Origin of the sequence: Micromonospora citrea, assembly GCF_900090315.1 — a bacterium.
GTDB classification, from domain to species: domain Bacteria; phylum Actinomycetota; class Actinomycetes; order Mycobacteriales; family Micromonosporaceae; genus Micromonospora; species Micromonospora citrea.
Map to the genome: position 1 here is coordinate 2174898 of NZ_FMHZ01000002.1, position 229367 is coordinate 2404264.

Genomic DNA, 229367 nt, shown 5'->3' on the forward strand with positions numbered 1-229367 from the left:
GTTCCCGGGCGCGGGCGGCGATCGTCTCGTCGAGCCTCGCCGGCCGCCGGTCGTCGGGCACCGCCGTGAGGTCCAGCGTCTCGATCGGGGCGTCGTCGACCGGCTCGACCACCTGGACCGGCTCGTCGCCGTCGTCGTGGACGGTCGTCCGCAGCGCCTCGTGCCGGGTGCGGATCAGGCGCAGCGCGCGGTCCAGCGCCGCGACGTCGAGCGGGCCGGTCAGTCGCAGCGCGATCGCCATGTTGTGCACGCCGGCGTCCGCGCCCGTCAGCCGGTCGAGGAACCACAGCCGGCGCTGCTGGAACGACAGCGGGGCGGGCCGTCCGGGCGGCCGGAGCGGGATCGAGGCGGCGCCGCCGCGGGTCGCCGTCATCGCCCCGCCTCCGCCGGATCCGTCCCGCCCGCCAGCCGTCCAGCCTCGGAGTCGCAGGGCGCGTCCCGGTCCGTCCCGCCCGCCAGCCGTTCCGCGTCGGAGTCGGCGAGCGGCTCGCGGTCCGTCTCGCCCATCAGCCGTTCCGCGTCGGCGTCGGAGAGCCCCTCCAGCTCGGCCAGGAGCCGGTCCTGGAGCAGGTCGGCCTGCTGGGCGACGGTGCGCCGGGCGAAGGCCTCCGCGACGGTGATCGGCACCTGGAAGGTGTCCTGGAGGCGGGCGACCAGCCGGCCGGTCAGCAGCGAGTCCCCGCCCAGCAGCAGGAAGTCGTCGAAGACGCCGATCTCCCGGTAGCCGAGCAGTTCGCGCCACGCCTGCGCGACGGTCTCCTCGATGTCGGTGCGCGGTGGTTCGTACTCCGTGGGCAGGTCGGGCCGGTCGTGCTTCGGGCCGGCCGCGGCCGGCGCCTCCTGCGGGGCGGGCGCCGACCCGTTGAGCAGGCTGTAGCGGCGACGCTCGAACGGGTAGGTCGGCAGGGGCACCCGGCGCCGCTGCTCACCGGCGGAGAAGGCGGCCCAGTCGATCGCCGCGCCGGCCAGCCAGAGCCGGGCCAGCGCGCCGAGCAGCGTCTCGTTCTCGTCCTGCTCGGGCGAGGCGGGCAGGGAGGCCACGATGGACGTGGTGGTCTCGGCGCCGGCCGCCCGGCTCATCGCCAGGGCCATGGTGCCGAGGGCGTGCCCCGGCCCGACCTCCAGGAAGGCGGCGTCCGGGAGGGCGGCGGCGGTGCGCAGGTTGTCGCCGAATCGGACGGTGGCCCGCAGGTGGCGCACCCAGTAGCCGGGGTCGGTGGCCTCGGCCGCGGTGAGCCAGCCGCCCGTGACGTTGGAGCCGACCCGCGCCTGCGGGGGCCGCAGCGCGACGGTGGCCATGTGCGCCGCGAACTCGCCCAGCAGCGGGTCGAGCATCCGGGTGTGCGCGGCCTGGCGTACCCGCACCAGCTTGGCGCGGACCCCGTCGGCGTCCAGCGCGGCCCGGGCCGCCTCGACGGCGGCGGCCGGTCCGGAGAGCACGGTCTGCTCGGGCCCGTTGACGGCCGCGACGTCGAGGTCGTCGCCCGCGTACCGAGCGGCGTCGGGCTCGGCGAGGTTGACCGCGAGCATGGCGCCCTCGGGCAGCCGGTCGATGAGCTGGCCGCGCAGGGCGACGGTGTCGATCGCGTCGGCGAGGTCGAAGACGCCGGCCAGGCAGGCGGCCACGTACTCGCCGCTGCTGTGGCCGAGCATCGCCTCCGGGCGCACGCCCCACGACTCCCACAGCCTGGCCAGCGCGTACTCGACGGCGAACAGGGCGGTCAGCCGGCCCGCGGTGGTGTCGAGGATCTCGGCCGCGCGGGGGTCGCCGTCGGCGGCGAGCACCGCGTCGCGCAGGTCGTAGCCGAGCCGGGCGGCGGCCAGGTCGGCGCAGCGGTCCAGGTGCTCGGCGAAGACCGGCTCGTCGGCGTAGAGCTGGCGGCCCATGCCGACGTACTGGCTGCCGCCGCCGGGGAAGAGGAACACCAGGGCGGGTGGAAGGTCGCCGGCCCGGCCGGTCAGCAGCCGTTCCGGGTCCGCCCCGGTCAGGGCAGCGGCGGCCTGGGTGGCGTCACGACACACCACCGCCCGCCGACGCTCGAAATGCCGCCGACCCACCTGCAACGTGTACGCCACATCCGCCAAACCCACCCCACCCGAAGCCAACACCCCACCAACCCGACGCCCCACCTCCACCAGAGCCGACGGCGTCCGCCCCGACACCACCACCACCTGCCAACCCCGCACCCCACCGCCAACCGAACTCACCGCAGGCGGCTGCTCCAACACCACATGCGCATTCGTCCCACCAACCCCCAACGCCGACACACCAGCCCGCCGCACCCCCACCAACGGCCACGACACCAACTCACCATTCACAAAAAACGGAGACGACTCCAACGCCAACTTCGGATTCGCCTCACGAAAATGCACCGTCGGCGGCACCACACCCTCCCGCACCGCCAACACCGCCTTCACAAAACCCGCCACCCCCGCCGCCGCATCCAAATGCCCCACATTCGTCTTCACCGACCCCAACGCACAAAACCCCACCCCATCCGCATCCACCCGAAACGCCCGCGTCAACCCCGCAACCTCAATCGGATCCCCCAACGGCGTCCCCGTCCCATGCGCCTCCACAAAACCCACCGACGACGCCGACACCCCCGCCACCGCCAACGCATCCGCCACCACCTGCGCCTGACCCACCGCCGACGGCGCCGTAAAACCCGCCTTACCACCACCGTCGTTGTTCACCGCCGAACCCCGCACCACCGCATGCACCACATCCCCCGCCGCCACCGCATCGACCAACCGCCGCAACACCACGACGGCCAGTCCGCTGCCGTTGACGGTGCCGGCGGCCGCCCGGTCGAAGGCGCGGCAGTGGCCGTCCGGGGAGAGGGCCATGCCGTCCTGGTGGCGGTAGCCCTCGGCGTCCTCGGCCCGGACGCCGACGCCGCCGGCCAGCGCCATGTCGCACTCCCCGGCCAGCAGGGCCTGGCACGCCTGGTGGATCGCCACCAGCGACGTCGAGCAGGCCGACTGGACCGTCATCGCCGGGCCGCGCAGGTCGAACTTGTACGCCACCCGGGTGGCGAGGAAGTCCTTCTCGTTGGCCATGAGCGCGCTCATGTCGGAGATCAGGGTCGGGTCGGCGGCCACCGCGCGGAGCAGATAGGAATTGACCGAGCTGCCGGCGTAGACGCCGATCCGGCCCGGGAAACGCGCCGGGTCGTACGCGGCATCCTCCAGCGCCTCCCACGCGCACTCCAGGAACAGCCGGTGCTGCGGATCCGTCAACTCCGCCTCGTGGGCGCTGAACCCGAAGAACTCCGCGTCGAACAACTCCACGCCGTCCAACCGCGCCTTCGCCGGCACGTAACTCGGATGCGAGTACACCGACTCCGGCACCCCCGCCGCCGCCAACTCCTCCGGCGAGAAGAACGTCACCGACTCCACCCCGGCACACAGATTCCGCCAGAACTCCGCGACGTTCGACGCCCCCGGGAAACGACCCGCCAGGCCGACCACCGCCAGGGCGTTGTCGAACTGCTCGTCGAGGTGCGCGGGCAACTCGGTCATCGGTCCGTCCCTTCCGCGAGGCGGCGCTGTTCGTGCGCCTGTCGACGACGTGCCAGGCCGCCGCGCAGCGCGGCGCGGCGGCGCTGCGCGTAGCCGTCCGGCGCCCCCGGTTCCGGCTTCCCGGCCGGTTCCGGGGTGGCGCGGATGCGGTCCAGGTGGGCCGCGAGCGAGGCCACGGTCGGGAACTGGAACAGGTCGACCACGTTCAGCTCGACGCCGAGCCGCTCGGCGAGCTGCTGGCGGGCGCGCAGCGCCAGGAACGAGTGGCCCCCGAGGTCGAAGAAGTTGTCGGTGCGGCCCAGCGGCGGAACGTCGAGCACGAGGGCCCACACCTCGGCGACCGCGCGTTCGGTGGCGCCGACGGGCGGCTCGGCGGTGCTCTCCTGGCGCAGCGGCCGCCCGTCGCGCCAGGACAGCCGGTCCCGGTCGAGCTTGCCGTTGGTGGTGACGGGCAGGTCGTCCACCACGGCGAGGACCGCCGGCACCATGTAGCCCGGCAGGTGCCGCCGGGCCACGGCCCGCACCTCCTCGTACGTCGGCGCGGGACCGTCGGCGAGGACGAGCAGCGCGGCGAGGTCGCGGCGGTCCGCGCCGTCGCCCCGGACCACGACGGCGGCCTCCCGGACGGCGGGATGGGTCACCAACACCGCCTCGATCTCGCTCGGCTCGACCCGGAACCCGCGCACCTTGAGCTGGCTGTCGAGCCGGCCGAGGAAGTCCAGCCGCCCGTCAGGCAGCCAGCGGACGAGGTCGCCGGTGCGGTACAACCGGGCGCCCGGCGTCTCGCCGAAGGGATCCGGGACGAAGCGTTCCGCGGTGCGGCGCGGGTCCCGGAGGTAGCCCCGGGCCACCTGGAGCCCGCCGAGGCAGAGCTCCCCCGGCACGCCGACCGGCACCGGACGCCCGGCCCCGTCGAGCACGTAGGTGGTGACGTTGGCGATGGCGCGCCCGATCGGGGGCGCGTGCACCACCGGCCCGGCCTGCGCGGGCACCGGGTCGGCCGTCGCCACCACGGTGTTCTCCGTCGGGCCGTAGTGGTTGACCAGCCGGGCGCCGAGCCCGGGCGGGGGCGTGCGGGTCAGCGCGTCGCCCCCGGTGAGCAGCAGCCGCAGCGCCGAGCCGGTCACCGCCGGCTCCGCCAGGACCGCCTCGGCGACGGTGGTGGGCAGGAAGGTCACCGTGATCGCCTCGTCGACCAGCCACCTGGCCAGCCGGTCCGGCGCGACCCGGACCGGCTCGGGCGGCACGTGCAGCGCCGCACCGCCGGCCAGCGCCGCCCAGAGCTCCCAGGTGCAGGCGTCGAAGCCGGGGCTGGCGACGAGGGTGGCCCGGTCCCGCGGCCCGACCTGGTAGGCGTCGAGGTGCCAGTGCACCAGGTTGGCCAGCCCGCCGTGGGTGACCTCGACCCCCTTCGGGCGCCCGCTGGAGCCGGAGGTGTAGATGACGTACGCGATCTCCCGAGGGTCGGGCTCGGCCGCGGGGGCCACCGCGTCGGCCTCCTCGGCGTCGGCGATGGCGACGGCCACGTCGAGCACCGCCGTGCGGGCCGCCGCGAACCGGCCGGTCAGCTCCTCGCCGGTCAGCACCGCGCAGGCCGCGCTGTCGGCCAGCGTGAAGGTGAGCCGGTCCGGCGGGTAGCCGGGATCGAGCGGCACGTACGCCGCGCCCGCCTTGAGCACGGCGAGGAAGGCGGTCACCAGCTCGGGCCCCCGCTCCAGGCAGACGGCCACCGGCCGGCCGGGCCCCGCGCCGACGGCCCGCAGCCGGGCCGCGAGGACGTCGGCGCGACGGTCCAGCTCCCCGTACGTCAGCGTCCGGCCGTCGGCCCGCACGGCGGGCGAGTCCGGCGCGGACCGGGCCCGCCGCGCCACCAGGTGGTGCACCGGCACGGTCGGGTGGTCGCGGACCCGGCCGCTCCAGCGGCGCACGATCCGGTCCTCCTCGTCGGGGTCGAGCAGCGCCGCCGCCGACAGCCGCCGGTCCGGGTGACCGCAGAGCGAGCCGAGGACCGCCCGGTACTGCGTCATCAGCTGCGCGATGCGCTCGTCGTCGAACAGCTCGGTGCTGAACTCGAACTCGCAGTCGATGTGCGTGTCGCCCTCGAACGCCATCACGGAGAGGTCGAACTTCGACACCTCGCCGACCATGTCGAGCAGTTCCACCGTCAGCGCTCCGACGTGCAGCCGCTCGAACGGGGGAAGGTTCTTCATCGCGAAGACGATCTGGAACAGCGGGTGGCGGGCCGGGTCCCGGACCGGGCGCAGCCGCTCCACCAGCAGCTCGAACGGGGCCTCGTGGTGCGTCTGGGCGTCCAGCACGACGTCGCGCACCCGGGCCACCAGGTCGGCGAAGGTGGGGTCGCCGGAGACGTCGGTACGCAGCACGACGGTGTTGACCAGCAGGCTGACCAGCGGCTCCAGCTCCACCCGGTCCCGGCCGGCGACGGGCGTGCCGAGCACCACGTCGGACTGCCCGGTCTGCCGGTGCAGCAGCGCGACGAAGCCGGCCAGGAGCACCATGAACGGCGAGGCCGCGTACCGCCGGGCGGTGGCCCGGACCTGGTCGGTCAGCCCGGCGTCGAGGCGCACCGTGCGCCGGCCGCCCCGCCAGCCCAGCACGGCGGGGCGGACCCGGTCGGGGGCGAGTTCGGTGGCCGAGGCGCCGGCGAGCCGCCGCTCCCACCACGCCAACTGGTCGTCGAGTTCGCCGGCGCGGACGCGGTGGTGCTGCCACCGGGCGTGCCCGGCCGGGTCGACGGGCGGCCGGGCGGGCGCCGTACCGTGGCCGGTCGCCGCCGCGTAGCAGCGGACCAGGTCGTTGACCAGGACGCTGAGCGACCAGCCGTCGACGACGATGTGGTGCAGGTCGAGGAAGAGCCGGTGGTCGTGCTCGCCGAGCCGGAACAGTCGCGTCCGCAGGAGCGGCCCGCGCCGCAGGTCGAACGGGGGCTGGCGCTCGGCGGCGACGGCGTCGCGTACGCGGGCCTCCCGCTGCTCGGCCGGCAGGTCGGTCAGGTCGGTCACGTCGAGCCGGGCGGCGGGCGCGTCGACCACCCGCTGCACCGGTTCGCCGTCGGCGTCGTCGAACACGGTGCGCAGGGCGGGATGGAGGGCCACCAGCCGGTCCAGGGCGTCCCGCAGGGCGTCCACCGACAGCGGTCCGGTCAGCCGCAGCACCGCCGGGACGTGGTAGGCGGGGCTGTCCGGCTGGAACTGGTGCAGGAACCACAGTCGGCGCTGCGCGAACGAGACCGGGGCCGGGGCGGCCGGGTCCGGCGGGGGCGCGGCGGCCGCGAAGCGTCGCGGGCCGTCGGTGGCCGACGTGTCGTCGGAAAGGGCTCCGGAGTCGTCCGTCGGGTCGCTGGCGAGGAACTCGGCCCCGGCCGCCAGCCGGCTGGCCAGCCGGGCCCGGGCCGCGTCGGAAGGTGATCGGCGCACGGTACCGCTTTCTGCTGGGACGGACGGGACGGTCACTTCACCGGCGACGGCGCCGGGCCCGGCGGGTTCACCGCCTCGAACTGGCTCGCCCGACGCAGCCGGTCGAGCAGCTCCGGCTGGGCGGCACTGCCGCCGGGGTGGCGCAGCTGGTCGGCCAGGACGCCGTTGAAGGCGCGGACGAAGTCCTTGACCTGCCCGCCGGACATGCCCTTGCGTTGCAGATAGAAGGTGCTCCACTGCTCGAACCCGAACTGCGGGAGCCAGACGGAGCTGGTCACGTCGACGAAGAGGTCGTCGATGATCTGGGCGGCGGTCGACCAGTCCATCGTGCGGTGGCTCCAGTTGAACGCCTCGCCCCTGATGCCCAGCTCGTCGCGGCGCTGGTAGATCGGGGTGACCGGGTCGCAGTACCAGAGCTGGGCCCGGAAGTAGTCGGGCCGGCCCTGGTCGAGCAGGCTGACGGTCTCGGCGACGGTCTCCTCCGTCTCGCCCGGGAACCCGACGATCAGCGAGGCGTACGTCGAGATGCCGTGCTCGTTGAAGGCCGCCAGCGCGTCGAGGTAGTCGGCCCGGCGGGCGGTCTTGTTCATCTGCTTGAGCAGCACGTCGCTGCCCGACTCGATGCCCAGGAAGACGCCCTCGCAGCCGGCCTGGCTCATCAGCTCGATGGTCGCCCGGTCGCCGTGGTCACTGCGGTAGAAGCAGTTCCACTTGAAGCCGTAGTCCTTGTCGATCATCATTCGGAGGATGTCCCGGAACCGGTTCTTGGGGACGTTGAAGGTGTCGTCGATGAACGTCACGGTGTTGACCGACGGCAGCTTGCGGATGTTGTCCAGCTCCCGCTCGACGTGGGTGACGTCGAGGTAGGTGTACTTGCCGGCACGCTGCGGGAAGCCGCAGAAGGCGCAGGAGAACGGGCAGGACTTCGCCGTCCGCGTGGTGACGAACTCGTTGAACGCGTCCGGGCCGAAGACCTGGTAGTCGACCAGCTCGGTGAGCGGGTTCGACTCGATCTCGGTGCGGGTGTGGACGAAGTCGCCGTCCGCGCGGTAGGCCAGGTTCGGCACGTCGCCCGGGTCGGTACCGGAGCGCAGCGCCAGCGCCAGCCGGGCGAGGGCCAGCTCGCCCTCCCGGCCGGTGACGTAGTAGTCGGCGCCGAGGTAGTCCATCATCGCGTCAAGGTCGGGGCGCTTCAGCGCGGCCACCTGGTTGGTGATGAACGGCCCACCGACCACGATGGACACCGTCGGGTTGTGCCGGCGCACGAACTCGACGATCTCGATGATCGGTTGCGGCGAGACGTACAGCGTGGTGGTGATGGCGACGAGGCGGACGTCGCCCGCCAGCTTCTCCCGCAACTCCTCGCGCTGGTGCTGGAAGAGGTTGACGAAGTCGACGCTCAGCCCCCGCCGGGCCAGGAAGCTGCCCAGCACCGTGACCACCGGCCAGAGGAAGTCGGCGTTGTGGAAGTACGGCTTCGGCGCGCCGGGCGGGCTCTCGCGCAGGTGGCTCAGCGCGTCCAACGCGCGCAGCGGCCGCCCGTCGAGGTCGATGTACGCCAGGCGCAGGTCGCGGAAGGCGCCGGAGTCGGTTCCCATCAGGCGCACGTCGCTGACGTAGCTGGCGAAGTCGACGTCGTTGAAGCCGACGATCAGGCAGTCTGTCATGTGCCGCTCCGTTCCGGGCAGAAAGACCGGGGACCTCGTCGCCCGTTGCCGGGCCGGTCGAGTTGGCGCACCGTCTGGTGCTACCGGGGTTGGGCCGCCAGGTCGGCGGCGATGGCCCGCACCACCCCGGCGGGGTCGGTGACGTGGAAGAAGTGGTCGCCCCGCACGCTGTGGCCGCGGTAGCCGCGCGTCGTCATCCGCTGCCAGCCGGCCATCGCCGCCGCCGTGGCGATCGGGTCCTCGGTGCCGGCGAAGCCGAGGATCGGCACGTCGACCGGGTCGTGCGCGGCGTCGGCGTAGCGGTCGATCCAGCCGAAGTCCGCCCGCAGCACCGGGACGAGCAGGGCGGCCAGCGCCGGGTGGTCCAGGATCTCGGCCGGCGTGCCGCCCATCCCGACGACCTCGCGCAGGAACTCCTCGTCGTCGAGGCCGAGCAGCCGCCGGGCGAGATCCGGCAGGTCGCCCGGGGGGCGGGACCCGCCGACGACGAGCCGGCGGGGCAGCGTGGCGCCGCGCCGCTGGAGTTCCGCGACGACTGCGTGCCCGAGGAGGGCGCCGAAGCTGTGGCCGTACAGCGCGTACGGGCGGGTCTCGTCGGCCAGCACGTCGGCGACCTCGGCGACGTCGAAGGCGGGCGGTTCGTCGACCCGGCTCTCCCGGCCCGGCGGTTGCAGGGGGCGCACCGCGATGCCCGGCGCCGCGGCGGGGATCCAGGCCCGGTAGGCCGTCGCCCCAGCCCCGGAGTGCGGCAGGCAGTACAGGGCCACCGGCGCCTCGGGGGCGTCGGGGAAGAGGAACCACCGCTGTCGTCGGTCCGCCGAGTAGTGGACAGTCACCATTGATCCTTCCGGGGAAGCTCAGTTGACGACGGCGATCGCGCCACCGTCGACGCGGTGGTTGGCCCCGTTGACGAAGCCCGCGAGAGGGCTGGCGAGGAAGACGACCAGCGCCGCCACGTCGTCGGGTGTGCCGAGGCGGCCGGTGGGGTTGTCGATCGACCCCGCGAGCACGCGCTGCTCGATGTCGGACCAGTCGGTGCCCCAGCCCTGGTCGGCGGCGAGGCCCCGGACGTACGCCTCGACGCGGGGCGTGACGATGACGCCGGGGCTGACGGTGTTGACGGTGATCCCCGTGCGGTCCAGCGCCCGGGCCAGGCCCGTCGTGAGGTTGACCAGCCCCGCCTTCGTCGTCGAGTACGCCACCGAGCCCGCCTGCGGCTGGGTGGCGGCCCCGCTGGCGATCTGGATGAGGCGGCCCCAGCCCCGGCGCCTCATGCCGGGGACCAGGGCCCGGGCGAGGCGCGCCGGCGTCACGACGTTCAGCTCGTGCAGGCGCCGCCAGTCCTCCTCCGTGGTGTCGTCCCACGGCCGGTCCAGGCCGGTGGCGGCGCAGTTGACCAGGATGTCCACGCCGCCGAGGTAGCGCTCGGCGGCGACCGCCAGCCGCTGCGGGCCGTCCGGGTCGAGCAGGTCCACCGTGATCGGTTCCGCGTCGCCGCCCCTGGCCCGGATGCCCTGCACCACGGTCTCCGCGGCCGGGACCGAGCGACCGTGCACGACGACGGTCACGCCCTCGTCGGCGAGCATCTCGGCGATCCGCGCCCCGATACCGGACGACGATCCGGTGACGAGCGCCCGCCGACCGTCCAATCCGAGATCCACTGGTTCCCCCCGTGACATGGTTCGAACGCCGCACCTCGCGGGGCGGCCCTTCCGGGCCCTGGACGGCCCGAACTGCCGCGACCGGCTCAGCCTGGCCGGCGCCGGCCCGGCGACCGGGCGGTCGAGGCGCCACGGCAGGCGGTCGTCCGCCCCCGGCGGTCGTTGTGGTCTCGCGTCCGGTCGACAGCACGGATCAGCACTGGAATGCCCCCGTTCCCCCAGGTCGCCTTGCCTGCCGCGGCGTCGCCTCGGCGCGGCGTACGACAGCGGCGTCCCGACCCCCCGGCCGGCCGCCGGGGGCACTCCGACGCATTTCCGCCAACCCCGTCGGGACCCGGGAAGCACATCACGGAGCCCGGTCGGAGTCAATCCCCACTAATCGGTTAGGAGGCCGCCGGTACAGGTATTCGCGCGGACGTTTCCGGCAATTAACGAACCCTAGGGAGCCGCCGATTAACGCGGCTAGCTGCAGTTCTGCGACAGATAGTGACGCTCATCACGCCCTCGTTCAGGGGCCGACGCGACAGGCCCACGGACGGTGGAACTCCCATCCGAGCACTCCATCAAAAGGGCATAAACGGGGCAGCCGGTGCCAAAAACTGGCGGTTCGGGTGACCAGGTGATCACGGGTGGACACATACCAGGCGGTATGCAAGGATCCAGGAAACGCTTGCTAATCGAACGAGATCATTCGGAGGCAGGCAGGCCACAACCGATCTCGCTTGTGCCGACTCTCCCGAGCCCCGCCTCGGGGTTCACGGTTTATAACTGGCAGCAGACCGTCAGCGCCGCCCGTGCGAAGCCACCGCGGCAGATCGCCGCAGCGCCACTGGCCGCCAACTCTTAAAACGTCCGCCGCAGCACTATGCGCATTGGCGGACGTCGCCGCCGACGGTGCCCTTTTCGAGTACGACCGCGCGCCCGTCCACCACGAGTGGGCCGGGCGCGGGACGGGGGACGGGATGAGGAAAGGATCCGGGCATTCCATGGACATCGCGATCGTGGGCATGGCCTGCGCGTTTCCCGGCGCCTCCGACGCGGCCGCCTTCTGGGCCAACGTCGTCGCCGGCACCGACGCCGTGGTGGAGGTCGACCCCGGGCGGTGGGACGTGGAGCGCTACTACTCGGCGGACGATCCCCGCCCGGGCGAGCGGAGCCCGTCGCGCTGGGGCGGCTTCCTGGCACCCGTGCCGTTCGACCCGGTGGCCCACGGCGTGCCGCCCGCCGCGCTCGGCAGCATCGATCCTGCCCAGTTGCTCGCCCTCGTCACCGCCGAACGCGCGCTGGCCGACGCCGGATACGCCGACCGTCCGTTCCCCCGCGCGCAGACCTCGGTGATCTTCGGTGCCGAGCCCGGCGCCGACCTCGCCACGGCGTACGGGATGCGCGCGCTGCTGCCGACCTACTTCGCCGACCCGCCGGCCGCGCTCGACGCCCACCTGCCCCGCCTCACCGAGGACTCCTTCCCGGGCATCCTGGGCAACGTCATCGCGGGCCGCATCGCCAACCGGCTCGACCTCGGCGGGGTCAACTACACGGTCGACGCGGCCTGCGCGTCGTCGCTCGCCGCCGTCGACCTGGCCTGCAAGGAGCTGGCCGCCGGCACGAGCGACATGGTGCTGTGCGGCGCGGTCGACGTCCACAACGGGGTGCACGACTACCTGCTCTTCGGCTCGGTGCAGGCGCTGTCGCCCACCGGCCGGTGCCGCACCTTCGACGAGTCGGCCGACGGCATCGTGATCAGCGAGGGCGTCGCCTGCCTCGTGCTCAAGCGGCTGGCCGACGCGGAACGCGACGGGGACCGGATCCACGCGGTCATCGCCGGTGTCGGCGGCGCCAGCGACGGCCGGGGCATGGGCCTCACCGCCCCCCGCGCCCAGGGCCAGCGGCACGCGGTCGAACGGGCGCTGCGGGCGGCGGGCGTGACGCCCGGCGAGATCGGCCTGGTCGAGGCCCACGGCACGGGCACCGTCGTCGGCGACCGCACCGAGCTGTCCGCCCTGTCCGAGCTGTTCACGGCCGACGGGGCCGGCCCGGCCACCTGCTCGCTGGGCTCGGTGAAGTCGCTGATCGGGCACACCAAGTGCGCCGCCGGCATGGCCGGCCTGATCAAGGCCGTGCGGGCGGTGCAGACCGGGGTCCGCCCGCCGACCGGGCACCTGACCCGCCCCAACGCCTACTGGGACGCCACAGCCAGCCCGTTCGCCTTCGACGGCGCCGCCCGGCCCTGGCTCGCGCCCCCGGCCCGGCGCGCCGCCGGGGTCAGCGCGTTCGGCTTCGGCGGCACCAACTTCCACGCCGTGGTCCGGGCGCATCCCAGCACCGCCGACCCGGACCAGGCGTGGGACCGCTGGCCGGCGGAGCTGTTCCTGCTCCGCGCGGCCGACGAGGCGGCGACCGGGGAGGCGGCGCGGGCCCTGGCCGCCCTGGCCGCCGAGGCACCGCCCGGGGACGGGGCGCTGCACGCCCTCGCCCTGGACTGGTTCGCCCGCACCCGCGACGACGACCGGCCGGTCCGCGCCGCCGTCGTGGCGGGCGGCCTCGACGAGCTGCGGGAGCGGTTGCGGCTGGTCGCCGAGGGCAGCGCCGACCCCGGGGCGGGGGTCTACCTGGCCGGCCCCGGCCCGGTGGAGCCGCCCGTCGTGGCCCTGGTCTTCCCCGGGCAGGGCAGCCAGCGCCCGGGCATGCTGGCCGACCTCTTCGCGGCCTTCCCCGCGATGCGGGCCGACCTCTACGACGACCCGGCGCTGGCCGCCGCGATGTTCCCACCCACCTCGTTCGACGAGGCGACCGCGGCGGCCCGGGCGGCCACGCTCGCCGACACGCGCAACGCCCAGCCCGCGCTCGGCGTCGCCGAGGTCGCGCTGCTGGAGCTGCTCGACTCTCTCGGGGTCCGGCCCGACCTGCTCGGCGGGCACAGCTACGGCGAACTCGTCGCCCTGCACGCCGCCGGCGTCCTGTCCCGGCCCGACCTGCTGCGGCTGACCGCCGCCCGGGCCGCCGCGATGCACGCGGCCGGCGGGCGGGGCGGCGCCATGGCGGCCGTCTCCGCCGACGCCGACGAGGTCGCCGCGGCCCTCGCCCGGGCCGGGCTCGACGGCACGGTGGTGATCGCCAACCACAACGCCCCGGAACAGGTGGTGATCGCCGGCCCCGAGGCGGCGGTGGCGAGCGCGGTCACCGGGCTGCGCGCGCAGGGCCGCTCCGCCACCACGCTCGGCGTCTCCTGCGCCTTCCACAGCCCGGCGATGGCCGACGCCACCGAGGAGTTCGCCGCCGCCCTCGCCGACTGTCCGGTACGCCCGCCCGCGCGCCCCGTCTGGGCGAACGCCTCCGGGGGGCGCTACCCCGACGCGCCGGAGGAGATCCGCCGGCTGCTCGGCGGGCAGCTCGCCGCCCCGGTGCGCTTCCTGACCCAGATCGAGGACATGTACGCCGCCGGGGCCCGGGTCTTCGTCGAGGTGGGCCCCGGGCGGGTGCTCAGCCGGATGATCGGCCGCATCCTCGGTGACCGGCCCCACCGGGCGGTCAGCTGCGACGCGCCGAACGAGCCGGGCCTGCCCCGCCTGCTGCACGCCCTCGCGGAGCTGGCCGTCGCCGGTGTGCCGGTGGACCCGGCCCGCCTCTTCGCCGGGTCGCGGGCCACCGCGACCGTCGCGCCCGGCGCGACCGGCTGGACCGTCGACGGGCACCTGGTCCGGGGGCCGGACGGCAACCCGGTGCCCAACGGCCTGCGCCCCGCCCACGAGGCCCCCCGGCTGGCCACGGCGGGCAGCGCCGACGCCGGGCGCCTCCGGGAGGCGGCGGTGCTGGAGTTCCTGCGCAACAGCCGGGAGCTCGTCGAGGCCCAGCGCGAGATCATGCTCGGCTACCTGGGCCGCGAGTCCGAGCCGCGACGCTCCACGCCCGACCCCACGCCGATGCCCACGGCGCCGTCGCCGTCCGTCGCCGCGCCCGCCCGCGCCGAGACGCCCGACCCCGCCCCGACCAGCGTCCTCGGCCTCGCCGTCGACCTGCTGAGCGAGCGGACGGGCTACCCCGCGCAGATGCTCGCCCCCACCATCGACCTGGAGGCCGACCTCGGCATCGACTCGATCAAACGGACCGAGCTGGCTGAGACGCTGCTGCGCCGGTTGGCGGTGCCGCGACCGGAGACGCGCCTGTCCGCCCTCGTCGGCGCCCGTACGATCGCCGACCTGGTGGCGCAGCTCCCCCCGCTCGACCCCGCCCCGACCGGCGCGAGCACGTCCCCGGCCGACGGCCCGACATTGACCGACAACCCGGCGACCGGCCGGGCCGCGCCCGGCGCCGCGACGACCGACGGGGCCGACCCGGGCACCGGGTCCGCCCGGGGCCGCGCGCCCGACCGGTACGTGCCCGCCCTGCTGCCGCTGTCCGCGCCGTCCCGGGGCGCCGCCGACCTCTCCGGCCGGGCCGCCGCCGTCCTCGGCGGCGTACCCGGGCTCGCGGACGCGCTGCGCGACCGGCTGACCCGCGTCGGGGCGGCCCCGGCCGACGCGGCCACCCCGCCGGAGCACCTCGACCTGGCGATCCTGCTGCCGGTGACCGACGCCGACGGGGAGCCGGCCCTGCCGGCGGCCTACGACCGGCTCCGCACGCTGCTCACCGCCGGGGTGCCGGACATCACCGTGGTCACCACCATGGGCGGGCGCTTCGCACCCGTCGACTCCGAGACGGCCCCGGCCGGCCAGCACGCCGCGCTGGCCGGGATCGGCTTCGCCGGGCTGGTCCGCACCGTGGCCCACGAGTACCCGCAGGCCCGGGTCCGGCTGCTCGACGTGGACCCGCAGGGCGGAGCCGAGGCCGTCGCCGGCCGCATCGTCGACGAGGTCGCCGTCGGCACCCGGGGGATCGTCGGCCTGCCCGGCGGCTCCCGGGTGACCCGCCGCCACGTCCGGCAGGACCTCCCCGCCGGGCCCGCAACGCTCGACCTGGACGCCGACTCCGTGGTGCTGGTCACCGGCGGCGGGCGGGGCATCACGGCCCGCACGGCCGTCGCGCTCGCCGAACGGTACGGCTGCCACCTGGAGGTCATCGGTCGCACCGCCCCGCCCGGGGCGGTCGAGGACGCCGCCACGGCCGGGCTGACCGACCCGGTCGACCTGCGCCGCGCCCTGCTCGCCGGCGGCGCCGGCACGCCGGCCGAGGTGGAACGCCGGCTGCGCGCCCTGCTCGCCGGGCGCGAGCTGCGCACCGTCCTCGACCGGCTCGAGGCGCACGCCGCGTCCCTGCGGTACCACCGCTTCGACATCCGCGACGACGCCCGGCTGGCCGCCACGGTCGACGAGGTCTACCGCCGGCACGGCCGCATCGACGTCGTCGTGCACGGCGCCGGGGCGGTCGACGACCGGCTCATCCGGGACAAGGACCAGGCGTCCTTCTCCGCCGTCTACGACGCGAAGGTGCGCAGCGCCCGGGTCCTGCTGGACGCGCTGAAGCCGGACCTGCGGCTGCTGCTCTACTTCTCCAGCGTCTCCGGCGTGTTCGGCAACCGGGGGCAGGCCGACTACGCGGCGGCGAACGACGCGCTGGACACCCTGGCGCAGGCCGCCGCCGACCGGTTCACCGGCCGCACCCTGGCGGTGGCGTGGGGTCCTTGGGCCGCCGCCGGCGGCGGCATGGTCTCGGCCGAGCTGGAACGGGAGTACGCGCGCCGCGGCATCGCGGTGATCGACCCCGAGGCCGGCGTCGAGGCGCTGATGCGCGAGATCGTCGAGGGCCCGCGGGACGTGCACCAGGTGCTGTACGTGGCCGGCGACCCGGCCCCGTTCCAGCCCGCCGGGTTCGATGACTGAGCCGGCCCCGGCGCCGCACCCCCGCCCGTCGGGGCCTGCCGTCCTGCGCCTCGCCGCGTCCTCCCCCGCGCAGCTCGCCGACCGGCTGCGGGATGTCGCCCGGGGTGGGCCCCGCCCCGCCGACCCGGCCGACGCCGACCTGCCGTGCCGGGTGGCGCTGCTGACGCCGACGGCGGACCGGCTCGCCCTCGCGCAGGAACTCGTGCTGCGGGAACGGTCCTGGGACGGCCCGGCCGACCTCTGGTACACCGCCGACCCGGTGCTGCGGCCGGGCCGCCCGGGCCAGGTGGCGTTCCTCTTCCCCGGCCTGTCCGCCCACGACCGGCCGCCGCTCGACGACGTGGCCGGGGCGTTCGACCTGCCCGGCTACGAGCCGGACCGCACCGGGACGGTGGGCGGCCGGACGTGGGACCTGCTGCACACCGGGCGGCTGCTCGACGGCGCGCTGCGACGGCTGGGCATCCGGCCGGACCTCGTCGCCGGGCACAGCGCCGGCGAGTGGAGCGCCCTGTTCTCGGCCGGCAGGTGGGCGCCGGAGGCCTTCGACGACTTCGCCCGGGGGATGGGGCCGGACGCCTACCAGCTGCCCGACGTGGCGTTCGCGGTGGTCGGCTGCCCGGTCGCCGAGGCGAGGCGGCTGATCGACGGGGTCGCCGACGTGGTCATCTCCCACGACAACAGTCCCCGGCAGACGGTGCTCTGCGGCACCGACGCGGCGATCCACACCGCGTTCGCCCGGATCGCCGACCCGGCGATACCCCGGACCGTGCTGCCGTTCCGGTCCGGATTCCACAGCCCGATGCTCGCGCCCTACCTCGACCCGGTGGCCGCCGTCCTGCGGGCCGTACCGCTGCGGGCCGCGGCGGTGCCCGTCTGGTCGGCGACCACCGTGGACCGCTACCCCGACGACGCGCCGGCGCTGGGCCGGCTCCTCGTCCGGCACCTGGTCTCCCCGGTCCGCTTCCGGGAGTTGGTGCAGCGCCTGCACGACGAGGGCACCCGGGTCTTCGTGCAGGTCGGCCACGGCAGCCTCGCCGCCTTCGTCCGCGACACGCTGCACGGTCAACGGCACGTCGTGGCCAGCGCCTCGAAGGGCCGGCCGGACGGGCTGGCGGAACTGGCCCGGCTCGCCGCGGCGCTGTGGGTGCACGGGCTGCGACCCGACTTCGCCGCGCTCCCCGGTGCCGACGACCCGATCCGGCGCGACGACACCATCCGGCGCGACGACACCGTCGGGCCCGACCGCACCGCTCGGCCCGACGGCGCCGTGTGGCCCCGCGGCGGTCCATCGGCGTCGAGGGCGGGCGACGACCCGGTGCTCGCCGCGTTCCAGGCCGTCCTGGACGAGGTCGCCCACGCCAGCCGCGAGGTGCTCGACGGCTGGCAGCGGTGGCACCGGGATGACAGGGTACGACCATGACGGAACGAGAGCTTCCCGCGCTGACCCGCGCCGAGCAGGAACTCGTGGACCGCTACCTGCGCATCGTCGACCTGGTCGCCCGCCTCAACCCGGCCCGGGACAGCGGCCACTTCGACGTACGGGGCTGCGTGCTGGCCGCGCAGGCGCTGGCGGCGGAGGCCAAGGCGATCGGCGTGACGGCGGAGACGATGCTCGAACGCGGTGAGGACGAACTGCACGTCGCCACGCTGGCCCGCGCGATGCGCGCCCTGGACGGCGAACGGCGCATCGCCCGGCTCCGGCTGCCCCCGAACTGAACGTCGCACACCAGGGAGGGCAGCTTGCACGGGAGTGGGCAGCGGCTGGCCGTGGTCACCGGCGCGGCCAGCGGGATCGGCGCGGCGGTGGCGCGGCGGCTCGTCGACGACGGGTGGCGCGTGATCGGCTGGGACCGGCGCGGGTGCGACGCGGACGGGGTGGCCGGGCGCCGGGTCGACGTACGCGACTACGAGCAGGTGGCCGCCGCGGCGGCGGAGGTCGACCGGGCGGACCTGCTGGTCAACAGCGCCGGCATCGGTGGGCGCGGTTTCGCCAGCGAGCTCGCGCCGGCGGCGTGGGAACGGGTCATCGGGGTCAACCTGACCGGGACGTACTACTGCTGCCGGGCGATGTTCCCCGCCCTGCGGCGGGCGGGCGGGCTGGTCGTCAACATCGCCTCCGTGGCGGCGCACCTGGCAATGGTGGAGGGGGCCGCGTACTGCTCCTCGAAGGCCGGGGTGGCGATGCTGACCGACGTGCTCGGGGTGGAGTGGGCCGCGCAGAACATCCGGGTGATCGCGGTCAGCCCGGGTTACGTCCGGACGCCGCTGGTGATGGACGGCATCCACCGGAACCTCCTCGACGAGGAGACCATCGTGCGGGGCACCCCGCAGCGCCGCCTGGCGGAGCCGGCCGAGGTGGCGGAGCTGATCAGGGCGCTCGCCGCGGACGAGCTGCGCTACCTGACCGCCACCACGGTGCGCTTCGACGGCGGGTGGACCGCGAGCGGCGGCTACCAGCCGCACCTCGCGGGGGGCCTGCTGCCGGCGGCCGACGACGCGCGGACGACCCCGGACGCGGCCCGGACGGACCGCGCGGGGCTGACCGTGCCGGACTGACCGCACGTCGGCCGTCGCCGGGGTGCCGGCGGGCGCGGCCCGGGAAGCCGCGGGCGCGACCCGGCACGGCGAGGCCCTCCAAGACGGGCCGTCGGGACACGACGCCCCCGCGAGGCCGACCGGCCGGGACCGCCCGGACGCGACGCCCCCGCGAGGCCGACCGGCCGGGACCGCCCGGACGCGACGCCGACCGGGCGGGCCGACGGGCCGGGGTGGCGCCGTCGGCCCCGGACGGATCGGCTCAGCCCGCCACCATCGCCGCGCTCTTCTTGCGGCTGCGCAGGATCGTGTCGACGAGCCCGTAGGCCACCGCGTCGTCGGCGGTCAGGATCTTGTTGCGCTCGATGTCGCGGGAGACCTCCTCCTGCGGGCGGCCCGAGTACTGGGCCAGCATCTCCTCCATCTGGGTGCGCATCCGCATGATCTCGCGGGCCTGGATCTCCAGGTCCGTGCCCTGCCCCTGGACGCCCTCGATGGCGGGCTGGTGGATCAGGATCCGCGAGTGCGGCAGCGCCATCCGCTTGCCCGGAGTGCCCGCCGCCAGCAGGATGGCGGCGGAGGACGCCGCCTGGCCCAGGCAGACGGTCTGCACGTCCGGCCGGACGTAGCGCATGGTGTCGTTGATCGCCGTCATCGCGGTGAAGGAGCCGCCCGGCGAGTTGATGTACATGGTGATGTCCCGCTCGGGATCCGTCGCCTCCAACGTGATGAGCTGTGCCATCACGTCGTTGGCCGCGGCGTCGTCGACCGGCGTGCCGAGGAAGATGATCCGGTCCTCGAACATCTTGCTGTACGGGTTGGTCTCCTTCATGCCGTACGACGTCCGCTCAGCGAACGACGGCAGGACGTACCTGGCGTCCACGGACAGATTCGGCTTGCGGATCATGTTCGCCCTCTCTCCCTCGGAAATTGCTCCCCCGGCAAATTCACCCGTCGACCGGGCGACGCAGCGGAGATGATCCCTTGTCGACCCTATCGGCTTCCCGAGCGGAATGCCGCTCCCAAACAGGGGTGATCGCGCACCGCCCCCGTCACTCCACTACGGACGGTGCACGGCGCCGGCGCGGGCGTCTGGGCAACGGATCCGGTGGCGGCCCTGCGATGCCGGGCCGTCGCACCGACGCCCAGCCGGGACCTCGGCGGGGCACCCGGGGCCGCGTCAGGGCCGGGATCCGCCGCAATTCACGTCACGCGAATCGACGCTTTTCCCGTACGTGGGAATTTCGCCACCAGCAAAATCGAGAAGCCCCGCACTCCATCGACAGCGACCAAATGCTGCTCACCGACGGACCCGGGGGGCGATCCAGACGCCGATGCTGTCGCCGTGGCACTGGTCGAGGCTTGTGGTGCCGACCTGGAGCGACACCTGGGTCGCGTCGCCGATGTCCACCTTGACGGGGCGGGTCTTGCCGAGGCCGACCGTCGTGGTGAAGACCGCCTTGCGGTCGGCCAGCACGGTGAACCGGAGGGGCAGCGCCTTGGGCGAGTCGTCGGCCAGCCCGACGGTCGCCTCGAGGACCTTGAACTGGCGGCTGACCACGAAGGTCACCGTGAACTTGTCGTTCAACCAGCAGGGGGACGTGGTGAGCACCGTGTCGCGGCGCACGCCGGCGACGACGCGCGGCTCCTGCTCCCAGCCCTCGAAGTCGCTCACCTCGGGCATCTCGGTCAGCGACCGCACGGCGGCCTCGGCCGGCGGCGACGCGGGCACGTCCCCTGACCCCGTCGCCGCGCCAGGGACGGACCCCGTGGCCGCCCCGGTGGGCCGGGCCGGCACGGTGGAGGCGGTGACCTGTGCCACCGGAGTCCCGCCACCCTTGTCGCGGGTGAGTTCCAGCGCGACCGGGATGGCCGCCGCGGCCACGGTGGCGACCGCGGCGATGACCGCACCGACGATCGCGGGATGGGACGTCCGACGCCGTCTCTGCATAGACACGGCCCGATTGTGGCAGCCCGCCGCACGACATCGCGGACGGTCGCGGGGCGCGGCGCGCCCTTCCCCGCCCACAGCGACCGTCGCCTCGCGGTCACTCCCGCCCCGCCCACGGCGACCGCCGCCTCAGGTCACCCGAGCCTCGCCCACGGATCCTCGCGGCGCCACAGGGTCGGCAGGTGAAGCGCGATCCGCTCCCGCCGGGCCAGTTCCACCGAGGACGCGCCCGGCGAGCACCCAGCCATCGCCACGTACACGAAAAGGCTCCGGCCGGGTGGAAACCACCAGGCCAGAGCCTTTATTGCTGGTGCGCCGCCAGGGACTCGAACCCCGAACCCGCGGATTAAGAGTCCGCTGCTCTGCCAGTTGAGCTAGCGGCGCTCGCCGACAACGGAGAAACGATAGCAGGCCACCACCCGACGGCCACCGTGAGGTGTCGCTGACCCGAACTCCGCTGCGGTCCGCCCCCAGCAGCAGGCCGAGGGCCCGCCACGACAGGGCGCGCCCGGATGCGGATGCCCCGCCGCGACGTCCCGGAGGCGGGGGATCCCCCGTTTCCAGCGCTACTTCTGCAACACGTACACCAGAAGCATCATCAGGACGTGGGCCGCCACGTAGGAGACGGCGACCCCGGCCAGCAGCCAGAGGCTCCAGGGCATGCGGAAGGGGTAGTGCTCGAATCCTGGCGGCGCCGGTGTGCCGGCCGGCGCCTCCCACACCGGCGCGTCCGGGGCAACGCGGCGGATGGCGTCGGCGACCTCGCCGACGCCCATCCGGATGTCACCGACGGTGAGCGTGTGTCTGCCCCACGTCGCCGCGCGTAGGGACCCGTTGACGTCCAGGGAGCGACGGGTCTCGGGCGGCAGGTCGGCGGGCAGCCCCAGGACCAGCCGGCTGCGGTCCGGCCGCCCGTCGACCGCCAGCACGCTCACCGTCCACAGCGACGCCCACAGCAACGTCATGGCGGACCGGCGGCGGGCCCGCAGCCAGAGCCCGTCCTCGGCAGCCAGGACGAGCGTCCACCGCCCGAACCGGCTCAGCGGCCAGCCGAAGCTGAGCATCGCCAGGAGAAAGACCGCCGAGAGGATCACCCCTGACCGGAACAGCAGCAGCGACGCGAACGCGGCGAACAGGGCCAGCAGGACGACCCCCAGGTAGGCGAGCGCGTTCGCGACCCTGATCGTCGACGGGGCCCGTACCGGTTCGAGGGTCTCGATCGCCCCGTCGTCGCCCTCCGGGTCGGCCACGAACGAATCGGCCGGATTCGACGGTACGGGTGCCGCGGCACGAAGCGGTCGCGGCCCGGCGGGCAGGGTGGGCGAACCGGCGAGGGGCGCCGGGCCCAGGGACGGGCCTCGCGCAGCGGGCCCGGCCCCGGGGGCGGCCTCGTCCGTCCTGGTCGGGGCGAGGGCCGCCGCGCCGCCGTCGACCCGAGTCCGTGCGGGAATCGGCGCACCACCATCGACCCGCGTCGACGCGACGGTGGCCGGGACGTCCGTCCGGGTCTGCCCGGGGGGTGCCGACGCGCCGTCGGCCCGGGTCGGTGCCGGCGGGAGCACAGGTCGTGTCGGCGACGGCCCGCCCGTCGTCTCGGTCTCGCCGCTGTCGGCAGGCGACGGCGGGAACTGCGGCGGCGATCCCGTCGTGGCGGGCGAGGGCCGCCCGCCGACGCGTGGCACCAGGAGTTCCGTGGCGGCGGTGTAGGTCAGCTCGGCGATCCGATGGCGTAGTTCCGTGACGTCCGTTCCGTCCGCACTGGCGACCGCGAGCAGCCGGGTACGGACCGCGGACAGCGACGGTCGGGCCGCCGGGTCGTGCGCCAGCATGTCCGTGAGGACCGGCGTCAGTTCCGCCGGCACTCCGGTCAGGTCGGGTGCCACCTCAGGGTCGGTGATGCGCAGCAACAACGAGTGCACACCGGTCGTGCCCGGATAGAGCTCGTGCCCGGTGGTGGCGTAGACGAGGGTGGCGCCGAGCGCGTAGATGTCGACCGCCGGGGTGAGCAGCCGCTCGCCCCGCACCTGTTCGGGGGACATGTAGGCCGGAGTGCCGATGAGCAGCCCCGTCTGGGTGTGCCGGCTGCCCTGTTCGGTCAGCACGGCGAGACCGAAGTCGATCAGCACCGGCCCGTCGGGGCCGAGGATCACGTTCTGCGGCTTGAGGTCCCGGTGCAGCACGCCGGCCTGGTGGACCCGGCCGAGCCCGTCGGCGAGCATCGCCCCGGCCATCGCGGCCAGCCGGACGGGCAGCGGTCCGCGCGCCCCGACGTACTGGTTGACGGTGGCGCCGGGAACGTACTCGACGGCGAGCCAGGCAGGGTCGCCCAGCGGGTCGGCGTCCTCCAGTCGGGCCACCCGGGACCCGTAGACGAGCCTCAGGTTCTCGATCTCGGTGGCGAAGCGGCGCCGCAGGTTGTCGTCGCTGACCAGCTCCTGCCGAATCACCTTGACGGCCGCGCGGTCACCGGTGGAGGACACGCCGAAGTAGACGTTGCCCATTCCGCCCGACCCGAGCAGCCGGAGCAGCCGGTAGTCGCCGAGCCGCCCGACCTCACCCGTCACTGTCACCCCGTGTTTGTCACCCGGCACCGCGGCACCGCAGCACATCCTTCCACAACGGATCGCCGCCGTGGTGACCGTCACGGTGCCCGTCTTCGCCAGGCGCACCTACGCGTGCATGGGTACTGGTGGTGGGCCTGGACAGCGGCGAGGCCGATCTCGACGGGGATGGCAGCATCACCCCGGCGCAGACCTCCACCCGGTCGACGTGGACGGCAGAAGATCTTTCCGGATCGCCCGTCGCCGCCCCGGCACCGTTCCCCGCCACCTGCCGCCGTCGGCCACGTCCGCCCGTCGGCGCGTAGCGGAGGCGGCGATCACCCGCGTGCGCTAGGTGTGGGTGACCCGGACCAGGTGACGCGAAAAGGCCCCGACCGTAGAGAACTATCAGGTCAGGGCCTTGATTGCTGGTGCGCCGCCAGGGACTCGAACCCCGAACCCGCGGATTAAGAGTCCGCTGCTCTGCCAGTTGAGCTAGCGGCGCTCGCTGACAACGGGAAGAACATTAGCACGCCTCCTGAGCCGGGTTCCAATCCGATCCCCGGCTCCCCCCTTCGGTCGAGCTTAACGGGCATCGGCGGGCAAAACCCCCAGGTGTACGGCGACAGGGGCCTGACCGGCGGCTTCCATGCGGCACGATGTGCGCCAGGTACGCGAGAACAGAGGTGGGGATGGGCAGGTTCACGCGGGCCGGGGCGATGGTGGGCGCCCTCGGCCTGGTGGTGTCGCTGGCGCTGACAGCCTGCGGCGAGGAGAAGAAGAAGGCGGAGTTCGTCGGCGGCACCACCCCCGCCACGGCGAGCGCGGCGGCCGAGCCCGTCACCCCGGCCGCGCCGAGCGGTCCACCGCTGACGCTGAGCCCGGCCGACGGGGCGAAGAACAGGCCGGTCAGCTCCGAGATCGGCGCGAAGCTGCCCGACGGCGGCAAGGTGTCGAGCGTCACGCTGACGACGGCGGACGGCAAGCAGGTCGAGGGGCGCCTGCGCGCCGACGGCTCCTCCTGGGTGCCGTCGAAGCCGCTGAAGTACGGCGCCACCTACACGGCCACCGTCACCGCCACCGCCGCCGACGGCGGGACCAGCCAGGGCACCAGCACGTTCACGACGATGGCGAAGCCCAAGTCGATGATCAGCTCGGGCCTGTACCTCTTCGACGACAAGACCTACGGCGTGGCGATGCCGGTGGTCACCGAGTTCCACCCGGGCATCCCGAAGAAGGACCGCGCGGCGGTGCAGAAGCGCATGTTCGTGCAGACCGACCCGCCGCAGCCGGGCGCCTGGCACTGGGTGGACAACGGCACCCAGGCCTACTACCGCGCGCCGGAGTACTGGAAGCCCGGCACCACGCTCACCGTCCGGATCGCGCTGGCGGGCATCCCGCTGAGCAACGGCCGGTACGGCAACGTCGACCGTACGGCCACGGCGAAGATCGGCCGCGCCTTCGAGATGAAGGTCGACAACGCCACCAAGAAGATGACCGTGTACGAGGACGGCCAGGTGGTCCGCACCCTGCCGGTGAGCCTCGGCAAGAAGAAGACGCCCTCCTCCAGCGGCACGATGGTGGTGATGGAGAAGAAGGAGTCCACCGTCTTCGACACCCGGGACGACCCGGATCCGGCCAACCGCTACGTCACGGAGATCGACTTCGCCCAGCGGATCACCTGGGGCGGGGAGTACATCCACGCCGCGCCCTGGTCCGAGCACGTGCAGGGCCGACAGAACGTCTCGCACGGCTGCGTCAACGTCTCCACGGCGAACGCCCGGTGGCTGTTCGAGAAGACGAAGGTCGGCGACCCGATCACCATCAAGGGCACCGAGCGCCAACTGGCCGCCGGCAACGGCTGGACGGCGTGGAGCCTGAGCTGGTCGGAGTTCGTCAAGGGCAGCGCCCTGTCGGTGCCGGAGGGCGGCTCGGGGCCGGCGTTCTGACGTACGCCCGCCCGACGTTTCGGCGACCGGCCCGCGCCTCGCGGGCCGGTCGCCGCGTTTCCGGCGCCGGCACGCAGCGGCGTGGGCCGGGGTGACGTCGCGGGACGGGGCGGGGTGCGGCCCGGGTGAAGCCGAGGCTCCCTCGCGAAAAGCTGCGATTTTATCAACATTCGGACAGGTTGCCGGGCGTGTTTCGGTTCACCTTGAGGAACGGGTACCTGTCCCGGTGCGTCAGTGAGGGACGATGGGCAACCGGGACCACGACTGTGAGGGAATCATGCGAGCTGTCCAGGACCAGCTGATCCGGCCCGGGGGCGACCGGCGGGGTGGGCGACGCCGCGGGTTCGCGGCGGCGGTGCTCGCCGTGACACTCGCCCTGACCGCCGCCTGCACCGACGGGGGCGGGGACGAGCCCTCCGGCTGGCAGGACGGCGGCCAGTCCGCCGCGCCCAAGGCCGCGGCGACCATCGTCGAGCCCAAGGCCGACGCGAAGGACGTGCCCGCCTCGACCGGCGTCACCTTCACCACGAAGGACGCCCAGGAGACCACCGTCGAGCTGAAGGACTCGGCCGGCGAGGCCGTCGAGGGCAAGCTGACGGCCGACGGGAAGAGCTGGCTGCCCACCGGCGCGCTGGAGTACGGCGAGACGTACACCGCCACCGTCACCGCGACCGGCGACGACGGCCGGCCCGCCACGGCGACCAGCACCTTCACCACCATGGCGAAGCCCGGCAAGCAGGTGCGGATCAGCAGCTTCCTCGGCGACGACCAGGTGGTCGGCGTCGGCATGCCCCTGATCGTCAAGTTCAGCCGGGCCATCCCGAAGGACTACCGCGACGACGTCCAGAGCCGGATGACCGTCACCTCCACGCCGGCCCAGGAGGGCATCTGGCACTGGGTCAGCCCGACGGAGATCCGCTACCGCCCGAAGGAGTTCTGGCAGGCCGACAGCAAGGTCTCCTACCGCGTCCAGGCGGGCGGCCTGCCGCTGGGCGACGGCTGGTACGGCCGAGCCGACCTCAGCGTCGACATCAAGGTCGGCGCCGCGCTGATCATGACGGTGGACAACAGCACCAAGCGGATGACCGTCACGAAGAACGGCTCCGTGATCAAGACCATCCCGGTCAGCCTCGGCAAGAAGAGCACCCCGTCCTCCAGCGGCACGATGGTCGTGATCGAGAAGCTCCGCAAGACGGTCTTCGACACCTTCGAGGAGCTGGGTCCGGAGGAGGGCTACCGCACCAAGATCGACTACGCGCAGCGGCTCACCTGGGGCGGCGAGTTCATCCACGCGGCACCCTGGTCGGAGGGGCAGCAGGGCCGGGTGAACGTCTCGCACGGCTGCGTGAACGTCTCGATGGCCAACGGGGCCTGGCTGTTCGCCAACACCCGGATCGGTGACCCGATCACCGTCAAGGGCACCGAGCGCAAGCTCCAGAACGGCAACGGCTGGACCGACTGGAACATGAGCTGGGAGGAGTACGTCAAGGGCAGCGCCCTGCCGTACGAGCCGGCGACCGAGGCGGACCCGGACGTGAGCGCCGAGCCCGGGGCCACCCCCACCGCCTGAGCCCGGAACGCCGAAGGCCCCCTCCTCGCGGAGGGGGCCTTCGTCAACCGGGTGACTGATGGGAATTGAACCCACGACAACCGGGACCACAACCCGGTGCTCTGCCAACTGAGCTACAGCCACCATGCCGTTCACACCCGATGGATCCGCGCCCGGTCGATCGCCCCGGGCGGGGTGCGGACCAATAATAGCCCCACCCCGACCCGCCGCGTCCAGCGGGTTGTCCCGGGCGGCGCTACAACTGCGCGGCGATCGCCTTGGCGGTCTCCACGTCGGGCCCGGGCAGCGGCACGAAGACCGTCCGCCGGTAGTACTCCAACTCCCGGATGCTCTCCCGGATGTCGGCCAGCGCCCGGTGCGCGAGCCCCTTCTGCGGCTGCCCGAAGTACACCCGCGGGTACCAGCGGCGGCACAGTTCCTTGATCGAGGAGACGTCGATCATCCGGTAGTGCAGGTGCGCGTCGAGGCGCGGCATGTCCCGGCTGATGAAGCCCCGGTCGGTGGCGATCGAGTTGCCGCACAGCGGCGCGGTGCGCGGATCCTTGACGTGACCGGTGACGTAGTCGAGGACCATCTCCTCGGCCTGGGCCAGGGTCACCGTCGAGCGCCGCACCTCGTCGGTCAGCCCCGACTTGCCGTGCATCGTCCGGACGATCTCCGGCATCGCCTCCAGCGCCGCCTCGTCGGCGTGGATCACCACGTCGACGCCCTCGCCGAGCACGTTGAGATCGGGATCGGTGACGAGCGCGGCGACCTCGATCAGCTTGTCCCTGCCGAGGTCCAACCCGGTCATCTCACAGTCGATCCAGACGAGAAGATCAGCCACCGGCCCAGCCTACGCGCAGCCCCGACGGCCGCGCGCCCGCGCACCGTGGCCCGGCCCGACCGTTAGGGTTTTCCCGTGCCAGCCGAACCCGTCGCACCGCCCGCCGTCACCGACGACGACGTCGGCGGCCGTACGGTCCGCCGGCTCGCCGCCGTCCTGGCGTTGGCCGCCGTGCTGCCGGCGCTCTACCTGCCCGGCCTGGTGCACGACTTCTTCGACCTGAAGATCTACATGCGGGCGATGGACTGGTGGGCGGCCGGCAACCCGCTCTACGACTACGTGCAGCCCGACCGGGTCCAGGGCGAGCTCTACTTCACCTACCCGCCGTTCAGCGCGCTGCTGCTGCGCCCGTTCGCGCTGCTGCCGCTGGGCGCCACCGTGGCGATCTTCACGGCCCTGACCGTACTCGCGGTGGTGGTGACCACCCGCTGGCTGCTGGCGCCGGTGACCGCCCGGCACGGCCTGCCCCGTGTGTTCACGCTCACGCTCGCCGTCCTGCTGGTGCTGGCGGTGGAGAGCACCCGCGAGACGATCACCTTCGGTCAGATCAACATGCTGCTGGTCGTGCTGATCCTGGGCGACCTGCTCTTCGCCGTACCCCGGGCGAGCCGCTGGGCCGGGGTGGGCGTCGGGCTGGCGACGGCGCTCAAGCTCTTCCCGGGCATCTTCATCGTCTACCTGCTCGCCACCCGGCGGTGGCGGGCGGCGGCGGTGGCGAGCGCGACGGCCGCCGCCGCCACCCTGCTCGCCGCGGCGGTCGCGCCGCGCGACTCGTGGCGGTTCTGGACCCACGAGCTGTGGGCCACCGACCGGGTCGGCCGCACGGACTACACCGGCAACCAGTCGCTGTTCGGGCTGCTCAGCCGCATCACCGCGCCGGAGAAGCCGGGCCAGCTGCTCTGGCTGGCGCTGGTGGCGGTCGTCGCCGGGTACGGGCTGTGGCGGGCGACGCGGGCCGCCCGGGCCGGCGACCCGCTCACCGGGCTCGCCCTCACCGGGCTGGTCGGCGCGCTGGTCAGTCCCATCACCTGGACCCACCACATCTACTGGTTCATCCCCGCCGTGGTGGTGCTGGCCGACGCGGCGCTGGGCGCCGACCCCGCCACCGGCGGCGGCGTCCGCCGCCGCAACGCGCTGGCGGCGCTCGCGATCGGCACGACCGCCCTGATCGTGTACGGCGTGGTGACCTTCTACGACTGGGGGGTCGCCCCGGCGCGCACCGACTCGCCGGTCGAGTTTCTGACGCGCAACACGTACGTGCTGCTGAGCCTGCTGCTGCTGGCGACGCTGCCGATTCGGCGCGAGCCGGGAAAGTCGCGCCAAATGGACAGTCTTCCTGAGTAGGCCCCTTAACCGTTAATCTGGTCGCAACTACCTCAGATGCATCTCGGGTAGCACCGATCCCCCGGTGAAGGGCGGCCCTCCGCGTCGGCAGCGCGGAGGGCCGTTCGCCGTCGGTCCTCCCCCGCCCGGCGACCCGACGCGCCGTCAGCGGTAGCCCGGTGCCGGCCGGGCGGCGGAAGCCGGCGACGCAGGTGTGGCGCCTGGCCTGGCACGCCTGCCCTACGCCGACCACCGAACGCGGTCGGCGCGCGACGTTCGAGGGCTCCGGCACCGCCGCCCGCGCGAGGCGTTCGAAGGGCTCCGGCCGCGGTCAGCGCGGTGCGTCCGGGGACTCCGGGGCGGCGGGGCGGAGCCGACCCTCGGTCGGGACCGGTGGGGCCGTCTCCGCGGTGGTGACCGGCGGCCACGCCAGGCTGAGGCTCACCCCGGGCGGCCGGAACGCGGGACCGTCGCCGGCGAGGTCGGCCAGCGTCTCGGGCCGGCGCGCGGGCACCGGCCCGATCGCCGGCAGGGATCCGCCATTGCCGGCGCCGACCGAGGCGAGCTGGCGCCCGACGGTCCGCGACCGGTCGCTGTCGCGGGTCGGCTGGGCGCCCAGCCCGCTGAGCGAGGTCACACCGAGCCGCCCGGCCAGCACCGGCACCTGGTCCGGTTCGACCACGAAGACCACCTCGCGCGGGCGCACCGGACGCAGCAGGAGCAGCACGGCGAGCGCCACCGTCAGCACCCCGCCGGCCAGCAGGGCGGCGGTCGCCGGTGCGGTCCACCCGGCGCGCAGCTCCGCCCGCAGCTCCAGGGTCAGGTCGGCCCGCCCGTCGGGACGCATCACGACCAGGCTCAGCCGCCGGTCGGCCAGGTCCTCCGGGGACCACTCCAGCGCGCCGATCCCCTCGCGTACCCAGAAGGGCTGGGTGATCGGCGCGACGGCCGGCGCGATCCCGGCGGACGGCGCGGCGGGTCCCAGCCGGACCGGCAGCGGACCCCGGGCCAGGGCCACCCGGTGGACCTCGGCGTGCGGCACCGGGTCGAGCCAGCGCCGCACCTCGTCGGCGGGGGCCAGCCCGACGAAGGCGGGACCGTCGGCGGTGCGGGCCTCCAGCCGGAGCCGGGACTGCCCGGCCCTGGTGAACGGCGCCTCCGCGCGCAGCAGCCCGTCGAGGTCCCGGACGACCACCGCGTGCCCGGGGGTGTGCACGGTCTCGAACCGGGCGCTGAAGGCCCCTGCGGAGTCGGCGTGCCGGGTGAGCATGCCCAGCACCGCGCCGGCGAGCAGCGCCGGAATCCCGATGGTCAGCAGCAGCACCCCGCCGAACACCCGCACGATCCGCATTCGCCTCGTCCCCCTCCGTAGCCGGATACTCGGCCGACCTTACCGACGCGGGACGGCTGATCAGCGGATATCCACGGCACGGGTCCGGAAAGCAGCCGGCCCGCCGGCTGCGCCGACGGGCCGGTGGGCGACGCGGGGTCACGCCTTCGGCGTGGGCTCCCGCCGGGTCCGCGCGAACGCGAGCCCGCCGAGCAGCAGGCCGCCCGCACCGGCGACCAGGCCGGCGACGCCGAGACCGGTGGCCAGGCCGTCGCCCTCGGCGTCGTCGTCATCGTCGTCGGCCCGGGCCGTGGCGGCGCCGCCGGTCGGGGCGGCCGACGGCGAGGCGGCGGTGAGGGTGAGCACCGGCGCCGGGCTCTCCGGCTCCTCGCCGCCGGGGGTCGGCGCCTCGATCCAGCGCTGCACGTTGCCGTCGGAGTAGGTCTGCAACGTCTTGAAGACCATCGTGTCGACCGTCGGCAGCGGCCCCATCGAGACCGGGAACTCCTGGAACTGGCCGGGCTTGACCCCCGCGTCCCCGGTCGCCGTCCAGGTCAGCTTCGCGACGACCTCCGTGAGCTGGCTGCCGTGCACCTCGACCGGCGGGTCGACCTTGCGCTTCTCCACCACCACCGTCCAGCCCGGCACCGGCATGGTCGACACGGAGCCGACCGGCGCGTTCTCCGGCAGCACCACCTCCACCTTGGTCGTGGCGGCCGTGTCGCTCTCGTTCGGCACGCGGAACGCGAACCGGCCGTAGCCGCCCTGCGTCGCCTCCTGCGGGTCGACCGTGACGTGGGCCGAGGCGGGCGCCGCGAAGCCGAGTACGGCCGTGGCGACGGCGCCGAGCGCCAGGGCGGCAGCGGCGGTTGCGGTACGCCGGTGACGGATCATCTGCGTGGAGCCTTCCTCTTACCTGATCGGCACGGTGGCGGTCACCGTGGCCTGGTCGATGTCGGACGTGCGGACGGTGACGCGCAGCTGCCACTCCCCCGCCGCCGGCAGGTTGATCTCGCCGGTGGCGTGGTTGTCGGTCAGCGGCAGCAGCGGGACCTCGATCGGTTCGATCCCGGCCGACGGCAGGGCGGCCGTGGCGCGCCACTCCACCACGGGCTGCGGCCGGTTGTCCTTCGTGTACGCGTAGAAGTGCACGGTGTTGTTGCCCCGCTCGGCCGGGTCCAGCTCCACCTGGAGCGAGTAGATCGGGCTGGTCAGGGTCGTCGAGAAGTAGCCGGGTGACCCGCCGGCCACGTCGGAGCCGGCGGTGCGCGCCGGGGTGGTCTGCACCAGGGTGGCGGTGAGGCCGAGCACCACGGCCGTGATCGCCAGCTCCGCCCAGACCGCCCGCCGCATCGAGGTCGGCCGGCCGGCCGCCGTGCGGCGGCGCACCAACTGCCGGGAATACGCGGCCACCGCGATGACGAGCACGAACAGCCCGATCTTGCCGAGCAGCAGGCGGCCGTACGTGGTGTCGACCAGGGCCGCCGGCGTGGCGACCTCGATCAGGGCCTGGACGGTGCCGGCGAGCAGCAGCGCCGAGACGGCCAGCGCCGCCCAGCGCGACCAGATCGGCAGGATCGCGTCCAGTTCCCGCTCGTCGGCCCGGCGCAGCAGGAAGCCGGCCAGCATCACCAGCCCACCCAGCCAGACCGCCATGCTGCCCAGGTGGACCGCGTCGACGACGACGGAGACGGCCGGGGCGGGCGAGGCCGCCGGGTGCCCGGCCAGCGGCCAGGTCAGCAGCGCCGCCGTGCCGAGGATGCCCAGGATCACCAGGTCGGCGCGGCCGACCGGCCCCGCCAGCACCGGCCGGAGCAGGAACGCCGCCGCCGCCAGCAGGCCCAGCCGCACCAGGTGCGCCGCGCCGAACGTGCTGCCCAGCACCGCGCTCAGCCCCTCGCCGGTGACGTCGAACACGCCCCCGCCTGCCGTGTAGGGCACCTGGAGCAGGACGTTCGCGACGGTGGCGAGCGCCACCAGGCCGAGCCCCGCCCAGGCCAGCCGCGCCGGGCCCCGCCGGGGCAGGCGCCGGGGCCACAGCACGGCGAGGACCATCGCCGGGCCGACGAGCAGCAGCAGGCCGACGTAGCCGACGTACTTGGCGACCTTGACCGCGTTGCCGACCACCGGGTCGGCCCGGCTGTCGTCCCCGCTGTCCACCGGGGGCGTCGAGGGCGCGCCGACGGAGTAGGTGAACGCGCCGGAGACCGGGTGGCTGTCGGCGGAGATCACCCGGTAGCTGACCAGGTAGGTGCCCCGCCCGCCGGCCGGGTCCACCTGGATCGTGACCACGCCGCCGGAGAAGCTCGGTTCGCCCCGGTCGGCGCGGGAGCCGTCCGGGGCGATGACCCGGATCTTGCCCGGCACCTTGCGGACGGACTCGCTGAAGGTCAGCACCACCTCGGCCGGCCCGCTCGGCACCACGGCCGAGGCGACCGGGCTGCTGCTCACCAGCACCGCGTGGGCGCGGGCGGGACCGGCGGGAGCGATCAGCAGGGCGACGACGGCGACCAGCAGGCCGGCGGCGACGGTCAGCCGGGTGAACCAGCGGCGGTTGGCGACACTCATGCCGGTCATGCTCTCGGACCCGCCCCCTCGGGCGCGACTCCGGCCCTGCCGAACGCGGCCGAAGGCCGCCCGCCCGACACGAGGCCGGGCTCGACCGGGAGGCGGCGCGACAGCCCGACCGGAAGGCGGCGCGACAGCCCGACCGGAAGGCGGCGCGACAGCCCGACCGGAAGGCGGCGCGGCAGCGCGACCGGGGGATGGCGCGACGGCCCGGTCGGCGCGTGGTCAGCCATGCCGCGCCCGCAGTGTGGTCGGCACCGGGCGCTGCGGCTCGCCGCTGAGGCGTCCCAGCGCCCACAGCAGCCCCGCCTGCACCACGGCGGCGAGGTGGCCGACCTCGTGCACCAGGGCGGTGGTCGAGTTGGCGATGTCGACCGCGCTGGTGCCGGCCAGGCAGACCGCCAGCACCAGCGCCACCGGCACGAACGCGCGGGCCCGCTCCGGACGCCACGCGGCCAGCGCGAAGCCGACCGCCAGGGCCACGTCGAAGGAGGCCATCTCGCGGCTGGTGTGCGGGTCGACGGTCACGCCGAGCCCGGCCAGCAGCACCGGCAGCGCGATCGCCAACTGCGCGACGGCGGCGACGGCGACGGCCACCCGCAGCACCTGGCGGCGCCCCCGCCGGGCAGCCGCCGCCGCGTCCCGGCCCGCCACCCCGTCGGCGGCGACCGCCGCCAGCACCGAGGCCGTCAGGTCGGGCACCGCGACCGCGCGTACCCGGGCCAGCCGGGTCACCTGCTCGGCCCGGGCCAGCCAGGACCGGCAGCCGGGGCAGCCACCGGTGTGCGCGTCCAGCGCCTCCGGCGACGCCTGCGGGTCCTCGCCGTCCAGCCGCGCCGACAGCGCCGTACGTACGTCGTCGCATGTCATGAGGGGGTAGTCGTCCGGCGGTCCGGAAAAGTTCCCGGCGTGGCGCAGGCCATGGAAGGGCCGAAGGACCCTGCCCTGCCCCGTCGCTCCGCGTAACCTGGATTGTCGTGATCCCCGCCCCGCGCGAGACCCCCGCAGCCGGTCCGACCGCCGCCGCGGGCCCCGACGCGCGCGAGTCGGCGACCGGGTGGGCGCTGGCCGCCCGCGACGGGGACCCCGTCGCCCAGGCCGCCTTCGTCCGGCTCACCCAGGCCGAGGTGTGGCGCTTCGCCGCCGCGCTGGTCGACCCGGACAGCGCCGACGACCTCACACAGGAGACCTACCTGCGGGCGTTCCGGGCGCTGCCGGCCTTCGAGGGGCGTTCCAGCGCCCGGACCTGGCTGCTCGGCATCGCCCGGCGGGCCTGCGCCGACCACCTGCGCACCGTCGTACGCCGCCGCCGGCTCGCCGAGCGGCTCGCCGCCGACTCCTGGCGCGACCGGTCGCACCCCGACCCCGCCGGTCAGCTCGGGGCCGCCGACCTGGTCCGCCGGCTTCCCGCCGAACGGCGCGGGGCGTTCGTGCTCACCCAACTGCTCGGCCTGTCGTACGCGGAGGCCGCCGCCGTGGAGGGGGTGCCGGTGGGCACCATCCGGTCCCGGGTGGCCCGCGCCCGCAACGACCTCGTCGAGGCGGTCGGCGACGCCCTCGCCGGATGAGCGGGCACGTGGCCGGGAACTTCCGCGGCGGACGCGACGACCAATGAGCGTGACCGCACCCCGCGTCCGGGCCCTCCGCTGGCCCGTCGTCCGCCCCTGGCTCGGCGTCGCCGCCCGGTTGGGCCTGGCCGCCGTGTGGCTGATCGCCGGCGGCAGCAAGGTCGGCGACCTGGCGGCCTCCGGTCGCGCCGTCAACGCGTACCAGGTGATGCCGTACGACGTCGCCACGGTGATCGGCGCGGCGCTGCCCTTCGTGGAACTGGCGCTGGGCGTGCTGCTGCTCCTCGGGCTGGCCACCCGGTTGTCCGCCGGGGTCTCCGCGGCGCTGCTGGTGGTCTTCGTCGCGGGCATCGCCTCGGCCTGGAGCCGGGGCCTGGCGATCGACTGCGGCTGCTTCGGCAGCGGCGGGCAGCTCGCGGAGGGGCAGGCACCGAGCTACCTCCCGGAGATCCTCCGGGACCTGGGTTTCCTGGCGCTGGCCGGATTCCTGCTGATCTGGCCCCGCACCCCCGTCTCCGTGGACGGCTGGCTGGCGGGGGACGCACCCGTGGAGGACGAGGATGAGTAGTCGCAAGGGGCAGAAGGCCGCCGCGCGGGTGGTCCGCGAGCAGCTCGCCCGGGAGCAGCGGCGCAAGCGGACGCTGTGGGTCTCCGCCGCGGCGGTCGCCGTCCTGGTGGTCGCGGGCCTCATCGGCTGGAGCGTCTACTCCAGCCAGCGCTCCGACGACTTCACCCCGCCCACGGGCGCGAACGAGGCCGGCACCGGCGTCGTCGCGGGGTCGGGGCCGGTCACCGTCGACATCTACGAGGACTTCCTCTGCCCGGCCTGCAAGCAGTTCGAGCAGACCAGCGGCCCGACCATCGACCAGCTCATCAGCGAGGGCAAGGTGCGGGTCGTCTACCACCCGGTGGCCTACCTCAACCGCTTCTCCACCACCCAGTACTCGACCCGTTCCTCGGCGGCCTCCGGCTGCGCGGCCGAGGCCGGCCGTTACCGCGAGTACGCCAAGGCGCTCTTCGACCGGCAGCCGCCGGAGGGCGGCGCGGGGCTCAGCGACGACGAGCTGGTCGACATCGCGGCGGGCGCCGGCCTCGACCGGGACGGCTTCGCCTCCTGCCTGCGGGAGGGCACCTTCAAGCCGTGGACCGAGCACGTGACCGAGGAGGCCAGCAAGGCCGGCATCACCGGCACCCCGACCATCCTGGTCGACGGCGAGGAGGTGGCCGACCGCAGCCCGGAGGGGATCAAGGCGGCGGTGGAGGCGGCCGGCCGGTGATCCGCGACCTGCTGGCCCGCGCCGGCCTGGTGCTCACCGCCGCGCTGGCCGCGACGCTCGCGCCCGCCGGGCCGGCCGCCGCGCACGGTGCGGACGCCCCCGACGGCACCGACTACCGGACCGAGGTGACGGCGGTCACCCCCGCCCGGCCCGGGTTGAGCGTACGGGCGGTCGAGGCGGGCGCCCGGCTGGAGCTGACCAACACCGGCGACCGCGCCGTCGAGGTGCTCGGCTACTCCGGCGAGCCGTACCTGCGGGTCGGCCCCGACGGGGTGTACGAGAACGTCCGCTCCCCCGCGACGTACCTGAACCGGACCATCGCCGGGGACACGAGGCTGCCGGCCGAGGCGGATCCGGCCGCCGCGCCGCAGTGGCGACGGGTCGACGACTCGTCCACCGTGCGCTGGCACGACCAGCGGGTGCTCTGGCGGGAGTCGGCGCCGCCGCCGCAGGTGCGGGCCGCCCCCGACCGGGAGCACCGGGTGCGGGACTGGGTGGTGCCGCTGCGCGCCGACGCAGACCCGATGGAGATCCGCGGCACGCTCGACTGGGTGCCGCCGCCGGACGCGTACGCCTGGTGGGTGGCCGCCACGCTCGGGCTGCTCGCGGTGGGCGCGCTGGGGCTGCTGCCGGCCGGGTCCGGGCCGGGCCGGCGGGCGCTGGCCGGGATCGGCGGGCTGCTGGTGCTCGGCGGGCTGGCGGCGGTGGCGTTCACCGTGGGCCGGGAGCTCGACGCGGGCGCGCGGGGCGTCGGCGGGCTGCTGGCCGGCCTGCTCGGCGGGCAGGTGTGGGCGCTGCTGACCGGGCTCGGCGCGATCGCCGCCGGGGTCTTCGCGATGGCCCGCCGGCCGGCCGCCGACTTCGCGGTGGCGCTGGCCGGGGCCTGCCTGGCGCTCTTCGCCGGGGCGGCCAACGCCGCCGTCTTCGCCCGCGCCGTCGCCCCCGTGCCCTGGTCGGCGACGACGGCCCGGATCCTGATCGCCGTCGTCCTCGTCGCCGGGGCCGGCGCCACCGCCGCCGGCGCCCTCCGCCTCCACGCCACCTCCCGCCACCCCACCCCCACCCCCGAACCCCTCCCCCACCCCTGACCCCCTCCCCGCCCCGCCCTCGGCGATCTTGCACTTTCGGCCCTCGAGATGAGGGATGTGCGGCTTTTGTCGGGGCAGTAAGCGCAAGATCGCCGAATGCGCGCGGGACGGCGCGGCGGGGGTGGGGGTGGGGTGAGGGGTGGGGGTGAGGGGTGGCGGGGAGGGTCAGCGGGGGGTGGGGGTGAAGCCGTAGGGCAGTTCGAGGCGGTGCCGGGACAGGAGGTCGGCGTCCGCCAGCAGGTCGGCGGTGGGGGCGTCGGCGACGATCCGGCCGGCGTCCAGGATCACCGACCGGTCGCAGAGCTCCAGCGCGTACGGCAGGTCGTGGGTGACCATCAGCAGCGTCACGGGCAGCCCGCGCAGGATCTCGGCCAGCTCGCGGCGGGCCGCCGGGTCGAGGTTCGACGACGGCTCGTCGAGGACCAGGATCTCCGGGTGCATGGCGAGCACGGTGGCCACCGCCACCCGCCGGCGCTGGCCGAAGGAGAGGTGGTGCGGGGCCCGGTCCCGGTGCTCGCCCATCCCGACCGCGGCGAGCGCCTCGTCCACCCGGGCGGCCAGTTCCGCGCCGCGCAGCCCCAGGTTGGCCGGCCCGAACGCCACGTCCTCGGCGACCGTGGGCAGGAAGAGCTGGTCGTCCGGGTCCTGGAAGACGATGCCCACCCGACGGCGCACCTCGGCGAGCGTGGCCCGGTCCTGGCTGACGGTCAGGCCGCCGACGGTCACGCTCCCCTCGGTCGGGGTGAGGATGCCGTTGAGGTGCAGCACCAGCGTGGTCTTGCCGGCGCCGTTCGGGCCGAGCAGCGCCACCCGGTCGCCGCGCGGCACGGTCAGGTTGACCCCGTGCAGGGCGACGTGCCCGTCGGGATAGGCGTACCGGACGCCGCGGACGTCCAGGGAGGCAGCGGTCTGCACGCCTGCGATCATGTCAGCACGACGGCGGCGGCGGCGATGGTGGCCGCCAGAGCCGGCACGGTGGCCGCGACCAGCCACTGCCCGGCCGTCGCCGCGCCCGCGCCCTGCCACACGGCCGGCATCCGGCCGGCGTAGCCGCGCGACAGCATCGCCAGGTAGACCCGCTCGCCGCGTTCGAACGCGCGCAGGAAGAGCGCGCCGACGCCGGCGGCGAAACCGCGCAGCTGCCACAGGAAGCGCGGGTCGTCGCCCCGGGAGACCCGGGCGACCCGCATCCGCCGGGCCTCGCCGACCAGCACGTCCAGGTAGCGCAGCATGAACGTGGCGATCTGGGTGAGGATCTGCGGGCAGCGCAGCCGGTCCAGGCCGACGATCAGGTCGCGAGTCGTCGTGGTCGCGGCCAGCAGGAGCGACGCCAGTACGCCGAGCGTCCCCTTCGCGACGATGTTCCACGCGCCGAGGAGGCCGTCGGAGGACAGGCTCACGCCAAGCACGTCGACCCGCTCGCCGGCGCCGAGGAACGGCAGGGCGACGGCGAAGAGCACGAACGGCAGCTCGATCAGCGACCGGCTGAGCAGCCAGCCGGGACCGACCCGGGCCAGCCCGGCGACCACCGCGACCAGCATGGCGTACCCGCCGAAGGCCCAGAACGCCTCGCGCGGGGTGGCCACCACGGCGAGGGTGAAGACCACCATCGACACGATCTTGACCTCCGGCGGGAGCCGGTGCACCGGCGAGGCGCCCTCCTGGTAAAGCACGTGCGCGTGCCCGGCGCCCATCCCCCGCTACCCGCGATCCGTCGCGTCGGCCGGTAGCCCGTCCCGCTGCCCGCGACCCGCGTCGGCCGGGGCCGGATCGGCGGCGTCGCCGTCCCGCACGCGGCGGCTCGCGTCGACCGGACCGTCGTCCCACGGGCCTTGGGTCGCGTCGACCGGAGCGCCGTCCCGCGGGCCGTGGCTGGGGTCCACCGCGTCGCCGTCGTGCGGGCCGCGGCGGCGGACCAGCCAGAACGCCCCGCCCGCGACGGCGAAGGTGAGCAGCACGCCGAGGACGCCGGACAGGCCGGTGGAGAGGAAGTCGTTGTCGACCCCCGCGATGCCGTAGTCGGCCAGCGGGCCGCCGATCTCGTGCTCCTTCTCGCGCTGGGCGGGGCAGCTGCCGCCGACGATGTCGTCGTCGGCGTCGAACGTGCAGCCCTCGCGCAGCGACGAGTCCAGCCCGTCGGGGTGCGACGAGGCGAAGTTGCTGACCACCCCGGCGAGCAGCAGCGCCACCAGCAGCCCGCCGACGAGGAACCCCCAGGAACGCTTCCTCACCGGACACCTCCGACGGCCGGGACGGTGGGCGCGGACGCCGGGCGCAGCCCGCGCAGCGCGTAGACGAGGTCGGGCCGCACCTTGGCGACGGTGACCACGGTGGTCGCGGTGATGAGGCCCTCGCCGACGCCGATCAGCAGGTGTACGCCGGCCATGGTGCCGGCCAGGCCCCCGAGGTTGCCGCCGAGGTCGGTGGTGCCGCCGAGCCAGTACTGGAACACGAAGCCCATGGCCGCGACCACCACGCTGAGCAGGGCGGAGACGAAGGCCGTCACACCGAGGCCGGCCGGGGTGCGGGGCAGGACGCGCAGCAGCAGCGCGATCAGCAGGTACGCCGCGGCCGTCCCGAGCACCGCCATGTTGGTGATGTTGAGGCCCAGCATCGCCACGCCGCCGTCGCCGAAGACCAGCGCCTGCACGACGAGCACCACCGCCAGGCAGAGCGCGCCGACCCACGGGCCGACCAGCATGGCGGCGAGCGCGCCCCCGAGCAGGTGGCCGCTGACGCCGGCCGTGAAGATCGGGAAGTTGAGCATCTGCACGGCGAAGATGAAGGCGGCGACCAGTCCCGCCATCGGCGCGAGCCGGTCGTCCAGGTCGCGGCGGCCCCGCAGGACGCAGAACGTCATCGCGGCCAACGCGACGGCGGCGAAGAGCGCGGCGACGGGACCGTCGATGATCCCGTTCGAGATGTGCATCGCCAGGGTTTCCACGCGACCTCCCACGTCGGCGGGTCCGTCCGCGCCCACGAGGTCAGCCTATTTCCCGTACATCTTTGTTGCCAATGTCTGGCAACAGCGCATGGCCTCGATCACCGAGGGGGTGCGGCGCGGGCCGGCGGTGCGGGCGGCCCGGGGACGGGGGCACCCGGCCGGCGGTGCGGGCGGCCCGGTGGCGGCGCGGGCGGCGACGTCGGCGCGTCGCCCGGCGCGGGCGGCGTGGTCGGCGCGTCGCCCGGGGCGGGCGGGCGCGGGCCGGCGGTAGGGTCGTGCCATGACCGCGCCCGACCGCCTCGCCCCCGGTGACCCCGCCCCCGACTTCAGCCTGCCCACCGACACCGGCGAGACGCTCTCGCTGGGCGACCTGCGCGGCCGCAAGGTCGTCCTGTACGCCTACCCGGCGGCGATGACGCCCGGCTGCACCAAGCAGGCCTGCGACTTCCGCGACTCGCTCGCCTCGCTCCAGGCCGCCGGCTACGAGGTCGTGGGCATCTCCCCGGACAAGCCGGCGAAGCTGGCGAAGTTCCGCGAGCGGGACGCCATCACCTTCCCGCTGGTCTCCGACGCCGACAAGGCGGTCCTGGCGGCCTACGGCGCGTACGGCGAAAAGCAGTCCTACGGCCGGACGGTGACCGGCGTGATCCGCTCGACCTTCGTGATCGACGCCGACGGGAAGATCGAGCGCGCGCTCTACAACGTGAGGGCGACCGGCCACGTCGCCAAGCTGCGCCGCGACCTCGGCCTGGACTGAGTCGTCGTACCGCGCCGGCCCGCCCCGGGAGGCGGGTTGGGCGGGGTCGGGCCCGGAAGCTCTAGACTCAGCGGGTCGGCGGGAGTGGCGTAATGGCAGCCGCGGTAGGTTTAGGTCCTATTGTCCGAAAGGACGTGGGGGTTCGAATCCCCCCTCCCGCACCTTCGGGTCGACCGGCGCCCGCGCCGGGAGCCACCGCTGTCGGGCGCGTCACGATCCCGGGTCGGCACGCTCCCGCCCGGTCAGAATTGCCCGGTGGCCCTGCGTCTCGTCCTCGATCCCGACCTGACTCCCGAGCTGCGTGAGGAGATCGTCGCGCTCTGGGTCGACGTCACCAACGCCGGCGGGGCGGTCGGCTTCGTGCCGCCGGTCACCGCCGCCGACGTCCGGCGCACCGCGGGTCCGACGTTCGCCGGCGTCGCCGAGGGCCCGGACCGCCTCCTGGTCGGGTACGCGGGCGACCGCCTCGTCGCCGCGCTGTTCTTCTGCGACAACCGGTTCGCCCTCAAGGCGCACTGGTGCGTGCTGAAGCGGGTGATGGTCCACCCCGACACCCAGGGCCACGGGTACGGCCTGGCGTTGATGCGCGAGGCCGAGCGCCTCGGCCGGGAGCTGGGTCGGGAGGCGCTGCACGTGACCGTCCGGGACGGGCTGGGCCTGGACCGCTTCTACCGGCGGCTCGGCTACCGGGAGATCGGGCGGCTGCCCGGCGCGCTGCGGGTCGCCCCCGGCGACGACCGGGACGAGATCCTCATGTGGCTCGACCTGACCGCCGCCGACACACCCGGACGCTGATCCGGTCGGTGCGGCCGGTCAGCTCGCGACGATCCGTCGGTGCGGCCGGTCAGCCCGCGACGACCACCTCGTCGCCGACCCGGACGACGCCGGGCTCCTCGGGGACGAGGTGCAGTCCGAAGAGGAGCTTCCGCCCGATGTTCCGGTGCCGGGCGAGGGTGCGCAGCGGCTCCTTCCCCTTCGCCCCCGTCTCCTGGTCGGTGGTGACGACCACGCAACGCTCGCAGGGCCCGGCCGCGCGGAACCGGACCCCGCCGACGCGCAGCCCACGGCCGGCCCAGGAATCCTCCGCCCAGGCCGCCGGGCCGTCCACCACCAGGTTCGGCCGGAACCGCGCCATCGGCACCGGCTCCTCACCGGCCTCGGCGAGCCATCCGTTGAGCGCGTCGAGGGAGGCGACGGTGGTCAGCAGCAGCGGGTAGGCGTCGGCGAAGTTGACCTGGTCGCCGGTGTCGTACCGCCGGTCGCCGGAGGGGATGTGCCGGCTCGGCCGGGCGAGCCAGACCAGGCGGGCAGTGCGGCCGAGGAACGCGCCGACCCAGGCGTCCGCCGCCGGCCCGGCGGAGAGCGCGGGCACGGGGTGCGGTCGGCTGCGGAAGGTGCGCACCGGGACCGGCTCGCCGGCCGCCGGCTCCGGCACGTCGAGGTCGGAACGGCCCCGGGCGCGCAGCAGCAGAGCGCCGTCGCGGGCCACCGCGCGGAGCCCGCTCAGCCCGGGCGCCTCCCGCTGGGTGATGCCGACGCCGTGGGCGTCGACGATCATCCAGCGCCGGTCGCCCGCCAGCCCCCAGGGCAGCACGCGCGCGTCGTCGTGGTCGAGCCGGTGGCAGCCCTTGACGGGGTACGTGTGGATCGCGGTCAGCCGCACCCGGTCACCATGCCACCCCGATGCCGTCCCCCGGGTACCAGTGGTTGGCCGGGGTCTCCCGGTAGGCGAGGAACCGCCGGCCGGTGCGCTCGGCGTGCTCGGCGAGGACGTTGGTGGCGGTGACGTTGTCGGTCAGCAGCATCGCGCCGGATGCCAGCTTGCCCTCGACGGCCTCGAACTCGCGCTTCTCGTGGGCCCGGCTGTGGTCGCTGTCGTGCAGGAAGAGGTCGACCGGCCGGTCCAGCGCGGCGATGGAGGCGATGGAGTCGCCGATCACCAGGTCGACCACGTCGGACCAGGGCGCGGTCTTGGCGAGGTACCCCGCCTCGGGGTTGATGTCCAGCGAGGTGACCCGGCCGGGGTGCCCGTCGGCGGCGTTGCGCAGCAGCGCGGCGGCCAGGACGCAACTGCCCAGTCCCTTGTCGACACCGGTCTCCACGACGTGCTTCGGCCGGGTGGCGCGGACGATCGCGTACCAGCCGATCCGCCGGGCGTAGCGGACGTGCCGGTCGGCGAGGCCGCGGCGGGCCGCGCCGGCGATGGTGGACTCGATGTGCGAGCGGAGCGCGTCGTCCGACTCGATCTCGCCGAAGTACGCGCGGACCTGCTTGACGGGGACGTCGCAGACCACGCTGACGAACCAGGCCAGGTGGTGCCGGCTCAGCTTGGTCAGGTCGTACGTGTAGTTGTGGTGCTCCCGGGAGGTGACCAGCCACCGGGCCGAGGTGCGCAGCACCTTGGCGTCGTGGCGGGCGACCCGGGCCAGGCGCTTGGGGAAGGCGGCGACGGGGGCGAGCGGAGTGCGGGCGATGGCCCGCCGGAGCTTCGTTGCGTCCACGAGAGGGTTCTACCAGGAGAAGGGAGGCAGAGGTGAGGAAACTTTCGGTCGAGCGGCCGACCGGACCGGCACGGACGGGGGTACGCGCGCGGGAACGGAGATAAGTAGCATCACGCCATGCCCCATCGCCAGTCGTACGCGGAGCCCGAGACCGAGTCTCTCGACCTCTCCCCAGCGGGGGAACAGCCGACCGGTAGGCGCCGTCGGCGGCGTCCGCGTCCGCGGTGGCAGCGCGTCGCCCTGATCACCTTCGTGGTGTTGGCGGTGCTCGGCGGCGGCGGCATGATCGCCGGCGGGCTCTACCTCCGCTCCGTCGAGTCCGACATCGAGCGTGTCGATGCCTTCGGGGGCGTGCCGGAGGAGTCCCGTCCCGAGGTCGTGGCGAAGGGCGCCATGAACATCATGATCCTGGGCAGCGACTCCCGCGACCCGGAGAACAGTTCCGGCTCCCGGACCGACACGATCATCCTGGCCCACCTGCCGAAGGACCGGTCCAGCGCTCAGCTCATCTCGATCCCCCGGGACAGCTGGGTCAACGTGCCCAAGTCTCCGGAGGGGCGCGGCGGCCGGGACGCGAAGATCAACGCCTCGTTCGCGTGGGGCGGGGTCCCGCTGATGGTGCAGACCGTCGAGAAGTTCACCGGCGTCCGCGTCGACCACGTGACGATGGTCGACTTCGCCGGCTTCAAGGAGATCGTCGACGCCCTGGGCGGCATCGAGATCACCGTCGACAAGGGCTTCACCTCGACCCACTCGCTGAACCCGGACGGTCGGCGAGAGTTCGTCGCGGGCCGACAGACCATGGACGGGGCCACCGCGCTCGACTATGCAAGGGAGCGCTACGCCTTCGCCGACGGCGACTTCAGGCGGATCAAGCATCAGCAGCAGGTGATCAAAGCGATCCTGGACAAGGCGGCCACCGGCGGTGTGCTCGCCAATCCCGCCAAGCTGAACTCCTTCGTGAAGGCGACGACGAACGCGGTGGCGGTCGACGAGTCGATGTCCCTCCTGGACCTCGCGATGGAGCTTCGCCACCTGCGCAGCGGCAACCTCGGTTTCTTCACGTGCCCCACGAAGGGAACGGGCCGGATGGGCAGCGAGAGCGTCGTCCTGGTCGACACGCCGAAGGCCAAGCGCCTCTTCGACGCGGTCCGCCGCGACGCCGTGCCGGAGATCCTGTCCGCCGCAAAGTAGGACTGTGAACTGGCTTGCTGGCTATGGTGGCCGGTCCGGCCTGGTCGTATCCTGCGGTCGCCCTTCGAGTCATGTTGCGTGGCGGAGGGCTTTCACGGGGGAAGGGCCGACCATGTCAAGCCAACCGGCGACCAGTCATTCCGGGCTTCCGCCCCATCTCGACGGGCTGGCTCAGCGGACGTTCGAACCGCAACTGCACGCCGCCCGTGAGGGCGCCGCGGCGCGGCTGTCCGCGGAACCGGTGACCAGCGGGTCGGATGCTGCCCCGGCGGCCAGCCGTACCGGTCTGGACACGACTGCGGTGCTGCCGTACGCCGGGTCCAAGGCCTCGTCCCGAACGCGTGGGTTGCGGGCGTGGATGATGACAGTTCCCATCGACGTCGCCGCGCTGCTCGCTCCGCTGCTGCTCAGTCAGAGCTACTGGCGCGGCACCCTGGCCAACGCCGCCCTCACCGTCGCCATCTTCGCGACCGGAGGGCTCTACCGGCCCCGCCGGCACGTGAGCATCCTCGACGAACTGCCAAGCCTCTGCGGGCGGTTGCTGGCCTCCGCCGCGGTGGTGGCCATCATCGCGGCGGAGCGCCACTCCTCGGTCGAGTACGTCGGCGGGTTCATGCGGGGCGTCGCGCTCTCCGCGGGCCTGGTGATCGTCGGCCGTGCCCTCAGCAGGGCGCTCACCGTCGTCCTGCGCAGGCGCCGCTGGGTGGAGCACAACGCCATCATCATCGGCAGCGGGCCCATCGGGCTCGAACTCGCCCGGCTGCTGCGCCGTTACCCGCAGTACGGTCTGCGGTTCGTCGGCTGCGTCGACGCCGCGTCGCGCCAGGGCACCGGAGCGCTCCCGCTCATCGGCACCCTCGACGACCTCGAACAACTGGTCCGGCTGTCGGAGTGCGAGGTGCTGGTCATCGCCGACCCGGACTGCCTCGAGTCCACCCTCATGGAGACCCTGTTGCGGCCGCGCAGCTCACGCTGCGATCTCTGGGCGGTGCCGCGCCTGTGGGGCTCCCGCTCACAGGGCGGGTACCCCGACCACATCGGCGCGATCCCGATCGTCAAGATCAGCGACATCTCGCTCTCCGGCCCGCGGTGGGCGATCAAGCGGGCCTCCGACGTGCTGTTCGCCTCGGTCGCGTTGGTCGTGCTGAGCCCGGTGCTGTTGCTCTGCGCCATCGCCACGTTCATCGACGGGGGCCGGGGCATCTTCTTCTACCAGGAGCGGATCGGCCGCTACGGCAAGCCGTTCAAGGTGATCAAGTTCCGGTCGATGCGGCCGGTGAACGAGCAGGAGTCCCAGACGAACTGGTCGATCGCGCATGACAAACGGGTCGGTCCGATCGGTCGGTTCATGCGCCGCACCTCCCTGGACGAACTGCCGCAGCTGTGGAACATTCTGCGCGGCGACATGAGCGTGGTCGGGCCGCGGCCGGAACGGCCGTACTTCGTCGAGAAGTTCTCGGCGGAGTACCCGACCTACGCGGCACGCCACCGGGTCCCTGTCGGGCTGACGGGGCTCGCGCAGGTGAGTGGCCTGCGGGGCGACACGCCGATCTCCGACCGGGCGCGGTTCGACAACTACTACGTCGAGAACTGGTCTCTCTGGCTCGACGTCAAGGTGGTGTTTCGCACCGTGACGGAGGTGTTCCGGGGCGGCGGCCGCTGACCGACGCGGTCCACGCGCGCGTGGACGGCGTCGGTCGAGCCGGCGACACCGTCAGCCGCTGCCCAGGAGCGGCATCGACTTGGGCCGGTATCCCTCGAAGTAGCGGCTCGGATCGGCCTGCAGCACCGATTCGAGCACGCTCCCGAAGACGTCCCGGAAGTCAACCGTGGCCTTGAGGTCGCCCTGGTCCAGATCCGTCAGGCTCGGGTGCTCACCGAGGAGACCGCCGGCGACGCGCTGGCCCAGGACGAGCACCGGACCCGCCGTGCCGTGGTCGGTGCCGTCCGAGGCGTTGGCGCGCACCCTGCGGCCGAACTCGCTGTAGACGACGACGGTGACCCGACGGCCGGCCTCCGACTGAGCCATCCGGTCGACGAATGACGACAGTGCGGCGTCGAGTTGCCCGAGCAGCAGTTCCTGCGTCGACAACTCGTCGGCATGGGTGTCGAAGCCGCCCAGGCTGACCGAGTAGACCCGGGTGGGAACCCCCACCTCCACGCATCTGGCGACCAGGGCGAGCTGGGCCGACAGCGCACTTTCGCCCCCCGTACCGGTGGCCGGAATGGCGGGTTCCATGTCTGCCTGCGGCGCTGCCGTCGCCTCGCCCGCGCCTCGGATGACCTGACGCAGTGCGAGCAGTTCGGTGTAGGCGGCAGCGGCTCGGGCCTGCAACTCAGGTTCGCCCGGCTCCACCTGACCGAGGTCGGCCACCAGGTCGGCGTCGATCCAGGGCGGCAACTCCAGACCCTGGTAGCTGACGCAGGAACCGATCCGTCGCCGCCCGACCAGCAGCGGCGGCAGCACCGGCTCGAAACTGACCGCCGTGCCCACTGGCGCGTCAATGTCGTCCAGCCACCGGCCGATCCAGCCGGTGCTGGCGGGGTTCGTGGGCGTGCCCGTCTGCCAGATGTCCATGGAGCGGAAGTGGCTGCGGTCGGGGCGCGGGTACCCGACCCCTTGGACGATCGCCAGGCGTCGGTCGTCCCACAGCCGCTTCAGACCGGTCATCACCGGGTTCAGCGCGAGCGTCTCGTTGAGGAGCAGCGTCTTCTCGGGGGGATACGCCAGCTCGGGCCGGCTGTCGTGGTACGCCGGGTCCGCGTACGGGATGACCGTGTTGAGGCCGTCGTTGCCGCCGTACAGGGTGACCAGCACGAGTGTCTCGGCAGGTGGCCCTTCGGCACGTTCGGCGGTGCCGATCAGCCGGGAGTAGGCGAACGCGCCGCTTCCGGCGGCCAACGCTGCCGCTCCGGTCACCCCTGAGGCGAGCAGGAACCGACGACGGGTGACGGCGTCCATCTCAGGTCACCGCGTATTCCGGGCTGACCAGGCCCAGAGTCAGCATCATGCGGGGATTGTCCGTCCGCCGCAGGACTTCGTACGTCCGGTTGGTCCACCTGTCGACGCAGAGCATGGCCGCTAGCTCCTCCGGTGTGAGACGGCCGAGCCGGACCTGGCTGGCCAGCTTTCCGGCAAGGCTGAGCTTCAGTCGGGCTGCCGCCGAGGTGAGCCACGCGGCGCCCGCCGGCCAACCCCCGACGCTCGGCGGGGCGAAGGGCCGTTGCCCAAGGCCGCCCAGCCCGTCGAAGAGCTGGATCAGCGTCTCACGAGGGATCTTGGCCGGCCGCAAGCCCAACTGGCGCATGGCGCCGACCATCCACTCGATCGGTTGCTTGACCATCGTGCCGGCGGTGGCTCGGAAGGCGTCGTCGGTGAACATGGCCCGCAGCATCGCGTTCGGCGCCGGGAAGGCCGCGACCATCCGCTTCCGGGTGGCCGGTGGGATCGGCTCGGTCGACGAGGCGTACCGGAACCACAGGCGGGTGGCGATGAACTCGGCGCAGGCCGGCTGCCGGAGCAGGAGATCGACGAGACTGCGGGCGGTGAAGGCGTCGGTGACGCCGAGGATCGTCTTGTCACCGCTGTCGTGGTCGTCGTGGTCCAGCGTCGCGCGTTCGGCGTGCAGGTCGATGCGCCAGCCGGTCAGTGCGCGACCGGCTTCCTTGACGTCGGCCTCGGTGTAGTTCCCGATGCCGAGCAGGAAGAGCTCGCAGAGCTCCCGGGCGAGATTCTCGTTGGGGGCTTTCCGTGTGTTGTAGTGCCCGTCCAACCAGTGCACGAGCGCCGGGTCGACCACCATCCGGCGGGCCATCTCGGCGACGTTCGGAGCCAGGCGGAGAGTGCGGTGCTGGGCCAACATCAGCTGCGGGCTCTTGACCTTGCGGATGGAGGTCGCCCAGTGGCCGTGCCAGAAGAAGAGCAACTTCTCGACCGCCTGGTGATCGGCCACGGTCATTCGGTCCAGCCACCACCGCGTCAGATGCTCGGACTGCTCCTCGCGGACCTTGTCGGCGGTCGTCCGCTGCCCGTCGTCGGGATTCGACAAACGACCGTAGGGATCGGGACCGAGCTGCGGAAACGGGGCGCTCATGGCACCGATGTCCGGGCCTGACGGTGCGGTCAGCCGCAGCACGGTGGCCTCGTAGCCGACCTTCGTCGCCGCCGCCAACTCCGCCGCCGTGGGTCCGAAACCGGCGCGGCGGAGCAGCAGCGCCACATCGTCGGTCATACGCCAACCATAGGCGACGCAGATCCGACCGCAATCCGCGTCCCGGCTCGACGGGGAGCCGTCGTGTGGCGGCGACGCGGGACGTGGTAGCGGGGACCTGGCTGCGGGCCGTCAGGCGGTTGGCGCAGGCGAACCTGACCCGAAGCCCTCCTCAACCGGCCCGACGGGCATCCCGGTGATGATCCGAGTTCGGTAGCATCCCGCCGTCGGAGTGCCGGTCGTAACGGTGTTGGGTGGTCGTCATGTCAGAGCAACCGCTGCCGGTTTCCGGTGCATCTCCACCGTCCCCGTGGCAGTCATCCTCGGCGCGGACACCGGCCACACTGGTCGACCGCTCGGTGGCCCTGGTGCACGAGTGGTTCGGCGCGACCGGCGGATCGGAGCAGGTCTTCCGCCAGATCGCCGATCTCGTTCCGCACGGCGAACGGTTCGTGCTGTGGAAGGACCACGACGCCGGCGAGACGGGGCTGCGGGAGTCGTGGTTGGCCCGGACACCCCTGCGCCACAGCAAGGCCGTCGCGTTGCCGCTGATGCCGTTGGTCTGGCGCACCCTCAGCCGGCAGCGATTCGACGTGGTCATCTCGTCGAGCCACGCCTTCGCGCACACCGTCAAGTTGGGTGCCCCGGAGACAACCACCCACCTCAGCTACGTCCACGCCCCGGCGCGGTACATCTGGAGCCCGGCGTTCGACGGCCGGGGTTCCAACCCGCTGCTGAGCGTGCCCCGGCGGATCCTGCAGGGCGTCGACGTCCGCCTCAGCGACCACGTGCGCGGCTACGCCGCCAACTCGCGTGAGGTGCAGACGCGGATCCGGCGGTACTGGCGGCGGGACGCGGTGGTCATCAACCCGCCGGTGGACGTGGAGTGGTTCGCCGCCGCACCGCCGGCCGACCGCGTCCAGGCCCGCGAATACCTGCTCGGAGTGGGACGGTGGATCCCGTACAAGAACTTCGACCTCATCATCGCGATCGCGGAGGCCGCCGGGATGCCGCTCGTGCTGGCCGGGTCCGGCCCGCAGGAGACGCAGCTGCGGCAGCTGGCCGAGCGGGCGAACGTTCCCGTCGTCTTCGAGGTCCGGCCCGACCGGGAGCGGCTGCGTCAGCTCTTCTGGGGTGCCCGCGCACTGCTGTTCCCGGTCCACGAGGACTTCGGCATCATTCCGGTCGAGGCGCAGGCGTGCGGCACTCCGGTCATCGGCCTGCGTCGGGGCGGCCTGCTGGAGACGGTGGTCGACGGCGAGACCGGCTTCCTCACGGATTCAACGGATCCCGCCGACCACGCCGCCCTCGTCCGGCGGCTCGACGAGCTGTCCGCCGAACGGATCGCCGCTCACGCCACCGGGTTCTCCCCCGCCCGCTTTGCCACCGAGATGACCGCCTGGATCGACGATGAGTGCCGCTGACCGGGATCGTCCGGCTCGGCCGGTGCGGATCCTGCACGTCAGTCACACCGGGCACCGGGGCGGCGCCGAACTGGCCCTTGCCCGGCTCCTCGCGGCCAGGCCGTCCTGGACAGCGGGGCTCTGCTGCCCGCCCGCCGGAGATGCCTTCGACGGGCTGGCCGCGTACGGGGTGACCCTCGATCCTCGGCTTCCGCAGCTTCCGGTCGGGGGGACCCGCAGCCGCAGCCCGATGCTCGCCGCGCGGTACCTGACGTCGCTCCGCGCCGCTGCCGGCGCCCTGCGGGGCAGTGCGCTGTTCGGTGCGGCCGACGTGATCCACGCGAACACCGCCGCCGCCGCCATCATCTCGGCCCTGGCGAACCGGGGCCGATCGGTTCCGTTGGTGGTCCACCTCCGCGACCTGGTCACCCCCGAGAGCATGGGCCGGTTCGGGTATGCCGCCTTCACCCGGTTGGCGCTCCCGCACGTCGCCGGGGTGATCGCCAACTCGCAGACGACCCTCGCCTCCGCCGCCGGCCGGCTTCCGGCCGGTGCCCGTCGGGTGGTGCTCCAGTCTCCCAGCGGCCTTCGGGAGCGGGTCACCCAGCCGCACGTCCGTGACCAGGTCCGCGCCGTCGGCATGGTCGGCCGCCTGCAACGGTGGAAGGGCCAGCACGTCTTCCTACGCGCGTTCGCCGCTGTCTTCCGCGGCACGGACGTACGCGCCTGTCTCGCCGGGGCGCCCCTGTTCGACGAGGCCGCCTACGAGCAGGAACTGCGGGACCTCGTCGTCGAGCTGGGCATCGCGGGGCAGGTCGACTTCCTCGGGCACGTGGACGACGTGCCCGCCTTCGTCGACTCGGTGGACGTGCTGGTGCACGCATCCGTCCGGCCCGAACCGCTCGGCCAGACCGTGCTTCAGGGGTTGGCCCGCGCCAAGCCGTTGGTCGCGACAGAGGGCGGCGGGCCGAGCGAGTGGATCCGCAGCGGAGCCAACGGCTTGCTCGTACCGCCGGACCGGCCGGACGCCCTCGCGGCGGCCCTGCGCAAGCTCGCTGATTCCCGCGAGACGCGGAAGGAACTCGCAGCCGGCGCGGCCGCGACGCCCGGTATCCTCTCCGACGCCGAGTGCGCACGGGCCCATGCCGCCTTCTTCCAGGTGTTCGCTCCGGCAACTGGCTCGTCTCTGACGGAAAGGCGGTAGGCATGGACGCTCCCCGTCACCCGCTGCGGGTTGCGTACGTCCTCCTACGAGACCCGAGCTACAGCGAGACCTTCATCACGTCCGAGATCGAGGCGGTCCGGGCCACAGGTGCGATCGTGGAGGTTTTCGTCGCGCGACAGGGCGGCCGGGACGCCGAGATGCAGCAGGTCGCCGGCACGCTCCTGCGGCACCCGCTCCGCGCGCAGGAGGAGGTGCGGGCGCTTGGCGCGTCGTACCTGCCCCGGGCCGTACTCGCGGCCGGTCACGCGGACCGGCTCGCCGGCCCGGTCGCCAACTTCCGCCCGGACGTGCTGCACACGCACTTCGTGAACCTGCCGACCGCCGTCGCCGTCCTGGTCGGCCGGCGGATCGGGGTCCCGGTGACGGCGATGGCGCACGCCGCCGATTTCCTGCTGGACCCGAACGGAGCGGCCCTGGACCGCCGGCTCCAGCTGCTCAGCCACCTCTTCGTCATCTCGCGGGCCACGGCGGGGCAACTGACCGAGCGGGGCGCGAACCTGTCGACGATCCCGCACGGGGTGGTCCGTGCGGCGTTCGACGGGGAGATCACGGAGCCCCGGCCGCGTCCGAGCGGCGACGTGACCCGCCTGGTCACCGTCGCGCGGCTCGTGGAGAAGAAGGGTGTAGACACGGCGATCGACGGCGTCGCCCAACTGGTCCACGGCGGCCTCCCGGTGCGCTACGACGTGTACGGCGACGGGCCGCTTCGGACGACGCTGCAGGAGCGTGCCAGCGCGGCAGGCCTCGCCGACGTGGTCACCTTCCACGGCGCGGTGAGCCACCGAGTGGCGACTGCCGCACTCGCCGACGCCGACGCCGCTGTGCTGCCGTGCCGCCAGGCGGCGGACGGTGACCTGGACGGCATTCCCGTCTTCCTCATGGAGGCCGCCAGCCGGGGAGTGCCGGTCGTCACGACCGCCGTGTCGGGCATTCCCGAGTTGATGGGCCCGGCCGGCGGCTGGCAGGTGCCACCGAACGATCCGCAGTCCCTGGCCGACGCGGTGCGGCACCTCGTGCACAGCCCCGAGGAGCGGTGGCGACGGGCCACCAACCTCGCGGTCCGGCTCCGCGAGGAGTTCTCCCCCGGATTGCAGGCCCAGCGGCTGCTCGCCGTCTGGAATCGGCTGGCGGGCCGGGGGGATCTCGCTCCGGCCGGCGCCGACGAGGGAATCCTGGGCGCCGGGCCGGCGACCGGGACGGGTCCGCAGGGCGCCACCACCGAGGAGGCCGGGGCGAGATGGACCTGACGGTCGTCGTCACCTTCTTTCCGCTCCCGCAGGACCGGGGCGACCCCATTCGGGTGTTGATGATGCTGCGCACCCTGGCGCGGGTCCAGCCCTACACGCTGTTCGTGGTCCGCCGCCCGGAGACCACCCCCGAACAGGTGACTCAGCTACGTGCCCTGCTGCCCGGTGTCACCGTGCGGGACTTCAGTGCTTCGCCGTATCGGCTGAACCGGCTCGGGCCGCTCGGCCGCTACCAGGAATCCCTGCGCGACGGCCTGCCGCCGTGGGTACGCACCCGCTACAGCCAGGACCTGCACGAGGCACTCCGCACCCGCACCGGGGCAGGACTGGCCATCGGCGAGGCGGCGGGGGCGTACGTCCGGGACACCTCCCTGCGGTGGCACTGGGACAAGGCGAACGTGCTGGCCACCAGCAGTCGCCAGGACATCGACGAGGCAGCCGGTGTGGCCCACCACCTCAGGGCGCACTACCTGGCCCGCATCTCCACCCGTTTCGAGGAGCAGGCCCTGGCGAACGCGACCACGGTCTCGGTCACGAGTGAGGAGGAGGCGACGCGACTGGCACGGACGTACGGTCGCACGCCCGACTTCATCCTGCCCAGCTGCGTGCCGCAGCCGGACGGTTACGCGCCCCGCCCGCTCGACCGGCGGCTGGTCTGGCTCAGCAGCTTCTCGTACCAGTCGAACCTACTCGGCCTGCGGCGATTCCTTGCCGAGGGTTGGCCGCAGTTGAGCCGCGCCGGGTTCACTCTCGAACTCGTCGGCTCGGGTCTCACCGACTCGGTTCGCGACAGCTTGACCGGGCACGAAGGCCTGGAGGTCGTCGGCTGGGCCCCCGATCTCCGCCCTGTCCTCGCCCGGGCCCGGGCCGCCGTGGTGCCGCTCTGGAGCGGAGCCGGGGTGAAGCTGAAGACGCTCACCCTTCTCGCACACGCGGTTCCCGTGTTCAGCACGCCGGTGGGCCTTGAGGGCGTCCCTCCGACCGACGCGGTCCGCGCGGCCGACACTCCCGAAGGGCTCGCCGCCGCGCTCCTCGCGGCCGATTCCGCGCAGCTCGACCGGATGGCCACCGAGGCGCGGCGCCTGGTACGGGAACGGTTCTCGGAGGCGCACTTCGCGGACCAGCTGGTGGGCTCGCTCGGCCGGTACGGCATGCTGGGCGAGACCGTTCCGCACGAGGGTCCGTGATGTCGACGCGGAAGCTCGTGTCCGCGTCGTTCGCGAACTTGCTGATCCCGATCAGCGGCCTGCTGGTCAGCCCGTTTCTCTCCCGTGAGCTGGGTCCCGAGGGCCGGGGCGTCTACGCGGCGTTGACTCTGCCGATCGTGGTGTGGGGCTGGATCGGCACGTTCGGCCTCCAGGACGCGCTCAGCTACCACGTCCGGCAGCGCCAACTGTCCAGCCGCGCCGCGGCGAAGGTGAGCCTCGTGGCGATGGCACCGCTCAGCGTGCTCGCCGTCGGCCTGCTGGCGGTGCTCGGGTTCGTCCTGTTCTCGGACGCCGACCAGTACCGCGAGTTCCTGGTCCTGGCGCTGCTGGCCCCCCTGCACGTGGTGGCGAACCTGTTCATCGGCGCGTTGACCGGCAACTCGGACATCAGCGGGTTGAACCTGGTGAAAGTCGTGCCGGCGATGGTCCGGACCGGGCTGGTGATCTTCGTCTGCCTGGCGTTCGACGTGAACGCGTACCAGGCCGGGCTCATCTTCGCCGGCTCGGTCCTGACCGGGGTGGTCCTCGGGCTGGTACGGCTCTGGGCGGCGCCCGACACGGGTCCGGTGGAGGCGGCGCCACGGGTACCCACCGGCTCGCTCATCCGTTACGCCCTGCTCTGCCTGCCCGGCGTGCTGGCCGCGGTTTCCAGCGCCCGCCTGGGTCAGATCATCGGGCTGCCGTTGATCGGCGCCCGAGAGCTCGGCTACTACGCGGTCGCGGTCAGTGTCGCGGAGATTCCGATGGTCATGGCCACCGCCGCCAGGTCGATGCTGATGGGCCGTCAGGCCAGTGGCGACGTCCGGGCGGCGACCCAGGTCGCCCGGCTCGCGGTCCTGGCGTCCGGCGTGGCGTGCAGCGTGCTGGCGCTCATCGCCGGGTTCGCCGTGCCGCTGGTCTTCGGCACCGCGTTCACGCCGGCCGTGGCGCCGACGATCATCCTCTGCGCCGCCACCGTCCTGTACGCCTGCATGACCATCTACTCGGCGGCGCTGCTGGCGCACAACCGGCCCGCCTGGTCGTCCACCGCACTGGTGACGGGTTCCCTGGCCGGCGTGGTGGCGCTGCTGGTGCTCGCCCGGTTCGGCGCTGTCGGGGCTGCGGTCGCGAGCTTCATCGGCTACGCCGTCACCATGATCATCACAGCGCTGGGAGTCGGACGGGTGCCGGAACTACGCTCGCTACGCATGCTGACGGTGCCGTACGACGACGACCTGCGTCTCATCCGCAACAGGGTCGCCACGATTACCGCCCGTCTGCGCCGAGCGGATGTGACAGGCTCCGGTCCGGGCACGGGGACGCCCGCTGAGCCACCCAGCACCTCCCTCGTGGGGCGTGCCGTGGCCGCGGGCCACCGGCTCGGCCCGGGCACCGTCGGGGCAGCCGCGCTGATCGTCGTGGCCTGGCTGCGGATCGTCTCCGCGCAGACGATGCAGCTCCTCACCGCCGGACGGCCGACGTTCAACTCCCGCGAGGTGGGCGGATCGCCTGTGGCCGACCTGATCGGCGACGGTCTCACGCTGCTGTACCTCCTCCTGGCCGCCGGCCTCGCCGCGCACGGACTCTGGCGCCACCGGCCGACCGGGTACCGGTGGCTGGCCGTCGCCCTTGCCGCGCTGCTGGCGATCGAGTGCGCTGCTCTGCTGCACGGGCAGACGCCCGGCGCCGTCGCGGCGGCCTTTCCGCTGACGGCGATCGCGATCTGGGCGCAGCGACCTCGGACAGCGGTACTGGGCGTCATCGGCGCCCTGGCGGGGCTCACCGCTCTCGGTTCGATGATCTTCGCCGTCGTGCGGCCCGACCTGGCGCTCCTCACAGGAGCGGCGGCGGGAGACAAGACGGTCCTGCTCGGCGGCCTGCTCACGGGGCCATACCTGCACTCGAACGTGCTCGGTCTCGCACTGGCGCTCGGTGTCGCCTTCGTCTTCTACCTGCGCCATCCCGCGCTCCGCTGGACCTGCCTCGCCCTGATCCTCGTCGCCCTGTACTGGACCGGTTCGCGAACGAGCCAGCTCGCCGCGGCCGCGGTGGTCGGGTCGTACCTCGCGATCCGGCTGCTCCGGGGGCAGAGCTGGCCGGCCTCTGTTCTGTTCGCCGCCGGAGCGCTGCTGGTGGGTGTGGTGCCGCTGGTCACCAGCGACCCGGCGAGCTTCAGCGAGAGAGGCCAGATCTGGGGCGGCCTGCTCGAGCGGTGGAGCGAGAGCCCGTTGGTCGGTTGGGGTCCGGAGGTCTTCCAGGATCCGGCCGTCACCGCCCTGATCGGCGGCCAGTTCAACCACGGCCACAACGTCATGGTGCAGTTGCTCGTCGTCGGCGGCCTGGTGGCCCTCGTGCCGTTCGTGCTGCTGTGCGCCCTGGCCTGGAAGCGAGCCGCCGCGCTCACCGCCGGTGGTCAGCCGGCCCCGCTGCTTTTCCTCGTCGCACTCGCGCAGGTGTCGTGGCTGGAGGCGTCTCACGTATCGACGACGCTGACCGGCTACGTGACCTGGCTGCCGATACTGGCGATCGCGCTGGCCACCCGGCCTACGGCACCGCTCCCCCCGGATGCGAGCGTGCCCACCGCACCGCGGTCGCCGGAGCAGCCGACGGTCGTCCGAGGACGCTTGTCGGTGCCGATGCCCACGACCGCCGAGCAGTAGGCGGTCCTGCCCTGGCGCCTCTGTGAACGGTGCTGCTCTCGTGCCACCCGAAACAGGCTGGCCGGGCGGGCCGCGAGCGGGTGTCGCTGTGCTCAGAAGGGCCGGACCGGCCGGGCGGAGCAAGCCCGGCCGGGAAGTGGCAGAGACGCCGGCTGGCGCGTCAGAAGAGGGCGACGTCGCGGAGGTAGTTGGCGACCCGGCGCAACCGGTTGGCGCCGTCGACCGGCGCCGTCATCCGGAACACGAGTTGACTGTCGACGCGGCCGCTGTCGCCTCCTCGCCAGTAGGCGACGATCACCAGGCCGTACCGCTGTTCACCGTCGATCTGCAGCTGGCTGGACTCGGCGAAGGCGACGTTGTCTCCACCACGCGTCCACTGCAGGTTCCAGGCTTCCTCTGCCTGGCGCATGGCGGTCTGCCGCTTCGCGTCGCAGGGCTGCAGGCAGTCCCGCACGATCAGCTCGCCGCCGATCGCGTCGGCCCCGGTCGCGGGCGTGCCGCAGTTGTACTTGACGAACTCCTCGCCCCGGCCGGCGAGCGTGCACTCCCAGTCCACTGGGACCTTGACCGGGAAGGGGAGACCCTCCAGGCCGGTCACCGTGCGAACGTTGTCGCGGGTACCGAACTTCGGCCACTGGCTCGGCCACGCTCCGGACTTCGGCGGCTCGATACCGGGCGACTGCGGCGGCGAGGTTGGCAACGCCGGCGGTCCGGCCGTGCTGCTGCCACTGCTGCTCGGCGACGCCGCCACCTGCGGCGGCGCCTCGTCATCCGCCCCCACCCAGAAATACACGCCACCGGCGCCGGCGAGCAGCACCAGGACCAACGCAGCGATCCCGACCAGGAGCCCGGTCCGCCGACGGGGCTTCGAGGGTGTGATGCGACGGTCCTGCGGGGCGAACGGGTCGGCCGGGGCCGGGACGGTGGACGGGTTGGGCCGCACGAACGGCATCTGGGCCGTGGCACCGTCCGCCGGCACCAGGTCATCCGGAGACGCGGCGGGCGAGGCCGGAGCGGCCGACACCGGCGTTGGGGACGCCGACACCGGCTGGCCGGAGACCGGGGTCGCCTGCACCGCCCAGGGCGCGTGGGGCATCCCCGACACGGGCTGCGGAACTCCTGAGACCGGCTGCGGAACACCGGAGACGGGATGCGGCACCCCACTGACCTGCTGGGGCATCCCCGAGACCGGACGGTCGGCCGTCGGATCCGGGGTGTACTCCACACCGAGCGCGCGGAACAGCTTCTCCGCCCCCGGCCCGACCTCCGCCGAGTACGCGACCCAGGGCGCGGCGGCCGAGAAGTCGGCGTACGCGTAAGGCAGGGGATCCGCCGCCTGCGCCAGGGAGTTCGTCATCCCGGCGAACGCCTCCCGCCAGCCTGGGGCGGCGGCGACGGCGGCGTCCAGGACGGCAACGGTGACCAGGCGACCCTGCTCGTCGATGGCCGCCCATGCCTTGCCGACCGGCGAACTGCCCAGCACGTGGGTGAACCTGTAGGGACCTCCCGGCTGCATGCCAACTCCTCTGTTCAACCGCCGTGCGGATCCTACAGAGGTGGTGCCAGCGCCTTCGCCTGCCCGTCGTGCGCCTGACACTTGCCGGGATTCCGGAGACGTCTGACGTGCCTCCGGGAGTCACCGGCCGACCGCGCAACGTGGCTCGGTGAGGAGGCTTGCTCGGTGAAAGTTTTCATGCATAGAGTCAGCGTGTGAATGACGGAGCTGTCGCGGCGCCCACCGACCAGGTGTCGGGCCTGTTCCAGGGGGTCCGGCTCACCCCCACCCAGCGCCGCATCGCGCACTGCCTGGTGCAGCACGCGCCGACCGTGGCGTACCTGTCGGCCGCCGAGGTGGCCGAGCTGGCGGGCGTCAGTCAGCCGTCGGTCACCCGGTTCGCGGTGGCGCTCGGCCACGACGGCTACCCCGCGCTGCGCCGCCGGCTCCGCGAGCTGACCGCCGGCGCGCCGGACGGTCCCGCCGACGCCGGCAACGAACTCCAGCAGGCGGTACGCGCCGAGATCGGCAACCTCGACCGGCTCGCCGGGCAGCTCGCCGACCGGGAGCGCATCGCCGAGACGGGGCGGCTGCTGGCCGCCAGCCGTCCCCTGCCGGTGCTCGGCCTGCGGGCCGCCGCGCCGCTGGCCGCGTACTTCGCCTACTTCGCCGCCAAGGTGCACCCCGACGTGCGGGTCCTCGACGACGGCGGCAGCCTGCTCACCGACCGCCTCGAACAGGCCGCCGAGGCCGGAGCCGGCGCCCTGCTCGCCTTCGTGCTGCCCCGCTACCCCCGGGAGACCCTCGACGCGCTGCGCGAGGCGCGGGCCGCCGGACTGCGGGTGGTGGCCATCACCGACTCGCCGGTCAGCCCGGCCACCGAGCACGCCGACGTGGTGCTGCCCGCCGCGGTGGGCGCGCAGCTCGTCTTCGACCTGCACACCGCCCCGATGACCCTGGCCATGGTGCTGCTCCAGGCCATCTGTGACGCCGACCCCGCCGACACCCAACGCCGGCTGGAGGCCTTCGAGGCGTCCGCCGCCCGCCGCCAGTTGTTCCTCGGCTGAGAGGAGACCCGAGATGTCCCAGCCCGTCCGCGCCGCACGCGGCACCGAACGCACCGCCCGAGGCTGGCCCCAGGAGGCCGCGCTGCGGATGCTGATGAACAACCTCGACCCGGAGGTGGCCGAGCGCCCCGAGGACCTGGTGGTCTACGGCGGCACCGGGAAGGCCGCGCGGGACTGGCCGTCGTACCACGCGCTGGTGCGCACCCTGACCGACCTGCGCGACGACGAGACCATGCTGGTGCAGTCCGGCCGGCCGGTTGGCGTCATGCGTACGCACGAGTGGGCGCCCCGGGTGCTGCTGGCCAACTCCAACCTGGTCGGCGACTGGGCGACCTGGCCGGAGTTCCGCCGCCTGGAGCAGCTCGGCCTCACCATGTACGGGCAGATGACCGCCGGTTCCTGGATCTACATCGGCACCCAGGGCATCCTCCAGGGCACCTACGAGACGTTCGCCGCCGTCGCCGCCAAGATCGCCGGCGCCCGTGGCGACGGGCAGGAGCTCAGCGGTGGCACGCTCGCCGGCACGCTGACGTTGACCGCCGGCTGCGGCGGCATGGGCGGGGCGCAGCCCCTCGCGGTCACCATGAACGGCGGCGCCTGCCTGATCGTCGACGTGGACCGCAGCCGGCTGGACCGCCGCGTGCACGACCGCTACCTCGACGAGGTGGCCGACTCCCTCGACGACGCCGTCGAGCGGGTCCTCGCCGCGAAGCGGGACCGCCGCGCGCTGAGCGTCGGCGTGGTCGGCAACGCGGCCACGGTCTTCCCGGAGCTGCTGCGCCGGGGCGTCGACGTCGACGTCGTGACCGATCAGACCAGCGCGCACGACCCGCTGTCGTACCTGCCGGAGGGGGTGGAGCTGGCCGACGCCCGCGACTACGCGGCGGCGAAGCCGGCCGAGTTCACCGACCGGGCGCGGGCGTCGATGGCGCGGCACGTCGAGGCGATGGTCGGGTTCCTCGACGCCGGGGCGGAGGTCTTCGACTACGGCAACTCGATCCGGGGCGAGGCCAGGCTCGGCGGGTACGAGCGGGCCTTCGACTTCCCCGGCTTCGTGCCAGCGTACATCCGGCCGTTGTTCTGCGAGGGCAAGGGCCCGTTCCGGTGGGCGGCGCTCTCCGGCGACCCGGCCGACATCGCCGCCACCGACCGGGCGATCCTGGACCTGTTCCCCGAGAACGAGTCCCTGGCCCGGTGGATCCGGATGGCCGGCGAGCGGGTCGCCTTCCAGGGCCTGCCGGCGCGGATCTGCTGGCTCGGCTACGGCGAGCGCGACAGGGCGGGGGTGCGGTTCAACGAGATGGTGGCCTCCGGCGAGCTCTCCGCGCCCGTGGTGATCGGCCGGGACCACCTCGACTGCGGCAGCGTGGCGAGCCCCTACCGGGAGACCGAGGCGATGGCCGACGGCTCCGACGCGATCGCCGACTGGCCGCTGCTCAACGCGCTCGTCAACACCGCCAGCGGGGCGTCCTGGGTGTCGATCCACCACGGCGGCGGGGTGGGCATCGGCCGGTCGATCCACGCCGGTCAGGTCTGCGTGGCCGACGGCACCACCCTGGCCGGGCAGAAGATCGAGCGGGTGCTCACCAACGACCCGGCGATGGGCGTAATCCGGCACGTGGACGCCGGCTACGACGCCGCCCGCGAGGTCGCGGAGGCCACCGGCGTACGGGTGCCGATGGCGGAGGGCGGCAACCCGTGAGCGGCCTCGCCGCCCGGTTCCGGGCGCTGTGGGACGAGCTCGCTCCGGTCGGGCGGGACGAGCGCAGCGGCGGCTACCTGCGGTACGCGCTGACCGGGCCGGAGCTGCGGCTGCGGGAGTGGTTCCGCGGGCAGGCCGACCGCCGGGCCATGCCGGTCACCGAGGACGGCAACGGCAACCTCTTCGCCTGGTGGGGTGAGCCGGAGGCGGGCGGCGCGGTGCTGACCGGCAGCCACTTCGACTCCGTGCCGCACGGCGGGGCCTACGACGGGCCGCTCGGCATCGTCAGCGCGTTCCTCGCGGTCGACGAGCTGCGCGCGGCCGGCGTCGCGCCGGCCCGGCCCGTGGCGGTCGGCGCGTTCGTCGAGGAGGAGGGGGCCCGGTTCGGCGTACCCTGCCTCGGGTCCCGGCTGCTGGCCGGGGAGATCGCGGTGGACCGCGCGGCCGGGCTGCGCGACGCCGACGGGGTGAGCTTCGCCGAGGCGCTGGGCGCCCGGCCGGCGGGCGCCCGGCCGGAGCTGGTCGGCCGCTTCGTCGCCTTCGTCGAGCTGCACGTGGAGCAGGGCCGCGCGCTGGTCGAGGCCGACGCGCCCGTCGCGGTCGCCAGCGCGATCTGGCCGCACGGCCGCTGGCGCTTCGAGTTCACCGGCGAGGGCAACCACGCCGGCACGACCCGGATGTCCGACCGCCGCGACCCCATGCTGACGTACGCCTTCACCGTGCTGGCGGCGAACAAGGAGGCCCGGCTGCGCGGCGCCCACGCCACCGTCGGCCGGGTGGCGGTGGAGCCGAACGCCACCAACGCGATCCCGTCGAGGGTGACCGGGTGGCTGGACGCCCGGGCCGCCGAGCCGGAGACGCTGACGGGGCTTGTCGACGCGGTCCGCGCGAAGGCCGCCGAGCGGGCCCGCCGCGACGGTACGGAGGTGGCGCTGACCGAGGAGTCGGCCACCCCGCTGGTCGCCTTCGACGGTGGCCTGGCCGGCCGGCTCGCGGCCCTGCTCGACGCGCCGGTGCTGCCGACCGGGGCCGGGCACGACGCCGGGGTGCTCGCCGCGCACGTGCCCACGGCGATGCTCTTCGTGCGCAACCCGACCGGGGTGTCGCACTCCCCGGCCGAGTCGGCCAGCGACGACGACTGCGCCGCCGGGGTCACCGCCCTGGCCCGGGTCCTGAAGGAGCTGACATGCCGCTGACCGCGGTCGGGCGACGTGCTCCTTCCCGTCGGCGGGGCCGGGGTAGCTGTTGCGGCCCTTTCGAGCTGATGTCGCAGACGATTCAGCCCGGCGGCGGCCGACCGACGCCGCACGCCCACCAGCCCGGCGGCGATCCGCCGGCACCACAGCCGATCCGGCCCCACCGTGATCGACTGACGTCGCAGACGATTCAGCCCGGCGGCGGCCGACCGACGCCGCACGCCCACCAGCCCGGCGGCGATCCGCCGGCACCACAGCCGATCCGGCCCCACCGTGATCGACTGATGTCGCAGACGATTCAGCTCGAAAGGGGGCGGACGACATGACCGCGACCCGCTGGCTGGCCGAGTACGCCTGGCTGCCCGAGCACGCCGAGCCGACCGCCGACGTGCTGATCGAGACGGCCGACGGGCGGATCACCGGGGTCACGCCGCTGACCGGCGGGCCCGGCGTCACCACCGGCGTGGAGGTGCTCGGCGACGCCGTCCGGCTGCCCGGGCTGACCCTGCCGGGGCTCGCCAACGCGCACTCGCACGCCTTCCACCGGGCGCTGCGCGGGCGCACCCACGGCGGACGCGGCGACTTCTGGACGTGGCGCGACCGGATGTACGCGGTCGCCGCCCGACTCGACCCGGACTCGTACCTGGCCCTGGCCCGGGCCGTCTACGCCGAGATGGCGCTGGCCGGGATCACCTGCGTCGGCGAGTTCCACTACCTGCACCACGACCCGGACGGCACCCCGTACGCCGACCCGAACGCGATGAGCGAGGCGCTGGTCGAGGCCGCCGCGCACGCCGGGATCCGGATCACCCTGCTGGACACCTGCTATCTCACCGCCACCGTCGACGGGCAGCCGCTCGCCGGGCCGCAGCGGCGCTTCGGCGACGGCGACGCGCTGCGCTGGGCGGAACGGGCCGCCGCGTTCGCGCCCACCGACGACCACGCCCGCGTGGGCGCCGCGATCCACTCGGTGCGCGCGGTGCCGGCCGGGCAGCTCGCCACGGTGGCCAACTGGGCGGACAGCAGGGGCGCGCCCCTGCACGTGCACCTGTCCGAGCAGCCCGCCGAGAACGACGCCTGCCGGGCCGCCCACGGCCGCACCCCCACCCGGCTGCTCGCCGACCACGGGGCGCTCGGCCCGGACACCACGGCCGTGCACGCCACCCACCTGACCGGCGGCGACCTCACCCTGCTCGCCGACGCCGGCACGGGCGTCTGCCTCTGCCCCACCACCGAGCGGGACCTGGCCGACGGGATCGGCCCGGCCCGGCGCATGGCCGACGTCGGCCTGCCGCTCAGCCTGGGCAGCGACAGCCACGCCGTGGTCGACCTCTTCGAGGAGGCGCGCGCCGTCGAACTGGACGAGCGACTGCGCACCCGCCGCCGCGGCCACTTCGGCGCCGCCGAGCTGCGCGACGCGGCCACCGTGGGCGGCCACGCCGCGCTGGGCTGGCGCGACGCCGGGCGGCTCGCCGTCGGTGCCCGCGCCGACCTGGTGACCGTACGGCTGGACAGCCCGCGCACGGCCGGCGTACCCCCGGTGGGGGTGTTCTTCGCGGCGGGCGCGGCCGACGTCACGCACGTCGTGGTGGACGGCCGGCCGGTGGTGCGCGAGGGCCGGCACCTGACCGTCGACGTGCCGACTGAGCTGACAGCGGCGATCGAGGAGGTGACGTCATGAGCAGCCTGCTGGTCGACGACATCGGCGAGCTGGTGACCAACGACCTCGGGGGCGAGGGCGGCCCGCTGGGCATCCGGCGCGACGTCGCCCTGCTGGTCGAGGACGGGCGGGTGGCCTGGGTCGGACCGGCCCGCGACGCGCCAGCCGCCGACCGGCGCCTGGACGCGCGGGGCGCCGCCGTGCTGCCCGGCTTCGTCGACAGCCACGCCCACCTGGTCTTCGCCGGGGACCGGGCCGCCGAGTTCGCCGCCCGGATGGCCGGGCAGCCGTACACCGGCGGCGGCATCCGGACCACGGTCGGCGCCACCCGGGCCGCCAACGACGACGAGCTGCGGGCCACCGTGCGCCGGCTGCGCGACGAGGCGCTGCGGCAGGGCACCACCACGATCGAGATCAAGAGCGGGTACGGCCTCACCGTCGCCGACGAGGCCCGCTCGCTGCGGATCGCCGCCGAGGTCAGCGAGGAGACCACCTTCCTCGGCGCCCACGTGGTCCCCGCCGAGTACGCCGACCGCCCCGACGACTACGTGGGTCTGGTGTGCGGGCCGATGCTGGCCGCCGCCGCGCCGCACGCGCGCTGGGTCGACGTCTTCTGCGAGCGGGGCGCCTTCGACGCCGACCATACCCGGGCGATCCTGACCTGCGGGCAGGCCGCCGGGCTGGGCGTGCGGGTGCACGCCAACCAGCTCGGCCCCGGCCCGGGCGTCCGGCTCGGCGTGGAACTGGGCGCGGCGAGCGTCGACCACTGCACCCATCTGACCGACGCCGACGTCGACGCGCTGGCCTCGACCCGGGTCGGCGACACGTCCGACGGGGGCGGGCACACCGCCACCGTGGCGACCCTGCTGCCCGGCGCCGAGTTCTCGACCCGCTCGCCCTACCCGGACGCCCGCCGGCTGCTCGACGCCGGGGTCACCGTGGCACTGGCGACCGACTGCAACCCCGGCTCGTCGTACACCTCGTCGATGCCGTTCTGCGTGGCGCTCGCCGTACGCGAGATGCGGATGACCCCGGCGGAGGCCGTCTGGGCGGCGACCGCCGGCGGCGCGCGGGCGCTGCGCCGCGACGACGTCGGGGTGCTCCGGCCCGGGGCCCGGGCCGACCTCGTGATCCTCGACGCCCCGTCCCACCTGCACCTGGCCTACCGGCCGGGTGTGCCACTGATCCGCCAGGTCCTGCGCAACGGAGTCCCCCAATGACGCCTGTCTCCATCCTGCCCACCGGCATCTCCCCCGCGGACGTGCTCGCCGTGGCGCGCGGCACCGCCAAGGTCGTGCTCGACCCGGCCGCCGTGGACGCGATGACCACCAGCCGGTCCATCGTGGACGGCATCGAGGCCGCCGGCCGGCCGGTCTACGGCGTCTCCACCGGCTTCGGCGCGCTGGCGAACACCTTCGTCGCGCCGGAGCGGCGCGCCGAGCTGCAGCACGCGCTGATCCGCTCGCACGCCGCCGGGGTCGGCGCGCCGATGCCGCGCGAGGTGGTGCGGGCGATGATGCTGCTGCGGGCCCGCTCGCTGGCGCTCGGCCGCTCCGGGGTCCGGCCGCTGGTCGCCGAGGCGCTGGTCGACCTGCTCAACCACGACGTGACGCCGTGGGTGCCCGAGCACGGCTCGCTGGGCGCCTCCGGCGACCTGGCGCCGCTGGCGCACTGCGCGCTGGTGCTGCTCGGCGAGGGGTGGGTGCTCGGCCCGGCCGGCGAGCGGGTGCCCGCCGCCGACGCGCTGCGCCAGGCGGGGCTGACGCCCGTCGAGCTGGCCGCGAAGGAGGGGCTGGCGCTGATCAACGGCACCGACGGCATGCTCGGCATGCTGCTGCTGGCGATCCACGACGCCGCGCACCTGTTCACGATGGCCGACGTCACCGCCGCCCTCGCCATCGAGGCGATGCTCGGCTCGGAGCGGCCGTTCCTGCCGGAGCTGCACGCCATCCGGCCGCACCCCGGCCAGTCGACCTCGGCGGCGAACATCCACCGGCTGCTCCAGGACTCCCGGGTGATGGACTCGCACCGCGACGACCTGGCGCACGCGGTGCAGGACGCGTACTCGATGCGCTGCGCGCCGCAGGTCGCCGGGGCGGCCCGGGACACGCTCGACTTCGTCCGCACCGTGGCCGACCGGGAGCTGGTCTCGGTGGTGGACAACCCGGTGGTGCTGCCGGACGGCCGGGTCGAGTCGACCGGAAACTTCCACGGCGCGCCGCTCGGCTTCGCCGCGGACTTCCTCGCCATCGCCGCCGCCGAGGTGGGCGCGATCGCCGAGCGCCGGGTGGACCGGCTGCTCGACGTCACCCGGTCCCGGGAGCTGCCGGCGTTCCTCTCCCCCGACGCCGGGGTCAACTCCGGGCTGATGATCGCCCAGTACACGGCGGCGGGGGTCGTCGCGGAGAACCGCCGGCTCGCCGCGCCCGCGTCGGTGGACTCGCTGCCGACCAGCGGCATGCAGGAGGACCACGTCTCGATGGGCTGGGCGGCGGCCAAGAAGCTGCGCACCGTGCTGGACAACCTGACCAGCCTGCTCGCGGTGGAGCTGCTCGCCGCGGTACGCGGCCTGCAGCTGCGCGCTCCGCTCGTCCCGTCGCCGGCCGGCCGGGCCGCCGTCGCGGCGCTCGCCGGGATCGCCGGGGAGCCGGGGCCGGACGTCTTCCTCGCCCCGCTGATGGAGGCTGCCCGGGCCGTGGTGGCCGGGCCCGAGCTGCGCGCCGCCATCGAGCGCGAGATCGGTCCCCTCGGCTGACGGCCCGCGCCGGGCCGTCGTGGCGACACGGTGGCCCGGCGCCCGCCGGTGGTCAGCCCACCAGCACCGCGACCCCGATCAGCACGGGCACGGCGGTCACCGTCGACAGCAGGATCGAGTCGCGCGCCAGGACCGTGCCCCGGTCGAAGCGGACCGCGTACACGAAGACGTTCTGCGCCGTCGGCAGTGCGGCGGTGACCGTGCAGGCCAGCACGAGGGCGGCCGGCAGCCCCATCGCGAAGCGCGCGACGAGGTAGGCCACGGCGGGCTGGACCACGGTCTTGAGGACGACCGCGAGGCGTACGTCCCGACCGGTGTCGCCGGAGCCGGGCCGCGCCGCGCCGTGCAGGGAGACGCCGTACGCGATCAGCGTGGCGGGGACCGCCATCGCCGCGACGAGCGCGATCGGCCGCAGCACCGGCTCCGGCGGCAGCCACCCCGTCAAACTGGCCGCGACGCCCAGCGCGCACGCCACGGTGACCGGGTTGGTGAGCGGCTGGAGCACCACGGTGCCGGGCGACGGTCGCCGCTTCGCCGTGGCCGCCTCGAGGAGGGCGTACGCGACAGGCGTCACGACGACCAGCTGGAACATCAGGACGGGTGCGACGAACGAGGCGTCGCCGAGGACGTAGACGGCGACCGGGATGCCGATGTTCGCCGCGTTGACGTACGACGAGGCCAGCGCCCCGATCGTCGCCTCCGCGACGGAGCGACGCCAGCGCAGCCGGGCGACGGCCACGTACAGCGACGCCACGGCGACGGTGCTCGCCACCGTCACGACCAGGGCGGACGAGACGATCGCGGGCACGTCGGCCCGGGCCACCGTCTGGAACAGCAGCGCCGGGGTCGCCACGAAGAACGCGACCCGGGAGAGGACGGTGGCAGCCTCCGGCCCCAGTACCCCGAGGCGACCGAGCGCATAGCCGACGGCGATGACCGTGGCGATGACGGCGAAGCCCGTCAGCACCCCTCCCACCGGGGCGGGGCCGTCAGCTCGCGGGCGGCAGCACCTTGGCGACCAGCTTGGCCAGTTCGCGCAGCGCCTTGCCGCGGTGGCTGACCGCGTCCTTCTCCTGCGGCGTCAGCTCCGCGTTGGTGCGGTCCTGCCCGTCGCCGAGGAAGATCGGGTCGTAGCCGAACCCGCCGTCGCCACGCGGCGACCGGAGCAGTCGGCCGCTCTGCCGGCCGTCGACCAGGTGCTCCTTGCCGCCGGGCAGCACCAGGGCCACCGTGCAGACGAAGGACGCCCCCCGGTGCTCGTCGGGGAGGTCGGCGATCTGGTCCAGCACCAGTTGGAGGTTGGCCCGGTCGTCGCCGTGCCGGCCGGCCCAACGGGCGCTGAACACCCCCGGCATGCCGTTGAGCGCGTCGACGGCGAGGCCGGAGTCGTCGGCGATCGTCGGCAGGCCGGTGCGCCGGCACCCCTCCCGCGCCTTGATCAGGGCGTTCTCGCCGAAGGTCAGGCCGGTCTCCGGCAGCTCCGGGTATTCCTCGACGTCGTCGAGGCCGAGCAGGGCGACGCGGTGCGCGCCGAGCGCGCCGTCGAGGATCCGCTGCAGCTCGACGAGCTTCTTGCGGTTACGGGTGGCGAGCAGCACCTTGTTCATCAGAATCCACCTTTGTTCGCGACTGCGGGGCTCGCAAGCTCACTCCTCGCGCTCACGGGAGGAAGAGCGCCTTCCGCTGGGCTTCGGCCAGTTCCACGCAGCCGGCGACGGCCAGGTCGAGCAGTGCGTCGAGCTGCTCGCGGGCGAAGACGCCCGCCTCCCCGGTGCCCTGCACCTCGACGAACTCACCGGCGCCGGTGCAGACCACGTTCATGTCGACCTCGGCGGTCACGTCCTCGGCGTAGTCGAGGTCGAGCCGGGGCTCGCCGTCGATGACCCCGACGCTGACGGCGGCCACCGAGCGGTGCATCACCTTCTCCGGCTTGCCGGCCAGCGCCTTGCGCCCGGCCAACCAGGTCACCGCGTCGTGCAGCGCCACGTACGCGCCGGTGATCGCCGCGGTGCGGGTGCCGCCGTCGGCCTGGAGCACGTCGCAGTCGAGCACGACGGAGTTCTCGCCGAGCGCCTTCAGGTCGATCGACGCCCGCAGGCTCCGGCCGATCAGCCGGGAGATCTCGTGGGTACGCCCGCCGACGCGGCCCTTCACGCTCTCCCGGTCGGAGCGGGTGTTGGTGGCGCGGGGCAGCATCGCGTACTCGGCGGTGACCCAGCCGAGCCCGGAGCCCTTGCGCCAGCGGGGCACCCCCTCGGTCACGCTGGCGGTGCAGAGCACCCGCGTGTTTCCGAACTCCACGAGCACCGAGCCCTCCGGATGGGTGCTCCAGCCCCGGGTCAGCGTCACAGGTCGGAGTTCGTCGGGTCGCCGCCCGTCAGGTCGCGCCATGCCTGCACCCTATGCGGTCGGGTGATCGAAGCGTCCCGGGGTGTCCCGACCCGCGGTGCGCCAACGGTCAGATGTCGTAGCTGGCGCCGGGGCGGACCACCTCGAGCGGGCCCGCGTACGACGCGCCGGCCGCCTCCACGGTCATCGCCTCGCTGCCCCAGGCGGCCACGAGGTGGGTCAGCAGCAGCCGGCCGACGCCCGCCTTGGTCGCCGCCTCGCCGGCCTCCCGGCCGGTCAGGTGCAGGTCCGGCGGATTGTCCACGCCGTCGAGGTAGCTCGCCTCGCAGAGGAAGACGTCGGCGTCCTGGGCGAGCCGCAGCAGCGCCTCGCAGGGCGCGGTGTCCGAGGAGTAGCAGAGCACCCGGCCGTCGTGTTCCAGCCGGACGCCGTACGTCTCGACGGGGTGGTTGACCCGGTCGACGGTGACGGTGAACGGGCCGATCGGGAAGGTGCCGGGCTCAAGGGCGTAGAACTGGTAGACGTCCTCGACGGTGGTGTCCTCCTGCCCGTACGCGGCTGCCAGCCGGTCGGGCGCGCCCGACGGGGCGTAGACGGGCAGCGGCGGGTAGGGACCGTCCGGGGCGTAGCGCCGGACCACCACGTAGGACGCCGCGTCGAGGATGTGGTCGCAGTGCAGGTGGGTCAGGAGGATGGCGTCGGGGGCGTGCAGCCCCGCGTAGCGCTGGAGGTTGGACAGCGACCCGGAGCCGAAGTCGAGCAGGAGCCGGAAGCCGTCCGCCTCGACCAGGTAGGCCGAGCAGGGGGATTCGGGGCCGGGAAAACTGCCGGCGCAGCCCAGCACGGTCAGGCGCATCGAGTTGTCTCGCTGTCACGATGCGTAGTGCCCGCGCCGACGGTCCGTCTCTCGATGATCTCTACCGACGCGTACGCCACGCTGCGCAGCCTACGCTTGCGGACCGGGCGGCAAGAATCATCCACCGGAAGTTGTCACCAAGGTGACACCCGCTGCGGGACCGCCGCCCCGCCGCCACGGGACGAGTGACGAGGCGGCGCCCCACGGTCGCGCTGAGTGAGCGGGGCGGCCGGTCCGGCCGACGGCCGCCGCCAGGGTCACCGGCGCGCGGCGGTGACCCTGCGGCGACGTCGTCAGGCCCAGAGCTGCCCCTCCAGCGCGTCCTCCGCGTCGGCGAGCGTGCCGCCGTACGCGCCGGTGGAGAGGTATTTCCAGCCGCCGTCGGCGACCACGAACGCCACGTCGGCGCGGCGGCCGTCGCGGACCGCCTCGTGCGCCACGGCCAGGGCGGCGTGCAGGATGGCCCCGGTGGAGAAGCCCGCGAAGATGCCCTCCACCTCCACCAGCTGCCGCGTCCGCAGCACGGCGTCGCGGGTGCCGACGGAGAAGCGCCGGGACAGCACCGTCGCGTCGTAGAGCTCCGGCACGTACCCCTCGTCGATGTTGCGCAGCCCGTAGACCAGCTCGCCGTAGCGCGGCTCGGCCGCGACGACCTGGATGCCGTCGACCTTGTCGCGCAGGTAGCGCCCCGTGCCCATCAGCGTCCCCGTGGTGCCGAGGCCGGCCACGAAGTGCGTGATCGTGGGCAGGTCGTGCAGCAGCTCGGGACCGGTGGTCTCGTAGTGCGCGCGGGCGTTCGCCTCGTTGCCGTACTGGAAGAGCATCACCCAGTCGGGGTGCTCGGCCGCGATCTGCTTCGCGGTGGCCACCGCCTGGTTCGAGCCGCCCGCCGCCGGCGAGAAGATGATCTCCGCGCCGTACATCCGGAGCAGTTGCACCCGCTCGGTGGAGACGTTCTCCGGCATGACGCAGACCAGCCGGTAGCCGCGCAGCTTCGCCACCATGGCCAGGGAGATGCCGGTGTTGCCGCTGGTCGGTTCGAGGATCGTGTCGCCCGGCCGGAGCCGGCCCGCCTCCTCGGCCGCCCGGACCATGAACAGGGCCGCCCGGTCCTTGATGCTCCCGGTCGGGTTCCGGTCCTCCAGCTTCGCCCAGAGCCGCACCGGCGGCGCCCCGTCGGGCACCGTCGGGGAGAGCCGCGGCAGGCCGACCAGGGGCGTTCCGCCGCAGGCGTCCAGCAGACTGTCGTACCGCGCCATCGCGGCCGCCTCAGCGGGCGGCGACGGCCGCGCGGTGACCGGCGATCGCCGCGGCGGCGGCGAAGCCGAACGCGCCACCCGCGACCGCCGGCAGGATGGTCACGCTGTCGCCGTCGTTGAGCTTGGCGTCCAGCGCGCCCAGGAAGCGGACGTCCTCGTCGTTGACGTAGACGTTGACGAAGCGGTGCAGCGCCCCGGCGTCGGTGACCAGCCGGGCCTTCAGGCCGGCGTGCCGGGAGTCCAGGTCGGTGAGCAGGTCGCCGAGCGTGTCGCCGGCGCCCTCGACGACCTTCGCGCCGCCGGTGTAGCTGCGCAGGATGGTGGGGATGCGGACCTCGATGGCCATGGTGTCGTGCTCCTCGCTGATGATCGGGTGTGCCGGAAGGTGACGGGACGTGGACGGGTGTGACGGCGCTGGGATCAGCGGCCGGAACACTCGTAGTCGACCGTCGCCGGGCTCTGCCCGAACATGTAGGACTGCACGGCGTGCGGGTCCACCCCCGCGTCGAGGATGCGCACCGGCTCCTCGGTCACCACGCCGTCCACGATGCGGAAGGAGCGGATCTCCTCCGTGTCGGGCTCGCGGGTGGAGACCAGCAGGTAGTGCGCGCCCGGCTCGCCGGCGAAGGAGACGTCCGTCCGGGACGGGTAGGCCTCCGTGGCGGTGTGCGAGTGGTAGATGACGACGGGCTCCTCGTCCCGGTCGTCCATCTCGCGCCACACCCGCAACTGCTCCATCGAGTCGAACTCGTAGAACGTCATGGAGCGGGCGGCGTTGTCCATCGGGATGTGCCGGGTGGGGGTGTCGCTGCCGACGGGACCGGCGACCACGCCGCACGCCTCGTCGGGGTGGTCCCGGCGCGCGTGGGCGACGATCGCGTCGACGATCGACCGGTCGATGCTCAGCACGTGTTCCAGCCTAACTCGTGCGCGACGCCAATCTAAGGTGGTGCCGGTCACGCCTAGTCGATCAAGGCGTTGAGCAGGGACTCCTGGAGATAGCCGAGATAGGCGTAGACCGACAGTTGGAACACGCGGCTCGATGTCGGATCCTCCGCGACCGCGTCGTCGAGCTCCTCGCCGAGGTCGGTGCCGTCCTTGATCTCCAGTCGGACGCCCATCGCCAGCCGGGCGTCGTTGAGCGCCCGCAGCCACGCCTCGGCGGCCTCCGCGTCGAGGCGCACCTCGCCCCCGGCGGAGTCGGGCAGGGCGGCGAGGATCGCGCCGGCCTGGTCGATCTTGCCGGTCTTGAGGTCGCCCTCGGTGTAGCGGCGGAACTCGGCGGTGCCGGACGGGTCCTCCGGGTAGACGTCGGGGAAGAGCCGGCCGACCACCGGATCCGAGTGGTCGAAGCCGTCGGTCAGCAGGCCGACCACCTCGGAGGCGACCTTGCGCAGCACCCGGACCTCGTCGACGGCGAACGTGGCGACGTAGCGGTCGCCCTGGCGACGGAACATGCTCACGACCGGTCCACCGTCGCCCACAGCCCGTACGCGTGCAGCTGCGACGCGTCGTGCTCCATCCGCTCCCGCGCGCCGCTGGAGACGACGGCGCGCCCCTTGTGGTGCACGTCGAGCATGAGCTGCTCGGCCCGCTCCCGGCTGTAGCCGAAGAGCTTCTGGAACACCCAGGTCACGTAGGTCATGAGATTGACCGGGTCGTCCCACACGATCGTCACCCACGGCCGGTCGGACGCCGGCACCTCATCGGTGTCCGGCGTCTCGACCGGTGCAACCTGCGGAACCGCCATGCCCCCCATCGTGCCACCGGACCCGGCGAACCGAGGAACCGGAACGCCGGCCCGCCGCGGTTCGCCGCGTCCGGCCTGGTCGGGTACGTCGGAGGCGGCCCGCACCGGCCCCCGGACGGAAGCGGCGGCAGGGACGGCCCGCTCGCCGTCAGGCGAGCAGGATGCCGTGGTCGACCGCATCGGCAAGCACCCCGTCCAGCGACAGGCGGACCACGTCGAGCCGCCGGGACACCTCCCGGGACAGCTCCAGCTCGACCTCGCGCAGCGCACGCTGGGCCCAGGCCCGGGCGGCGTTGGGATCATGGTTGCCGGGGCTGCGCCAGTGCTGCCAGCAGCCACCCGAGAGGGCCACCGCGACGGGCGGGAGCACCTCGGCGCGCTCGACACCCGGACAGCTCGCCAGGGCGTCGCTCGCGCCGGCGCCGGTCAGCCCGGCCACGCCACCGGTGCTGGTGACCAACAGGACGCGGTCCAACTCGGGACCACTCCCGTGTTCGGCCAGGCCCCAGCGCAGGGCGAAGAAGAGGCGCCGGCGTACGCCCTCGGACAGCGGCGCGCCCAGGACCCGGCCGGCGGCCTCCTCGACGAGCCGGCCGACCGCGTGGTCGCACTGGGCCGTGGCCAGCAGCGACAACGCCTCCATCTCCCGGTCGAGCAGCTGCGGCATGCCGGCGCAGCCGACGCCGTGGACGATCTCCTGCACCACCCGCAGGTGGGTGTTGGCCAGCTCCAGGGCGAGGTGCTGGCGGATGCGCTGGGCGCAGGAGCGGGCCTGCCGGTCGAGCCGCTCGGACCAGTCGCCGGGGTCGGCGGCCACCGGCACCCGGCCGTGCGCACCGGGCTGCACCGGCGGCTCGACGCTGGCCCGCCGCAGCCCTTCGTCTGCGGCCCAGCCCACCAGGGCCCGGCGCAGGTCGGCCCCGTCGCCGTCGGCAACCGGGAACCAGCGGGCCCGGGCGAGCGCCGGAACGGCGGCCAGCAGGGCTACCCGGTGCGCCTCGACGGTGACCGCGACCGGGTCCACCGGGGCCGCGGCGGTACCGGACCCGACCGGCGCGACGGACGCCCCCGTGCCCTCCGTCGTCGCCGCCTCGGGCACCGGGGCCCACCCGGCCGAGCCCGGGGTGACCGCGAAGAAGACCTCCACCCGGGCGCGGGCCAGCTCGGCGAGCAGGCTCAGCTCGCCGGCGGTGAACGCCTGGTCGGCGGCGATCACGAAGAGCACGGCGCCGGACCGACCCGCCGCGTCGAGCAGCAACCGGGCGCCGGCCACCCCGAGGGCGCCCGTGTCCGGCGTGTCGACGAGTCTGAAGTGCCGCAGCAGCGGCTCGGGCAGGCTCAGCTCGACGCGGCGCGGCGGGCGGGCCAGCGCCGGGCCGGCGGCGAACCGGTCGGCCCCGTAGGAGTGGGGCTGGCGGTAGCCGGGCACGTGGGCTGCCCGGGTCGGCACGCGGGAGTGCCGCACCACCAGCCAGCTGCCGGCGGGAACGGTCAGCATGGCGGGCTCCAGCCGGAGCAGCCCGGCGAGCACCTCCGGCCGGCCCGCGCCGGCCGGGCCGACGGCGACCACGGCCAGCGGCTCCTCGGGCCCCGGCTCCGTCACCCCGAGCCTGGTCGGCAGGGGGCCGCGGTGGGGCCGCGTCGCGGCGCCGGCCGGGTCGTCGGGCACGTCGACCGCGGGGAGAGGACCCGGCATCATTCGCGAGCGGCCTCCCGTGGCAGGGCGGCCGGCAGCGGCCGCGTGGAAATATCCGGTGACGACACCCGGATGCCGGAAGAGTACGGGCGATCAGGGCCCCCACCCGAACACTTCGGATACTCAGCAGTAATCGCGAGGTTACTCAACTTCGCTGTGTGACGGTACGAGCGCGGACGGGTTTCGATGGATATGCTGCCTCGATGAGTCGGTGGAGTTTCGTCGGCCGGGCGGATGAGCTCAACCGTCTGTTGTCGGCGGTGACCGGCGCGGAGGGACGGGGCCTCTTCTTCAGCGGGAGCGCGGGCATCGGCAAGAGCCGGCTGCTGCGCGAGGGCGTGGCGGCGCTGCCCCGCGACAGCCACGCGGTCTGGTGGATCGCGGCCAGCGCCACCACGGCCGCGCTGCCGTTCGGCGGGCTGGTCCAGGTGCTCCCGGCCGAGCAGCCGCACGGCCTGTCCCCCGCCGGCATCCTGCGCTGGGCGGTGGACGTGCTGCAACAACAGGCCGCCGGCCGCCGGATCGTGCTGGCGATCGACGACGCGCACCTGCTCGACCCGCCGTCGGCCGCGCTGGTGCACCTGGTCGCCCGCGCCGAGAACGCCACGGTGATCGGCACGCTGCGCGACGGCGAGCAGATCCCGCTGCCGATCCGGGCCCTGTGGACCGACGACCTCGTCGACCACGTCGAGCTCAATCCGCTGCCACCGGCCGAGACCACCCGGCTGCTCTCCGAGATGCTCGACGGCCCGGTCGACGCCACCTCCGCCGACCGGCTGGGCCGGCTCTCCGCGGGCAACCCGCTGCTGCTGCGCGAGCTGGTCTTTGCCGCCGACCGAGGGGAACTGACCCGCACGTACGGGATCTGGAAGTGGACGGGCCGGCTGGAGCTGGCACCCAACCTGACCGACCTGATCGACACGCGGATCGGGCAGCTCACCCCGGGCGTCCGGGCCGTGGTGGAGCTGGTCGCCTTCGGCGAGCCGCTCGGCCTGCACCTGCTCAACCAGGCCGTCGACCCGGCCGACGTGGAACACGCCGAGGAGCGTGGCCTGATCGTCGTGGTCCACGACGACCGGCGGGCGAACGTGCGGCTGGCGCACCCGCTCTACGGCGAGGTGATGCGCCGCCGCTGCCCGGTCAGCCGGACCCGCCGCCTGCAGGCGCGCCTCGCCGAGCTGCTGGAGCAGGTCGGCAAGCGGCGCCGCGACGACCTGCTCCGGGTGGCCGTGTGGCGGCTCGACTCCGGCACCGCGCAGAACCCGGCCCTGCTGCTGGACGCGGCCGGGCAGGCGTTCGCCCGCTACGACGTGCCGCTGGCGACCCGGCTGGCCCGCGCGGCGCTGGACGCCGGCGGCGGCTTCGACGCCGCGGAGCTGCTGGCCACCATCCTGATGTTCGCCGACCGGCCCGACGAGGCGATCGAGGTCCTCGACGCCGTCTCCGCCGACATCCGGGGCGACCGGCGGCTGAGCCGCTGGCTGACGGTGCGGGGCATGGTCAGCTACTGGGGCCTGAGCCGCGAGTCCACCGTGGAGGAGATCGCGGCCCGCAGGGCGACCCTGGAGGACTCCACCGACCAGGCGCGGGTGCTGGCCTTCGAGGGCATCATGCGGCTGCACCGGCTGGACACCGGGCTCGCGCTGCGGCTCGGGCAGACGGTGCTGGACCGGCCGGCGGCCAGCGTCTCCGCCCGGGAGCTGGCGCGCAGCACCATCGCCTACCTCCAGGCGGCGCAGGGGCAGCTGCACCGCAGCGCCACCGCGATCAACCAGGTGCAGGCCGAGGTGGCCCGCTGGCGGGCCGACATGCCCTACCTGCAACTGGCCCTGGAACTCGCCCGGGGCACCCGGCTGGCGCTCGCCGGCGACCTCGCCGGCATCGACGCCATCGTGGCCGACGAGTTCGCCGACCTGGCCGGCGCCGGGGACTTCCGGCTCGGCACCGGCTACCTGGCCATCCTCCAGGCGTACGCGGCCCGCCTGCGCGGCCAGAGCGACACGGCGCTGCGGACCAGCCTCGAGGCGTGCGCGGTCCTCGCCACCAGCCGGGTCTACGCGGGGCTGGCCCAGGCCGAGCGGGCCCAGGCGGCGGCCCTGCGCGGGGACGCCGCGCAGGCGGCCGAGGCGATGGCGGAGGCCGACCGCACCCACGCCCCCGGCATGGCCGTGCTCTACCCGTGGCTGGAGCAGGCCCGGGGCGCGGTGCTCGCCGCCGGCGGCGACGTGCCCGGCGCCGCCAAGCACCTCAGCGCGCTCGCCGACCGGCTCCGCGCGGACGGCTTCGCCGGTCACGAGGTGCACGTGCTGCACGACCTGGTCCGGCTGGACCGGGCGACCGCCCCGATCGGTCCGACCTGCTCCGACGGCAGCCGGCGCACCGTCGCGCAGCGGCTGGCCGAGCTCTCCGAGCGGGTCGACGGTGACCTGCCGCCGCTGCTGGCCCGGCACGCCCGGGCCACCGCGGGCGACGCCGCCGACGAGTTGCTGGCGGTGGCCGACGGCTTCGAGGCGCTGGACCTGACCGTGTACGCGGCGGAGGCGACCGCCGCCGCCCTGGACCGGCTGCGCCGGCGGCGGTCGCCGTCGGCGGCCGCGGCCCGGGAACGCCTCGCCGCCCTGCTCGGCCGCTGCGACCTGCTCCGCACGCCGGCGTTGCAGGCCGGGGCGCCCACGCTGACCGAGCGCGAGTGGCAGGTGGCCCGGCTGGCGGCGGACGGCGTGACCAGCCGGGTCATCGCCGAGCGGCTCTACCTCTCCGCCCGCACCGTGGAGAACCACCTCCAGCGGATCTACAGCAAGCTCGGCGTGGCCGGCCGGGCCGAGCTGCGGTCCGCACTGCGGGCGATCCCGGGCCACGAGGGCGGCGAGTCGGGCTGAACTCTAGGCTGGGGCGGTGAGCACCCTTCGCCCCGCGCTGCTGACCGACCACTACGAGCTGACCATGGTCAGCGCCGCCCTGCGGGACGGTACCGCCGACCGCCGCTGCGTCTTCGAGGTGTTCAACCGGCGGCTGCCCGCCGGCCGGCGCTACGGGGTGGTCGCCGGCACCGGCCGGCTGATCGAGATGATCCGCGACTTCCGGTTCGACGCCGACGAGATCGACTTCCTGCGCCGCACCGGCGTCGTCGACGAGCAGGCCGCCGCCTGGCTGCGCGACTACCGCTTCACCGGCGACGTCGACGGCTACGCCGAGGGTGAGCTGTTCTTCCCCGGCTCGCCGATCCTCACCGTCTCCGGCGGCTTCGCCGAGTGCGTGGTGCTGGAGACGCTGGTGCTCTCGGTGCTCAACTACGACAGCGCCGTCGCGGCCGCCGCCGCGCGGATGGTCACCGCGGCCCGCGGGCGGACCCTCATCGAGATGGGCTCCCGGCGGGCGCACGAGGAGGCGGCGGTGGCCGCGGCGCGGGCCGCGTACCTGGCCGGGTTCCGGTTCACCTCCAACCTCGCCGCCGGGCAGCGGTACGGCATCCCGACCGCCGGCACCGCCGCGCACGCGTTCACCCTGCTGCACGACGACGAGCGGGCCGCGTTCGCCTCGCAGGTCGCCACGCTGGGCAAGGAGACCACGCTGCTCGTCGACACGTACGACATCAGCCAGGGCATCCGCAACGCCATCGCCGTGGCCGGGCCCGACCTGCGGGCGGTACGGATCGACTCCGGCGACCTCGCCGTGATCGCCCAGCAGTCCCGCGAGCTGCTCGACTCGCTCGGCGCCACCGAGACGAAGATCATCGTCTCCGGCGACCTCGACGAGTACGCCATCGCCGCCCTCGCCGCCGAGCCCGTCGACATGTACGGCGCCGGCACCGCCGTGGTCACCGGCTCCGGCGCCCCCACCGCCGGGCTGGTCTACAAGCTGGTCGAGGTCGACGGGCGCGCGGTGGTCAAGCGCTCCGAGCACAAGGCCACCATCGGCGGCCGGAAGGTGGCCGTACGCCGGCACAAGCCGACCGGCACCGCCACCGAGGAGATCATCGTGCCGCAGGGGGTGCCGGACCGGCAGCCCAACGACCGCCTGTTGCAGCGGCCCTTCCTGGTCGGCGGCGAGCCGGTCGACGGGCCCACCCTCGACGAGTCGCGGGAGCACCTGCGGCAGTGCCTGATCTCCATCCCCTGGGAGGGGCTGAAGCTCTCCGCCGGCGACCCGGCCATCCCGGTCACGGTCGTACCGGCCGACTGAAAGGAGCACTCCGGTGGGTAACGCGCTGATCATCGTGGACGTCCAGAACGACTTCTGCGAGGGCGGGTCGCTGGCCGTCGGTGGCGGGGCCGGCGTGGCGGCCGGCGTCACCCGGCTGCTCGCGGCCGAGCCGGGCCGCTGGGACCACGTGGTGGCGACGAAGGACTACCACGTGGACCCGGGGGCGCACTTCGGCGACCCGCCGGACTTCGTGGACTCCTGGCCGCGGCACTGCGTGGTGGGCACCCCGGGCTCCGAGTTCCACCCCGACCTGGCGACCGACCGGATCGAGGCGATCTTCCACAAGGGCGAGCACGCGGCGGCGTACTCGGGCTTCGAGGGGCACGCCGACGACGGCGAGTGCCTGGCCGACTGGCTCCGCCGGCACGGGGTGGACACGGTCGAACTGGTCGGCATCGCCACCGACCACTGCGTACGGGCCACCGCCCTCGACGCCGCCCGGGAGGGCTTCGCCACCACCGTGCTGCTGGACCTGACCGCCGGCGTCGCGCCCGGCACCACCGACGTGGCGCTGCGGGCGATGGAGGGCGCCGGGGTCACGCTGCGCGGGGAGCCTGTGATCAGGGCCGCATGAGGCGGTAAATCGTTGGCGGGTGTCGTACCCCGGGCCGAGGATGTCCGGCGGAGGTACGCACCGACATGAACCTGAAGCCTTACCGGGAGGCGCTCGCCCTGCCCGGTCTCCGCTCGCTGCTGCTGGTGTCGGTGCTCGCCCGCATCCCGCTCACCGCGACCGGGGTGACCCTGACGTTCTACGTCGTGCTCGACCTCGGGCGCGGCTACGGGGCGGCCGGGCTCGTCGGCGCGGCCATCACCGTCGGCGCCGCGATCGGCGGCCCGCTGCTCGGCCGCCTGATCGACCGGCACGGGCTGCGACCGGTGCTCGTGCTCACCGGGATCGTCGAGGCGGTCTTCTGGTCCACCGCGCCGATGCTGCCCTATCCGCTGCTGCTGCCGGCCGCGTTCCTCGCCGGTTCGCTGGCCCTGCCGATCTTCTCGGTGGTCCGGCAGTCGGTCGCCGCGTTGGTGCCGCCGGAGCGGCGCCGCCCCGCGTACGCCCTGGACTCGATGTCGGTGGAGCTGTCGTTCATGGTCGGCCCCGCGCTGGCCGTGGCGGCGGTCACCGCCATCTCCGCCCGCACGACCCTCTACCTGGTCGGCGCGGGGATCGTCGCCGCCGGCATCGCGTTCTGGGTGCTCAACCCGCCCACCCGGGGCGGCGGCGAGCCCGTCGGGCCCCAGCCGAAGGTGCCGCGCCGGGCGTGGCTCACCCCACGGCTGCTCGCCGTGCTGGCGATCAGCACCGCCGGCACGCTGGTGCTCGGCGGCACCGACGTGGCCGTGGTCGCCGTGCTCCGGGAGAGCGGCGACGTCGGGTGGACGGGCGCCGTCCTCGCCGTCTGGGCGGTCGCCTCGCTGGTCGGCGGCTTCGCGTACGGGGCCGTCAGCCGCTCGTTCTCGCCGCTGGCCCTGATGGGCGCGCTCAGCCTCTGCACCATCCCGGTCGGGCTGGGCGGCGCACACTGGTGGCTGCTCTGCCTGGCGCTGATCCCCGCGGGGGCGCTCTGCGCGCCGACCCTCGCGGCCACCGCCGACGCGGTGAGCCGGCTCGCCCCCGCCTCCGTACGCGGCGAGGCGATGGGCCTGCACGGCTCGGCGGTGACCGTCGGGATCGCGGTCGGCGCCCCGCTCGCCGGCGCGGTGATCGACGCCTCCGCCCCGGCCTGGGGCTTCGCGGTCACCGGCGGGATCGGCGCGCTGGTGGCGCTGGCCGTGCTCCCGATCGAGCTGCGCCGCCGCCGCACCGCCGCCCCGGTCCCGCCCGAACCGGACCTGGCCCCCGCCGTCAGCTGAGCCCACCCCGAACCGACCAGCTCACGCGCCGGCCCACGCGCTCCGCCCGCTCGATGCGGCGCCATCCAAGCCGAGCCGGGCCGAGCCGGGCCGAGCCGGGCCGGGCCGGGCCGGGCCGAGCCGGGCCGAGCCGGGCCGAGCCGGGCCGAGCCGGGCCGGGCCGGGCCGGGCCGGGCCGGGCCGAGCCGGGCCGAGCCGAGCCGAGCCGGGTCAAGCCTGGCGGACCAGGCCAAGCCAGGTGAGGCCGAGCCGAGTCGGCCGCGCGACCGAGCCGGGCCGTGCCAGGCGCGCTGGCTATCGGAGTAGTCCGCGACGGCTCACCCCGGCCGGGCCCCCGCTGACCCCGTGCGAACCGCCCCGATCTGACCCGAGCCGCCGCCCTCGGGGTTCTCACTCCGACGGAACCGTCCGATGCCCCTCTGTCCGCCCCGGGGCAATGTCACGACGACATCGGGGAAGTTGCTGCCTCGGCGTCCGCTGATGCGGCAGTTTCCCCGAAGTTGCTGGCCGGACCGAGGAGAGCGCAGAGAGCGCGGGAGCGGCGAGAACCGGGCGGGGTGGGAGCAGGAGGCGGGAACGGCGACGGGCGCCGACCCCCGGTGGGGGTGGCGCCCGTCGTACGTGGTGCTGGTGTCAGTGGCGGTCGATGTCGGAGGCGGTGTCCTCCCGGTAGCTCGCGCCACCGTCGGACTCGCTGGTCAGCGGCTTGGCGCCGCCCTCCGGCGGGCCGGCCAGGGACTGGCCGGCGGCCAGCTCCGGGAACTTGTGGTCGAACGCCGGCCGCTCGGAGCGGATCCGCGGCATCCGGTCGAAGTTCCGCAGCGGGGGCGGCGAGCTGGTCGCCCACTCCAGCGAGTTGCCGTGGCCCCAGGGGTCGTCGACCTCGACGACCGGCCCGGCCTTGTACGACTTCCAGCAGTTCCAGATGAACGGCAGCGTCGAGATACCGGTGATGAACGCGCCGATCGTGGAGATCATGTTCAGCGTGGTGAAGCCGTCGGTGGGCAGGTAGTCGGCGTACCGACGCGGCATGCCCTCGTTGCCCAGCCAGTGCTGCACCAGGAACGTGGTGTGGAAGCCGATCATGGTCAGCCAGAAGTGCACCTTGCCCAGCCGCTCGTCGAGCATGCGGCCGAACATCTTCGGGAACCAGAAGTAGATGCCGGCGAAGACGGCGAACACGATCGTGCCGAAGAGCACGTAGTGGAAGTGCGCCACCACGAAGTACGAGTCGTGCAGGTGGAAGTCGAGCGGCGGGCTGGCGAGCAGCACACCGGTGAGACCACCGAAGAGGAAGGTGACCAGGAAGCCGAGCGAGAAGAGCATCGGCGTCTCGAAGCTGACCTGGCCCCGCCACATGGTGCCGATCCAGTTGAAGAACTTCATACCGGTCGGCACGGCGATCAGGTAGCTCAGGAAGCTGAAGAAGGGCAGCAGCACCTGGCCGGTGGCGAACATGTGGTGCGCCCAGACGCTCATCGACAGACCCGCGATGGCGATGGTGGCGGCGACCAGACCCTTGTAGCCGAAGATCGGCTTGCGGGAGAAGACCGGGATGACCTCGCTGACGATGCCGAAGAACGGCAGCGCGATGATGTACACCTCGGGGTGGCCGAAGAACCAGAAGAGGTGCTGGTAGAGCATCGGCCCGCCGGTCGCCGGGTCGTACACGTGGGCGCCGAGGATGCGGTCCGCGGCCAGCGCCAGGAGCGCGGCGGCGAGCAGCGGGAAGACCAGGATCACCAGGAGGCTGGTGACCAGCATGTTCCAGGTGAAGATCGGCATCCGGAACATGGTCATGCCCGGCGCGCGCAGGGTCAGGATCGTGGTGATCAGGTTGACCGCGCCGAGGATCGAGCCCAGGCCGGAGATGACCAGGCCGATCACCCACAGGTTGGCGCCGACGCCCGGGGAGTGCTCGACGCTGCTCAGCGGCGCGTAGGCGGTCCAGCCGAAGTCGGCGGCGCCGCCCGGGGTGAGGAAGCCGACCATCGTCATCGAGCCGCCGAAGAGGAACAGCCAGTAGGCGAAGCTGTTCAGCCGGGGGAACGACACGTCGGGCGCGCCGATCTGCAGCGGCACCACGTAGTTCGCGAAGGCGAACACGATCGGCGTCGCGAAGAACAGCAGCATGATCGTGCCGTGCATGGTGAAGAGCTGGTTGTACTGCTCGGGCGACAGGAACTGCAGCCCGGGTCGGGCCAGCTCGGCCCGCATGATCAGGGCCATCAGGCCGCCGATCATGAAGAACACGAACGCGGTGACCATGTACATGATCCCGATCTGCTTCGCGTCCGTGGTCCGCAGCAGCCGCGCGATGGCCGACCCCTTGACCGGCGCTCGGACCGGCCAGGGCCGGGTCACGACCGGCTTGGGTGCGACGGTGGTCACGAGTGGCCTCCGGTTCTGGGTTGTCCCGCTCGGCACGCGCTGGTTATCTGCGGGCCGTCATCCGCAAGGAGGATAGTCCCCGGCAGGTGGCTGCGCCGCGTGGGGTGGTCGGGTAACCTCTGCCACCCTGCCCGGTGGCCGGCCCGGACCCGTTCCTACAGCGGGCCGAGCAGCAGCCGGTAGTGCTCGCCGAAGATGCGGCCGCCGCGCCCGCGCAGCAGAGGGTCGCGCAGCGCCGGCGGCACGTCCCGGGTCCGGTTGCGGTCCCGGGTCCGGTCCCGCACCCATCGCGTACGCGGGCGACGACGACTCTCGTACGCCGTCAGCGCGGCCTCGACGCTGCCGGCCGCCCGGAGCGACTCGGCGAGCACGACGGCGTCCTCCAGTGCCATCGCCGCGCCCTGGGACAGGGTCGGGGCGGTGGCGTGCGCGGCGTCGCCGACGAGCAGCACCCGTCCCCGGAACCAGCGTCCGAGCTCCACCTCCTCGGTGACGCCGACGTGCACCCGCTCCAGTGCCTCCAGCACCTCGGGCACCGGCCCGCCGTAGTCGCCGAAGAGTTCGCGCAGCCGGGCCACCGGGTCGGTCGGCGGGGTCGTGCCGGCCTCGTCGGCGTAGCAGTGCAACCGTCCGGCGCCGAGCGGCACGAGGAGGAAGCCGGCGCGCTGGCCGAGCAGGGCGGTCCACTCCGCGAGCCGGGGGCCGCCGCGCACGACGGCGCGGTAGACGACCTGACCGGCGGCGCTGGGCGGGCCGCCGAGCGCGGCGAGGGCGCGGATGGAGGAGCGTGGCCCGTCGGCGCCGACCACCAGGTCGTACTCGGTGGCGGTGCCGTCGACGAAGGTGACGCCGACGGCCTGCGGCAACAGGTCGATGGTGCGCACCTCCGCGCCGTGCCGGACGGCGCCGCCCGCGCCGGTGAGCAGCACCCGGTGCAGTTCCGCCCGGGGCAGGGCCCGGCACTCGCCGACGCCGGCCCAGAGCGCGTCCAGGTCGACCTCGCACAGCGGCGCCCCGGCGGCGTCGAGGAACCGCTGGCGGTGGATGACCTGCCCGAGCGGTCGGACCGGCCCGTCGAGGTCCAGCCGGCGCAGCGCCCGGGCGGCGTTGCCGGGCAGGTAGAGCCCTGTCTCGGCGTTCTCGCCCGGGGGGAGCTTCTCGGTGACGTCGGGCCGGAAGCCCACCATCCGCAGCGCCCGGGCCACGGCCAGACCGGCGATGCCCGCGCCGACGACGAGGATGCGCAGGGGGGAGCCACCCATGGTGGTGTACGCCTCCGGAGGGGTTCGGCACGCGTTGGAGGCAAGACACTACTCGGCGCAATCAGCGCACACCAGAGTCAATCGTCCCATCTGAAACATTCCTCGGCGCGGCGCAGGCGGCGCTCGGCCACCACCTGCCCACCGCGGGGCTTGTGCGTGACAAACCTCACTTTCCTCTCTATTACCCCGGGCCCGTTGCGCAAGGGTTTCAGAGGTGTAAATGTGTCGCTGAGTGTGGGAGCGCTCCCGAAACCGATCCGTCCGACCCGTCCGGCGTCTCCACGCCGAAGCAAGGAGCGTCATGAAACGTCCACTCCGAGCCCTCGCGGCGGCCGCCGTGCTGGCCGCCGGCTCGATCGTCGCCGTGGCCCTCGGCGGCACCGCCAGCGCCGACACCCAGATCTGCGAGCAGTACGGCTCCACCACCATCCAGGGCCGCTACGTCGTGCAGAACAACCGCTGGGGCACCACCGCCCAGCAGTGCATCAACGTCACCGACAGCGGCTTCGAGATCACCACCCAGAACGGCAGCAACCCGACCAACGGCGCGCCGACGGCGTACCCGTCGATCTTCGTCGGCTGCCACTACACCAACTGCTCCCCCGGCACCAACCTGCCGATCCAGGTGAGCCAGATCAGCAGCGCCACCAGCAGCATCTCCTACCGGTACGTCAGCAACGCCGTCTACAACGCCTCGTACGACATCTGGCTGGACCCCTCGCCGAAGCGGGACGGGGTGAACCAGATGGAGATCATGATCTGGCTCAACCGGCAGGGCCCGATCCAGCCCATCGGCTCCCCGGTCGGCACCGCCACCATCGACGGCCGAAGCTGGGAGGTCTGGCGCGGCAGCAACGGCTCCAACAACGTCATCTCGTACCTGGCGCCGTCCGCGATCAGCAGCGCCAACCTCAACCTGCTGGCGTTCATCAACGACACCCGAAACCGGGGCGCGATCACCAACTCCTGGTACCTGACCAGCATCCAGGCCGGCTTCGAGCCGTGGCAGGGCGGCGCCGGCCTCGCGGTCACCTCGTTCGGCGCCGCGGTCAACGGCGGGGGCAACCCGACCACCCCGCCGCCGACCACTCCCCCGCCCACCACGCCGCCGCCGGGTGGCAACGGGTGCGCCGTGAAGTACACGCCGAACTCGTGGAACAACGGCTTCACCGCCGACGTGCAGATCACCAACACCGGGACGAGCACGATCAACGGCTGGACGCTGAACTACACCCTGCCCGCCGGGCAGCAGATCACCAGCGCGTGGAATGCCACGGTGAGCCAGAGCGGCTCGGCGGTGACCGCGCGGAACATCAGCTGGAACGGCTCCCTCGCCCCGGGCGGCACGGCCAGCTTCGGCTACCAGGGGACGCTGAACGGCGCGTACGCCTCCCCGACGAGCTTCACCCTCAACGGGGTCGCCTGCTCGCGCTCCTGACCGACGTGGGCGCGGCGGGCCGCCCACCGGCGGCAGCGGCGCGCGCCGCACGTGCGACGGGCCGCAGACGCGCGACGTCCGCCAGGCCACCCCGAGGCCTGGCGGACGTCGCACGGATCGGACCGGCGGTCAGACCCGGGTGAGGCGGACGGCGTCGGCGATGACCAGGCCGGCGGCGGAGCTCCAGCGGCTGACGGCGACCCGGTTGGCGTCGCCCGCCGGCAGCGTGAAGGTGCCGAGCGTGCGCCACTGCCCGCCGGTCGCCCGCTGGTCGACGATGATCGTCCGGTTGCCCGTCGTGGTGGACACGATGTAGGGCGTGGCCGCGTTGTAGCCGGCGTTCGCCGGCCACCACGCCTCGACCCGGTAGCTCGCGGTGGCCGGGACGTTGAACTTGTACCAGGCGGCGTCGCTGGCGGCGACCGGATCCGCGAAGCGGTAGTCGGCGCCGTAGCGCTGCGTCGAGTACGTCGAGGTGCCCCAGTTGGCGCTGGCGGTGAACCGGCCGGCGGTGGAGTTGTCCACGGTGGAGGTCCAGGCGGGGGTGCCGCCCGCCATCTTGGCGGCGACGTCGGAGCGCATCTTGTTCAGGTCGATGAAGGACGGGTCGATCTTGCCGGTGGTGCTCGTCTCCCGGTGCCCGCGCGCGTAGCTGGCGTCCCTGCCCAGCCGCTTGAGCACGGCGGCGGTGGCGGCCACCGACGCGTTGTACTGCGCCGTCGTCATCTCCTGGTTGACACCGTTGTAGTCGATCTCCCAGCCGATCAGCATGGTGTTGCCGTCGCCGGCCGGGATCGGCCCGCTGGCGCGGGCGCTGCCGGCGTGGTTGCAGCGGCCGGCGGAGATGACGTGGAAGACGCCGTGGTAGTCGACCAGGGCCTGGCAGAGCGGGCCGGGCAGGTCGGAACGGCCGTTGATGCAGACGTTCAGCGCCGGGTGCGGGTTGGTGGCGCTGGAGGTGGCGGCGGTGTGGTGCCAGAGCACGCCGATCGGGTTGAAGTCGCCCGGGCGCATCCGGTTGAGCCAGTCGCCCTCGACGACGACCTGGACGCCCGCCCCCCGCAGCACGTCCACCAGCCAGGGAATCGTGGCCATCAGGCGTTCCCTCCGAGCAGGTCGGCGAGGCACTCGGGCTCGGGCGCGGCGAGCGGCGCGGCGCTGGCGGCGGCGGGCTTCGCGGCGACGGCGACGGCCGTGGCCATGAGGGCTGACATGCCCAGCAGCCTGCGGCGGCGCAGGCGCGCGGGTCGTGGCGCGTTCATGGGGCTCCTTCAGCGAGGGGCGGAGGGGTCCGACTGATCGTTGGATCAGTGACGCGCACGCTATATCGTCACGAGCGTCTATGTCGATACCCTTCAAGGCCCCTATTCAGACTGAAGGAATTTGGCAATCCCGGTCCGCTCGTGCCCGGCGGAACAGCGGGCACGGGGGCGGGCCACCGGCCGGATCGCGGTGGTGGTCGCCGGGGTCGGGCAGGGGTGGCTCAGGGGTTGCCGAGGGCGTCGACGTCGCGCATCTCCTCGGCGGTCAACGAAAAGTGGAAGATGTCGGCGTTGGCGCGGATCCGGTCCGGCGTCACCGACTTGGGGATGACCACGATCTCGTGGTCGATGTGCCAGCGGAGCACGACCTGCGCCGGGGAGACGTCGTGCGCGGCGGCGATGCGGGTCAGCACCGGATCGGCGAGGTCACTGGTCTTGAAAGGGCTGTAACCCTCCAGCACCACGCCCCGGTCCCGGTGTTCCCGGTGCCGCTGCCGGTCGTACAGCGACGGGCTCCACCGGATCTGGTTGACCGCCGGGTTCTCCTCCGTCGCCTGGATCAGCTCGTCGATCTGGGCGGTGCTGTAGTTGCTCACCCCCACCGCCCGCGCCAGCCCCTCGTCGCGGGCAGCGAGCATCTCCCGCCACACCGGGATCCCGTCGGCGGGGCTCGACGGCGGCCAGTGGACCAGCCACAGGTCGACGTGGTCGGTGCCGAGCGCGGTCAGGCTCGCCTCGATGGTCTCCCGCTCCCGGCCGACCCGGTCCGGCGGGAGCTTGGTGGTGAGGAAGACGTCCTCGCGGCGCAGCCCGCTCTCCTGGACCGCCCGGCCGACCTCCTCCTCGTTGCCGTACATCGTGGCGGTGTCGACGTGTCGGTAGCCCGCGTCGAGCGCGGCGAGCACGGCGTCGTACCCGGCCTGGCCGGTGGCCTGCCACGTGCCGAAGCCGAGCAGGGGCATCCGCACCTCGCCGGGGAGCGTGACCGTGGGCTGCTCCTCGTGGTCCATGCCGACGGGTCTACCCGTGCTGGCCCCCGACATGCTCCGCCGATGCGGAACAGCCGCCGGCCCGAGCGCCGGCCGCCGGGCGGACCGGCGGGCAGGGTGCAGGCGGGGCGGCGGGCAACCGGGGCGGCGGGCAGGCAGGGCGGCGGGCAGGCAGGGCGGCGGGCAGGCGGCCCGATGAGCCGGGGAGCGCCGGCGGCCGGCGGGCGGGCGCGGTGTGCCGGACAATACGGGGGTGGCTGACCGGCTGGAGGAGTACCGGCGCAAACGGGACGCGGCACGCACCCCGGAGCCGGTGCCGAAGCGCCCCCCGCGGCGGAAGAGGCCCGCCGACGGCACGGCGCGCTTCGTCATCCAGCAGCACCACGCCCGGAGCCTGCACTGGGACCTGCGGCTGGAGCACGAGGGCGTGCTCGCCTCCTGGGCGGTGCCGCGCGGGCTGCCCCGCGACACCGGGCGCAACCACCTCGCCGTGCACACCGAGGACCATCCGATGGAATACCTGGACTTCCACGGCGAGATCCCGGCCGGCGAGTACGGCGGCGGGCGGATGATCATCCACGACCGGGGCACCTACCGGCTGGAGAAGTGGCGCGACGACGAGGTGATCGTCGTCCTCGACGGGGAGCGCACCGCCGGGCGGTACGTCCTCTTCGCCACCGGCGGGAAGGGCGGCCGGGACTGGATGGTCCGGCGCACCGACCCGCCGCCGGAGGGCTGGACCAGCATGCCCGAGCTGGTCCGCCCGATGCGTCCCACCCGTGCGGCGAAGCTGCCGAGGGACCAGGCCGAGTGGGGCTACGAGCTGCGCTGGGACGGGGTGCGCGCGGTCGCGTACGTCTCGGGGGGACGGCTGCGGCTGCTCTCGGAGGACGACGAGGACATCTCCGGGACGTACCCCGGGCTGCGCGAGATGGCCGAGGAGCTGGCGCCGACGGAGGCCGTGCTGGACGGCGTCCTGGTCCGCATCGACACCGCCGGCCGGGTGCGCCCGGCCCGCGGCGGCCGCCGTACCCCGGACGCGCAGTTCCTGATCTTCGACCTGCTCTGGCTGGAGGGCGTGACCAGCACGGACCTGCCCTACGCGCAGCGCCGGGAGCTGCTCGACGGTCTGGCGCTCGCCGGCCCGCACTGGCAGACTCCGCCCTGGTTCCCCGGCGCCGGCCCGGAGGCCCTGCGGGCCGGGCGGGAGCAGGGGTTGCCCGGGGTGGTGGCGAAGCGGCTGGACTCGGCCTACGAACCCGGCGGGCGCAGCCGACGCTGGCTGAGCATCGACGCGGGCCGAGACACGAGCTGAGACGACGAGGAGCAGCGTGTACCTGACCCACCTCGAGTGCCCGCGCTGCGGGCGGGAGCACGACGCTGGCACGCTGACCAACCTCTGCGACTGCGGCTCGCCGCTGCTGGCGCGCTACGACCTGGCAGCGGTGGCGAAGGTGCTCACCCCGGAACGGTTCCCGCTGCGCCCGGCCGACCTGTGGCGCTACCGGGAACTGCTGCCGGTGGCCGACCCGCGGCACGAGACCACGCTCGGCGAGGGCTGGACGCCGCTGCTGCGCACCCCGAACTACGGCGCGGAGATCGGCATCGCGGACCTGATGGTCAAGGACGAGGGGTTGACCCCGACCGGCTCCTTCAAGGCGCGCGGCGCGGCCGTCGGCGTCAGCCGGGCCCGTGAGCTGGGCGTGGAGCGCATCGCCATGCCGACCAACGGCAACGCCGGCGCCGCCTGGGCCACCTACGCCGCGCGGGCCGGGCTGGGCGCGACCATCGTCATGCCGCTGGACGCCCCCACCATCTGTCGGCGCGAGTGCGTGGCCGCCGGGGCCGACCTGCGCCTGGTCGACGGGCTGATCAGCGACGCGGGGCGGCACGTCGCCGAGCTGGTCGCCGAGTCCGGCGGCGCGGTCTTCGACGCCGGCACGCTGCGCGAGCCGTACCGGCTCGAGGGCAAGAAGACGATGGGGTACGAGATCGTCGAGCAGCTCGGCTGGCAGGTGCCGGACGTGATCATCTATCCCACCGGCGGCGGGGTCGGCCTGATCGGCATCCAGAAGGCGCTGCACGAGCTTCGCGAGCTGGGCTGGATCTCCGACAGGCTGCCCCGCCTGGTCGCGGTGCAGTCGACGGGGTGCGCGCCGATCGTGCGCGCCTTCGCCGCCGGCGAGCGGCGGGCCCGGCCCTGGGCCGACGCGCACACCGTCGCGTTCGGCATCACCGTGCCGGCCCCGCTCGGCGACGAGCTGATCCTCGACGCGCTACGCGCCAGCGCCGGCACCGCCATCGCGGTCGACGACGCCGAGATCCTGGCCGACCTGCGGAACTTCGCCGCCCGGGAGGGGCTGCTGCTCTGCCCGGAGGGGGCCGCCTGCCTGACCGCCGCCAGGCATCTGCGAGCCGGCGGCTGGATCCGCGCCGGCGAGCGGGTGGTGGTGCTCAACACCGGGGCCGGGGTGAAGTACCCGGAGACCGTGGCCGTCGCCGACGTGCCGGTGCTGCCGGCCTGAGATGCCCACACCCGGTCAGTCCGTGGTGGGGTCGGTCAGCCGCCAGGCGGCGTTGATCAGGCCGATGTGCGACAGCGCCTGCGGCGTGTTGCCGAGCTGCGCGCCGGTGCGCGGGTCGATCTGCTCGCTGAACAGGCCGACGTCGTTGGCGTGCCCGAGCACCCGCTCGAAGAGCGCCTCGGCGCGGCCCCGCTCGCCGGCCATCGCCAGGCACTCCACCAGCCAGAACGAGCAGAGCAGGAAGCCGGCCGGATCCGTGTCCCACCGCCGGACGAGGCCGTTGCCGCTGCCCAGCCCGCGCTCGACCGCCTCGATGGTGGCGCGCATCCGGGGGTCCGTCGCCGGCAGGAAACGCACCAGCGGCAGCAGCAGCGCCGAGGCGTCCAGCTCGGGCGAGCCGAACGCCCCCGTGTACGCGCCGACCCGCTCGTTCCAGCCCTCCCGCAGCACGGCGGCCCGGATCTCGTCGCGGATCGCCGCCCAGCGCCGCGGGTCGGCCCGGTCCCCGAGCCGGGGCGCGAGCGCCACCGCGCGGTCCATCGCCACGCAGCAGAACACCTTCGACGTCAGGTAGTGCCGATCGGCGTCCCGGGTCTCCCAGATGCCCCGGTCGGGCAGGTGCCAGGTGGCGGCCACCTGCTCGGTCAGGCCGAGCACCATCTCGCGCAGTTCCCCGTCGAGCGTCTCGCCGAGGTGGTCGCGCAGCAGCGAGACCGCCGAGAGCACCTCGCCGGGCACGTCGAGCTGGCGCTGCCGCCAGGCGCCGTTGCCGATCCGCACCGGGAGGCTGTCGGCGTAGCCGCGCAGGTGCGCGCACTCGTACTCGGAGACGTCGCGCTCGCCCTCCAGGCCGAAGAGCACCGGCACGGGCTCGGGGCCGACCCGGCCGATCGAGCGGGCCGCCCAGGCGAACAGGCGCGACGCCTCGGACGGGCAGGCCGCCACCCAGAGGGCGCGCAGGGTCATCGCGAAGTCGCGCAGCCACGAGTAGCGGTAGTCGTAGTTGCGGTCGCCGCCGATCCGCTCCGGCAGCGACGTGGTCAGGGCCGCGACGACCGCGCCGCTGCGGGCGTACGTGAGGCCGGTGAGCACGGTCGCGCTGTGCCGGACCTCGTCGGGGTAGCGGCCGTCGTAGTGGTGCGACTCCCGGTACGCCTGCCACGCCTGCACCGTCTCGGCGAGCGCGGCCACCGGGTCCAGCCGGACCGGCGCCGTTCCGTACTCCCGCCCGTACGCCGCGTCGAAGCCGACCATCTGCCCGGCCGTGATCTCGAAGTCCTGCCGGACCCGGTCCCGGTCGACGGGCAGCGGGACCCCGTCGCCGCGCAGGGTCAGCACCACCGGGCCGGCCGCCGCGAGGAGCCCGCCGTCGGCCTGCGTGTGCAGGTACGGCGTGAGCAGGCCGAACTCGGGGCGGGGGCAGAAGTCCAGCGACATCCGCACCCGCCCGGTGAGCCCCTCGACGACCCGCAGCAGCACCGCCGGCGAGTTCATCCCCAGCTCGTGGCCCCGGGCGCCGAGCTCGGCGGCGAGCGCGTCGGTGACCGCGACGCTGCCCTCCGGGGTGTGGTGCACGGTGCGCAGCACCAGGGTGTCGGCGACGTACGCCCGCTCCGTCCGGTGCCCGGGCAGCCCGGCGGCGACGGGCGCCAGCCTCCAGTGCCCGGCCATCGGGTCCAGCAGCCGACCGAAGACGGACGGACCGTCGAACCGGTCCGGGCACCACCAGTCGATCGAGCCGTCACGGCCGACCAGGGCACCCGAGCGGCAGTCGGAGAGGAATCCGTAGTCGGAGATCGCCGGCTGGTCCACCCGCTGCGGGTACCCCGTTCCACTCCCGTCAGACCGGCGAGCCGGCCGGGCGGTCAGGAGGTCGGCGGCTCGTCCTCGCCCGCCTCCTCCGCCGCGTCGGCCTCCTCCTTGGTGCGGTGCACCGCCTGGTCGGCGTGCTCCGGCGGGCCGTAGACGGTGTAGAGCACCAGGGGGTTCGGGCCGGTGTTGACGAAGTTGTGCTTCGTGCCGGCCGGCACCACCACCAGGTCGCCCTGGACGACCTCACGCTTCTCCCCGGCCACCCGGGCCTCGCCGGTGCCGCTGACGAAGGTGAGAATCTGGTCGATGTCCTCGTGGACCTCCTCGCCGATCTCGCCGCCCGGCGGGATCGTCATGATCACCAGCTGGGTGTGCTCACCGGTCCACAGCACCCGCCGGAAATCCGGGCTCTTCTCGGCGACGGTCGCGATCGTGAAATGCTCCATGCCGACGCACATACCCGCTACGGCGCCACGCCACGCCGGGACGCGCAGATGGTGGAAATCCCCACTGATCCGAGGTTTGCCGGCACCGTGACCGGGGATCGAGAGGTGGACGGGCGCAGGGCGCCGGTCGAGCCAGGTCCCCGCTGACGTACCGCCGTACGGCTGCGGCGGTGGGAGACGGCCAGAGCGCGGCGACGTTGCGGATCCCGCAGGATCTCCAGCGGCGCCGCGCGCTCGTGTCCGAGCACCGGCCGGGTCGGACCGCTGGGGGCGGGACGGACGGGCGGGCCGGAACCACCGGTGGTGCGGGCGGTCGGCGGGCCGGTCAGGCCGGCACCGCCAGGTGGTGCGGGCGGTCGGCGGGCCGGTCAGGCCAGCACCGCCAGGTGGAACGGGCGGTCGGCGGGCCGGCCGTCGCTGGCGAAGGTGGAGACGAACACCGCGTTCGGGATGCCGGTCCGTCCGGCGACCGCGATCTCGCCCGAGGGCGCGACGCCCGAGCTGCCGGGCAGGCCCACCGTGCCGACGTACCCGGCGGCCGTCACGTCCTGGTCGAACACGACCTGGTACATCCCCGTTCCCAGCCGGCTGGCCGCGGCCACGCCGAGCCCCCGGACCAGGCCGCCCTTGGCGTTGACCACGGCGAAGAGCACGCGGGCGCTGGCGGGCAGGCCGACGCTGGCGCAGGTGGTCGCCTCCGCGTCGGCGAGGGCGGCGTCGCCGTCGCCCGGTTCGGGCTGCGCCGCGGTGGGGTGACGGGATCTGGGGCTGGGCATCGCGGTCCTTCCTCTCCGACCCCGCGCAGGGGCCGCGACGAGGCATTCGAGGTGACTCAGGGGGATCAGCGCCGATCAGCGCCCTTTGTGATCGAACGTATGTCGCGTCGGGCACCGGCAGCCACTCGCGCGCTTGTCCGATCTTGGACAGCCACCACGCCGGCGTCACCCCGCTGACCTGCGAGAACTCTCGCCCGGCCGAGGGCACCCGACCCGGTCGGCACCAGGGCAGTCGTCGCCGCCACGGCTCCCGGGCGACCCCGGCTCAGTCGTCGCCGCCACGGCTCCCGGGCGACGCCGGCTCAGTCGTCGTCCGCCGCCACGGGCTCCCGACCGACGCACCGGACCTTCAGCTCGAACTCGCCGGCCGGCCCGGTGAAGGCGACCTCCACGTCGTCGTCCGGCCCCCGGTCGAAGTCGGAGACGCGGTAACCCTGCGCCGGGGCCCAGGAGACCAGCCGCACGCCGCCCGGCCCGCACTCGGCGACCGCGGTGCCCCCTTCCGTGGCGAACGCCCTGCGCTCGCCCCGGGGGGTGGCGCCCGCCGACGCCGCCGACGTCGGCCCCGCGCCCGGAGTGGTCGGCGCGGGCGCGGCCAGGGCGCGTTCGACCTCCTCCTGGCTGAGCACCCCGCCCGGCGTGCCGGCGATGCTTTCCCCCACCCATCTGATCGCGGCCACCCCGATCAGGGTGGCGACGACGGCGGTGAACAGCCAGCCGGCGACGGCGAGAAGCGAACGGCGGCGCATCCACCGAGTGTCCCCGATCCCCGGTTGGGCCGAGCCCTGGACGAGGCTAAGGGACGGTTAAGCACCGGGCCGGCACGTCGCGCGGCGGATAGCCTGCCACCTGTGGCCCGCCTGCTGCTCATCGAGGACGACCTGACGATCCGTACGCCGCTGTTGCGGGCCCTGCGCGAACGGGGGCACGCGGTGGCGGCCGCCTCGACGGCGATGGCCGGCCTGCGCGACGCGCTGGACGACCGCCCCGACCTCGTCGTGCTGGACCTGGGACTGCCCGACCTGGACGGCCGGGAGCTGCTGCGCATGCTGCGCGCGGTCAGCGTCGTGCCGGTGATCGTGGCCACCGCCCGCGACGACGAGACCGAGATCGTCCGGGTGCTCGACGCCGGGGCCGACGACTACGTCGTCAAGCCGTTCACCGCGGCGCAGCTCGACGCGCGGATCCGGGCGGTGCTGCGCCGCGGGGCGGGAACGGTCCCCGAGGACCCGGCGCTCGTGGTCGGCGGGCTGCGGGTCGATCCCCGCTCCCGGCAGGTCACCCTGGACGGCGAGCCCGTCGAGCTGACCCCGCGCGAGTTCGACCTGCTGCACCACCTCGCGGGCCGGCCGGGCCAGGTGGTGACCAAGCGGGAGCTGCTCGCCGAGGTGTGGCAGATCCCGTACGGCGGCGCCGACAAGACCGTGGACGTGCACCTGTCCTGGCTGCGCCGCAAGCTCGGGGAGAGCGCGCAGGCACCCCGCTACCTGCACACCGTTCGGGGCGTCGGGGTCCGGCTGGACGTGCCCGGGAGCGCCGGGTGAGGGCCCGGCTGGCGCTGCTGGTGGCCGCGGTCAGCGTCCTCACCCTGGTCGCCTTCCTGGTGCCGCTGGCGTTGCTGGTGCGTACCGTCGCCGAGGACCGGGCGACCGTGCGGGCCACGGCCGACGCGCAGAGCCTCGTGACCGTCGTCGGCACCGCCGACACCGCCACGATCCGGCTGACCGTCGAGCAACTGGCCGCGGAGTCCGACCGGCCGGTCAGCGTGTTCCTGCCCGACGGCACCGTGCTCGGCGCCCCCGCCCTCCGGACGCCCGCCGTGGCGCTGGCGGCCCGGGGGCAGAGCCTCACCGCCGAGTCGGAGCGCGGACGCGAGGTGGTCATCGCCGTGCAGGGCCGCCCGGACGGCACCGGCGTGATCCGGACGATCGTCCCGCCGGCGGAGCTGACCGCCGGGGTGACCCGGTCCTGGCTGGTCCTGGCCCTGCTGGGCGTGCTCCTGGTGCTGATCGGGCTGGCCGTCGCCGACCGGCTGGCCCGTACCCTGGTCCGGCCGATCGGCGAACTCTCCGCCGTGTCGCACCGCCTCGCGAACGCCGAACTGGACGCACGCGTCACGCCCGCCGGGCCGCCCGAGCTGCGTGAGGTGGCCGGCGCCCTCAACCACCTCGCCAATCGGATCCAGGTGCTGCTGGTGCAGGAACGCGAGGAGGTCGCGGACCTGTCGCACCGCCTGCGCACCCCGCTGACCGCGCTGCGGCTGGAGGCCGAGTCGCTGCGGGACCCGCAGGACGCGGCCCGGGTGACGGCGGCGGTGGACGGGCTGGAACGCGCGGTCACCGGCCTGATCCGGCAGGCCCGGTGGCGGGCGCCGACAGCCGGGGCGGCCGCCGCCGACGCGGCCGCCGTGGTGGCCGAGCGGGTGGCGTTCTGGTCGGTGCTGGCCGAGGACACCGGACGCGCCGTCACCCTCGACCTGGCGCCGGGGCCGCTGCCGGTGGGCGTACCCGCCGACGAGTTGGCCGCGGCGGTGGACGCCCTGCTCGGCAACGTCTTCGCGCACACCCCCGACGGCACCGCGTTCGCCGTCCGGCTGGCCGCCGAGGCGGGCCGGGCCACGCTGACCGTGGCGGACGAGGGGCCGGGGATCCCGCCCGACACCGTCGACCGTGGGGCGAGCACCGCCGGCTCCACGGGCCTCGGCCTGGACATCGCCCGCCGCGCCGCCCAGGCCAGCGGCGGCCACCTCGCCCTCCGCACGTCGCCCTCCGGCGGCGCCGAGGTGCGCCTGGAGCTCGGCCCGCCGAAGCCCTGACCCGTCCGGGCCCTGACCTGGGGCGCCGCCGCCCATCGGCCCGGGTCGGCCTCGGGCTCGGGCGGCCTCGGGACCGGCCTCGGGCTAGAACGGGCTCGGACTCGGGGCCGGCCTCGGCCTCGGGCTCGGGCTCGGGCTCGGGCTCGGGCTCGGGCTCCGGCTCCGGCTCGGGCTCCGGCTCCGGCTCCGGCTCCGGCTCCGGCTCCGGCTCCGGCTCCGACGAGGCTTAACCCGGGCTTAGCGTTCGGGCAGCGTGGCACTATCCGGCCGGGCGCGATCCTCGTGGACGTACCCGAGGAAAGGCGAACCGAGATGAAGCGCAACCCCCTGATCCTGGCGTCGGTCGGCGGCGTGGCCGCGCTCGCCGTGGCCGGCGCGGCCCTCGGCGTCGCGGCCGCCGACGGCGGCCCGGCCCGGGCGACCACGCTGGTCGCCGCGACGACCGCCCCGAGCGCCCCCACGACCCCGGGCGGCACCTCCACCGGCGCCCCCGGCAGCGCGCCGGCGACCGGCGGCACGTCGGCGACCCCCGGCACGCCGTCGGGCAGCGGCACCCCGGCGACCGGCGGGGACGCCGTGTCCGAGCAGCGGGCCCGGGAGATCGCGCTGGCCCGGGCGGGCGGTGGCCAGGTCGTCGAGATCGAGGCCGAGCAGGAGGACGACCGCCCGGTGTGGAGTGTCGAGGTCGTCGTCGGGCAGACCGAGCACGAGATCGACGTCGACCGGGAGCACGGCACGGTGGTGAAGGCCGAGCAGGAGCCCGTCGACGACGAGGACGACGACCGTGACGACGACGAGGACGACTCCGGCGACGACGACTGACCCGGTGCCGCCGCCCCCATGCTCCCGGGGGCGGCGGCCCGAGGCGTCACGCCCGATCGCCCCTGTGACGAACACCGATGTCTGGCTACATTGGGGTATGGTGCCCGCCCACGAGGGCCGGGCGGCGGAACCGGTCTACCGCCCCATCCTCGCCAACCGGCGGGGCGAGCTGGAGGCGCTCGGTCATCTCGACGACGACGTCGCACCCCTGCTCGCCCCGGTCCTCCAGGTGTCCGTCCTGAATTCATACACACTGGACGTTCTCGGCCGGCTGCCCGCCGGGCTGCTCCCGGGCGTCGACGTCACCGACCTGCCCGACGCCCCGGAGACCGAGCTGGTCCGCTGGGGCGTACCACTGGTGCCGGTGATAGGGCTCGCGGACAGCGACCGGCGGCTGGTGGCGCACGGTGCGGCGGCCCGGGCCCACGCCCACCGGGCGCTGGTCCGGCTGCGCGTCGGCCGGGACCGGGCCGGGCCGGACGCGGCCACGGCGGCGGCGGAGCGGATCTGGCGGTTCACCCGCCTGGTCCCCGAGCAGTGCGACCTGCTCCTCGACGCCGGAGACGTGTGCTGCGCGGCCGACATGCGGGTGGCCGAGCCGCGACTGCGCCGGCTGCGGGAGTGGGCACGCCGGCACGCCTGGCGCTCGGTCAGCGTGGCGGCCGGCGGAATGCCACCCTCGCTGACCCGCCTCCCCACCGACGAGCCGGTACGCCTCGACCGCTGGGACTGGCGGCTCTGGCTGCGGCTGGCCGACCTCGGCGTCGGATACGGCGACTACGGCGTCGGCTCGGCGGTGCCGGGCGCCGACCAGCCGGGCGACCGGCTGCCGACGGTGCGCTACACGACAGACGACGCCTGGTGGGTGTACCGCTGGTCCCGCCGGGGAGGACGGGGCGACGACCGGTTCGCGGACCTGTGCCGCGCGCTGGTGTCGGCGCCGCACTGGCCCGCCGCCGGGGCCGACTTCTCGTGGGGTGACCACGAACTCGTCCGGCGCGCCCGTCGCGGCGCGGGGGCCGGGTCGGCCAGCAACTGGGCGGCGTGGAGCACCTCGCACCACCTGGCGCACGTGCTGGCGGCGCTGCCGCACCCGGGCCGGGAGACCCGGCCGGGGCCGTGGCGCTCCGGTCAGGCGGGCCCGGAGCGCGGCCGGCCCGCCCGGCCGCACCGCGGCGAGGCCCGCCGGGCCGGCTGACGTGCCGGCCCGGCGCCGCAGCCCGCGGCCTCCGTCACTGCTTCTCGGTGAACCCGAACTGCACGATGCCCTCGTCGTCGACGCTCGCGTCCACCGAAGCGTCGCCGAGCAGTTCGGCGGCGTCGGAGTCCAGGAAGATCCGGGCGCCCTGGTTGTCGACCACGTGGTCGCCCTCGGCCGGTTCGGCGACCAGCTCGACGGTGAGCGAGCCGGCCTCGGTGTCGGCGGCGATCCGCACTCCGCCGTCCTCGGCGACGTCCTGCTGGTTGGCGAGGTCGCGGATGACCAGCACGGCGTTGTCGGTCATGGTGAGCATGGCGGAATCTCCTCGTGGATTCTCGGATTCGCGGCGCGGGGCCGGACTCGGCCCGACACGGGCGCACCGTCGGAGGCGACGGCAGGACGACCCGCACATCGTCGCAGGTCGGGGGCGGCTGAGGGCCCCTTCACGGCCTACGTTGCCCCCTGCCGGGGCATCCGTCAAATAGAGCGGGATCAGTGTCGGACGCCGGCCGGGGCCAGCAGGGCGCGGATCTCGCGTGCCGCCGCGCGACCGGCCCGGTTGGCGCCGACGGTGCTCGCCGACGGGCCGTACCCGATCAGGTGAACCCGCTCGTCGGCGACCACCCGGGTGCCGTCCATGGTGACACCGCCGCCGGGCGCGCGCAGCCGCAGCGGCGCGAGGTGGTCCAGCGCGGCCCGGAAGCCGGTGCACCAGAGGATCACGTCCGCGGGCACGAACCTGCCGTCGTCCCAGGCCACCCCGTCGGGCGTGATCCGGTCGAACACGGGTAACCGGTCGAGCACGCCGCGCTCGCGCAGCCGGCGCAGTTCCGGCGTGAGCGGCAGCCCGGTCACGCCGACGACGCTGGCCGGTGGGCGGCCCGCGCGGACCGCCGCGTCGACCAGCGCCACCGCCGCGCGCCCCCGCTCGGGGGTGAACTCCTCGTCCCGGAAGTCGGGCGGGCGTCGGGTCACCCAGGTGGTGCCGGCCGCGACGGTGGAGACCTCGGCGAGCAGTTGGACGGCGGACGTCCCGCCGCCCACCACCACGACCCGCCGGCCGGCGAACTCCGCCGGCCCTCGGTAGTCGGCGGTGTGCAGTTGGCGGCCCCGGAAGCTCGACCGGCCCGGGTAGTGCGGCCAGAACGGCCGGGTCCAGGTGCCGGTGGCGTTGACCAGTGCCCGGGCGGACCAGTCGCCCCGGTCGGTGAGGACGTCCAGCCGGCCGTCGGGCCGGTCGTGGACCGCACGGACCCGGACCGGACGCCGCACCGGCAGGGCGTACTCGCGCTCGTAGGCGGCGAAGTAGGCGCTGACCACCTCGGCCGCCGGCCGGTCGGGTCCCGCCGGCGGGAACGGCAGGCCGGGCAGGTCGTGGAAGCCGTGCACGCGGTCGAGCCGCAGCGTGGGCCAGCGGTGCCGCCACGCCCCGCCCGGCCCGTCGTCCCCGTCGAGGATCACGAAGCCGTCCCCGGGGGCGAAGCCCGCGCGGCGCAGGTGGTAGCCGGCGGAGAGGCCGGCCTGTCCGGCCCCGATCACCAGCACGTCGACGGAGCGCTCGTCCATGTCGGGTGCAACAACGGCCGTCCCGCCCGCCTGCCCGCTTCCGGGCGTCTCGCCGCTCACACACCGGAAGAACGCGAACGGAAATTTCTTTCGCTTGCCGGCCTTCTCTGGCAGATATCTCCGTGGCAGCATCAGCGCATGCATCGTCGTCTCTTTCCCCGGACGCTCGCGCTGGCCGCGCTGGTGGCCGCCGCCGCCACGGCCGGCGCCCCGAGCGCCACCGCCGAGTCGCCGACCCCCGCGGCGACCCGCCTCAACGCCACCATCGACGCGATACTCGCCGACTCCCGGCTGGCCGGGGCGCAGGCGTCGGTGGTCGTGAAGGACGCCGCCACCGGCGAGACCGTCTACCACCGCAACGGCGACCGCCGGCTGGTGCCCGCCTCCAACACCAAGCTGCTGACCTCGGCCGCGGCGCTGGAGCTGCTCGGGCCGGGCCACCGCTTCAGCACGGAGGTGCGCTCCACCGGCTCCCGCCGCGCCGGTCTCGTCTCCGGCAACCTCTACCTGCGCGGCGGCGGCGACCCCACCATGCTCGCCGCCGACTACGACGCGCTGGCCGCGCAGGTCGCCGCCGAGGGCGTCCGGGTGGTGACCGGCAACCTCGTCGCCGACGACACCCGCTACGACGACACCCGCCTCGGCCCCGACTGGACCTGGGACGACGAGCCCTACTACTACGCGGCGCAGGTCTCCGCCCTGACCGTGGCGCCCGACACCGACTACGACGCGGGCACCGTCATCGTGCACGCCGCCCCCGGCGCGAGCGCGGGTGCCCGCCCGGTCGTCACCACCACCCCGGCCACCGGGTACCTGAAGATCGACAACCGGGCGCAGACGGTCGCCGACGGGGAGACCTCGATCTCCTTCGAGCGCGCGCACGGCAGCAACACCGTCGTGGTCACCGGGCAGATCGCCCTGGGCGACCAGCCGGAGAGCGACTGGGTCACCGTCTGGGAGCCCACCGGCTACGCCGCCGACGTCTTCCGCGCGGCCCTGCGCAAGCACGGCGTGCGGGTCCTCGGCCGGACCGTGCTGGGCCAGGCCACCCCGGAGGAGGCCGCCGAGGTGACGCGGCACGAGTCGATGCCCCTGGCCAAGCTGATGGTGCCGTTCCTCAAGCTCTCCAACAACGGCCACGCCGAGGTGCTGACCAAGGAGATCGGCCGGGTGCTCACCGGCGCCGGCACCTGGTCGGCCGGGCTGGCGGCGATCAGCGAGTACGTCGCCGACGCCGGGATGGACACCGGCACGCTGCGCCAGCGGGACGGTTCCGGTCTCTCGCGGCGCAACCTGATCCCGGCCGACGAGTTCGTGGACCTGCTCACCGCCGTCCGCGCCGAGCCCTGGTTCGACACGTGGTACGCGGCCCTGCCGGTGGCGGGGGACCCGGACCGCTTCGTCGGCGGCACGCTGCGCAGCCGGATGCGCGGCACCCCGGCGGCCGGCAACGTGCACGCCAAGACCGGCAGCCTGACCGGCGTCTCCGGCCTCTCCGGCTACGTCACCGACGCCGACGGGCGGGTGCTGGCCTTCTCGATCCTGCTCAACAACTACCTGGCCTCGTCGGTCAAGGGGCTGGAGGACCAGATCGCGATCGCGCTCGCCTCGTACACCGAGAAGGGCGTCACCGCGGCGCGCGTCGCGCCGCCGACGGCCCCCGACGCGCCCCGGGCCCCCGAGGGCCGGGAGTGCTCCTGGGTGAAGCCCGTCGCCTGTTGACGGGCCGGCGGGGCCCGGTGCGAGGGCCCCGCCGGCGCTCAGGCGCCCGGGCGGTGCGGCGGCTCGGCGGTCGGGTCGCCGCCCGCGATCAGCGCGGCGATGTCGGCGGGCCGCAGGCCGCGCTGCGCGAGCACCCGGGTGCCCCAGCGGTGCAGCCGGCACGGGTGCGGGCTGGCGTCGTTGCGGCAGACCGTGCCGCCGGACCAGCGCCGGGGCGCGTGCACCACGACCGCCCGGACGGCGAACTGGGCGTCCTCGGCGGTGACGTACGGCGGCAGCGGGATCTCCCGGAGCACCTCCCCGGACGGCTCCCCGGCGCCCCGGGGGGCGGTCGGACGGACGGTGCGGGTGGTGGTGCTGCTCATCGGTCGTGCCTCCACAGAGGATCGTCGGGCGTGGACAGCAGGAAGTTACGGGACGCCGAACGCGGCGCGACGGACAAACTGTCCCCGGGTCAGCGGCCGCAGCCCCGACACGGGCGCCGGGTACGCAGGTGGTGGCCGATCGCCGCGACGCCGAGCCCCCAGCCCCACAGCCAGTACGCCGACTCGGCGACCCAGAAGAACGCCAGCGGGTAGCGGCCGTCGCCGGGATCGAACGTGCCGGTGACCGTCTCGACGGTCAGCTGGGCGAGGCCGACCGCGAAGTAGCAGACCAGTCCGACGGAGAACAGCGCCGCCGGGACGAGGAGCAGCAGCCGGGGAATCCGCCGGCCGGCCAGCAGCGGCACCCACCCGGGCCAGACCACGCCCCAGGAGTGCGCCAGGGCCAGCGGCAGCAGCACCCCGGCGAGCAGGAAACCGACCTCGAAGGCGATCATCGACGCGCCCTGGCTGAGCGGCACGTCCTCGAAGCCGACCCACACCTGGGCCGCCAGCCGCAGCAGGCAGCCGGCCACCGCCGCCCAGGCCGCCACCCGCGCCCAGGTGGGCACCGTCGGCGACGCGCCGCGTACCGGGCCCGTCCGGCCGCACCGGCGGCAGTCGCCCCGCAGCCGACGCCGGTGCCCGAGGACCGCCGCGTGCAGCGACGCGGCCCCGGTCAGGCAGGCGAGGCGGCTGAGCAGGGCACCCGGGTGGAACGCCTCGCCCGGGTCGAGGATCAGCAGCCCGACCACGTCCAGCAGCAGCAGCGCGCAGGCCAGGAGCAGCGCCGCGCAGACCAGCCAGCCGGCCGCGGCCAGCGCCGGGCGCCAGGTGCGGGCGGCGGCGAGCCCCACGCCGACCAGGCCGGCGGCGGCGCAGAGCGCCACCGTCCACCAGCCGGTGAAGACCACGAGGTCCGTGTCGAGCGGCGGGAACTCCGGCGCGCCGGTGAGGGCCCAGCGCAGCCGCACCGCGCCGTAGGCGAGGGCCCAGGCGATCACGACGTACGGCAGGGCCGGGCGGCGCGGTTGGCTGGCGGGGCGGGGCGGTGCCGGTGCGGGCAGCGTGCTGGTCATGCCCCCACGCTGCCGTCGTACGCGGCGGGCCGGTTCCCCGCCGGGGGTGGACCGCTTCCCCCGCGCGGGGGAACGACCGGTCGGCGGCGCGCCGGGGTCAGCGCAGCGCGACCGCCTGCACGCCCACGTTGCCGCAGTCGGCGGTGAAGACCTCCTCCGCCGTCCAGGTCAACACCAGCCGCGCCCCCCTCGGCGCCTGGAACGCGAGGGTGAACTCGGCGGAGCGGCTGGTGTGCCGGTCCTCGATCCGCAGCGTCCTGTTGGGACCGCCGTCGGAGAGGCGCGCGTCCAGCCGACCCCGGGCCATCCACACCCCGGCGAAGAGGCGGACCGTGCGCGGCTGACCGTCGGCGACGACGGCGAGCGTGAAGCGACTGCCGGCGCCGCAGCGGTAGACCCCGTGGGGCGAGCCGCCCACCGACTCGACCGGGGTGCCGTCGCGCCAGCGGAAGCTCTCCTGGTTGTCGTCCCAACCGCCGACGGCGCCCCGGCCGCCCTCGTCCCGGATCTCGCCGGTGCCGCCCCGCTTGCGGACCGTCGAGCCCGCGCCGCGCAGCCCCCAGTGGAGCCAGTCCCGGCTGCCGACGCCGGTCAGGTCCACCTCGGCCGGCACCTCGGCAAGGGTGGCGTCGAGCGTCGGGCGCACCGGCGGGGCCGTCGGCGTCGGGGTGGCGGACTGGCTCGGCGGGCGCTGCCGGGGCCGCAGTCCCGGCGAGGCCTGGCCGGGGCCGGGGTAGCGCGCCTCGACGCCGGGCAGCCCGCTGGGCCGGCCGGCCCCCGGCGGCCCTCCGCCCGTCGCCTCCCGGCCGGGGTCGGGGTCGCCGGAGGCCAGGTATGCCACGAGGACGACCAGGCAGGCGAGCACGGCGACACCCTCGACGGCCCGGCGTCGGCGTCGCCGGGCGCGCAGCAGCCGCCGCAGGTCGCCGCGGGTGGGGCCGGGTCGGGCGGAGGGCGGGAGGGTGGGGTCGGCGCTCGCCCCGTCGGCCTCGCGGCGGCCGTGCCGCGCCGGTCGGGCTCCCTGCCGCGTCAGGTCTTCCTCCGCCACCGGCCCTCCACTTCCCCACCGGCCGTCGCCCGCAAGGCACAGGTGAGCGTCCGCCGTGCGGACGCCCACGTTGGCATCCGGATCGGCCGATGCGCCAGACCGGACGGGCGGGCGTGTCCGGTTCGGTATCGACCGTAGCCGACATCCGTCCGGAAGGTGGTTGCGGGCCGAGCCGTCCGTGTCCCTGGGCGGCCCCCGCGCGAAGGGCGGCCCCGCGCGAACGGCGGCCAACGCGCGAAGGGCGGCCCCGCGCGAACGGCGGCCAACGCGCGAAGGGCGGCCAACGCGCGAGGGGCGGGGCCGCGTGGTGGCGGGCGCCTCAGTGTCGGCGGCGGCGGTGCAGCCCGCGACCGGGGTGCCAGCTCTCGATGACCAGGTGGTCCGCCGGATCACCGACCCTGGTCAGCACCACCTCGGTCAGCTCGATCCGGAACCGGTGCGAGCCGTCGTCGCCCGGCGGCTCCTCGTGCGCCACGCCGGCGATCTTCGCGTCGCCGCCCCAGGACCCCGGATCGCCCTCGGGAGGATCCTCGGTCGGGCAGTGCAGCGCCACCCGCGGGTCGCGGCGCAGGTCGAGGGCCTTCAGCGCGCCGGCCATGCTGCCCAGCCGCAGCTGTTCGGGGCCGAAGTCGAACTCGGTGCCGCTGATCCGCGGCGAGCCGTCGCGACGCAGCGTCGCCATCGTGCCGTGCTTGCGCACCGCGAAACGGGCGCGCACCCGCTCGGCGAACTCGGGTTGCTCCTCGACGAGGTCGGACCACCATGCCATGCCGGCCACTCTGGCAGGAAAACCTGACAGCCGGCGGCGACTTTTCAGCGGATCTCGAAGCCGAGCGCCTGGGCGATCAGCACCGCCTGCCCGGCGTCCACGACCGCCCCCGCCCGCTCCACGGCCGTCGGGTCGAGCGCGGTCAGGTCGCTGCCGCGCAGGTCGGCACCGGAGAGCCTGGCGTTGTGCAGCTGCGCGGCCGACAGGTCCACCCCGGTGACCGTGGCGCCGGTCAGGTTGGCCCCGGTCAGGTCCACCTCCCGCATCCGGACGTCGGTGATCCGCACCCCGCGCAGGTCGGCGCCCGGCAGCGCGACGAACGACCAGTCGCCGCCGGAGACCGTCAGCGGCCGCAGGTCGCACTGCGCGAACGTGCTGCCCACCAGCTTGCAGCCGGTGAACTCGGCCTCGAACAGGTTGCACCGGGTGAAGGCGCACCGGGTGAAGGCCGAGTCGGTGTGCCGGGAGGCGTTGAACCGCACGTTGCCGAAGGTGCACCCGTCGAAGACCGCGCCCCGGCTGACCGCCTCGGTCAGGTCGACGTCGAAGAAGGAGCAGCGGACGAAGTGCCGCTCCACCAGCTCCTCGGCGTACCAGTCCTCGTTGCGGAACGTCTCGTCCTCGGTCAGCTCGGGCATCGGGCCAGGCTACTTGCGGCGTGCGACAGGTGTGGCCGCCCACCCTTCCGGCGTGGCGTCCCGGCTTGTAGTTTCGGCGGCGTGAACGTGGGACGCAGCATCGACCCGGACCAGATCGGCTTCGACCCGGCGCGGCTGGCGCGGATCGACGAGCACTTCGGCAGGTACGTCGACGACGGCCGGCTGGCCGGCTGGCAGGTGGTCGTCACCCGGCGCGGCGAGATCGCCCACTCGTCCACGTACGGGCTGCGCGACGTCGAGGCGGGGGCGCCCGTCGAGGCGGACACGCTGTGGCGGATCTACTCGATGACGAAGCCGGTCACCTCGGTCGCCGCGATGATGCTCTGGGAGGAGGGCCGCTTCGAGCTGACCGACGAGATCAGCCGCTGGCTGCCCGAGTTCGCCGACCTCAGGGTCTATTCGAAGGGCTCCGCCCTCAAGCCGTACACGGTGCCGGCGGTCGAGCCGATCCGGGTCTGGCACCTGCTCACCCACACCTCCGGCCTGACGTACGGCTTCATGCAGACCTCGGTCGTCGACACCATCTACCGGGCTGCCGGCTACGACCTCCACCCGCCGGCCGACGTCGACCTGGCGACCGCCTGCCAGGCGTTCGGCGAGTTGCCCCTGCTGTTCCAGCCCGGCACCGCCTGGGGCTACTCGGTCGCCACCGACGTGCTCGGTCGGCTGGTCGAGGTGGTCTCCGGGCAGAGCCTGGACGACCTCCTCGCCGACCGGATCTTCCGCCCGCTGGGCATGACCGACACCCACTGGTGGGCCGAGGGCGACGCCGCCGACCGGCTCGCCGCGCTCTACGCGCCCGACCCGCGCACCGGCCGGGCGATCCGCTTCGACAAGCTGGGCGCCCTGGCGTACGAGAAGCCGCGGCTGCTCTCCGGCGGCGGCGGCCTGCTCTCCACGGCCGCCGACTACCACCGGTTCACGCAGATGCTGCTGCGCGGCGGCGAACTGGACGGGGTGCGCCTGCTGGGGCCGCGCACGGTGCGGTTCATGACCCGCAACCATCTGCCCGGCGGGCGTGACCTGGAGACGCTCTCCGCCGGCGGCTTCGCCGAGACCACCCTGGAGGGGATCGGCTTCGGGCTGGGTTTCGCCGTCGTCGACAACCCGGTTCCGAGCCGGGTGCCGAGCAGCGTCGGCGAGTACTACTGGGGTGGCGTGGCGAGCACGGCGTTCTGGGTGGACCCGGTGGAGGAGGTCACCGCGCTGCTGTTCACCCAGCTCATGCCGTCGAGCACCTATCCGCTCCGGCCGCAGCTGCGCCAGCTCGTCTACTCGGCCCTCGTCGACTGAGCCCGCCCGGGCCGGCGGAACCGCGGACCGTCCCGGGCTGGGCCCGTCGGATCGCCGGTTACCGCACCGGCCGGGCCGGCCGGTCCATAACCTGGGAGGCGGACGGCAAGCCGGCGGGCGGAGGGGCAGACGGCCACCGGCCCGGCCGGACGGGGGCGGAGGCGGTCATGAGCAACATCGTCGTGTTCGGGGCGGGCGGCACCGCGGGCTCGCGGATCAGCGCGGAGGCGGTCAACCGGGGGCACCGGGTCACCGCGGCGGTGCGTCGCCCGGAGGCCACCTCCTACCTGCCGCCGGCGGTCAAGGTGGTCACCGGCGACGCCACCAGCGAACGGAGCGTACGGGAGCTGGCGCCGGACACCGACGCCATGGTGGTGGCGATCGGCGGCGGCGAGCGCGGCCTCTGGCTCGACGCGGCGCGGAGCCTGGTCGGTGCGCTGCGGGGGATGCCCGCCGCGCCCCGGATCATCCACGTCGGCGGCGGGTCGACGCTGCTGACCCCCAGGGGCACCCGGTACCTCGACGAGCCGGACTTTCCCGACGAGTACCGCGACGCCGCGCAGGGCCAGGCCGACGCCCTCGACTTCTACCGCTCCTCGGCCGACGGGGTGACCTGGACGTACGTCTCCCCGCCGCCGCTGGAGTTCCATCCGGGCGAGCGCACCGGGCACTACCGCACGGGCGGCGACCAGCCGGTCACCGACCACGAGGGCCGCTCGGTGCTCAGCTACGAGGACCTGGCGGTGGCGATCGTCGACGAGATCGAGAACCCGCGCCACGAGAACGAGCGGTTCACCGCCGCGTACTGACACAGCCGGCGCGTTCCGGGGCGGGCGGCGGCCGTCAGTCGGCCAGGCGGGCGGGGAAGCCGCCGGTGGCGATCGGCCCCCAGGCGTCGATGGTGACCCGGATCAGCGACTTGCCCTGACGGACCATCGCCGCCCGGTACTCGTCCCAGTCCGGGTGCTCGCCGGAGATGCAGCGGAAGTAGTCCACGAGGGGCTCCAGCGCCGCCGGCAGGTCGAGCACCTCGGCGGTGCCGTCGACCTGCACCCAGGGCCCGTTCCAGTCGTCGGAGAGCACGCACGCGGAGACCCGGGGATCCCGGCGGACGTTGGCGACCTTGGCCCGCTCGGGATAGGTGGAGACGACCAGCCGGTCAGCGCGGGCGCGGCGCGGCGCGGCCGGCGGCGGGCTGCGCGGGGACCCGCGGGCGGACCGAGGGCCGCCACGCCCGGCCGTTGGCGTAGATGATCCGGAAGCCGAGGTACGACGCCAGCGGCGCCCAGTGCGCCGAGCCCATCCGCAGCTCGGCGGCGTTGTGCCGCTGGCCGTTGGCCAGCACGTCGAGCAGCACGGTTTCGAAGGCGGCCGACTCGACCCAGTCCACCTCCCGGGTGAAGCCGCAGATCAGCGCCGCCCCGGTGGCGTCGAGGAAGCCCCGCAACGCGGCGTCGGAGGCGCGCAGCACCGAGCAGCTGCCGAAATAGAGCCGCCGGCCCTCGCAGCGGCCGGCCATCAACTCGGCGACGTCGGCGAGTTCGACGGATTCCCAGTCGGTGAGGCAGAGCCGGCTCGGTTCGCCGTGCATCGCGAAGAAGCCGACGCGGTGGTCGGCGTACTGCTTGAGCAGCCAGCGGTCGACGAAGTAGAACAGCTCGTCGCGGGTCGCCGCGTCCTTGTGGATGAAACGGATCTTCCCGAGCCGTTCGAGCAGTTCGAGGGTGGGCAGGACGGAGCCGCGCTCGTTGAGGTCACGGTGCCACTGGCCCTCGACGCAGAAGACGCCACCGCGCGCCACGTCGCCTCCTCCCCCGTTCCCGCCGGCGCTGACGTTACCGCCCCCGACCGGGCCGGGAACATCACCCCGGCTGTGGCGACCTGCGGCTTTCCGGGCCGTTCCCGCTTCACCGACCCCGATGCCGAGGAATGGGTGTTTCGCGAACGGCACCGATTCCCAGGCATGACCCAGGAACCGCCAATTGCGAGGACAATTCTCGTTAATAGCCCCGAAATGACCCCTCGGGTGCCAGGGTGGAAAGCGCGGGACGCCCCGGTCGATGTCCCGGACGCCACCCCAATCGCACTCCTGTCGGGAGGACTTCTGTGCGCGTAAACGCCCTGAAACGAGCGGTTGTCGCATTCGCCCTGGCGATGCCGGGAGCCGCGATCGCCACGGTGGTCGCCGCGCCAGCGGCCCATGCCGACGGCTGCTACACGTGGCAGCGCAACCTCTACCAGGGCCGCTCCGGAGACGACGTCCGCCAGCTCCAGATCCGGGTCGCCGGCTGGGCCGGCTACCGGGACATCGTGGAGAACGACGGTCGCTTCGGCCCGAAGACCGCCGCCGCGGTCCGGCGGTTCCAGTCGGCGTACGGGCTGCGCGTCGACGGTGTCGCGGGGCCGCAGACCTACGCCAAGCTGTACGAGCTCCAGGACGACGACTGCACCCCACGGCACTTCAGCTTCGGCGAGATGGACGACGGCTGCGGCCGCAACGGATGGACCGGCGGCCCGCTCTCCGCCGCCCAGACCCGGCAGAACGCCCTGCGCACGATGTGGAAGCTGGAGGCGCTGCGGCGCGGCCTCGGCGACGACCCGCTCCACGTGAGCAGCGGATTCCGCAGCCGTGCCTGCAACAGCCAGGTCGGCGGGGTGTCGGACAGTCAGCACCTCTACGGCAACGCCGCCGACGTGTACTCGCGCGGCAAGTCGCTGTGCCAGGTGGCCCGGGACGCCCGCAACCGGGGATTCAGCGGGATCTACGGGCCGGGCTACCCGGATCACGACGACCACGTGCACGTGGACTCGCGCCGGGAGAACGACAGCGACCGCACGCCGAACACCACCAGCTGGTCCGCGCCGGACTGCGGCATCGGCGCCGGCAACGACTGAACCCGGCCGCCACGACCGGCCGGCACGGCACGACCGGCCGGCACGGCACGACCGGACGGGACCGGACGACCGGGCGGGGCTGGACGAGCCGGTGAGGGTCACGTCGGACCGTCGACCGGCAGGCGACGACGCCGGCCCGGAGCACGGGTGGGAACCTCCCCCGCGCCCGGGCCGGCGTCGTGCTGCCCCGGGGGCGCCACGAGCGGGCGTACCTCCGCTCAGCTCGCCCGGGGCCAGCGCGGCGCGGTGGCGGGGGGAGCCACCGGCCGGCCGTGGCCGGCGGGCCGCGCGCCCGCCCGGTGGGCGGCCGGACCGCCCTCGTGCGGCGCGGAGCCGGTGACCCGGAACGGGAAGGGCACGTGCACGAATGGATTGCCGTGCCGGACCAGGGCGTCGATCTGCCGCTCGTTGAGCCCGTGCCGCTCCAGCACCCGCCGCCCCCAGCGGTGCAGCCGGCAGGGGTACGTCGCGCCGTCGTTGCGGCACAGCGGACCGGCCGGCCACTCCTCGGCGGCGTGCACCACCACCGCCCGGACCGCGAGCCGGACGTCCTCGGGGGTCAGCGGCGCCGGCACCGGCACCTCGCCCAGGATCTGGTCGATGGGATCCGTCGACTGCTCACCAACTCGCACGGCAGGCCTCCCGCGGCTCCGGCAGCGATGCGGCTGACGCGCCGCACCGCATCCTCGGCAACTGGTACGGCCCGCGCGGCCGAACGGTTCGATCCGCCGCGATCCGGGCGGGCCCGGAGCCGGAACAGGCCGCGCGACTCAGACCAGGCCGGCGTCGTGCACCAGCAGGGCGACCTGGACGCGGTTGTTCAGGTCGAGCTTGACCAGCAGCCGCGACACGTACGCCTTGACCGTCGCGACGCTCATGAACAGCTCGCCGGCTATCTCGGCGTTGGTCCGGCCCCGCCCCAGGGCGACGGCGACCTCGCGCTCGCGCTCGCTGAGCCCGTCAAGTTGCCGCAGCGCCCGCGCCCGGCGCGGGTCGGGGCCGCCCGCCGCGCCCGGGGCCGTCACGTGCTCGATCAGCCGGCGGGTCACCGCCGGGGAGAGGGTGGCCTCGCCGGCCGCCACGCGGCGCACCGCCCGCACGATCTCGGCCGGCGGGGTGTCCTTCAGCAGGAAGCCGCCGGCACCCGCCCGCAGCGCCCGGAGCACCTGCTCGTCGGCGTCGAAGGTGGTCAGCACCAGCACCTCCGGCGGGTCGGCCGCCGCCCGCAGCGCCTCGGTGGCGGCGAGCCCGTCCATCCGGGGCATCCGGATGTCCATCAGCACCACGTCCGGCGCGCACGCGGCGACGGCGGCGGGGACCTCGCTGCCGTCGGCGGCCTCGCCGACCAGGAGCAGGTCCGGCACGCCGCCGAGGATCATCGACAGGCCGGCCCGGACGAGCGCGTCGTCGTCGACGATCAGCACCCGCACCGGCCCCTCGGGAGCGGGCGCCGGCCCGACCGCCGCCGGGCCTGGCGCCGCCGGACCGACTGTTTCCGGGCCGACTGTTTCCGGGCCGGCCGCAACCGGATCGACCGCCGCCGGGCCGGCCGCTTCCGGGCCGGTCACGCCGGCCACGGCAGCCACGCGGCGAGCCGGAAGTCGCCGGAGTCGTCCCGCCCGTACTCCAACCGGCCGCCGGCCAGGCTGACCCGCTCGGCGATGCCGACCAGGCCCGTGCCGGCGCCGGGGATCTCCGCGTCGACCACGCCGCCGACCGGCCACCGGTTGCGGATCTCCACGGTAAGCCCGTCGCCCGGACTGCCGGCCACGTCGACGGCGACCGCGGCCCCGGCGGCGTGCTTGCGGGCGTTGGTCAGCCCCTCCTGCACGATCCGGTAGACGCTGCGCCCCACCGCCGCGGGCACCCGCTCCGCCGCGGTGACCACGTCGCGGACGCCCACCCGGACCCCGGCCGCCCGGGACTCCTCGATGAGCGCGGGCAGGTCGCCCAGGGTGGGCTGCGGGCGTTCCGGGGCCTGTTCGGCGGCCGTCTCCGCGCGGAGCACCCCGATCACCTCCCGCAGGTCCTGCAACGCGGCGTGCGCGCTGCCCCGGATCACCCCGGCCGCCTTCGCGATCTCCTCCGGTGGCGCGTCCGGCCGGAACTCCAGCGCGCCCGCGTGCAGGCTGAGCAGCGAGATGCGGTGCGCCAGCACGTCGTGCATCTCCCGGGCGATGCGGGTGCGCTCCAGGTGCCGGGCCTGGGTGACCCGCAACTGCTGCTCCGCCTCGGCCCGCTCGGCGCGCTCCCGCAGCGACACGACCAACTGCCGCCGCGACCGGACGAACATCCCCCACGCCAGCACGGAGAGGCTGAGCACCACCCCCCACGCGGTCGTCTCCCAGTACGACAGGTGGGGATCCGGGCGCAGGTGGCTGAAGGCGAAGTTGGTGGATAGCCCGGCGGCCGTCACGCCCAGCGCGACGGCCGTGCGGCGGTGCACCACGACGGTGAAGTGGATGATCAACAACGGGATCGCCGACGCCATCGAGAACGCGGTCAGCGGCAGGGTCGCGACGGCGAGCCCGAGCGGCCACCGGCGCCGCACCCAGAGCAGCGCGCAGCAGACGAGCCCGAGCAGGGCGTCCGCCAGGATCATCCAGCGCTGCGGCAGCGGGGTGGAGAACTCCGGGTCGGGCGTGGCCGCGTCACCCGTGGCGAGCAGGACCCAGCCGAGGGCGATCAGGAAACAGAGGCCGTCGACGAGCCAGTCGCGCGCGGTCCGCCGGGCCCGCTCGGTCGCATCGGCGAGGACCCCCGGCAGCAGCCAGGGATGATCGGGTACGGCGGCGCTGGTCACGCCGCCATGCTAGGCAGCCGCCCGGGACCCCGGCCAGCTACCAAAGTCGACACCTCCACGTCGACCAAGGTCGCCGCCGGTCGCGACCGTCGGCCGCTGCGGGCGACCGGTCGGCACCGGCAACCTGACCGGCATGATCGACGTGGCACACCTCACCAAACGGTACGGACGGCACACCGCCGTCGACGACGTGTCGTTCCGCTGCGAGCCGGGCACCGTCACCGGCTTCCTGGGGCCCAACGGCGCAGGCAAGTCCACCACCATGCGGATGATCTGCGGCCTCACCCCGCCCAGCGGCGGCGCGGCCACCGTCGGCGGCCGGCCCTATCGGGAGCTGCCCAACCCGGGCCGGGAGGTCGGCGTGCTGCTGGACGCCTCGGCGCAGCACGCCGGGCGCACCGGCCGGGAGGCGCTGGCCGTCGCCGCCGCGACGATGGGCGTGGAGCACCGGCGGGTGGCCGCCACGCTCGACCTGGTCGGGCTGAACGCGGTCGCGGCGAAGCGCCGGGTCCGGGCGTACTCGTTGGGGATGCGGCAGCGGCTCGGTCTGGCGCACGCGCTGCTGGGCGACCCGCGCGTGCTGATCCTCGACGAGCCGGCCAACGGCCTGGACCCGGAGGGAATCTTCTGGATGCGCGGCCTGCTGCGCGACTTCGCCGACCGGGGCGGCACCGTGCTGCTCTCCTCCCACCTGCTGCGCGAGGTGGAGGCGGTCGCGGACCGGCTGGTGGTCATCGGGGGCGGCCGGATCGTGGCCCAGGGCGACAAGGACGAGCTGCTGGCCGGCGGCGGCACCCTGGTCCGGGCGCGGGACGCGGCGGCCCTGCGCGGCGCGCTGCACCGGGCCGGGCTGCCGGTCACCGAGGGCACCGACGGGCTGCTGGTCCGCGCCGACGCCGAGGCGGTCGGGCAGGCCGCCGCCGACGCCGGCGTCGCCCTCACCGAGCTGCGCCCGGCCGGCAGCGGCGGCCTGGAGCAGCTCTTCCTCACCCTGACCGCCGGCGCGTCGACCCGGGAGGCCGTCCGATGACCACCACCACCGTCAACTCGTCCACCGCCCTGCCGCACCGCCGTCCCGAGGTACGCCGGCCGTCGCTGCCGCGGCTGACCGGCGTCGAGCTGCGCAAGCTCGTCGACACCCGGGCCGGGCTGTGGCTGCTGATCACCATCGGGCTGCTCGCCGCCGCCCTCGTGGTCGTCCAGTTGATCTGGGCGCCCGACGCCGACCAGACCTTCGCCAACCTCTTCGTCCCGACGCTGCTGCCGGTCGGGGTGCTGCTGCCGGTGCTCGGCATCCTGTCCATCACCGGCGAGTGGTCGCAGCGCAGCGCGCTCACCACGTTCGCCCTGGTGCCCCGTCGGGCGCGGGTGATCCTCGCCAAGCTGGTCGCGACGGTGCTGACCGCCCTGGCCTCGGTGCTGGTCAGTCTCGCCCTGGCCGCCGCCGGCACGGTGGTCGCCGGTGCGACCGGCGGCGCGGGCACCTGGCGGTTCGAGGGGACGCTGCTGCTGCACGCGGCCGTGTTCCAGGTGGCCAACGTGCTGATGGGCGCCGGCTTCGGCCTGCTGCTGCTCAACACGCCGCTGGCCATCGTCGGCTACCTGCTGCTGCCGACCCTCTGGTCGGTCCTCGGCGGAATCATCCGGCCGCTGGAGGGGCCGGCGGGCTGGCTGGACACGGGCCGCACGATGGAACCGCTGTTCACCCCGGACGTCACCGCCGGGCAGTGGGGACGGCTCGCGGTGTCGCTGCTGGTCTGGCTGGTCGTTCCGCTGGTCGCCGGCCTGGTCCGTACCCTGCGCCGCGAGGTGTCGTGACGGTGGACGGCTACGGCGCTCCCACCGTCGTCGACGGCGGCGCCGCCGAACTGGCGCTGCTCTGGGGCGGCTTCCCGGTGCTCGGCGCGGGCGCCGGGTGGCTGCTCGCCGCGGGCGCCGGGTGGCTCGCCGGGCTGCCCTGGGCCCCGGCGCAGGACCTGCTCGAACTGGTCGCCGGCCTGCCCGATCCGCAGGCCACCATCGGCGGGATGGCGGTCGGCGCGCTGGGCGGCCTGGTGGTCGCCGCCATCGGTACCGCCGAGCGGCTCGCCGTCACCGTCGGCGCGGAGCGGGTGGGGCTGCGCCGCGACGGCAGCCGCCGGGAGGTCGCGCGGCGGCAGGTGCGCGCGGTGTTCCTCGACGGCAGGGACCTGGTGCTGCTCGGCCCGGACGACGACGAGCTGGCCCGGGAGAGGTCGGACCTGGCCGCCGACCGGCTGCGGGCGGCCTTCCGCGCGCACGGCTGGCCGTGGGTGGAGGACGACCCGCACCGGGACGCGTACCGGCGGTGGGTGCCGGGGCTGCCCGGCCTGCCGGCCGGCGCGGACGCGCTGCTGCGGGCCCGTCAGAAGGCGCTCGACGACGACAGGGGCGGCGAGGCGCGGGAGCTGCGCGGCGAGCTGGCCCGCTGCGGGGTGGTGGTCCGCGACGAGCGCAGGCGGCAGTACTGGCGGCTGAGCCGCTCCGCCGTCGTCGGGGATCCGCCGGATCCGGAGCGCGGATCCGCGAGCGGGTGAGCGTGCCGAGCCCCGGGATCGACCCGCCTCCGACCGGCTCACCGTCCACACGGACCAGGCCCCACGCTTGGCTACCCCGACCTCTACGACCCCACCGCGCCCGGCACCGACGGCGATGAGGACGACGACTTCGAACCCCTCTACCTCCACGACCGAAACACCGTCGGCTGACCGGTTCCTGCCGGTCTTGGGCCAGTGCAACCGCAGGATTGGCCTACTGCCTGGTCAGCCGATCGACCTGCATACCGCAGGGCCCGGAGGCAGATGCAAAGGCTCCGGTCACAGTGCAGCGACTTCGACGACGGGGCGGGGTAATCGTCCTGGCCTGGAGTCTGGTCGGCTACGGCCTGGCCAAACCGCTACGCGGCTGCGCCCGACGATCCACGACGCGACCGCACCGCACGACGCCCACCCGTACTTCCCGCAGCACCCGCTGACCCGGGTGCGGCTGCTGACGGACCAGCTCGCCCGGCAGGTCACGCTGCACCCCGGCTACGCCGCGCTGCCGCCGTTCCACCCGGCCCCGCCGCAGGGCGGGCAGCCGCCGCACCACCCGGCGCCGCCCCAGGGCGGACACCCACCGGTCGCGCGCGGGACGGCGTCGGTGCGCTGACCACCCGGCGACCACCACGGCGGTGACCGGTCGGCGGCGGCGCGGGGTCTGCCGCCGCCGGCCACGGACGTGGCCGAGCGCCCGTCCCCTTCCTCGGGGGCGGGCGCTCGCCCGTTGCGGTGCGCACCCCCGCGCCGCTGTCCTCGTTGGAGATTTACCGGCATCGTTCGTGGGTACCGCACGGGCGCGCGGGCGACCGCCCGGCGGGATCGAAAGGGGGACGACGATGACCTCCGCAGGAAGCGCTGCGGGCGGCGGCGGCACGGGGATCTTCCGCCGCAAGCCGGTCGAGGAGATCGCCGACGAGTCCGGTGAGGGGCTGGCCCGTTCCCTCGGGCTCTGGCAGCTCACCGCCATCGGCGTGGGCGGCATCATCGGCGCGGGCATCTTCGCCCTGGCCGGCGCGGTGGCGAGCGAGACCGCCGGCCCGGCCGTGCTGATCTCGTTCCTGATCGCCGGGCTCGCCAGCGCGGCGGCCGCCCTGTCGTACGCCGAGTTCGCCGGCATGATCCCGAAGGCCGGCTCGGCCTACACCTACGGGTACGCGGTGCTCGGCGAGGCGGTGGGCTGGTTCATCGGCTGGGACCTGCTGCTGGAGTACACGGCGATCGTGGCCGTGGTGGCGATCGGCATCTCCGGCTACTTCTCGTTCCTCGTCACCGAACTGGGGACGGAGCTGCCCGCCTGGATGCTGGGCGCCCCGGGCACCGGCGAGGGGCACGTGGTGGACCTCTTCGCGGTGGTCCTCTGCCTGTTCATCGCGTTCCTGCTGAATCTCGGCATCAGGTCCGCCGCCCGGTTCGAGACGTTCGTCGTCGGGTTGAAGGTCGCCGTGGTGCTGCTGGTCATCGTGGTCGGGTTCTTCCACGTGAGCACCGCAAACTACTCGCCGTTCTTCCCGTTCGGGGTGAGCGGGGCGTTCACCGGCGCGGCGACCGTCTTCTTCGCGGTGTTCGGCTACGACGCGATGAGCACCGCCGCCGAGGAGTCCAGGGACGCCCGCCGGCACATGCCCAAGGCGATCATCTACTCGCTGGCCGTCTCGATGGTCCTCTACGTGCTGGCGACCCTGGTGCTGACCGGCATGCAGAACTACCGGGACATCGACCCGGAGAGCGGCTTCTCGTCCGCGTTCGCCTCCGTCGGCCTCTCCGGGCTGGCCAGCGTCATCGCCGTCGGCGCGATCATCGGCATCCTGACCGTGATGTTCACCTTCATGCTCGGCGTGACCCGGGTGTGGTTCTCGATGAGCCGGGACGGCCTGCTGCCGAGCTGGTTCGCCAAGCTGCACCCGGTACGGCGGGTGCCGAGCCGGGTCACCTGGATCGTCGGCGTCGGCTCGGCCCTGATCGCCGGATTCCTGCCGATCCGCGAGGCCGCCGAGCTGACCAACATCGGCATCCTGCTCGCCTTCGTGGTGGTCTGCGTCGCGGTGATCGTGCTGCGGTACCGCCGCCCCGACGCGCCGCGCACGTTCCGGCTGCCCGGCATGCCGGTGGTGCCGGCGGTCGGCGCCCTCTTCTCCCTCTGGCTGATCACCTTCCTGGCCCCGGAGACGTGGCTGCGCTTCGCGGTCTGGTTCGTGCTCGGCGCGCTGATCTACGCCGGCTACGGCTACCGCCGGTCGAAGCTGGCCCGCCGGGGCTGAGGCCGGGTCACTGAGGCCGGGTCACCGAGGCCGGCGGGCCCACGCCGGAGCCGACGTCCAGAACCGTCGCGCCCTCGGGGATCCGCTCGCGATCCGTCGAGGGCGCGGGTGGGTCAGTTGGCCGCGATGAGCAGGCCGGCCAGGAGCGCGACGCCCGTCGAGACCGCCGTCGAGGCCAGCCGCCGCCAGCGTGGCGCGCCGGCGAGCGGCGGCAGGCCCCGCCAGCGGTACGCGGCCAGCGCGATCCCGGCGGCCGACAGGCCGACGCCGAGGGGCCAGATCCAGGCGGGGACCACCGACCAGTTGCCGAGCCGGTGGCCGAGGCCGAGGTAGAGCGCGGCCCAGGCTACGGCGGGCGCCAGGGTGAGCCGGTCCGGTGCCCGGCGGGCGGCGGCGAGCAGGCTCCACCCGCCGACGAAGGTGAAGAACACCGCGAGTCCGGCGTTGATCCAGACCGGCAGCGGCGGCCCGCCGGCGTCGGCCTCCTCCGCCGGTACGCCGAGCAGCCGCCGCCCGATCGGCTCGACGCCCTTGTCGGTGTTGCCGAGCACCACCACGCCGCGACCGGTGGCCCGCTCGAAGCCCACGTACGCGTGGAAGCCGCCGGTGGCGCCGTTGTGCCAGACGATCTCCCGGTCGCCGTGACGGGTGGTGAACCAGCCGTAGCCGATCCGGTTGCGCTCGTCCTCGGTGAAGCGCGGGGTGGCGGCGTCGGCGCCGGGGGCGGTGCCGGCGAGGGTCGCGCCGACGAGCCGGGCCAGGTCCTCGGCGGTCGACCAGGGGCCGATGCCGGCCGGCGCGTACCCGGCGCCGACCCAGGCGTCGGCCGCGCGCCCGCCGGCCGTCGAGCCCTCGGCGTGCCCGGGCGGCAGGACGTCGGCGTCGGTGGCCACCACCGTCGCCGTCATGCCGAGCGGTCGCAGCAGCTCGCGGTCGAGCAGCTCCGCGTACGACGTGCCGGCCCGGGCGGCGAGCGCCTGGCCGAGCAGCGCCATGCCGAGGTTGGAGTAGCGGACCCGCCCCCGGTCGTCGCCGGGCTTCTCCTCGCCGGCGGCCTCGACGAGCCACCCGGCGTCCTGCCCTGCGTAGGGGTTGCCGCCGGTGACGTTGGCCCACCAGGTGCGGGTCATGTCGGCGGCCGACGTGACGGCCAGCCGGGGCAGGCCCGAGCGGTGGCTGGCCAGCTCGGCCAGGGTGACCTCGCGGGCGGGGCCGGTCAGCCCGGGCAGCGCGGCGCCGACCGGCTCGTCGGGGCGGGCGTGCCCGGCGGCCACCTGCCGGGCCAGGAGCATCCCGGTCATCACCTTGGTGACCGACCCGATCTCGAACGGGGTGCCCGGCTCGACGGGTCGGCCGTCGGAGTCGCGGTCGCCCAGGCCGGCGGCCCGGACGCGGCCGTCCTCCACCACGGCGACGGCGAGGCCGCGGTGGCCCTCCGGATCGGGCACCGCCGTGCGGACGGCGGCGGCCAGCGCGGCGTCGCCGGTGCTCTGCCCCGTGAGCCGGGGTGGGCGCGGCATGAGCCCGACGGCCGCGACCGCGCCGACGAGCGCGGCGACCAGTGTGAGGGCAACCGGCTTGCGCATGGTGCTCCTTCCGTTCTGCCGGGAGCGGGCCGGACGACCGCTACCGGCACCGCGGGGTCGGCGGGTCAGCGGCGGGCGGCGGTGAGGATCGCCAGCAGCGGCACGACCCGTTCGGCGGGGACGGCGTAGCGGCCCCGGCCGGCGCTGCGCAGCCAGCCCGCGGCGGCGAGCTGGCGCAGGTGGTGGTGCAACTGGCCGGTGGTGCCCAGGCCCTCGGTGCCGGCCAGCTCGCCGGTGCCGTGCCGGCCGGTCAGGATCTCGCGGAGCAGGCGCAGCCGCACCGGGTGGGCCAGGGCGGTCAGCACGCCGGCCAGCTCCGTCCAGTCCCCGGCGAGCACGTCGTCGACGGTGCGGCCGTACTGCCAGTCGTAGTGCTGGTCGTCGAGGTGGACGGTGCCGGTGTAGAGCACCGCGCCGGAGCCGTCGGCGGGCAGCCGCCGCTTCAGCCCGTCGAGCGCCCAGAAGACGGCGGCGGCCTCGGCCGGCGCGTCGGCCGGGGGCGGCTCCGCCGCGAACCGCTCGACCAGCGCGGCCACCTGCGCCTCCAGGACGCTGAGCCGATCTTCGATCTCCGCCATACGTCGATAGTACGAAGTTACGTAGTTACGTGCAACGCTGGCGGCCCGGAGCGGTGCCACGGGAGATCCACCCGCCCGCTACCGTTCCTCGTCTGGGGAGGTGCCGCCGGTGTACGTGGTGTCCGTGATCAACTACAAGGGCGGGGTCGGCAAGACCACCGTCACCGCCAACCTGGGGGCCGAACTGGCCAACCGGGGCATGCGGGTGCTGCTCGTCGACCTCGATCCGCAGGCCAGCCTGACGTTCGGCTTCTACGACCCCGACGACTGGCGGGAGCGGCTGCGCGACGGCCGGACGGTGAAGCGCTGGTACGACGGGCTGCGCGGGGACACCCCGGCGGTCTCCCTGGGCGAGCTGATCGTCTCCCCCGGCCCGGCGAACGCGCGGCTCAGCGGCGCGGGCCGGCTCGACCTGGTCGCCTCCCACCTCCAGCTCGTCGACATCGACCTGACGCTGGCGCGCGGCGTGGCCGACGGCGACGAGTACGACGCCGAACTGTTCCGGGTGCGCGGCTCCCTGGCCGAAGGGCTGCACGACGACGCGCTGGGCGGCTACGACATGGTGCTCATCGACTGCCCGCCGAACTTCAACGTGGTCACCCAGTCGGCGATCATCGCCAGCGACCACCTGCTCATCCCGGCGAAGGCCGACTACCTGTCCACGCTGGGCATCGACTACCTGCACGGCAACGTCCGGGAGCTGGTCGACCGGTACAACGCCGACGCCCGCCGGTTCGCCACCACCCGCCGCCACCACAAGGTGGCCCCCGGCGTCGCCGGCGTGGTCTTCACGATGATCCAGCTCATGGCGCAGCGGCCGATCGCGGCGCACCAGGGCTACATGGACCAGGTCCGCGCGCTCGGCCTGCCGGTCTTCCCGACCGCCCTGCGGGAGAACGTCACGACGTTCGCCACGAACACCCCGCGCGGCGTCCCGGTGGTGCTCCGCGACCGGCTCACCCCGCCGGCGGTCCGCGACGAACTGCGCCAGCTCGCGACCGAGTTCCTCGAACACCTTCAGCCCGAGCGGGTCGTGGCGTGACCGGCCCGCGCCGCGACGTCGCCGGCCTGGTCGCCGCGCTGCTGCGGGACCTGCCCGCCGCCGACCTCGCCGCCCTGGTCGAGGGGCGGGCCCGGCTCGCCGTGGTGCCGCTCGACGCCGCCGCCCCCGGCCCACTGGCCGGCCATCCGCTCGACGCCACCCCGTCCGGCCCACTGGCCGGCCATCCGCTCGACGCCCGCCCGGCCCGGACCGACGCCCACCCGCCCCGGACAGGTCCGCCCGGCACCCGCCGGTCACCGTCCGCCCGGCCGGCCGCCGCGCCAGCCCCAGCGGCCGGCCCACGCGCCGTCGATCCGGCCGGAAACGAGGTCGCCACGGCGGCCGGGCGGGCCGCGTCGACGGCGGACCCGGCCCGCGCCCGGGCCGCGCTGGCGGCCATGTCGCGGCGCGACGACGGTACGGCGTACCTCACCGGCTGGACCGCCCGGGACCTGCGGGCGCTGGCGGCGAGCCTGGGGCTGCGCGGCGTCACCGGGCTACGCAAGGCGGAGCTGGTCGACCGGATCGTCGACCGCACCATCGGCTACCGCCTCGCCTCCACCGCCATCCGCCGGCTCTGAGCAAGCATGAGGCGGGTCTGCGCAGTCACGCCCGACGTCATCACGCGACCCGAACGGGCACCCAAGCCGAGCAGCGCCCCTCGTCAGGTCGGAAAGGCTCACTGAAGACCGGCCCGGGCCGGGCCCGCCACCGCGGGTGGCCGGCCCGGCGGACGCGCCAGGGGTTGGGCACGCGCCGACGGAATCAGCGCGGGCTCGGGCTCGCCTTGCCAGGCGCGCTCAGAGTCGGGCTCACCTTGCCAGGCCCGCTCGGAGTCGGGCTCACCTTGCCAGGCACGCTCGGAGTCGGGCTCACCACGACAGGCACGCTCGGAGTCGGGCTCACCTTGCCAGGCCCGCTCGGAGTCGGGCTCACCTCGTCGGGCACGCTCGGAGTCGGGCTCACCTCGTCGGGCACGCTCGGAGTCGGGCTCGCCTCGTCGGGACTGCTCGTGCTGGCCGTCGCGGCGGGGTTTGCCGGCCGGGCCGGCCGGCCGTCGCCGTTGCCGGTGTCGGCAAACGCCAACGGCGTGGCGATCACGAGTGCGGCCAGCACTCCGGCCGCACTCGCCGCGACGGTGGTCCGGCGGCGGTTACGCGCCCGCCGTTCCGCCCTGCTCAGTTGATCCCGCATGGTTGGAGCCTCCTCGGCCATCTCGGAGAGGGCGGAGCGGAGTAGATGTTCGAACGGCTCGGTCATCGCTGCAGCTCCAGTTCGGCGTTCGGCAGGAGTTGGCGCAGCCGGCTGACGGCGCGATGGGTCCGGCTGCGAACCGTCCCCACCGAACAGTCCAGCAACTCGGCGACCTCGGCCTCCGGCAGGTCCTCGTAGTAGCGGAGGACCACCACGGCTCGCTGCGCCGGCGGCAGCTGGCACAGGGCGGCCCGTAGCGCCAACCGGAGATCCGTTCCCGCACTCGGATCGGTCACCACGGAATCGCCCGCACCGATCGACATGTTCCGGCGGCGACGCAACCGCCGCCACCAGCTGACCTGCTCTCGGTACATGACCACCCGCAGGTACCCCTCCGGGTCGGAGTGGCGGATGCTCCGCCACTTCGGAATCATCTTCGCCAGCGCCGACTGGAACAGGTCCTCGGCACTGCTCCGATCACCGGTGAGCAGGTAGGCGACCCGCATCAGCGCCGGCGCGCGGCTGGCCACGAACTCGGCCAGCACCGCCCGTTCGTCGTCGTCCACCCCACCACCCTCGTTCCTCGCTCTCACCCGTCACAGACGCCTGACGGCCGCACGGCTATCCCGGGCCGGACGGATTTCCTGCGGGTCGACCCCGCCCGGTCCGCACCTGAAGGACTAGGCTGTCCGGCGCCGACGGGCCGAGGAGGACGCGCATGGGCAGGTGGGTGGCGCTGCTGCGCGGGGTCAACGTCGGCGGCGCGAAGGTCGCGATGGCGGACCTGCGCCGGCTCGTCGCCGGCCTCGGGCACGACGACGTGAAGACCTACCTGCAGAGCGGGAACGTGGTCTTCGGCAGCACGGCGCGCGACGCCGAGGCGTTGGCACGGGGCATCGAGCGGGCGATCGCCGACGAGCTGGGGTTGACCGTGCCGGTGCTGGTGCGCGGCGGCCGGGAGCTGGCGGCGGTGGCCGGCGGCAACCCGTACGCCGACCGGGAGGACGACCCGACGCGGCTGCTGGTGGCCTTCCTCGCGACCGCGCCCGAGCGGTCCGCCGCGGCCGCGCTGACCGTGCCCGACGGCGAGAACGTCGCGTTCACGGTCACCGGCCGGGAGATCTACCTGCACTATCCCGACGGCGGCTACGGCCGGTCGAAGTTCACCAACAACTACCTGGAGAAGAAGCTCGGCGTGGTGGCGACAACCCGCAACTGGCGCTCGGTGCGCGCCCTCGCGGAGCTGGCGGCACCCTGAGCCGGCGCGGCCGCCGCCCGGCCCGGCGGCGGCCGACGAGTCGCGGGCGGCGGCGGCCGACGAGTCGCGGATGGCGACGCCGCCGACGCCCGTCGGCGCGCGGTCGCGACGCCCGCGCCGGGCCGCGACCGCGCCGGCCGGTCAGAAGTGGTACGCGGTGTGGTACTCGGGCACGACCACCCGGCTGCGCGGGGAGACCCGCCGCACCGCGGCGACCAGCCCGTCCAACTTCTCGCGGTCCGTCGCCGCCACCGGCACCGGGTTGCGCAGCTCGGTCTCGAAGTTGTCGAAGTGCACCGGCACCACGACCTTCGGCCGGTCCAGCGCGTCGAGCAGCCGCTCGGCGTAGTCTGCCGTGACGGTGGTGCTCGGCAGCGCCACCATGGCCACGTCCGGGGCGAGGCCGGTCAGGTTCCGCTCGACGAAGTCGCTCGCCCCCATGAAGAACACCGACGGGCCGTCGGCCACCCGCACCTGGTAGGCGAGGGTGTCGCCCTCGGGCAGGTCGGCGACGGTCTCGGGCTTCGGCGGCGGGCTGACCCGTACGCCCGGGAAGGCCATCGAGTACGACCTGTTGCGGCTGTGCAGCGAGCTGACGACCTCCACGGTGTACGCGCCGAAGTCCAGCACCTCCCCGCCCTTGACCGGGCTGAGCTGCCCCGACGGCAGCCCGTACGCCAGCCCGAGGTGGTAGGCCGTCAGGGTGCCGAACACGCGGGCGCCGGTGCGACCGGCGATGTACGGGACGTCCATGTAGTGGTCCCAGTGGGTGTGCGTGACGAGCACCGTCTCCGCCCGGTCGACGAGGGAGTCCACGACGTCGGTGCGGACCTCCAGCTTCTTGGCCGTGTCGAAGGCGCCCTTGAACAACCCCGTGTCGATGCGGCTGAGGAACGGGTCGAGCAGGACGGTGCGGTTGCCGATGTCGATGCGCCAGGCCGACGTACCCCACCAGCGGAAGCTGACCGGGCCGCTGCGGCGGCCGCCCGGCGCGGCGGCGACCGGGGCGGCGGCCTGCGCGGGGCCGGTCAGGGCGGCGCCGGCGAGCCCGCCGGCGGAGACCAGGGCGGTGCCGGCGGCGGCGTCGCGGAGGAAGCGGCGGCGGTCGAGGTTGGGCATGCGGAACTCTCCCCGTCGTGGTGCTGATCGGTCGTGTCCGAGCCAACCAGCACCGCCCCCGCCCGGTCCAAGATCGACGACCGGATCGGCCGATATCCGCCGCGATATCGGGCCAGCTCAGGGCGGCGGAATCCCGGCGTCCGGGTGGAAGGAATTCAGTCGCCGCGCAGCGCCTCGACGGCGACGCGGGCGGCCTCGCCCATCGCCAGGTCGACGTCGATGCGGCGGGTGGCGAGCTGCGCGGCGCGGGCGAAGACGGCGACGGCGTACCGGCCGCCGTCGGGGTATTCGGCGACGCCGGCCTCCAGGTGCAGCCCGGGCAGGGTGCCGGTCTTGCCGGCGACCCGCACCCCGGGCGGGAAGCCGGCGGCCAGCCGGGTCCAGAAGAGCTGCCGGCCCATCCAGCCCCGGACCATCGCGCACGCCTCGGGCGGGCCCGCCTCGTCCCGCCAGATCAGCCCCAGCAGCCGGGTGATCTCCCGCGCGGTGCTCGACGTGGTGTGCGCCGGGTCGAACATCCGCATCGCACGGACCCGCTCCACCGGCAGGGTCGGGAAGATCCGGGCGAAGTCGGCCTCGGTACGCGCGCCGACGTCCGCGAGCATCATCTCGACCAGCTGCCGGGGCCCGCCGACGATCCGGGTGCGCGGCAGCCCCAGCTCGGCGGCGAGCATCGGCAGCACGTCCGCCCCGACCCGGCGCAGCAGCAGGTCGGCGGCCGTGTTGTCGCTGACCGACATGGCGAAGTAGGCGAGGTCCCGCAGCGACACCTCGGCGTCGTCGGCGCAGCCGGCGATCCCCCACCCGCCGAGCCGGTCGTCGGCGGTCACCAGCACCCGCTCCTGCGGGTCGAGCTGGCCGGCGACGACCTGCCGCGCGAACTCCAGCACCAGCAGGATCTTGAAGATCGAGGCGATGACCACCTGCTCGTCGGCCCCGACCGCCACCTCACGCCGGCGCGCCCCCGCGTCGTCGTCGACGGCGTCGAGGTCGACGACGTGCAGGCAGCCGCTGACCCCGACCCGTGCGAACATCTGCCCGATCCGCTGCGTCACCACGACGGGCACGGTAGCCGCCGCCCGCCGCCGGGCGCTGGCGTAGGGTCCGGCCGTGGACCTGCTCCGGCATCTGCGGCACTTCGTGGTGGTCGCCCGCGAGCTGCACTTCGGGCGGGCCGCCGAGCTGCTCGGCATGGCCCAGCCGCCGCTGAGCCAGTCGGTGCAGCGCCTGGAGCGGGAGCTGGCCGTCGAGCTGTTCGACCGGTCCCGCCGCCAGGTGCGCCTGACCACCGCCGGTCAACTGCTGCTCGGCGAGGCCGAGGAGCTGCTCGCCGGGGAGGGCCGGCTGCGCAACCTGATGCGCCAGGTGCGCGAGGGGGTGTCGGGGGTGCTCCGGGCGGGGGTGCCGCCGGAGACGCCCGCGGTGACGCTGCGCGAACTGCTCGACCGGCTGGCCGACCGGGCGCCCGGGCTGGACGTGGACCTGCACGAGCTGACCAGCGGCGAGCAGGAGCGGATGCTGGCCGAGGGCCGGCTGGACGTCGGCCTGCTGCACCACCCCGTCGCCGACGACGGGCTGCGCCTCGGCGCCGCCGTCGACGTACCGCTCGGGGTGCTGCTGCCGCGTGCCTCGCCGCTGGCCCGGGACCGCGAGGTGGAACTGGCGGCGCTGGCGGGCCTGGACCTGGTGACCGCGCCCCGGGCCACCGCGCCCGGCTGGCACGACCACCTGCTCGACGTCTGCCGCCGGCGCGGGTTCACGCCGGGGCGGGTCCGTCCGGCGCGCAACCCGGAGTTCCTCTTCGGGCTGGTGCTGGCCGGCGGCGGGGTCGCCGTCGAACCGGCGGCGACGGCCCGCCGGGAGCCCCGGATCGCCTGGCGGCCGATCGCCGGGGCGCCGCTGGTCAAGCGCACCTCGGCGGCGTGGCCGCGGCGCGGCGCGCACCCGGCCGCGCCGATGTTCGGGCAGCTCGCGGCGGAGGTGCTGGCCGACGGGCCGGCGCCCCCGGCGCCGCCGCCCGTGCCGGCGCCCCGGCCCTGGCCGGTGCTGTTCGACGAGCCGGCCTGAGGCCGGGATCACCGGTTGGAAGGCCGCCCCCCGGGGGTACGCCAGGGGGACGCCCGGCCGGGCGTGGAAGCGCTTCCGCGCGCCCGGCTCCGTGACGACCGGCGAAGGAGCCCCGATGGCGAACGCGATTCCCGACATCTCCCTGAACGACGGCAACACCATCCCGCAGCTCGGCTTCGGGGTCTACCAGATCGACCCGAAGGACACCGTCGCGGCGGTCCGCAAGGCCCTGGAGGTCGGCTACCGGCACATCGACACCGCCGAGATGTACGGCAACGAGGCCGAGGTGGGCCGGGCGATCCGCGAATCCGGCGTGGACCGCGACGAGGTCTTCGTGACCAGCAAGCTCAACAACGGCTTCCACCGGCCCGACGACGCCCGCAAGGCGTTCGAGTCGACCCTGGCCGCGCTGAGGATGGACCACGTCGACCTGTTCCTCATCCACTGGCCGCTGCCCACCCTCTACGACGGCGACTTCGTGGCCACGTGGAAGACGCTGGAGGAGTTCCGGCGCGACGGCCGGGCCCGCTCGATCGGGGTGTCGAACTTCCAGGTGGCGCACCTGGAGCGGCTGGCCGCCGAGGCGGACACGGTCCCGGCGGTCAACCAGGTGGAGGTGCACCCCTACTTCGGCAACGAGGAGGTGCGCGCCTACGGCCGGGCGCACGGCATCCCGACCGAGGCGTGGTCGCCGATCGCGCAGGGCAAGGTGCTGGGCGACCCGACCGTCGTCGACGTCGCCGAGCAGGTGGGCCGCACGCCCGCCCAGGTGGTGCTGCGCTGGCACGTGCAGCGCGGCGACATCGTCTTCCCCAAGTCGACCACCCCGGAGCGGATCGAGGAGAACTTCCGGATCTTCGACTTCGAGCTGGACGACACGGCGATGGAGCGGATCACCGGGCTGGACCGGGGCGAGGCCGGCCGGCAGGGCCCGAATCCGGACACCTTCGACTACGTCCCCGCGTGAGTCTTCCTCGGTGACGCGGCGGCTACGGCGTGCTGCCCTGGTGAGCCGCTGGCCCGGTCGCTCCCACCTGCCCCCAAAAGACGGGAGCTGCCCGCGACCCTCCGGTCGCGGGCAGCCCCGCCGTGGAACGGGATCGGCCACGGCGGTCGTCCCGGCGGTGGACCTACCTCGTCATGACCACGTCGGCCGGGCGCTGCACCTTCACCTCGACGCCGTAGTCGAAGAGTTCGAGCGTGGCGGCGTACGTGCCGGTGTCGAGCCGACCCTTCAGCGTCGACTGCCACGTGCCGGTCAGTGCCACCTTCGCGACCCGGCCGTCGGCGCCCCGCGTGACGTCACCGGACGTGGTCGTCGAGCCGTCCTTGGTCTGCGCGGCGTACTCGAAGTGCAGGCTGCCGTCCGGCCGCTGCGTGACGGTCGCGTTCGCGTCCTTGAGCGCCCTGAACAGGGCGGCCGGGTCGGGCGCCGCGGCACCCAGCACCGCGTCCCCGTAGAGGGAGAACCGGTCGTGCTTGCCCGGGTACTGCCCGTAGCGCCCGTACGTCTCCCCCGGGCCCTCCTTGTCGGCCGGCGGCCGGCCCAGCGGCGGTTCCCCGCCGACGTACCTGGTGCCGTTGATCAGCAGTTCGGTCGTGACCGAGTCGTCCTGCGGCTGACGGACGTACCCGGTGGCGGTCCTCGGGTCGAACGCGCCCTCGTACGTCATCCTGCTCTGCCCCGATCCGGCGCTGGTCGTCAGGCGCATCCGGTAGCTGACGTTCTCGCTGGCCGTCACCGCGGCGACCAGCGCCATGCGGGGCGACTCGGCGGTGACGGCCGGAGGCCGCGCCGCCGTCGGCCCCGGCTGCCCGGCTCCCCCGCCGACCGTCAGCACGGCGGCGGTCACCCCGGCCAGGCCCAGCACACCCATGGCGTACGTCGCCCGCAGCAGCGCCGTCCGGCGGTGGTGGCGCCGGCTCGCCGCGCCGAGGACGTCCGCTGTCAGCGTGACGTCGGCGACCTCGCGGCGCATGCCGTCGATCAGCGTGCCTTCGATGTCAGTGCTCATCTCTACGCTCCATTCCAGGCCGGGGCGTCGTCGGCCGCCCAGGCAGCCGTGACCTCCCGGAGGCGGGACAGCCCCCGGGAGGTGGTGGACTTGACGGTTCCGATCGAGCACCCGAGCGTCTCGGCGGCCTCGGCCTCGCTCAACTGCTCCCAGTAGCGCAGCACCAGCACAGCCCGCTGGCGCGGCGGCAGCGCGGCCACCGCCTGGACGAGCGCCTGCCGCAGGTCCAGGGCGTCCGTGCCGTCGGAGCGGCCCGGCGGCTCCACGCTGGACAGCACCTCCGGCCGGCGCTTGCGGCTGCGCCACTGGTCGATCGCGAGGTGGTACATCGTGCGGCGCAGATATCCCTCCTTGTCGCCGCGCACCCGGTTCCAGTGCCGCATCATCCGTTCCAGCGCCGCCTGCAGCAGATCCTCGGCGGCGGTGCGGCTGCCGGTCAGCAGCACGGCTGTGGCCAGCAGGGCATCGCCCCGTTCAGCCACGAGGGTGTCCAACCCCTCGAAGCTCTTCCTCCAGCGCACGGGCTCTCCTTCCGTCGCCACCAAGGACGACGGGTCGGGCCGCGAGGTTGAGCGAGTTCGCGGATCAATCACGAAATTCTCCCGGGCGCCCGCGGCGCGTCCACCGCCCCGCAGGGACGCCGACGGGTCCGCGTCACGGGGCCGCGCCCCACGGGGCCGCCAGATCGGATCTCGCGGACCGCCGGGCGCGGTCTCGCGCCCCTCGGGTGGGACCGGAGCAACCGGGAGGAGGAACCATGGAGGCGCTGCGGCTCGCCGTGATCGTCGGCAGCACGCGGGAGGGGCGGGCGGGCGACAGCGTCGCCCGCTGGTTCTGCGACCGGGTGGAGCGCCACGACGGGCTGGCGGTCACGGTCGTCGACCTCGCCGACTACGACTTCCCCGCCGGCTACCCTGCGGAGCCGACCCCGGCGATGCGCGCGTTCGCCGAGCAGGTGGGGCGGGCGGAGGCGTTCGCGGTGGTCACCCCGGAGTACAACCGCAGCTTCCCCGCCTCGTTGAAACAGGCGATCGACTACGCGTACGACGAGTGGCAGGCCAAGCCGGTCGGTTTCGTGTCGTACGGCTGTGGTTCGGTCGGCCTGCACGCGGTCGACCAGCTCCGGACGGTCTTCACCGCCCTGCACGCCGTCACGATGCGCGACGTCGTCGGCGTGGACCTGCTCTGCGGCGAGCCGACGCCGCTGGCCGCCGACCGGCTGCGTCGGGCCGCCCGCGTCCTGCTCGACCAGTTGTGCTGGTGGGGCCTGACACTGCGCGACGGCCGCGCCGCGCGCCCGTACGTCTCCTGAAAGTTCGCGACGGAAGGTAGAGATCATGAGTAGACGCAGCACCGGCCCGGCCATCGAGGCCGAGGGCCTGACCCGGTCGTTCGGTGAGACCCGGGCGCTGGACGGGCTGGACCTCGAGGTGCCCGCCGGCACCGTCTACGGGGTGCTCGGCCCGAACGGCGCCGGCAAGACCACGGCGGTGCGGGTGCTGGCGACGCTGCTGCGCCCGGATGGCGGGCGGGCGCGGATCTTCGGCCACGACGTGGTCGCCGAGGCCGACGCCGTACGGGCCCGGGTCAGCCTCACCGGCCAGTACGCCTCGGTGGACGAGGACCTGACCGGGCTGGAGAATCTGGTCCTGCTCGGCCGGCTGCTCGGTCACCGCAAGCCGGCCGCCCGGGAGCGGGCCGACGGCCTGCTCGCCGCGTTCGGGCTGACCGAGGCGGCCGACCGGCAGGCCAAGAAATACTCCGGCGGCATGCGGCGGCGCCTCGACATCGCGGCCAGCATCCTCAACACCCCGGACCTGCTGTTCCTCGACGAGCCGACGACGGGCCTGGATCCGCGCAGCCGCAACCAGGTGTGGGAGATCGTGCGGGCGGTGGTGGCGCACGGCACCACCGTGCTGCTGACCACGCAGTACCTCGACGAGGCCGACCAGTTGGCCGGCCGGATCGCGGTGGTCGACCACGGCCGGGTGATCGCGGAGGGCACCCCGGGCGAGTTGAAGGCGTCGGTCGGGTCCGGCACCGTCCACCTGCGGCTGCGCGACGCGCACCAGCGGCCCGACGCGGAGCGGCTGCTGCGGGCGGTGCTGGACGTGCCGGTGCAGCTCGAACCCGACCCGGTGGCGCTGACCGCCCGGGTCGGCGGCGAGGGCAGCGACCTCGACGCCAGCGAGCAGGCCGCCCGGGTGCTCGGCGACCTGGCCCGCGCCGGCATCGTCGTCGACAACTTCTCCCTCGGCCAGCCGAGCCTGGACGAGGTCTTCCTGGCCCTGACCGACCATCCCGCCGTGCCGGCCGACGAGCGGGACGAGCAGCTGGAGGCAGCCCGATGAGCAGCAACGCCACCACCACGACCGGGCCGGCCCCGGCGGTCTACGTACCGTCGGCGGAGGCGCTGTCGACAGTCCTCGCGCCCGGTGCCCGGCCGGCCCGACCGACCCCGCTGTCGGCGTCGCTGACGTTCGGCTGGCGCGCCATGCTGAAGATCAAGCACGTGCCGGAGCAGCTGTTCGACGTGACGGCGTTCCCGATCATCATGGTGCTGATGTTCACGTACCTGTTCGGCGGCGCCCTCGCCGACAGCCCGCGCGACTATTTGCAGTTCTTCCTGCCCGGCATCATGGTCACCAGCGTCGTGATGATCACCATGTACACCGGCATCGGCCTCAACACCGACATCGAGAAGGGCGTCTTCGACCGGTTCCGGACGCTGCCGGTCTGGCGGCCCGCCGCGCTCGTCGGCATGATCTTCGGCGACGTGCTGCGCTACGTGCTGGGTGCCCTGGTCATCTTCGGCGTCGGACTGGTGCTGGGCTTCCGCCCCGACGGCGGGTTGCTCGGGGTGCTGGGCGGCATCGGCCTGCTGGTGGTCTTCTCGTTCGCGTTCTCCTGGGTGTGGACGTTCTTCGGCCTGGTCCTGCGCAGCGAGAAGTCGGTGATGGGGGTCAGCATGATGGTGCTGTTTCCGCTGACCTTCCTGAGCAACGTCTTCGTCGACCCGGCCACCATGCCCGGCTGGTTGCAGGCGTTCGTGAAGGTCAACCCGATCACCCAGCTGGTGGCGTCGGTGCGCGGCGTCATGTCCGACGCACCCGACGCGTCGGGCACGATGTGGACGCTGGTGTGGAGCGCCGGCTTCCTGCTGGTCTTCGGCACCCTCACCATGTACCGCTACAACCGCCGCTGACCCGGCCGGCGACGGGCACCGCCACCTTCGTGGCGGTGCCCGTCGCCGTCGCGTTGGCCCTGCTAGGAGTCGATCCGGACGGTGGCCGTGCCGCTGGCGGTGGCGACGCGTACCTGGGTGGCGTCGGCGGGGAGCAGGGCCGCGCCGCTCCCGGCGTCGTGCCACCGCCCGGCGCCGATCCGGTAGCTCAGCGCCGCGCCCTCGGCGACGACGAGGACACCCTGCCCGTCCGGCAGCCGCAGCCGCACCGGCAGCGGCGCCCTCCAGTCCACGAACCCGCTGACCGCCGGCTGCAACGGCGCGTCGCCGCGGGCGAGCAGGACGATCGCGCGGGCGGGGTCGTCGCCGTGCTGGACGGTCTGCAGCAGCAGCCGCCGACCGTCCGGGGTCGCCCCGTAGACGACCAGCAGCGGAGATTCCCCGTCCGTGTGTGGGCGGCCGACATCGATGTAGGCGGCGGCGAGCGCCTCGTGGGCGGTGTTGTCGACGCGGGCGGCAGGGTCGTCGCCCCAGACCCGTTCCGCGTCGGGCAGCGTGTAGGTGACCCGTCGCGGCTCGGGGCTGTTCTTCCCGTCGGGGAAGAGAATGTCGTCGGTGTTGGTGATCTCGACGGCCGTCGCCGTGTTCAGCGGCACCCCGACCAGGGCGACGGTCACCCTGTCACGCTGCGGCGGCACCGGCAGCACGGCGGCCCCGTCGCGGAACGTCACCCGCTGGAAGATGCGCTCGATCCGGCCGTCCGGGGCATACCGGAACGTCGGCGAGAACTCCACCGGATACCCGGCGTCGAGCACGACCAGCACGTCGCGGCGCGGCCCGAGCAGCACGGCCGCCGAGTTGCCGTCGTTGCCCTCGTTCATGCCGCGCATCGTCATGACCCGGGGGCCGCTGGCCGCCGGCTCGACGAACCCGGCGTAACCGATCAGGCGGTGGTTGCCCCGGTCGGACCCGGGACGGGTGACGGTGACCCGCTGCGCGACGTAGGCGGCGGGACCGGCCGGGGTGTTTCCCGCCCAGACCACGTGCGGCTCGCTCCCGGCGTCCGGCCTGCCCCCCTCGGACTCCATGCCCTCCGCCCGCTGCCGCCACGCCTGGCGGACCTGCCGCAGGTACTCCTCGTCGCCGGCCAGATCGCCGCGGGTGGGTGCGTCGAACAGCGGCGAGGCGACCTCTGCCGCCACCCCGCCGGTCCCGCTGTCCACGAAGTGGATCGCGCCGCCGACGGGTACCGCCAGCACGGCCGCGCACACCGCGGCCAGTACGGCCCGCCGTCGCCGCAGCCGGCGACGCCCACCCCGTCGCACGTCGTCGAGCAGGGTCGGCGGCCCGGCCAGGTCGTCGGTCACCCGGCGCAGGACGTCCCGCACGTCGTTGTCTTCGATGGTCATCGCGCACCTCCGGTGTCGGTCGGGACGGACAGGACGAGACTCGATCCGGCCAGCGCCTCCCGGAGGCGGGCCAGGCCCCGGGAGGAGTGGCTCTTCACCGCGCCCTCCGAGCAGCGCAGCGTGGCGGCGACGTCGGCGACCGACAGGTCCTCCAGGTAGCGCAGCACCACGGCGGCCCGCTGGCGGGGCGGCAGGGTACGCAGCGCCACGACGACCGCCTGGCGGAGCGCGATGTCGTCGGCGTGGTCCCGGGCGATTCCCTCGTTGTCGCCGAGTGCCTGCTCGGGTCGCCGGGACCGCCGCCGCCACCGGTTGATCGACCGGTTGACCAGGGCCCGCCGGGCGTACGCCTCCGGGACCGTGCGCACCCGGCGCCAGCGCACGTACATCTGCTCCAGCACCTCCTGGAGCAGGTCCTCGGCCGCGTGCCGGTCACCGGTCAGCAGGTAGGCCACCCGCAACAGCGCCACCGACCTCGTACGGACGAAGTCGTCGAACTCCGTGCCATGCGGATCTCGCATCTACCCTCCTGGTCTCTCGGTCAGCAAGACACCGCGGTGGGCCGCAGGGTTTACCGGCCTGTGCCGCCGAAGGCGCAGGCGCGCATTTCGGCGCCGGCCTCGCACGCCACCTGCGCCGGTCGGGGCGGGCGGCAGCGGGCTAGAGGCGCCAGGGCGGCGGGGCGGGCGGGAGGTAGCGGCAGGTGCCGCCGGTGGAGACGGTGTCGCGCAGGTGGGCGGCGAGCGCCGGGTGCCGGTCGTCGAGCTTGCGCAGCACGTCCCGGATGCGGGCGGTCACCGTCTTGCGGGCGCGTTCCGCCTCGTCGCCGAGGCGGCGGGTGCGGCCGGCCAGCCCGGCTGCGGCGCGCAGCTCGGCGAGCAGGGCCGCCCGCTCGGCGTCGAGGGCGGCCACCTTCGCCTCGTCGTCGCGCCCGGCGGCGCGGTCGATCTCGGCGTCCAGCCACTCCAGATGGCGCCGGTAGCGGGCCTTCGCCTCGTCGTCGAGGACCGGGTCGCCGCCCATCCGGCGGGCGGCGACGAGTTCCGGCCCGGCGGCCGGGTCGAGCAGCTCGACCGCCGGCACGTCGACGCCGGGCCGGGCCAGCAGCAGGTGCAGGTCGTGCAGGCCCTTGGCGTCGGGCAGGTGCACGACGGTGCCGGCGTAGGCGAGCTGCCAGACCGGGCCGTCGCGGCGGAACTCGTACGCCTCGACCGGCGGCTGCCCGACGACGGGCCCGGCGAGCGGAGTCGTCCCGGGCGGCCCCGGGACGGCCGGCGCGGGCGCGACAGCCGGCACGGACGTGACAGCCGGCTCGGACGTGACAGCCGGCTCGGACGTGACAACCGGCTCGGACGTGACAGCCGGCGGGGGCGACCCGGCCGACCGGGCGGCCACCTGGCGCATGCCGAGCGCGGCGGCGTCCCGGACGGCGGCGGCGCGCAGCGCGGTGGCCGCCGCCGTGTCGCCCGGGCGGTCGCGCCCGGTCAGCGCCTCCGCCAGCCCGACCCGGGCCAGCACGGACCAGGGCCGGGCGCCCATCGAGTCGGCGGAGTCGCGGGCCGCGGCGAAGCCCGCCACCGCGTCGTCCCAGCGCTGCTCCGCCGCGTCGACGGCGGCCAGCCAGTGGTCGACGGGGCCGCTGACGTCGCAGCCGAACAGCGCCGTGATCCACTGCCCCCGGTGTGGCCGCAGCGCCTCGCGGGCCTCGGCGCAGCGGTCGGGGTCGCCGGTGGCGGCGGCGACCTGGGCGCGCAGCCGCAGCCACAGCGGCGCGACCATCTGGCTGTAGCTGGTGCCGTCGGCCTCGATCCCGGCGGTCAGCCGCAGCGCCGTCGCGGCGTCGCCGCGCTCGGCCGCGGTGATGGCCCGGGCGACCCGCAGGTAGGGATGCTCGCCGGGATGCAGCCCGTCGAGCAGCAGTTCCGCCTCGTCGTGCCGGCCCTGCAGCAGCAGCCACGACCAGCGCAGGTGGTGGCCCATGAACGCGGACTCCGAGTGGCCCCACTCGGACAGCTCGTCCAGCTCGGCGAGCAGCTCGCCGGCGCGGGTGAAGTCGCCCTGGAACCCGGCGACGATGCCGTTGTCGATGGCCGCGCCGATCCGGTGCCGGGCCTCGCCCTCGCGGGCTCCGGCGACGAACGCGGTGAGCTCGTCGTGGTATCGCGGGTCGCCGAGTTCCAGCAGCGCCACCCAGCGCAGCGAGGTCGCCCAGAGCTGGGTCTCCCGGTCGCCGGTCCGGCGCGCCACCGCGCGGATCTCGGCGGTGAGCGCGGCCCGGTCGGCGGCCGTGCCGAGCCCCCAGGTGGTGTCGTGCCGGGCCCACAGGCTGAAGGTGAGCGCCTCGTCGTCCCGGCCCCGCCGGGCGAGCGACTCGGTGGCGGTGATCAGGTCGGCGACGAGAGTGCCGGCCGCGAGGGTGGCCGCCGGCTCGCCGATCAGCCGCCGGTACGCCTCCCGCAGCAGGCCGCCCGCGTCGAGGCTGCGCGTGGCGGCCGACTGGTGGCGGTGCCGGTGGACGGTGAGGGCGACGCGGGCCAGCACCACCGGGTCGTCGACCGACGGCGCCAGCGTGGCGGCCTCGGCGACGAGTCGGCGGGCCTCGGCGTTGTCGCCGCAGTGGTGCAGCAGCTGGCCCAGCTCGACCATGATCTTCACGCGCCGGGTCGGGTCGTCGGCGACCTCCAGCGCCCGACGGAAGTGGACGACCGCCTCGTCCATCGCCAGCCGGCCGCTCGCGTCGCGGGCCGCGGCCATCAGCAGTTCGGTCGCGCGGGCCGGCGCGAGCGCGTCACCGGCCAGGTGGGCGTGGCGGGCCAGGTCGGCGGGGATCAGCCGCTCGGCGAGCCCCGCCGAGCCTTCGACCGCCCGGACCACGGCGGCGTGCCGGGCCCGCCGGTCGTCGTCGGTGAGCCCGTCGTAGAGGGTCTCCCGGACCAGGTCGTGGGCGAAGGCGAAGCGGCCGCCGCCACGGGCCAGCACGAGGCGGGCGGTCACCGCGCGGTCGAGGAGCCGGTCGACCTGGGCCGCCGGGGCGCCCGCGCCGGCGGCGAGGACCTGGCGGTGGAACTCGCGGCCCAGCACGGCGGCCACGGCGAGCAGGTCGGCCACCGCCGGGGGCAGTTGGGCGAGCCGCCGCCGCACCGCCTCCCGTACGCCGGGCGCGATGGTGCTCACCTGGCCGTCGGCGCGCCACAGCCGGGCGGTCTGCTCGACGAAGAACGGGTTGCCGCCGGTGCGCCGGTGCACCTCGTCGACAAGGTCGACGCCCGGCTCGCGGCCGGCCGTGCGGGCCATCAGCGCGCCCGTCTCGTCGCGGGACAGGCCGGTGAGGGTGATGCTGGTCGCCTTGGCCACCAGCGGCATCAGCAGCGGACGCAGCGGGTGGTCGGCGGCCTCCACCTCGGCGTCGCGGTAGGTGCCGACCAGCAGCAGCCGCTCGAACCAGGTGTGCTGGGCGGCGAACCGGAGCAGCCGCATCGAGGCGGGGTCGGCCCAGTGCAGGTCGTCGAGGACGACCATCACCGGCCGGCGCTGGGAGACCGCGACCAGCGCGGCGGTCACCGCGTCGAAGAGGTCGAACTCCTCCCGCTCCGCCTGGTCGTCCCCACCGCCGCCGGCCGGCCCGCCGATCGCCTCGCGGATCGTCTCGCGGATGGCCCGGTCGGTCGCCGTGCCGGTCGTCTCGCCGAGCAGGGCGGCCAGGCCCGGCTCGGCGGCCTCCCGGGCCGCCGCCCAGTCCTCTGGCGAGCGGCGCATGCCGCGCAGCACCTGCACCCAGGGCCAGTAGCCGGGGGCGCTGTCGGAGTCCCAGCAGGCCGCGCCGAGCACCAGCGTCCCGCGCTGGCGTGCCTCCTTCGCGGCGGCGGTGACCAGCGTCGTCTTGCCGATGCCGGGCTCGCCGGCGACCAGGACGAGGCCGCCGTGGCTGGCGGCCGCCCGGTCGATCTCGGCGCGCAGCAGGCCCGCGGGGTGCTCCCGCCCGATGACGACCTCGCCGAACCGCGGCTCCATGACGCCTCAGACCGTAGCGGAACCGTCGGACATCCCGCCGCCGACCGCGCCCCGCGACCCCCGCGGCTACATCCGCGCCGCCGGCCACGGAACCGGTGCGGGGGCGGCGGCCGACTCCGACCGCGCGACCGCCGCCTCGCCGGTCGCGGCGAGCACCACGCAGGCGACCAGACGTACGCGGGGAGTGCGACTCGACGGTTTCCGGGTCCGGCCCGGTGTGGACGTGGGACCGTCCACCCGCTCCCGGATCGTCAGTGGGCGTCGGTGACGACGTGGGAGCAGGCGGCGCAGGCCGCGGCGCCCTGCTCGGCGTACCAGCGGCAGGTCCGGCGGATGGCGCAGCGGGGCAGGGCGGCCTCGCGGGTGCCGGCCGTCTCCCGGTAGGAGGCGACGAGGCGTTCGCCGAGGCCGCAGTGCTCGCCGGTCCAGAAGCCGCACTTCGCGGTGACGCACGGGCCGGCGAGCCGGTACGTGGACTCGACCGCCGTGCCCGGGGCGGCCTGGGCAAGGGCGACCTCGGCCGGGAGCGGCGGCGTGACGTAGGCGACCCGACCCGCCGGAGTGATCATGCCGAGGAACACCGTGGCGTTGGCCGCGGGGGTGCTCGGGCACATCCGCTCCGGCGGGTCCGGCCGGTGGACGGGGTCCGTCACCGCTGCATCCAGAAGCCGAGGTCGTTGATCTTCTGGCCGAGCTCCTCGGCGAACGGGCCGTCGATCAGCCACAGCCCGTACCACTCGGGGCGGAGCTTGATGTTGGCGTGCCCGACGGCGAGCGGGTTGGTCAGCTTGCTGCCGGCGACGGAGAGCGCGTTGAGGCCCGCCTTCTGGATCTCGCCGGCGATCAGGCTCTGCTGTTCGGTGGTCAACTCGACGCCGTCGACGACGAATCGGAACTCGCTGCGTGCCATGTCCTACCTCCGATGGTCAGTACGCTCGGTCCGCAGCCCGCGCCGCAGACTCGCCCTGGTGAATGCCGCCCAGCCGGACCGGGAGGCGGGGTCGGTCGCGTGCCCGGCCCGGCGTACGCGCTCCCGCCAGTCGGTGGCGTCGGCGCCGCGCTGCCCCCACAGCTCGCGGCAGGCGGCGACCGCGAACGCGACCTGCTCCGCCGAGCCGGTCCAGCCGGCGGGGCCGTCGGTCACCCGCAGCGCGCCGCCGGCCTCGACGCGGACCGACGGGAAGTGGTGGTGCAGGCTGGCGAGGGTGGCCAGGTGGGCGGCGTCGGCCCGGCCGGCGGCGAAGGCGTCCCGCGTCTCGTCGTCGCGGCTGACCCGGATCGCGTGCAGCGTGAACGCGTCGCCGTCCGCGCTCACCGTGCCCTCGACCTCGACCGGCGTGCTCCAGCTGCGGGGCGAGTTGGCCGACCAGAAGGCCAGCCAGGCGTCGAGGCGTTCGTGGAGGTCGGCCTGGAAGCGGGCCGGCCCGCCGGCGAGCCGTGCCGTGGCGATCCGGTCCCGGGCCAGGAGCGGCGGGGCGGCTCGCGTCGGGGACGGGCCCCCGACGGGTGCGGTCGGTGGCGCGGCGTGTGCGGCGCTCGCCCCGGCGACGGTGACCGCCGAGGCCGCGGCGGCGCCGAGCAGGATCCGTCGCCGGGACAGTGAGGTGAGGGAATCGGTCATGGCTCGCCTTTCCTGGACGGCCTTTGCCTCGCCACGCTATCGATCGCCGTTGATCAGGAGAACCGTCGTTCTATCGGCAGGGCGACAGGAATCGCGGTGATCGACGGCGGCGCGGATCGCGGCCTTGTGCCATCGGTCGGCTTTGCGCCCGCAGCGGGTCGGATGCCTGTCTCTCCCCCCGTGCGTCCGCGCTGTCGAGCCGCCCCACCGCCGGGCCGCCGCCGACCGTCCGCCGCCGGGACCCGCCGCACGCGGCGCCATCCGTCGACGGCCCGCCGCGCCGCCGGCCGGCGGTGGCGACGACTAGCGGCCGGCGGATCGGGTACGCGCGGCGCATGGGTAGCCACAAGGAGAACAAGCACGATCCCGGCGGCGAGTCGGCGCGTGGCCGACGACATCCCGGCAGCGGCGCCCGGGGCCACCAGGGCTCGCCCGTCGAGCACTCGCCGAAGGCGCGGCACCTGCGCACGGCGACCGGATCCGCGGGCACGGAACGCGACCAGGGGCGGGCGAAGGTCGAGGGCGCCGGGCGGGTCCAACGACGGGGAACGAGCTGAGCCCGGCACGTCAGCGACGCCTCGGCGAGGTGTGACGGCGTGCCGAAGTTCCCCGTGAAGCCGACCTGCATGGTCGCCGGGATCAGAGGGTCGACCACCGACGGCGGCAGCAGACGCGCGAGGAAGCTGGTGCGGGGCGGCCGGTTCGAGCCGGACGGCCCCGCCGAGTTGCGCGGCGGGCCGACGTCGGGGCGGCGGGTGACGCGGAGCCAGCACAGAAATCGATGACCGCTATCAATGTTTTGCCAGTAATATTGAAGTGAATCAATTAGTGTCGCTAGCATCGTCACCATGCGCGCCCGAAGCGTCACCACCGTCGCCGCCCTCGCCGGGCTGCTGAGCCTGCTCGCCGTCGGCACCGCCCGGGCGGACGACGCCCCCGCGCTGACCACCCCCGGCAGCCCCGTCGTCGTCACCAACGAGCCGCACCACCTCACGCTCGCCTGGGCCCCGTCGGCGTGGGCGGGCGAGCCGGCCGGCGAGGAGCCGATCACCTACGAGGTGCGGGCGCAGCTCGGCCCCCACGTCTACCGCGCCCTCGGCACCACCACCGCGACCACCCTGACGCTGACGAACCTGGCCCCCGGCAGCGAATACCGGCTCGTCGTCGGCGCCTACACACTCGGCGGCTACTCCGACCCCTCCCCTGTCACGCCGGTGCGCACCGCGTACGGGCGGGCGAAGGTCAGCTACCGCAACGTCGACTGGTCACCCACGGACAACCAGATCCAGCACGTCCTGCAGGTGGCAAACACCGGCAGCGTGCCGCTCGACCTCGCCACCGTGCGGGTGCGTTACCACCTGACCTTCCAGGGCGGCAACACGTCCCTGGTGCCGAACTGCGACTGGGCGGCGGTGGGCTGCGACCAGGTCGGACGCTCCGTGACGTTCTTCCCGCCGCCACTGCCGCCGTCGCCGCCGGCCGGCGGCACGCCCACCCCGACGCCCACCCACCACCCGCTGCCGGGCACGCCCGTCCCCGGGTGGGTCGAGCTGACCTTCACCGGTGGGATCCTCGCCCCCGGCGCGTCCACCGGCCCGATCCACCTGCGCCACCACCGGCCCGACTGGACCGGCGTCGACGAACGGGACGACCCGAGCTGGCGCGCCGCGACCGGCCAGTGGATCGACAACAGCCGGATCACCCTCGACGTCGACGGCGTACGCGAGTTCGGCGACACCTACGCCTGACCGTGTCACCGCCCGTCCGCCGACGCCGCCCCGGCCAGCAGCGCGAGGATCGTCTGGTTCGCCTCCCAGCCGTCCGGGAACTTGACCGGCACGTCGAGGTGCACGATCTCCGTCGACGGGTGCGCGTCCAGCAGTTCGCCGATCCCCGCCCGCGCCACCACCACGCACGCGTGCCGGTGCCGGGACGTCAGCACGCAGAGCCGCCCCGACTCCAGGTGGAACGCCGTCGCGTCCCGCCGCCCCGACAGCGGGTGCAGCACGATCGTCACGTCGTACTCCCGGCCCTGGAGCCGGTTGGCGGTGTCGACGGTGATGCCCGCCCCGGCCTCGCCCAGGTGCGCGCGGATCGCCGCGACCTGGTCGCGGTGCGCGGCTCCGACGGCGATCCGGTCGGCGGTGACCGGCGCCCCGGCCGGCGCGTGCTCGGAGACGGCGACCGCGCCGCGCCGCAGCACCCGCAGCGCCAGCGCCGCGCACGCGGCGGTGGCGTCGGCATCGGTACGCAGGGTGTGCCCGGCCGGCAGCTCGTAGAGCGCCCAGCCCGTGCGGGCGGCGAGATTTACCGCCTCGTCGACCGCGTCCCCCGGGCCGGCCTCGGTGAACGTCAGCACCCGGTCGTCGGGACCGGTGCCGGCGCGGAACCCGGTGAACGGGTAGAACGCCGCCGCGACCACCGGCGCCGCCGACGCGGGCAGCCGCCACGACACCGGCAGCCGGTGCACCGGCAACCCCGGGTTGTGGCGCAGCAGCACCGCCACCGCCGACTGCATCGGATCCCAGGTCAGGCCCGTCCAGCGCGCCGTCTCGACGGTCGAGAACGGGTCGAGCTGGCCGGGATCACCCACGAACAGCGCCCGCTCGAACCTGCCGGCCACGCGCAGCAGCGCGTCCGACCGCATCTGGTACGCCTCGTCCACGATCGCCCACGGCCAGAAGCCCTCGGCGACCGTGGCCCACTTCGCGGCCGTACCGATGATGACGGCCGGGCCGCCGAGGTCGGCGACCTTCGCGGCCACCCGTACCGTCTCGTGGCCCCGCACCCGCTCCGACGGCCGGTAGTCGCCGGCGGAGAGCCGGCCGATGCGCAGCTCGGGCGCCTTGCGGGCCAGGCGGTCGATCAGGTCGTCGACCTGCTCGTTCGTCTGCGCGACGATGATCAGCGGCTCACCGGCCGCGGCCAGCTCGACGGCGGCGCGCACCACCAGGGTCGACTTGCCGGCCCCCGGCGGCGAGTCGACCACGACGCCGCGGTGTGCGCCGGAACGCAGGTCGGCCAGCACGGCCGTGACGACCCGCTCCGCCTCGACCGCCGGCGGCACCTCCAACCCGGCCCGCATCGATCCCACCTTCCCCACGAGGTCTACGGGACCCTACGCCAGCCCGACGACGCGCGGCGGACGGCGGGGCGGCGGACGGCGCGTCCGGGCCGGCGGGAATGCGGAAACCGACCGCTGGCCGGCGGCGACAGGCACTAGCGTGAGCGGTGGGCGGAGGCGGGTGCCGCCGCCGTTGGCCGACCATGTCGATCATGGGGGTGCCGATGCGGGGGCCGAAACGCGGTCCGGCCTGGGCGGCCCAACTGTGGCTACGCCAGCGCCGGCGCCGGTGGCGGACCCGGCGGGAACGCCGGACCGAGCGCGACCGCCGCCGGCGCACCGACGAACGGGGCAACGTCAGGGTGCGGTGGCGGTACCGCCGCTGGCTGCGATGGACGATCGTCGCCGGCGCCTTCGCGTTCCTCGGGTGGGCCGCCCTCTCCGTGATCCTGACGGTCCTCGACATCGACCCCGTGCGCGTGTCCGGGTGGTGCGGCGGGAAGGGCCCGCGAGCCTACTACTGCGGGCAGGTGATCGGGTTCGTCAAGCCCCTGCTGGGCGCGGCGTTCGGACTCGCGGTCTTCTACTACTGGCGATACATCCCGGTCCGCCGCTGGTACCGGCAGAACGTGCTGCGCAACAGCCGGATGGTGCTGCCCAGCGCCGAACGGGGTCTCGACCCGGCCGACGTCGTCGGCCGTGACGAGCTGTGCGAGCTGTTGATCCAGCGACTACGCGACCGGGCCACCCGACGGCCGCTGCTGCTGGTGGGCGGCATCGGCACCGGCAAGACGGCCACCCTGGCCCGCCTCGCGGAGCGGCTGATGACCATCAAGGTCGTGCCGGTCGGGGTCGACCTGCGGACGGTCAAGGACCCGGAGAAACTGAACTTCCACCAGCTCGCCCTCGAACAGTTCGGGCGCACCATCGACACCCGGCTGCGCGGGGCGGGCGAGGCCGACCGGATCTGGCGCAGGCTCTGGCTGGAGAACCGCATAGTGGTGCTCGCCGACGGCCTGGAGGAGACCCTCGCCGAGGCCGACCAGCCCGCCGCCGACCGGGACAGCGTGCTCCGGGAGGCCATCCGGGCCGCGGTCCGGGAACAGCTCCCCCTGGTGATCGCGTCGCGCCCCGACGACCCGCTGCGGGGCCTGGACGCGCTGCTGCTGCAACTGGAGCCGCTCGGCGAGGGAGCCGCCCTCGAATACGTGCAGGCCCACAGCCGCCGCTCGGGTACGGAACACCGGTGGGACCGCATCACCGAGCTGGTCAAGGCCGCCGATGTCGCCGACTCCCCGTTCTACCTGCGGATCATCGGTCAGCTCCACGAGGTCGACCGCCTCGACAACGTCAAGGCGGCCGACCCGGGCCGGGCCACGCTGCGCTGGCGCCTGCTGGAGGAGTGGCGGGCGGCCGTCGTCGCCGGCGACCTGTACGAGGACTACGGCCTGCCGCAGACCGAACGGTCCGACGCGATCGAAGTGCTCTCCGCCCTCGCCTGCATCGGGTTGCGCGACAACCGGCAGTTCGTCCGCACGACGGAACTGACCGGCGGCGGTGCGCCCCTCGGCGACGGCCGGCGGCGGATCCTGCGCGAGCTGAAGAAACGGCTGCGGAAACTCGACGCCGACAACCTGCAGGACATCGGGCTCGCCGAGACCACCGGCGACGCGCTGAACATCGTGGCGAAACGCGTCGACGGGGTGCGCTTCCAGCACGGGGTGATCCAGGCCTACCTCGGCTCGCGCTTCCTCGCCGCCGCCATGCGCGACGACGGCTTCCTCGACCGCGCGTTCACCCGCAACGCGGGTCCGGGGCGCGAACTGCTCTCCGCGCTCACCCTGCACGCCGGCCGCGCGGACGCGGGCGAAGGGCGGGGCGAGCGGTGGAAACCGGGCGGCCGGCCCGGCGAGCTGCGCCGCCTCGCCGACGCCGCCCGCGACCAGGTGGGGCTGACCCGCTGGGAGCCGAAGACCACCCGGAGCCGGCCGTCCGCTCTCGTGCGGCGCCTCTGCGACGAGGCGAGAAGGACGCCGAACCGCACCCGGGCGCTGGAGATGTTCGCGGCGGCGCTGGAGATGGACGCCGCCGCCGGGCACACCTCGCATCGCGCGCTGGCCGACGCCGTCCGCGGGGCATGGCACCACTATCAGGGCGACGGGAGCGTCACCGACCGCCCCCTGGAGGACGCGAAGATCGCCCTCGTGCGGCGCTTCGGCGACGCCGCCCGGCAGCTCGGGGCCCGACCGCCCGAACCCGTCGGGCTCCGCACGCGACGGCCGACACCGCAGTACCAGCAGCTGTTCCGGATGATGGCCGGGGAGGGCTCGTACCTTCCCCGGCTGGCCGCGGCCCGCGCGATCGCCGCCGGCGGCAACGCGGCCGTCCGGGAGCTGGGTGAGCTGCTCGCCGAACCGCCGCAGACGGCCGACACCCCGCAGCGACAGCGCCTGGAGGAACTGCGGACCTGGATCGCGCCGGCGCTGTTCCTGCACGCCGACGACACGCCGACCCCCGACGGAACGACCTGGCGACACGAGGCCCACCAGAACCTGCGACGCTGGGTGCGCCACCTGGCCGGCGACGCCTCCGACGGCGCCCGCCTCTACGAGATCACCCTCGCCCAGGGCTTCCGCCTGGCGGCGAACTGCCGCGTCTACCCCGCACACCGCAGCCTGCTGATCGAGGAGGCCGAGAAGGCGCTGCGGCACTCCCGGTTCTGGTATTCGCACCTGGTGCTCATCCAGGCGCTGACCCTGCTGGCGCTGCCCCGCGACCCCGCGGAGACGCTGCGCGAGCGGGGCCACGGATCGGACCCGCGCGGCCTGGTCGAGTTCTGGATCTCGATCGCCGGCGGCGCGGACGCCGCCCCGTCTCCCGGCAGCAGCACCGAGCACCCGCTCGTCCGCAGGGTCGCGGACCTGTGCGTCGAGGCGCTCGTCGACCGCCACCCCGAACGGCGCTGCTGGATCGACGAGCGGGAGATCGTCGGACGGGTGGGCGCGGTCAGCCCGCAACCCGGCATCCGCCGGCTCCAGGACACCTGGCTGCCACCCTCGCACGGCTGGGCGGTGCTGGAACCGCGGGCCCAACGGCTGCTGGCCGACGTGATGCTGCTGCTCAACCTCGCTGACCGGGGCCACGACGACGACGAGCGGGCACGCCGGCTCACCCGGGCCAGCCGGCCCGAACTGCCGCCGTGCCTCACCATCGACCGCACCGCCATGCGGGTCACCCTCAGCCGCCGCCAGGCCCACGACGTCCAGCCGGGCTCCACCTGCATCGACGACTGCGCGTTCCGGCTGTGCCCGCTGCCGCCGAAGGGCGACGAGCTGCGCTACCAGATGGACGAGGTCTTCTGCGCCCACCAGATCGACCTCGTCGGGCACTGGTTCCGCCCGTCCAGACGGGCCGACTGGCAGGCGGTCAACCGCGACGACCTGCGGACGTTCTGGCACGAGATGTCCGAACGGATGGCCCCCGCCTGGCGGAAGTGAGCCCCCTCCGATCACGCCCCCGGCCGGCGGCGTCGCCGGCGCGCCCCTCCTCCCGCCGCCCGCCCAGCCACGTCGGGCGGTTCGGCCGCCGGCCGGAGGGCCCGACAGGCGTGTTCGCGCCGCGAGCGGGTACCCGCGCTGGGCTGCGCGAGCGTGAGGAAGGCAGGTGCCGACGTGGCGAAGTTCCTGATCAGGGCGACCTACACCAGCCGGGGCATCGCCGGGTTGGGCAAGGAGGGCGGTACGGCTCGCGCGGAGGTGGTCCGGGCGCTGATCGAGAACTCCGGCGGTCGGGTGGAGTCGCTGTACTTCGCGTTCGGCCAGTACGACCTGTACGTGGTGGGCGAGGTGGCGGACAACGCGACCGCCGCCGCGCTGGGCATCGCCGTCCGGTCGGCGGGCGGGGTGGAAGCCACAGTCGTCCCGCTGCTGACCCCGGAGGAGATCGACACGGCAGCCAGGATGCCGGTCACCTACCAGCCACCGGGCGGGTAACGTGGACTGCCGACTCGACGGAGAGGGTCACGGGCTCACGGCATCCCGGCCACGGGGTGTCACGGCATCCCGGCGACCTTCTGCCGGTGGGCGCGCAGCGCGGCGACGTCCGGCCGGTCCACCGTACGGGCCGGCAGACGCAGCTCCTCACCGTGCCACCGGGCGTAGTGCGCGGCGTCCTCCCTGACCCGGACGCGGAGCTGGTCGTCGACCCAGATCAGGCCGCGGTCGAAGAGGTTGTGCACGTCGGCCCGGAGCAGCAGTCCGTTGGTCACCCGGTTCGTGGCGGGCCCGTCGTAGGGCGAGATGTGGGCGGCTTGGAGGGCGGCCTCGGTGTCGCAGCCGGTGACCGCGCACCGCCCCCCGTACGCCTCGACGAGCCTGCGCCGGAAGTCGGCCTGGCCCTGGCGGGCGGTCACCTCGGCGAGCCGGCGGCGACGCCCTTCGGACAGTGCGTCGGGCTCCGACGACGGACCCGCTCCCAGCGCATCCGTGAGCCCGTCCAGCTCCCACGCGCGCATTTCCCGCACGCCGCGCACGGAGCCGGCGGACACCACATGCGCGGCCCTGTCGTTTCCGAGCAGGTGCCGACTCAGTTCGGCGTTCCACCGGATCGCTACTCGCCACTCCAGCCCGCTCCCGGTAGGCCGCTGGTACGGGTCGCCCCAGGCGATGCCGGAGGCGACAAGGCGAGGCGCCGGCTCGGGGGCGCATGCCCAGATTCGGTCGCCGGCCGCCATCCGGTGATAGCCGGAGGAGAGCCGCCAGTCGAGCGGGGTGTGGCTGTGGAAGAGCTCCCGGACGTCCCCCGACAGTTCGCTGCCGCTTTCCTCGACCGGGAAGATCCAGTCGGTTGTGCCCCTGTGCCGGCGGAGGACCGCATCGGCGAGTTGCTGGTTGTGCCCCCGAGCGTGCAGGGTCCGAGACCGAAGCAGTGGTTCGGTGAGGGCGCGGGCGGCGAGGACGATGCGATCGTCCGCGAGCGCCGCGAGCAGGTCGTCGACACTACCGGCGAGGAGTTCCTGGTCAGGCCCGGCATCAACGTAGTCCGACGGCCATCTGGTAAGCGCCGGATGAGTCGTCTGCAAGCCTGCGTGCGTCCAGTGCTCGACGAGCACCGAACTGCGGACGACCAGGAACCCCTCGACCCGGGCATCCCTGGTCGGGTTGGCCGGTTCGTGCAGCACGAACGTCTCCATCGTCTTCATGGAGACCGCCGAGAGTCGCGGCGGATTTGTCCTCGTGCCAGGCAGGCACGAGAGCGCCCAGTACTCCCGCTCGGTCGTCGCCGCATCGGGCACGACCGCGTCGAGATAAGCGCGGTTGGCCATCACCACCGCGTCGAAGTACGGGCTGTCCATCAGCCGATCGAAGCGGCTCGCGACATCGGAGACGGCCGGCCGCCCGGGCAGCAGCCGGTTGAACCGCGGTCTGAGCCCGGTAAGCAGGGCGTCCTTGAGCGCCTTGGGGTCGCCCGTCTCCCGCCACCTGACCTCGCACCGCCCGAGCCACGCGGCGACCTCGGCTGTGGTCGTCTGCCTGCCCAGGTCATCGTCGAGCATCTCGCCGACCTGCTTGTGCAGCACCGACGAGCCCCGGCCGCCCCCGAGGTGCGCCCTCAGCCGTTCCCGAAGGGTCCGACCTGTCTCTCCCACGTAGACGATCTCGCCATGGAGGATGACGACGTGAGCCCCGGGCGCAAGCGGCGCCCGCGCGACCGTTTCCCGCGTGAACGGCAGCGGCTCGGTGAACGCGGCAAGCAGAGTGTCGAGGGCGGCGTCACGCATCCGTGGATGCTACAGACATCGGCGCCCCGCCGGCCGTCCAGCAAAGAGTCCCACCGGCCGCCCGCTCCCAACGTTCGCGGCCACGCGCTCTCAGCGATCGCGGCCACGCGGTGAAGCAGCGCGTCCAGTCCATCAAGCCCGAGGCCTAGCTTCGCACGGCGAGATGGGTCATCGGCGGCGGGGCATCTCATCCGGTACCAGTCCGAATGCAAGAATCGCCGATGGCCCTGCCGATCATTGAGGAGGCGGCGTGCGCTTCAACTACCTCATGACGGACCACCCAGCCTGGCACACGAACGACGATGGCATCCATCGCCTGGTGACGACCGACGGTGGAGCAGCGCGCCTACTCACGGTCCGCGACCAACTGATCACCGATCGGGCCGTGTCCGGCGAAGGGCCGCGACCGATCATCGACACGTTCCCTTCCCCGTCGACAGCACAACCGCAGGCCGCACCGATCCATGGCTCACTGGCAGAACTGGGAACAGTGGCTCGACTGCGCAACCCGAGTCTGTGGGATGCGCTGGCAACGGCGATCGTCCGGCAGGTCATCCGGGCCGGACAGGCGCGTCGGCTGTATCGCGAGTTCTGCATGCGCTTCGGCCCCGGGGTCGCGCTATCCGATGAGACGGACATCCACGCTTTCCCATCCCCCGACCGTGTGCTAACTCTGAGCGATGACGACTTTACCCACTGTGGTATGGCGTTCAAGCGGCGCCCGCTGCGGCACGCGGCGCGAGCCTTTCTCGCTCATGGCCCGACCTGGTCGAACCTGTCCCCCTCGGTACTGGTCAAGGAGCTTCAGACCATCCCCGGGATCGGCCCGTGGAGTGCCGGTGCGGCAGTCGCCGACTGGAGCAACGACTGGGCGCTCTACCCCTACGGCGACCTGGCGGTCCGCACCTGGGCGCGGCGGGCGAACCCGGACCATCCCTGGCCGAGTGACGAACCATCGTTCGTTCGGACGTGGCAGCGGGTGACCGGTGACGACCTCGCCACGTACACCCTGCTCACCCTCGCCCTCGGTTGCCGACGCAACGGATCCGTCTAGCTTTCCGATCCTCGGCGCCCGGCCGGGCTCACCGCTCGACCTGCTACTGGTCAACGCCCCGCTACGCGACTACGACCTGCGCCCCCGCGTCAACGATTTCACCCTGCCCGTACTCGGGATGGGCTACATCGCTACCTACGCGGCCGCCCAGGGTTTCCGCGTAGGCGTGCTCGACGGCGAGTGCCTGGGGCTGGGTGTCCGCCGGATCTGCGACGTCATCAACGAGGCCGCGCCGCGTTGGGTCGGCTTCAACCTTCTGGCTCCGACCTACGATCTCAGCGCACGTATCGCTGCCCGGCTCGATCCGGCGATCAACATCATGGTCGGTGGTCACCAGGCAAAGGCGATGCCCGCCACGGTCATCAACGATCCCCGGTTTGGCCGCCTGGAGGCCCTCGTCCTCGGCGAGGGCGAGACGCGGGTCGCGGAGCTGCTCCACGAACACCAGCGTCGCTCGCGGCTGCCGGGAGTCATGTGGCGCGACCCCGTCCTGCGCACGCCGGTGGCCGGAGACAGCCCCGGCTCGAAGCGGCATCTCGCCCCGGACATCAACGGCCTACCATTCGTCGACCGGCGCTACTTCGCCGCCGACCCCTATCGCCCGAGTGGCGGCCCCTTGGAGGCCGCCATGGTGGGAGCCCGCGGCTGCCCTTACGACTGCTCGTTCTGCGGGGCTGCCGTGAGCGCGAATCCCGATGTCACGATCCGCACCAGGGATCCGGAAAACATCATCGCCGAGATGGATGCGGTACACGCCCGATACGGAGTCACCGCATTCCGCTTCGTCGACGATCTATTCCTCGGCTACGAACGGTTCATCCGTCGGTGCATGGCAGCCTTCGGCGCAGCCGCGGTTGGCAGCCGATACGTCTGGGACGCGACCGGACGAATCAATGTCCTCGCCCGGGCGGACGACGTACTGCTGGAGAGCCTCGCCGGAAACGGCTGCCGGGAGGTGGCGCTCGGCATCGAATCCGGCAGCGCCCGGGTGCTCGGCCACATCGGTAAGCGAATCAACCCGGAACTGACCCGGCAGGTGGTCCGCCGACTCACCCGACTCGGTATCAACGTCAAGGGCTACTTCATCCTTGGCCTGCCCACGGAGACCCGGGCCGAACTCGACGCCACCGTCCAGCACGTCTACGAGCTGTGGGATCTCGCCGACAGCCAGCCTGGATCCTTCCGAGCCAGCGTGTTCGAGTTCCGCCCATATCCCGGAACTCCGGAGTGGCACCGGCTGCTGGCCACCGGCCGATACGACGCGGCGCAACTGCTGAACTACGACGCGATCGACCTCACCGGCGAAGGATTGGACGAAGCCATGCGCGAACGCGACGAGTTCAACTTCTCGGTAAATCTCCAGTTCGGAGAGGTCGAGCTGTCGTACGTACGGCGAAAACTCGTCGAGCTGGCCCGCGCCCAGCACGGCCGGTCGGCGTCGCGATGAGTGGCAGGTTCATCGTCGTCGACGGCCCGAGCGGCGTCGGGAAGACCACGATCACCGCGCTCCTGGCGGACAGCCTGGCCGCCGAGGGCTGGCTGGTACATCCAACGAAGGAGCCCACCCGCACCAGGCTGGGCCAGACCGCACGGTACGGAACCGATGACTACCACGGTTTGACCCTGGCCTGTCTCGTTGCCGCCGACCGCTATCAACACCTGGAGACCGAGATCCGGCCGGCGCTCGCCGCCGGGCAGATCGTTCTCTGCGACCGGTACCTCGCCACGTCACTGGTGTTGCAGCGACTGGACGGAGTCGATCCGACGTTCATCTGGGACCTCAACAGCCTGGCCGACCGACCCGACCTGACCATCGTCCTCACGGGCGACCCGAACCGATCGCGCAGCAGGGCCGCCGCACGGGGCATCCACAGCAGATTCCACCGTGGCGGGGTGGACGCGGGGCGACGCGAGATGGAGCTGTACGTCGAGGTCTCGGCCGAGCTGAGCGAAGCCGGATTTTCCGTGCACGTCCATGATGTCGGCACGCAGTCACCGGGCGAGGTTGTCGCCGCGCTCCTCGACCCGGTCCGGGCGCTGCTCGGCCACGGCGGCGACGCTCAGGCCCTCACTGGCAGCGACGCGCGGATCAGCGAGTCGTAGGTCTCCGTGGTCCGCTCCAACTCCACACCGAGGGAGCGGGCGAACCGATCGAGATCGCACTGCACGTCGTCGGCCGGACGGGGTCCCGCGACCATCACCTCGATCTCGAAGAAAGCGCCGAGGCCGCGCACCTCGTCAAGGCAGAGCGACATCTGCCCGAGCCGTGCCGTGCGTCGCGTCTTCACGATCCGCACCGTCGGGTAGAAGCCCATCGCCAGGATCGCCTCGTGCATCTGGTCCCGGACGAGCACCTCCGTCTCGTGCTCCCGACAGGCCAGCTCGTTGGCCAGCGGCTTCTTGACGCAGAAGACGTGCCGCCCGTTCTCGGTGCGCAGCCGGGCGAACGCGGCACCCGCCTTGCTCTGGCCGTAGCTCCAACCGACCGCCGCGTACGCCTGGTCGTCCTGGTGCACCGGCTCCGAGAACGTCGCTCCTCGGGCTTCGATCGCGTCAACCAGCGTGTCCGGGTCGCCGACCCGGTACTTGACCTCGATCTCCCGGAGCCCGTCGGTCATCACATCTCCATGGCGGCACGGTCGTCGACCAGGTCACTCAACCACAGGGCCGGGCCGTTCCGGTGCCGACACTCTGCCGACTGGTCGAGCCGGTTGAAAGCAGCACTTCCTTCACAAACACCGAGCGATCGGCGTGCCGGGCCTGGCTGGCGGCAGGGCGGGGATGACCCGTGCGGTCGAGCCCGCCCTGCCGTCACCGGTCAGCCGACGCGCTGGCGGGGGCGGGTCAGGGCGAAGCCGACCACACCCGCGACGGCGGCCAGGATGCCGCCCCCGACGGTCCAGTACCAGCGGGACGACAGGCTCGGCCACCGGACCCAGTCGAACCAGCCGTCCTCGTCGTCGCCGGCCGCCGCCGGGTCGGGCGTACCGGCGGTCGGGTCGCCGGGGAGCACCTTGCCCGGGTTCACCGCCGGGACAAGGGGCTCCTTGAGGTCGCCGCCCTCCGGCTCGGTGTCGCCGTCGGACTCCACCCCGACGAGCAGGCTCACCTCGATCGGCAGGCCCAGCTCCTGCTCCGGCAGCTCGGTGCCGGACAGCCGGACGTAGTAGGTGCCCGGCAGCGGGTCGCCCGACCACGGCTCGGCCCACGAGCGCACCTGGCGCAGCTCGCAGTCGAGTTCGACGGTGGCGGCACTCTTCGACGCCACCGGGGTCTGCGCCCCGGCGACGCACGCCTGCCGGCGGCGCAGCCCGTCGAAGACCTCGACGGTCCAGGTGGAGTCGCCCTTCCGGCTCGCCGCGGCGGGCAGCGACACGGTGGCCGCCACGTGGTGGGTGTCCCCCGCCTCGGCCGTGAACGACCAGTACAGGTAGTCGCCGACGGAGGCGCCGACCCGTACGGGCTGGCCGGGGCTGATCCCGGCGGCGGTGAGGAACGAGGTGCCGGCCTTGTTGACGGTGGCGGCCCCCGGCGACGGGGTGGGCGTGTCCGCGCCGGCGGCGGCCGGCAGCGCGACGGCGACACCGGTGGCGGCGAGCAGCACCGCCGCCCGACGGGCCGGGGTCAGGGCCGGAGCCTTCCGCATCGTCATCGGGTCCTCCAGACCGCTACCCACCAACGGGTCAGCCAACCAACGATCAACCCACTGAGCAGGCCCGCGAGGGTCAGTACGCCCAGCAGCACCCAGCCCCGGCCGAGTCCCGGGCTGTTCGGGGCGGGCGACGCGTCGACCAGGTCGATGGTCAGTTCGAGCGGCATGCCCGGCGCCGCAGCGGCCCCCGCCTTGGCGGAGAAGGAGTTGCTGACGACCAGGCAGACGACCGTGGGCTCGGGGGCCTTCCCGGTCGAGCCGGAGAAGACGCCGCCCTTGTCGTCGGCCTCCGACTCCTCCTCGTCGTCGTCGTCCTCCGCCGCCGACCAGCGCACGCCGGTCGACAGCACGTCGGTACGTCCGCTGCCGGCGTCGTTGCCCCGGACCAGTTCCCGCCCGTCGGGGGCGGTGGCCCGCAGCAGTACGCCGTAGTCCCGGTTCAACGGCCGGTCCAGGCCGATGCTCACCGAGGCCCGCAGCTCCTGCCCCGGCTGGACCGGGATCCGGTACCACCGGTGCTCCTCGAAGCGCTCCCGGTCGGTGTAGACGCCGGAGGTGAGCACGGGCGCCTTGGCGCAGACGTCGGTGCCGGCCACCTTCGCCGGCGTCTTGGCGTGGGTGTCCTTGGCCCGTTCGACGAGCTGCTTGATCCGCCGGGTCAGGTCGTCCTTGCTCTGCGCCGAGGTGTAGGTGCCGCCGGTCGCCGAGGCGATGCAGACGAGCTGCTTGCGTACCTTCTCGTCGGGGATGAGGCCGAGCGTGTCGACCACCAGTTTGGTGCCCTGGGCGGCCAGCTCGCGGGCCACCTCGCAGGGGTCCGGCGGCGCGCAGGTGTCCTCGCCGTCGGTGATGAGCACGATGCGCCGGGTGGTCTCGCCGGTGCCGAGGTCCTTCGCCGCCTCGCGCAGGGCCAGGCCGACCGGGGTGAAGCCGGTTGGGCGCAGGGTGGCGATGGCGTTCTTGGCCTTCACCCGGTCGACGGGGCCGACCGGCACGAGCTGCTGGGTGTCCTGGCAGCCGACCTTCTTGTCGTCGCCGCCGTAGGTGGCGCCGAGGACGCGGATGCCGAGATCCGTCGTCTCGGGCAGCGCGTCCACGACGTCGTTGAACGCCTCCTGGGCGACGGAGATACGAGTACGACCGCCGATGTCCTTGGCGCGCATCGAGCCACTCACGTCGAGCACCAGCTCCACTTTGGGCGGTTCGACGGGTTCGGTCTCGCGCTCGTCGGCGTAGGCGGGAGCACCCAGTGTCGGGAAGGCCACCAACAGTCCTAACAGGACCGCCGGGAGCCGTCGTTTGATCATCACGGCGCCGATCCTAGTGATCATCGTGCTCGTGACCGACCGGGCGTCGATGTCTCGTCCACTGGGGAGGAATCGCGCGAGCGCTCCTCGGCGTGTCGGGTCTGCCAGGTGCGCAGCGCCTCCTTGATGCGGTGGTTCTCGGCGCGGGTGAGGTCGAGCTGGCGGGTGCGGTCGCGCAGCTCGTGGGCGAGACGGTGCAGCAGGGCGTCGACCTCGTCGACCCGGTAGCCGCGCCGGCAGAAGGGCGTGCGCGGGAGCGTGACGCCGAGGACGCGATCGGGGGTGAGCGGGTCGGGCAGGGCGTGCCGGCTGCGGTAGACGGCCATCAGGGCACCATCGCGTACGGCAGGTGGAGGCGGTCGGCGGGCACCCCGGCGGCGAGCAGCCGCAGCCGCGCGCCGGCCAGCATCGACGGCGGACCGCAGACGTGGACGTCCTGGTCGGGGCGATGGTGGTCGAGGGCGATGGTGAGGGCGTCGCCCCGCTCGGCCGGCTCGGCGGCAGGATCATGGCTGAAGGCGGGCACGACGGTCAGCCAGTCGTGGGCACACTGGAGCTTGTCGAGGGCGGTCGCGTCGTAGAGTTCCGCGAAGCCGCGCGCCCCGACGACCAGGGTCACCCGCCGGCCGTCGGGCGCGGCGGCGACCTGCTCCACCAGGGCGCGCAGCGGCGCCAGGCCGGTGCCCCCGGCGACGAGCAGCAGGTCCCGGCGCGGGAGCGGATCCAGGCGCGGGGACTGGTCCAGGCTGAGGCCGGCGTCGCGCGGCGGGCCGAGCCAGAGCGGGTCGCCGGGGCGTACGTCGTGGACAAGACTGTGCGAGACGGTGCCGGCGGCGACGGCGCGGACGTGCAGCTCGACGGTGCCGTCGGGGCGCGGGGCGTTGGCCGGCGAGAGCCACCGCCAGCGGCCGGGGCGGCGCGGCGTGCAGACAGGGAGGGCCTGGCCGGGCCGGTGGGGCAGGCGACGCCAGGGGCGTACGGTGAGGATCGCGATGGTGTCGCACGGCCGGTCGTGGCCGATCACCTCGGCGGGCCACCAGGCCGGGCCGTCGCCGGCCTGCTCGGCGGCGCGGCGCACGGCTTCGGCGGCGCGGCGGCCGGCGCGCTCCCAGGCTTCCGCGACCGGCGGCGTCCACCGCGGTCGGGCCTGCCGGGCGACGGCGGCCCGCAGCGCCTCGGCGACGGCGGCGTGGTGGGGCAGCAGGCCGTGCCGGCGGTACGCGCGGCCGAGCACCGCCAGCAGCGCCGCCCGCCCGGCGGGGTCGTCGCCGCCGACCGTGAGGCGGCCGAGCGTGGCGAAGAGCAGCGGGGCGTCCCGCTCGGGGAGCAGGCCGGGGCGGCCGTCCTCCAGGGGGCACCAGAAGTCGTCGGCGCCCTCGTCGGCGCCCCTGTCGACGGCCGCCTCCCAGGCGGCGACGACGGTCACGCGCCCGCCTCGCAGGCGAGGCGATCCACGGCTGCGGCGTCGGCCTCGACCTCGGCTTCGGGCAGGCCGGCGGCGGCCAGGGTGGCCCGGCCCCAGCGGGCGAGACGGCAGGGGTAGGGGACGCGTTCGCTGCGGCACAGTTCGCCCTCCGGCCAGCTCTCCGGCACATGCGTGCGCACCGCCCGTACGGCGAAGGCGAGGTCCTCGTCGGTGACCGGAGTCAGGACCGGGAAGTCGTCGATCAGGGTGGACACGTCTGCTGCCCCTCGGGTCGCGGCCGGTGGAGTGGCGCCGAGGCGGGCGGGAGCGGAGCTGCGTCGTTCGGGTCGACGCAGCTCCGGAGCCAGCACCCGCCCCGGGCCGTGCGTCGACCTTCACCTCCGACCAGGGGTGCCGGTATGCGGCGATGATCGTGGCGGAGATACGGGCTGCGTATACGGCTGATCACTCAGCCGGACTGCGTCCGAGCATGCGCCGGGCGGCGTCCGCCTCTCACGCTGCCGGCGCTGTCGAGCTGCCCCGTCTGTGCGGGCACGTCCGGTGGGCCGCCCAGCGGCGGGCGGCGTCGAGGAGCGGGCCGTGATGGGGTGCCGGAGCGGCGTGCTGCTTGCGTTGCCAGAGCACGACCAGGGCGTCGGCGAACGCGGTCAACGCGGCCTCGGGTGCGTCGGCGTAGGCGGGCACCTGCCGGCCCCACTCCTCGGCGGCGGCGGGATCGTGGCCGGCGCGGATCAGGCGCAGCAGCAGCAGTGCGGTGTCGATCCAGGCGGCACCGCAGGCGGGACCGGACCAGTCGACGAGCCGGACGGTCGGGGTCTCCCCCGCATCTGACCGGGTCTCGATCAGGAAGTTGCGGGGCGTCATGTCGGTGTGCAGGAGGGTGTCGCCGTCGACCAGCTCGGGGGCGATGAGCGGCCGCCAGCGGTCGCCGATGGATGGCACGGCGACGGACGGGCACGGCGTGAGCCGCCGCCCCAGGTCATCGAGGAGGGCCGCCAGCGGGGCGAGGTCGGGTGAGCCCGGAGCCAGGTCGGGATGACGGCCGGCGGCGTGCTCGAAGCCGAGGAGCAGCCAGCCGCCGCGCTCGACGGTCCAGAGCAGCCGGGGAGCCGCCGCAGGCAGCCACGGGTTGAGACGGGCCTCGTTGCGGTAGAGCCAGCCGAACGGGCCGTCGACCTCGCCGCCCTTGCAGAAGATGCGGCCGGCGTCGGCGTCGATGGTGACGGCGATGTCGCTGGCGGCACCGGTCGGGATCGGGCTGACCGAGCAGATCGAGCCGGTGTGCCGCTCGACGTCACGGCGTACCCCCTCGGGCAGCTCCTCCCAGCGGCGACGTGGCATGTGGTGGGCCTTCCGGCGGCGAGCGGTCCCGGGCAGTCTATGCCCGGGACCGCTGGTCAGCCGCCTACTTCTTGGGGCTGTCGTGGCAGCCGGCGTGGCACTGGTGGCACTTCGAACTGCAGTCGGCGGCCCGCGCCGCCCAGAGCGGCGCGTCGAGAGCGAAGCCGGCGGCGGTGATCGCGGCCACCGTCCGGGAGATCGGGGCGCCGACCGGCTCCGGAGCCGACGGTCGACTGTCGTCCGGCACGGGCTCGTGGTGGATGAAACGGCCGGCGACGCGGTCGCAGAACTCGGCGTAGTCGTGGGTGTGGAGGATGAACGTGTGCCAGCCGATGTCCACCAGATCGGTCGGCCCGATCGGTTCGGCGGTGACGGCACACGCGCCGAGGAACGCCAGTGCCTGGTCCATGATCCTGGCCGGCAGGTCCGGGGCCAGCTCGGGGTGGTCGTGGGCGATGCGGGCGGTCAGCCGGTCGAACAGCTCATCCGGTACGAGGGTCCGGCCGGTCTTGTCGACGGTGAGCAGCATTGGCGCTCCTTCCGTTGGCGGGTCTGCGCCCAGACTGCGGCCCGGCCGATCGGCGACTGATGACGGCGCGAGCATCGTCGATATGCGCGCCGCGTATATCGGACCGCCACGGAGCGGCTTCAATGGATAGGCTCGAAAGGCCCCATGGACGGAGCCACCTGCGCATGGCGAGGTTGCCGGTGACACACGCGAACTGCCCCCGATGTGGCGCGCGCCTGGCCCGCGACAACGACAGCGGGCGCTGCGCGCCCTGCCAGGCCGCCGAACGGGACAGGCTGAGCACGCCGCCGGTGGTGCCGGCAAGCTTCTGGGAACACGAACCGGTGCGACGGGCCCTGGCCGAGCGGCACCTCGGGCGGGTCGTCCGGGCGTACCGGTGCCATCCGTACCACGGGCGGCAGCCGCTGCCGCAGACCGTGGTGGCGGGGTGGCTGGGGATCACGCAGGCGCAGCTCAGCCGGGTGGAGAACGGGCCACCGATCATGCACATGGATCGGCTGGCCCACTGGGCAAAGGTGCTCGGGATACCGGCGCCGCTCCTGTGGTTCGCGTCCCCTTCAGCGCCACTGTCCGCCAGAACCACTCCTGCTGACTCGGACCAATCAATGGCAACTGACGAGGGCCGGCGAGCGTTGCTGGCCGGCATAGCGGCGGTAGCGGCCGGGGCCGGACTCCTGAAAGCAGCGCCGGCACCCCGTCCCCGCAGGATCGGAGCAGCCGATGTCGTGCGCCTCAACGCCGTCCTAGAGTTGTACCGGTCGGTGGACTACGAGTGCGGCGGCGGACTGCTCTACCGGGAAGTCGACCGCTTTGCCCAGTCGGTGTACGCACTGCTCGACTGGTCGCATCCTGAGTCGTTGACTCCGCGGCTGGTCGGTTCGGTCGCGGCGGCCCGCCAACTGGCTGGCTGGACAGCCCTTGACGCCGGACTGCACGACCACGCGCAGCGGCATTTCGCCGCCGCCGAACGAGCCGCCTTGGCCGCAGACGAGGTGCTGCTCGCCGCGAGGGTGCGCTACTGCCAGGCCCGGCAGTTGCAGCACCGTCGCCACAACCGGGACGCGCTCGCCACCCTGCAACTCGCTCGTAACCAACTTGGCTCCGCCGCCACGCCGGCCGTCTCGGCGATGCTCCACGGGGCGGAGGCAGCGTCCCTGGCAGCTCTCGGACAGCGCCGTGAAGCGCTGGCCGCACTCGGGAGGTCTAACGACGCGTTCGACCAGATTGCCGGCGACCGGGAGCCGGAGTGGATGCGCTTCTACGACCGAGGCGAGTTGCTGGCCCAGCACGGCCGGGTGTACCGCGACTTTGCCCGCGCTGAGCGCAAGTACGCGCCGGATGCGGTCCGGTGGGTCCAGGAGGCCGTGGCAGCGTTCGGGCAGCAGAACGTCCGCAGCACCGTGCTCAACGAAGTCGGGCTGTGCAGCGCGTTGTTCCTCGCAGATGATCCACGGCAGGCGATCGTCGTCGGCCGACGCGTCATGAGCCGGGCGGGAGCGCTGACCTCACGGCGGACGGTGGACCGGGTGCGGAACCTCGGGCGGGATCTGACCGCGCACAGGATGAATTCCGAGGTCGCCGGTTTCGCACGCGAACTCGCCGCGTTCCAGGCTGTACCAGCATGAGCGGTACCGGACGATTCGGTGACGAGGCCATGACGGCGGCTATGCGTCAGGTCGCCGACCAACTGGGGGTTCGGGCCGACAATGCACAGCTGCTCCAGCTCACCAACAACGCGGTGTTCGCGCTGCCCTCAGAAAGGATCGTCATCCGGATAGCGCGATCGCATCGGCTGCGGGATCGGGTGCGGAAGGTGGTTGAGCTTGGGAGATGGTTCGCGCAGATCGACGCGCCGACCATCCGCTTGGCCGAGGGCATCACCCAACCCGTGCAGGCAGGCGAGCTGATGGCCTCGGTCTGGGACTACCTGCCGCAGAATCCGCCAGCACCGACCGTCGAGGACCTCGGGGTGGTCCTGCGCAGGTTCCACGCTGTCGGGCCGCCTCCCTTCCCGCTACCGGCTTGGGACCCGGTCGGTGATGCGCGGCTTCGCATCAGTGAGGCGGAAGGGCTGAGCGATGAAGATCGCGAGTTCCTGCTCAGCTGGTGCGAACGCTTGGAGGGGCCTGTAGCAGTTCTTCGGCAGCGAGCCGAGGGGCAGCTCATCCACGGGGACGCGCACGTGGGAAACCTGCTTCGGGACCGATGTGGGCGATTAGTGCTGTGCGACTTCGATGCCACCTGCAAGGGGCCGTGGCAGATTGACCTGACGGCAGTGGCGGTTGGCGGCGTGCGCTTTGGCCGAGCCGAAGCACACGCCAGCATGGCAGCCGCTTATGGGTATGACATCGCGACCGACCGGTATTGGCCCACACTGCGTGAAGCCAGAGAACTTAAAATGATCGCAGCCGCCGCACCGATCGTCGACACCTCCCCCAGCATACGGGCAGAATTCACTAAGCGGCTGCAATCAATTAGAAGGCGGGAAACCAGCGCAGCATGGACGCCGTTCATCAGGGCCCAACGTCTTCGGGACCGCCTCGACCACCTAATTATGCCACTGAAGCACTCGTCACACTGAATCAGCAAGAGAGCTACGACTGCTAGTCCAAGAACCGCGAGTCGAAGCCCCCAGCCCGTCCGCCCTCACGCCACAGTTCACCGGAGGGCGACAAGGACGGTCGAGAAGCATGGGTAGCAGGTTTCACCGGAGGACGGTAGGCGTATTCGGTGGGGATCAGTTCGTCTTGGCTGATCTCCCAAGGCCAGAACCAGCGCCCTCTGCCCCCGGCAGCCCTGAGACCGGCGTCATGAATGATTTGAATCTCCGACGCAACGTACAGGGCATGTTCGGCAGCGCAGCCCGTCGCGGATTGACTATGAGAAACCTCATTAGGCGTGAGTACCACTTCCCGCCCACATGATCGAGTACCCTTCACCTCCACATGCAATGCACGCCCGTTATCCTGCCAGCAATCGAGGTCATAGCCACGCTTGTACTGACCTACCTGCTGAACATGCCAGCCGTCAGCGACAAGTTCCGCCCTGGCCATCCCCTCAGCGTGAACCTCGACTAGCTTCCGGACAATGGGATCCATCAGGCGACCTTGCCGTAGCTTGGCAACGCTACGACCAGACTCTTCAATCACCTTTTGCAGCTCAGCGTCGGCGGAATCCACCGGACTGAACGAACCTTGCATGACTGGCTCACGGTGAAGGTACGCGAGGAGAGTCAGCATCTCGATGATATCTCGGAGAAGAACGTCGCCTGTCAGCACTTGGAGACCGCCATAGCAGCGAGCGACAATGGTTCCCGCCTCATAGTTGCGGATTCGGTCACGGCTTTCTGAGCCTACGGGCGGAATCCCACTGAGCCCAAGGTCAACGATGCTCGTGTCCATAGCGTCGAAGGCGGCCCCTGCGACGCCCCGCAAAAGGCTCCGCGCCTCGGCCGATCGGGAATAGATCAACTCACGATTCTGTACCGGTCGACGCTTACCTGCACGGAGTTCACTCGTACCCTGCATCAGGGACAGGTACACTCGAGATCCATCAGCCGCAAAAAGATATGCCAGGTAATATCCCTCCTGCGCGCTCGGCGCGTGAAGCTTGGAGAACATCCTCACCCAGGGAACAGGTCCATAACTTCCCCTCCGCCCCCCGTACTGTACATCCAGACTAAGACGATCTAGGCCAAGAGATGCTGCAGCCGAGCCGACAATAGCCCTGAGAAGCTCAGCAATATCATGAAGGGCCGCGTCGCGGGCAAGCATCGCAGGTGAGCCCTTGTGTGAATATCCGCTGGCCAGGTTCATGACGTCTTGGAGCAACTGCCGGAGCTTACTCTCGCCCATGGACGGGACGGCGCCAGCAAGGGGCTTCTGCCGAAGTGACATGGCCGAGAGCCTAGAGACTCTTGTCGACAGCGACTGACCGCAGCGGCAAGGCCGTGATCGACTGACCTGCAGGCCGATGCCCCGGAGTTGAGAGGCATGAGGGCGCCTCACCAGACCGAGCGAGGGGCCTTGACCTTCTTTGCCCTCCGGCCGATACTCTCGCGTCCTGCCCAGCCGGAATACTTGCCGGCGGCGAAACAAGCTGCGTCAGCTCCAATCGGGCGGGGGATCAGCACATGGACGGACAGCTCGGCACGATGGCGAAGGCGAGACCGCGGCGGTGAGCCGCCCTCCCAGTGTCGCTTCCGACCGCCGCCCTGTTCCGCTCAGCCAAGCGGTCTCCGATCAGATGAAGCGCATGCGTCGGGCCTCCACCAAGCCTGAGCTACTCATCCGTAGGGAGCTGCACCGCCGCGGTCTTCGCTTTCGCGTAAATCACCCAGGACTGCCCGGAAAGCCAGACATCGTCTTCACCAGAGCCCGGCTCGCCATCTTCGTTGACGGCTGCTTCTGGCATCGATGTCCGGTACATGGTGTCCTGCCCAGGAACAACCGCGACTGGTGGGAGGCGAAGCTCCTCCGCAACGTTGAGCGCGACCGGGAGAAGGACGCGGCGCTGTCGGCCCTGGGCTGGCACGTTCGACACTTCTGGGAGCATGAGGATCCAGTAAGGGCCACGGACGAGATTGCGCGGCTGTGGCGGCACCTGCTCAGTGAGCAAGCATCCGGTGGAAGGCCGTGACGTGGTCTGTGACATCCTGGTCCTCGCTCGCATGACTTCATGGAGGTAGCCGTGCCCGGCAAGGCCTGGTTCGATGTTGCGCCGTCGGCTGCGCGCCTGACCAGCTCGCTTCGTGACATCGGTTACGACTTCCCCACGGCTGTAGCGGACATCGTCGACAACAGCGTGGCTGCCGGAGCGATGCGGGTGGAGGTGATGATCGAGTTCGCGGGATCAAGGTCGCGGGTCTACATAGCGGATGATGGCTGCGGCATGTCGGCGGGCGCTCTGCTGGAGGGCCTGCGACTCGGCACGCGTCGCTCCTACAGGCTGGGTGAGCTGGGCCGCTACGGGTTGGGTCTCAAGACCGCCTCGCTGTCCCAGTGCCGATCGGTGGCGGTGGTTTCCCGGAGCAATCCCGAGGTGGTTCGGACGTCCGCCCGGGTCCTCGACCTTGACGTGGTGGAGGAATGGGACCAATGGGTCGTGGTGGACCCGGGTAATGATCCGGACGTCGCCAGAGCCAAGCAGTGGCTGGCCGAGGGTACCGGGACAGTGGTCCTCTGGCGTCACCTTGACCGGGTGCTGCCCGAGAAGCAGCCTGAGGGCGGCTGGGCCCGACGCCGGTTCGAGACCCTTGCCGCGAAAACTGCTGAGCACTTGGGAGTTGTGTTCCACCGCTTCCTTGAGGGCGTCGACGGCAAGGCCCCACTGGTCATCACGGTCAACGGTCAGAAGGTCAGGGCATGGAACCCGTTTGCGCCCGAAGAGCCTGGCGTGTCTGAGCTGCCGCCGCAGCGCTTTGAGGTCACGATCGGTGACGTTACAGGTCACGTGGATCTTCGACGCTTCGTCCTTCCCTCGCGCGACCGATTCTCCACTCCTGGCGAGTTCGAGCGACTCTCCGGTCCGCTCAACTGGAACCGGCAGCAGGGCATCTACGTTTACCGCGCGGACCGACTGGTGCAGTGGGGCGGCTGGAGCGGCATCCGGGGCATTGACGAGCACACCAAAATGGCGCGTGCCGCCCTCGACTTCAGCACCGACCTCGACTCGGCTTTCAACATCAACGTTGCCAAGATGAGAGTCTCGCTACCCGCGCAGCTACGTCAGATGCTCGAGGCCCCGGTCAATGAACTCTGCATCTACGCAAACGACGCCTATCGCCGGAGCGCACGGCCCAAACAGAAGCCGGTCCCCACTGACCTCAATACCACTCCCGATGTCCGTGCCGCCACGCAGGCCGCGACCACCGCCGGGTTGGCCCTTCGAGCCGCAGCGATGCAGGCAGGCGAGTGGGACGCCTGGCAGCGGATCGCCGCTTCCCTGCGCAAAGATGCGCCGGAGATTGCGAAGTCGCTGGGCTTGGACGTGTGAGTCAGTGACGACCCTGCTCAGAAGAGCCGCAGTGGGTCGGCACGGGACTCGAGGCACAGCTTCTGCAGCGGGCATGCGTTGCACTCAGGCTCCACCGGCCGACACAGTGTGTTCGCCAGCTCGACCAGTCCGAGGTGTGCACGGCGGGCGTCGCTGTCCGCGCCGATCATCCGCGCTATCTCGAGCCGCCCGTCAGTCAGCCGGTTTCGGCGATTCACGGGATCCCCACTGAAACGTGCCGCAACCCGCAACACGCCCTTGGTCACCAGCACGGGCTCCTCGGAGTCCTCGTCCCCATGAGCGGGCACGACCAGGACCGCCAGATCAGCCACTGACTCCGTCAGCCCGGCCACTTGGCGCAGCTGATCGTCATCATTGAGCAGTTCAGGGTTGTCCGCGAGCCGTCCCGCAAGTTCAAGGATCGTCCCGGCGCGCTGGGGTCGTGACGCCCATTTGCTGATCTCGACAAGCTCGCTCTCGGCCAGGACCGTGTCCTGAGGCTGTCGCCAGCGCGCAAGCAGCGGCCAGATGAAACGCACGACATCGGCCGGGGCCCGGTCCAGCAGCATTTCGGTCTGTATCACCTGCCATCGCGTCTCGGCCCGCAGCCAGGGAAGACCGCGAACGGCGGCACTGTCGAACCATCTGGCGAGAATTGCCGCGACATCCTGGGTCGTGGCCGACACGGGCCGTGGGTTGTCGAGCGATGCCCGCACGGCGCCGGCGAGATGCTCGCCGAGCAACGGCGGCACGGCGTTTCCGATCTGACGGAATGCCGCTGACGGTGGCCCAGCAAAGCGGAACCAGTCCGGGAAGGTCTGGAGGCGGGCCGCCTCCCGGACTGTAAGGGTCCGGTTCTGACGAGGATGGATGTACCAGTATCCGTCCTTGGCAATGTGTGCGGTGATCGTCCGAGAAAGGTTGTTCTCGTCGAGCCGCTTGTACTTGTCATCGAAGATGTCGTCCCGGTACCGCTTCATATCGTCCGGTAGGTCGCTGTACCTCGTGCTGTGATCCATGGCCTCGAAGGCGCGTGCGTCGTCCTCCCGCACCGGCCTGGTGATGTGGTCGAAGACCTTGTGCTTGTCGGAGGCGGATACGGCCTGGCGCATCCGGCGCTGGAACTCACTGACCGGGCCCTCGTAGTCGCTCCAGCCCTCCGCGCCACCCTCCGGTCGCCAGCCCCCCTCGACCGGGGGAAGATCGCCGATCGCGTTCCAGACCGTGACCCGCTCGGGCTGTTCCCGCGGCCAGGTGAACTGGATGCCGTCCCGCAGCGCAACGAGGATGAGTCGCTGGCGGAACTGCGGCACCCCGTAACGGAACGTCTCCACCGACCGCTCTTCGACCGAGTATCCGATCGATTCGAGCTCGTGGACCATCGTCCGAAGGATGAACATCTCCTTGTCGAGCGCCATGTCCGGCACGTTCTCCATGAGAACAGCCTGTGGGCGCGCGGTCCGTGCGATCTCCAAGAATGACCGCCACAAGTCCCGGCGCTCGTCATACGGATCACGGAGGCCGTGCCGGACCCGGTGCCGAATCTTCGAGCGCCCTGCCTTCGAGAACGGTTGGCATGGCGGGCCGCCCGCCAGCAGCTCAACTCCGGCCGCCTTCATGAGTTCGCCAACCTGCCGAACCCGGTCCGGATCGCCGAGGTCCCAGTTGACGCTCAGTCCAGGGTGGTGGTGGCGGTGAGTCTCGACGGCCTCCTCATCATGATCGACCGCAAGTACGACCTTGTAGCCGGCGGCATCGAGACCGAGGCTCAGACCGCCGGCGCCGCTGAACAAATCCGCGGCGAGACGCACTCCCTCGGCTCGGAGCTCAGATGCGAGGGAGACGAACTCCTCGGGTTCCGAGCAGGCCTTGGGGTGCGGCGCGAGCCGGACGAAAGGACCACGGACCAACTTGACTCCGTACCCACGGCGTCGGGCAGGGGCGGGGGGCTGGTCTTCAGTGGTCACGACAAGGCAGGTTACCGGCACGCCACCCCAGTCATCGACCGCCGGCAGCGACACACCGCCATGCAGCTACTGGTATGGACCCGAGGTCACCATTGTCCTGAGGCAACTACTGCCCGTACGGCTTGAAGTTTACTCCGAAAACCGAACAATCTGCTCAAATCCTGCGAGGAACGATCTTGGAGGGCTGCCTGTAAGCACCGTCACGTACCTATACTCACCAAGCCCGCTCCCGGGGTTCGGGTTCCGCCGAGACTTCGACACGCCCGCCGAGTTGGGATGCAACGAACGCGACCGTGCGGCACCGAAGAGGTTCCTGCACCGACTGGAGCCGACTGCCTTGAGCTACGACATCGCGAACCCCGACCCGGCGGGCACCATCACGTCACTACGGTCGTTCGGCTACAGCGTCGAGGCTGCCGTGGCGGATCTCGTGGACAACAGTGTCTCCGCCGGCGCCCGTCGGATCGACGTCTACTTCACGTGGGCCGGCGCCGCCTCATGGGTGGCGGTGGTGGACGACGGCAGGGGGATGACAGCGGACGAACTCGTCACCGCGATGACCGTGGCGGCGAAGGGCTCCTACCAGGCTCGCGCAGCCGCGGATCTCGGGCGCTTCGGCATGGGGTTGAAGAGCGCTTCGTTCTCGCAGGCGGCCCGCCTCACCGTGAGCACGAGAACAGCGGTCAGCGCTGAAGAAGCGGTCCGGACCTGGGATCTGTCCGTCGTCGCGGAAACGAGCGAGTGGCGGCTGTTGCACGGCACTGACGAGGAGACCGGCACGCTTCTCAAGCAGCTCCGGCCCCATGGCGGCGCTGGAACGACCGTGGTCTGGCGCGATCTGCACCGGTTCGCCATGGACGGCGTGACCGCCGAAGATGCACGGGCGCAGAAACAGTTCTACGCGGAGGCGACCCGGGTCGAGGAGCACCTGGGCATGGTGTTTGGGCGGTTCCTCGTAGGCAGGAACCGGCTCGCGATGACCGTCAACGCCACACCGGTGAAGGCCTGGGACCCGTTCCTGAGCGGACACCCGTCGGTCCAGCGACTACCGGCAGAAGAGCTGCCTGTCGGCAACCACACGGTCCGCATCGAGCCGTTCATCCTGCCTCACCCCAAGAAGCTCAGCCCCGAGCAGCAACAACAGGCAGCCGGCCCGGGAGGCTGGCTGGACCAGCAGGGCTTCTACGTGTATCGGCGGGACCGGCTCATCCTCGCCGGCGACTGGCTCGGCATCCGCGGCTTCCGACGGGACGAGCGGTACAACCTGGCGCGCATCATCGTCGACGTGCCGGCCGAGGCGGACGCGGACTGGGCGATCGACGTCCGGAAGTCAACGGCCGTACCACCGGTGGGCGCGCGTCGCCACCTGCAGCGCATCGGTACCGCGACCCGGAGCCGAGCCGCAGAGGTACTGAGTCACCGTGGGCGGATCGCCGCACGCGAGCACGGCGCCGAGTTCATCTACGCGTGGCGCGTCGACAAGCGCGACGGCACCATCCGCTGCCGCATCAACCGGGACCACCCACTCGTACGGGAGGTGCTGCAGGGCGGCCCTGATGCTGCAGTTGACGCGAAGGCCCTCATCAGGCTGTTGGAGGAGACCGTGCCGGTCGCGGCGCTGCGGATCATGCACGACGGCGACGTCACCGACGATCCCGAGCCGTTCCTCGGGGCAGCTCCCAAAGAGGTAGGGGATGTGGCGAACCGCATCTATGCCGCTTTCGTCGCTCAGGGACGGACTCCCAGGGAAGCCAAGGAACGGCTCGCACTGATGCCGCCCTTCGACCAGTTCGACGGATTCTGGCAGCAGCGTTGACGGCTCCACCGCCAACCACCGCATCAGACCAACGGGGAGGGCCGGATGACGGCGCTGACACACGATGAAGATGACGCGATGCAGCAGGCCATCCGGCTCGTGCTCGCATTCCTGCCGCAGGATCGGCAGGCGAATCCGACCGAGCTGAACGACGCCGTGAACATGGTCTGCGCCATGCAGCAGGCCCGAGGCCAGGCACTGGACCGGGAGCTGCTGCTCAAAGAGATCCAGGCTCGGGTGGCGGTCTGGCAGGACGACTCAGTGGGATTGAAGGACGACCGGAACCACATCGAGTGGCTGGCCGAGGCGCAGCTGGACCGCAGCTGGGACTTCTGGGACCGGTACCGCCGGTATCTTGAGGACGTACGGCTGATGCCGCCGCGAGTCGTACGACGGCTGAACCAGAGCACGGACAGGATCCTGCGACAGCTCGAGGACCCACAGCGTCCCGGCTCCTGGCGTCGTCACGGGCTGGTGGTCGGTCAGGTCCAGTCGGGCAAGACAGGTAACTACATCGGCTTGGCCTGCAAGGCGGCCGACGCCGGCTACAAACTCATCGTGATCCTTGCAGGGATCCACAACAGCCTGCGCAGTCAGACCCAACTTCGGGTCGACGAAGGGCTCCTCGGCTTCGACACCCAGTATCAGCAACGCTACGACGAGAACAAGAGCACCGCACGCATCGGTGTTGGCGTGATGCCAGGGGTGAAGCGCCTCAGAATCGCCTCATTGACCAACAGTGCTGAGGGGGGCGACTTCCGGCGGCACGTGGCGAGTAACCTGAACCTTCCAATCGGCGACTATCCCGTCGTTTTGGTGATCAAGAAGCACCAGAGCATCCTCGAATACGTACGGAAGTGGGTGGTCGAGGTTGAGGGTGAACCAACCGCTGACGGCGTAACCAAGGTTGTGCGGGACGTTCCCCTGCTGGTAATCGACGATGAGGCTGACAACGCGTCGATTGACACGACAAAGGACGACGACGCCGATCCAACACGGATCAATGCGTCCATCCGGCACCTGCTGAACAGCTTCGACAAGGCCGCCTACGTCGGCTACACCGCCACCCCATTCGCCAACATCTATATTAGACCTGACGCCGACCACGAGACGTTCGGGCTCGACCTGTTCCCCGACAGCTTCATCGAGAGTCTGCCCGCGCCGTCCAACTACCTCGGGCCAGAGCGCGTGTTCGGCCTACGCGCCGAGGACCCAGACGAGGATGACGTGGAGGCCTTACCGATCTTCCGTGCCATCAAAGATCACGAAGCTTGGATGCCGCGGCGCCACAAGAAGGACTGGCCGCTGCCAGAGGACCTTCCAAAGTCCCTGCGCGAGGCGTTGGACGCCTTCGTACTGACCTGCGCAGCGCGGCGAGCACGGGGGCAGGGCCGCCAGCACAACTCCATGCTTGTCCACGTCACCAGGTTCATGAACGTGCAGAACCTGGTGCGCGACCAGATCGAAGAGTACGTCGGCCTGATGCGGGACCGGCTCCGAGACAGCATGGGTCGTGAAGCCGGAGAAGTCCTCACCCAGCTCCGTGAGCTTTGGGACCGCGACTTCGCGCCGACCAGTGTGAACTTCCCGTCCACGGAAGCCGACCCACCTTCCTGGCAGGATGTCCGAGAAGAGCTGCGCCCTGCCCTACTCAAGATCGAAGTACGCGCTATCAACGGCAGCTCACGAGACGCCCTCGAGTACTACGAGCACAGGCGGACGGGGGTCTCAGTCATCGCCGTGGGCGGTAACAAGCTGTCCCGCGGTCTGACTTTGGAGGGACTGAGCGTCAGCTACTATCTGCGCGCGTCGAACACCTACGACACTCTGCTGCAGATGGGGCGCTGGTTCGGCTACCGACCTGGTTACGAGGACCTCTGCCGGTTGTACACGACGCCTGATCTTCGCGAGGCTTATGCCGAAATCACCGCAGCGGACAACGAGCTGCGACGGGAGTTCGAGGAGATGGCGGCACTCGGCGAGACGCCAAAGAACTTCGGTCTCAGGGTTCGCGCATCCTCCGCCGGACTCGCGGTCACGGCCGCCAACAAGATGCGCCGTGGCGTCAAGGTACGGCTGAGCTACTCCGGTGAGCTTCCGGAAACCACGATCTTCAACCTCCGGCAAGAGGTGCTGCGACGCAACTTCGACAACTTGGAGCACTTCGTCAGGCTGTTGGGAGACCCAACGGAACCACACACCGACGGCAAGAGCCTTGTGTGGCGGAACATCACCCCCGCAGAGATCATCGACGGCTTTCTCGACCGTTATGTCTCAGACCGCGGCTCATACCGCGTGCGACCCGCCTTCATCGCGGAGTACATCCGCCGTTGCGCCGTCTTCGGGGAATTGTCCCGGTGGACGGTGCGCCTGGTGGGTGCTCCAGGTCGGCAGGTGGAGATCGGCAATCACAAGATCGGGTTGGTGAGGCGGCGGCCGCCGACGGTCGAGGGCAGGGAGCGCCCGATCGAAGGTGACCGCTTCATCATCAAACGGGTACTCAACCCTGCCGATGAGAGCAGCGATCTCGCAGACGAGGTGAGAGAGCTGGCTTTGCAGGCCACGAGGGCAGCACGTCGGGCGTGGGCCGAGCGCAAGAACAGGAGGTACAAGGAGCCTGACGTCCCAACCGGGCAGTCACTCCGGAAATTCCGCCCGGCGCAGGAGCCACTACTCATCATCTACCCGATCGAGCATCCGCAGCAGACAGCAACCCACGACCGTCTTCCGGTTGTCGGCTTCGCCATCAGCTTCCCCTTCTCGGAGCATCCGACCGAGACCGAGTATGTGGTCAACGACATCTGGAGGCAGCAGGAGATCGACTACTACGACGACGAGGACCCCGACGAGTGAGGATTGACGAAGAGGACTGGGCACCGCTTGAAGCGGAGCGCCACCCGTACGGCATCGTCGCTCGTCGTCTGTTCCCACGCTCGGGGCATGACATCTTCCTGGCGGTTCAACAGCCCAGTGGACGGCGCGCTCTGATCTTCCGCGTGCCGGCCACCGCGGCCGAGGCAGTGGAGGAGCGACACCCGTCCCTCGCTAGCACTCGAGGTCTGGCGCTGCAGTTCGCGGCGGCTCCCGACGGAAATGCCGAGCTACGGGTGGTGCTGACCGCTGACGACCGGCGAGAAGTGTTCAACCCGCTGATCGTCGATGTCGCTCTGGCGGCTCAGGCAACGGAGGGGCCGGGGCAGGCGCTCACCGCGGCGATCGAGCGCTTCGAACACTGGCGCCGCCTCCTTCAGTCGCTTCGGGACACCGGCCTCGGCATGGATGCCAGACGGGGTCTCTTCGGGGAACTCGTGGTGCTCCGTGATCACCTCCTTCCGGCCCTGTCGCCCGCTGAAGCGATTTCTGCCTGGCGGGGCCCTACCGGAGCGAATCAGGACTTTCAGTTGCCGGGGAGCGCTATCGAGGTCAAGACCGGAGCAGGCAGAAACCCCGGAAGTATCGTGATCGCCAGCGAACGTCAGCTCGACGAGACTGGGACGGACCACTTGATCCTGGCTCACCTGTCCGTGGACGAACGGCGAGGCGGTTCCGGTGAGTCGCTGAATGAGGTTGTCGGTTCGCTGAAGGACGTGATGCCAAAGGGCCAGGCTCAAGCTGATTTCGGTGACCTGCTTGTTCGGGTTGGTTACCTGTCCGAGCACCGTCACATGTACGAGGACGTTCGGTACACCGTCCGCCGGACCGATTTCTGGCAGGTCACCGGCGATTTCCCACGAATCGTGGAGGTAGACCTCCGACCCGGTGTGGGTGACTGCCGCTACCGGATAAGCACTGCCGGACTTGACCAGTACGGTGTCTCCGCAGAATGGGTGGCCAACATCGTGAAGGGGAAGGCATGAGCCAGAACAGCCTGTCGGCTTACGCTCAGGAACTCGTCGCCGAGGTGCTCGCGACGGCCGAGGCGGAGAACGCCACAGCCCCCGACACCTTCACCCGTCGCGTGCTCGACGAACTGGAGCAGGCCGGCGAGATCGAGAACACCTTCACCGCTTACCACAAGGCCCACGGGCTGGAGGTCAACGGCTACGGCACCAACGAATCCCTGGGGACTCTCGATCTCTTCATCACCCACTTCAGTCTCAGGCCTGAGGAGGACCGCCTGCCGCGGGCCCAAGTCGAGACCTTGCTCAGGCGCCTGGCAACCTTCGTCCGCAAATGCCGTGACGGTCTCGCGCGGGACATCGACGAGTCCTCCGACGTGCATGACATGTGCGTCGCGGTCGAGAAGGCGCTGCCCGATGCCCCCCGCATCCGTCTTTTCCTCCTCACCGACGTTGTCAGTGCGGTCTCCAGCATCCCGCCCGGGGACCTGGACGGCCTGAAGGTCACTCACGAGATCTGGGACCTGACCCGCCTTCACCGGTTGTCCTCGTCCGGGACGCTGAGTGAACCGATCGTGGTTGACTTCGATCCGCCACTGCCCTGCCTGGCCACTCCTGAGACCGACCGGAACTACTCGGTCTTCCTGGCCATCATTCCAGGACAGGAACTGGCCAACCTCTACGGCAAACACGGCACGCGTCTGCTCGAGCTCAACGTTCGCTCGTTCCTGCAGACCAAGGGTGGCGTCAACCGCGGCATCCGCGACACCCTGCTGCACAACCCTGACCGGTTCCTGGCCTACAACAACGGGATCACGGCCACAGCCTCGACCGTGGAGTTCACCCAGCTCCCCGGCGGCGGGCAGGCGATCAGCCGGGTCCACGACCTGCAGATCGTCAACGGTGGCCAGACAACAGCGTCAATCCACTACGCCTATACCAGGGACAAGGCGGACCTCGGCCGGGTCCACATCCAGATGAAACTGACCCGGGTCTCTCCGGACCGGTTGCAGGAGATCGTTCCTGAAATCTCCAAGTACTCGAACACCCAGAACAAGGTCACGGTCGTCGACTTCAGCTCGAATCACCCATTCCACGTCGGCATCGAGAAAATCACGCGATCGCTATGGGCCCCCGCTGCAGACGGCAGCGGGCAGGAGACTCGCTGGTTCTATGAGCGCGCGCGCGGGCAGTACACCGACGCGCTCGCCCGCGAACGGACGCCGTCCAACCAGCGCAAGTTCAAGAGCCTGCATCCTCTCGCTCAGAAGTTCACCAAGGCGGACGCGGCAAAGTACATCCATTCCTGGGCTGGGCTCCCTTACCTGGTGAGCCGAGGGGCTGAGAAGAACTTCCGCGAGCTTATGATGCGGATGGGTGACAACGTTCCGGACATCAACATCAGCTTCGGCCAGCGGCTCATCGCCAAGGCGATCCTGTTTAAGGCGACCGACAAGATTGTCGCTGCTCAGGACTTCGGCGGCTACAAGATCAACATCACGTCATACTCAATCGCCCGGCTCGCTGAGGCGACGGCACGACGGATCGACCTGGATCGGATCTGGCGGGAGCAGGGCCTAAGCCCAGCCCTCGTCACAGCCTTGGAAGAGCTCTGCGTCCCCGTTCGTGATGTGATTGTCAACCCTCTCCGGGGCGGCACCAACATCGGCGAGTGGGCGAAGCGTCCGGACTGCTGGGAGGCAGTCCTCGCCGTCCCATGGACGGTGCCGGACGAACTCATCGCCGAGCTTACTGACCAGCCCGTCGAAGACAGCGCGCCAACGGTGCCGGACGACACCTCCGGTGACGTCGCCTCGGTGACGGCCATCTCCGCACCCGAGTGGTTTGCAGTGGCACGTTGGGCGAAGGAAACCCGCAACCTGCAGCCTTGGCAACGCCAGTTGGCCGAGACCGTGGGCCGGTACGTGAACAACGGCTGGCCGGTCACCGACAAACAGGCCACTCAGGCGCTTCGACTCATGGATGAGGCGAAGCGACTCGGGTTCCACGCCAACCACTGATCAACAATCTGACGTCGAGCACTGACAACGAGAGGACAACCGTGACCAGCACAGCATTCGGGGATCTGCCCCCCGAGGCGTACCACGACGCGCCTTGGACCCGGCTGCTGCCTTGGCTGGCTCCGTACACGCCGGCGACAGCACGAGAACTTGTGGATCTGACTCCTTCACCTGACTGGTGGATCACTGAGTCGCCGGCGGTCACCACGATGACCGTTGAGCACGAGGAACTGTGCCGTCATCTCGCCCAGCTGTTCGTCGTCCGTCATTCAACCGCTGCCTTCGGCCCAAGTTTCCCCACAGTCCCGCGCCAACTGCCTCTGTCCACTCTTGCGATCAGCTCCAGGGTCGCGACAACATTTCAGCGCCTGCAGGTGCAGACGGTCGCCGATCTCGAGCCCTTGACAGTCGGAGACCTTTACGACGTCCGCGGGACGGGGCACAACACGGTTGAGGATGCCGTCACAGCCCTCGTCTCGGCAGCGATCGTCCGGTCCGGTGAGCAGGACGAATGGGATGGCCCGGAAGACGAAGGGGAGCCGCTACGCGGGTCAATGCCGGCTCCTCTACCCCCCGTCCAGCTTCAGATGCTGGAGGACCTCAGCCAGTTGGCGGTCTGGCGTCACATCCGACGTCGCGGCGACCAGTCCCTGCTGAATGTCGTGGTCGAGGACGGAGCGCCTGAGGAAATCCAGGAACTGGCTCTCCGGCTCAACGCATTCACGGCGGCGGACATGGTTTCCGCCACCGCAAGCTCGGATCCGGTCCTTGAGTTCACCGCGTTCCTGTCCGAGCTCGACGAGCGGCAGGTTCGCATTCTGCGCGACCGGTTCCTTGGCAGGCCCCCGAAGAAACTCGCGGAGCTGGCGGACGACTTCGATGTTTCCCGCGAGCGAGTCCGGCAGATCGAGAGCAAGGTGAAGGATCTGCTTGTCGGAAGATTCCACTTCGGCACAGCTGTCGGGAATCTCCTGGCGAGTATACGCACGGAGATCCAACCGATCGCCGCCTTGGACCGGCTGATCACCCTGCACCCCGACCTCGCCCGGGATGTCCCAGGGGTCAGCGTCCCACTCTGGCTCGTGCTGGACCGCTTGGACGACTATTTCGAGGTGACAGACGGGTGGGCGGCAGCTCCCGACGTCCCCGCCGCGCGCGAACAGACCCGCACCCTGCTTGAGGACTTCGCGACGGAACACGGCCTCGTAGATCTGGCCGCTGTCGCCGCTGCCACCCCGATGCCGAAGGCCGAGCTGCTCGCCTGGCTCAGCTGGTGTGGCTACACGCTTCACAACAACCAGATCCTGACCCGCACCCGCTCCCTCAGTGATCACGCCGCAGGCCTCCTGGCCGCGACTGGCGAACCGCTTCACATCGACGAGCTTCAGCTGCAGATGGGCCGGGACAACAGCGTTCGGAGTCTCGCCAACCAACTGGCCGACGACGAGCGTTTCGTGAGGACCGACCGGGCAACCTGGGGGCTTGCGAGCTGGCACTTGGAGGAGTACACGTCGATCCGGCAGCAGATTGGCCTGGAGCTGGCCGCCGCAGGGGGCGAGCTGGAAATCGGACAGCTCGTCGAGTCAATCACGAGCCGTTTCGACGTGTCACCGAGCAGCGTGCAGGCCTACGCCGGGAACGGTGACTACGAGATTGCGCAGGGTGTGGTCCGACGTCGGGAATCCCCCGCAGCACCTCGCAAGGCGCCAAGCGCCACCCGCCGGCTCTTCAAGTACGACGACGGCTGGTGGAAGCTGCGTGTCACCGTCACCCGAGACCACCTCCGCGGCTCTGGCTTCCCGGTGCCCTCCGGAGTGGCCAGTCTCGTGGGGTGTGCACAGGGCGAGGTCGTCGAGCTTGAATCGGATCTCGGCACGCAGAGCATCCGATGGACGGGACTGCAGCCGTCAAGCGGAACGATCAAGAGGTTCCTCGACCGCCTTGAGGTGCGGGAAGGCCAGAACGTTTTCCTTGAGTTCGCCCCGTACGGTCGATTTGACGTTTCGCTTCAAGATCCGGTGGATCCCGAGGACCACCCTCTGGAGCAGGCTGCGGCGCTCACGGGCTGCGCTGAGGGGGTCGGGGACCCGGAAGACGCACAGATGGCCTTGGCCATGGCAGTTGATCTTCCAGTCGATGCCAAGCCCCGACAAATCCTGGCGGCTTACCGGCAGCGCGGCGATGATGACATTGCGGGTCTCCTTGAGGAGGTATGGACCCGTCCTCGCCGTCACTGGGTCGATCTGTCGCCAACTGATCCGTCAGATCCCGGGGCCGTGCGGAACGGCCAGGACAACGGGGGCGACGCCAGCAACGAAAATGTCGCCGTCGAGGCGGAACCACAGGGCCAGGCCTCGTCCGACAACGGCTCCGTGTCCGTGCCGACGGGGTACCGCAGTGTGGGGTGGGTCCGGCCGCATGAGGCGGAGGCCGCTGTGCTGGCTTACCAACTGCACTCCGACGTTCCCGTGCACGATGGAGAAAACATTGCGGGCTGGGCCAGGTACGTCGACGACAGCTCCGGTGACGCATCCAAGTTCCGCGCCAACGTGATGCTGGTCAGAGCCAGGTCGCAGGGCGAGCGCGTCGTGTGCTGGATCCGCGAGCACGAGGCGTTCGCCATCGTCCAGGCAGCAGCAGAGAAGCGGCCCATAGCTGTTCGCGGACCCGACGGCGTCGCCGCGGGGATGGTGCAGTACTTCCGGCCTGGCAGCGAGGCCGCCGAACGATACAGGAGCACAACGCGACTGCTCCGCGGCCACGGGCAAGCTGGCTGACCCGTCGAGCGCCAGCTGAGTCGACACGTCGGCCTCGCAGGCAACTCTGGGTTCGTTCGCTGAGGATGGCCGTCAGCTCGGTCTTGCCTTACTGACAGCCATCTGATCGCGAACTCAAGAACTCCGCGAGCCGGCTCCCTTGACCCGACAGCTGGCCACGGTCAGCTCCCCCTCTGTGAAGAGCGGGTGGAACTCCGCCTGCAGTACGAGAGCTTCCACCGTGAGATCCACGCGGCCCCGCTCCCACAGCGCGGTAAATCCATCCGAGACCACCGGATTGTGGAGAAGCCGTCGAGCCGCAACGAGACCTCCCATTTCGGTGACCATCCTCAGCAGGAGAGTCGGGTTGTAGTTGGCCTCATCGCGCGCCCGCACGAGGATACGAACCATCGCCTGGTGAAAGGCTCGCTCCAGCCCTGATTGCTCACTCGTCCCCTGGGTGGTTGAGGCCGTCAAATCCGCGCGAGCGCGAGATACCCCTTCCGCCTTCTGCATCGTTGCTTGCCGCTGCGGTCGCTCAGCGTCACGTTCCTCAACCGGCTTCGCGATATCCTGGGTGTTCCCGGCACCTGAATCCGTAGCGCCAGTTGGAACGTGTTCCACCGAACGCAGCAGACGGGTCACACTCCGATGTCGGACTGCTGCCGGGCTGGTGGGTGAGAAGTATTGGACCAACCCCCCGCGGCCACCATGGGGAACCTCCCAGAAGATGTTCCGCCTCCTGCTGGCTGCTTGGATGACCGCCTTCGCCTCGTTCTGGTGCACCCAGCAAACTACTTCAGGGCCATCGGGACCGGTCCGGTCAATTCTGATATTTGCGCGGTGAGTTCGGGCCTCCGCAGAGGTGCCTGGGTGAAACCTGGCCCACCCGAGTACCTTTCCGTCGTGCCGGATGGGGATGTCAGACCGCTGCTGGTAGCTGGTGATGGCGGCCTGCGCCTCGTACGGCCGCAGCCACGCGAGACTGTCGTATCCAGCAGGCACCGGGGGCTCCGGTTCCATCGTGCTGTCCTCGAGGGACGGAGCTGGGAGAGAGCCTTGCCCGTCCGCCGGAGGAGGCGTCGTCCACTCTTTCGGTTGTCCGGCGTCCGAATCCCTTGCTGCTTGTCGAGGCAGCCCGGTTGAGGCCAGCCGTGGCTTGGCCTGCTCATCGGGGTCCGACGGTACCTCAGGACGCAGCTGATTCAGCGGGCGAGCCTCAGCGACCGGCTCAGACTGGCGCGCCGATGGCTCGTCCACTGCCGAGATCTCAACCTTGATGTCGCCTTGGCGAAGGGCGGAAGCGTTCCCCGATGTCTGAACGGGCTCGGCCAACGGCCGAGGTGCCGTGGCCCCCAAATCCGGCAGGTTGTCCAAGGCCTGAGTCTCGACGATCGGCTGCGGCCCCGCTGCGGCAGAGCCGTCCGATGTGGTCTCTTGGTCAATATGCATCCAGGCGGAGCCATCGGCAGTAGAGGCGCTGGCCCCAGCGGTCGTCGGCCCGCCAGTGAGAGCCGGATGAGGTTCCGAGGACAGAGCTTCTCCGTCACGGGCAACGTCATCCACGACTATCGTCGGGTTGGTGGCGTCGACTGCGGGGAGGGCCCGCGGCGATTCGAGAGTCGGCTCAGCGAACATGATGCCCAGCTCGTCGATGCGCTGCCAGAGCGGCTCCAGCGCCGCCTCCGGGTCCCGGCTGAAGACGCTGCCCCGGATGCGGACGAAGACGCAGTTGCCGACGCGCTCCAGGATCGCCTGCCGGCGCATGTCGCTCTCCCACTGGTCCGGCCCGTGGTAGGCGTCGCCGTCGCACTCGATGGCGAGCCGTCGCCCGTCCGGCGCCGGCAGGACGAAGTCGATCCGGTATCCGCCGATGCGGAACTGCGGCAGCGGCCGGTAGCCCCGGCGCAGGATCCGCCGCAGCACCGCGCGTTCGAAGTCGCTGTCGCAGCGCTTCTCCAGGTCGTCGTAGGCCTCCTCGGCGGCGGTGACGTTCTGGCAGTAGGTGAGCAGCAGCCCTCGGGCGTCGTCCTCGCGCAGGTCGGCGGGCTGCACCGAGTGGAAGACCCAGAGCTGGTCGCGGGCCCGGGAGGCGGCGACGTTGACCCGCCGGTGGTGGTCGCGCTTGGTGAAGGCGGAGACGACGCCGTTGTGCGGTGAGACGACCGTCGACACGAGGACGATGTCGCGTTCGTCGCCCTGGAAGGTGTACGAGTCGCCGACGCGCAGCCGGCGCCGTTCCATCTCCTCCTCGCCCACCGTCTCGCGCAGGCGGGCGAGCAGGTAGAGGGCTTGCCCGCTGGTGCTGAGCAGGCTCACCACGCCGATCGTGCGCCCGTCGTACGCGGGGTCGGCGACGATCGCGGCGACCCGCTCGACGAGTGCCTCGGCCTCAGCGACGTTGACGTTGCCGTAGGTGGGCAGGTCCTGACGGATGCCCTCGGGGACGTGCACGGCGATGACGGGTTCGCCGATGCCGGCGGGCCGGTCGGTGCGCAGCGGCTCGATCTCCCCGCCGTAGTACGTCTGGCTGGAGAACCCGATGATCGCCGGTACGGAGCGGAAGTGCTCGGTGAGCAGGATGCGCTCCGGCGAGCGCCGCACGGCGTGGTCGTAGAGGCTGCTCTCGGGGTCGAAGTGCTCGGCGGAGGGCACGTCGACCAGGTGCGAGTTGATCAGGCCGGTGACCGTGCCGACGAACGAGAGCTGCGGGCCGATCTGCTGGTCGTCGCCGACGACCACGGCGCGTTCGGCGAGGCTGAGGATCGGCAGGGAGAACATGTCCGCCTGGGACGCCTCGTCGACGATCACGACGTCGAAGTGGGCGCCGCCGGCGAACTGCTCGATGGCCCGGTCGACGGACATGACCCAGACGGGCACGGCGTCGACGGCGGCGTTCATCGCCCGCTGGGCGTGGGCCTGCCACTGGGCGGCGTTCTTGCCCGTACCCTTGCCGATCTTGCGCAGTGCGGTGGTCCAGTCGGCGAGCGCGGCCCGGCGGCGGTCGTCGAGGGCCTTGGAGACCTCCAGCCAGGAGGAGGCGACGACGAGCTCCTGTGTGAGCCGCCGGATCCGTTCCCGCGTCTGCTCGATCCGGCGTCCGAGTGCGACGGGGTCGACGCTGCCGACGACGGCGTCGAACCAGGTCTGCGCCCGGCGCCACTGCCAGCGGTGCGGGCAGTCGGCCCCGGTGCCGCCGAGCGCGGTCGCGGTGCCGTCCTCGATCTGGGCGGTCCAGCCCGGCGCGGCCGGCCGCAGCCGTTCCGCGAGCTGGGCGAAGCGCTGGGCGTCGGGGCGCAGCGCGGCGAGCCGGCGCACCTCGGCGAGGATGCCGTCCCAGCCGGCCAGGTCGGCGTGCTGGCGGGTCTGGTCGAGCAGCCGCCACAGCTCGCTGGCGTCCGTGCTGGACATGCCCTCCTGCAGGGTCGCGCCGAGGGCCCGCTCGTCGGCGATCAGGCGGTCGTGGTCGAACACCGTCGCGCACCGGGAGACCAGGTCGGTGAGGGCGGTGAGCCGGCGTACGTCGACCGCCTGCTCGGCGCGGGGCACCAGCCGGCGGACGGCGGCGTGCAGGGTGGGCCAGCGGCGCCGGTCCCAGTCGAGCGCGGTGGCGGCGTCGGTGAGCAGCCGGCCCACCCACAGGTCGGGCTGGTCGCCGAGGTCGGTGGGCAGGTCGAGCAGCTGCCGCCATTCGGTCCACCGGGTGTTCAGCTCCTGGCGCAGCCGCAGCCGAGTGACGTGTGCGACGGCGATGTCGACGTCGTCGGTGGTGCGCAGGGCCTCGCCGTCGATACGGCAGTCGGCGGCCAACCGGGCGAGGGTGCCCTGGAAGAGCCGGTTGACGCCCTTGCCGGTCGCGAACCGCTGCCGCAGCTCGGCGAGCTGGGCGAGGAGGCGGCGCGGCTCGGCGAGCTGCGTCTCGGGGACGTTCACCTGGTGACCGGCCAGCGTCCGGGCCGCCGCGGTCAGGTCGGCAAGCGCGCGCTGGCAGGCCGTCACGTGGTCCTGCCACATGGTCTGCCAGTTCGGGTCGGCCTGGAGCAGGGTGGCGAGCCGGTCGGTCCACGCGCCCTCCCGCCCGGCGAGCAGCGTCAGCGCCTGGCGCAGCTCCCCGACGAGGTCGTCGAGGGCCGGCCGGCCGATGGCGCGTACCTCCGGCAGGACCACCCCGGCGGCGGCGAGCCGGTCGAGTTCCTCCCGGACGGCCGCGAGTTCGCGCCGCGCGGCGAGGACGGCCGCCTCGGCGGGCAGCTCGGCCGCCGTGGGCAGGTGCCGCATCGCCTGCGCGCGGTCCTGCGCGACCGTACGGCGGGCGATGTCGAGCAGCTCGGTGAACTCCTCGACGCTCAGCGGGGCCTCGGCGTCGGGCGGTAGGGCGTCGGGGATGTCGCCGTAGCGGTCGGCCTGCTCCCGCAGCCAGTTTCCGACGTCGCTCGGCGACAGCCGGATGCCGTCGATCTCGTAGTGCGCGGACTCGTTCTCGGCCATCGTCCGCAGGCCGGCGAGCGCCTGGCCGAGGTCCCGCTCGGCCTCTTCGAGCTGGCGGCGAAGCCGGTCGACCCGCTGTTGTTCGCTCCGCCTGTCGAGGGTCGCCCCACGGTCGGAGAGCTCGCGGGCGGCCAGCTGGAGCTGCACGAGCTGGTCGGTGGAGCGGCCGAGCACCGCCAGGCACAGCGACTGGATCTCCTGCGGCAGGCCGTCGCGCAGGACCCGCAGCGGGTCCTCCTTCTGCGCCACCACGAGCACCCGCTTGCCGTGCGCCATGAGGTGGCAGATGAGGTTGCGGATGGTGTGGGTCTTGCCGGTGCCGGGCGGTCCCTGCACGGCGACGTTGCGGTGCTGCGCCAGCCGGCGCGCGATGGACTCCTGCGCCTCGTTGGTCGGCAGCGGCATGAGCAGCCGCTCCCCCAGCGGCGCCCACCGCGCCGGCTGGTCCTGCGGCATCTCCAGCCGGCTCGGCTCGTGCGCCAGGACGGCGGCCAGTGCGCCGATGCTCGCGGTGTCTCCGGCGAGCAGCCGGGCGCGAAGCTCCTCCAGGAAGCGGCGCAGCATCCGCTGGCGGGGGCGCAGGAAGAGCACGCCGGTGTCGTGGACGTGCGGGCCGGCCGGTGCCGCCGCCCCGCGGTCCCGGACGACGGGGTCGTGGCCCATCCGGCGCAGGGCCCGCTCGAAGAACTCGACCCGGTCGAGGTCCTGCCACACGTCGAGGTCGATTTGGCCGCCGGGGCCGGCAAGCGCGAGCAGTTGGCCGAGGTAGCGCTCGTCGAGGCCGGTCAGCGGGTCGGTCTGCAACCGGGCGGCGCCCTGCGGCACCACGGTGACCGTCGACCGGTCGGCGTCGAACTCGATGGCGACCGGCGTCACCACCAGCGGGTACTGCACGCGGTGCCCGCCGACCTCGACGCGGATGACGCCGTGCCCCCACACCAGCTCGTGCGTGGCCGCGTTCATGTCGACGCGGTGCTTCAGGTCGAACAGGCTGCGGTGCAGGTCCCGTGCCGCCTCCGTACGCCGGGCCTGGTCGGCCCAGGGGCGCCACTCCCGCTCACGCCACTGCGCGAACCGTTCCTGGAGCCTCCCGATCGTCTCCTCGTCGCCCGCGAGCCGGGGCTCGGCCGCGTACGACGACGGCCCGGCCAGGTACGGGGCGAACTCGCTCGGCGTCCGGATCGGCTTGGCGGCAGCGGGCAGGCCGACCCGCAGCCAGCTGCCGTCGGTGGAGACACCCACCTCGCAGGCGGCGTGATCCGGGAGGTCGTGCTGCCAGAAGGCGTCGGCCGTGGGCACCGTCCGGGCCGGCTTCTCCATCTGGGCCCGCACGGCCATCAGGTACTCGACCAGGGAGGTGGCCCGGTCCAGGATCAGCGCGGGCGATTCCGTCGAGGACGTGGAGGGGGAGAGCATGCGGCACCTTTGGTTCTGGGGGATGGATCTGCCACGGCGAGGCCGGCTCAACCCGTTGTCAGGAGGCCGACCCCGCCTGATCGGTGGGGGTGGCCGGGGCGGCGTGGGACGGACGTGGGAACGCGGGCGCCCGACAGGTGCCGGTGGCGTGGGCACGTCCACGTGACGCCTTGACCGGCCTGCCGTCGCACAAGCTGACCGCGACCTTCGCGCAGGCCCACAGCTCCCACCTCCCCACTGGCGGTCCCCGGACCCTACCCGCACGAGTCCTGCCTGCGGGACCCCCCGATGTTCCACCGATCGGCCGGCGTGGGTCGACCTCTTCCCGCCGTCAATTGCCTCCGAGGTCAATATTGCGCCGAGGCAACTACCTGCCGGTGATCTCCGCCTCGCCTGTTCAGCGGCGAACGGCGTCACCGGTCAGACGTCGCGGCCTCCTACCGCAGGGTCACCCCTGCGGATGGTCGACGCACGCCCACGGCGCGCCACTGTCGGAGATGCGACAGCTGACGGGTCCGGTGCGGCCCGACCGGTCGGGAACGGTCAGCGCAGTGCGGGCGCGGAGCCGACCGCCTGCTTGAGGCACGCGTCGACGTCCGTCACGTGGTACACCCGCTCCGTCGCCTCGATCCCGTCGAGGAACATCGCGTACACGGCCGCCATCCGCAGCGCCGCGACCGGCCGCAGCAGCTCGACGGCCCGCTCCGGCTCGCACCCCGGCACGGCGGCCCGCCACCGCGCGCACCACTCGGACAGCACCGGAGCGGCGGCGTCGGCGGGCAGCCCCTCGGTCAGCCGCAGCACGTCGAACGCCGGGTGTCCCACGAACGCGTCACCCCAGTCGATGACGACGTTCCGCCCCTCGCAGCCGCGCACGTTGCCGGGGTGCAGGTCCCCGTGCACCAGCGTCTCCGGCAGCCCGCATCCGCCCACCTCGTCGAGCCGCGCCGCCAGCCCCGCCAGCAGGGGCGCCACCGACGAGGTGTCGTGGCCGGCGAGCCGGTCCCGGATCCAGCCGGCGAGGCGAGGGGCGCGCAGGTCCGGCACGCCCGCCGCCACCAGCTCCGCCACATCCGGGACCGACCGCACCTGCACCGGGTGGAAGTCGGCCGCCATGGTCAGCCGCTCCTCGATGGGCGCCCCGTAGCGGTCCTCGCCCGGCACGTGGTCGAGCAGCATCCGGCCGTCGCCGTCGTCGGCGAGCAGCGTCGAGGTCTTCCCCGGCGCCGCGCGGCCGAGCCAGCGCAGCACGGCGGCCTCGTGCCGGAAGAACACCGGCACCTGCTTCAGCCAGGCCGTGCCGCCGGGCCCGTCGAGCCGCCAGACCGCCGACAGGTTCCAGGTGCGCTGCTGGGTGACGGTCTCGACCGGCCGGCCGAGCCGCCGCAGCTCCCCCGTCGCCCACGCCAGGCTGCGCGCCGGGCCGCCCGGTTCGGCGTACGGGGCGCGCAGCGGGTCCGCCGACAGCTCCATCTTCGCCGGGGCGAGCGGCGTGGCGGGCGGCTCGTCGACCTGTCCGAGGTACGTCACCGCGCCGCCGACGGTGCCGGTGTCGTCCCCGCCGAGCAGGCGCAGGACGACGACCTCGACGCCGTACCGTCGGCGGGCCTCGGCCACGACGGGGGCGACCTCCTGCCACCACGGCGACGGCACGTCGAAGGGTGGCAGGGCACCCAGCGGGGTGCCGGCGGCGTCGACCAGGGCGAGGGTAACGGTGCGGTGGGACACGCCGGCACGCTACCGGCGCTCGGCGAGCCCGTGCGACTTGTTAACACCCCACGTCGCGCCGGCCGCCGGGGCATGCCGTGGGCGAGCTGTTGGCCGGTACTTTCCGAACGTGTCCCGACGACGACGTGAGTTTGTGTGACCTGGACGGGTGCCGACCAGTCTCCACGTAGGTACGAGGATGTCTCGTGAAGGCGAGGTTGTGAGCGTGACCGATCACGCGTACCCGATCAGGACCGACATGTCGACGGTGGTGGACGCCGCGCGTCGGGGCGACCAGGCGGCGTTGGACGCGCTCGTCTCGCACTACCTGCCGCTCGTCTACAACATCGTGGGCCGGGCACTGAACCGGTCGGCGGATGTCGACGACGTCGTGCAGAACACGATGTTGAGCGTCGTGCGAGGGCTGGCGGGCGTGCGCGACCCGCGGCTCTTCCGCTCGTGGCTGGTGGCCGTCACCATGAACGAGGTCCGCGCCTCCCGTCAGCACCAGCGCGCCACGCCGGCGCCGCCGGAGGACATCGACAGTGTGATCGACCCGGGTTCCGACTTCGAGGACCTGACCCTGACCCGGCTCCGCCTTTCCGACCAACGCCGCGAGGTCGCCCTGGCCACGCGCTGGCTGGACGACGACCACCGCCACCTGCTGTCCCTGTGGTGGCTGGTCGAGGCCGGTCACCTCTCCCGCGCCGACCTGGTCGACGCCCTGGGACTGGAGCCGCACCACGTGACCGTCCGCGTGGCCCGGATGAAGGCGCAGCTGGACACCGCTCGGTTGGTGGTGCGGGCCCTGGCCGCCCGGCCCGGCTGCGCGGGCCTGCTCGACACGGCCGCCGACTGGGACGGCCGGCCGGCGCCGGTGTGGCGTAAGCGGTTGGCGCGGCACATCCGGACCTGCGCGTACTGCCCGGACGCCACGTCGGACCTGGTCCCGGCCGAGCGGCTGCTGGCCGGCCTGGCGCTCACGCCGATCCCGGTCGCTCTCGCCTCGCACGTCACGCAGCGGATGCGTGCCGCCGCCGGCGCGTCGCGGGGTGCCGCGGAGGCGGGCGCGCACGCGAAGACCGCCGGGTTGCTGGGGCAGGCACTGTCCCTGCCCAAGGCCCTGGTCGGCGTCCTCGCGGCCGTCGCCGTGGTCGGCGGCGGAGGCTTCATCGTCTCCGGCTACTCCGCCGAGCCGAGCCGGCGGCCGGCGGGCGCGACGGGCGCGCAGTCGTCGACCGCGATCACCGTGCCCGCCGCCGAGCCGACCGGGCCCGCGCCCGCGTCGCCCTCCCCGACGGCGCTCGACAGGTCGCCGACCCCCTCACGATCGAGCCCCGCCGCCACGAAGTCGCCGACGCCGAGCAGGTCGCCGAGGACCAAGTCGCCGACGCCGACGAAGTCACCGACCCGGGCCGCCGCCACGTCCACCGGCGTGTCCGCGGCGGAGCAGCGGCTGCTGGTGCTGCTCAACGAGCGGCGCCGCGCGCTCGGGCTGCCCGAGGTGAGGCTGCGCACGACGGAGCATCGCGCCGCGGAGTCCTGCGTGAAGCGGAACCTGGACGCCGGCACCTTCGAGCACTGCGGCCACGAGGTCCTGTGGGCGTCCTCGGGCAACTCCTCACCCGAGCAGATGATCGAGGCGTGGTTCAACAGCCCCGGGCACAGGACCGCGCTGACCTACGCCAGCTCCCGCTACGCCGGCCCCGCCATCGTCTGGAACGGCACCCGCCAGATCGCCGCCATCAACATCGACTACTGAGGCTCTCGCAAGAGCGAGGCTTCCGCACGCGCAGGGCGCCGCAGCGCCGACGGCGCGACCGGCCCGACGCCAACCCGGCGCCGGGCCGGTCGGCTCAGTTCGCCGCCTCCGTCGTGCTCGGCACGGAATGACTCCCACATCCGCAGCGGGCGTCCGGACATACACCGTCTTGCATCGAGGCCATAGGCTCTCACCGACGGTGCCGGTAACCTCACCGGGAGACATCATGGTCCAGGGCGCAGCGGCCGACGACACACAGCCGGAGCAGCAGCCGGAGCACCCTCCGCAGGCGCAGGCGCAGGCGCAGGCGCCCCCGCCGCCGGCGCACGGCAGCCCAGCGACGGGTCCGGCGCCGGCTCAGCCCGGCCCACCGGCCATCCCGCCGCCCGCCCAGGTCGGCCCGCCGCCGGTTCCGCCGCCCGCCCAGGTCGGCCCGCCGCCGGTTCCGCCACCCGCGCACACCGGCCCGCCGCTGCCGCCGCCGTCCCCCGCCGCCGGGACGGCCGTGCCGCCGCAGTACCGGCCGGGGGTCACGCCGGGGCAGCCGTGGGCGGGCGCGCCGGGACAGCCGTGGGCGGGCGCGCCGCTGCGCACCACCACGCCCCCGCCGTACCCGGACTGTCCGCCTGCGCCACCGCGGCCGCGCCGCAACCACACCCCGCTCTTCCTCGGCCTCGGCGGCGGCGCCCTCGCGCTGCTGCTGGTCTGCGCCCTGCTCGGCGTCTTCCTGGTCCGCACCGTCGGCGACGACCCCGACGCGCCGCCGCCCCTCGACCCGCACGTCGCACGGCAGGTCGCGGCGGCCGGCGACCTGGCCGCCGCGGCGGTCACGGTGGCGGGCGTGCCCGGCGCCCGCTACACCGGCTGGTTCACCGACGACGACGGCGACCGGGTCACCGTCGACGCGCGGGTCACCGCCGAGGGCTCGACGCTGGCGCAGCTCGGCGTGAACGGCCACCGCCTCCAGGCGCTGGACACCGGGGAACGCACCTTCGTCAGGGCCCCCGCCGCCTACTGGCGGAGCACGGGCGTACGGGCCGACGTCGTCACCGAGTACGGCCGGCAGTGGGTGCAGGTCGCCGACGACCACTTCGGCCTCGACCTCGGCGACTCGCTGGCCCCGTCGACCCTGGCCGACGTGCTGGCGGGCGAAGGCGTCACCGACCTGCCGGTGCCCGGCGCCACCACGACGATCGACGGCGTGCCGGTGCAGGTCATCGACGCGGGTGGGCTGACGGTCCACGTGACCACCACCGAGCCACGGCAGGTCGTCCGGGTGGCGGCACGGGCGGGCAGCGGCCCGACGGTCACCGGCACCCGCAACGACGACGGGTCGGGCGGCGTACGGCTGATCGCCCGGGGCGCGCGGGCCGACGGCGAGTTCGAGTTCGGCTTCGCCCGCCTCACCCCGGAGGAGGTCGAGGAGTTCTTCCGCACCCTGGCCACGCGCGTGCAGGAGCTGCGCAACTCGGTCGACTCCCAGGTCAGGTTCACCCTCGACGGGGCGATCACCCTCGCACCGTGCACGGTCAACGGATGCCGCGCCAACGTGACGGTGTCGAACCGGGTGGTGTCGAGTTCGCCGTACCTGTCGGTCAACCGGCCGGTCAACGCGTCCATCACCACCTCGATGACGCTGGACGGCCGCCCGATCGCCACCTGCACCACCACGAAGAGCATGCGGCCCAACGGCAGCGTCACCACGTCCTGCTTCGCCCGCTACCGCATCCCCCCGTCGCGCAACCCCAGGGTCCACACGGTCCGCGCCCAGGCGTCGACGGTGGCCCGGGCGCTCGTCCAGGCCGACATCAAGGCGCTCGCCGACGACCTGGCCAAGGAACTCGCCCGCAACCGGCGGCATCGCGCCACGCCGACACCCACCCCGGCCGGCACCGCGCCGAACGCCCCGAGCGGCACCGCCCAGCCGCAGGCCACCCGCAGCGCGATGGTCTTCCCCACCGCGACGGCACCGAGCCTGACGCCGGCGCAGCAGCAGGCGAAGGCCCGGGTGGAGCAGCTCGCGAGGCAGGCCTGCCGGGAGGTCGCCCGGCAGCCGCACCACACGGCCGCCACCTGGGGCACGGCCGTACACAAGCGGTTCGCCGAACTCGTCGAGGCCGAGGGCGGCAACCTGCACAGCGAGGTCTCCTACCTGCGGGGGCGCATCGCGCCGATGCGCTACAACCCGTACTTCGGGCGCATGGTCTGGCCCGCCGGCAGCGCACGCGCCGACGTCGTGGTGGGCGCCGACCCGCTGCGGCCCGAGTTCTTCCTCGACCTGAAGACCGGCGACGAGGGGCTCAAGCAGGACTGGTACGACAAGCTCCACCGCAACCTGCCGGCGCAGTACCGCAACCGTCAGCTACCGGTGTTCGAGGTACGGTGCTGACCGATGGACACTCGGGTGTGGATCGAGGCGCTGCGGCGCCACGTTGTCCCGGCGCTGGGCGAGCGGTGGGAGCTGGCCGGCGACTCGCTCGTCCGCGCGCCGGTCGGCTGGACGGCCGCGCGGGTCGTGCCGCAGCCGTCGGCGTACGGGTCGGCGTTCTTCCTGCACGCGCAGGTGCAGCTGCTGGCCGAGCCGGAACCGGAGAGCTACACGTGCGGCTTCCGGCTGGGCCGTTGGGAGGCGCCCGCCACGCCGGCCGGATACTCGTCGGTCGCCGCGCAGGTGGTCGACGCGGTCGTCGCCCGCGCCGTGCCGTTCTTCGACCGGTACGCCACCCTCGACGGCTACCTGTCGCACCTGCGGGAGCGGTTGGCCGAGCTCGACCCGGGGCAGGAGTGGATCGACGTGCTGCTCGACGAGGAACTGGCGTACGCCAGTCTGCTGCTGGGCGACCTGCCGGCCGCCGAGGTGGCCGCCGGATACGCCGAGCGCGCCGCCGAGCAGAACCGTCGTGACCCGCAGCCCCTCGACTGGGTCGAGGAGGCCGCCCGGCGGGTGACCAGGGTGGTCGCGGTGGCGCGCCGCGACCCCGGCGAGGCGCGTGAGATCCTCGCCGGTCACGCCCGGGCCAACGCCCGCCAGCTGCGGCTGACCGGCCCGGCGACACCCGACCTGGGCCGGTAGCCACCGGCCGAACCGCCGGGTCCGGAGGCCGCTGGCTGCGGCCCGGCACGGCCGACTCTGGAGGTACGACGATGGAGCAGCGGATCAGCCTCGTCACGCTCGGCGTCGCCGACGTGGCCCGGGCCCACGCCTTCTACGAGCGGCTCGGCTGGCGCGGCCAGGAGGTCGAGGAGACCGTCTTCTTCCAGGCCGGCGGCCTGGCGCTGGTGCTGTGGGGGCGCGACAGGCTGGCCGCCGACGCCGGTATGGTCGACGGGCACGGGTTCGGCGGGATGACGCTGGCGCAGAACGTCCGCTCCCGGGGCGAGGTCGACGAGGTGCTGGCGGTGGCGGTCGAGGCCGGGGCGACGCTGACGCAGCCGGCGCGGGAGACGTTCTACGGCGGCTACGCCGGCTGCTTCGCCGACCCCGACGGGCACGTCTGGGAGATCGCCTGGAACCCGGGCTTCCCCCTCGCCGACGACGGCACGCTCACCGTCCCGGACTTCACCGCACACTGAGTGAGTGGCCGCGAAGGAGGCTCAGGGGCGTGCGTCGAACTGGGCGCGGGCCTCGAAGACCCGGTCCATGTGCGACTCCGCCCAACTCTTGATCCCGACCAGGACCGGAAACAGCTCGTGGCCGAGCGGGGTGAGTTCGTAGTCGACGCGGACCGGCACCGAGGCCGTGACCGTGCGGGCGACCAGGCCGTCGCGCTCCAGCGTACGCAGGGTCTGGGTGAGCATCTTCTGGCTGACGCCGGCGATGCGGCCGGCGAGTTCGCCGTGCCGCTGCGGGCCGTCGGCGAGGGCCGGGATCACCAGTGCGACCCACTTGTCGGTGAGCCTGCTCAGCAGCTCGCGGGTCGGGCACTGTTCCAGGAACGCGTCGTAGTCGCGTTTGGCCTGGTCGCGGCGCTGTGCCGCGGTGGTCGTCGCCATCCCTGCTCCTCCACCGGTGCCCTAGGCACTTCACGGTACCTACTTACTGACGGTGCCCGCTGATTCCTACGGTCATGGTGATCACGAGAATTCACGAGGGGGACAGCGATGCGCGCAGTCAGCTATGCACAGTTCGGCGGCCCGGAGGTTCTGCACGTGGCCGACGTGCCGGTGCCCGAGCCCGGGCCGGGGCAGGTACGGGTGAGGGTCGCCGCCTCCGTCGTCCACCCGGTCGACCTGATGGTCCGCTCCGGTCGGTTTCCGGCCCCGCTGCCGACCGGCCTGCCGTACACGCCGGGCTGGGACGTGGCCGGCACCGTCGACGCGGTCGACCCGGCGTTCGAGCGGTTCGCCATCGGCGACGAGGTCGTCGGCTTCTCGCCGTGGCTGCAGACCACGGTCGGCGCCCACGCGGAGTACGTGGTGCTCGACGCGGCCTGGCTGACCACCGCGCCCGCCGGCGTCCCCGCCACCGAGGCGGCGACCCTGCCGACCAACGGCCTCGCCGCCGCCCAGGCCCTCGACCTGCTCGCGCTCCCGGCCGGTTCCACCGTGCTCGTCACCGGCGCCGCCGGGCAGGTCGGCGGGTTCGTGCTGGCGCTGGCCCGCGCGGCCGGCCTGCACGCCACGGGACTGGCCGGCCCCGACGACCGTGCGTTCGTGGAGTCGTTGGGCGCGGCATTCGTGTCGCGCGCCGACGGCCCGACGGGGACGTTCGACGCGGTCGTCGACCTGGCGGTGATCGGCCCCTCGCTGCTGGACCTCGTCCGCGACGGCGGCGGCTACGTGGCCGCGTCGCCTCCGCTTCGCCCGGAGCCGGTGCGGAACGTCCGGACCTTCGCGCTTGAGGTGCAGCCGGACGGGGCGCGGCTGGCTGAACTGGTCACGCTCGTCACCAGCGGCGACATCCCGCTTCGCGTCGCCGGCGTGCACCCCTTCGCCGACGCCGCGGCCGCGCACGACCGGCTGGCCCGGGGCGGCGTCCGCGGCGGTGTGGTGATCGTCCCCTGACCGCCGGCCGCACCTGCGCCGCCGCCGTCGACTGACCCGAAAGGAACAGCAGCCATGCCCAGCTTCGAGATCTACCCGATCGGTACGGTCCGCAACGACAGGACGGACGCCCAGCACAGCGACCATTGGGGCGACGTCCGCAGCACGATCGTCGTCGACGAGCGCTTCGGCGACGCCTGCCTGCAGGGGCTGGAGGGCTTCTCCCACGTCGACGTGCTGTTCGTCTTCGACCAGTTTCCGGAGCACGACGACTACCGGGAGCCCCGCCCGAACCGCGGCCGCGCCGACCTCCCGCCCGTCGGCGTCTTCGCCGGCCGTGGTCCCCGCCGACCCAACCGCATCGGGGTGACGTGCTGCGCGATCGAGTCCGTGCGCGGCCGCGAACTGACGGTGGTCGGCCTCGACGCGATCTCGGGCACCCCCGTCATCGACCTGAAGCCGACGATGACCGAGTTCCTGCCGCAGAACGTCCGGCAGCCGGAATGGGTCGGCCGCCTGATGTCGGAGTACTTCCAGCCCTGAGTCGCACGGCGAACTGCACGGTCCGGCCCCCGACCGCCTCCATGTCCTCGCCACCCTGCCCCGCGGGGTCGGCGGCGGGTCAGGAGGCGGTCGCCCGGCGGGGGTACGCCTCGGCCTCCCGCGCCCACTGCTCCGCCGCCAGCGCGAGGGCGTCGGCGGAGACGGTGAGCGTCAGCGGGTACACCGCGCTGAGCGGCTGCCGCCGCATCCACGGGGGCAGCGACTCGTAGGAGAACTCGACGGTCAGCGCCAGCCGGCGGCGCCGCAGCACCCGGCTGCGGAAGGCCAGGTTCGGCTCGATGAAGCGCGCCACCGCCAGCGGCTCCGCCGGGTCGCCGGTCGTCTCGGCCTGCTGCCGCAGCCAGCCCGCCAGCGCGTACGCCTCCGACACCGTGAGGCAGGGCGTGAAGTGCGACCACGCCTGGCCGTCGGCGGTGCGGGCATCGGTCTCGATGAGCAGCCAGTCGTCCCAGTCCGCCGCCTCGTCCGGGTCGTCGGGCGGCTCGACCCCGGGCTGGTAGCCCACCGGCCGGATCCTCACCCGGGCGCCGTCGTCGGAGCGGATCTCCATGGTCCCATCATGGCCGAACCGCACGCCCGGGCGGGCGGATGTCGCGCAGGTCAGAGGCGTTCCCCGGGTCAGCGCACCGGGTCGTGGGTGCCGCACGGCACGTCGGGGCGGCAGCGGCGCAGCCGGGCGGCGGCCATCCGCCCACCGATGGCCAACCCGTGCCGTTCGACGGCGGCCAGCCCGTACGCGCTGCACGTCGGGGTGTAGCGGCACCGCCCCGGCCAGCGGTGCGACAGCCAGCGCCGGTAGCCGAGGATCGCGGCCCGCCCGGCCCGGTCCAGCAGCGGCGTACGCCCGGCGGGGTCCACCAACGACGCGCGCCCGGCGGCGGCCGACGCCCGGCGGGGCGCCACGAGGCGGGCGCAGAGCGCGCCGAGGGTGAGCAGGGTGGAGAAGAGGCCCAGGTCGCAGCAGGGCACGTCGCAGTCGAGCGAGCTGCACCCGTCGCAGTGGTCGCGCTTCTTCTTCTTGCGGTGCCGGTCGTGCTTGAGGTTGATCACGGGAACATGATGCGACGGCCGCGCCACCCCTGAACGCCGGGGCGACGCCGGGGCGGCGGACCGGGGGCCGACGCGGCCTGTTGCGGATGGCGGACGGCCTCGACGGCGACCGGGGCGACGGCTGGACCTGGGACCTACCGCCGGGGAAGGTCAGCCCCACACGGTGCGGCGCACTCCGTCGTGCTCGGCGCAGGCGTCGCGCCGCCCGCCGGTCAGGCTGACCGAGCCGTCGCGGCACTGCACGAGGTAGCCCCGGCCGGCCCAGAACTCGGGCACGCAGTCGAAGAAGTCGCAGACCTCGGCGGCCGGCCTGCGGACGCGGTCGCCGCCGCAGAAGTCGTACCCCATCGGGTTGGCGGGGGCGCCGCAGCGCCGCTGCCGCGCGGGCGTCGGCGCGGGTGAGTCGGTGGCGCGGCGCGGCGCGGAGGCGGCCGTTGCCCTGGGCCCGGCGGGCGGCGCGGCCGGCGGGGCCACGGTGGCGCTCGGCGCGGGGGTGGCCGCGACGGCGACCTCGGAGCCGGTCGGGCCCGGGTCGGTGTCGAGCAGCGCGGCCGGCACCAGCAGGGCGATGCCGGCGGCGACGGCCACGGTGCGCCGGCCGCCCGGCACGAGCGCGAAGGGACGGGCCTGGCCGGGCGTGGCGATCACCGGCCGGAACGGCTTGAGCTGCGCGTGCTCGGCGATCGCCTCGTCGAGCTGGTCGAGCACCGCGCCGCGCTGCTCGATGGCGTCGGCGAAGGCCAGGGTCAGCTTGAACCGGAAGTCGGCGGCCACGTCGACGGGGAGCATCAGCCCGGAGGTGCGTCGCCGGTCCAGCACCTGCATCAGGGTGACCGGCGCGTGCGGGTCGTGCGCCAGGCCGGTCATCCTTCCGTACGCCCAGTCGCGCCGGCCGCGCCCACCGAGCAGCACCAGCCGGCGGTTGGTGATCACCGCCATGCCGGCGTCGGTGACGCGGATCCCGTCGGGCCTGCGGGCGCGCAGCGGGGCGGACTCCGGGGCGACCGTCAGGTCCGGCGCGGGCAGCACGGTGGTGTGCCGGACCTCCACCAGTTGCGCGGCCGGCAGCACCCAGAAGACCACCTCGTCGGGCGCCAGCTCCAGGGGCAGTCCCGCGCCCGCGGCGGCCGAGCCCTGGAACTCCTCGGCGAGGGTACGCAGCCGGCGCAGCTCGTCGTCGCGCCGTCGCCAGGCCTTCTCGGCGCTGCGGAACACCCGCCGACGCCGTTCGTTCTGCCGGTGCGCCCACCGGTACCGCCACGTGGAACCCGTCGAATCAGTCCTTGCCATGCCGACTCCTTCGCCGCGCAGGCCACCAACCGGGGTGTCACAGTCCTCAACGGTGACAACGGTCGGGGGAGACACGACGCAACGGGGCAAAATGGCCGATCGGCGGACCAAATCGGACGATAGGCGGGTTTCGCCGGGCCGACCCGTGCCCGTCGGGCGTGTCGCCCGGGCGGGCCCGGCCGAGGCGCGAACCGCCGTCGGCCCCGGTCGGGCCCGGCGGGCGCACTGCCCACAGGGGCCGCGCGAGGCGGTGCGGTGCGGTGCGGCGGCGCGCCGGCCGGGTCGGGTGGCCCGGCCGGCGCGCCGGCAGGTGGCGGGTCAGTGGCGGTGGCGGGTCAGTGGCGGCCCTCCCCGACCCGGTAGGTGCGCAGGTTCGGGTCGGCCTTGATCTGCGCCTCCGTGTACTTGATGGTGTCCCAGCCCTTGCCGGAGTAGAGCCGGGTCTGGTCGGCGTACCAGGGGGAGTTCGGGTTGCTCGACTGCGAGTAGGTGAGGATCTGCCGCCCCGACGGGCCGTTCGGGCCGAGCTCGATCGCCATCACGAACGACGAGCCGTGCACCACCTTCGGGTAGCCGACGCCGGGCACCAGCGGACCGATGATCATGTTGAACACGCCGGGCTCGGGGCGTCCGCCGTGGATCGGGATGCGCCGCTCGCCCCGCGGCTCGGACTGGACGTCGCCCAGCCGGGCGTCGAGCGGGATACCGGCGAGCCGGCGCACCGCGTCGGCGAGCGCCGTGCGTACGCGGGGGTCGGCGGTGTCCAGCCGGCTCGGGGTGCGCACCGGGTCACCGGCGTCGAACGCGTCGGCGAAGCGGATGCCGCCGGACAGGGCGAACTCGGTGAACAGGTGCGCGCCCCGGCTGTCGAGGTCGACGCGCAGGTCCCAACCCTTCAGCGCCGCGCAGGCGTCGCGCAGGTCGACGGTCGTCCCGTCCGAGGCGGTCGCGGTGGGGTGCGCGGCGCAGACCGCCACGAGGTCGTCGCGGACCAGTTCGCCGCCGTACGCGCGGTTGCCGAAGAGAATCTGCCAGAGCCGTGCCGTGGTGAACTTCCGCCCCGGCAGCCCGTCGGTGCCGGCGAGCCGCTCCCGCACCTGCTCCACGCCGAGCCGGGTACGCAGGCTGCGCTCGGTGCGCTCGTTGCCGATGATGCGCGGGTAGCCCTCCAGCGGCGCCTCCGGGTTGGCCAGCCAGTGGCTGTCGTTGGAGTTGGCCACGTAGTCGGCGCGGAACTGGATCGGCAGCTTCGCCGGGCCGAGGATGCCGGGCACCGCCGCGTCGGGGTCCCGGCCGAGCGCGCACGCCGACCGGGAGCCGTCGAGGACGGCCTGGCCGCTGGTGGCGTAGAGCGGCTGGAACGGCGCGGGGATGCAGGCGGCGGCCAGCTCGTCGGTGACCCGGGGCACCACCGAGTGGTCGGCGTAGAGGGCCTCGCCGCGCGCGTCGGAGGCGATCACGTTGACCCAGGGCAGGAACTGACGCCGGTCGAGGATCTGCTTCAGCTCGCGGACGGTCTTCGCCCGGCCCATCTGGAGCCAGCCGTCGAACGCGCGGTTGTTGGTGGCGTTGACGTCGGTGATCGCGTACGCGGCGGTGGTGGTCCAGTCGAACGTGCCGGGGACCACGACCACCGGGCCGAAGTGGGTGTCGTGGAAGGTGCGGCTGACCGGCGCCGTGCCGCCGCCCGGGGCGGGCACCTGGACGGTGACCGTGCGGGTGGTCATCTTCCGGGCCCGGCCGTCCACGTAGTACGAGGTCGGGTCGCCGGGGACCAGCGCCAGCCGGTGCCAGACGAAGCGGCGGGCGGTGGAGACGGTGTGGCTCCAGGCGACGGTGCGGTTGTGCCCGATCTCGATGATCGGGTCGCCGATCAGCGCCGCGCCCTCCACGTCGTAGCGGCCCGGCACCTTCAGGTGCATCCGGTAGAAGCGCTCCGCGCCCTCCCACGGGAAGTGCGGGTTGGCCAGCAGCATCCCGCCGCCGTGCGTGGTCGCCTGCGCGCCCAGCCCGTACGCGTTGCTGCCCACTCCGGCGGGCGCGCCGTCGCGGGCGGCGACCACCGCCGCGGCGCCCGGCGCGTCCAGCACACCGGCCGGGCCGGTGGCCGTCGGCGGCGCGGCGGCGACGATCCCGTCGAGCACCGCGCGCGAGCCCGCCCGGACCATGCTGGCCCAGCTCGCGCGCCACAGGTCCAGTTCGGTCAGCGGGCGCACCCACGACTTGCCCCGGCAGGCCGGGTCGGTGAGGTTCGCCGCGCCGGTGCGGCGCAGGTAGTTGTTGTAGCCGGCGACGAAGCCGCGGATCTGGTCGCGCACCTCGTTCGACGGGGAGCGCACGCCGTCGCGGGGCCCCTGCAGCAGCCGCTCGGCGGTGCCGTCGTCGATCGCCTTGCGGTAGAACAGGTCGCTGCGCACGTTGGCGTCGGTCGGGCCGGTCACGCCGAAGAAACGGGACCGCTCCCCGCTGACCGTGACGACCTTCTCCGCGATGACGCAGATGTTGTCCTCGGCCTGTGCGTAGCCGACGCCGAAGCCGAGGGAGGCGAAGTCGCGGGCGGTGATGTGCGGGACGCCGTACGACGCCCGCCGGATCTCCGCCGAGTAGCCGCCGTCGCGGTGCTGTGCGGCGGCCGGCGGGACGCCGGTGACCACCGTGGTGACGACCGTGGCGAGTGCGGTGACCACCGCGCCGGTCGGCTTCAACCTCATCGTGTCTTCCTCCCCGTCGTGAACGTGCAGGACATTCACACTGATGGGCATTCTCGTGCCGGGCGGGGGCGCCGGGGAAGACCTGACCGGGAAACGGGTTGTTCCCCCTACGGGCCGTCCGGTTGCTGGGTAACGTCGGCGGCACCCAGGGTCAGCGAGGGGGTGGGGCCGGTGCGCGACCCGCTCCGTGCCGTCGTGGTCGGCGTCGACATCGGCACCACCAGCACCAAGGCCGTCGCGTACGACGTCGGCGGCAACCAGCTCGTGCACCACTCGGTCGGCTACCCGCTCGACGAACCCCACCCCGGCTACGCCGAACAGGATCCGCACCTCATCCACGCGGCGGTGCTGGAGTCGGTCCGTACGGTCGTGACGGAGCTGGGCCGGCAGGTCGACGGCCTGGCGTTCAGCACCGCGATGCACAGCCTGATCGGGCTCGACAACCACGGCACCCCGCTCACCCCGTCGGTCACCTGGGCCGACTCGCGGGCCAGCCGGCAGGCCGAGCGGCTGCGCGGCATCCCCTCCGGCCTGGCCCTGCACCACCGCACCGGCACCCCGGTCCACCCGATGGCGCCGCTGCCCAAGCTGCTCTGGTTCGCCGAGCAGGAGCCGCAGCTCTTCGGGCGCGTCGCCCACTGGGTCAGCATCAAGGACTGGATCCTGCTGCGGCTCTGCGACGCGCTGGTGACCGACCACTCGGTCGCGTCCGCGACCGGCCTGCTGGACATCCGCCAGCTCTCCTGGGATCCCGAGGCGCTGGGCATCGCCGGGATCACCGAGGAGCAGCTGCCCGAGCTGGTGTCCACCACCACCGTGCTGCCCGGCCTCACCGCCGAGGCCGCCGCGGCGACCGGGCTGCCGCCGGGCACGAAGGTGGTCGTCGGCGCGGGCGACGGCCCGCTGGCCAACCTCGGGCTCGGCGCGGTCGCCCCCGGAGTGATGGCCTGCTCGATCGGCACCAGCGGCGCGATGCGGGTGATGGTCGAACGCCCGGGCGTCGACCCGCTCGGCGGGGTGTTCTGCTACGCGCTGACCGAGCGGCGTTGGGTCGTCGGCGGCGCGATCAACAACGGCGGCGTCGTGCTGGACTGGGCCGGCGAGGCGCTCGCCCCGGAGCTGGGCGAGGACGCCGAGGAGGAACTGCTGGCCCTGGCCGCCGAGGCGCCGGTCGGCTCCGGCGGCCTGATCATGCTGCCGTACCTGCTCAGCGAGCGGGCGCCACACTGGAACGCGCTGCCGCGCGGCGCGTACGTGGGGCTGACCCACGTGCACCGCCGCGCGCACCTGGTGCGGGCCGCCCTGGAGGGCGTCTGCCAGCAGTTGGCGCTGGTGCTGGCCTCGGTGCGGGCCGCCGGCAACGAGGTGCGGGAGATCCGGGCCAGCGGCGGGTTCGCCCGCAGCCCGCTGTGGCGGCAGATGCTCGCCGACGTGCTCGGCATGCCGGTGCGCTTCCCCACCGGCCGCGAGGGCTCCAGCTTCGGGGCGGCGCTGCTCGGCATGCAGGCGCTGGGGCTGGTCGCCTCGATCGACGTCGCCGCCGACCTGGTGCACATCGGGGAGACGGCCCGCCCCGAGCCGGCCGCCGCCGCCACGTACGCCGCCCTGCTGCCGCTCTTCTCCGAGCTGTACGGCGCGCTGGTCCCCACGTTCACCTCGCTGCGCCGGCTCGCCCCGGGCCTGCCGCCGGGACCGGCGTAGCGACCGCCCGGTCCTCCGGGGCGTGCCGGCGGCCCGGCCGGATCCCCGTGGCCGTGGCGTTGCCGGCCGCCTACCGGTACCCGCCGCGACGCCGCCGGGGCCGGTGAGGCGGCCTCAGGCCGGCGGCTGCCCGCTGGCCGCCGGGACGGCGGTTCCCGGGGCGGCGTCCGCGTCGAGCAGGCGGCGGGCGGCGGCGCGGGCCTCGCGGGCGGCCCCGACGTCGCCGGTGATGGCGGCGGTGACCATCGCGCCGTTGGCCAGCAGGGCGAGCTGCGCGGCGAGCGCCGGCGGCCCGCCGGCCTCCGCGACGAGTGCCGCGAGGTGGTCGGCGAAGGCCCGTTTGTGGGTACGCACGATGTCGACCACGTTGGGCGAGGTGCCGCCCAGCTCGGCGAACGAGTTGATGAAGGCGCACCCCCGGTAGTCGGGCTCGTCGAACCAGTCGCGCAGGTAGTCGAAGACCGCCAGGACGCGCTCCGTCGGGGTCGGCCGCGCCGAGGTGTACGCCGCCAGCGCGTCGCGGACGGCCCGGTCGCGGCGGCGCAGCACCGCCTCCACCAGGTGCTCCTTCGAGGGGAAGAGCTGGTAGGTGCGCTTGAGCGAGACGCCGGAGGCGGCCCGGATCGCGTCCATCCCGACGGCCTGGATGCCGCGTTCGTAGAAGAGCGCGTCGGCCGCGTCGAGCAGTCGCGCCTCGGCCGTGGTGTGGTCCATGTCAAAGCCCCTTGCCTGGAGAACCATCGTTCTCCTACGGTATCAACCGAGCCGGAGAACGATCGTTCTCCCGATGCCGAGGAGCGTGCCCGTGTCCCCGTTCGCCACCCGTCACCACATGGTCTCCGTCGCCGGCCAGCAGATCTTCTACCGGGAGGCCGGCGATCCCTCCCGTCCCACCCTGGTGCTGCTGCACGGCTTCCCCACCAGCTCGCACATGTTCCGGAACCTGATCCCGGCGCTGGCCGACGAATACCACCTCGTCGCCCCCGACCACGTCGGGTTCGGCAACTCCTCCGCCCCGCCGGTCGACGGGTTCGACTACAGCTTCGAGCGGCTCACCGGGATCACCCTCGGCCTGCTCGACACCCTGGGCATCGACCGCTTCGCGCTCTACGTGCACGACTACGGCGCCCCCATCGGCCTGCGCATCGCCAGCCGGCACCCGGAGCGGGTCACCGCGCTGGTCACCCAGAGCGGAAACGCCTACACCGAGGGCTTCACCCCGTTCTGGGACGTGCTCTTCGCGCACGCCAAGGACCGGGCGACCCACGAGCCGGAGGTCCGCAGGCTGCTGGAGGTCGAGGCCACCCGCTGGCAGTACACGCACGGCGTGCCGGCGGACCGGCTGGACCGCGTCGCCCCGGAGACCTGGCGACTCGACCAGGCGGGCCTCGACCGGCCGGGCAACTCCGAGATCCAGCTCCAGCTCTTCTGGGACTACCAGTTCAACCTCGACGTCTACCCCGACTTCCAGCGCTACCTGCGCGAGCACCGGCCGCCGACCCTGGTCACCTGGGGCCGCCACGACGAGATCTTCGGCGCCGCCGGAGCCGAGGCGTACGCCCGGGACGTGCCCGACGCCGAGATCCACCTGCTGGACACCGGCCACTTCGCGCTGGAGACCCACGGCGACGAGATCGCCGGGCTGATCCGCGACTTCCTGCGGCGGGTCGGCCAGGCATGACCTCGACCGCCCCCGCCCGCCGGCGCTCGGCCGGCGGGCCGGGGGCACCTCGACGGAGGTGACCTGCGGACGGCGTACGGGCCGAACCCTCAGGCGCGGCTGATCGCGTTGGCGTGGATGGCCTCGCTCAGGTACGCGGCCATCCCCGGCCTGATCCTCTCGAAGTACGAGGTGAACCGCTCGTCCGCCACGTACATGTCGGCCAACCCGGTGTGGATCTCGTAGGAGCACTCGTAGAACCAGCGGCTGATGATCTGCCGGTGCTCCTCGGCGAGGTCCATCGCGGCCGGGCTGTCGGCCGGCGCCCCGGACGACATCACCTCGGCGAACCGCCGCCCCCAGTCCTCGTTCTCCGCCTTGTTCCGCAGCCAGTCGTCCTTGGTGTAGCGGGACACGCGCCGGTTCGACTCCCGGTACGCCTCGCTGCCGCCCCACCGCTGCTCGGCCTCCTCGGCGTGCGCCTCCGGGTCGAAGTCGCCGAAGACCTCGAAGCGCTCCTGCGGGGTCAGTGAGATGTTCAACTTGCTCGCCTCCATCGCGAACTCGATCGCCGTGACCATCTCCTGGAGCTTCTTGATCCGTACGGTCAGCAGCTCGTGCTGGCGGCGCAGGTGCGCCGCCGGGTCACTCGCCGGGTCGTCGAGGATCGCGGCGATCTCCTCCAACGGGAACCCCAGCTCCCGGTAGTAGCGGACGTGCTGCAGCCGCTCCAGGTCGGCGTCGTCGTAGCGCCGGTAGCCCGTGCTGCTGCGACCGCTGGGCGAGAGCAGCCCGATCTCGTCGTAGTGGTGCAGCGTCCGCACGGTCACCCCGGCCGCCTTCGCGACCTGTCCCACCGTGTAGGCCATCGTTCCCTCCTTCCGGGAACCAGCCTCTCGCCTGCCGTTACGTGAGGGTCAAGGCCGATTCTGACGCGCCCGGAGGCGGCCGACGGGCAGGTCAGGCCGGGGGCGGCGGCGGGGCCTGCCGGTAGAGGCTGACCAGGACGCCGTAGCGGGGCTCGTCCTCGCCCGCGTCCTGCGCGCCCTCTACCAGGTCGCTGAGCGCGGCGGCGAGCCGGTCGGCCTGGGCCGCGGTGAGGCGCAGGTGGCGCAGGTGCAGCAGCGGCTCACCGGGCGCCGCGGAGACCTCCTCGGCGACCGCGCCGAGCAACGCGGCGGTCGCGGCGGAGTGCCCGGGCGCGACCCGCACGCGTCGGGCGCCGCGCTGGTAGTACTGCTCGGTGCCGCCGCGGACCTGGCGGCTGTGGGCGACGCGGACCATGTCGGCGTCGCGCAGCACCTTGAGGTGGTGGGCCACGTTGCCCTTGGCCGCGCCGAGCGTCGCCGCGAGCTGGCTGATGGTGGCGGGGCGCTGCCCGAGCGCGAAGAGCAGCCGCTGCCGCAGCGGGTGCCCGAGCGCCTTGAACTGCGCGGGGGTGGTGACCTCCAGCAGGTCGTCGGGGGGCCGCTCCGTGGGTGTCGGCGTCATGGACGAAAGTGTCTACGCCTCTTGACGCTTTGTCAAAGCGGCTGCTCTACTGCGCACATGACAACCCTCGACACACGGGACCGGCCGGCGACGCAGATCGAGATCGCCGACGTCGTCGAGCGCACGGCGCGGCTGGTCGACGAGCACTACGTCTTCCCCGACGTCGCGGCCCGACTCGCCGCGCTGCTGCGGGCCGACGTCGACCGGCACCGGCGGGCGGGGTCCTGGCCGGCGCTCGCCGGCACGCTCACCCGGGCCCTCCAGTCGGTCAACGGCGACCGGCACCTGGGGGTCAGGTTCCACGAGCAGCCGCTGCCGGAGGACTCCGGCGACCCGCTCGCCGACGACCTGCCGCGCATGGCCCGGGAGAGCCTGGGCGGCATCCACCGGGTGGAGCGGCTGCGCGGCAACGTCGGCCTGGTGCGGATCGAGCCCGCGCTGTTCGGGCCGGCGCTCGCCGGGGAGGCGATGACGGCGGCGCTGCGCCTCGTCGCCGACGCCGACGCCCTGATCCTCGACCTGCGCGAGACGATCGGCGGCGACCCGGAGATGGAGGCGCTGGTCTGCGGGCACCTCTTCGACCGGCCGACGCACCTCTACACGATGCGCCAGCGCCACCGGCCCGACCGCCAGTTCTGGAGCCCCGCGCCGTCGGCCGGCGCCCGCTTCGGCGGCGACCGACCGCTGGCCGTGCTGACCAGCGCGACGACGTTCTCCGGCGGCGAGTCGCTGGCCTACGCGCTCCAGCAGCACGGCCGCGCCACGGTCGTCGGGGAGCGCACCGGGGGCGGCGCCCACCCCCGGACCGGCTTCCCGGTCCATGCGCACCTGCACCTCTCCGTGCCGGTCGCCAGCCCGGTCAACCCGGTCTCCGGCACCAACTGGGAGGGCACCGGTGTGGTGCCCGACGTCGAGGTGCCCGCAGCCGAGGCGCTCGACGCCGCGGCGGCGGTGGTCGCCGACCCGGCGGGCGGGGGAAGGGGTCGGACGGTGCTGTCGAGCTGAATCGTCTGCGACATCAGCGCGACCACCGGGGCGCAGCGGCACCCAGGGCCGGCGACGACACCCGGGCCGGCCCGCGGTGAATCGTCTGCGACATCAGCGCGACCTCCGGGGCACAGCGGCACCCAGGGCCGGCGACGACACCCGGGCCGGCCCGCGGTGATTCGTCTGCGACATCACCTCGAAAGGCGCTGCGGGACACATCCGCCCGTCCGGCCCGACGAATGTCGGGAACCGGTTGATCGTCAGTCGGTCAGGCCCACTCCTCGGCGGGGTCGCCGTCCGATTCGGCCGCAAGGGCCGTCACCGTCGGGTCGCCGGCGCCCACGCCCGCTCCGAGGCCGGCGCCCACGCCCGCTCCGGGGCCGGCGGACGCGCCCGCTTCGAGGCCGGCGGACGCGGGTGTCGGGCCGGAGACGGGCGAAGCCGGGACCGGCGGGCCGCCGTGCGTCCACGGCGTCTCCTCGACGGCCGGAAAGGCCCCCGCCGGCATGAACGCATCCGACAGGGTGGTGTAGCAGAGCCGCTCCCCCACCTCCGGCACGCTGCCCGGCGGCGCGGTCAGCCCCCGCCCCATGCCGCCGGAGAGCTCCAGCACCACCTCGGTCCTGCCGTCCGCCGGGGTCACGAAGACCACCCTGGCCTTCTGCGCCAGCCGGGTCGGCGAGTGGAGCGTCGCGCCGATCGGCACCAGCACCGGCTCGGTGGTCACCACCTGGACGCGGGGCCGCAGCACCGGTCGCTTGCCGGTGTCGTCCACCCGCTTCGGGTCGGCCAGGGTCACCTCGCCGACGAACGCCTCGCCGGTCAGCCGGTGCTCCGCCATCACGAGCGGGTCGTCGTAGGCGCGCTGGACGGCGTACGAGGTCTGGGCGCGTTCCAGCCGGTGCAGCCGCTGGGCGGCGGCCACCGCCCCGTCGCGGCGGGGCTGCGGCGCGCCGCCGGCGTCGACGTGCTCGGCGTAGCCGGTGAAGGCGTCCTTGTCGCCGTCCCACCGGCCCGCCACCCGGGCGCCGGGCGGCAGGCCGCGCAGCAGCCCCACGCCGCGCCACATCAGCTCCCAGGTGGGCGCGAGCTGGCCGCGCAGCAACCGTTCCAGCTCCGCGTACGCCTCGGCGCGCGCCACCGGGTCGTCCTCGGCGGCGGCGTACGCGGCGATGGCCGGAGCGAGCCGGTGGTTGTCGAAGTCGGGGTCGGTGGCCGGGCCGGCGGGCGGGCAGACGGCGGGATCCTCGGCCCGGGCCGCCGCCTCGGCCCCGGTGAGCCCGGCCGGCGGGTCGATCCAGCCCGTCAGCGCCGGCAGGTGCAGATCCTCCACCGGGCTCTGCCCGGTCGCCCAGTGCAGCGTGAGCGCGTCGGTCATCGCCACCAGCGCCGACGAGCCGGGGTGCTCGGCCCGCTCGGCGAAGAAGGTCAGCCAGCGCCCGAGCACCGGCACCGACGGGTGCACCGGGTACTCGCCGTCGGGGCGGCGGAAGCGGGTGGAGCGGCCGAGCAGTCGCAGGAAGGTCACCCCGGCCGGGTTCGGCACGAGAAGCTGCGGGGCGTCGACGTAGCGGTACCGCACGTCCCTGCCCCGGTCGACGGGCACCGCCTCGGCGACGCCCCGGAACCCGTCGAGGTAGGGCAGCACGGCGGCGGCCAGTTCCGCGGCGAAGGCGAACCGCTGGTCGCGGTTGCGGGGTTGCGGCACGATCAGCAGCCGCCCCGCGTCCGGCGCGTCGCCGACCAGCGCCGCCAGCGGGGCGTTCGCCTCGCCGGCCATCGCCAGCGGCACCAGCACCAGCGGGCGCTCGGCCAGGTGCAGGTGCCGGACGGTCGCCACCGGCTGGGCCACCCCGGCGGCGAGCGCCTGGGCCCGGGCGAGCGCGCGAAGCGTACTCATGCGGACGCCCCGGCGAGGGCGTCGGCGCGCAGCCGGGCGGCGGCCCGCAGCAGCGCGGCGGCCTGCTCCTGCTCGGGGGTCGGGGCGCGTTCGCCGGCGGCCAGCGCCAGCGCCTCGCCGACGTCCGCGATTCCGCCCAGCGCCTCCCGGACCGGCCGGCCCAGCGCCCCGGTGTGGCCGCGCGCCTCGTGCCGGCAGAAGTACGCCAGCTCGCACGCCGCCAGGCACTCGGGCGCGTAGCGGGCCTCCACCCGCGACAGCGCGGCCAGCAGCGTCGCCGGCTCGGCGGCCACGTCGGCGGTGAAGTCCTCGGGCACGGCGGCCAGCAGCGCGTCGAGCCGCGCCATCCGGTCCAGCTGGCGGCGCAGCACCAGCAGTTGCTTGCGCACGTCGACCAGGCTGGCCAGGGGCTGGTTGGCGAAGTCCCGGGGGCAGACCAGCACCACGTCGTGCGAGACGAGTTCCGGGTCGCGGCCGGCGGCGGCGAGCAGCTCGCGCAGGGCCAGCACGTAGACGGCGGACTGGATCGCGGCGGCGGACACCTTGGCGGGGTCGGCCTGGCCGTCGACGACCGGGAACGACTTGACCTCCACCACGTGGAACCGGCCGGCGAGCCGCGCGGCGACCAGGTCGGGCTCCAGGTGCACCCGGCGGCCGGCGACGTCCAGCCCGAGCAGCGGGTGGTCGAACAGGGCCGCGTCCGCCCCGTCGCCCGGCGCGGCGGCGGCCAGCAGCTCGGCGGAGCGCCGCTGGCGGGCGGCCATGTCGTCGTCGGGGCCGTCGCCGAGGTCCGTCCAGGTCGCCGCCGCCGGCACCGGTACGCCCAGCCGCTCGGCGACCAGCCGCAACAGCTCCGCCCCGCCGTCGGCCTTGACCTGCGCCTCGAACGCGTTGCCCCGGGTGATGGCGAAGCGGGACTGCCCGAAGCGGGCGGGGAAGCCGATCCGCTCGGCCAGCTTCGGCTTGTCCACCCCCGCGCCGTCCAGCACGGCCCGCCGGGTGCAGCCCGGGTTGCCGGTCAGGGCGGCGATGGTGCGGGCGTTGTGCCGCCTGGGCGGCACGCCACCACGGATCGCGGCCAGTCGCTCCTCGGTGCTCGTCACGATCCGCCACGATAGGCGGTCCCCACGACGGTTGCCGGGCGCAGCCCCGGCCGGTCGGCGCCCGGCGACGTCCGCGCGCCGGGTACGGGCCGTGCGGGACCGGCGTCAGGACGAGCCGAGGAGGACGCCGAAGACACCGCAGCAGAGCAGCCCGAAAATGGCGAGCGTGACCAGCAGGATGCTGTAGTTGGACCAGAGCCCGAACCTCGTCACGTCGGTGCCGTGCCCGTCGTGGACGCGGTTGCGCCACCCGCCGAAGCGGAACGACAGGTGGTGCGCCGCGCCGGGCTGGACGGCCAGCGAGGTGGTGATCAGCGGGACGCCCATGAAGTCGGTGTAGCGGACGTCGTGCTGCCCGGGCGCGACCACCATGTACCAGGTGCCCTCGCCGGGGATCGACACCGTCTGGCCGTCGATCTTGAACTTGCTGGTGGTCGGGGCGGGCACGATGTACGGGCCGCGGTTCACCGTGACGGCGAGCACCGCGTACCCCGGCGGGGGCGCGATCGGGTGGGGGTGGACCAGTGGCGTCACCGCGCCGGGCACGGGCGGGTACGGCGGATGAGGGGGATACGACACCCTCACATGTTCACACGCGCCCGCACCCCCGCCGGATCGGCGGAGGTCACAGTGCGGTCACCGCTCGGCGGAGCGGTTCCGGGGCGAGCGGGGCAGGGCGGTGCCGGCCAGCGGCCGACGGTCGCGGCGGCGACGCCGACAGCCCGGGGTGCACGGCGGCCGGGAGACGGTGTGCACGGGCGCCGGGGCGGGCGCGGCCGGCTGCCGGCCGATCAGCCAGCAGAGGAAGCGGGCCACCGGTGGCTCAGCCGACCGGGAGGCGCTCGGCCTCGGACCGGGAGATGTCGTACTGGGCGCCGCAGAAGGTGCACTGCTGCACGTAGCGGGTGCGGATCGGGATGATCGGGACGAAGAAGAGGCTGAACCTCGTCGACCGCCGGGTGATGACCTGTGCGGCGTGGTTGCCGCAGTTGCGGCAGACCTGCTGCACCACGCCCGACCGGCTGACCTTGGTGCGGAGCCCGAAGATGAAGAACATCGCCCGGCAGTACCCGCTGCGGGCCCCGCAATCACCCCCCGACCCGCGTCAGGGGCGGAAATTTCCGGCGCGGGCGGCCGACAGCTCCCGCAGGAACGCCAGCCCCTCGACGGCGAGGGCGTCGGGGCCGGTGGCGAGCGGCCGCCACACGGACATCGGCACGGCCAGGGCCGGCGCGGTGAACGACTCGATGCTCACCTGGCCGGCATAGCCGATGTCGGCCAGGGCGTCGAGCATCGCCGGCCAGTCGAGGTGGTCCCCGCCCGGCGCGCCCCGGTCGTTGCCGCAGACCTGCACGTGCGCCAGGCGGTCACCGGCCGCCCGGATCGCGGCCGGCAGGTCGCGTTCCTCGATGTTCATGTGGAACGTGTCCAGCGCGAGGCCCAGCCCGACGATCCCGTCGACCGCCTCCAGCGCCTGCTCGACGGTGTTGACCAGGCTGGTCTCGAAGCGGTTGAGCGGTTCCAGGGCGATCGTCACGCCCCGCTCGGCGGCCTCGTCGGCCAGCGGGCGGAGCCGGTCGCGGAGGCGGGCGACGGCGGCGCGGCGCGCGTCCGCGTCGAGCAGCCAGGTGCGCCCGGCCGGGGCGTAGAGCGGGCCCGCGACCACGGCGGCGCCCACCCGGCCCGCCAGCGCCACGCAGTGCCGCACGAAGTCGGTCGTACGCCGCACCACCTCGCCGTCGTCGGCGAGCAGGTCGTGCTCGGGCAGCAGGCCGGCACAGACCGCGGGGGCCAGGCCCAGCCCGGCGAGCAGGCCCCCGGCCGACGCCGCGTCCCAGTCGCCGGGCGCCTGCACGGGCAGCTCGACGGCGTCGAAGCCCCACGCCCTGATCCGCGGGGCGAGCCGGGCCAGCGCGTCGTCGGTCAGCGGCGCGACCCACGCCCACGTGTTGATGCCGATCCTCATCGCCGCCCGCGCCTCCCCGCCGCAGTTCGCCGACCGGCTCACCGCCGGGCGGCTCGGCGACCAGCCGCCGAGATCCGTCGACTGTAGAGGATCATGCGCGGCTCGGACGGGCCCGGTCGGGGACGGCGGTGCCCGGCCCGCCGGGGCCGGGCACCGCCTACGCGACGGTCAGGTCGTCGCCGATGCGGCCTGCGGCTCCAGGCCGGGCACCTCCGACGGGAGCCAGATCGGCTGCCAGTCCTTCATCTCGTGGTAGCGGCGCAGCTCCGCCAGCCCGGAGACCGACCCGGCCCAGGCCCCGTACGGCGGGTTCTGCTCGTCGAAGCCGGACTGCACGAAGGTCAGCTTCGTCCTGCCCTGCGACTCGGCCAGCTCCCAGGTGCTGACGCCCGTGGGCCCCCAGTCCACCGACAGCTTCCGGCCGGGCTCCAGGTCGACGATCTTGGCCGCGAAGCCGGACTCGAGCCCGCCCATGGCGTAGCGCCCGCCGACCCAGGGCTCGATGCCGATCGGGTAGCCGAACCAGGCGGTGGCCTGCTCGGAGTCGGTCAGCGACTCGAACACCTTCGCCGCCGGCGCGTCGATGAGTATTTCGCCGCGCAGGTCGGCGGAGGTGAAGTCGACCTTCGGCAGCAGCGGCTGGCCCTCCAGGTGGGCGGCCAGGTTGGCGATCGACAGGCTCCAGTAGGTCTGGAGCACGCCCCGGATGGAGCTGCCGCTCATCGCCTCGGCGAAGTCGAAGTGGCTCTGGGTCAGGGTCAGCACGGTGGAGTCGGGGCTCTCCGCGCGCAGGGCGAACTCGGTGGTGGTCTCGACCCCGTCGAGCAGCCAGGCGAAGCGCAGCGTGTCGTCGTCGACGTGCAGCAGCCGCTGGTGCGGCGCGTCGCCCTCGGGGGTGTGGCGGCCCCAGAACTCGTACCGGTGCGGCAGCTCGACCTCGGCGTGCTCGGCGAGCCAGACGCGCAGCTCGGCCGGGTCGGTCAGGGCGCGGCGGACGGCCTCGACCGGCGCGGCGAGGCGGGCGGGCAGCTTCATCGGTTCAGTCACGGTCTTTCCCCTTCGGATAGCAGGCCACGGCGAGCTTGAAGGCGTCGCCCTCGGCGCCCCCGTAGCGCGTGAACAGGTCCTGCAGAGTGCTCTGCAGGTCGTGCAGGAACTGCTGGCGCTGCTCGGCCGGCACCCGGATCTCGCCGGCCACCCCGATCGAGGGAAGCTCGGGGGCGGCGCGGTCCAGCCCGGCGATGTCGGCCTGGACCTCCTCCATGAGGTCGAGCAGGTAGCCGAGGCTCAGCTCGTCGCGGGCCCGACGCAGGCCGATCCGGCCGACCAGTCGGGGCGAGAGCCAGTAGGACCGGGCGGCGGCCTGGTAGATGCCCTCGCTGATGCCCCGGACCTTGCGCTCGCTGACCTGCTCGACCAGCCCGGCGGCGACGAGCTGCTTGACGTGGTAGTAGACGCGCTGCGGCGTCTGCTCCAGCCGGGCGGCGACCTCGGTGCAGGTGCGCGGCTCGGCCAGTTGCCGCAGCACCTCGACGCGCTGCGGCTTGAGCAGGGCTTCGGCCTGCTCGATCTGCTCCAGGTACAGGACATCTCTCATGGCAAAATCAGTTTGTACGTAAAAAATTTGTTTGTCAATAGCCTCGACGACAGCCGCGCCGAGGGACGGCGCGGCTGTCGGGGCGGATCAGGGCAGCCAGTCGGGGCGCAGCGGGTAGCTCGTCGCCCCCTCCGGGCCGTTACGGGTGGCCAGCACCTGGTGCAGCTGGATGCCGTTGCGCTCGAACGCCAGCCGCGAGCCCGCCATGTATAGGCCCCACACGCGCGCGGTGCCCTGCCCCACCTCGCGGACGCAGTCGTCCCAGTGCGCCACCAGGTTGCGGCACCAGGCGGCCAGCGTCAGCGCGTAGTGCAGCCGCAGGTTCTCCTCGTGCTGCACCTCCAGCCCGACGTCGTGGATCTCGCCGATCAGCCGGCCGGGACCGGCCAGCTCGCCGTCGGGGAAGACGTAGCGGTCGATGAACGCGCCCGAGCGGTGCGGCGCGTGGTTGTCGGCCCGCGTGATGCAGTGGTTGAGCAGCCGGCCGTCCGGCCGCAGCCGGTCGGACAGCGCCTTGAAGTAGGCCGGGTAGTTGCGCACCCCGATGTGCTCGGTCAGCCCGATCGAGGAGACCGCGTCGAACTGCTCGCGGGGCGCGTCCCGGTAGTCGAGGTGGCGCACCTCGGCCAGGTCGGCCAGCCCCTCCCGCTCGATCGCCGCCCGCGCCCACTCCGCCTGCGCCCGGGACAGGGTCACCCCGAGCGCCCGCACGCCGTACTCGCGGGCCGCGTGCCGCACCATGCCGCCCCACCCGCAGCCCACGTCGAGCAGCCGCATCCCGGCCCTGAGGCCCAGCTTCTGCGCCACCAGGTCGTACTTGGCCGCCTGGGCCTGCTCCAGCGTGTCGTCGGGCGAGCGGTAGAGCGCGCAGGTGTACGTCATCGACGGGCCGAGCACCTTCTCGTAGAAGGCGTTCGAGACGTCGTAGTGGTGGGAGATCGCCGTGCTGTCCCGCAGCCGGGAGTGCCGCAGCCCGTTCACCAGCCGCTTCCAACGCGGCTGCGCCTCCTGCGGCGGGGGCGGCGGCGGCATCAGCCGCTCCCAGCCCAGCCCGCGCACCAGGGCCAGCGCCTCGGTCAGCGGGGGCGTACGCAGCCGCAACTCGTCCTTGAGCACCCGCAGCGCCTCGTACGGGTCGCCCGGGTGCACCCCCTGCAACGCCAGGTCGCCGCTGACGTACGCCCGGGCCATGCCCAGGTCGCCCGGGGCGGTGAGCAGGTAGGTCAGGCCCCGCTCGGAACGGATCGACAGGGTGATCCCGGCGTCGGCCGGGCCCACCGCGCTGCCGTCGTAACCGGTGACCCGCACCGGCAGGTCCCCCGTGGTCAACGCGCGGACGACGTCCGCCACGGTCGGACCCGGGCGCCGGCCCCCCGCCGGCGGGGTGGCGGGAGCGCTCGCCGCCCCCTGGTCTCGATCGGTCAGGCTCATTGTCGTGCTACCGCCTTCTCGTACAGTCCGGTGAGCCGGTGGTCCGGGTCGTAGCGGTCCTTCACCTGGCGCCACGTCGCGCCGCCGTAGAGCCGGTCGAAGGATTCCCGGTCGTAGTACGCGTCGGAGTAGAGCGACTTGTGCCCGCCCGACTCCGACACCGTTCGTTCGATCATCCGGTTGACGTCGCCGTCGGCGGCGCCGTCGGCGATCGGCACGCTCCCCCAGAAGCCGACGTTCACGTAGTCCTGCCCCGGCCGGAGCGGATACAGCGGCCAGGCCCGGGCCGATTCCGGGCCGGACGGCTCGCGCAGCCGCAGGGGGCAGAGCCAGACCGGGGTCATCCCTACGGTCCGGGCGAACCAGCGCAGGAACTCCGCCGTGCGGTCCAGCGGGACCTCCACGTCCTGCACCACCCGCTCGCGCGCCGGCTGCCCGCGCAGGCGGTCGATCCGGGCGGCCACGCCGTGCCGGTGCTCCAGCCGCACCAGCCGGTGGTAGACGTCGCTGCGCCGCCACCGCGCCGGCCAGATCCGCCGCACCACGGGGTGCTGCACGCCGAACGCCGCCGAGCACCAGAACCAGTCGGTGTCCCAGCGCCAGAGATAGTCGTACGTGGTCAGGGCGTCGCGCGTGCGCCGGCGCAGCGAGCGGTAGTAGATCTCCTGCCCGGTGTAGTCGCTGACCGCCGGGGCGTGATCGGTGAACGTGCCGAGGGTCAGGTACGCCTCGCCGGGGCTGAACATCACCCCGTCCATGGCGTCCACGCCCTCGCCCGCCCACGACCGCGTCGCGGTGACCTCGGCGATGGCGTCGGTCAGGGCCTCCAGCCGGGTGAACCGGACGTTGCGCAGGGCCACGAAGCGGCGTACCGGCTGGAGTTCGATGCGCAGCCGGGTGGCGTAGCCGAGGCTGCCCAGCGAGTTGGGGAAGGCGGCGAAGAGGTCGGCGTGCTCCCCCTCCGGCCGGGCGGTGACGACCTCGCCCGCGCCGGTGAGCACGTCCATCTCCACCACCGACTCGTGCGGCAGCCCGTTGCGGAACGACGTCGACTCGATGCCCAGCCCGGTGACCGCCCCGCCGAGGGTGATGGTGCGCAACTGCGGCACCACCAGAGGCATCAGCCCGTGCGGCAGGGTCGCGTCGACGAGGTCCTCATAGGTGCACATGCCCTGCACGTCGGCGGTGCGGGCGACCGGGTCCACGTCGAGCACGCCGGTGAGGCCGCTGACGTCCAGCCCCGGCGCCCGGGGGGCGTTCCTCGGGCGGAACAGGTTGGAGGTGCGCTTGGCCAGGCGGACCGGCTCGCCCTCGGGCACCGCCGCGTACGACCGGCGCAGCCGCGCCACCGCGCCGTCGTGGTCGACCGGGTGATGATCCACACGCACCGCGCACATGCGATCACTGTACGCCGCAGTCGGTCGACGGCGTGGGATGTCCACGGTGGCCGTTTCGCATCGAGGAACGCCGCGCGCCGGCCGCCGGGCGGCGGTGGCGGCGCGGCCGCCGCGGAACGGTGCCCGGTCGGGCATGCCGCGCGGTGCGGTGGTCGCGGGGCCGCCGTCGGCATAGCGTGGAGGGCATGCCGAAAGCTGTGTGGAACGACGTGGTCGTGGCCGAGAGCGACGACACCGTGCTGGTGGAGGGCAACCACTACTTCCCGCGTGCCGCCCTGCGCGACGACCTGATCCGCGAGTCCGACACGCACACCGTCTGCCCCTGGAAGGGCACGGCCTCCTACTACACCCTCGCCCACGACGGGCGCACCAGCCCCGACGCGGTCTGGTACTACCCCGACCCGAAGCCGGAGGCGGAGATGGTCCGCGACCGCGTCGCCTTCTGGAAGGACGTCCGGGTCGTCGACTGACCCCGCTCCCCCGGCCCGCCCGCGATCCCGCGCCGCCGGCCTGGCGTTCGTGCCTCTCGGCGCGCTTCGCCGGGGCGGGCGATGGCAACGGGACCGTGGCCGGGGCGCCGGATCGCGGACAGGGTGCGGGGATCGCGGACAGGGTGCGGGTCAGGTGGCGCGGAGCATCCGGAGCTGGGCGAGGTGCTTCGGCAGGTGCACGCGGGTGTGCAGGTCGAGGGTGCGCCCCCAGGGCAGGGTGTCGTCGACGACCAGGTCGAAGCCCTCGCGCAGGTGCGTCTCGACCGGGGTCTCGGCCGCCGGGCCGAGCCGCTCGGTCAGCGCGCAGAGCTTCTGGCTGGTGGCCCGCAGCAGGGTGGCCAGCCCGTCCAGCCCGCCGCACTCGGCGACCAGCGCGTCCACCTGTGGACGGTGGATGGTCTCCAGGTCGTAGTACGCGAACGGCGAACCCGCGATGACCGCCTCGGTCGCCTCGGTCATCAGCTCGTCGTTGGCGGCGAGGTGGGCGACGATCTGCTCGGCACTGAGCTGCCCGGCCGGCGGTGGCCCGAACCCGCCCGCGTCGACCTCCGCGAGCACCTCCTCGTACGCCCGCCGCAGCCTCTCCACCTCCACCGGCCCAGGCTAGCCCGATCCGGCGCCCGGCGGGCCGAACCGGGCAGGTGCGGCGGTCAGGCCGGCAGCACGCCCCGGGTGACGGCGCGGCTCACCAGGGCCAACAGCTTGCGGGGCCGGCGCGGCTGGAGGTGGGCGCCGACGAAGGTCCCCCGGCCCGCCACCACGTAGCCCTCGTTGCGGGCCAGCGATCGCAGCGCCCGGGCCACCACCCGCTGCGGCGTCTCCATCCGCCCGCCGATGGCGGCCCGGCGGGTGCCGATCGTGTCGAAGAACCCGGTCTCGACGGGGCCCGGGCACAGCGCCAGCACGTTGACGCCCCGGTCCCGGTACTCGCTCCACAGCGCCAGGCTGAAGTTGAGCACGAACGACTTGGCCGCGCTGTAGACGGCGAAGTACGCGGCGGGCTGGAAGCCGGCGGTGGACGCGACGTTGATCACCCCGCCGCCGCCACGGGCCAGCATGGCGGGCACGAGCGCGTGGGTCAGGTCCGTCAGCGCCACGACGTTGACCATGAGCTGGTCGTGGTCGCGGTCGCCGGGGATCTCCTCGAACCGTCCGCAGGTGCCGAAGCCCGCGTTGTTGACCAGGAGGTTCACGCGAAGGCCGCGGGCGGCCAACTCGGCGACGACGCGGGCGGTGGCGTCGGGTGCGGCGAGGTCCTGCCCGATCACCTCGACCCGCACGCCGTGGGCCTGCCGGAGCGTCGCGGCGAGTTCGTCCATCCGGTCGACGGACCGGGCGACCAGGGCCAGGTTCCGCCCCTGCGCGGCGAGCTGTCGGGCGAACTCGGCGCCGATGCCGGTCGAAGCGCCGGTGATGAGAGCAACATCAGTCATGCATCGAACCGTAGCGGCTATCCGTCTAAACTGCAACACCATGTCGCAGTTGGTTGTAGATCCAGGTCGTGGCGTATTGTTTCCGATATCAGCGAAGGGGAGACGGGATGGCAGAGGGCCAGCGGCGCCTGCGTGCGGACGCCGAACGCAGCATCCGCACGATCATGGAGGCCGCCGAGCGGCTGCTGGCGGCGAACCCGGCCGCCACCATCGAACAGATCGCCGAGGCGGCCGGGGTCGCCCGCACGACGGTGCACCGGCGCTTCGCCAGCCGCGACGCGCTGATCGCCAGCATGACCCGGGACGCCTGGGCGCAGATGGGCGCCGCCGTGGCCGCCGCCCGGCCGGCCACCGCGCCGCCCCTGGTCGCCCTCCACCAGGCCACCGCGACCATCCTGGAGATCAAGTCCCGGTGGCCGTTCGCGCTCGGCCAGCCCAGCGACGATCCGTCGACCGTGCGCCACCAGCAGGAGGTCCACGCCGGATGCGAGCTGGTGCTGCGGCGGGCACAACAGGCCGGGCTGCTCCGCCCGGACGTCGACCTGGACTGGACGCGCCGGGTCTACCTGGCGCTCATCCACGAGACGATCAACGGCGCCCCGGCGTCGCCGGGCGACCCCGACGAGCTGGCCGCCCGCATCCTGGACACCCTCCTGCACGGCGCCGCCCCGAGACCCTGACCGGCACCGGCCCGCGCGGCCACGGGCGGGCCGCGCCCCGCCCGGGCGGCGACCCTCGTCGTGCCGGCCCGGCCGAGCGGAATCACCGGACGCGCCCGCCCGAGCGGGCTGGCGTCCGCTCGACGAGCGGGCACAACGAGCGGACCGGCGTCCGCCCCACGAGCGGGCGCAACGAGCGGACCGGCGTCCGCGCGACGAGTGGGCGCGACGAGCGGGCCGGTCCGCGCGTCGAGCGGGCGGCGCGACAGGGCCGGCACGGGCCGCCCCGACGAGGTCAGCGGCGGCGCGGCTCGCGGGCGCGCAGGTAGTCGGAGACGACGTACTCGCCGAGGTCCTCCAGGTCGGGGGTGAACAGGCGGCCCTTCGAGCGGCGGGCCACCGCGTCGACGAAACGACGCAGGCCGGGGTCGTCACCCAGCATGAAGAGGTTGAGCGTGGCGCCGTAGCGGGTCAGCCGGTCCACCTCGCGGACGGTCGCCTCGATCGTCTCCGGCAGCGGCGGCCAGTGGAACAACGCCTCCCCGTCGTCCGGGTCCAGGTGGGCGGTCGGCTCCCCGTCGGTGACCACCAGCACCACCGGCTCGGCGTCCGGGTGCCGACGCAGGTGCCGGCCGGCCAGCCGCAGCGCGTGCTGGAGGTTCGTGCCCTGCTGCATGTCCGGCTCGACGGCGGCCAACTCCTGCTCGGTCAGCGGCAGCGCCTCCCGGCCGAAGCCGACGATCTGCAGCGCGTCCTGCGGGAACCGGGTCGTCATCAGGTGCGCCAGCGCCAGCGCCGTCTGCTTCATCGGGCCCCACCGGCCCTGCGAGATCATCGAGTAGGACAGGTCGACGCAGAGCGCCACCGCCGCCGACGCCCGCCGCTCGGTCTCCACCACCTCGAAGTCCTCGACGGCCAGCCGCACCGGCACGCCCGTCCCGGCCCGGCGGACGGCCCGGGTCAGCGTGCGCACCACGTCCAGGGGCTGCTCGTCGCCGTACTCCCACGGGCGGGAACCGCCGCTGACCTCGCCGGCGGCGCCCGCCGAGCGCAGGTCGTGCTGGCCGCGCGGCCCGGCCGTCAGGTCGGCGAAGACCCGCCGCAGCGCGGTGCCGCCGAGCCGGCGCAGCGCCTTCGGGCTCAGGGTCAGCCCGTCGGCGTCCCGGCTCACCCAGCCCTGCCGGCGCAGCTCCCGCTCCAGCTCCCGCAGCCGGCGTACGTCGTCGGCGGCGTCCCGACCCAGCGTCCGGGCCACCGCGTCGACGTCGACGTCGTCCAGGGTGGCCCCCGGATGCTCCTGGTCGAGCTGGTCGAGCAACTCGTCCAGCTCGGCGATCTCGCCGAGCGCGCCCGCGGCCTCGCCGTAGCCGAGCGGCCGCTCCCCGCGCACCCGCTCACCGCGGCCGGGGTGCAGGTCGGGGCGGAGCGCGCGCAGGTTGGCGTCCAGCGCCGCCAGCTCCCCGGCGAGCCGGTCGCCGAGCGACTGCCGCATCAGGCCGGCCAGCTCCTCGCGCTGACGGTCGGAGAGCGAACGCATCAGCCGCTCACCGGCGGCCGACCGCCGGGCCAGCACGTCGACCAGCTCGTCGACGTCGGCCGGCCGCTCCGGGAAGAACTCGCCGTGCCGGCGCATGAACTCGGCGAACGCGTCGGTGGTGTCCTCCGCGCGGGCGTGCCGGGCCAGCAGGTCGTTCAGGTCGCGCATCATCTCGGCCAGCCGCCGCTGCGCGCCCGGATCCGCCGACGCGCGCACCGCGTCCCGCAGCCCGGCGAAGCGCTGGCCCAGCACGTCGTCGCGCAGCCCGTCCAGGATCCGCTGGTACGTCCGGCGGGCCTCGTCGCTGGCCCATTCGTAGCCGGCCAGCTCCTCCACCGCCCGCGCGGTCGAGCGGGGCAGGTTGTCCAGCACCGCCTCGGCGAACCGCGCGTCGTCGTCGCCACGACCGCGCAGCTCGTCCCGCTCGGCGGCGAGCGCCTGGTCGAGCAGGGCCCGGGCCCGGGTGACCGCCCCGTCCAGGTCGCCCCGGCGCAGCGCCTCCCGACGCAGCCGCCGGGCCCGGGCGGCCAGGTCGTCGAGACCGCCGCGCCCCTGGGGGCCCCGACGCAGCAGGTCGCGCAGCGCCTCCCGCAGGCTGCCGCCGGCCAGCACCTCGGCGCCGACGGCGTCCACCGCGCCCCGCACGTCGTACGGGGGCGCGAGCGGATCGGGGCCGCCCCGCCACTGCCCGTACCGGAACCGGTTGCCGGCCATCGTCAGGCCCGGCCGCCGTAGCGGGTCCGGCCGGAGTCGGTGACGTCCTTGCCGAGCCGGCGGGTCAGGTGCAGCCCCTCCAGCACGAACTCCACGCCGGCCGCGGCCTGCTCGGGGGTGGGCGCGTCGCCGAGGCCCAGCCGGTCCAGCGCCTTGGCCAGCCCGGGGACGGTGCCCACCTGGCGCAGCAGCTCCGCGGAGCCGACCAGCTCGCCGGTCTCGATCACCGCGTCCCCGTCGACGAGGGCGGTGAAGCCCGACAGGTCCAGCCCCGCCAGCCGGGCCCGGAACGTCTCGGCGGTCGCGGTGCGCAGCAGGTGACCGAGGATCTCGACCTCCCGCCCCTCCTCGCCGCTCTCGAACTCGACCTTCCCGCGCAGCGTCGACGTCACCGACACCGCGTCGCCGACCCGGGCGACCGGCGCCTCGGGGCGTACCCCCTCGGGGGCGGCGGCGAGCAGGCCGGCGCGGCGCAGCGCGGCGGCGGCGACCGTCTCGGCGGCGGCGATGGCGAACCGGGCGGAGACCCCGGAGCGCGGGTCCACCGACGGCGACTCCCGCACCGCCCGGGCGAACCGGGCGAGAACCTCCAGCACGTGCTCCGGCACCTCGGCGACCAGGTCGGCCTCCTGCCGGATCAGGGCCAGCTCCAGGTCGAGGTCGGCCGGGTAGTGGGTGCGCACCTCGGCGCCGAAGCGGTCCTTGAGCGGGGTGATGATCCGGCCCCGGTTGGTGTAGTCCTCCGGGTTGGCGCTGGCCACCAGGAACAGGTCCAGCGGCAGCCGCAGCTGGTAGCCACGGACCTGGATGTCCCGCTCCTCCAGCACGTTGAGCAGCGCCACCTGGATCCGCTCGGCCAGGTCCGGCAGCTCGTTGACGGCGAAGATGCCCCGGTTGGTGCGCGGGACGAGGCCGAAGTGGATGGTCTCCGGGTCGCCGAGGGTGCGTCCCTGGGCGATCCGGATCGGGTCGACGTCGCCGATCAGGTCGCCGACGCTGGTGTCCGGGGTGGCCAGCTTCTCGCCGTACCGCATCGAGCGGTGCAGCCAGGCGACCGGCAGGTCGTCGCCGGCCTCGGCGACCAGCGCCCGCGAGGCCGGAGTGAGCGGGTGCAGCGGGTGCTCGTTGAGCACCGAGCCGGCGATCACCGGGGTCCACTCGTCGAGCAGCCCGACCAGCGAGCGGATCAGCCGGGTCTTGCCCTGCCCGCGCTCGCCGAGCAGCACCGTGTCGTGCCCGGCGAGCAGCGCGCGCTCGACCTCGGGCAGCACCGTGTCGTCGTAGCCGACGATGCCGGGGAAACGCTCGGCGCCGGAACGCATCCGGGCCAGGAGGTTGTCGCGGAGTTCCTGCTTGACCGTGCGGTACGCGTGGCCGGCCGCCCGCAGCGCGCCGAGCGTGCCGGGCAGGTCGGCCGGTGGGACCGGGGTAACCGGGGAAGGCGCAGTCACCCGACCCACGCTAGCTCACGCCGACGGGGTGCCCGGTCCGTCGACCGGGCACCCCGCCGCCGGCCCGGTTCAGCCGCGACCGCAGCGCCGGCAGGTGCCCCGGCGACGCAGGTGGTACGCGTACGTGGCCGCGCCCAGCGCGACACCCCAGAACGGCCACAGCAGCATCGGCGCGGTCGCGAGGCTGGCCCCGCCGAAGTCCCAGAACTCGGGGGTGGCGAGCAGCCCGAGGGTCGCCGCGGTGACCGCCACCGCGACCAGGGTGGCCGGGACCACGGCCAGCTTCACCGGCACCGCCCGCCCGGCCAGGCCGAGCGTCCAGCGCGGGAACCGCTCGCCCCAGCGCTGCGCCAGCCCGAGCGTGAGGACCGCCCCCACCAGCGCGAACCCGCCCAGCCCGGCGCCCGCCCAGACCGTTCCGGTGTCCCGCATCTCGTCGAGGAACGCCCGGTCGATGCCGAGCGGGACGCCGACCGCCCAGGCGAGGCGGGTCACCGCGTACAGGGCGGGAATGGTGGCCGCGACCCCGACGGCCCAGCGACCCCAGCGGGCGGCCGCGGCGGGCGAGGTCCAGCCGTGGTCGACGCCGTCGCGCCCGCACCCGGGGCAGGCGCCGGCGGTGCGCCGTCGCCAGGTCAGCACCGCCCCGGCCAGCAGCACCCCGCCGACCACGGCCGCGAACCGGACGAACAGCGCCCAGGTGAAGACGTCCGCGTAGTCCACCGGCGGCCAACCGAACGGCGCCCCGACGATCAGGATCGGGGCGTACCCGAGGATGGTCAGCACCCCCACGTCGGGCACCACGACGGCCAGCAGGGCGGCGACCGCCCAGGCGTACGCCGACAGCAGCGTGCGCACCGCGCGGCCCGGACGCCGCCCGCCGGTCATGGCGAGCGCGGCGACCGCGGCGCCGAGCAGCAGCGCGGCGAACAGCGGCGGCCCGACGGTGGCCGGGATCCCCCGCAGCAGGCTCATGGCCCCGCCGGGATCGTTCGCCCCGAACGGGTAGCCGGCGCCGGTGACGGTGGAGACCAGGGCGAGCACGCCCCACAGGCCGAGCCAGGCGGCGGCGAGCGGGGCGAACCGGTCCGGCCGGGGCACGACCGGCCGGCGGGTGGGCGGAAGGGTCGTCGTCATGCCCTCAGCCTCGGCCGACCGACCCCGCGATCCCTCCCGTGCGGCGGTGAACCCGCTCCCCCTGGGGAGTGAGGCCCGGCGGGCTACCCGCGCTGTGCCCGGCGCTGCTCACGCTCGACCGCCCGCTGGTGCGCGGACGCGAGGAGGCGCTCGACCCGCGCGGACGAGGCGGCCCCCGGGTTGACGACGCACGCCCAGCCCTGCGCCGCGTAGACCGGATGGGGAACGACCACGTCCAGCAGCGCGAAGTCGATCCCCGCGCGGTGCTCGGCGAACTCCCGGGGCGGGTAGCCGAACTCCTCCTCGAACGCGGCGCGGCCCAGCTCGATGTTGAGCCGGTAGACCCCGGCGCGGTCCAGCCGCGACTCCTCGTCGAAGCCGGGAGAGTCGTGCCCGACCATGGTGGCGAAGGGACGGCGCCGCTCCGAGCCGGCGAAGAAGAAGCGTTCGTCCCAGGCCGCCTCGGGCGCGGGCGTCTCCGGGCCGGCCTGCTGCTCGGTCACCCCGGGCAGCTCGCGGATCCGGGCGGCGACGGCGGCCGCGGCCGCCGGGAACCGGTCCACGTGCCACACGGCGTCGCAGTCCGCGAGCGTGTCGGCGGCCAGCGGCAGGTAGTCCTGGTCGGCCGGCGCGTCCGTCCGCACCCGGGCGGGGCCCGCCAGCTCGGCGAGGCGGCCCGCCGCGAAGACCGGCCCCTGCCCGGTGGCCGCGCCCAGCACGCCCTCGAACGTGTCGTCGGCCGGCGCCGCCAACCGCAACGCGGCGCTGGCGCCGAGGCTGAAGACGACGAGCGCGTAGCGGCGGCCGAGCGCGTCGGCGACGATCGCCCCGGCGGACGGATCGACGTCCGCACCGGCCGGGCGGGGGCCGGGATGCCGTCGCAGGTGCCGGGTGTGGCCGAAGACCAGGGTCGGGCCGCGCCGCTCCTCCCGGGAGCGGACGTCCAGCAGGTTCCGCGCCATCCCGACGTCGCGCGCCCCGGCCGGCGGGGACGTCCGCCCGGTTGCCGGCTCGGGCACGGTGGTCGACTCCCGCAACGCGTCGAAGCCGTGGAACGCCAGCCGCTCGTCCGGCGGCACCGACTCGTTGTACGCCCGCATCCACTCCACCAGCTCCCGGTCGGCGGCGGGCCCACCGAAGCCGCGACCGGCGGCCAGCACGTCGTCGAGCGTCCCGCCGGCGCCCCGGACGTACGCGTCGACCGCCAGCCCGGCGGCCCGGTCGCACTCCACGGCGATGGAGCGGAAGCCCCGCTCGGCGAGGCGCGCGAAGATCTGGTTCCGCAGACGCGGAAACGCCGGCTCCCCGGGCGCCGGCGTGCCCAGGGCGAGGACCTCCACGGGGTGGGTACGGGACTGCAGCAGGACATCCAGGTCGAATTCCATGACTTCGACCGTATCGTTGAACGTGCTGTTGAGACTTTGGCCCGAAAGCAGAGCAGGATACCTGTCATGAAGCCTCAAAAGGCGGTGCGAAGCCGACCCGCCGACCTGGCTCGGGCGCACGGCATCTCCGCGCAGGCCGTCCGCAACTACGAAGGTGCCGGGCTGCTCCCGCCCGCCCAGCGCACCGCGAGCGGCTACCGGGTCTACCAGGACGCGCACGCCGCCGCCCTGGACGCCTACCTGGCGCTGGTCCCGGCGTACGGCCACATGGCGGCCAGGACGATCATGTGGGCCGTCCACCGTGGCGACCTGGACGCCGCCTTCGAGGCGATCGACGCCGGCCACGCCCAACTGGTCCGGGACCGGCAGACGCTCGACTCCGTCGAGGCCGCGATCGGCATCCTCGTCGAGACGCCGGCGGCCGACCGACCGGACCGGCCGCTTCCGGTCGGCGCCGTCGCCCGCCGGCTGGGCGTCACCGCGGCGGCCCTGCGCAAGTGGGAACGCGCCGGCATCCTCACGCCGCAACGCGACCGCGCCACCCGCCACCGCGTCTACCGCGCCGACGACGTACGCGACGCCGAGCTCACGCACCTGCTGCGGCGCGGCGGCTACCCGCTGCGCCACATCGCCACCGTGCTGGCGCACCTCCACGACGCGGGCAGCGCCGGGAAGCTCGCCGAATCGCTGGCCGACTGGCGACGGCGGCTCGCCGAGCGGGGGCGCGCCATGCTCACCGCCGCCGCCCGCCTCGACGCCTACCTGCGCCTGCGGCAGGATCCGAGCGAGCCGGCCCCGTCCCGCCTCAGCCCGTCGGGGTGACGAATCCCGACTCGTACGCGGCGATCACCGCCTGGGTGCGGTCGCGCACGCCGAGCTTGGCCAGCACGTTGCCGACGTGGGTCTTCACCGTCTCCACCCCGACCACCAGGTGCGCGGCGATCTCCGGGTTGGACAGACCGGTGGTCATCAGCCGCAGCACCTCGGCCTCCCGTTCGGTGAGCCGGGCGGCCGCCAGCCGGTCGGCGCCCCGCCCCCCGTACGCTCCGGCGAGGCGCCGGATGGCGGCGGGAAACAGCAGCGACTCGCCCCGGGCGACCACCCGGACCGCCTCCACCACCTCGGCCGGGCGGGCCCGCTTGAGCAGGAACCCGCTGGCCCCGGCGCGCAGCGCGTCGTAGACGTACTCGTCGTTCTCGAACGTGGTCACCACCAGCACGCGGGGCGGGTCGGCGGAGGTGGCGAGCAGCCGCCGGGTGGCCTGGATGCCGTCGATGCCCGGCATCCGCACGTCCATCAGCACCACCCGGGGGCGCAGTCGGGCGACCAGCGGCGGCACCTCCGCGCCGTCGGTGGCCTCGCCGAGCACCCGCAGGTCGGGCTGGGCGTCGAGGATCGCCCGCAGCCCCACCCGGATCAGTTCGTCGTCGTCGACGATCAGCACGCCGGTCGGTGACGTGGTCCCGGTCATCGGTGTCGTAGTCCCGGTCATCGGTGTCGTGGTCCCGGTCGTCTCGGTCGTGGTCCCGGTCGTCTCGGTCGTGGTCCCGGTCGTCTCGGTCGTGGTCTCGGTCATCGGTGTCGTGGTCCCGGTCGTCTCGGTCATCTGGTCCCCTCGAACGGCAGCGTCACCCGGATCCGCCAGCGGTCGCCGTCCGGGCCGACCGTGAGCCGGCCGCCCAGCAGCAGCACCCGCTCCCGCATCCCGTCCAGGCCCCGACCGCCCCGCCCGGGGTCGGCGCGACGGCGGCGACCCACCGCGTTGTCCAGCTCCAGCTCCAGCGCGTCGGCCCGCACGCCGAGACGCAGCGCGACCGGCCCCCGACCGTACCGGGCCGCGTTGGTCAACCCCTCCTGCACGATCCGGTAGCCCTCCCGGGAGACCGCCGCCGGCAGGCCGGCGAGGTCGCCCTCGCACCGCGCGTCGACCGACAGGCCGGCCGCGCGGGTGTCGGCCACCAGCCGGTCCAGGTCGGCGAGCGTACGCTGCGGCGCCGGCGCGGCCCGCCCGCCACCCGGCTCGCGCAGCAGCCCGAGCACGTGGTCCAGGTCGTCCATCGCGGTACGCCCCGCCTCCTCGATGGCGGTCAGCGCTCGCCGGGCGAACTCCGGGTCCCGGTCGAGCAGCTCGCGGGCCGCCCCCGCCTGGAGGGTCGCCACCGTGAGCGCGTGCCCCACCGAGTCGTGCAGTTCCCGGGCCAGCCGGTTGCGTTCGGCGAGCCGGGCCGCCCGGGCCTCCAGGGCGGCGATCCGTTCCGCCTGCGCCGGGCCGAGCAGCACCGGGGCCATCGAGACGGCCAACGCGCCCAGCCCGGCGACGGCGTAGCCGAGCGCCACCAGCACGACGACCCCGATGAGCGTCAGCCAGCCGGTGTCCCGCCCGTCGAACGGCCCGAACCGGTCCCCGGTGGTCATCCCGGTGTCGAGGCCGAACTGCTGCCCGATGAAGGCCAGCGCCATCGGCACCGCGCTGAACAGCGCGGCCACCACCAGCCCGCCGCTGACGAGGTGCAGTCCGATCCACAGCGCGGAACGCAGCCGCGTCTCCCGGTCGGCGGCGTGCCCGGGCGCCGGATCCGGCAGGTCGACGCCGAGCAGGGCCCGCACGGCGGCGATCTCCAGCGCCCGGGGGCCGTCGAGGAAGATCGGGACCGCCGCGATCGTCGCCGCGACGAGGAGCAACCCCAACACCAGCGGCCGGGGGGCGTCGGCCCGGGTCAGCATCTGCGCGAAGGCCACCACCAGCAGCACGTACGGCAGCACGAGCACCCCGCCGAGCAGCAGGAACACGCCGCGCCGCCAGGTGCTGCCGGCCACGAGCGGAGAGAGGACCGTGCGGGCTTTCACCCGCCCATTCTCCCGCCGCCCCACCCGGACCCGACTCCCCCTCGTCGGGGAGATCGGCGGCGGCGCTGGTCCGGCCCCAGGTGTGCCCTCGCCGCCCTTTCGAGCTGAGTCGTTTACGACATCAGGCCTGGCAGGGCCTGCGAGCGGCGGACACCGCGTCCCATCTCCGGCCGATGACCGGCGAGGCGCGGACCCAGCGGCAAGCGGCCTGACGTCGGCAGGCAGCGACCCCGAACCCCACGGCGAGCGGCCTGGCGCCGGACAGGCCAACGACCCCCGAACCCCACCGCAAGCCACCCCACGCCGACAGGCCAGCGAAGCATCGAACGGCGCGCCACCCGGCAGGCGGATGCCTGAGTCGTTTACGACATCAGCTCGACAGGGGCCGACAGACAACACCCCGGCAGCCGACCGACACCGAACGTACCGCTCGCGCGCCGGCAACAAGGCCGCCAGGGCCAGACCGACAGAATCCGACAGGAGACCAGGTCACCAGCAGGCCGGCGGGACCAGCCGGGGATCAGCGCGCGACAGTACCGTCGAGCTCAGCGGCCGGCTCTGGCCCGCAGCAGTCGGGGCATCGCCGCCAGGCCCGTGATCGGGCGGAACTCCCTGGCCGCGCGGGCCAGCGCGGCGTACTCGTCGTCGGCCAGGTCGATCTCGGCGGCCGCCGCGTTCCGCTCGACCTGCTCGACACCGGAGGCGCCGGGGATGGCCACCACGCAGGGGTGGCGCAGCAGGTAGGCCAGGGCGATCTGGCTGGGGGTCGCGTCGTGCGCGTCGGCCACCTGCCGCAGCGTGTCGATCAGCGGCGCGCCGCGCTCCAGGTTCTCGGGCAGAAAGTACGGGTTGGCCCGGCGCACCGCCCCGCTCGGCGGGTTCTTCGCGTCGTAGCGGCCGGACAGGAAGCCCTGCGCCAGCGGGCTGTACGCGATGACCACCCGGCCGGCCCGCTTCGCGTACGGCAGCAGGTCGTGCTCGGGCCCGCGGTCGATCATGCTGTAGCGGACCTGGTTGCTCAGCACCCGCCGACCGAGCGCGGCCTCGGCGACCTGCCAACGGCGCAGGCCGTAGTTGCTGACGCCGACCTCGCCGACCAGCCCGACGTCCTGCAGCGCGCGCATGCCGCGCATGGTGGTGTGGTCGGCGACCAGCGGGTGCGGCTGGTGCACCTGGTAGAGGTCGAGGTGGCCGACGCCGAGCCGGGCGGCGGAGGCGACCGCCCGCTGCTGCACCACCGGGGCGACCGGCAGCACCGGGAAGATCTTGGTGGCGAGCACGACCTTGTGCCGGTCGTCGCCGAGCGCCTCGCCGAGGATCCGCTCGCTGCGCCCGAAGCCGTACAGCTCGGCGGTGTCGAAGACGGTGATGCCGAGGTCGACGGCCCGTCGGACGATCTCGGCCGCGCGGCGCTCGTACCCGGGGCCGTAGCCCCACTCCCGGGACCCGAACTGCCAGGTGCCGAGGCCGATCTTGGACAGGGGCTTCGGGGTGTCGACCGGGACGAAACGCATGGTCCCGAAACTACCCCGACGTCCCCTCCGCCAGTCCCCTTCGCCGCGGTCCGTGCCAGCCGGAACCGGACGGGCATAGGGTCTTGGTCGTGACCTACCTCGCCGCGGACGACCGCTACGACCAGATGACCTACCGCCGCAGCGGGCGCAGCGGTCTGCGGCTGCCCGCGATCTCGCTCGGGCTGTGGCACAACTTCGGCCCGGACCGGCCGTACGAGCGACAGCGGGACATCGTCCGTCGCGCCTTCGACCTCGGCGTGACCCACTTCGACCTGGCCAACAACTACGGGCCGCCGCCCGGCGCCGCCGAGGAGAACTTCGGCCGGATGCTCGCCACCGACCTCAAGGCGTACCGGGACGAGCTGGTGGTCTCCAGCAAGGCCGGCTACCTGATGTGGCCCGGCCCGTACGGCGAGTGGGGCTCACGCAAGTACCTGGTCGCCTCCCTGGACCAGTCGCTGCGCCGCCTCGGGCTGGACTACGTCGACATCTTCTACTCGCACCGCTTCGACCCGGACACTCCGCTGGAGGAGACGATGGGCGCGCTCGACGCCGTCGTCCGCTCCGGCAAGGCGCTGTACGTCGGCGTCTCCAACTACGACTCGGCGCAGACCGAGCGGGCCGCCGCGATCCTGCGCGACCTGGGCACCCCGCTGCTGATCAACCAGCCTTCGTACTCGATGCTCAACCGCTGGACCGAGGCGGACGGCCTGCTGGACACGCTGGAGCGGGTCGGCGCCGGCTGCATCGCCTACAGCCCGCTCGCCCAGGGTCTGCTCACCGACCGCTACCTGGGCGGCATTCCCGAGGACTCCCGGGTACGCACCAGCGTCTTCCTCGACGAGAGCGACCTGGACGAGCGGCGGATGGCCACCATCCGGGCGCTCGGCGCGGTCGCGGCGGGGCGCGGCCAGTCGCTGGCCCAGCTCGCGCTCGCCTGGGCGCTGCGCGACCCGCGGATGACCAGCCTGATCATCGGGGCGAGCAGCGTGCCGCAGCTGGAGGCGAACATCGCCGCGCTGGACAACCTCGACCTCACCGCCGAGGAACTGGCCGAGATCGAACGGCACCTCGGCTGAGCCGGGCGGACCGTCGCCGGGCGGCCACTCGCCGTCGGGCGGGCCGCCGTGGCGCGGAAACGGGCCGCCGTGGCGCGGAAACGGGCCGCCGTCGCCACGCCGCCTCGCGGGAACGGGCACGGCCCGGGAAACGAATCAGCGGCCCGGTCGACGAAATCGACCGGGCCGCTGACCCGTTGCTCCAAGGGTGGAGCCGAGGGGACTCGAACCCCTGACCCCCACACTGCCAGTGTGGTGCGCTACCAGCTGCGCCACGGCCCCTTGCCTCGTCCCGGTCGCCCGGGCACGAGAGAACTATACACAGCCGCCGCCGCATGGTCATCTCGCGGGGTCCCCACCCACCGGCGGCCCGGTCGACCGCCGCGTCCACGGCTCAGCCGCGCGCCGCGTCCACGGCTCAGTTGAGCGCCACGTCCGGCGGGAAGTGGGCGACCGCCGCCATCATGCCGCCCTGCCGGCGCAGCACCATCGGCCACAGGTCGTCCGGTCGGTCGACGAAGGCGTCGCCGGGCAGCGCGTCGAACACGAACCAGGAGCCGTCCTCGATCTCCTGCTCCAACTGGCCGGAACCCCAGCCGGAGTAGCCGGCGAAGACCCTGATGCCGCCGACGCCCTCCCGCAGCCGTTCCGGGTCGACCGACAGGTCGAGCGTGCCGACCGCGCCGGAGATCTGCTGGAAACCCTTGAGCCGCTGCACCGGGTGACGCAGCCGGGCCAGGCAGATCGCCGAGTCGGGCTGCACCGGCCCGCCCTCGAAGAGCACGGCCGGGTGACGGGCCAGGTCGCTCCAGTCGCCGAGCACGTCGGCGACCGGCACCTCCGTGGCCCGGTTGAGCACCACGCCGAGGGCGCCGCCGGGCTCGTGCGCGACCAGCAGCACGACCGTACGGTCGAAGTTCGGGTCCTTGAGCGCCGGCGTCGCGACCAGCAGCCGCCCGGTCATCGACCCCGTAGCCCGCCCGCCGATCGCCTGCCCCTCTCCCTGCATGCCGGACATCCCGTCAGACCGACCGCACCGGGACGCCCGGGGGCACCGGTGCCGTCCGCGCTGTCAACGCCATGCCTGGCACCTTAGCCTGCCCCCGGGACGGTGGCTAAGGTCTGACGGTCGGGTGATCGACAGACATGAGGGAGGACCGATGGGAGTCACGGCGGAGGTCGCGGTGATCGGGGGCTCGGGGCTCTACGCACTGCTCGACGGGGCGACCGAGCACGAGGTGCAGACGCCGTACGGGCCGCCGTCCGACGCCGTCACCGTGGCGGAGGTGGCCGGCCGGCGGGTCGCCTTCCTGCCCCGCCACGGCCGCGACCACCGGCACCCGCCGCACCTGATCCCCTACCGGGCCAACCTCTGGGCGCTGCGCTCCCTCGGCGTACGCCAGGTGCTCGCCCCGTGCGCGGTGGGCGGGCTGCGGCCGGAACTCGGGCCGGGCACGTTCGTGGTGCCGGACCAGTTGATCGACCGCACCAGCGGACGGGCGCAGACCTACTACGACCGGGGCGCGGTGCACGTCTCGTTCGCCGATCCGTACTGCCCGACCGGCCGGCGCACGCTGCTCGCGGCGGCGGCCCGGAGCGACGTCCCGGCGGTGGACGGCGGCACTGTGGTGGTGGTCGAGGGCCCGCGCTTCTCCACCCGCGCGGAGTCGCGCTGGTACGCCTCGATGGGCGGCGCGGTGGTCAACATGACCGGGCACCCGGAGGCGGTGCTCGCCCGCGAGCTGGCCCTCTGCTACTCCTCGATCGCCCTGGTCACCGACCACGACGCGGGCGTGGAGGGCGGCGAGGCGGTGACCCACGAGGAGGTGTTCCGCGTCTTCGGCGAGAACACCGACCGGCTGCGGGGCCTGCTGCTGGAGGCGATCGCCGCGCTGCCCGCCGAACGCGACTGCGACTGCGGCCGGGCGCTGGACGGCATCAATCTGCCCTTCGCCCTGCCCTGAGGGGCAGGCGCGGGGGAAACGCCCGAAACGCCTGAGCCGTCCCGATAGATTCAGGGGCGATGGCAACGGTCCGCGACACCACGTACGACCTGCTGCGCGCCCTCGGTCTGACCACCGTCTTCGGCAACCCGGGCTCCACCGAGGAGCCGTTCCTGCGGGACTTCCCGGACGACTTCCACTACGTGCTCGCCCTGCACGAGGCGTCGGCGGTCGGGATGGCCGACGGCTACGCCCAGGCCACCGGCCGGCCGGCGCACGTCAACCTGCACACCGCGCCCGGCACGGGCAACGGCATGGGCAACCTCGTCACGGCGTGGCACAACCGGACCCCGCTGATCGTCACCGCCGGCCAGCAGACCCGGGAGATGCTGCTGCTCGAACCCCGCCTGACCAGCCGGCGGGCCACCGAGCTGCCGCAGCCGTACGTCAAGTGGAGCCACGAGCCGGTCCGCGCGCAGGACGTCCCGGCGGCGCTGATGCGGGCGTACGCGACCGCGGTGCAGCCGCCCGCCGGGCCGGTCTTCCTCTCGCTGCCGCTGGACGACTGGGCCCAGCCCGCCGGCCCGCCCCCGCAGGTGCGTACGGTGGCCACCCGGTTCGCGCCCGACCCCGGGCGACTGCGGGAGTTCGCCGCCGTGCTGGCCGCGAGCCGCGCGCCCGCGCTGGTGCTCGGCGCGGCCGTGGACCGGGCCGGCGGGTGGCCGGCCGCCGTGGCCCTGGCGGAGCTGCTCGCCGCGCCCGTCTGGTCCGCCCCCGCCCCGGAGCGGGCCGCCTTCCCCGAGGACCACCCGAACTTCCGCGGGGTGCTGCCCTTCGCGATGGGGCCGCTGGCGGAGTCGCTGGACGGGCACGACACCGTGCTGGTGGTGGGCGCGCCGGTGTTCCGCTACTACCCGCACGTGCCGGGCGACCACCTGCCCGACGGCGCCCGGCTGCTGCACGTCACGGACGACCCGGACGAGGCCGCCCGCGCCCCGGTCGGCGACAGCCTGCTCGGCGACGCCGGGCTGGCCCTGGCCGCCCTCGTGGACCTGCTGCCGGCGGCGGACCGGCCGGCGCCGCCGCCGCGCCCCGCCCCGACCCCGCCGCCCGACGGGCTGCCGCTGGCCCCGGACGCGCTCTTCGCGGCCCTGGCCCGGCACTGGCCGGCCGACGGGATCCTGGTCCAGGAGTCGCCGTCCAGCCTGCCGGCACTGCGCCGGCGGCTGCCCAGCACCTCGCCCGGGTCGTACTTCACGATGGCCAGCGGCGGCCTCGGGTACGGACTGCCGGCGGCGGTCGGCATCGCGCTGGCGCAGCGCGACACCGGCCGGGGCCGCCCGGTGGTCGCGGTCGTCGGCGACGGCTCGTTCCACTACTCGGTGCAGGCCCTCTGGACCGCCGCGCGGCTGCGCCTGCCGCTGGTCGTCGTGGTGCCGGTCAACCAGCAGTACGCCATCCTGAAGGCCTTCGCCGACTTCAAGCAGACGCCCGGCGTGCCCGGCCTGGACCTGCCGGGGCTGGACGTCACCGCCATCGCCCGGGGCTACGGCTGCGCGGCCTCGGTGGTGGAGACCCCCGACCAGCTCGGCGACGCGCTGGCCACCGGGCTGCGCGCCGACGGGCCGACGGTGCTGCCGGTGCCGGTCAGCACCGAGGTGCCCCGGCTCCTGTGAGGCGCCGCCGGGGCGACCCGGTGCTGACCGGCCGCGTCGGTGGGCGGGGCGTCAGCCCGTGGTGAGGCGCAGCGGGGCGCCGGTGAGCACGTCGAGCACCGGCCGGTCGCCGAGCGGCGCCTTCAGCGAGGCGGTCACCGGTTCGAGCTTCAGCATCATCGTGCACGGGCCGGTCGCGGTGGTGGCGCCGCCGCCGACCACCACCACGTCGTCGTGTTCCCGCACCAGCGGGATGATCGCCGTGTCGCAGCTGCCCACCCCGAGCCGCCAGGTCAGCGTGGCGCCGTCGACGGCCCGGAGGTCCTGGGCGCCGACCACGCCCTGCGGGCCCGGCTTCGCCGGGGCCGTCGGCTCGGGCGCGGCGGTGACCGCCTCCGGGGCCACGGCCAGGCGGGCCACCGGCGCGGAGAGCTCCTCAACGGTGAACAGCCACGCGGGCACCTGCGCCTCGCCGCGGCTGGTCCGCACGGGCGCGGTGCCGAGCTTCACGGCGGTGACCGTCAGCGGGACGCAGGCGGTGTTCGGGGCGCTGCTGACCGGGCCGTCCGGCCCCGGCTCGACGGTGGGGCCGCCGGTGCCGGGCTTGCCGGGCCGGCCGGGGAACGTCGGCCCGGCGGGGCCCTTCGGCCGGCCGGCGCACGGCGGCGGGTCGCCCTGGTCGAGCTGCCCGTAGGCCGTGGCCGCGCTGATCAGCGGGACGGTGAGGGTGCCGTCCGGGAACCTGACGGTGCCGTCGGCGGGTTTCGCGGTGGGCAGCTCGATCTGCTCGCGGTACCAGCCGTTGCGGAAGGCCGCCTCGGTGTCCGGGGTGAAGCCCGGATCGCCGACCAGCACCGTCGGATCCTGCAGGGGCACGTATCGGGTCGTCCATTCCGGGCCCGGCCGCCACGCCCCGGCGACCTCGGTGGCCCGGGACATGAACGCCATCCGGCGGGGGTCGCCGTCGGAGAGCTCGGAGGGTCTGGACCCGGCCGCGGCGCAACCGGCGACGATCATCAGCAGTGGCAGGCCCAGCAGGGCGGCGGTACGGCGCATGTCGGTTGGACGCCGGGCCGCCGCCGCCGGTTCCCGGTGTTCAGGTCTCTCCCCCGAGATCCGTCTCGTACGCCTGCCAGAGCAGGTCCGCGCCGCGCTGCCGGTGCCCGGCGAGGGCGCTCGCCAGCCGCCCGGCCCGGACGACGAGGTCGTCGGCCGACGCCTCCGGCAGTTCCGCCGCCCGGTGCAGGGCCGCCAGCGCGGCGGCGATCGCGGCGTGCTCCCCGGCCAGCCGCCGCACGCCGCGTTCCAGCCGTGGCGCGTGCCCGAGCAGCTCGGCGTAGAGGCCGGCGGGCCCCTCGGTGGCCCGGACGTGCTCCGCGAAGCCCCGCCGCACGGGGCCGAGCCGGAGCAGGACCCGCTCCCGCCAGTTCGGCTCGGTGGGCGGGGCCGCCAGGGCCCGCGTGAGCGCGCGCAGGTCACCGAGGAGGGTGACGGGGGGCCGGCGGGCGGCGGGCGGCCGGAGCGCCCCCTGGACGGTGGACGGCTGCTGGATCGGACCGGTGACCATGGGCACCTCCCGCGTCGCGTCTGACCGCGTACAGCGATGGTGGACCCGTCGCGTTCGCCCTGTCCAGGGGCCGTGCGCACCTCATCGGTCCCGATGGCCCCAGCGGCCCCTCGGGCCCCGGTGGCCCCTGCGGGCGCGGCGGCCCTCCCGTCCCGGTGGCGTGGCCCTGGCCCTACGGGCGGGGCCCCGGGTCCGGATACGACGATGCGCCCCGGTCCGGTGGACCGGGGCGCATCGTCCGGTGGTGGAGGTGCCGGGAATCGAACCCGGGTCCTTCGCCGCCTTGTCAGGGCTTCTCCGAGCGCAGCTCGCTGTGCCTCTACTCGGCCCCTCCGATCACGCGAGCGAGTCGGTGTGACGGGCCCAGTCGCTGATTGATCTCGCCGCACGGACCCCGCGACCGGGTCCGATTGGCCAGCCTCCTAGCTGATGCCGGCTAACTGGGTCGAAGGCGCTCCCAGGCCGACAGACTTGCTACTCGCCTCAGGCGGCGAGAGCGAAGTCAGCGCGATTGTTCTTGGCGCTTATTGGTTTCCGACGAACGATTCTCGAGACGACGTCGGCTTCCTCGGCTCGCTTCCCCTGCCGCA

At 73.5% G+C, this 229367-nt stretch carries 193 protein-coding genes, 5 tRNA genes, 1 other RNA gene and 2 pseudogenes (2 of these 201 cut by a window edge); 86 read left to right on the forward strand and 115 right to left on the reverse strand.

The features are described 5' to 3' along the window. From GA0070606_RS09920 to GA0070606_RS09945, 6 genes are all read right to left on the reverse strand, one after another. A protein-coding gene (locus tag GA0070606_RS09920; RefSeq protein ID WP_091097033.1) for a non-ribosomal peptide synthetase crosses the window boundary here: on the reverse strand, nt 1-373 show its start. 2939 nt of this gene lie to the left of the window's left edge; only the first 373 of its 3312 coding nucleotides appear in the window; the start codon lies at nt 371-373; the stop codon falls past the left edge of the window. Further along, nucleotides 370-3525 carry a type I polyketide synthase gene (locus tag GA0070606_RS09925; RefSeq protein WP_091097035.1) on the reverse strand — a complete coding sequence of 1052 codons (3156 nt, stop codon included), beginning with the start codon at nt 3523-3525 and terminating at the stop codon, nt 370-372. Before GA0070606_RS09925 ends, GA0070606_RS09920 begins: the two co-directional genes overlap by 4 nt. Then, nucleotides 3522-6962: a non-ribosomal peptide synthetase gene (locus GA0070606_RS09930; RefSeq protein ID WP_141721631.1), complete on the reverse strand. Its 3441-nt coding sequence runs from the start codon at nt 6960-6962 to the stop codon at nt 3522-3524. The genes GA0070606_RS09925 and GA0070606_RS09930 overlap by 4 nt, the downstream gene beginning before the upstream one ends. Before the next feature lie 32 nt (nt 6963-6994). Next, nucleotides 6995-8629: a PhpK family radical SAM P-methyltransferase gene (locus tag GA0070606_RS09935; RefSeq protein ID WP_091097039.1), complete on the reverse strand. Its 1635-nt coding sequence runs from the start codon at nt 8627-8629 to the stop codon at nt 6995-6997. A gap of 80 nt (nt 8630-8709) precedes the next feature. Next, nucleotides 8710-9465: a thioesterase II family protein gene (locus GA0070606_RS09940; protein ID WP_176737284.1), complete on the reverse strand. Its 756-nt coding sequence runs from the start codon at nt 9463-9465 to the stop codon at nt 8710-8712. 21 nt (nt 9466-9486) lie between these two features. Next, nucleotides 9487-10290: an SDR family NAD(P)-dependent oxidoreductase gene (locus GA0070606_RS09945; RefSeq protein ID WP_091097044.1), complete on the reverse strand. Its 804-nt coding sequence runs from the start codon at nt 10288-10290 to the stop codon at nt 9487-9489. 986 nt (nt 10291-11276) lie between these two features. On the opposite strand from GA0070606_RS09945, the gene GA0070606_RS09950 reads away from it, so the two are divergent. The 4 genes from GA0070606_RS09950 to GA0070606_RS09965 are packed head-to-tail and all read left to right on the forward strand — an operon-like array spanning nt 11277 to nt 18662. Next, complete coding sequence (locus tag GA0070606_RS09950; protein WP_176737285.1) at nt 11277-16106, forward strand: type I polyketide synthase; 4830 nt, start codon at nt 11277-11279, stop codon at nt 16104-16106. Continuing rightward, a complete protein-coding gene (locus GA0070606_RS09955) occupies nt 16099-17526 on the forward strand; it encodes an acyltransferase domain-containing protein (RefSeq protein WP_091097047.1) in 1428 nt (475 codons plus the stop codon). The genes GA0070606_RS09950 and GA0070606_RS09955 overlap by 8 nt, the downstream gene beginning before the upstream one ends. Continuing rightward, on the forward strand, nt 17523-17822 hold the full coding sequence (locus tag GA0070606_RS09960; protein ID WP_091097049.1) for a hypothetical protein: 300 nt from the start codon (nt 17523-17525) through the stop codon (nt 17820-17822). Before GA0070606_RS09955 ends, GA0070606_RS09960 begins: the two co-directional genes overlap by 4 nt. A 24-nt stretch (nt 17823-17846) precedes the next feature. Beyond that, nucleotides 17847-18662 carry an SDR family NAD(P)-dependent oxidoreductase gene (locus GA0070606_RS09965; protein WP_091097051.1) on the forward strand — a complete coding sequence of 272 codons (816 nt, stop codon included), beginning with the start codon at nt 17847-17849 and terminating at the stop codon, nt 18660-18662. A 241-nt stretch (nt 18663-18903) separates the two neighbouring features. On the opposite strand, the gene GA0070606_RS09970 is transcribed toward GA0070606_RS09965, so the two are convergent. The 5 genes from GA0070606_RS09970 to GA0070606_RS09990 all read right to left on the reverse strand — a co-directional run bounded on the left by GA0070606_RS09970 (nt 18904) and on the right by GA0070606_RS09990 (nt 23637). After that, nucleotides 18904-19548 (reverse strand): ATP-dependent Clp protease proteolytic subunit, encoded by a 645-nt coding sequence (locus GA0070606_RS09970; RefSeq protein ID WP_091097053.1) that lies wholly within the window; start codon nt 19546-19548, stop codon nt 18904-18906. 393 nt (nt 19549-19941) lie between these two features. After that, nucleotides 19942-20592, reverse strand: a complete 651-nt coding sequence (locus GA0070606_RS09975; RefSeq protein ID WP_091097055.1) for an NPCBM/NEW2 domain-containing protein — start codon at nt 20590-20592, stop codon at nt 19942-19944. Between the two features lie 308 nt (nt 20593-20900). Continuing rightward, nucleotides 20901-20976 (reverse strand) — tRNA-Lys (locus tag GA0070606_RS09980). Between the two features lie 182 nt (nt 20977-21158). Continuing rightward, nucleotides 21159-23162 (reverse strand): serine/threonine-protein kinase, encoded by a 2004-nt coding sequence (locus tag GA0070606_RS32890; RefSeq protein ID WP_245724634.1) that lies wholly within the window; start codon nt 23160-23162, stop codon nt 21159-21161. A gap of 399 nt (nt 23163-23561) precedes the next feature. Next, a tRNA-Lys gene (locus tag GA0070606_RS09990) sits at nt 23562-23637 on the reverse strand. A 187-nt stretch (nt 23638-23824) separates the two neighbouring features. Here GA0070606_RS09990 and GA0070606_RS09995 point away from each other — a divergent pair. Both GA0070606_RS09995 and GA0070606_RS10000 read left to right on the forward strand, forming a co-directional pair. Next, nucleotides 23825-25081, forward strand: a complete 1257-nt coding sequence (locus GA0070606_RS09995) for a L,D-transpeptidase (RefSeq protein ID WP_091097059.1) — start codon at nt 23825-23827, stop codon at nt 25079-25081. Nucleotides 25082-25358: 277 nt separating this feature from the next. Next, nucleotides 25359-26651: a L,D-transpeptidase gene (locus GA0070606_RS10000; RefSeq protein ID WP_091107528.1), complete on the forward strand. Its 1293-nt coding sequence runs from the start codon at nt 25359-25361 to the stop codon at nt 26649-26651. Nucleotides 26652-26701: 50 nt separating this feature from the next. Here GA0070606_RS10000 and GA0070606_RS10005 read toward each other — a convergent pair. Beyond that, nucleotides 26702-26774, reverse strand: a tRNA-His gene (locus GA0070606_RS10005). Between the two features lie 112 nt (nt 26775-26886). Then, nucleotides 26887-27477: an oligoribonuclease gene (orn, locus tag GA0070606_RS10010; RefSeq protein WP_091097061.1), complete on the reverse strand. Its 591-nt coding sequence runs from the start codon at nt 27475-27477 to the stop codon at nt 26887-26889. A 75-nt stretch (nt 27478-27552) separates the two neighbouring features. Here orn and GA0070606_RS10015 point away from each other — a divergent pair, with 75 nt between their 5' ends. Beyond that, entirely contained in the window at nt 27553-28821 is a 1269-nt protein-coding gene (locus tag GA0070606_RS10015) for a glycosyltransferase 87 family protein (protein WP_091097063.1), read from the forward strand. A 310-nt stretch (nt 28822-29131) separates the two neighbouring features. Here GA0070606_RS10015 and GA0070606_RS33995 read toward each other — a convergent pair whose 3' ends face one another. From GA0070606_RS33995 to GA0070606_RS10035, 4 genes are all read right to left on the reverse strand, one after another. Further along, a complete protein-coding gene (locus tag GA0070606_RS33995; RefSeq protein WP_091097064.1) occupies nt 29132-30151 on the reverse strand; it encodes a hypothetical protein in 1020 nt (339 codons plus the stop codon). Between the two features lie 138 nt (nt 30152-30289). Continuing rightward, entirely contained in the window at nt 30290-31024 is a 735-nt protein-coding gene (locus tag GA0070606_RS10025; protein ID WP_091097066.1) for a YcnI family copper-binding membrane protein, read from the reverse strand. 18 nt (nt 31025-31042) lie between these two features. Further along, on the reverse strand, nt 31043-32707 hold the full coding sequence (locus GA0070606_RS10030) for a copper resistance CopC/CopD family protein (protein WP_091097069.1): 1665 nt from the start codon (nt 32705-32707) through the stop codon (nt 31043-31045). 216 nt (nt 32708-32923) lie between these two features. Next, nucleotides 32924-33568 carry a zf-HC2 domain-containing protein gene (locus tag GA0070606_RS10035; RefSeq protein WP_091097071.1) on the reverse strand — a complete coding sequence of 215 codons (645 nt, stop codon included), beginning with the start codon at nt 33566-33568 and terminating at the stop codon, nt 32924-32926. Between the two features lie 107 nt (nt 33569-33675). On the opposite strand from GA0070606_RS10035, the gene GA0070606_RS10040 reads away from it, so the two are divergent. The 4 genes from GA0070606_RS10040 to GA0070606_RS10055 are packed head-to-tail and all read left to right on the forward strand — an operon-like array spanning nt 33676 to nt 36631. Next, nucleotides 33676-34266: a sigma-70 family RNA polymerase sigma factor gene (locus GA0070606_RS10040; protein ID WP_091097073.1), complete on the forward strand. Its 591-nt coding sequence runs from the start codon at nt 33676-33678 to the stop codon at nt 34264-34266. A 43-nt stretch (nt 34267-34309) separates the two neighbouring features. Further along, a complete protein-coding gene (locus GA0070606_RS10045; RefSeq protein ID WP_091097075.1) occupies nt 34310-34834 on the forward strand; it encodes a MauE/DoxX family redox-associated membrane protein in 525 nt (174 codons plus the stop codon). Next, entirely contained in the window at nt 34827-35543 is a 717-nt protein-coding gene (locus GA0070606_RS10050) for a DsbA family protein (RefSeq protein ID WP_091097077.1), read from the forward strand. The genes GA0070606_RS10045 and GA0070606_RS10050 overlap by 8 nt, the downstream gene beginning before the upstream one ends. Next, complete coding sequence (locus GA0070606_RS10055; protein WP_425413038.1) at nt 35540-36631, forward strand: hypothetical protein; 1092 nt, start codon at nt 35540-35542, stop codon at nt 36629-36631. Before GA0070606_RS10050 ends, GA0070606_RS10055 begins: the two co-directional genes overlap by 4 nt. Before the next feature lie 165 nt (nt 36632-36796). Here the strand turns inward: GA0070606_RS10055 and GA0070606_RS10060 are convergent, their stop codons facing one another. The 4 genes and pseudogenes from GA0070606_RS10060 to GA0070606_RS10075 form a co-directional block, all read right to left on the reverse strand. After that, nucleotides 36797-37558, reverse strand: a complete 762-nt coding sequence (locus tag GA0070606_RS10060) for an energy-coupling factor ABC transporter ATP-binding protein (RefSeq protein ID WP_091097079.1) — start codon at nt 37556-37558, stop codon at nt 36797-36799. Further along, nucleotides 37555-38325 carry a cobalt ECF transporter T component CbiQ gene (gene cbiQ / locus GA0070606_RS10065; protein WP_091097081.1) on the reverse strand — a complete coding sequence of 257 codons (771 nt, stop codon included), beginning with the start codon at nt 38323-38325 and terminating at the stop codon, nt 37555-37557. Before cbiQ ends, GA0070606_RS10060 begins: the two co-directional genes overlap by 4 nt. 177 nt (nt 38326-38502) lie before the next feature. After that, nucleotides 38503-38862, reverse strand: a pseudogene (locus tag GA0070606_RS33240) (PDGLE domain-containing protein); the annotation flags it as partial. Then, nucleotides 38859-39575: an energy-coupling factor ABC transporter permease gene (locus GA0070606_RS10075; protein WP_091097085.1), complete on the reverse strand. Its 717-nt coding sequence runs from the start codon at nt 39573-39575 to the stop codon at nt 38859-38861. The gene GA0070606_RS10075 and the pseudogene GA0070606_RS33240, both read right to left, overlap by 4 nt. Nucleotides 39576-39855: 280 nt before the next feature. Here GA0070606_RS10075 and bcp point away from each other — a divergent pair, with 280 nt between their 5' ends. From bcp to GA0070606_RS10090, 3 genes are all read left to right on the forward strand, one after another. Beyond that, complete coding sequence (bcp, locus tag GA0070606_RS10080) at nt 39856-40332, forward strand: thioredoxin-dependent thiol peroxidase (RefSeq protein ID WP_091097087.1); 477 nt, start codon at nt 39856-39858, stop codon at nt 40330-40332. Nucleotides 40333-40410: 78 nt separating this feature from the next. Beyond that, a tRNA-Leu gene (locus GA0070606_RS10085) sits at nt 40411-40493 on the forward strand. A gap of 94 nt (nt 40494-40587) precedes the next feature. Next, a complete protein-coding gene (locus GA0070606_RS10090) occupies nt 40588-41127 on the forward strand; it encodes a GNAT family N-acetyltransferase (RefSeq protein ID WP_091097089.1) in 540 nt (179 codons plus the stop codon). Between the two features lie 49 nt (nt 41128-41176). On the opposite strand, the gene GA0070606_RS10095 is transcribed toward GA0070606_RS10090, so the two are convergent. After that, a complete protein-coding gene (locus tag GA0070606_RS10095) occupies nt 41177-41995 on the reverse strand; it encodes an MOSC domain-containing protein (protein WP_091097091.1) in 819 nt (272 codons plus the stop codon). Nucleotides 41996-41999: 4 nt separating this feature from the next. After that, nucleotides 42000-42833: an O-methyltransferase gene (locus GA0070606_RS10100; protein WP_091097093.1), complete on the reverse strand. Its 834-nt coding sequence runs from the start codon at nt 42831-42833 to the stop codon at nt 42000-42002. A gap of 117 nt (nt 42834-42950) precedes the next feature. Between GA0070606_RS10100 and GA0070606_RS10105 the strand changes: the two genes are divergently transcribed. Together GA0070606_RS10105 and GA0070606_RS10110 are read left to right on the forward strand one after the other, a co-directional pair. Then, nucleotides 42951-44027, forward strand: coding sequence for an LCP family protein (locus tag GA0070606_RS10105; RefSeq protein ID WP_091097095.1), 1077 nt, complete (start codon nt 42951-42953; stop codon nt 44025-44027). A 361-nt stretch (nt 44028-44388) separates the two neighbouring features. Then, nucleotides 44389-45690, forward strand: coding sequence for a sugar transferase (locus GA0070606_RS10110; RefSeq protein WP_245724635.1), 1302 nt, complete (start codon nt 44389-44391; stop codon nt 45688-45690). 51 nt (nt 45691-45741) lie between these two features. On the opposite strand, the gene GA0070606_RS10115 is transcribed toward GA0070606_RS10110, so the two are convergent. Further along, nucleotides 45742-46989 (reverse strand): DUF1501 domain-containing protein, encoded by a 1248-nt coding sequence (locus GA0070606_RS10115; RefSeq protein ID WP_091097099.1) that lies wholly within the window; start codon nt 46987-46989, stop codon nt 45742-45744. A 1-nt stretch (nt 46990) separates the two neighbouring features. After that, complete coding sequence (locus GA0070606_RS10120; protein WP_091097101.1) at nt 46991-48259, reverse strand: DUF1800 domain-containing protein; 1269 nt, start codon at nt 48257-48259, stop codon at nt 46991-46993. A 338-nt stretch (nt 48260-48597) separates the two neighbouring features. On the opposite strand from GA0070606_RS10120, the gene GA0070606_RS10125 reads away from it, so the two are divergent. Genes GA0070606_RS10125 through GA0070606_RS10145 form a run of 5 tightly spaced genes read left to right on the forward strand, consistent with a single transcriptional unit; the run spans nt 48598 to nt 55960 of the window. Next, nucleotides 48598-49662 (forward strand): glycosyltransferase, encoded by a 1065-nt coding sequence (locus GA0070606_RS10125; protein WP_245724636.1) that lies wholly within the window; start codon nt 48598-48600, stop codon nt 49660-49662. Then, entirely contained in the window at nt 49649-50845 is a 1197-nt protein-coding gene (locus GA0070606_RS10130) for a glycosyltransferase (RefSeq protein ID WP_091097103.1), read from the forward strand. Before GA0070606_RS10125 ends, GA0070606_RS10130 begins: the two co-directional genes overlap by 14 nt. Before the next feature lie 2 nt (nt 50846-50847). Then, nucleotides 50848-52113, forward strand: a complete 1266-nt coding sequence (locus tag GA0070606_RS10135) for a glycosyltransferase (RefSeq protein ID WP_091097104.1) — start codon at nt 50848-50850, stop codon at nt 52111-52113. Then, nucleotides 52104-53300, forward strand: a complete 1197-nt coding sequence (locus tag GA0070606_RS10140) for a glycosyltransferase (RefSeq protein ID WP_091097106.1) — start codon at nt 52104-52106, stop codon at nt 53298-53300. The genes GA0070606_RS10135 and GA0070606_RS10140 overlap by 10 nt, the downstream gene beginning before the upstream one ends. Then, nucleotides 53300-55960: an O-antigen ligase family protein gene (locus GA0070606_RS10145; protein ID WP_091097108.1), complete on the forward strand. Its 2661-nt coding sequence runs from the start codon at nt 53300-53302 to the stop codon at nt 55958-55960. Before GA0070606_RS10140 ends, GA0070606_RS10145 begins: the two co-directional genes overlap by 1 nt. Nucleotides 55961-56120: 160 nt before the next feature. Here GA0070606_RS10145 and GA0070606_RS10150 read toward each other — a convergent pair whose 3' ends face one another. Then, nucleotides 56121-57476 carry a hypothetical protein gene (locus GA0070606_RS10150; protein ID WP_091097110.1) on the reverse strand — a complete coding sequence of 452 codons (1356 nt, stop codon included), beginning with the start codon at nt 57474-57476 and terminating at the stop codon, nt 56121-56123. A gap of 194 nt (nt 57477-57670) precedes the next feature. Here GA0070606_RS10150 and GA0070606_RS10155 point away from each other — a divergent pair, with 194 nt between their 5' ends. The 6 genes from GA0070606_RS10155 (at nt 57671) to hutH (ending at nt 65835) form a co-directional block, all read left to right on the forward strand. Continuing rightward, the gene (locus tag GA0070606_RS10155) at nt 57671-58522 is read left to right on the forward strand and encodes a MurR/RpiR family transcriptional regulator (RefSeq protein ID WP_091097112.1); all 852 of its coding nucleotides are present in this window, start codon (nt 57671-57673) and stop codon (nt 58520-58522) included. Nucleotides 58523-58535: 13 nt separating this feature from the next. Continuing rightward, on the forward strand, nt 58536-60224 hold the full coding sequence (hutU, locus tag GA0070606_RS10160) for a urocanate hydratase (RefSeq protein WP_091097114.1): 1689 nt from the start codon (nt 58536-58538) through the stop codon (nt 60222-60224). Further along, nucleotides 60221-61420 carry an allantoate amidohydrolase gene (locus tag GA0070606_RS10165; RefSeq protein ID WP_091097116.1) on the forward strand — a complete coding sequence of 400 codons (1200 nt, stop codon included), beginning with the start codon at nt 60221-60223 and terminating at the stop codon, nt 61418-61420. Before hutU ends, GA0070606_RS10165 begins: the two co-directional genes overlap by 4 nt. 322 nt (nt 61421-61742) lie before the next feature. After that, on the forward strand, nt 61743-63101 hold the full coding sequence (locus GA0070606_RS10170) for a formimidoylglutamate deiminase (RefSeq protein ID WP_091097118.1): 1359 nt from the start codon (nt 61743-61745) through the stop codon (nt 63099-63101). Then, complete coding sequence (gene hutI, locus GA0070606_RS10175; protein ID WP_091097120.1) at nt 63098-64300, forward strand: imidazolonepropionase; 1203 nt, start codon at nt 63098-63100, stop codon at nt 64298-64300. The genes GA0070606_RS10170 and hutI overlap by 4 nt, the downstream gene beginning before the upstream one ends. Next, nucleotides 64297-65835 (forward strand): histidine ammonia-lyase, encoded by a 1539-nt coding sequence (hutH, locus tag GA0070606_RS10180; RefSeq protein WP_091097122.1) that lies wholly within the window; start codon nt 64297-64299, stop codon nt 65833-65835. The genes hutI and hutH overlap by 4 nt, the downstream gene beginning before the upstream one ends. A gap of 52 nt (nt 65836-65887) precedes the next feature. Here the strand turns inward: hutH and GA0070606_RS10185 are convergent, their stop codons facing one another. The 10 genes from GA0070606_RS10185 to GA0070606_RS10230 all read right to left on the reverse strand — a co-directional run bounded on the left by GA0070606_RS10185 (nt 65888) and on the right by GA0070606_RS10230 (nt 73652). Further along, the gene (locus GA0070606_RS10185; protein WP_091097124.1) at nt 65888-66802 is read right to left on the reverse strand and encodes an AEC family transporter; all 915 of its coding nucleotides are present in this window, start codon (nt 66800-66802) and stop codon (nt 65888-65890) included. A 22-nt stretch (nt 66803-66824) separates the two neighbouring features. Then, a complete protein-coding gene (rdgB, locus tag GA0070606_RS10190; RefSeq protein WP_091097126.1) occupies nt 66825-67442 on the reverse strand; it encodes an RdgB/HAM1 family non-canonical purine NTP pyrophosphatase in 618 nt (205 codons plus the stop codon). Between the two features lie 52 nt (nt 67443-67494). Then, entirely contained in the window at nt 67495-68226 is a 732-nt protein-coding gene (gene rph / locus GA0070606_RS10195) for a ribonuclease PH (RefSeq protein WP_091097129.1), read from the reverse strand. A 67-nt stretch (nt 68227-68293) separates the two neighbouring features. Continuing rightward, nucleotides 68294-69040 carry an MBL fold metallo-hydrolase gene (locus tag GA0070606_RS10200; protein WP_091097131.1) on the reverse strand — a complete coding sequence of 249 codons (747 nt, stop codon included), beginning with the start codon at nt 69038-69040 and terminating at the stop codon, nt 68294-68296. A 293-nt stretch (nt 69041-69333) separates the two neighbouring features. Then, complete coding sequence (locus GA0070606_RS10205; protein WP_091107534.1) at nt 69334-70299, reverse strand: PLP-dependent cysteine synthase family protein; 966 nt, start codon at nt 70297-70299, stop codon at nt 69334-69336. Between the two features lie 10 nt (nt 70300-70309). Continuing rightward, a complete protein-coding gene (locus tag GA0070606_RS10210) occupies nt 70310-70645 on the reverse strand; it encodes a MoaD family protein (protein ID WP_089010864.1) in 336 nt (111 codons plus the stop codon). Between the two features lie 74 nt (nt 70646-70719). Continuing rightward, entirely contained in the window at nt 70720-71208 is a 489-nt protein-coding gene (locus GA0070606_RS10215; protein ID WP_091097132.1) for a M67 family metallopeptidase, read from the reverse strand. A gap of 53 nt (nt 71209-71261) precedes the next feature. Further along, a complete protein-coding gene (locus tag GA0070606_RS10220; RefSeq protein WP_176737528.1) occupies nt 71262-71756 on the reverse strand; it encodes a DUF2017 domain-containing protein in 495 nt (164 codons plus the stop codon). Between the two features lie 2 nt (nt 71757-71758). Then, nucleotides 71759-72049, reverse strand: a complete 291-nt coding sequence (clpS, locus tag GA0070606_RS10225; protein WP_091097134.1) for an ATP-dependent Clp protease adapter ClpS — start codon at nt 72047-72049, stop codon at nt 71759-71761. A gap of 148 nt (nt 72050-72197) precedes the next feature. Further along, nucleotides 72198-73652 carry a P-loop NTPase family protein gene (locus GA0070606_RS10230; RefSeq protein ID WP_245724637.1) on the reverse strand — a complete coding sequence of 485 codons (1455 nt, stop codon included), beginning with the start codon at nt 73650-73652 and terminating at the stop codon, nt 72198-72200. 296 nt (nt 73653-73948) lie between these two features. On the opposite strand from GA0070606_RS10230, the gene GA0070606_RS10235 reads away from it, so the two are divergent. From GA0070606_RS10235 to GA0070606_RS10250, 4 genes are all read left to right on the forward strand, one after another. Next, the gene (locus GA0070606_RS10235) at nt 73949-76624 is read left to right on the forward strand and encodes a helix-turn-helix transcriptional regulator (protein WP_091097138.1); all 2676 of its coding nucleotides are present in this window, start codon (nt 73949-73951) and stop codon (nt 76622-76624) included. 16 nt (nt 76625-76640) lie between these two features. After that, a complete protein-coding gene (locus tag GA0070606_RS10240; protein ID WP_091097140.1) occupies nt 76641-77927 on the forward strand; it encodes a nicotinate phosphoribosyltransferase in 1287 nt (428 codons plus the stop codon). A gap of 13 nt (nt 77928-77940) precedes the next feature. Then, a complete protein-coding gene (locus tag GA0070606_RS10245) occupies nt 77941-78522 on the forward strand; it encodes an isochorismatase family protein (protein ID WP_091097142.1) in 582 nt (193 codons plus the stop codon). 65 nt (nt 78523-78587) lie between these two features. Next, on the forward strand, nt 78588-79802 hold the full coding sequence (locus GA0070606_RS10250; RefSeq protein ID WP_091097144.1) for an MFS transporter: 1215 nt from the start codon (nt 78588-78590) through the stop codon (nt 79800-79802). A 633-nt stretch (nt 79803-80435) separates the two neighbouring features. Here GA0070606_RS10250 and ctaD read toward each other — a convergent pair. Further along, complete coding sequence (gene ctaD, locus GA0070606_RS10255; protein ID WP_091097146.1) at nt 80436-82193, reverse strand: aa3-type cytochrome oxidase subunit I; 1758 nt, start codon at nt 82191-82193, stop codon at nt 80436-80438. A gap of 155 nt (nt 82194-82348) precedes the next feature. Next, nucleotides 82349-83455: an FAD-dependent monooxygenase gene (locus tag GA0070606_RS10260; protein ID WP_091097148.1), complete on the reverse strand. Its 1107-nt coding sequence runs from the start codon at nt 83453-83455 to the stop codon at nt 82349-82351. Between the two features lie 301 nt (nt 83456-83756). Between GA0070606_RS10260 and GA0070606_RS10265 the strand changes: the two genes are divergently transcribed. Continuing rightward, on the forward strand, nt 83757-84893 hold the full coding sequence (locus tag GA0070606_RS10265) for a glycoside hydrolase family 12 protein (protein WP_091097149.1): 1137 nt from the start codon (nt 83757-83759) through the stop codon (nt 84891-84893). A 129-nt stretch (nt 84894-85022) separates the two neighbouring features. Here GA0070606_RS10265 and GA0070606_RS10270 read toward each other — a convergent pair whose 3' ends face one another. From GA0070606_RS10270 to GA0070606_RS10275, 3 genes are all read right to left on the reverse strand, one after another. Beyond that, nucleotides 85023-85988, reverse strand: a complete 966-nt coding sequence (locus tag GA0070606_RS10270; RefSeq protein ID WP_091097151.1) for a golvesin C-terminal-like domain-containing protein — start codon at nt 85986-85988, stop codon at nt 85023-85025. Continuing rightward, entirely contained in the window at nt 85988-86155 is a 168-nt protein-coding gene (locus tag GA0070606_RS32450) for a hypothetical protein (protein ID WP_176737289.1), read from the reverse strand. Before GA0070606_RS32450 ends, GA0070606_RS10270 begins: the two co-directional genes overlap by 1 nt. 221 nt (nt 86156-86376) lie before the next feature. Further along, the gene (locus GA0070606_RS10275; protein WP_091097153.1) at nt 86377-87165 is read right to left on the reverse strand and encodes an aldo/keto reductase; all 789 of its coding nucleotides are present in this window, start codon (nt 87163-87165) and stop codon (nt 86377-86379) included. Nucleotides 87166-87397: 232 nt separating this feature from the next. On the opposite strand from GA0070606_RS10275, the gene GA0070606_RS10280 reads away from it, so the two are divergent. Next, entirely contained in the window at nt 87398-88459 is a 1062-nt protein-coding gene (locus GA0070606_RS10280) for a DNA polymerase ligase N-terminal domain-containing protein (RefSeq protein ID WP_091097155.1), read from the forward strand. Between the two features lie 16 nt (nt 88460-88475). Further along, the gene (locus tag GA0070606_RS10285; protein WP_091097157.1) at nt 88476-89669 is read left to right on the forward strand and encodes a threonine synthase; all 1194 of its coding nucleotides are present in this window, start codon (nt 88476-88478) and stop codon (nt 89667-89669) included. 15 nt (nt 89670-89684) lie between these two features. Here the strand turns inward: GA0070606_RS10285 and GA0070606_RS10290 are convergent, their stop codons facing one another. From GA0070606_RS10290 to GA0070606_RS10305, 4 genes are all read right to left on the reverse strand, one after another. Then, nucleotides 89685-91481, reverse strand: a complete 1797-nt coding sequence (locus GA0070606_RS10290; protein WP_091097159.1) for a glycoside hydrolase family 15 protein — start codon at nt 91479-91481, stop codon at nt 89685-89687. 53 nt (nt 91482-91534) lie between these two features. Then, a complete protein-coding gene (locus GA0070606_RS10295; RefSeq protein ID WP_091107539.1) occupies nt 91535-91927 on the reverse strand; it encodes a cupin domain-containing protein in 393 nt (130 codons plus the stop codon). A 368-nt stretch (nt 91928-92295) separates the two neighbouring features. After that, nucleotides 92296-92703, reverse strand: a complete 408-nt coding sequence (locus tag GA0070606_RS10300) for a hypothetical protein (RefSeq protein WP_091097161.1) — start codon at nt 92701-92703, stop codon at nt 92296-92298. A 302-nt stretch (nt 92704-93005) separates the two neighbouring features. Continuing rightward, nucleotides 93006-93452 carry a septum formation initiator gene (locus GA0070606_RS10305; protein WP_091097164.1) on the reverse strand — a complete coding sequence of 149 codons (447 nt, stop codon included), beginning with the start codon at nt 93450-93452 and terminating at the stop codon, nt 93006-93008. A 102-nt stretch (nt 93453-93554) separates the two neighbouring features. Here GA0070606_RS10305 and GA0070606_RS10310 point away from each other — a divergent pair, with 102 nt between their 5' ends. The 4 genes from GA0070606_RS10310 to GA0070606_RS10325 all read left to right on the forward strand — a co-directional run bounded on the left by GA0070606_RS10310 (nt 93555) and on the right by GA0070606_RS10325 (nt 97538). Next, nucleotides 93555-94247, forward strand: coding sequence for a response regulator transcription factor (locus tag GA0070606_RS10310; protein WP_091097166.1), 693 nt, complete (start codon nt 93555-93557; stop codon nt 94245-94247). Further along, nucleotides 94244-95518 carry a sensor histidine kinase gene (locus GA0070606_RS10315; protein WP_091097168.1) on the forward strand — a complete coding sequence of 425 codons (1275 nt, stop codon included), beginning with the start codon at nt 94244-94246 and terminating at the stop codon, nt 95516-95518. The genes GA0070606_RS10310 and GA0070606_RS10315 overlap by 4 nt, the downstream gene beginning before the upstream one ends. Before the next feature lie 312 nt (nt 95519-95830). After that, the gene (locus GA0070606_RS10320) at nt 95831-96340 is read left to right on the forward strand and encodes a PepSY domain-containing protein (protein ID WP_091097169.1); all 510 of its coding nucleotides are present in this window, start codon (nt 95831-95833) and stop codon (nt 96338-96340) included. 64 nt (nt 96341-96404) lie between these two features. Beyond that, entirely contained in the window at nt 96405-97538 is a 1134-nt protein-coding gene (locus tag GA0070606_RS10325) for a beta family protein (protein ID WP_425413039.1), read from the forward strand. A gap of 34 nt (nt 97539-97572) precedes the next feature. On the opposite strand, the gene GA0070606_RS10330 is transcribed toward GA0070606_RS10325, so the two are convergent. Both GA0070606_RS10330 and GA0070606_RS10335 read right to left on the reverse strand, forming a co-directional pair. Further along, nucleotides 97573-97854 (reverse strand): adhesin, encoded by a 282-nt coding sequence (locus tag GA0070606_RS10330; protein WP_091097171.1) that lies wholly within the window; start codon nt 97852-97854, stop codon nt 97573-97575. 179 nt (nt 97855-98033) lie between these two features. Beyond that, nucleotides 98034-99107, reverse strand: coding sequence for an NAD(P)-binding domain-containing protein (locus tag GA0070606_RS10335; RefSeq protein WP_091097173.1), 1074 nt, complete (start codon nt 99105-99107; stop codon nt 98034-98036). Between the two features lie 138 nt (nt 99108-99245). On the opposite strand from GA0070606_RS10335, the gene dacB reads away from it, so the two are divergent. Next, entirely contained in the window at nt 99246-100829 is a 1584-nt protein-coding gene (gene dacB / locus GA0070606_RS10340) for a D-alanyl-D-alanine carboxypeptidase/D-alanyl-D-alanine endopeptidase (RefSeq protein WP_091097175.1), read from the forward strand. Nucleotides 100830-100867: 38 nt separating this feature from the next. Here the strand turns inward: dacB and GA0070606_RS10345 are convergent, their stop codons facing one another. The 5 genes from GA0070606_RS10345 to GA0070606_RS10365 all read right to left on the reverse strand — a co-directional run bounded on the left by GA0070606_RS10345 (nt 100868) and on the right by GA0070606_RS10365 (nt 104725). Continuing rightward, nucleotides 100868-101194: a hypothetical protein gene (locus GA0070606_RS10345; RefSeq protein ID WP_176737290.1), complete on the reverse strand. Its 327-nt coding sequence runs from the start codon at nt 101192-101194 to the stop codon at nt 100868-100870. Between the two features lie 89 nt (nt 101195-101283). Then, nucleotides 101284-102270 carry a hypothetical protein gene (locus tag GA0070606_RS10350; protein WP_091097177.1) on the reverse strand — a complete coding sequence of 329 codons (987 nt, stop codon included), beginning with the start codon at nt 102268-102270 and terminating at the stop codon, nt 101284-101286. Nucleotides 102271-102367: 97 nt separating this feature from the next. Then, the gene (locus tag GA0070606_RS10355; RefSeq protein WP_245724638.1) at nt 102368-103318 is read right to left on the reverse strand and encodes a hypothetical protein; all 951 of its coding nucleotides are present in this window, start codon (nt 103316-103318) and stop codon (nt 102368-102370) included. 319 nt (nt 103319-103637) lie between these two features. Further along, entirely contained in the window at nt 103638-104087 is a 450-nt protein-coding gene (locus GA0070606_RS10360) for a pyridoxamine 5'-phosphate oxidase family protein (RefSeq protein WP_091107547.1), read from the reverse strand. Between the two features lie 44 nt (nt 104088-104131). Next, complete coding sequence (locus GA0070606_RS10365) at nt 104132-104725, reverse strand: pentapeptide repeat-containing protein (protein WP_091097179.1); 594 nt, start codon at nt 104723-104725, stop codon at nt 104132-104134. 81 nt (nt 104726-104806) lie between these two features. On the opposite strand from GA0070606_RS10365, the gene GA0070606_RS10370 reads away from it, so the two are divergent. Beyond that, complete coding sequence (locus tag GA0070606_RS10370; RefSeq protein WP_091097181.1) at nt 104807-106039, forward strand: serine hydrolase domain-containing protein; 1233 nt, start codon at nt 104807-104809, stop codon at nt 106037-106039. A 167-nt stretch (nt 106040-106206) separates the two neighbouring features. Continuing rightward, nucleotides 106207-106848, forward strand: a complete 642-nt coding sequence (locus GA0070606_RS10375) for an NAD(P)-dependent oxidoreductase (RefSeq protein ID WP_091097183.1) — start codon at nt 106207-106209, stop codon at nt 106846-106848. A gap of 34 nt (nt 106849-106882) precedes the next feature. On the opposite strand, the pseudogene GA0070606_RS10380 reads toward GA0070606_RS10375, so the two are convergent. Beyond that, nucleotides 106883-107248, reverse strand: a pseudogene (locus tag GA0070606_RS10380) (PPOX class F420-dependent oxidoreductase); the annotation flags it as partial. After that, complete coding sequence (locus GA0070606_RS10385) at nt 107199-107840, reverse strand: DUF6642 family protein (RefSeq protein ID WP_091097185.1); 642 nt, start codon at nt 107838-107840, stop codon at nt 107199-107201. The gene GA0070606_RS10385 and the pseudogene GA0070606_RS10380, both read right to left, overlap by 50 nt. 305 nt (nt 107841-108145) lie before the next feature. Between GA0070606_RS10385 and GA0070606_RS10390 the strand changes: the two genes are divergently transcribed. After that, the gene (locus GA0070606_RS10390) at nt 108146-108934 is read left to right on the forward strand and encodes a D-Ala-D-Ala carboxypeptidase family metallohydrolase (RefSeq protein ID WP_091097187.1); all 789 of its coding nucleotides are present in this window, start codon (nt 108146-108148) and stop codon (nt 108932-108934) included. A gap of 218 nt (nt 108935-109152) precedes the next feature. Here GA0070606_RS10390 and GA0070606_RS10395 read toward each other — a convergent pair whose 3' ends face one another. The 3 genes from GA0070606_RS10395 to GA0070606_RS10405 form a co-directional block, all read right to left on the reverse strand. Beyond that, a complete protein-coding gene (locus tag GA0070606_RS10395) occupies nt 109153-109566 on the reverse strand; it encodes a hypothetical protein (RefSeq protein ID WP_091097189.1) in 414 nt (137 codons plus the stop codon). Between the two features lie 138 nt (nt 109567-109704). Then, nucleotides 109705-110364, reverse strand: a complete 660-nt coding sequence (locus GA0070606_RS10400; RefSeq protein WP_281190631.1) for a response regulator — start codon at nt 110362-110364, stop codon at nt 109705-109707. Nucleotides 110365-110498: 134 nt separating this feature from the next. Further along, the gene (locus tag GA0070606_RS10405; protein ID WP_091097191.1) at nt 110499-111737 is read right to left on the reverse strand and encodes a sensor histidine kinase; all 1239 of its coding nucleotides are present in this window, start codon (nt 111735-111737) and stop codon (nt 110499-110501) included. Nucleotides 111738-111870: 133 nt separating this feature from the next. Here GA0070606_RS10405 and GA0070606_RS10410 point away from each other — a divergent pair, with 133 nt between their 5' ends. The 5 genes from GA0070606_RS10410 (at nt 111871) to GA0070606_RS10425 (ending at nt 116553) form a co-directional block, all read left to right on the forward strand. Beyond that, complete coding sequence (locus tag GA0070606_RS10410) at nt 111871-112767, forward strand: ABC transporter ATP-binding protein (RefSeq protein WP_091097193.1); 897 nt, start codon at nt 111871-111873, stop codon at nt 112765-112767. Further along, a complete protein-coding gene (locus GA0070606_RS10415; RefSeq protein WP_091097195.1) occupies nt 112764-113555 on the forward strand; it encodes an ABC transporter permease in 792 nt (263 codons plus the stop codon). Before GA0070606_RS10410 ends, GA0070606_RS10415 begins: the two co-directional genes overlap by 4 nt. 2 nt (nt 113556-113557) lie before the next feature. Next, complete coding sequence (locus tag GA0070606_RS10420) at nt 113558-114292, forward strand: YqeB family protein (protein WP_091107550.1); 735 nt, start codon at nt 113558-113560, stop codon at nt 114290-114292. Nucleotides 114293-114734: 442 nt separating this feature from the next. Next, nucleotides 114735-114905 (forward strand): hypothetical protein, encoded by a 171-nt coding sequence (locus tag GA0070606_RS32455; RefSeq protein WP_176737291.1) that lies wholly within the window; start codon nt 114735-114737, stop codon nt 114903-114905. 226 nt (nt 114906-115131) lie between these two features. Next, nucleotides 115132-116553, forward strand: coding sequence for an amino acid permease (locus GA0070606_RS10425; RefSeq protein WP_091097197.1), 1422 nt, complete (start codon nt 115132-115134; stop codon nt 116551-116553). Between the two features lie 113 nt (nt 116554-116666). Here GA0070606_RS10425 and GA0070606_RS10430 read toward each other — a convergent pair whose 3' ends face one another. Both GA0070606_RS10430 and GA0070606_RS10435 read right to left on the reverse strand, forming a co-directional pair. Beyond that, nucleotides 116667-118139, reverse strand: coding sequence for a serine hydrolase domain-containing protein (locus GA0070606_RS10430; RefSeq protein WP_091097198.1), 1473 nt, complete (start codon nt 118137-118139; stop codon nt 116667-116669). Nucleotides 118140-118204: 65 nt separating this feature from the next. Next, nucleotides 118205-118717, reverse strand: coding sequence for an ArsR/SmtB family transcription factor (locus GA0070606_RS10435; protein ID WP_091097201.1), 513 nt, complete (start codon nt 118715-118717; stop codon nt 118205-118207). A 109-nt stretch (nt 118718-118826) separates the two neighbouring features. Between GA0070606_RS10435 and GA0070606_RS10440 the strand changes: the two genes are divergently transcribed. Together GA0070606_RS10440 and GA0070606_RS10445 are read left to right on the forward strand one after the other, a co-directional pair. Further along, nucleotides 118827-119759, forward strand: a complete 933-nt coding sequence (locus tag GA0070606_RS10440) for a ParA family protein (RefSeq protein ID WP_091107552.1) — start codon at nt 118827-118829, stop codon at nt 119757-119759. Then, nucleotides 119756-120340: a Rho termination factor N-terminal domain-containing protein gene (locus tag GA0070606_RS10445; RefSeq protein ID WP_091097203.1), complete on the forward strand. Its 585-nt coding sequence runs from the start codon at nt 119756-119758 to the stop codon at nt 120338-120340. Before GA0070606_RS10440 ends, GA0070606_RS10445 begins: the two co-directional genes overlap by 4 nt. 675 nt (nt 120341-121015) lie before the next feature. Here GA0070606_RS10445 and GA0070606_RS10455 read toward each other — a convergent pair. Then, entirely contained in the window at nt 121016-121519 is a 504-nt protein-coding gene (locus tag GA0070606_RS10455; protein ID WP_091097207.1) for a SigE family RNA polymerase sigma factor, read from the reverse strand. Nucleotides 121520-121671: 152 nt separating this feature from the next. Between GA0070606_RS10455 and GA0070606_RS10460 the strand changes: the two genes are divergently transcribed. Beyond that, nucleotides 121672-122211 carry a DUF1697 domain-containing protein gene (locus GA0070606_RS10460; RefSeq protein ID WP_091097209.1) on the forward strand — a complete coding sequence of 180 codons (540 nt, stop codon included), beginning with the start codon at nt 121672-121674 and terminating at the stop codon, nt 122209-122211. A 141-nt stretch (nt 122212-122352) separates the two neighbouring features. On the opposite strand, the gene GA0070606_RS10465 is transcribed toward GA0070606_RS10460, so the two are convergent. Beyond that, nucleotides 122353-123330, reverse strand: coding sequence for an MBL fold metallo-hydrolase (locus tag GA0070606_RS10465; RefSeq protein WP_091097210.1), 978 nt, complete (start codon nt 123328-123330; stop codon nt 122353-122355). Nucleotides 123331-123485: 155 nt separating this feature from the next. Continuing rightward, a complete protein-coding gene (locus GA0070606_RS10470) occupies nt 123486-124388 on the reverse strand; it encodes a serine hydrolase (protein ID WP_245724639.1) in 903 nt (300 codons plus the stop codon). A gap of 52 nt (nt 124389-124440) precedes the next feature. Between GA0070606_RS10470 and GA0070606_RS10475 the strand changes: the two genes are divergently transcribed. Further along, entirely contained in the window at nt 124441-125397 is a 957-nt protein-coding gene (locus GA0070606_RS10475) for a LysR family transcriptional regulator (protein WP_091097212.1), read from the forward strand. Nucleotides 125398-125512: 115 nt separating this feature from the next. Then, nucleotides 125513-126364 carry an aldo/keto reductase gene (locus GA0070606_RS10480; RefSeq protein WP_091097214.1) on the forward strand — a complete coding sequence of 284 codons (852 nt, stop codon included), beginning with the start codon at nt 125513-125515 and terminating at the stop codon, nt 126362-126364. A 163-nt stretch (nt 126365-126527) separates the two neighbouring features. Here GA0070606_RS10480 and GA0070606_RS10485 read toward each other — a convergent pair whose 3' ends face one another. Next, the gene (locus tag GA0070606_RS10485; RefSeq protein WP_091097216.1) at nt 126528-127412 is read right to left on the reverse strand and encodes a hypothetical protein; all 885 of its coding nucleotides are present in this window, start codon (nt 127410-127412) and stop codon (nt 126528-126530) included. Between the two features lie 2 nt (nt 127413-127414). Continuing rightward, complete coding sequence (locus GA0070606_RS10490; protein ID WP_245724640.1) at nt 127415-127933, reverse strand: SigE family RNA polymerase sigma factor; 519 nt, start codon at nt 127931-127933, stop codon at nt 127415-127417. A 236-nt stretch (nt 127934-128169) separates the two neighbouring features. Here GA0070606_RS10490 and GA0070606_RS10495 point away from each other — a divergent pair, with 236 nt between their 5' ends. Genes GA0070606_RS10495 through GA0070606_RS10505 form a run of 3 tightly spaced genes read left to right on the forward strand, consistent with a single transcriptional unit; the run spans nt 128170 to nt 130617 of the window. Beyond that, a complete protein-coding gene (locus GA0070606_RS10495; RefSeq protein ID WP_176737292.1) occupies nt 128170-128724 on the forward strand; it encodes an NADPH-dependent FMN reductase in 555 nt (184 codons plus the stop codon). A gap of 25 nt (nt 128725-128749) precedes the next feature. Continuing rightward, nucleotides 128750-129763 (forward strand): ATP-binding cassette domain-containing protein, encoded by a 1014-nt coding sequence (locus GA0070606_RS10500; protein WP_091097222.1) that lies wholly within the window; start codon nt 128750-128752, stop codon nt 129761-129763. Next, nucleotides 129760-130617: an ABC transporter permease gene (locus GA0070606_RS10505; RefSeq protein WP_091097224.1), complete on the forward strand. Its 858-nt coding sequence runs from the start codon at nt 129760-129762 to the stop codon at nt 130615-130617. The genes GA0070606_RS10500 and GA0070606_RS10505 overlap by 4 nt, the downstream gene beginning before the upstream one ends. Nucleotides 130618-130679: 62 nt before the next feature. Here GA0070606_RS10505 and GA0070606_RS10510 read toward each other — a convergent pair whose 3' ends face one another. The 6 genes from GA0070606_RS10510 to GA0070606_RS10535 form a co-directional block, all read right to left on the reverse strand. Continuing rightward, on the reverse strand, nt 130680-132005 hold the full coding sequence (locus tag GA0070606_RS10510) for a hypothetical protein (protein ID WP_091097226.1): 1326 nt from the start codon (nt 132003-132005) through the stop codon (nt 130680-130682). Then, nucleotides 132002-132526, reverse strand: a complete 525-nt coding sequence (locus GA0070606_RS10515; RefSeq protein ID WP_091097228.1) for a SigE family RNA polymerase sigma factor — start codon at nt 132524-132526, stop codon at nt 132002-132004. The genes GA0070606_RS10510 and GA0070606_RS10515 overlap by 4 nt, the downstream gene beginning before the upstream one ends. Nucleotides 132527-132665: 139 nt before the next feature. After that, entirely contained in the window at nt 132666-136016 is a 3351-nt protein-coding gene (locus tag GA0070606_RS10520; RefSeq protein WP_091097229.1) for an ATP-binding protein, read from the reverse strand. A 251-nt stretch (nt 136017-136267) separates the two neighbouring features. Further along, nucleotides 136268-136669, reverse strand: coding sequence for a hypothetical protein (locus tag GA0070606_RS10525; protein WP_245724641.1), 402 nt, complete (start codon nt 136667-136669; stop codon nt 136268-136270). Beyond that, nucleotides 136666-136926, reverse strand: a complete 261-nt coding sequence (locus GA0070606_RS10530) for a hypothetical protein (protein ID WP_091097231.1) — start codon at nt 136924-136926, stop codon at nt 136666-136668. Before GA0070606_RS10530 ends, GA0070606_RS10525 begins: the two co-directional genes overlap by 4 nt. Before the next feature lie 3 nt (nt 136927-136929). Then, a complete protein-coding gene (locus GA0070606_RS10535; protein WP_091097233.1) occupies nt 136930-137637 on the reverse strand; it encodes a hypothetical protein in 708 nt (235 codons plus the stop codon). 335 nt (nt 137638-137972) lie between these two features. On the opposite strand from GA0070606_RS10535, the gene GA0070606_RS10540 reads away from it, so the two are divergent. Then, entirely contained in the window at nt 137973-138194 is a 222-nt protein-coding gene (locus tag GA0070606_RS10540; RefSeq protein WP_091097235.1) for a hypothetical protein, read from the forward strand. 291 nt (nt 138195-138485) lie between these two features. Then, nucleotides 138486-139385, forward strand: coding sequence for a cellulose binding domain-containing protein (locus tag GA0070606_RS10545; RefSeq protein WP_091097237.1), 900 nt, complete (start codon nt 138486-138488; stop codon nt 139383-139385). A gap of 5 nt (nt 139386-139390) precedes the next feature. On the opposite strand, the gene GA0070606_RS10550 is transcribed toward GA0070606_RS10545, so the two are convergent. Continuing rightward, a complete protein-coding gene (locus GA0070606_RS10550; RefSeq protein WP_091097239.1) occupies nt 139391-140722 on the reverse strand; it encodes an AAA domain-containing protein in 1332 nt (443 codons plus the stop codon). Nucleotides 140723-140913: 191 nt separating this feature from the next. On the opposite strand from GA0070606_RS10550, the gene GA0070606_RS10555 reads away from it, so the two are divergent. Both GA0070606_RS10555 and GA0070606_RS10560 read left to right on the forward strand, forming a co-directional pair. After that, a complete protein-coding gene (locus GA0070606_RS10555; protein ID WP_176737293.1) occupies nt 140914-144198 on the forward strand; it encodes an NACHT domain-containing protein in 3285 nt (1094 codons plus the stop codon). 174 nt (nt 144199-144372) lie between these two features. Further along, on the forward strand, nt 144373-144693 hold the full coding sequence (locus GA0070606_RS10560; protein ID WP_091097243.1) for a GYD domain-containing protein: 321 nt from the start codon (nt 144373-144375) through the stop codon (nt 144691-144693). A gap of 59 nt (nt 144694-144752) precedes the next feature. Here the strand turns inward: GA0070606_RS10560 and GA0070606_RS10565 are convergent, their stop codons facing one another. Next, nucleotides 144753-146480, reverse strand: coding sequence for an HNH endonuclease (locus GA0070606_RS10565; protein WP_091097246.1), 1728 nt, complete (start codon nt 146478-146480; stop codon nt 144753-144755). 250 nt (nt 146481-146730) lie between these two features. On the opposite strand from GA0070606_RS10565, the gene GA0070606_RS10570 reads away from it, so the two are divergent. Genes GA0070606_RS10570 through tmk form a run of 3 tightly spaced genes read left to right on the forward strand, consistent with a single transcriptional unit; the run spans nt 146731 to nt 149637 of the window. After that, entirely contained in the window at nt 146731-147534 is an 804-nt protein-coding gene (locus GA0070606_RS10570; protein ID WP_245724642.1) for a DNA glycosylase family protein, read from the forward strand. Further along, complete coding sequence (locus GA0070606_RS10575; protein WP_245724643.1) at nt 147467-148981, forward strand: B12-binding domain-containing radical SAM protein; 1515 nt, start codon at nt 147467-147469, stop codon at nt 148979-148981. Before GA0070606_RS10570 ends, GA0070606_RS10575 begins: the two co-directional genes overlap by 68 nt. Beyond that, the gene (gene tmk, locus GA0070606_RS10580; RefSeq protein WP_091097250.1) at nt 148978-149637 is read left to right on the forward strand and encodes a dTMP kinase; all 660 of its coding nucleotides are present in this window, start codon (nt 148978-148980) and stop codon (nt 149635-149637) included. Before GA0070606_RS10575 ends, tmk begins: the two co-directional genes overlap by 4 nt. Here tmk and GA0070606_RS10585 read toward each other — a convergent pair. The 8 genes from GA0070606_RS10585 to GA0070606_RS10620 form a co-directional block, all read right to left on the reverse strand. Next, nucleotides 149595-150152, reverse strand: coding sequence for a class IV adenylate cyclase (locus GA0070606_RS10585; RefSeq protein WP_091097252.1), 558 nt, complete (start codon nt 150150-150152; stop codon nt 149595-149597). The two genes, tmk and GA0070606_RS10585, sit on opposite strands and share 43 nt — an antisense overlap. A 200-nt stretch (nt 150153-150352) precedes the next feature. Then, entirely contained in the window at nt 150353-151186 is an 834-nt protein-coding gene (locus GA0070606_RS10590; protein ID WP_245724644.1) for a peptidase, read from the reverse strand. Beyond that, the gene (locus GA0070606_RS10595) at nt 151183-152493 is read right to left on the reverse strand and encodes a VWA domain-containing protein (protein WP_091097256.1); all 1311 of its coding nucleotides are present in this window, start codon (nt 152491-152493) and stop codon (nt 151183-151185) included. Before GA0070606_RS10595 ends, GA0070606_RS10590 begins: the two co-directional genes overlap by 4 nt. A gap of 20 nt (nt 152494-152513) precedes the next feature. Continuing rightward, nucleotides 152514-152819 carry a DivIVA domain-containing protein gene (locus tag GA0070606_RS10600; protein ID WP_091097258.1) on the reverse strand — a complete coding sequence of 102 codons (306 nt, stop codon included), beginning with the start codon at nt 152817-152819 and terminating at the stop codon, nt 152514-152516. Then, complete coding sequence (locus GA0070606_RS10605) at nt 152819-153919, reverse strand: FAD-binding oxidoreductase (protein WP_091097259.1); 1101 nt, start codon at nt 153917-153919, stop codon at nt 152819-152821. The genes GA0070606_RS10600 and GA0070606_RS10605 overlap by 1 nt, the downstream gene beginning before the upstream one ends. After that, nucleotides 153916-154173 carry a hypothetical protein gene (locus GA0070606_RS10610; RefSeq protein ID WP_091097261.1) on the reverse strand — a complete coding sequence of 86 codons (258 nt, stop codon included), beginning with the start codon at nt 154171-154173 and terminating at the stop codon, nt 153916-153918. The genes GA0070606_RS10605 and GA0070606_RS10610 overlap by 4 nt, the downstream gene beginning before the upstream one ends. Nucleotides 154174-154411: 238 nt before the next feature. Continuing rightward, nucleotides 154412-155260: a hypothetical protein gene (locus GA0070606_RS10615; RefSeq protein WP_091097263.1), complete on the reverse strand. Its 849-nt coding sequence runs from the start codon at nt 155258-155260 to the stop codon at nt 154412-154414. Between the two features lie 64 nt (nt 155261-155324). Beyond that, nucleotides 155325-155789: a glycine-rich domain-containing protein gene (locus tag GA0070606_RS10620; protein ID WP_176737294.1), complete on the reverse strand. Its 465-nt coding sequence runs from the start codon at nt 155787-155789 to the stop codon at nt 155325-155327. 179 nt (nt 155790-155968) lie between these two features. Between GA0070606_RS10620 and GA0070606_RS10625 the strand changes: the two genes are divergently transcribed. Next, nucleotides 155969-157414 carry a helix-turn-helix domain-containing protein gene (locus tag GA0070606_RS10625; RefSeq protein WP_091107562.1) on the forward strand — a complete coding sequence of 482 codons (1446 nt, stop codon included), beginning with the start codon at nt 155969-155971 and terminating at the stop codon, nt 157412-157414. Further along, a complete protein-coding gene (locus GA0070606_RS10630; RefSeq protein WP_245724645.1) occupies nt 157411-158370 on the forward strand; it encodes an aminoglycoside phosphotransferase family protein in 960 nt (319 codons plus the stop codon). Before GA0070606_RS10625 ends, GA0070606_RS10630 begins: the two co-directional genes overlap by 4 nt. A 22-nt stretch (nt 158371-158392) precedes the next feature. On the opposite strand, the gene GA0070606_RS10635 is transcribed toward GA0070606_RS10630, so the two are convergent. After that, entirely contained in the window at nt 158393-159685 is a 1293-nt protein-coding gene (locus GA0070606_RS10635; protein ID WP_091097267.1) for an MrcB family domain-containing protein, read from the reverse strand. A 358-nt stretch (nt 159686-160043) separates the two neighbouring features. On the opposite strand from GA0070606_RS10635, the gene GA0070606_RS10640 reads away from it, so the two are divergent. Further along, entirely contained in the window at nt 160044-160427 is a 384-nt protein-coding gene (locus GA0070606_RS10640) for a very short patch repair endonuclease (protein ID WP_245724932.1), read from the forward strand. 39 nt (nt 160428-160466) lie between these two features. Beyond that, on the forward strand, nt 160467-161783 hold the full coding sequence (locus GA0070606_RS10645) for an ATP-binding protein (protein ID WP_091097271.1): 1317 nt from the start codon (nt 160467-160469) through the stop codon (nt 161781-161783). A gap of 17 nt (nt 161784-161800) precedes the next feature. Here the strand turns inward: GA0070606_RS10645 and dcm are convergent, their stop codons facing one another. Beyond that, a complete protein-coding gene (dcm, locus tag GA0070606_RS10650; protein ID WP_091097273.1) occupies nt 161801-163750 on the reverse strand; it encodes a DNA cytosine methyltransferase in 1950 nt (649 codons plus the stop codon). Between the two features lie 337 nt (nt 163751-164087). Here dcm and GA0070606_RS10655 point away from each other — a divergent pair, with 337 nt between their 5' ends. Genes GA0070606_RS10655 through GA0070606_RS10675 form a run of 5 tightly spaced genes read left to right on the forward strand, consistent with a single transcriptional unit; the run spans nt 164088 to nt 174203 of the window. Further along, a complete protein-coding gene (locus tag GA0070606_RS10655; RefSeq protein ID WP_091097275.1) occupies nt 164088-165566 on the forward strand; it encodes an ATP-binding protein in 1479 nt (492 codons plus the stop codon). A 45-nt stretch (nt 165567-165611) separates the two neighbouring features. Beyond that, the gene (locus GA0070606_RS10660; RefSeq protein WP_176737295.1) at nt 165612-168419 is read left to right on the forward strand and encodes a Z1 domain-containing protein; all 2808 of its coding nucleotides are present in this window, start codon (nt 165612-165614) and stop codon (nt 168417-168419) included. Then, the gene (locus tag GA0070606_RS10665) at nt 168416-169423 is read left to right on the forward strand and encodes a PD-(D/E)XK motif protein (protein WP_176737296.1); all 1008 of its coding nucleotides are present in this window, start codon (nt 168416-168418) and stop codon (nt 169421-169423) included. The genes GA0070606_RS10660 and GA0070606_RS10665 overlap by 4 nt, the downstream gene beginning before the upstream one ends. Further along, nucleotides 169420-171426, forward strand: a complete 2007-nt coding sequence (locus GA0070606_RS10670) for an AIPR family protein (protein WP_091097278.1) — start codon at nt 169420-169422, stop codon at nt 171424-171426. Before GA0070606_RS10665 ends, GA0070606_RS10670 begins: the two co-directional genes overlap by 4 nt. 41 nt (nt 171427-171467) lie before the next feature. Beyond that, nucleotides 171468-174203, forward strand: coding sequence for a sigma factor-like helix-turn-helix DNA-binding protein (locus GA0070606_RS10675; protein WP_141721636.1), 2736 nt, complete (start codon nt 171468-171470; stop codon nt 174201-174203). 114 nt (nt 174204-174317) lie between these two features. Here GA0070606_RS10675 and GA0070606_RS10680 read toward each other — a convergent pair whose 3' ends face one another. After that, the gene (locus tag GA0070606_RS10680; protein ID WP_091097282.1) at nt 174318-180086 is read right to left on the reverse strand and encodes an AAA domain-containing protein; all 5769 of its coding nucleotides are present in this window, start codon (nt 180084-180086) and stop codon (nt 174318-174320) included. A gap of 543 nt (nt 180087-180629) precedes the next feature. Beyond that, complete coding sequence (locus tag GA0070606_RS10685) at nt 180630-181814, reverse strand: phosphotransferase family protein (RefSeq protein WP_091097284.1); 1185 nt, start codon at nt 181812-181814, stop codon at nt 180630-180632. 205 nt (nt 181815-182019) lie between these two features. Here GA0070606_RS10685 and GA0070606_RS10690 point away from each other — a divergent pair, with 205 nt between their 5' ends. The 4 genes from GA0070606_RS10690 to GA0070606_RS10705 all read left to right on the forward strand — a co-directional run bounded on the left by GA0070606_RS10690 (nt 182020) and on the right by GA0070606_RS10705 (nt 187128). Then, entirely contained in the window at nt 182020-183555 is a 1536-nt protein-coding gene (locus GA0070606_RS10690; protein ID WP_091107566.1) for a sigma-70 family RNA polymerase sigma factor, read from the forward strand. A gap of 226 nt (nt 183556-183781) precedes the next feature. Next, complete coding sequence (locus tag GA0070606_RS10695; protein ID WP_091097286.1) at nt 183782-185944, forward strand: hypothetical protein; 2163 nt, start codon at nt 183782-183784, stop codon at nt 185942-185944. Between the two features lie 3 nt (nt 185945-185947). Further along, entirely contained in the window at nt 185948-186628 is a 681-nt protein-coding gene (locus tag GA0070606_RS10700; protein ID WP_141721638.1) for a hypothetical protein, read from the forward strand. Between the two features lie 71 nt (nt 186629-186699). Continuing rightward, nucleotides 186700-187128: a VOC family protein gene (locus tag GA0070606_RS10705; RefSeq protein WP_091097289.1), complete on the forward strand. Its 429-nt coding sequence runs from the start codon at nt 186700-186702 to the stop codon at nt 187126-187128. A 21-nt stretch (nt 187129-187149) separates the two neighbouring features. Here GA0070606_RS10705 and GA0070606_RS10710 read toward each other — a convergent pair whose 3' ends face one another. Continuing rightward, complete coding sequence (locus GA0070606_RS10710; protein WP_091097292.1) at nt 187150-187548, reverse strand: winged helix-turn-helix transcriptional regulator; 399 nt, start codon at nt 187546-187548, stop codon at nt 187150-187152. A 108-nt stretch (nt 187549-187656) separates the two neighbouring features. Between GA0070606_RS10710 and GA0070606_RS10715 the strand changes: the two genes are divergently transcribed. Together GA0070606_RS10715 and GA0070606_RS10720 are read left to right on the forward strand one after the other, a co-directional pair. Next, on the forward strand, nt 187657-188559 hold the full coding sequence (locus GA0070606_RS10715; protein ID WP_091097294.1) for an NADP-dependent oxidoreductase: 903 nt from the start codon (nt 187657-187659) through the stop codon (nt 188557-188559). A 54-nt stretch (nt 188560-188613) separates the two neighbouring features. Beyond that, nucleotides 188614-189081 carry an SAM-dependent methyltransferase gene (locus GA0070606_RS10720; protein WP_091097296.1) on the forward strand — a complete coding sequence of 156 codons (468 nt, stop codon included), beginning with the start codon at nt 188614-188616 and terminating at the stop codon, nt 189079-189081. Between the two features lie 79 nt (nt 189082-189160). Here the strand turns inward: GA0070606_RS10720 and GA0070606_RS10725 are convergent, their stop codons facing one another. The 4 genes from GA0070606_RS10725 to GA0070606_RS10740 form a co-directional block, all read right to left on the reverse strand. Further along, on the reverse strand, nt 189161-189652 hold the full coding sequence (locus GA0070606_RS10725; protein ID WP_091097298.1) for a WapI family immunity protein: 492 nt from the start codon (nt 189650-189652) through the stop codon (nt 189161-189163). Between the two features lie 68 nt (nt 189653-189720). Then, the gene (yidD, locus tag GA0070606_RS10730) at nt 189721-190152 is read right to left on the reverse strand and encodes a membrane protein insertion efficiency factor YidD (RefSeq protein ID WP_091097300.1); all 432 of its coding nucleotides are present in this window, start codon (nt 190150-190152) and stop codon (nt 189721-189723) included. 150 nt (nt 190153-190302) lie between these two features. Next, nucleotides 190303-191442, reverse strand: a complete 1140-nt coding sequence (locus tag GA0070606_RS10735; protein ID WP_091097302.1) for a hypothetical protein — start codon at nt 191440-191442, stop codon at nt 190303-190305. Nucleotides 191443-191777: 335 nt separating this feature from the next. Beyond that, nucleotides 191778-194153: an acylase gene (locus GA0070606_RS10740; RefSeq protein WP_091097304.1), complete on the reverse strand. Its 2376-nt coding sequence runs from the start codon at nt 194151-194153 to the stop codon at nt 191778-191780. A gap of 171 nt (nt 194154-194324) precedes the next feature. On the opposite strand from GA0070606_RS10740, the gene GA0070606_RS10745 reads away from it, so the two are divergent. Continuing rightward, complete coding sequence (locus GA0070606_RS10745; protein ID WP_091107568.1) at nt 194325-195854, forward strand: gluconokinase; 1530 nt, start codon at nt 194325-194327, stop codon at nt 195852-195854. Between the two features lie 114 nt (nt 195855-195968). On the opposite strand, the gene GA0070606_RS10750 is transcribed toward GA0070606_RS10745, so the two are convergent. Then, a complete protein-coding gene (locus tag GA0070606_RS10750; protein ID WP_091097306.1) occupies nt 195969-196568 on the reverse strand; it encodes a TetR/AcrR family transcriptional regulator in 600 nt (199 codons plus the stop codon). A 91-nt stretch (nt 196569-196659) separates the two neighbouring features. Here GA0070606_RS10750 and GA0070606_RS10755 point away from each other — a divergent pair, with 91 nt between their 5' ends. Next, a complete protein-coding gene (locus GA0070606_RS10755; protein ID WP_091097308.1) occupies nt 196660-197535 on the forward strand; it encodes an alpha/beta fold hydrolase in 876 nt (291 codons plus the stop codon). An 89-nt stretch (nt 197536-197624) separates the two neighbouring features. Here the strand turns inward: GA0070606_RS10755 and GA0070606_RS10760 are convergent, their stop codons facing one another. Together GA0070606_RS10760 and GA0070606_RS10765 are read right to left on the reverse strand one after the other, a co-directional pair. Then, nucleotides 197625-198383: a MerR family transcriptional regulator gene (locus GA0070606_RS10760; RefSeq protein ID WP_091097309.1), complete on the reverse strand. Its 759-nt coding sequence runs from the start codon at nt 198381-198383 to the stop codon at nt 197625-197627. A 91-nt stretch (nt 198384-198474) separates the two neighbouring features. Then, nucleotides 198475-199005 (reverse strand): ArsR/SmtB family transcription factor, encoded by a 531-nt coding sequence (locus GA0070606_RS10765; protein WP_091097311.1) that lies wholly within the window; start codon nt 199003-199005, stop codon nt 198475-198477. Nucleotides 199006-199062: 57 nt separating this feature from the next. On the opposite strand from GA0070606_RS10765, the gene GA0070606_RS10770 reads away from it, so the two are divergent. Then, a complete protein-coding gene (locus GA0070606_RS10770; RefSeq protein WP_091097313.1) occupies nt 199063-200010 on the forward strand; it encodes a S41 family peptidase in 948 nt (315 codons plus the stop codon). Nucleotides 200011-200260: 250 nt separating this feature from the next. On the opposite strand, the gene GA0070606_RS10775 is transcribed toward GA0070606_RS10770, so the two are convergent. The 9 genes from GA0070606_RS10775 to GA0070606_RS10820 form a co-directional block, all read right to left on the reverse strand. Next, nucleotides 200261-201892 carry a hypothetical protein gene (locus GA0070606_RS10775; protein WP_245724646.1) on the reverse strand — a complete coding sequence of 544 codons (1632 nt, stop codon included), beginning with the start codon at nt 201890-201892 and terminating at the stop codon, nt 200261-200263. Further along, nucleotides 201889-202995, reverse strand: a complete 1107-nt coding sequence (locus GA0070606_RS10780) for a hypothetical protein (RefSeq protein ID WP_091097315.1) — start codon at nt 202993-202995, stop codon at nt 201889-201891. The genes GA0070606_RS10775 and GA0070606_RS10780 overlap by 4 nt, the downstream gene beginning before the upstream one ends. 105 nt (nt 202996-203100) lie before the next feature. Further along, entirely contained in the window at nt 203101-203574 is a 474-nt protein-coding gene (locus GA0070606_RS10785; RefSeq protein WP_091107569.1) for a hypothetical protein, read from the reverse strand. A 244-nt stretch (nt 203575-203818) separates the two neighbouring features. Continuing rightward, entirely contained in the window at nt 203819-204052 is a 234-nt protein-coding gene (locus tag GA0070606_RS10795) for a zinc-ribbon domain-containing protein (protein WP_091097319.1), read from the reverse strand. 48 nt (nt 204053-204100) lie between these two features. After that, complete coding sequence (locus GA0070606_RS10800; RefSeq protein ID WP_091107571.1) at nt 204101-204961, reverse strand: sugar phosphate isomerase/epimerase family protein; 861 nt, start codon at nt 204959-204961, stop codon at nt 204101-204103. 168 nt (nt 204962-205129) lie between these two features. After that, nucleotides 205130-206008 carry an SRPBCC family protein gene (locus GA0070606_RS10805; protein WP_091097321.1) on the reverse strand — a complete coding sequence of 293 codons (879 nt, stop codon included), beginning with the start codon at nt 206006-206008 and terminating at the stop codon, nt 205130-205132. Next, nucleotides 206001-206558 (reverse strand): winged helix-turn-helix domain-containing protein, encoded by a 558-nt coding sequence (locus tag GA0070606_RS10810; protein WP_091097323.1) that lies wholly within the window; start codon nt 206556-206558, stop codon nt 206001-206003. Before GA0070606_RS10810 ends, GA0070606_RS10805 begins: the two co-directional genes overlap by 8 nt. An 87-nt stretch (nt 206559-206645) precedes the next feature. After that, nucleotides 206646-207989, reverse strand: a complete 1344-nt coding sequence (locus GA0070606_RS10815; protein WP_091097325.1) for a class I SAM-dependent methyltransferase — start codon at nt 207987-207989, stop codon at nt 206646-206648. After that, the gene (locus GA0070606_RS10820; protein ID WP_091097327.1) at nt 207986-209386 is read right to left on the reverse strand and encodes an FAD-binding oxidoreductase; all 1401 of its coding nucleotides are present in this window, start codon (nt 209384-209386) and stop codon (nt 207986-207988) included. Before GA0070606_RS10820 ends, GA0070606_RS10815 begins: the two co-directional genes overlap by 4 nt. 185 nt (nt 209387-209571) lie before the next feature. Between GA0070606_RS10820 and GA0070606_RS10825 the strand changes: the two genes are divergently transcribed. After that, nucleotides 209572-209856, forward strand: coding sequence for a DUF427 domain-containing protein (locus GA0070606_RS10825; protein ID WP_091097329.1), 285 nt, complete (start codon nt 209572-209574; stop codon nt 209854-209856). A gap of 150 nt (nt 209857-210006) precedes the next feature. On the opposite strand, the gene GA0070606_RS10830 is transcribed toward GA0070606_RS10825, so the two are convergent. After that, nucleotides 210007-210471, reverse strand: coding sequence for a hypothetical protein (locus GA0070606_RS10830; RefSeq protein WP_091097331.1), 465 nt, complete (start codon nt 210469-210471; stop codon nt 210007-210009). A 56-nt stretch (nt 210472-210527) separates the two neighbouring features. Next, nucleotides 210528-211310 carry an SDR family NAD(P)-dependent oxidoreductase gene (locus GA0070606_RS10835; protein ID WP_091097333.1) on the reverse strand — a complete coding sequence of 261 codons (783 nt, stop codon included), beginning with the start codon at nt 211308-211310 and terminating at the stop codon, nt 210528-210530. Between the two features lie 107 nt (nt 211311-211417). On the opposite strand from GA0070606_RS10835, the gene GA0070606_RS10840 reads away from it, so the two are divergent. Beyond that, entirely contained in the window at nt 211418-211990 is a 573-nt protein-coding gene (locus GA0070606_RS10840) for a TetR/AcrR family transcriptional regulator (RefSeq protein WP_091097334.1), read from the forward strand. Nucleotides 211991-212264: 274 nt separating this feature from the next. Here GA0070606_RS10840 and GA0070606_RS10845 read toward each other — a convergent pair whose 3' ends face one another. The 4 genes from GA0070606_RS10845 to GA0070606_RS10860 all read right to left on the reverse strand — a co-directional run bounded on the left by GA0070606_RS10845 (nt 212265) and on the right by GA0070606_RS10860 (nt 218193). Continuing rightward, nucleotides 212265-214220 carry a VWA domain-containing protein gene (locus tag GA0070606_RS10845; protein ID WP_091097336.1) on the reverse strand — a complete coding sequence of 652 codons (1956 nt, stop codon included), beginning with the start codon at nt 214218-214220 and terminating at the stop codon, nt 212265-212267. Nucleotides 214221-214222: 2 nt separating this feature from the next. Then, on the reverse strand, nt 214223-215680 hold the full coding sequence (locus tag GA0070606_RS10850; protein WP_091097338.1) for a magnesium chelatase ATPase subunit I: 1458 nt from the start codon (nt 215678-215680) through the stop codon (nt 214223-214225). Nucleotides 215681-215740: 60 nt separating this feature from the next. Beyond that, nucleotides 215741-216808 carry a hypothetical protein gene (locus tag GA0070606_RS32460; RefSeq protein ID WP_091097340.1) on the reverse strand — a complete coding sequence of 356 codons (1068 nt, stop codon included), beginning with the start codon at nt 216806-216808 and terminating at the stop codon, nt 215741-215743. Nucleotides 216809-216891: 83 nt separating this feature from the next. Then, on the reverse strand, nt 216892-218193 hold the full coding sequence (locus tag GA0070606_RS10860) for a DUF6194 family protein (RefSeq protein ID WP_091097342.1): 1302 nt from the start codon (nt 218191-218193) through the stop codon (nt 216892-216894). A 66-nt stretch (nt 218194-218259) separates the two neighbouring features. On the opposite strand from GA0070606_RS10860, the gene GA0070606_RS10865 reads away from it, so the two are divergent. Continuing rightward, entirely contained in the window at nt 218260-219015 is a 756-nt protein-coding gene (locus GA0070606_RS10865; RefSeq protein WP_091097344.1) for a MerR family transcriptional regulator, read from the forward strand. Here GA0070606_RS10865 and GA0070606_RS10870 read toward each other — a convergent pair. The 3 genes from GA0070606_RS10870 to GA0070606_RS10880 all read right to left on the reverse strand — a co-directional run bounded on the left by GA0070606_RS10870 (nt 218999) and on the right by GA0070606_RS10880 (nt 222554). Further along, nucleotides 218999-219664 carry a response regulator transcription factor gene (locus GA0070606_RS10870; RefSeq protein ID WP_091107573.1) on the reverse strand — a complete coding sequence of 222 codons (666 nt, stop codon included), beginning with the start codon at nt 219662-219664 and terminating at the stop codon, nt 218999-219001. The two genes, GA0070606_RS10865 and GA0070606_RS10870, sit on opposite strands and share 17 nt — an antisense overlap. Before the next feature lie 131 nt (nt 219665-219795). Then, the gene (locus tag GA0070606_RS10875; RefSeq protein WP_091097346.1) at nt 219796-221040 is read right to left on the reverse strand and encodes a sensor histidine kinase; all 1245 of its coding nucleotides are present in this window, start codon (nt 221038-221040) and stop codon (nt 219796-219798) included. A 545-nt stretch (nt 221041-221585) separates the two neighbouring features. After that, on the reverse strand, nt 221586-222554 hold the full coding sequence (locus tag GA0070606_RS10880) for an aldo/keto reductase (protein WP_091097347.1): 969 nt from the start codon (nt 222552-222554) through the stop codon (nt 221586-221588). Between the two features lie 83 nt (nt 222555-222637). On the opposite strand from GA0070606_RS10880, the gene mgrA reads away from it, so the two are divergent. Then, nucleotides 222638-223633: an L-glyceraldehyde 3-phosphate reductase gene (gene mgrA / locus GA0070606_RS10885; RefSeq protein ID WP_281190635.1), complete on the forward strand. Its 996-nt coding sequence runs from the start codon at nt 222638-222640 to the stop codon at nt 223631-223633. A gap of 188 nt (nt 223634-223821) precedes the next feature. Here the strand turns inward: mgrA and GA0070606_RS10890 are convergent. Together GA0070606_RS10890 and GA0070606_RS10895 are read right to left on the reverse strand one after the other, a co-directional pair. Next, a tRNA-Ala gene (locus GA0070606_RS10890) sits at nt 223822-223894 on the reverse strand. Nucleotides 223895-224030: 136 nt separating this feature from the next. Then, on the reverse strand, nt 224031-224621 hold the full coding sequence (locus GA0070606_RS10895; protein ID WP_091107575.1) for a YqgE/AlgH family protein: 591 nt from the start codon (nt 224619-224621) through the stop codon (nt 224031-224033). A 151-nt stretch (nt 224622-224772) separates the two neighbouring features. Here GA0070606_RS10895 and GA0070606_RS10900 point away from each other — a divergent pair, with 151 nt between their 5' ends. Then, a complete protein-coding gene (locus tag GA0070606_RS10900; protein WP_091097352.1) occupies nt 224773-225576 on the forward strand; it encodes an S-methyl-5'-thioadenosine phosphorylase in 804 nt (267 codons plus the stop codon). A gap of 59 nt (nt 225577-225635) precedes the next feature. Then, the gene (mdlC, locus tag GA0070606_RS10905; protein ID WP_091097354.1) at nt 225636-227231 is read left to right on the forward strand and encodes a benzoylformate decarboxylase; all 1596 of its coding nucleotides are present in this window, start codon (nt 225636-225638) and stop codon (nt 227229-227231) included. Between the two features lie 51 nt (nt 227232-227282). Here mdlC and GA0070606_RS10910 read toward each other — a convergent pair whose 3' ends face one another. The 3 genes from GA0070606_RS10910 to ssrA all read right to left on the reverse strand — a co-directional run. Next, nucleotides 227283-228266, reverse strand: coding sequence for a hypothetical protein (locus tag GA0070606_RS10910; protein ID WP_091097356.1), 984 nt, complete (start codon nt 228264-228266; stop codon nt 227283-227285). Between the two features lie 40 nt (nt 228267-228306). Further along, complete coding sequence (locus GA0070606_RS10915; RefSeq protein ID WP_091097358.1) at nt 228307-228777, reverse strand: hypothetical protein; 471 nt, start codon at nt 228775-228777, stop codon at nt 228307-228309. Between the two features lie 242 nt (nt 228778-229019). Continuing rightward, nucleotides 229020-229367, reverse strand: a transfer-messenger RNA (tmRNA) gene (gene ssrA, locus GA0070606_RS10920) (it continues 28 nt past the right edge of the window).

Coding starts and splice junctions, on each gene's coding strand:
- GA0070606_RS10060 (WP_091097079.1), bottom strand. CDS start 37,558: ATGATCGCAGGCGTGCAGACCGCTGCCTCCCTGGACGTCCGCGGCGTC.
- GA0070606_RS10220 (WP_176737528.1), bottom strand. CDS start 71,756: ATGTTCCGTCGCCAGGGCGACCGCTACGTCGCCACGTTCGCCGTCGAC.
- GA0070606_RS10030 (WP_091097069.1), bottom strand. CDS start 32,707: ATGACCGGCATGAGTGTCGCCAACCGCCGCTGGTTCACCCGGCTGACC.
- GA0070606_RS10430 (WP_091097198.1), bottom strand. CDS start 118,139: ATGCGCAAGCCGGTTGCCCTCACACTGGTCGCCGCGCTCGTCGGCGCG.
- GA0070606_RS10670 (WP_091097278.1), top strand. CDS start 169,420: ATGAGCCAGAACAGCCTGTCGGCTTACGCTCAGGAACTCGTCGCCGAG.
- GA0070606_RS10145 (WP_091097108.1), top strand. CDS start 53,300: ATGTCGACGCGGAAGCTCGTGTCCGCGTCGTTCGCGAACTTGCTGATC.
- GA0070606_RS10810 (WP_091097323.1), bottom strand. CDS start 206,558: ATGAGAGATGTCCTGTACCTGGAGCAGATCGAGCAGGCCGAAGCCCTG.
- GA0070606_RS10140 (WP_091097106.1), top strand. CDS start 52,104: ATGGACCTGACGGTCGTCGTCACCTTCTTTCCGCTCCCGCAGGACCGG.
- GA0070606_RS10865 (WP_091097344.1), top strand. CDS start 218,260: ATGAAGCCTCAAAAGGCGGTGCGAAGCCGACCCGCCGACCTGGCTCGG.
- GA0070606_RS09960 (WP_091097049.1), top strand. CDS start 17,523: ATGACGGAACGAGAGCTTCCCGCGCTGACCCGCGCCGAGCAGGAACTC.
- GA0070606_RS10515 (WP_091097228.1), bottom strand. CDS start 132,526: ATGCGAGATCCGCATGGCACGGAGTTCGACGACTTCGTCCGTACGAGG.
- GA0070606_RS10205 (WP_091107534.1), bottom strand. CDS start 70,299: ATGGCGCGGTACGACAGTCTGCTGGACGCCTGCGGCGGAACGCCCCTG.
- GA0070606_RS10360 (WP_091107547.1), bottom strand. CDS start 104,087: ATGGCATGGTGGTCCGACCTCGTCGAGGAGCAACCCGAGTTCGCCGAG.
- GA0070606_RS10210 (WP_089010864.1), bottom strand. CDS start 70,645: ATGGCCATCGAGGTCCGCATCCCCACCATCCTGCGCAGCTACACCGGC.
- GA0070606_RS10620 (WP_176737294.1), bottom strand. CDS start 155,789: ATGCTGCTCACCGTCGACAAGACCGGCCGGACCCTCGTACCGGATGAG.
- GA0070606_RS10915 (WP_091097358.1), bottom strand. CDS start 228,777: ATGGTCACCGGTCCGATCCAGCAGCCGTCCACCGTCCAGGGGGCGCTC.
- GA0070606_RS10700 (WP_141721638.1), top strand. CDS start 185,948: ATGGACACTCGGGTGTGGATCGAGGCGCTGCGGCGCCACGTTGTCCCG.
- GA0070606_RS10590 (WP_245724644.1), bottom strand. CDS start 151,186: ATGACGATGCGGAAGGCTCCGGCCCTGACCCCGGCCCGTCGGGCGGCG.
- GA0070606_RS10760 (WP_091097309.1), bottom strand. CDS start 198,383: ATGGCCTACACGGTGGGACAGGTCGCGAAGGCGGCCGGGGTGACCGTG.
- GA0070606_RS10330 (WP_091097171.1), bottom strand. CDS start 97,854: ATGCTCACCATGACCGACAACGCCGTGCTGGTCATCCGCGACCTCGCC.
- GA0070606_RS10510 (WP_091097226.1), bottom strand. CDS start 132,005: ATGACCATCGAAGACAACGACGTGCGGGACGTCCTGCGCCGGGTGACC.
- GA0070606_RS32450 (WP_176737289.1), bottom strand. CDS start 86,155: ATGAACGCGCCACGACCCGCGCGCCTGCGCCGCCGCAGGCTGCTGGGC.
- dacB (WP_091097175.1), top strand. CDS start 99,246: ATGCATCGTCGTCTCTTTCCCCGGACGCTCGCGCTGGCCGCGCTGGTG.
- GA0070606_RS09925 (WP_091097035.1), bottom strand. CDS start 3,525: ATGACCGAGTTGCCCGCGCACCTCGACGAGCAGTTCGACAACGCCCTG.
- GA0070606_RS10555 (WP_176737293.1), top strand. CDS start 140,914: ATGGGGGTGCCGATGCGGGGGCCGAAACGCGGTCCGGCCTGGGCGGCC.
- GA0070606_RS10660 (WP_176737295.1), top strand. CDS start 165,612: ATGACGGCGCTGACACACGATGAAGATGACGCGATGCAGCAGGCCATC.
- GA0070606_RS10880 (WP_091097347.1), bottom strand. CDS start 222,554: ATGCGTTTCGTCCCGGTCGACACCCCGAAGCCCCTGTCCAAGATCGGC.
- GA0070606_RS10835 (WP_091097333.1), bottom strand. CDS start 211,310: ATGACTGATGTTGCTCTCATCACCGGCGCTTCGACCGGCATCGGCGCC.
- GA0070606_RS10900 (WP_091097352.1), top strand. CDS start 224,773: ATGGGAGTCACGGCGGAGGTCGCGGTGATCGGGGGCTCGGGGCTCTAC.
- GA0070606_RS10270 (WP_091097151.1), bottom strand. CDS start 85,988: ATGGCCACGATTCCCTGGCTGGTGGACGTGCTGCGGGGGGCGGGCGTC.
- GA0070606_RS10630 (WP_245724645.1), top strand. CDS start 157,411: ATGAGCGGTACCGGACGATTCGGTGACGAGGCCATGACGGCGGCTATG.
- GA0070606_RS10305 (WP_091097164.1), bottom strand. CDS start 93,452: ATGCGCCGCCGTTCGCTTCTCGCCGTCGCCGGCTGGCTGTTCACCGCC.
- GA0070606_RS10350 (WP_091097177.1), bottom strand. CDS start 102,270: ATGACCAGCACGCTGCCCGCACCGGCACCGCCCCGCCCCGCCAGCCAA.
- GA0070606_RS10595 (WP_091097256.1), bottom strand. CDS start 152,493: ATGATCAAACGACGGCTCCCGGCGGTCCTGTTAGGACTGTTGGTGGCC.
- GA0070606_RS10485 (WP_091097216.1), bottom strand. CDS start 127,412: ATGAGCACTGACATCGAAGGCACGCTGATCGACGGCATGCGCCGCGAG.
- GA0070606_RS10585 (WP_091097252.1), bottom strand. CDS start 150,152: ATGACCGACGGGCTCCGGGAGATCGAGGTCAAGTACCGGGTCGGCGAC.
- GA0070606_RS10365 (WP_091097179.1), bottom strand. CDS start 104,725: ATGCCCGAGCTGACCGAGGACGAGACGTTCCGCAACGAGGACTGGTAC.
- cbiQ (WP_091097081.1), bottom strand. CDS start 38,325: ATGGGCGCCGGGCACGCGCACGTGCTTTACCAGGAGGGCGCCTCGCCG.
- GA0070606_RS33995 (WP_091097064.1), bottom strand. CDS start 30,151: ATGCGGATCGTGCGGGTGTTCGGCGGGGTGCTGCTGCTGACCATCGGG.
- GA0070606_RS09950 (WP_176737285.1), top strand. CDS start 11,277: ATGGACATCGCGATCGTGGGCATGGCCTGCGCGTTTCCCGGCGCCTCC.
- GA0070606_RS10000 (WP_091107528.1), top strand. CDS start 25,359: ATGCGAGCTGTCCAGGACCAGCTGATCCGGCCCGGGGGCGACCGGCGG.
- GA0070606_RS10600 (WP_091097258.1), bottom strand. CDS start 152,819: ATGGCCGTCTACCGCAGCCGGCACGCCCTGCCCGACCCGCTCACCCCC.
- GA0070606_RS10495 (WP_176737292.1), top strand. CDS start 128,170: ATGGAGGCGCTGCGGCTCGCCGTGATCGTCGGCAGCACGCGGGAGGGG.
- GA0070606_RS10720 (WP_091097296.1), top strand. CDS start 188,614: ATGCCCAGCTTCGAGATCTACCCGATCGGTACGGTCCGCAACGACAGG.
- GA0070606_RS09935 (WP_091097039.1), bottom strand. CDS start 8,629: ATGACAGACTGCCTGATCGTCGGCTTCAACGACGTCGACTTCGCCAGC.
- GA0070606_RS10840 (WP_091097334.1), top strand. CDS start 211,418: ATGGCAGAGGGCCAGCGGCGCCTGCGTGCGGACGCCGAACGCAGCATC.
- GA0070606_RS10435 (WP_091097201.1), bottom strand. CDS start 118,717: ATGGCGGAGATCGAAGATCGGCTCAGCGTCCTGGAGGCGCAGGTGGCC.
- GA0070606_RS10520 (WP_091097229.1), bottom strand. CDS start 136,016: ATGGAGCCGCGGTTCGGCGAGGTCGTCATCGGGCGGGAGCACCCCGCG.
- GA0070606_RS10105 (WP_091097095.1), top strand. CDS start 42,951: ATGCCCCATCGCCAGTCGTACGCGGAGCCCGAGACCGAGTCTCTCGAC.
- GA0070606_RS10725 (WP_091097298.1), bottom strand. CDS start 189,652: ATGGAGATCCGCTCCGACGACGGCGCCCGGGTGAGGATCCGGCCGGTG.
- GA0070606_RS10250 (WP_091097144.1), top strand. CDS start 78,588: ATGAACCTGAAGCCTTACCGGGAGGCGCTCGCCCTGCCCGGTCTCCGC.
- GA0070606_RS10765 (WP_091097311.1), bottom strand. CDS start 199,005: ATGACGCCGACACCCACGGAGCGGCCCCCCGACGACCTGCTGGAGGTC.
- GA0070606_RS10415 (WP_091097195.1), top strand. CDS start 112,764: ATGACCACCACCACCGTCAACTCGTCCACCGCCCTGCCGCACCGCCGT.
- GA0070606_RS10770 (WP_091097313.1), top strand. CDS start 199,063: ATGACAACCCTCGACACACGGGACCGGCCGGCGACGCAGATCGAGATC.
- GA0070606_RS10335 (WP_091097173.1), bottom strand. CDS start 99,107: ATGGACGAGCGCTCCGTCGACGTGCTGGTGATCGGGGCCGGACAGGCC.
- GA0070606_RS10115 (WP_091097099.1), bottom strand. CDS start 46,989: ATGGACGCCGTCACCCGTCGTCGGTTCCTGCTCGCCTCAGGGGTGACC.
- hutU (WP_091097114.1), top strand. CDS start 58,536: ATGTCCCAGCCCGTCCGCGCCGCACGCGGCACCGAACGCACCGCCCGA.
- GA0070606_RS10130 (WP_091097103.1), top strand. CDS start 49,649: ATGAGTGCCGCTGACCGGGATCGTCCGGCTCGGCCGGTGCGGATCCTG.
- GA0070606_RS10260 (WP_091097148.1), bottom strand. CDS start 83,455: ATGGGTGGCTCCCCCCTGCGCATCCTCGTCGTCGGCGCGGGCATCGCC.
- hutH (WP_091097122.1), top strand. CDS start 64,297: ATGACGCCTGTCTCCATCCTGCCCACCGGCATCTCCCCCGCGGACGTG.
- GA0070606_RS10320 (WP_091097169.1), top strand. CDS start 95,831: ATGAAGCGCAACCCCCTGATCCTGGCGTCGGTCGGCGGCGTGGCCGCG.
- GA0070606_RS10825 (WP_091097329.1), top strand. CDS start 209,572: ATGCCGAAAGCTGTGTGGAACGACGTGGTCGTGGCCGAGAGCGACGAC.
- GA0070606_RS10150 (WP_091097110.1), bottom strand. CDS start 57,476: ATGCAGCCGGGAGGTCCCTACAGGTTCACCCACGTGCTGGGCAGTTCG.
- GA0070606_RS10295 (WP_091107539.1), bottom strand. CDS start 91,927: ATGGAGCATTTCACGATCGCGACCGTCGCCGAGAAGAGCCCGGATTTC.
- GA0070606_RS10750 (WP_091097306.1), bottom strand. CDS start 196,568: ATGGACCACACCACGGCCGAGGCGCGACTGCTCGACGCGGCCGACGCG.
- GA0070606_RS10200 (WP_091097131.1), bottom strand. CDS start 69,040: ATGCGCCTGACCGTGCTGGGCTGCGCCGGCAGTTTTCCCGGCCCCGAA.
- GA0070606_RS10375 (WP_091097183.1), top strand. CDS start 106,207: ATGAGCAACATCGTCGTGTTCGGGGCGGGCGGCACCGCGGGCTCGCGG.
- GA0070606_RS10460 (WP_091097209.1), top strand. CDS start 121,672: ATGGGCAGGTGGGTGGCGCTGCTGCGCGGGGTCAACGTCGGCGGCGCG.
- GA0070606_RS10795 (WP_091097319.1), bottom strand. CDS start 204,052: ATGTTCTTCATCTTCGGGCTCCGCACCAAGGTCAGCCGGTCGGGCGTG.
- GA0070606_RS10860 (WP_091097342.1), bottom strand. CDS start 218,193: ATGGAATTCGACCTGGATGTCCTGCTGCAGTCCCGTACCCACCCCGTG.
- GA0070606_RS09975 (WP_091097055.1), bottom strand. CDS start 20,592: ATGCAGAGACGGCGTCGGACGTCCCATCCCGCGATCGTCGGTGCGGTC.
- bcp (WP_091097087.1), top strand. CDS start 39,856: ATGACCGCGCCCGACCGCCTCGCCCCCGGTGACCCCGCCCCCGACTTC.
- GA0070606_RS10500 (WP_091097222.1), top strand. CDS start 128,750: ATGAGTAGACGCAGCACCGGCCCGGCCATCGAGGCCGAGGGCCTGACC.
- GA0070606_RS10135 (WP_091097104.1), top strand. CDS start 50,848: ATGGACGCTCCCCGTCACCCGCTGCGGGTTGCGTACGTCCTCCTACGA.
- GA0070606_RS10640 (WP_245724932.1), top strand. CDS start 160,044: ATGCGTCGGGCCTCCACCAAGCCTGAGCTACTCATCCGTAGGGAGCTG.
- GA0070606_RS10615 (WP_091097263.1), bottom strand. CDS start 155,260: ATGCCACGTCGCCGCTGGGAGGAGCTGCCCGAGGGGGTACGCCGTGAC.
- GA0070606_RS10895 (WP_091107575.1), bottom strand. CDS start 224,621: ATGCAGGGAGAGGGGCAGGCGATCGGCGGGCGGGCTACGGGGTCGATG.
- GA0070606_RS10170 (WP_091097118.1), top strand. CDS start 61,743: ATGACCGCGACCCGCTGGCTGGCCGAGTACGCCTGGCTGCCCGAGCAC.
- GA0070606_RS10465 (WP_091097210.1), bottom strand. CDS start 123,330: ATGCCCAACCTCGACCGCCGCCGCTTCCTCCGCGACGCCGCCGCCGGC.
- GA0070606_RS10035 (WP_091097071.1), bottom strand. CDS start 33,568: ATGACATGCGACGACGTACGTACGGCGCTGTCGGCGCGGCTGGACGGC.
- GA0070606_RS10535 (WP_091097233.1), bottom strand. CDS start 137,637: ATGACCGATTCCCTCACCTCACTGTCCCGGCGACGGATCCTGCTCGGC.
- GA0070606_RS10740 (WP_091097304.1), bottom strand. CDS start 194,153: ATGAGGTTGAAGCCGACCGGCGCGGTGGTCACCGCACTCGCCACGGTC.
- GA0070606_RS10275 (WP_091097153.1), bottom strand. CDS start 87,165: ATGGACCACGAGGAGCAGCCCACGGTCACGCTCCCCGGCGAGGTGCGG.
- GA0070606_RS10425 (WP_091097197.1), top strand. CDS start 115,132: ATGACCTCCGCAGGAAGCGCTGCGGGCGGCGGCGGCACGGGGATCTTC.
- GA0070606_RS10695 (WP_091097286.1), top strand. CDS start 183,782: ATGGTCCAGGGCGCAGCGGCCGACGACACACAGCCGGAGCAGCAGCCG.
- GA0070606_RS10565 (WP_091097246.1), bottom strand. CDS start 146,480: ATGCGTGACGCCGCCCTCGACACTCTGCTTGCCGCGTTCACCGAGCCG.
- GA0070606_RS10120 (WP_091097101.1), bottom strand. CDS start 48,259: ATGACCGACGATGTGGCGCTGCTGCTCCGCCGCGCCGGTTTCGGACCC.
- clpS (WP_091097134.1), bottom strand. CDS start 72,049: ATGGCGGTTCCGCAGGTTGCACCGGTCGAGACGCCGGACACCGATGAG.
- GA0070606_RS10820 (WP_091097327.1), bottom strand. CDS start 209,386: ATGTGCGCGGTGCGTGTGGATCATCACCCGGTCGACCACGACGGCGCG.
- GA0070606_RS10710 (WP_091097292.1), bottom strand. CDS start 187,548: ATGGCGACGACCACCGCGGCACAGCGCCGCGACCAGGCCAAACGCGAC.
- GA0070606_RS10735 (WP_091097302.1), bottom strand. CDS start 191,442: ATGGCAAGGACTGATTCGACGGGTTCCACGTGGCGGTACCGGTGGGCG.
- GA0070606_RS10545 (WP_091097237.1), top strand. CDS start 138,486: ATGCGCGCCCGAAGCGTCACCACCGTCGCCGCCCTCGCCGGGCTGCTG.
- rdgB (WP_091097126.1), bottom strand. CDS start 67,442: ATGAACAAGGTGCTGCTCGCCACCCGTAACCGCAAGAAGCTCGTCGAG.
- GA0070606_RS10410 (WP_091097193.1), top strand. CDS start 111,871: ATGATCGACGTGGCACACCTCACCAAACGGTACGGACGGCACACCGCC.
- GA0070606_RS10530 (WP_091097231.1), bottom strand. CDS start 136,926: ATGGCACGCAGCGAGTTCCGATTCGTCGTCGACGGCGTCGAGTTGACC.
- GA0070606_RS10870 (WP_091107573.1), bottom strand. CDS start 219,664: ATGACCGGGACCACGTCACCGACCGGCGTGCTGATCGTCGACGACGAC.
- GA0070606_RS10050 (WP_091097077.1), top strand. CDS start 34,827: ATGAGTAGTCGCAAGGGGCAGAAGGCCGCCGCGCGGGTGGTCCGCGAG.
- GA0070606_RS10025 (WP_091097066.1), bottom strand. CDS start 31,024: ATGATCCGTCACCGGCGTACCGCAACCGCCGCTGCCGCCCTGGCGCTC.
- GA0070606_RS10775 (WP_245724646.1), bottom strand. CDS start 201,892: ATGAGTACGCTTCGCGCGCTCGCCCGGGCCCAGGCGCTCGCCGCCGGG.
- GA0070606_RS10045 (WP_091097075.1), top strand. CDS start 34,310: ATGAGCGTGACCGCACCCCGCGTCCGGGCCCTCCGCTGGCCCGTCGTC.
- GA0070606_RS10910 (WP_091097356.1), bottom strand. CDS start 228,266: ATGCGCCGTACCGCCGCCCTGCTGGGCCTGCCACTGCTGATGATCGTC.
- GA0070606_RS32460 (WP_091097340.1), bottom strand. CDS start 216,808: ATGACGACGACCCTTCCGCCCACCCGCCGGCCGGTCGTGCCCCGGCCG.
- tmk (WP_091097250.1), top strand. CDS start 148,978: ATGAGTGGCAGGTTCATCGTCGTCGACGGCCCGAGCGGCGTCGGGAAG.
- GA0070606_RS10480 (WP_091097214.1), top strand. CDS start 125,513: ATGGCGAACGCGATTCCCGACATCTCCCTGAACGACGGCAACACCATC.
- GA0070606_RS10815 (WP_091097325.1), bottom strand. CDS start 207,989: ATGAGCCTGACCGATCGAGACCAGGGGGCGGCGAGCGCTCCCGCCACC.
- GA0070606_RS10110 (WP_245724635.1), top strand. CDS start 44,389: ATGACAGTTCCCATCGACGTCGCCGCGCTGCTCGCTCCGCTGCTGCTC.
- GA0070606_RS10680 (WP_091097282.1), bottom strand. CDS start 180,086: ATGCTCTCCCCCTCCACGTCCTCGACGGAATCGCCCGCGCTGATCCTG.
- GA0070606_RS09955 (WP_091097047.1), top strand. CDS start 16,099: ATGACTGAGCCGGCCCCGGCGCCGCACCCCCGCCCGTCGGGGCCTGCC.
- GA0070606_RS10845 (WP_091097336.1), bottom strand. CDS start 214,220: ATGGCCGGCAACCGGTTCCGGTACGGGCAGTGGCGGGGCGGCCCCGAT.
- GA0070606_RS10645 (WP_091097271.1), top strand. CDS start 160,467: ATGGAGGTAGCCGTGCCCGGCAAGGCCTGGTTCGATGTTGCGCCGTCG.
- rph (WP_091097129.1), bottom strand. CDS start 68,226: ATGGCGCGACCTGACGGGCGGCGACCCGACGAACTCCGACCTGTGACG.
- GA0070606_RS10265 (WP_091097149.1), top strand. CDS start 83,757: ATGAAACGTCCACTCCGAGCCCTCGCGGCGGCCGCCGTGCTGGCCGCC.
- GA0070606_RS10715 (WP_091097294.1), top strand. CDS start 187,657: ATGCGCGCAGTCAGCTATGCACAGTTCGGCGGCCCGGAGGTTCTGCAC.
- GA0070606_RS10235 (WP_091097138.1), top strand. CDS start 73,949: ATGAGTCGGTGGAGTTTCGTCGGCCGGGCGGATGAGCTCAACCGTCTG.
- GA0070606_RS10540 (WP_091097235.1), top strand. CDS start 137,973: ATGGGTAGCCACAAGGAGAACAAGCACGATCCCGGCGGCGAGTCGGCG.
- GA0070606_RS10345 (WP_176737290.1), bottom strand. CDS start 101,194: ATGAGCAGCACCACCACCCGCACCGTCCGTCCGACCGCCCCCCGGGGC.
- GA0070606_RS10635 (WP_091097267.1), bottom strand. CDS start 159,685: ATGTCACTTCGGCAGAAGCCCCTTGCTGGCGCCGTCCCGTCCATGGGC.
- GA0070606_RS09995 (WP_091097059.1), top strand. CDS start 23,825: ATGGGCAGGTTCACGCGGGCCGGGGCGATGGTGGGCGCCCTCGGCCTG.
- GA0070606_RS09970 (WP_091097053.1), bottom strand. CDS start 19,548: ATGATCCGCAAGCCGAATCTGTCCGTGGACGCCAGGTACGTCCTGCCG.
- hutI (WP_091097120.1), top strand. CDS start 63,098: ATGAGCAGCCTGCTGGTCGACGACATCGGCGAGCTGGTGACCAACGAC.
- GA0070606_RS10505 (WP_091097224.1), top strand. CDS start 129,760: ATGAGCAGCAACGCCACCACCACGACCGGGCCGGCCCCGGCGGTCTAC.
- mdlC (WP_091097354.1), top strand. CDS start 225,636: ATGGCAACGGTCCGCGACACCACGTACGACCTGCTGCGCGCCCTCGGT.
- GA0070606_RS10800 (WP_091107571.1), bottom strand. CDS start 204,961: ATGAGGATCGGCATCAACACGTGGGCGTGGGTCGCGCCGCTGACCGAC.
- GA0070606_RS10550 (WP_091097239.1), bottom strand. CDS start 140,722: ATGCGGGCCGGGTTGGAGGTGCCGCCGGCGGTCGAGGCGGAGCGGGTC.
- GA0070606_RS10705 (WP_091097289.1), top strand. CDS start 186,700: ATGGAGCAGCGGATCAGCCTCGTCACGCTCGGCGTCGCCGACGTGGCC.
- GA0070606_RS10300 (WP_091097161.1), bottom strand. CDS start 92,703: ATGCCCAGCCCCAGATCCCGTCACCCCACCGCGGCGCAGCCCGAACCG.